The following is a 223929-nucleotide window of genomic DNA, read 5'->3' as shown; positions in this document are numbered from 1 at the left end:
TCGCGGGTGGCGGCGAAGCGGCCCTGCAGCAGTGCGCGCGCTTTTGCCGCGAGCACCAGCGACTGGCCGGCGCGCGGACCGGCGCCCCACTTCACCCACTGGTTGATCGCTGCCGGTGCGCCTTCGCCCGGCCGGCTGGCACGCACCAGGCGGGTGATCCAGGCCAGCACATCGGGGCTGACATGCACCTGGCGCACGGCCGCCTGCAGTGCGGTCACCGCTTCGGCATCCATCACCTTCGGCACCGCGTCGGTGGTACCGCCGGTGGTCTGTTCCAGGATCTGCCGCTCCTCGTCTTCGCTGGGGTAATCCACCAGCACGTGCAGCAGAAAGCGGTCCAGCTGTGCCTCCGGCAGCGGGTAGGTGCCGGCCTGCTCGATCGGGTTCTGCGTGGCCAGCACGAAGAACGGCGCGGGCAGCGCGTAGGTGGTGCCGGCGTAGCTGACCGTGCGCTCCTGCATCGCTTCCAGCAGTGCGGCCTGGGTCTTGGGCGGGGTACGGTTGAGTTCGTCGGCCAGCAGCAGGTGGGTGAAGATCGGGCCCTGCTGGAAGCGGAAATGGCGATGGCCGGTGCCGTGGTCTTCTTCCAGCAGCTCGGTGCCGAGGATGTCGCTGGGCATCAGGTCGGGGGTGAACTGCACGCGCCGGAACTGCAGCTCCAGCGCCTGCCCGAGCGAGCGCACCAGCAGGGTCTTGCCGAGCCCGGGCGCGCCTTCCAGCAGGCAGTGGCCGCCGGCCAGCAGGCCGATCAGCAGCTGCTCGACCACGGTGTTCTGGCCCACCACTGCGCGTGCAAGCGCGGCGCGCAGCGCATCCAGGCGCGGCAGCAGGGAATCGAGGTCGGGGGAGGTCATGGGCGTGCAGGTCCTATCAGTTGTTCAACGCGTACATCACGATGTTGACGCCGAAGCGGGTGTTGTCTTCGGCCAGGAAACGCTTGTTGCGCCAGTCGTAGTCCCACTCGCAGCCGTAGTCCTTGTTGCTGTAGAGCAGCCCCAGGCGGCCATCGACCTCGATGCCCTTCAGGTAGTCGTGCACCAGGTCGTCGCCCCAGCCGTTGAGTTCGAAACTGGTGGCGGGCGGGCCGTCGGGGAAGCGGAAGAAGCTGCGGTACAGCGGGTGGCTGTTGGGCAGCTTCTGCAGTGCCTTCGGGCCGAACAGGCGACCCATCTGCGCCTCGAACGAGGTGGCGAACAGGCCATCGATGTCGTGGTTGCAGTCGTCCACGAAGACGAAGCCGCCATTGCGCACATAGCGCACGAAGTTCTGCCGCTCGGCGGCATTGAACTCCACCAGCGTGTGGCCGGCCAGGTAGCAGAACGGCGCTTCCAGCATGCGCGGGTCGGCCAGTGCCACCACGTGCTCCTGCGGGTCCACGCGCAGCGAGGTGTAGTCGATCAGCGAGGTGATCAGGTTGGACGGCATGCGCGCGTCCACGTCCCAGTCACCGGAGTCGTACTGCAGGCGGGTGAACCAGAAGTCGTAGCGCGAACTGCGCGGGCCTGCCTGTGCCCAGGCCGGCAGCGCCGCCGCCGAAGCGGCAGCAGCCAACCAGCGCAGGCAGGCCCGGCGATCCATCAGACCGCGTCGGACAGCGAGGTGAAGGTGAAATCGCGCAGCTTCATTGGCGGGATCATCATCACGAAGCTGGATTCATCACCGGCCACGCGCACCGGCCTGCCCAGCTCTTCGATGTTGTTGAGCATGATCACCGGCGATTCGTTGAAGCGGAAGTTCTTCACCGGATGCTTGATCTGGCCGTTCTCGATGTAGAAGGTACCGTCGCGGGTCAGGCCGGTCAGCAGCACGGTCTGCGGATCGACCATGCGGATGTACCACGTGCGGGTGACCAGGATACCCTTCTGGGTGCCGCGTACCAGCTCGGCGGTGCTCTTGTCGCCACCACTCATCAGCAGGTTGCCCGGCGAGGCCTTGGCGGTCTTGCCCTGCTTCTGCGCCCAGAAACGCGAGTAGTCCAGGTTGGCGATCCTGCCGTTCTCGATGATCGCCATGCGTTCGCGCGGCAGGCCTTCGTTGTCCCACGGCAGCACCGGCGCCTCCGGATGCCACGGGTCGGCGATCATGGTCACGCGCGGGTCGTAGACCTGCTCGCCCAGCTTGTTGCCGCCACCCTTTTTTGACAGGAAGCTGCGGCCTTCATCGGCCGAGCGTGCGCTGAAGAAGTTCATCATGAAGCTGATCAGGCCTGCCGCTGCGGCCGGCTCCAGGATCACCGTGTACTTGCCCGGTTCCAGCGCCTTGGCTTCGGCCGATTCGGTGGCCTTGCGCATGGCGATGCGGATGTCCTGGTCGGCCTTGAAGTCGGCGGCATCCTTCAGGTTGCGGCCGACCCAACCCGAACCGCGGCCATCTTCGGTACGCACGGTGCAGGTGTAATCGAAGTTGGTGGTGCGCTGGTAGGCGAAGTTGCCGTTGCTGTTGGCGGTCGCCTGGAAGCCCTGGCCGTCCTCGAGGAAGCCGGCGGCAATGAGCCCGTTGCCACGGCACGGGGCGATCGAATCGGCGGCAACCTTCGCGCGGAAGGCCGGATCGATCGCGGCGGTGGATTCGCTGAAGGTCGGGCTGGGACGGTAGCTCTGCTTGCCGATGGCCGGCATGAACTCCGGGTTCTCCGGGGCCAGGCGCGCCAGGTCTTCAGCACGGCGCACCACGCGTTCCAGCGCGGCGTCGTCGAACTCGTTGATCGAGGCGGTGCCGACGCGCTTGCCGAAGGCGACGGTGACCGCCAGCTCGGTGTTGTCGACGATGCCGCTGGTGGAGACATTGTTCAGCGCGAAACGGATGTTGCCGCTGATCGCGCCGGACAGCACGGCGGTGCACTCGTCGGCCTTGGACAGGGCGATGACCTTGTCGAGGATGGCCTTGGCCTGGGCTTCGGTGAAGATACTCATGGTGTAAGGGCTCCTGACCGATCAGCCGAGGCTGCGTGCGGTGTTGATGACGTTGATGCCGTTGAAGCGCGCGGTGGACGAACCGTGCGAGACCGCCGAGACCTGGCCCGGCTGGCCCTTGCCGTCGAAGAACGAACCGCCCAGGCGGTAGTCGCGCTCGTCGGCCACGGCGGTGCAGGCATTCCAGAACTCCGGCGTGCGGATCTGGTAGGCCACGTCTTCCAGCATGCGGGTGATCTGGCCGTTCTTGATCTCGTAGAACAGCTGGCCGCCGAACTGCGCGTTGTAGCGCTGCTGGTCGATCGAGAACGAACCGTCACCGATGATGTAGATGCCGTTCTCCACGTCCTTGATCAGGTCGGGCACGCTCAGCGGCTTCTTGCCCGGTGCCATCGACACGTTGGCCATGCGCTGGAACTGCACGCTGGACCACGAGTCGGCATAGCAGCAGCCGTCGGACTCGCTCTTGCCGAGGATGTGGGCCTGGTCGCGGATGGTCTGGTAATCCACCAGCTTGCCGTTGCTGATCAGGTCCCAGCGCTTGCACTTCACGCCTTCATCGTCGTACGCCACCGCGCCCAGACTGCCCGGCTGGGTCTTGTCGGCGAAGATGTTGACCAGCTCGCTGCCGTACTGGAACTGCTGTTCGCGCTTGTCCAGGGTGGCGAAGCTGGTGCCGGCGTAGTTGGCTTCGTAGCCGAGCACACGGTCCAGCTCCAGCGGGTGGCCGATCGACTCGTGGATGGTCAGCCAGGTGTGTGACGGGTCGAGCACCAGATCGTACTTGCCCGGCTTCACCGACGGTGCCTTCAGCTTTTCCTGCGCCTGCCTGGCGGCGGCGACGGCGTCCTCCTTCATGTCGTAGGAGGTGCTGTAGTTGACCACGCCATTGGGGCTGTGCACCTTGCCGGCGGCGGCGCCGTCGAGGTACTCGTAGCCCAGCCCCATCGGCGAGGACAGGCCCTCGCGGGTGCGGAACTTGCCGCTGGACTTGTCGATGGCGGTGACCGTCATTGGCGCCCAGATGCGGTGCACGTCCTGGTCGATGTAGGAGCCGTCGGTGGAGGCGAAGTACTTCTGCTCGTTCACCAGGAACAGCATCGAATTGACGAAGCTGGCGCCGGCGCCCATCGCCGCGGCGTTGACGTCCAGCAGCAGATCGACCTTTTCCTTGATCGGCACCTCCATCGCATTCTTGCGGATCGGCGTGCGCCAGCTCACCTCACCCACACCCGGCGCCTTGGCCAGCTGCACCGGCGCGGTCTGCACGCCAGCATTGGCCTTGGCGATCGCCGCGGCCTGCTGCGCCGCCCTGGCCACATCGGCGGTACCCAGCGCATTGGTGGCGGCAAAGCCCCAGGCGCCGTTGACGATCACGCGGATGCCCACGCCGGTGGACTCGGTGTTCACCACGTTCTGCACCTTGTCTTCGCGGGTGATCACGAACTGCCGCAGGTAGCGGCCGATGCGCACGTCGCAGTAGGTGGCGCCGGCGCTGCGTGCGGCCTGCAACGCAGCGTCAGCCAGGCGCTTCTTCAGCGCCGGGTCCAGGCTGGACTGCAGCTGCTCGGCGGCGATCACCTTGCCGAAGAAGGAGGGCACGATCAGCCCGCCCGCGGTAAGCCCGGTCAGGGCCAGGAAGTCACGTCTTTGCAAGGCTGCTCTCCACGTCGAAGGATGGGTGGCTCATGCGCCGAGACTGCGCGCGGTGTTGATGATGTTGATGCCGTTGAAGCGGGTGGTGGACGAACCGTGCGAGACCGCCGAGACCTGGCCGGGCTGGCCCTTGCCGTCGAAGAACGAACCGCCCAGGCGGAAGTCGCGTTCATCGCAGATGGCGGTGCAGGCATTCCAGAATTCCGGCGTGCGGATCTGGTAGGCCGCATCCTCAACCATGCCGGCGATCTTCCCATCCTTGATCTGGTAGTACAGCTGGCCGCCGAACTGCGCGTTGTAGCGCTGCTGGTCGATCGAATACGAACCGCGGCCGTGGATCCAGATGCCGTTTTCCACGTTCTTGATCATGTCCTCGACACTGAGCGGCTGCTTGCCCGGTGCCAGCGAGACATTGGCCATGCGCTGGAACTGCACGCTGGACCAGGAATCGGCGTAGCTGCAGCCGTGCGATGCATCGCGGCCGAGGATATGGGCCTCGTCGCGGGTGGCCTGGTAGTCAACCAGGATACCGTCGCGTACGAGGTCCCAGCGCTGCGTCTTCACCCCTTCATCGTCGTAGCCGACGGCGCCGAGGCTGCCCGGCTGGGTCTTGTCGGCGAAGAAAGTGACGATGTCGCTGCCCCAGCGGAAGCCGGCATCGCGCTTGTCCAGCGTGGCGAAGCTGGTGCCGGCGTAGTTGGCCTCGTAGCCGAGCACGCGGTCCAGCTCCAACGGGTGGCCGACGTTCTCGTGGATGGTCAGGAACAGGTTGGACGGGTCCAGCACCAGGTCGTACTTGCCCGGCTTCACCGACGGCGCCTTCAGTTTCTCGCGCGCGTGGCGGGCGGCGGCGATGGCGTCTTCGACCGGGTCGTAGGAATCGCGGTAGGCGGTGATGCCGCCGGGCAGCTGGACCTTCCCACGCGCATCGCCATCGAGGAACTCGTAGCCCATGCCCATCGGCGAGGAGAGGCCGGCGCGGGTACGGAACCTGCCGCTGGCCTTGTCGATGGCGGTGGCGGTAAACGGCAGCCAGATGCGGTGAATGTCCTGGTCGATGAACGAGCCGTCGCTGGAGGCGAAGTACTTCTGTTCGTTGACCAGGAACAACGTGGAATTGATGTAGTCGGCGCCCGCATCCAGCGCGGCGGCGTTGAGCGCCAGCAGCAGTTCGACCTTGTCCTGGATCGGCACCGCCATGGCGTTCTTCCGCACTGGCGTCTGCCAGCGCACTTCGCCGACCGACGGCGTCGGCGCCAGCTGTACCGGCCGGGTCTGGATGCCGGCATTGGCGCGGGCGATTGCCGCTGCCTGCTCGACCGCGGCGCGCACGGCGGCCTCGGTCTGCTGATGGGTTGCAGCGAAGCCCCACGCGCCGTTGACGATCACCCGCACGCCCACACCGGATGATTCGCGGTTGGTTACATTGCCGACCTGGTGTTCGCGGGTGATGACCGACTGGTTGAGATAGCGGCCGATACGGACATCGCAGTAGCTGGCCTTGGCGGTGCGTGCGGCGGCCAGCGCGACCTCGGCCAGGCGCCTGCGCTGGGCGGTGTCGACCGGGGCCAGCAACTGCTCGGCGGCGATGGCACGGGAATGCGGCAGCAGCAGGCCCGCCAGGCCCAGACCGGAAAAAGCCAGGAACTCACGTCGTTGCACAGCGTTTCTCTCTCTCGCTTGCGTGCGGCCGACAATGGGTCGAGCCGATCACGTCAACTTCTCGACTTTCGCCAGCGCGGCGCGTGCGGGCAAGTGACTGCAGTCATGGTTGGGAGGGTTTCGGCAGGGCTTGCAGCCCTGCACCTGCTTCAAGCCAGGGCAACGTCAACGTCAAAAGCGGGCATTCCGTGGGTGGGCGGGGCGGTGTCGGATTGCGGGGACGCCGTGAATCCGTCCATGGAGGCTTGGCAGCCGCTTGCTCGTGTGCGCTTTCCTGCGCACACGGCAAGACCGGAATTGGGCGTCCTGCCCAACCCGCCCGAGGCATGCCTCGGGCCCATGCGGCTGACACCCCGCAATCCGACACCGCCCCACCTTCGACAGATTCCGTGTGCTGTTGGTGGGTGCCGACCGTTGGTCGGCACATCTGTCAGATATCGAATGAATTCATCCGTGCCGACCAACGGTCGGCACCCACCAAGGCCGTACGCCGTTCCGACAGATCGCGGAAGTCTGTCGAAGGCGGGGTGGGTCCGGTTGAGGGGGTGTGAGCCGCATGGATGCGGCGACCGAGCTTACATGGACGTACTTGCAGCGTCCCCCTCAACCGGACCCACCCCGCCATCCCACGGAAAGCCCGCTTTTGAATTTGACGTGGCTGTTGCCGTTGCTGTGGCTTGAAGCAGGTGCAGGGCTGCAAGCCCTGCCCGCAACACCCCCTCGTGCACAATGGGGCCGACCCCGCCTGGACACCGTCCTGATGTCGAGCAAGCCGTATTCAGAAGCCTGCGAACGCAACCGCGAACCCATCGCCGCCGCGCTCGACCCGTGGATGGGCGACCGCCACCGGGTGCTGGAGATCGGCAGCGGCACCGGCCAGCATGCGGCCTTCTTTGCCGAGCGCTGGCCCTGGCTGCGCTGGCAGCCCAGTGATCATCCGGACCACCTGCCAGGCATCGAGGCATGGCGTGCCGAAACGGCGTTGCTGAATCTGCTGCCGCCGGTAGCGCTGCAGGTGGAACTGCCGCCAGCGCCCGGCCTGAACCTGGCACCGGGCAGTACGTTCGATGCCGCATTCAGCGCCAACACCCTGCACATCATGAGCTGGGCACACGTCCAGTCATTGTTCGCGGCGCTGCCGCCCCTGTTGCGCCACGGTGCGCTGCTGGCGGTGTATGGCCCGTTCAACTACGGCGGCCGCTACACCAGCGACAGCAATGCGCAGTTCGATGCCTGGCTGAAGGCACGTGATCCGCGCAGCGGCATCCGCGACAGCGAAGCGGTGCAGGCGCTGGCCGCCGACCACGGATTCACCCGACTGGGGGATGTGGCGATGCCGGCCAACAACCGCCTTCTGCTGTGGCGGCTGGGCTGAACCGCCGGTAGCGCCGGCCGCTGGCTGGCAACCGATTGCCAGGAGGGATGCCGGCCAGCGGCCGGCACTACCATCAGGCCACCTGCACGATATGCAGCGCCTTCGGATTGCGCCACTGCGCGAGCAGGGCCGCTTCGCGCGCCTTGGCCTGCTCGAAATGCGCTTCCTTGACGTGGCCGAAGCCGCGGATGTGTTCGGGAATGCTGGCGATCTCCACCGCCAGCGCCAGGCGGTCGTCATCCAGGCCATCCAGCAGCACCTGCACAGTGGCCTCGTAATCACTGATCAGCTTGCGCTCCATGCGCCGCTCTTCGGTGCGGCCGAACACGTCGAAGCGGCCGCCACGCAGGAACTTCAGCTTCGCCAGCAAGCCAAACGCCTTGAACATCCACGGGCCGTATTCCTTCTTCAGCAACCGGCCCTGCTCGTCCTTCCTGGCGAACAGCGGCGGCGCCAGGTGGAAGCGCAGCTGATAGTCGCCCTCGAACTGCTGCTGCAGGCGTCGCTGGAAGTCGCCGCTGGTGTACAGGCGGGCCACTTCGTACTCGTCCTTGTAGGCCATCAGCTTGAACAGGTAGCGGGCCACCGTCTCGGTCAACGCGGTGGAGCCGCCGATACGCTCGGCTTCGGTAGCGCGCACGCGTGCCACCAGATCACGGTAACGCGTGGCGTAGGCAGCATCCTGGTACTCGACCAGGAAGGCGGCGCGGCGCTCGATCATTTCATCCAGCGAGCGCGACAGGCGCGCGTCGTCCAGCGGCAGGAATGCCACGTCGCCACCGTGCGAGGGCAGGCCGCGCAGCTCGCGTTCGTCGCCGGTGTTGCGCGGTGCAGCGGTGGCGCCCCATTCGTTGCCCTCCCATTCGCCCGGCGGCAGCGGATGCAGCGGGCCCGGGGTGGATTCGGTATCGGTGTGGCGGTTGCGCACCAGGCCGGCGGCCTGCTGCACGGCCTGCGGATCGACCGCGGCCAGGCGGCCCCAGGCGAAGGCCTGCTGGTTCATGGCCACCGCAGCGCCATTGAGCTCGATGGCGCGCATCAGCGACTCGAACGACAGCGGCACCAGGCCCTGCTGCCAGGCGTAGCCGAGGATGAACAGGTTGGCGGCGATGGCATCGCCCAGCAGCGCGGTGGCCAGCTGGGTGGCATCGAGCAGCAACGGCTCCTGGCCGCCCAGTGCCACACGCACACCGGCGATGATGTCGGCGGCGGGGAACTGCATGTCCGGGCGGGTGGTGAAGGTACCCGGCATCGCTTCGTAGGTGTTCAGCACCACCTGCGAACGGCCGGCACGCACCTTCGACAGCGCCCAGTAGTCGTTGACCACCACCATGTCGCAGCCCAGCACCAGGTCGGCTTCACCGGCGGCAATGCGCACGGCGTGGATGTCATCCGGGCGGCGTGCGATGCGGATGTGCGTGGTCACCGCGCCACCCTTCTGCGCCAGGCCGGTCTGGTCGAGCACGGTCGCGCCCTTGCCCTCCAGGTGGCCGGCCATGCCCAGCAGCGCGCCAATGGTCACCACGCCGGTACCGCCGACGCCGGTGATCAGGATGTTCCAGGGCTGCTCAAGCGTGCCGCGGATCGTCGGCGCCGGCAGGTTGTCCAGCAGCGTGGAGGCATCGCGCTTGCTGCCCTTGCGCGGCTGGCCACCGTGCACGGTGACGAAGCTCGGGCAGAAGCCGTTCACGCAGGAATAGTCCTTGTTGCAGTTGGACTGGTCGATCTCGCGCTTGCGCCCGAACTCGGTTTCCTTCGGCAGCACCGACACGCAGAAGCTCTTCTTGCCGCAGTCGCCGCAGCCTTCGCAGACCAGCGAATTGATCAGCACCCGCTTCTGCGGATCTTCCAGCTTGCCGCGCTTGCGGCGGCGACGCTTCTCGGTGGCGCAGGTCTGTTCGTAGATCAGGATCGAAACACCCTTCACTTCGCGCAGGCGCTTCTGCACCTCCTCCAGTTCGCTGCGGTCGTGGAACTCCACGTCGCTGGGGAAGTGTTCGCGCTGGCCGGTCCACTTGCCGATGTTGTCCGACAGCACCATGATGGTGTGGATGCCTTCGGCGCGCATCTGCTTTGCGATATCCGGCACGCTCAGCGGGCCGTCCACCGGCTGGCCGCCGGTCATCGCCACCGCATCGTTGTAGAGGATCTTGTAGGTGATGTTGACGCCGGCGGCGACCGCCTGGCGGATCGCCAGCGAGCCGCTGTGGAAATAGGTGCCGTCGCCCAGGTTCTGGAACACGTGCGGGGTGTCGGTGAACGGCGCCTGCCCGGCCCAGGTCACGCCTTCGCCGCCCATGTGGGTGAAGGTGTCGGTGCTGCGGTCCATCCAGGTCACCATGTAATGGCAACCGATGCCGGCCAGCGCACGTGAACCTTCCGGCACCTGGGTGGAGGTGTTGTGCGGGCAGCCTGAGCAGTAGTGCGGCACGCGCGGGAAGCTGGCGCGCGGCAACGCAAGCTCGGCTTCCTTTTCCTGCATCCACTGCAGGCGCTGCTCAATCGACTCGTTGTTGAAGAACCTCTGGATGCGGCGACCGATCACGCCGGCGATGGTGGCCGGGGTCAGTTCACCGGTGGACGGCAGGATCCATTCGCCGCTTTCGTCGTACTTGCCGACGATGGACGGGCGTTGGCCCCAGCTGGCCGGCCAGTTGAAGAACTGTTCCTTCATCTGGCGCTCGATGAAGGCGCGCTTCTCCTCCACCACGATGATGTCTTCCAGGCCCTGCGCGAAGCGCGCGATGCCCTGCGGTTCCAGCGGCCAGGTCATGCCGACCTTGTACACGCGGATGCCGATGTCGGCGCATGCGGCTTCATCCAGGCCAAGGTATTCCAGCGCCTGCAGCACGTCCAGGTAGCTCTTGCCGGTGGTGACGATGCCCAGCCGCGCGCGCGGCGCGTCCATCACCACCTTGTCGATGCCGTTGGCGCGGGCGAACGCCTGTGCGGCCTTCACCGCATAGCGGTGCAGGCGCATCTCCTGGTCCAGCGGCGGGTCCGGCCAGCGGATGTTGAGGCCACCCGGGGGCATTTCGAAGTCTTCCGGCAGCACGATGCGGCGCGCCATCGGATCGACCTGCACCGAGGCCGACGATTCCACCGTCTCGGCAATGGTCTTGAAGCCGACCCAGCGGCCGGTGTAACGGCTCATCGCCCAGCCCAGCAGGCCCATGTCGAGGATGTCCTGCACGCCGGCGGGGTTGAGAACCGGCATCATCGCGCTGACGAATTCGTCTTCGCTGCCGTGCGGCAGGGTCGAACTGCGGCAGGCATGGTCATCGGCGGCCAGCGCCAGCACGCCGCCGTAGCGCGAGGTGCCAGCGGCATTGGCATGCTTGAACACGTCGCCGCAGCGGTCCACGCCAGGGCCCTTGCCGTACCACATGCCGAACACGCCCTGCACGTTGGCGCCGGGGAACAGGTTGGTCTGCTGCGTGCCCCACACCATGGTGGCGCCCAGGTCCTCGTTCAGGCCCGGGGTGAACTTCACCTTCGCCGCTTCAAGATGCTTGCGCGCGCGCCACAGTTCCAGGTCGAAGCCACCCAGCGGGCTGCCACGATAGCCGCTGACGAAGCCGGCGCTGTCGATGCCTTCGGCGGCATCGCGCAGGCGCTGCATCAGCGGCAGCCGCACCAGCGCCTGCACGCCACTCAGGTAGATCCGCCCCTCGTTGCGGGTGTACTTGTGGTCGAGCGTGTAGTCACGGTCGAGCAGGTCGGCGGAAGAGGGCGAAGTGAGTTGCGCGGTACTGGTCATGGCTGGCCCGGTAGGATCGGCTGGCACCGGCCGCGTGCACGCACGCAGCGGGAAAGGCGCGAATTGTAGCAGCGGGGCCGCGCAGGCCCCGGCACTCGCGCCCGTGGCGGTGCTGGGGTTAGGATCGGGACAGAGAGAGGGAGGCTGCAGTCGCGGCCTGGGGAGAAGGGATGTCAGTTCCAGGAAAGATCCTGGCCAGCGTGCTGCTGGCCTCGGGAGCGGCCACGGCGTGGGCCGCGCCGGCCATGCCGGCACCACAGGAGTTCTACTTCGACAATGACCCGGCGGCCACGCCGATGGTGGCGGTGCAGGGCGGGGGCGATGATCTGGTCGCCCAGCTGGTCAAGCTGCGTGAACGCGGCCGCCGTGCGGTCGAGGCCACGGTACAACTGGCCTCGGTGGCCGGTGCGCAGGGCCGTGGCGAGCTGGCCGAGCAGTTGTATGCCGAGGCGATGAAAGAGGCCCCGGCACAGAGCAGCAGTGGCCGCAGCGTGCGCTGGAACTACGGCTGGGACCTGCTGCGCCAGGGCAAGCCAGAGGCGGCGCTGGAACAGTGGCTGGCCTCGGCCGCCAATGCGCGTACCAAGCCGAGCTGGGTGCCGCCGACCTATGCGCTGGCATTGTGGCGGATGGGGCAGAAGCAGGAGGCGGTGCAGTGGTATGCGGCTGCGGTACGCACCGAGCCGACGCAGTGGAATACCACGGCCAACTATGCGCAGCTGCTGCCGCAGTGGCGCGAGGATGAGCGTGCGTCGCTGGCCGAAGTGCAGCAGGCCTGGGCGGCCGCACCGCCTGCCTGGCCCTGAGGGAGGGGTTCGGCCGGGTTGCACCCGGCACTCGCAGAGGCAACAGCCGAAGCAACAGCAACAGCGGGCAATCCGCGGGATGGCGGGGCGGTGTGGGTTGGCAGGACACGCCGTAAACCCCCAGACCGGCCCAGCCGCTGGCGGCTGTGCGTTCGGGCGCTTGCGAAGCAGTGCTTCGCAAGCAAAGCGCCCTCACCCATGTAAGCTCGGTCGCCGCTTGCTCGTGTGCGCTTTCCTGCGCACACGGCAAGACCGGGGTTGGGCGTCCTGCCCAACCCGCCCGAGGCATGCCTCGGGCCCATGGCGCCAACGGTCCTGCCAACCCACACCGCCCCGCCTCCGACAGTTCCCTGCTGCTGGTAGGTGTCGACCTTGGTCGACACGGTAGATCCACGCCATGCGTGGATGAATCTGCATCGGAATCGAATACTGGAAATCTGATCGAAGAGCAGCCGAGCGTGGGCTCGGCTCTACAAAAAAGCGGCCAGCCAACCGGTTCTGCTTTTGCTCTTGCTCTTCTTCTTTCTTCTGCGTGGCTGATCGCCCCCGGAAACTGTCAGAGGCCGGGCGGGGTGGGTTCGCGGGGGTGTCCGCGGCATGGATGCCGCGGCCAAGCCCCCAGGGACGGGTTGACGGCGTCCCCCGCGAATCCATCCCGCCCGGCCAAGCGCGGCTTTTGATGTTCACGGTCAACCAGCCGCCACGAGGGGCTGCGCCGTTCGCGGGAAACCTCAGTCGTCCGCGGAAACCGTCCGTCCCGACGCCCACGCCCGCAATGCCTCCACCTGCTCGGCCATCAGCACCGACAGCGGCCGCGTGGCGCGGATCTCGTTCATCAGCAGCTCGGTGTCCAGCGGCCGGCCTTCGGCGTGCGCTGCATACAGCCCGGCCACGATCGCCTGCTCGATCTCCGCGCCGGAGAAACCATTGGCCGCGGCCGCCAGCGCCGGCAGCGCGAAGTCGTCGCCATTGAACTGGCGCCGGCCCAGGTGCAGCCGCAGCAGTTCCACGCGCACGTCAGGCGAAGGCAGGTCAACGAAGAAGATCTCGTCGAAGCGGCCCTTGCGCAGCAGCTCGGCCGGCAGCTCGTGCACCTGGTTGGCGGTGGCGACGATGAACACCGGCGCCTTGCGCTCGGCCATCCAGGTCAGCAGGTAGCCGAGTACACGGCGTGATACGCCACCGTCCTCGCCACCACTGGCCAGGCCCTTCTCGATCTCGTCCATCCACAGCACGCAGGGTGCCAGCTGCTCGGCCGAGGCCAGTGCCTGGCGCAGGTTGGCCTCGGTCTCGCCGTGGTACTTGTTGTACAGCGCGCCCACGTCCAGGCGCAGCAGCGGTACACCGAAGCCGGCGGCGGTGGCCTTGGCCAGCATCGACTTGCCGCAGCCCTGCACGCCCAGCAGCAACATGCCGCGCGGCGGGTCCAGCCCGGCCGGCGCCGAGCCGGCGATGAAGGCCACGCGCCGCTGGCTGATCCAGCGCTTGAGCCGGTTGGCGCCGGCCACATCGCCGAAGCGCGCGCTGTCATGCTCGAAGAACAGGTGGCCGCTGCGGTTGAGCAGCTCGAACTTCAGCCGTGCCAGCTGCGGCAGGTCGTCGTCGCGCAGCGCGCCATCGGCGTAGATCAGCTGGCGCGCGATGCGCCGGGCATCGACCAGGCTCAGGCCCTGCAGGTTCTTCAGGATCTTCTTCACCGCCTCGCTGTCGACTTCGACCCGGCGGCCGCCGTGCTCGCGCGCATAGGCGTCGGCCTCTTCGCGCAGCATCTTCAACAAGGCGTTGGCATCAGGCAGGCGCGGGTTGAAGCGCACCGCCAACGCTTCCAGCTCGGCCGGCAGCTCCACCTTGGCACCGATCAACACCAGCACATGCGGCTCGCTGTGGCGGCGCTGGATCAGGTCGCGCAGGGCGCGCTGATGGCTGGCATAGCCCAGGTACGGGTGGAAATCGAGCAGCAGGTAGACCCCGCGCTGGTCGGCCTGGCGGATCATCTGCAGGGCCGCGCTGGCATCGGGTGGCCCGACCGGCGGGTCTTCACTGTCCAGGTCGATGCGGCGCAGGCCCTCGGTGATCGACCAGCGGTGCAGCGCCCGCCATACGTGCATCAGCGTCTGCCGGAACAGCTCGACGATGCGACCCTCGTCCTGGGTCTCGATCACGATCAGTGGGGTATTGGCGCGGATCAACGCGCTCAGGTCCTGCAGTTCGCTCATGCCGGTTCGATCCTTCGGGAGCGCCACGATAGCAAAGGCGATGGCCGCTGGTTCAGCACGAAGCTACCTCCCGTCACCATCGCCGGTGTACGCTCGGGGAACGTACCCGGAAGCGAGGCTGGCATGAAGACGATCCTGGTGGCCGGTTCCAAGGGCGGGGTGGGCAAGACCACCGTCGCCACCCACCTGGCCGCGTACGCGGCATTGCAGGGCGAGGCCACGGTGATTGCCGATGCCGACCCGCAGGGCTCCAGCACCCGCTGGGCACAACGCCGTGCCGGGCTGGAAAGTGCGGTGCTGCCGATCGACGTATATCGGAAGAAGCAGTGGGCGCAGAAGCTGCCCGACGGTACCGACACCGTCATCATCGATGCGCCGGCCGGCGCCCTGGCCGACGATATTCCCCATTTCCTCGACGCTGCCGACGCGGTGGTGGTGCCGGTGCTGCCCTCGGCGCTGGATATCGAAGCCATCGTCGGTTTCCTCAACAGCCTGGCCCAGAACCCGCGCGTGCACAGCCGCAAGCTGCCAGTGGGTCTGGTGCTCAACCGTACCAAGCCCTGGACCCAGACCTCGCAGCAGGCGCTGCAGATGCTGGGTGAATGGCCGTACCCGGTGGTCGCGCAGCTGCGCGACAGCCAGAGCTATGTGGTCATGACCGGCCTTGGCCGCAGCCTGTTCGACTACCGCTCGGCCCAGGTGCGCGAGCACCAGGCCGATTGGGAGCCGCTGCTGTCCTGGCTGAAGCTTTGATGCCTGCATCACCCTTCCTGCTGCATCCTCTTCTTCATGGAAACCCGCGATGCGTGAATTGATCCTGCTGCGCCATGCCCATGCCGAGCCGGCGACCCCCGGCCAGGCCGACCTCGACCGGCCGTTGTCGCCGGTGGGGCTGGCCGAAGCCGAAGCCGCCGGCAAGTGGCTGAAGGAGAACAACCTGCTGCCGGACTGCGTGCTGTGCTCGCCGGCGCGACGTACCCGTGAGACCCTGGAAGCGGTGATGACGGCCATCGGCTATGTCGAGAAGCGCCTGGAAGACCGGATCTACGAAGCCACCCCGGGCACCCTGGCGGCGCTGGTGGACGAGCGTCGCGACCTGGACCGGGTGCTGATCGTGGGCCACAACCCGGGCCTGGAGCAGCTGGTGGCCCTGATGACCGACGGCACCAGCAGCGACTACCGCGGCATGCCGCCGGCCGGCATTGCCGTGCTCGGCTTCCCGCGCGAGGCTTCGATCGAGCCGGGCGTGGCCAGCCTGAACGCGTTCTGGTGGCCGTGATCCAATGAGCCTGGCGCGGCGCAGCCGCTTTCTGCTGCCCGTGCTGCTGGCTTCCGGCGCGGCCTGGCCTGCCGCGCCTCCTCCGCCAACGCCAACGCCCCTGCCGCCGGTGGTCGCCGAAGCGCATCGGGTCCTGCGCCTGGACACCCAACGCTCGCAGATCGGTTTCGAGGTGCGCACCCGCTTCGGCCAGCGCATCGAAGGTGTGTTCCCGCACTTCGAGGGCCGCATCGAGATCCTCTCCGATGGCCGCCACCAGGTGCACCTCAAGATGTTCACGCGCTCGGTCGAGATCCCCGGCAAGGCGCGCTATACCGGCTGGATGCGCGGCGAGGAATTCTTCGACGCGGGCCGCCACCCGGTGGTCGAGTTCGACTCGCTGCCGTACTGGCCGGAGACCGTGGAAGAGGGGGGTGACATCAACGGCCGGCTGACCCTGCGCGGGGTCAGCCATCCCGAGAAACTGAGGGTGGAGAAGGCGGAGTGCGCCCGACCCGGCTATGATTGCGACGTCGTCAGCCGCGGTACCGTGCAGCGAGGCCGGTATGGAATGGACAGCTGGCAGCTTGCCTTGAGTGATCGTGTGACCTTCGTATTGCGAGCGCGCCTGAGCGAGGCGCCGAAACCGTGAACCTCCTGCTGCGTGTACTGGCGCTGGCAACCGTGTTGCTGGGCAGCGGTTGTGCATCGCTGTCCAATACCGAGCGCGACCGCGCCGAAGCGATCGCCGTGCAGGCGCGCTCGACCCAGGTCGACTGCCAGCGCGCCGACCGCTGCGCACAGGACTCGCCGCTGCGGGCGCTGGCCGGCCGGGCGTTCACCGAATCCACCCCGGAGCAGCCGCGCCACTACGCCACCCTGCTGGACGAGGGAGAAGGCGCCCTGGTGGCGCGGCTGAACCTGTTGCGCAGCGCCACCCGCAGCATCGACCTGCAGACCTACATCTTCGACAAGGACGACAGCGCCCGGCTGGTCATCGACGAACTGCTGGCTGCATCGCGGCGCGGGGTGAAGGTGCGGGTGCTGATCGACCAGCTCTCGGCGATCTCCGACCTGCAGATCCTCGGCGCGCTGTCCGGCGCCCACCAGAACTTCCAGCTGCGGGTCTACAACCCGACGTTCGGCAAGGCCCGGCTGAATTACTTCGACTATGCCGGCAGCGTGCTGTGCTGCTTCCGGCGCTTCAACCAGCGCATGCACAACAAGCTGCTGGTGATCGACGACGCAATCGGCGTGGTCGGAGGCCGCAACTACCAGGACGACTACTACGACTGGGACCGCGAGTACAACTTCCGCGACCGCGACGTGCTGATTGCCGGCCCCGAGGCGCGTGCGATGGCGGCCAACTTCGATGCCTTCTGGCGTGCCCAGCGCAGCGTGCCGGCCGAGCGCCTGAATGATGTCGGCCGCACCCTGCTGCGCGAGGGCGTGCCGGCGCTGCCCCCCGCCACGTTCCGCCGCCCGGAACGGGTGCAGCGGGTCAGTGCCGAAGCCAATGACATGGACTTCGTCACCCGTTCCTTCGTGGATACCGCGCTGCCGGTGGCCTCGGTGCGCTATGTCGCCGACCTGCCGCGCAAGCACCGGCGCGAGAAGGCCGATGCCCCGCTGGCCGGCCAGCACGTGACCGAGCCCCAGCTGGATGCGCTCATTGCCGGTGCGCAGAAGGAAGTGATCCTGCAGACGCCGTACCTCGTACTGTCCAAGCCGGCGCAGAAGCTGTTCCGCGAGCTGCGCAAGCGCCCGCAGCCACCGCGCGTGGTGGTGTCGAGCAACAGCCTGGCGGCCACCGACAATCCCATCGTGTATGCGCTGTCGTACAAGTACAAGCGGCGCAACATGCGCGAACTGGGCTTCAACATCTTCGAATACAAGCCGTTCCCGCTGGATGCGCCGGTTGATTACCGCAACCTGCTGCCCGACCCGATCGCCGCCCCCGGGGCAGACGACGACGGCGGCCGCAACCCGCTGATCGGCGGCAGCGCCGCCGGCAGCAATGCCGGGGGGGGCAGCGAGGGGAACCGGGCAACAACGCGCAGGCAGGCAGTGGTGAATCATCCGCGTACCGGCAGTGCCTACCAGAACGCGCGCGAACGCCGCCGCGCGGCCGGCAGCGAGGTGGAAACGCGCCTGCTGCGCACCGAAACGCGGCCCTCGTTCCTGGGCAGCAAGGCGGTCAACAAGCCATTGCCGGTCACCCGCAAGGGCGCGCGCATGGGCCTGCACGCCAAGTCGCTGGTGGTCGACCGCCGCATCGGCGTGGTCGGCACCCACAACTTCGATCCGCGCAGCGAGAACTACAACACCGAAGGCGCGGTGATCATCGATGATCCGGTGTTTGCCGAGCAGCTGGCCGAGAGCATCCTGCGCGATACCCATCCGCAGAACTCCTGGACGGTGGCGCCGCGGGCCAAGCCGCCGGTGCTGTCGGGGCTGAACTACAGCGTCGGCAAAGCCTCCGAAGCGCTGCCGATCCTCGACTTCTGGCCATGGCGCTATGCCACCGACTACGAGTTCAAGCCCGGCCCGGACTGCCCGCAGCCGCTGCCACGGCAGGACCCGGAGTTCCATCGCTGCTACGTTGCCGTCGGCGACTTCCCCGAAGTCAACGTCGGCCCGAAGTGGCTGCTGGTGCGCATGCTGACCGCATTCGGTGCCGGCCTCGTTCCCATTCTCTGAAGGTGACCGCATGACCCAGGTGTTCCGCGAAGCCGTTTCCCTCGAGCAGCTCAATGCGCTCAGCCGCAACACGGCGATCGAATCCCTGGGCATCGTCTTCAGCGCAGCGGGCGAAGACTGGCTGCAGGCCACCATGCCGGTGGACCAGCGCACCCGCCAGCCCTACGGCATCCTGCACGGCGGGGCCTCGGTGGTGCTGGCCGAGACGCTGGGCAGCAGCGCCGGCAACCTGTGCGTGGATACCGCAAAGCAGGTCTGCGTGGGCCTGGAGATCAATGCCAACCACGTGCGGGCGGTGCGCTCGGGGATTGTCACCGGCACTGCCCGCGCACTGCATGTGGGCCGCAGCACCCAGCTGTGGGAGATCCGCATCGAGGACGAGCAGGGTCGCCTGGTATGCATTTCGCGGCTGACCCTGGCGGTGGTGGCGGCCGGCCACGGTTGAGCCCCCGGTCGGGCGTGTTGACGACGGCAGAACCCAGCGTTCCCCACCGATTGCCCCGGTCAATGGCGGTTATGGCCTAAATCGGCTGGCAGCTGCTGCGACGCTCCGGTATCGTGCGCGGATGACTTCCCCCACTCCGGCCCCCCGTGGCGGCGTGGCGCGTGTGTGCCGTTACCTGTACCGCGTACCGCTGCTGTTGGTCCACATCACCGTGTTCCTGCCGCTGATCCTGATCGGCATGCTTCCGCCGTGGGGCGAGCTGCGCGTGGGCGAGGATACCTTCGGGGCGAAGGTGGTGAACTGGTGGCAGGGGGGCCTGATGTGGATCTTCGGCTTCCGCCTGGTGCAGATGGGCGCGCCGCTGCCCGGTGCCGTGCTGTTCGTGGCCAACCATGTCAGCTGGGTGGACATCTGCATCCTGCACAGCCAGCGCATGATGGGCTTCGTCGCCAAGCGCGAAATCGCCAGCTGGCCCCTGGTCGGCTGGCTCGCTGCGCGCGGGCAGACCATCTTCCACCAGCGTGGCAACACCGAGTCGCTGGGCGGGGTGATGCAGGTGATGGCCGATCGCCTGCGTGGCGGCAAGGCAGTGGGCGTGTTCCCGGAAGGGCGCACCCGCGGTGGCCACGAAGTGGGGCCGTTCCATGCCCGCATCTTCCAGGCCGCGGTTGAAACCGGCGTTCCGGTGCAGCCGGTGGCGCTGGTCTATGGGCTCAAGGGTGACGCACAGACCATCGTGGCATTCGGCCCCGGCGAGAGCTTCTTCGCCAATTTCCTGCGCCTGCTCGGTGAGCCGGCGCGGCGTGCGGAAGTGCACTTCCTGGCACCGATCGGTGCACAGGACCTGGAAGGCCGTCGGCGCATCGCGGAGACCTCGCGCGCGCGCATCGTGGCGGCCATGAGCACCGGTTGAGGGCACGGTGGCCCTGGTTCCGCCACCTGTCCTGGACGCCGGTACGCCGACGTTGCATGCGGCTGACTACCAGCCGCCGCGCTGGCTGCGCAACCCGCACCTGCAGTCGATGCTCAGCTCCAGCCGCATGCGCCTGCAGCGCGGCCTGCTGCTGCTGGCGGCCACCGGCGCGGTCAGCGAAGAGCTGATCCTCGACGGCGGCGATGGCGTGCGCCTGCAGGGCTGGCACAGCCATGTCGAAGGCCGCGAACCCAAGGGCATGGCCCTGCTGCTGCATGGCTGGGAGGGCAGTGCCGAATCCAGCTACATGCGCATGGCGGCCGCGCGCATGATCGAACAGGGTTTCGATGTCGTGCGCCTGAACTTCCGCGACCACGGCAACACCCATCACCTGAACCCCGGCATCTTCCACTCCAACCTGATCGATGAAGTGGTGCATGCCGCAGGAGACATCGCCCAGCGCTGGCCGCAGCTGCCGCTGGTGGCGGCCGGCTACTCACTGGGCGGCAATTTCGTGCTGCGCCTGGCCCTGCGCGCGCCGGCCGCCGGCGTGCCGCTGCTGCGCGTGGCCTCGGTGTGCCCGGTGCTGGACCCGGGGCTGACCATGGAGAGCATCGAGAATGGTCCGGCAATGTACGATTGGTACTTCCGACGCAAATGGGCCGGCTCGCTGCGCCGCAAGCGCGATCTGTTCCCCGAGCTGAGCGACTGCGACGACCGCGTGTTGAAGCTGGATATCCGTGCGCTGACCGCCTGGTTGGTTGAACGGCATACCAGCTTTGGCTCGCTGCAGGCCTATTTCGATGGCTACTCGATTGCCGGTGACCGCCTGTCGGCCCTGCAGGTGCCGGCCGACATCCTGATGGCGCAGGACGACCCGGTGATCCCCTATGCGACCTTCAGCGACTGGCAGCTGCCGCGCCACGCGCGCCTGGAGACCGCCTGCTGGGGAGGCCACTGCGGTTTCCTGGAAAACTGGCGGGGCGACGGCTTCTCCGAACGGTGGGTGGCGCAGCGCCTGCAGCGGGTGCTGGCGGGCTGAACCGGCACCGGCGCGTGGACCGCTACAATGCGGGTTTGCACTCGAACCGGACCGCCATGCAAGACCAGATCATCCAAGCGTTGCGCCAGAACCAGGCCGACCAGGCCGTGCAGCTGGCCCAGGCGTGGACCCGTGACGAACCCGGCCAGGCCGGGGCCCACCGCTGGCTGGCGCTTGCGCTGCAGCAGCAGGGCAAGGCCGAAGATGCCATGGAGGCCCTGCAGCAGGCATTGCAGCTGGCCCCCGATGATGCCCAGCTGCACCTGCAGCACGCTGGCCTGCTGCTTGCCCTGCGCCAGTACCAGGGCGCGGACGAGGCACTGGCGCGCACCACCGGCCTCGACCCGAATTCCTTCGCCGCCTACCTGATGCAGGCGCACCTGGCGGTTGGCCGCAATGACTTCGACGAGGCACAACGCCTGTCCACCCTGGCCTCGCGCGTGGAGCCGGACCACCCCGAGCTGCTGACCATCGACGGCATGATCGCGCTGCGCCGCGATGACCCGGACCGTGCGCTGGTGCTGCTGTCGGCAGCCAACAAGGCCCAGCCGAATGACACCCGCGTGCTCTATGCGCTGGGCTTTGCCTACCTTGGCAAGGACATGCTGGCATTCGCCGAGCAGGCGTTCCGCCGCGTGCTGGAACTGAACCCGGCCATCAGCTCGCTGCATGGCCTGGTGGTGCAGCTGGCGCTGCGCCAGGGCAACGTGCCGGCGGCGGCCGAAGCCATGGAGGTGGCCCTGCGGCAGCCGGAGCTGGACGTGCCGGCGATGCGGCGCCTGGCCGGTGAGCTGGCGTTGCGCAACGGCCAGCCGCTGCAGGCGCTGGACCATCTGCTGCCCTTGCTGGAAGCGATCCCCGATGACCGCCAGCTGCTGCAGCTGCTGCTGATGTCCTGGCAGCGCCTTGGCCGCGAAGACGAGGCGCGTGCACGCCTCGACGCTGCCCTGGAGCAGCACCCGCAGCTGCGTGACCTGTGGCTGGCGCGCCTGGCCGTGGAAGAAGTTGGCAGCCCCGCTGCCGCGGCGACCGTTGAACGCTGGATGGACGCCATGCCGGGCCACCTGCCGGCGCTGGAAGCACGCCTGCGCCTGCACGACATGGTGGGCGAGCACGAGCAGGCCGAAGCCATTGCCGAGCGTATCGTCAGCATTGAACCGGGGCGTGTCAGTGGCGAAACCCGCCTGGTTGAAGGGTTGCTGCAGCGTGATCCGCCTGCTGCAGTGGCCCGCGTGCAGGCGCTGGTCGAGCAGGCGCCGGAAGCGCATCGCGCCGATCTGCGCACCTGGATGGGCGAGATCCAGGACCGTGCCGGCCAGCCGCAGGAGGCCCTGCGTACCTGGCTGTCGCTGCAGGCCGACCAGGCCCCGCAACGCCTGCCGCTGCCACCGCAGGCCAAGTCTCCGCCAAGCTGGCCGGAGAAGGGTGAGATTGACGGCAACACCAGTTCCGCGCCGATCTTCCTCTGGGGCGCGCCGGGCTCGGGCGTGGAGCGCGTGGCGACCGGCCTGGCGGCCGCCAGCCCGGTGCTGCGCAGCGACCGCTACACCAGCAACCCGCCCGACGATGCGTTCCAGAACTACAACACGCTGCAGGATCTCGCTTCGGGCGTACTGACGCCGGAGCGGCTGGTGCAGCGTTGGCGCGAACAGCTGCCGGCGCGTGGCCTGCAGAGCGATACCGTCATCGACTGGCTGCTGTGGTGGGACAACGCCCTGCTGTGGGCGTTGCGCCCGCAGCTGCCGCAGGGGCGACTGGTGCTGGTGCTGCGTGATCCGCGCGACATGCTGCTGGACTGGGTGGCCTACGGTGCCGCCGCGCCGCTGGCGATGACCTCGCTGGCCGAAGCCAGTGAATGGCTGACCCGCGCGCTGAACCAGATTGCCACGCTGCATGAGGACGACCTGTACCCCCACGTGCTGCTGCGCATCGACCAGGTCGGCAACGATCCGCAGGCGATGGCCGAACTGCTGGGCCGCCTGTTCGAGCGGCCGATGCCGCCGGCGGCGCAGTTGGGCGCGCCGCGCTTCCCGCCCGGCCACTGGCGCAACTACCGCGACGTGATGAGCGCCGCCTTCGCCCAGCTCACCCCGGTTGCGGTGCGCCTGGGTTACCCGGAAGAGTGAGGAGATCCTGATGCAGCTGACCAGTAACAGCCTGACCAATGGCGCACCGATTGATCGTGAGTTCGCCGCCGGCGATGCCAATGGTTTTGCGCCCGACCGCAACCCGCACCTGGCCTGGAGCGGGGCGCCGGCCGGCACCCGTTCGTTCCTGCTGGTATGCGTGGACCCGGACGTACCGACCGTGCCGGAGACGGTTGGCCGCAGCGACATGAGCGTGCCGCGCGACCAGCCGCGCTGCGATTTCGTGCACTGGGTGATGGCCGATATCCCGGCCACGGTGCAGGAGATCGCCGCTGGCAGCTGCAGCGACGGCTTCGTGGTGAAGGGCAAGACCACCCCGGCCGGCCCGGCGGGCAGCCATCAGGGCCTGAACGACTTCACCGGCTGGTTTGCGGGCAACCCGGACATGGCCGGTGACTACCTGGGCTATGACGGCCCGTATCCGCCGTTCAACGACGAGCGCATGCACCGCTATTTCTTCCGGGTATTCGCGCTGGACGTGGCGTCGCTGGACCTGCCGCAGCGTTTCAGCGCCGCCGACGCGTACCGCGCCATGCACGGCCACGTGCTGGCCGAAGCCGCACTGCACGGCACCTACACGTTGAACCCGGCGCTGTAACCGCAACCCCGGTAGCGCCGGCCGTGGGCCGGCGTTGCTTTCGGTAGCGTCGAGCCATGCTCGGCTGCTTTTCCCGATAGACAGCAGCCGAGCATGGGCTCGGCTCTACAACGCACAACGAAGAAGGGCGGCCTCGCGGCCGCCCTTCAAGTGCCAGCCGACTAACAGTCGGCTCTACATCACTTCTCGACGGCCGACTCGACCACCATGTCCAGCACGTACGCCTGCGACGGCGCATCGGCCGGCGGGTTCTTCACCTCGTAGCGCTTCACGCGCACCACGTTGCGCACGCCGTCTTCGTGGGTGTAGCCCTCGATGGTGCCGTAGAAGTTCTCGAACTTGCCCGGCTCGCCCTGCTTCAGGCCCTTGTCGTCGAACTTCACTTCACGCACCTGCAGGCACTGGTAGTCCGGGATCAGCGGGTGCGAGCACTTCTCGGTCTTCGCGGCCACTTCCAGGAACACGGTTTCGCCGGCGCCGCCGTAACGGGTTTCAGCGGTCGGTTCCGGGTTGAAGACCAGCGTGTCGCCCTTGGCGTTGGTCAGGGTCAGCTTGCCATCGGCATCCTGCTCGGCCTTCAGTTCGCCCTGCAGGCGGCTCGACACGGCCTCGTCCAGCGCCATCAGCGCCTTGTCGGTGCAGGCCATCATGGTCGAGGCCATCGCGCTGACGGCCAGCTTGCCAGCGTCGAAGGTGTAACCACCGCCCATGCGGTTGCAGGTGTTGCTGACCGACAGGCGGCCGTCAGCGAAGTCGAGGGTGACCGGCTTGTCCTGGCGGGCGAACAGCGCGTCGATGCGCTTGCCGTCGGCGCCGGTGGCCTGCTGCAGCAGCCAGTGCTGGCTCTGCAGGCGCTGCGCGTCCAGATGCGCCAGCGTCTGCTGGTCCGCTGCCTTGGCCGCGGCCGGGGCCACGTCATCGCCGCCGGTGCCGGCCGGGGCCGGGGTCTGGCTGCACGCGGCCATCAGGGCCAGCGGGAGGAGCAGGGTGAGCTTGCGGTTCATGGTGATTCTCCTTGGGGAACCGTGGGGGAAACGGGGTGGAGCCGGCATTGGGGTTACCGTGCCCCGGTGCTGTTCAGCTGCCGGAGGGCAACCACAGCAGCAGCGCCGCGCCCAGCGCGATGCGGTAGAGGGCGAAGGCCGTGAACCTGTGCGACTTGATGTAGCCCATCAGCCACTTCACTACGACGAAGCCGGTGACGGCCGCGGCAAGGAAGGCCACGCCCACCTCGGTCCAGTTCTCGCTGCCCAGCTGCCCGTCCCTGGCCAGTTCCAGGAAAGTGTAGGCACTGGCGGCGAACATGGTGGGAATGCCGACCAGGAACACGAATTCGGCCGCCGCCGCGCGGCGGCTCAGGCCCAGCAGCATGGCCAGGAAGATCGCCGAGGCCGAGCGCGAGGTACCGGGGAACACGCCTGCCACCACCTGCGCCAGGCCGACGCCGATCGCCACGGTCCAGGTCACCTGGTCGCGGTCAGGCAGGCGCGCGGTGTAGGCCTCCACCAGCAGCATCCAGACACCGCCGATGATCAGCGCCCAGGCCACAGGACTGACCGTCTCCGGCAGCGACCAGCCGGCTTTGCGTACCACCAGGCCGACCACGGCGGTGACCAGGAACGCAGCGCCCAGCTTGAATACATACTCCCGGTTCTCACGCTGGTTGAAGCCGGTGGCCAGCTGCAGCAGGCGCTGGCGGAACACCAGCACCACCGCGACGATCGCGCCGGCTTGGATGACGATGTTGAAGAAGTCCGAGCGGGCACCCAGCCAGTGCTGGGCAATGAGCAGATGGCCGGTGCTGGAGATCGGCAGGAATTCGGTCAAGCCTTCGAGGATGCCCAGCAGCAGGGCAGAGAGCAGGTCGGACATGGACGGTGCGGGCACGCGCGGCAGGAAGGAAGAAGGTCGAGAGGATAGACGATCCCTGCTGCACCAAACGGGTGCGCCTGCTGCCGACTGCACCCGTTTGGTGCGCGCTGTCCCGCACCGGTGCGGGGCGGGCTTAGGGAAATCAACGACTTGCGGGTCGCAAAAAGTTGGCACGGTCATTGCTGTACCTCAGCAGGCATTCATCCCCATCCGAGGTCGTACCGATGTCCGTGGAAAACGTTGAGAAGCTGATCAAGGACAACCAGATCGAATTCGTCGATCTGCGTTTCGTGGACATGCGTGGCGTCGAGCAGCACGTCACCTTCCCGGTCAGCATCGTCGAGCCGTCGCTGTTCGAAGAAGGCAAGATGTTCGACGGCAGCTCGATCGCCGGCTGGAAGGGCATCAACGAATCGGACATGGTGCTGCTGCCGGACCCGTCCAGCGCCTACGTCGATCCGTTCTACGCCGATCCGACCCTGGTGATCAGCTGTGACATCCTCGATCCGGCCACCATGCAGGCCTATGGCCGCTGCCCGCGCGGCATCGCCAAGCGTGCCGAGGCCTACCTGAAGTCCTCCGGCATCGCTGAAACCGCGTTCTTCGGCCCGGAGCCGGAATTCTTCATCTTCGACTCGGTCCGTTTCGCCAACGAAATGGGCAACACCTTCTTCAAGGTCGACTCGGAAGAAGCGGCATGGAACAGCGGCGCCAAGTATGACGGCGCCAACAGCGGCTACCGTCCCGGCGTGAAGGGCGGCTACTTCCCGGTTCCGCCGACCGACACCCTGCACGACCTGCGCGCCGAGATGTGCAAGACCCTCGAACAGGTCGGCATCGAAGTGGAAGTGCAGCATCACGAAGTGGCCACCGCCGGCCAGTGCGAGATCGGCACCAAGTTCAGCACCCTGGTGCAGAAGGCCGACGAGCTGCTGCGCATGAAGTACGTCATCAAGAACGTCGCGCATCGCAACGGCAAGACTGTCACCTTCATGCCCAAGCCGATCGTTGGTGACAACGGCAGCGGCATGCATGTGCACCAGTCGCTGTCCAAGGGCGGCACCAACCTGTTCTCCGGTGACGGCTACGGTGGCCTGAGCCAGCTGGCGCTGTGGTACATCGGCGGCATCTTCAAGCACGCCAAGGCCATCAATGCCTTCGCCAACTCGGGCACCAACAGCTACAAGCGCCTGGTGCCGGGCTTCGAGGCGCCGGTGATGCTGGCCTACTCGGCCCGCAACCGTTCGGCCTCGTGCCGCATTCCGTGGGTGTCCAATCCGAAGGCGCGCCGCATCGAAATGCGCTTCCCCGACCCGATCCAGTCCGGCTACCTGACCTTCACCGCGCTGATGATGGCCGGCCTGGACGGCATCAAGAACCAGATCGACCCGGGTGCACCGAGCGACAAGGACCTGTACGACCTGCCGCCGGAGGAAGAGAAGCTGATCCCGCAGGTCTGCTCCTCGCTGGACCAGGCGCTGGAAGCGCTGGACAAGGACCGCGAGTTCCTGAAGGCCGGTGGCGTGATGAGCGATGACTTCATCGACGGCTACATCGCGCTGAAGATGCAGGAAGTGACCAAGTTCCGCGCGGCCACCCACCCGCTGGAATACCAGCTGTACTACGCCAGCTGACCGGATGCGATGGCGGTGGGCTTCCCCTCCCACCCGCCGCCATCGCTTCTGTTCTCGCGGCTGGGGAGCCGCAAGGCGGCCGCAGGCCCGCCGTTGTAGAGCGGACTGTCAGTCCGCTGCATTGGAACGCGGGCCTTTGGCCCGCTTATCCAGGGGCAAGAGAAAGACCGGATACGCGACCAGGGCCGCCCTCCCTCCCGCGTCGGTCGTGCAAGGAGAGAGCCACGGCCGTCCCGGCCCTGTACGTGTCCGGTGCAACAGCCACGGTCATCATCCTGATGACCCGTGGTTGCCTGATGCCAACGCGCGCTGGCGCGCTGGCCCCATCCACCCTCGGGACATGCGCATGAAACTGATCTCCGCCATCATCCGACCGTTCAAGCTCGACGAGGTCCGCGAGGCCCTGTCCGATGCAGGCGTGTCGGGCATCACCGTGACCGAAGTGAAAGGTTTCGGTCGCCAGAAGGGCCACACCGAGCTGTATCGCGGTGCCGAGTACGTTGTCGACTTCCTGCCCAAGATCAAGATCGAAACCGTCGTCACCGACGAACGTGCCGACGCGGTGATCGAAGCGATCCAGTCGTCTGCCGGCACCGGCAAGATCGGTGACGGCAAGATCTTCGTGACCGCTGTCGAGCAGGTCATCCGCATCCGCACCGGCGAAATCGGCGCCGACGCGCTGTAAGCCCCCTTCCGGAGACTCCCCCATGAAGATGCGCCTTCTCACCGGGTGGCAAGCCCGGTTCCATCTGGTGTGCCTGTTGATGCTGCTCAGCGCGCTGGCCGCTGGTGCCTGGCCGGGCAGCGCCCACGCCCAGGCACAGGTGTCGCCGCTGCCGAGCGAAACCGTGGCGGTCGAGCCGCTGCACGATCCGGCCGCCACCGCCGCCGCGCCGGCCGTGGCCGAAGCGGCCGCTGCCTATGATCGTGGCGACGTCGCCTGGATGCTCACCTCCACCCTGCTGGTGCTGTTGATGGTGGTTCCAGGCCTGGCCCTGTTCTATGGCGGCCTGGTGCGTTCGAAGAACGTGCTGTCGGTGCTCAGCCAGATCCTGGTGGTGTTCTCGCTGGTGCTGCTGCTGTGGGTGGCCTATGGCTACAGTGCGGTGTTCAGCGCCGGCAATCCGTTCTTCGGCTCGTTCACCGAATTCGCCTTCCTCAAGGGCTTCACTCCGGAGTCGGTGGGCAATACGCCGATCAAGGGCCTGCCGGATTACCTGTTCGTCGCCTTCCAGTCGACCTTCGCCGGCATCACCACCGCGCTGATCGTCGGTGCCTTCGCCGAGCGCATCAAGTTCCGTGCGGTACTGCTGTTCTCGGCACTGTGGTTCACCCTCAGCTACATCCCGATGGCGCACATCGTCTGGGGCGGCGGCTACCTGGGTGAACTGGGCGCGATCGACTTCGCCGGTGGCACCGTGGTCCACATCAATGCGGGCGTGGCCGGCCTGGTCGGCGCGTGGTTCGTCGGCAAGCGCCTGGGCTACGGCCAGACCGCGCTGAAGCCGCACAACGTACCGTTTACCTACATCGGCGCCATGCTGCTGTGGGTAGGCTGGTTCGGCTTCAACGCCGGTTCCGCCGCCGCCGCCGATACGGTGGCCTCGCTGGCCTTCCTCAATACCGTGCTGGCCACCGCCGCCGCCGTGCTCGGCTGGACCCTGGTGGAAGCGATCGGCAAGGGCAAGCCGTCGGCGCTGGGTGCAGCCTCGGGTGCGGTGGCCGGCCTGGTCGGCATCACCCCGGCCTGTGGCACGGTCGGCCCGCTTGGCGCGATCGTGATCGGCTTCGTCGCCGGCGTGATCTGCGTGTGGGGCGTGACTGGCCTCAAGCGCCTGCTGAAGGTGGACGACACCGCCGACGTGTTCGGTGTGCATGGTGTCGGCGGCATCGTCGGCGCGATCCTCACCGGCGTGTTCAGCGCGCAGTCGCTGGGCGGCACCAAGGCCGATCTGGATATCGGCCACCAGGTGTGGGTGCAGGTGGTCAGCGTCGGCCTGACCGTGCTGTGGTCGGCGGTGGTGACCGCGGCCATCCTGCTGCTGGTAAAGGTCGTGGTGGGCCTGCGCGTGACCGAAGAGGCCGAACGCACCGGCCTGGATGTCACCTCGCACGGCGAGTCTGCCTACGAGGCCTGAGGTAGCGGCGTACTGACGTGGTGGGTGCCGACCGTTGGTCGGCACTTCCCCTGTCCTGGTTCTGGTAGGTGCCAAGCTTGGGTCGGCACTCCGCTTTGACTAGGTGGGTACCGACCGTTGGTCGGTACCGCGTCATGCACCGTCGCGCGCGATCGCGCACAATCAAACGCATGCACCCGATCCGCACCCCCCTGATGCTCTCGGCCTGCCTGTTGCTGGCCGCCTGCGCTTCCACGCCACGGGAAACGCGCAACCCGCTCGCCACGTGGGTGCCGTCGCCCAACCAGAACGCGCGCACGCCGGTCATCATCGTCATCCACCACACCGAGCAGAAGTCTGTGCAGCAGAGCCTGCATACGCTGCGTACCGCCAACAGCGGTGGACCGGTCAGCGCGCACTACCTGATCGGCGCCGATGGCCATCGCTACCAGCTCGTCGCCGATGAGCGCCGTGCCTGGCATGCCGGCGCCGGGCGATGGGGCACCATCACCGATCTCAACTCGGCCTCGATCGGCATCGAGCTCGACAACGATGGCCGCAGCCCGTTCAGTGCGGCGCAGATCGAATCGCTGATCGTGCTGCTGCGTGACCTCACCACCCGCCTGAACATCCCGCCGCGCCAGGTGATCGCCCACGCCGACCTGGCACCGACGCGCAAGCAGGATCCGAGCCGCTTCTTCCCGTGGCAACAGCTGGCCGAGGCCGGCTTCGGCGTGTGGCCGCGCGCGGCCGACGGCGCGGCACCGGAAGGCTTCGACGCGTGGAATGCGCTGGCCCGCTTCGGCTATCCACTGGACAACCGAGAAGCCACCGTCGCCGCCTTCCACCGCCGTTTCCGTGGCCGCGACGACCTGCCCAAGGCGCTGGATGCCGAGGACGCCCGCATCCTGCATTCGTTGCTGCTGCAGATGCCGTGACTCCGCGCATGAACGCTTGACCCCGCGCCGGGTTGCCGCCCAGCGGCCGGCCCGCCACCATGGCGGCATGATCGATTCCGCTACCTTCTTCAAGCGCAAGCACTGGACCCTGTTGGCAGCGGCGGTGCTCGCCGGTTGCGCCACCACCGCTCCCCGCACGGGTTCCGAAGCGCCCACGGCGACCTCACCGCCGGCGGCCACCTACGCCAAGGTCGACTGGAAAGCCCTGCCAGCGGTCTCAAACAGCGATCTGCAGGCCGGCTTCGTTGCCTGGCGCAGCAGCTGCACCCGCCTGAAGAACGACGCTGCCTGGGCCAAGCCCTGTGCCACCGCCGCAGCCGTGTCAGACAAGGACCCGGCCGCGATCCGCCAGTTCCTGCAGCGCGACCTCGATGCCTATGCGCTGCGTGCTGGTGGCCGTCAGGCCGACGGATTGATCACCGGTTACTACGAGCCGATCTACCCCGGCAGCCTTACCCGTACCGATAAGGCCACGGTGCCGGTGTACGGCACGCCGGATGATCTGATCGTGGTGCAGCTGGACAGCCTCTACCCGGAACTGAAGGGCAAGCGCCTGCGCGGGCGGGTTGAGGGCAAGGTGCTCAAGCCCTATGACGATGCCGGCACCATCGCCGCCAAAGGCGTAAAGGCGCCGGTGCTGGCCTGGCTGACCGACCCGATGGACCTGCAGCTGCTGCAGATCCAAGGGTCCGGCCGCGTGCGCCTGGCTGATGGCACGCAGGTGCGGCTGGCCTATGCCGAGCAGAACGGCCACCCCTATCGCGCGATCGGTCGCTGGCTGGTGGACCAGGGCCAGCTGAAGAAGGAAGACGTCACCATGGACGCGATCCGCGCCTGGGCCCGGGCCCATCCCGCGCGCGTGCCGGAACTGCTGCGCAGCAACCCCAGCTACGTGTTCTTCGTGCGCACTCCGGACAGCCCGGAAGGTCCGCGTGGTTCACTGAACGTACCGCTCACCGCCGGCTACAGCGTGGCGGTGGATCGCACCGTGGTACCGCTGGGCAGCCTGCTGTGGCTGTCCACCACGCGCCCGGACGGCAGCCCGGTGGTGCGCCCGGTGGCCGCGCAGGACACTGGCGGTGCCATCGCCGGCGAAGTGCGCGCCGACCTGTACTGGGGCAGCGGCGAAGCTGCGGGCAAGCTGGCCGGCGACATGAAGCAGAAGGGCAACATCTGGATGTTGTGGCCGAAGGGCGTGGCGTTGCCAGCGCCGGCCCGCTGAAGCGCCCACCTGCGCGCTGCGAGGTCGGGCGATAATGGCGCCATTCCGCACTTTCCGGCCGCGCCAGCGGCCAGGGCTCCTGCAATGACCTACGCAAAGCACAACGCAAAACCCGGCGCGAAGTCCGCCGCAAAGAAGTACTACAAGCACTGGGCCGAATCGGGCCTGGGCAAGGGCAACGTGCTGATGGAAGCGCGCGGCGAGAAGATCGTGCGGCAGGTGGAAATCTACGGCACCAGGATGGTCTGGGCCGACGAGCATGCCCACAGCGACGACCGCTTCCTGCTGGCCGACCAGCCGGTGTCGTTCCTGGATTTCGACGAGGACGACGAAATCTCCGCGCGTGAATTCGAAGCCGCCTGGAAGAAGGCACGGGAAGCCACCGGCTACCCGGTGTAATCCCCCCGGCTCCCGCCCTTGTAGCGCCGAGCTTTGCTCGACGCTGCAAAAGCGGACACGTGAAATGTTATATGATTACATTTCACCGTAACCGCCCCTTCCCATGACTCCCACCCTTTTGGCCGCCTTGGCGGCCGCGCCGTTCGCCCCTGAAGCTTTCGCACAGTCCGCCGATGCCGCGCTCACCCTCGGCAAGGTGCAGGTGCACCAGCACGGCGAAGGCCAGCTCAGTGCGCACCAGGTACTGACTTCGGTGGACGTGCTCGGCGCGGACCAGATCGAAGACCGCAACGTCTCGCACAGCTGGGAGCTGCTGGGGCAGATGCCCGGCATTCAGCTCACCGAAACGCGGCAGGGTGCCGAATCGGGCAAGGTCAGCTTCCGCGCCTTCAACGGCGAGGGCTACCTCAACGCGATCAAGACCCTCATTGACGGCATCCCCAGCAACGTCAACAGCGGCAACCAGCGCTTCATCGACATGCTGTTCCCGCTGGACATCAGCTACATCGAAGTGGTGCGCGGTACCAACGACCCGCGCTACGGCCTGCACAACATCGGCGGCAACGTGAACTTCGGTACGCGCCAGGGCGGCACCTACACCGACGTGCGACTGGCCTATGGCAGCTACAACACCCGAGATGCACAGCTGGCAGTCGGCCGCGAAGCCAATGGCTTCGCGCAGAACTATTTCGTCGGCACCCAGGCCAGCGACGGCTACCGCGATCACGATGCCTCGAAGAAGTATTCGCTGGGCGGCAAGTGGTTCCATGGCTCGCTGGACGACGGCCTGCGCGTGGGCCTGACCGCGCGTGCGTACCACCACGAAGCCGACGAACCCGGCTTCATGACCGCCGAGGAGCTGCGTACGCACCGCCGTGGCAGCGACCTGCGCAACGGCAACGATGGCGATGAACGCGACATGCGCCAGATCGCCGCGCACCTGGACATGAAACTGTCCGACGCGCTCACCTTCGGCACGCGGCTGTACTACAACCGCTATGAAGACGACCGCCGCGTGACCTTCAGCGACGTGCCCAACGGCAACCTGCCGCGCCAGCGCCGCGTGTGGGACGAGCGGCAGCATGGCCTGCTCAGCACGCTCACCTGGCAGGCCAGCCCGACGCTTACCGTCGAGGGTGGCCTGAACTACGAGCAGCAGGACAACGGCTACATCCGCGAGCGCTACGCCTACGCCGAACCCACCGACTTCAGGCAGCCACCGGCGCGGGTGCAGAACAATGATCGCCACAGCTTCGACAACTGGGGCGCCTACGTGCAAGCCGTCTACCAGCCCGTCGAAGCCTGGAAGGTCGTGCCGGCCTATCGCGTCGACCGCTTCAGCGGCCGCACCCACCTGGTGAACGGCGTCAGCGGCCGCCTGCAGGACTACGGCACGATCGGCCAGCCCAAGCTGAGCATCATCCACACCCTGGGCCAGACCACCCACGTCTACGCGAACTGGGGCCGCACCTTCCAGGTACTGACCGGCTCCACCGCACCGGCCTACCTCACCCCGGGGCAGGCACCGATGCAGCCGTCCACCAACACCGGCATGGAGCTGGGCCTGAAGTTCCAGCCGTTCGCGGGCGCCCAGGCACGTCTGGCGGTGTGGCAGCAGGACGCGGAAAACGAGGTATCCAACATGCCGGCCACCGGAACCACGGTCATTCTGGGCAAGACCCGCCGGCGCGGCGTGGATGCGCAGTTGAGCCTGCAACTGGGCGACGACTGGACGGTGTGGGCGTCGCACGCCTACCAGGAAGCGAAGATCACCCGCGACGACCGCGATGCCGGCGTTTCCCTGCAGGGACGCGAAGTGGCTGCCACCCCGCGCCACATCAGCAATCTGGGCGTGGATTACCGCGCCGGTGATGCGCTGCGGCTGGGCCTGCAGGCGCGTGCACAGGGCGATTACTACCTGGAAGAGCGCAACGTAGCCGGCAAGTTCGGTGGCTTCGCCGTGCTCGACCTCAGTGCTGCCTACCAGCTCACCCCGCGATTCAGCGTGGACCTGCAGCTGAAGAACGCCACCAATCGCCAGTACGCCTACGCCTGGTACGACAGCTTCTTCTGGGACAGCGCCCGCCCGATGTTTTCGCCGGCCCCGGGACGCAGTGTGTTCGTCGGCCTCAACATGAAGCTGTAACCGGCCACGCATCTGGTAGTGGTCGAGCTCGCTCGACCTGCGGCGGGGGCCGGAGCCCTTTTCTGGCGGAACGTGCTCTGACCCCGAACCCCGCATTTTGCACTACATTGGTGCAATGTCCGACCCCGCACCCCCGCCGTCCCTCGATGCCCTGGGCACGCCGCTGGCCTGGGCCGGGGCCGATGGCCGCATCATCGGCTGCAATCCGGCCTTCGGCCGCTGGCTGGGTGTCAGCGGGCGCCGCCTGCTGGGCCAGCCGCTGGCTGCACTGGAAGTGCAGGGCGAAGCGCTGGCCCACTTCCTGGCACGCGATGAGCGCGACAGCCTGCGCCTGAACCGGTTGGCGCTGGCGGTGCCCGGCGAGGCGCCGCGCTTCGCCGAGGGCTGGATGAGCCGCCGCGACGATGGCGGCTGGTTGCTGGAGGCACATCCGGTCGACGAATTCCCTGGGCTGGACCCGACGCAGGCCCTGCCCAGCGCGCTCAGCGCGGCGCTGAAGGGCCTGGCCCACGAGCTGCGCAACCCGCTGGCCGGGTTGAAGGGTGCGGCCCAGCTGCTGGCCCGCCGCGCGGCCCAGCGCGAGGCCAGCGAGCGCGAACTGATCGAACTGATCGGCTCGGAGATCGAGCGCCTCAACGGCCTGCTCGACCAGCTGCTGTCGCCGGCCCCGGCCGCACCCCACGCCGAACTGAACATCCATGCCTCGCTGGAACGCGTGCTGCGCCTGGCCGAGAACGAGGCCGGCTGGGCAGTACGCCTGCAGCGCGACTACGACCCCAGCATTCCCGAATTCCGTGGCGACGCCGACCGTCTTACCCAGGCGGTGTGGAACCTGGTGCGAAACGCAATCCAGGCCGGTGCCGGCAGCATCACCCTGCGCACCCGCGTGGAGCATGGCGCGCGCATTGCCGAACAGCTGCACACGTTGGCCTTGCGCCTGGAAATCGCCGACGACGGCCGTGGCGTGCCCGAGGAACTGGCCGAACACCTGTTCCTGCCCTTGGTGAGTGGCCGCGCCGAAGGCACTGGACTCGGCCTGGCATTGGCCCAGCAGGTCGCGCGCGAGCATCGCGGCACGCTGACCTACCGCTCGCGCCCGGGCCACACCGTGTTCACCCTGCTGCTGCCGATCGTCAGCGGCGCCGCCCCGGCCGAGGAGGCCCCGCGCGATGTCTGAGTCTTCTTCGTCCCCGCAGCGCATCTGGGTGGTCGATGACGATCGTGCCGTGCGCTTCGTGCTGTGCACCGCGCTGCGCGAGGCGGGCTACCAGGTCGTCGATTTCGACAGCGCTGCGGCAGCCCTGCAGGCCCTGGGCGAAGGCGCGCCGCCGGCGCTGCTGTTCACCGATGTGCGCATGCCTGGCGACGATGGCCTGGTGCTGCTGGACAAGCTCAAGGCCGCGTTGCCGCAGCTGCCGGTGGTCGTGATGTCGGCCTATACCGATGTGGCCAGCACGGCCGGTGCGTTCCGCGGCGGCGCGCATGAATTCCTGTCCAAACCGTTCGACCTGGACGATGCCGTGGCGCTGGCGCAGCGCGTGCTGCCGGCGGTGGCGCCGGCACTGGCAGCGCCCACGCCTGCGCCGGAAGCGCATGGCGACCAACCGCCGCAACTGGTGGGTGAGACGCCACCGATGCGCGCGCTGTTCCGCGCCATCGGTCGCCTGGCGCAGGCGCCGCTGGCGGTGCTGATCACCGGCGAGACCGGCACCGGCAAGGAGCTGGTGGCCAATGCACTGCATCGCGAATCGCCGCGTGCGCATGGGCCGTTCGTCGCGCTCAATACTGCTGCCATTCCGTCCGAGCTGCTGGAAAGTGAGCTGTTCGGCCATGAAGCCGGCGCCTTCACCGGCGCGCAGCGCCGCCATACCGGCCGCTTCGAGCAGGCCGATGGCGGCACGCTGTTCCTGGATGAGATCGGCGACATGCCGCTGCCGTTGCAGACCCGGTTGCTGCGCGTGCTGGCGCAGGGCGAGTTCTTCCGCGTCGGTGGCCGCGAACTGATCCGCGTCGATGTGCGCGTGGTGGCCGCCACCCACCAGGACCTGGAAGGGCTGGTCGCGCAGGGGAAGTTCCGCGCGGACCTGCTGCACCGCCTCGACGTGGTGCGCCTGCAGCTGCCGCCGCTGCGCGAGCGCCGTGAAGACATCGCGCAACTGGCCAGCACCTTCCTGGCCGCCGCCGCACGCAGGCTGGACACGCCACCCAAGCGCCTGACCGCCGCCGCACTGCAGGCGCTGCGCGAACACGACTGGCCCGGCAACGTGCGCGAACTGGAAAACGTGTGCTGGCGGATGGCCGCGCTGGCCGCCGCCGACACCATCGGCGTGGCCGACGTCGATACCGCGCTGAACCGTACGCGGGGCGGTCGCGGCAGCATCAGCGGTGCCGATCCAGGCCAGTGGGAAGCGCTGCTGGCCGAATGGGCGCGCCGCCAGCTCGCCGAAGGCGTGGAAGGGCTGCATGCGCAGGTGCGCGAGCGGGTCGACCATGCGCTGCTGGAAGCGGCACTTCAGATCACCCATGGCCGCCGCGCCGAAGCCGCCGCCCGCTTGGGCCTGGGCCGCAATACCCTTACCCGCAAGCTGGGCGCTGGCCGCCGCCGCGGGGGCCATTGAACGGTCCCTGCACGCGGTCCTCGCGCCTGCTTGCCGAACTGTTGATCGTTCATGGACGATGCAACGCTTAGTGTCACCTGCAAGGAGTCTTCAATGCGTCTGTCCTTTGCCATCCTGCCGTTGTCCGCCGCCGTGCTGCTGTCTGCCTGTGGCAGTACGCCGAAGAAGGCCGAGCCCACCCCGCCGCCGCCGACCGTGGTCAGCGCTGCGAAGCAGGGCGAGGCCAATCTCGCGCCGGCCTCGGCCAGCATTGTCAGTGGCCGCATCGCACTGATGGTGGAGCCCGGCGGCATGCACATCACCGGTCTGGTCGGTGGCCTGCAGCCGATGCAGCAGGCCGGCTTCCACATCCATGAGCGCGGCGACTGCAGTGCGGTGGATGCCAGCAGTGCCGGCAATCATTTCAATCCCGGTGGCGCTGCGCATGGCCGCGCCGGCACCGGCAAGCACCACCTGGGCGACATGGACAACCTGCGTGCCGACGCCCAGGGCCGCGCCAACGTCGATATCCACCTCAAGGGCGTTACCCTTGGCGGAGGCGCCGCCACCGATATCGCCGGACGTGCACTGGTCGTGCATGCCAACGCCGACGACTATCGCAGCCAGCCCGCCGGCAATGCCGGCGTCCGCATCGCCTGTGGCGTGATCCGGGTCGTCCGCTGATCACTGCAGGCATCATCGAGGGAGAGATTCCAATGCGTCTGATCCACACTTCGCTGTTTGCGGCCATCGCCGCGCTGGGCCTGGCGGCCTGTAATCAGCAGCCCGCCACGCCGCAGACTGAAACTCCGCCGGCCGCGCCGGCCGACGGCGCCACCACCGGACCGGCGGCAACTCCGGAACCGGCTGCGGCACCGGCGGCCGATGCTTCGGCAACGGCCGAGCTGGCACCGACCCAGGGCAACGAGACCAAGGGCAGCGTCACCTTCAAGGTGGTTGATGGCAAGGTGCACGTGACCGGCCAGGTTACGGGCCTGAAGCCGGGTAGCGAGCACGGTTTCCACATCCACGAGAAGGGCGACTGCAGCGCGCCGGACGGCATGAGTGCCGGCGGCCACTTCAATCCCGGCAAGCAGGATCACGGCAACGTCGCCACCGATCCGCACCACGGCGGCGACATGCCCAACATCAAGGCCGACGACAAGGGCGTGGCCACCATCGACGGCCCGGTGTCGAGCAACGTCAACATCGGCAAGGGTGATGACTTCGACATCATCGGTCGCGGCCTGATCGTCCACGCCGATGCGGATGACTACAAGACCCAGCCGACCGGCAACGCCGGCGCGCGCCTGGCGTGTGCGGTGATCCAGAAGGCGCCGTAAGGACGCTTTTGCTGGAAACGGAAAACGCCGGCGCAAGCCGGCGTTTTTCTTTGCATCGCTTCCTGTAGAGCCGAGCCCATGCTCGGCTGCTCTTCGGTGGACCTGAGCCGAGCATGGACTCCGGCGCTACAGCAATACGCACGGCGGTCGCGCCCCGGCGATACGCAATTGCACGGTAGCGCCGGGCCATGCCCGGCGGTGCGCATCCGCAGATCAGCGCGCCAGCAGCTCGCGCGCGTCCTGCCCGGCCTCGCAGTGCACGAACAGCACCGGCACGCCGTGTGCCTCCAGCACCGCAGCCATCTGCCGCTGGCGCATCAGGAACTGTTCGTAGATGCCCTTCAGGCGGTCGCAATCGTTCTTGCTGTGGTTGTAGTGCGCGCACCAACCGGCCGGGTCGAACAGTGCCATGCGTGCTTCGCCGTGCGTATAGCGCAGCAGCGGCTCGGGCGCGGCATTGAGCCACTCGTCCTCGCCCGGCGCCATGATCGCGGTCTCGATCAGCGGCCACAGCGCGGCCAGGCCCTGGTTGTCGTACTGCATCGACATCATCGCGGCCAGATCGTTCACGGTGAAGTAGCGTGCGTGTTCGATCCGCGCACCGAAGCTGTTCTGCGCCATCAGCGCGGTGTCGGCATGCGCCATGCCGTTGGCGAGCAAGGTGTCTTCCAGCGCATGCGCGACCGCGTTGGTGGTGGCCACATCGCTGCCGGTCAGCAGGAACGGCACCACGCGCAGGCCACCGCCAACCAGGCTGGCATCGGCCTGGAACGGCAGCGGCACATCACCCTCGGCATCGGTACCGAAGGCCAGCAGGCGCGGGCCCTGGTTGCGGCCCGGAGCACGCATCTGCAGTTCTTCCAGGCGGCGATGGATCGGCCAGCCCGGGCGCAGCACTTCGGCCGGGTCGAAATGGGCGGCGGCGAACACCAGGTCCAGCTCGGCTACCTGTGGCACCAGCTTGGACAGGTCACGGCCGACGCGTTCGGCCAGTTCACCGGCCTGTTCTGCGCTGAGCACCGCCTGGCGGGGGATTTCACCGCCGGCCAGTTCCAGGGCCAGCACGCCAAGGGCATTCATCGCGGGGTCGGGTTTGCTCATGGTTCCACGGTTGGCCCATCACAGGGCGGCAGCTACACTTGGCTCCATTATGCCTGCTCCGCCGTGCAGGCCATGTTGCAGACACCCTCATCCATGCCAGGTATCTCCATGCCCAACGCTCGTCCCGTCGCCATCCTCGGTGGCGTCCGCATTCCGTTCTGTCGCCAGAACACCGCGTATTCGGATGTCGGCAACCTCGGCATGTCGGTCCGTACGCTGGGTGCGCTGGTCGAACGGTTCGGCCTGCATGGCCAGCAGCTGGGTGAAGTGGCAATGGGTGCGGTGATCAAGCACTCCAGCGACTGGAACCTGGGCCGCGAAGCCACGCTGTCCTCCGGCCTGTCGCCGCTGACCCCGGGCATCACCCTGCAGCGCGCCTGCGGTACCTCGCTGGACAGCATCATCACCTTGGCCAACAAGATCGCGCTGGGCCAGATTGAATCGGGCATCGGTGGTGGTTCGGACACCACCTCCGACGTGCCGATCGTCTACGGCAAGAAGCTGCGTGCACGCCTGCTGGCCGCCAACCGCGCCAAGAGCACCGGCGACAAGATCCGCGCACTCACCGCTGGCTTCAAGTTCTCCGAGCTCAAGCCCGAGTTCCCGGGCGTGGCCGAGCCGCGCACCGGCAAGAGCATGGGCGACCACTGCGAGGACATGGCCAAGGAGTGGAACATCTCGCGCGACTCGCAGGACGAGTGGGCGGTGTCCTCGCACAAGAAGCTGGCTGCCGCCTATGAGCGCGGATTCTTCAACGACCTGATCGCACCGTTCCGTGGCGTCGAGCGTGACAACATCCTGCGCCCGGATACCTCGCTGGAAAAGCTGGCGACGCTGAAGCCGGCGTTCGACAAGGTCTCCGGCCGTGGCACGCTCACCGCCGCCAACTCCACCCCGCTGACCGACGGTGCCGCTGCGGTACTGCTGGCCAGCGAAGAGTGGGCACGCGCGCACGGCCATGAGCCGCAGGCCTATCTGCGCGATGCGCATGTCTCTGCGGTGGACTTCGTGCATGGCGAAGGCCTGCTGATGGCACCGACCGTGGCCGTGCCGGAGATGCTCAAGCGCAATGGCCTGACCCTGCAGGACTTCGACATCTACGAGATCCACGAGGCCTTCGCCGCGCAGGTGCTGTGCACCCTGCGTGCGTGGGAGAGCGAGGATTACTGCCGCAACCGCCTGGGCCTGGACGCGCCGCTGGGCCGCATCGACCCGGACAAGATCAATCTGCTGGGCTCGTCGCTGGCCACCGGCCACCCGTTCGCCGCCACCGGCGCACGCGTGATCGCTACCGCCGCCAAGCAGCTGGCCGAACGCGGCGGTGGCCGCGCGCTGGTGTCGATCTGCACCGCCGGCGGCATGGGCGTGGTGGCGATCGTCGAACGCTGATCGCTGCGACTACCGGGTTCCACATATGAAAACGCCGCCCGGTGGGCGCCGTTCTTTTTCTCCGGTGGGTGCCGACCGTTGGTCGGCACGCTTCACGGCAACCGCGGGTTGCCGAATTCGTCGCGCTCTTCGTTGGCGTCATACACCGGGGGCTGGACCGCGATCGGCTGCTCTTCCACCGTGGCACGCAGCGGCGCTTCGCTGCCGCGTACCAGTTCCACGCTGTCCTCGCCGCGCTGCAGGCGCAGCGCATTGGCCAGGCACTGTGCCGCCAGCGCGTGTTCGCCACGCTGCGCGAACAGTTCACCCAGTGCCTCCCACGCTGGGGCACCGGCGCCGGCGGCGATGGCCTCGTGCAGGAACGTATCGGCGGCATCCCACTGCTGCTGGGCCAGGGCCACGCGGCCCTGCGCCAGATGCAGTGCGGCCGAGCCATCATGCACATTGCGCCAGCGCGCCAGGTTGGCCTGGCGGGTGGCCAGGCGCTCGGCCGGCAGGCGGCCGTACAGCGCCACCAGTTCGTCGTCCCAGCGCTGTTCCAGCGCCTGTTCCAGCGCCAGCAGCGCCGGCTCATCCCAGTTCAGGGCCACCGCGCGGCTGGCATAGGCGCCCACCACGTCCGGGGTCGGCCGCAGCGCCTTCGGCGTGGCTTCCCACTGTGCGGCCAATGCGTTGACGTCGGCCGCTTCCAGCAGCGCCTGTGCGGCCAGGCGGGCTTCCAGTTCGCTGTTTGATTCGGCCGGCAGTACCTTGCTCTGGCGCAGCGCACCCAGCTGGCCATAGGCCTCGTGTGCGCGGCCGGCACGCGCCAGCGCTTCGGTACGCAGCCACAGGCCGCGCGGCGGCAGCGGCTGGATCGCGGCTACGTCCAATGCGTTGATCGCATCCACCGGCAGGTCGCGCGCCAACAGCTGTTCGGCGCGCAGCAGCGCCTGCAGCGTGGCATCGCTTTCGCCCAGGCGCTGCAGCAGTGCTTCACCGGCGGGGCCGTCGGCGCGCGCCTGTGCGCTGCGCACCGCATTGGCCAGTGCCACCGCGCTCACCTCCGGGTCCTTGGCCGCACCGTCCAGCAGTTTCTCGGCACGCTGCCACTGGCCATGCTCGTAGGCCTGCAGGCCGTCGATCAGGCGCACCCTGCCCTGCTTGCGGCGGTAGCGGCCCCAGGCACGGAACGGTGCAGCGATCAGGCTCCACAGCAGCCACAGCACCAGGACCGTGATCACCGCCAGCAGCGCTACCTTCGGCAGGTTGCTGTGATAGTCGTAGCCGCCGTAGCGCAGGGTCACCTCGCCGAAGCGGTTCAGGTCATCGGCGCCGAGCCATTGCGCGGCGACCACGCCGATGGCCACGGCCAGCAACAGCACGACCAGGGATTGCAGGGGTTTCATGCGGGCTTACCTCCGGTCGGTCTGGGTGCGCAGTTGTTGCAGGGTGCTGCCAAGGACAGCGTCGTTGGCCTGCAGTGGAAGTTCGCGCAAGGCCTTCAGTTCAGCACGTTGCGCGCGCAGGGCCGGTGAATCCGGCCAGCGTCGCTGTGCCCAGTGTTCCACCCGGTCCAGGGCGGAGTTGCGGCCCGCGCGGTCGCCACGCTCGATGGCGGCACGTGCCAGCGTCAGTTCCAGCTGCAGTGCATCGTCGGCGTTGCGCTGTTCGGCGGCCGTCAGTGGGCCGTTCTGGCGGCTGGGGGTGATGTCCACGAACGGGGCCAGGGTGGCCTGCCACCACGGCTTGGCAGCATTGCCGCCGACCGTGCTGGTGATCTGTGACGGTAGGCCCTGCAGCGCCCGGGCCACAGCATCCAGACGCTGCAGCGACTGCACGCGCGGGCCGCTGCCGAGCGCGTCCAGTGCCTCGCGCTCCTGCACCAGCGCCTGGCGCAGGTTCAGGCCATCAGCGTCGGGCAGTTCGGCCAGTGCGGTGGCCGCCTGTGCGTACAGGCGGCGTGCGCCCTCCACGTCGTCGGCATAATTCAGCCGTTGCGCCGCCTGGGTCAGCAGCAGTTCGGCCTCATCGCGCTGTACCGCCTGGCGGCCCTGGTTGGCGCTGTCGGCCAGCTTGGCAAGGTTCTCTTCCAGCAGCGCACTGCGCTGCGAAAGGCCCAGCATCTCGTCGCGCAGCACGCGGTTGGTGGTGGCCGCGTCCTGCAGGCGCTGGCTGGTTGCGCGCTGGTCACGACGCAGCGCATCCAGCGTGGCCTCCAGGCCCTTCAGCTGGACGGCCGTGGTCTGTGCCTGCGCTTCCTGCTCATGCTGTTGCTGCTGCCAGACGTACCAGCCGGCATAGCCGCCCGCGCCAAGCACGACCGCAGCGGCCAGCGGCAGCAACCAGCGCACGGGTCTACGGGGCGGGGAAACGGGCGAAGTCTCGTTCATGGGGCTTCCTTGTCGGCAACGTCGCCGGTCAGGGTCCGGCAGGCCGCATGGTGCACAGCATCACTGTTGCCGACCACAGCGGCAAGCGTGATCCACGTCCCTGTTCAGTTCGCTGCCGGGACGGTGAGCGTGGCGTGTGCAGCGGCCACCAGCTGCGCAGCAGTGGGGCCGGCGCTGCGTGAGATGTGCCGCAGGCCGAGCGACCGCGCCTGTTCGCCGAGGCGGTCGCTGGCAACCACCACGCGGGCAGACGCCCGCAGGCGCTGCTGCCAAGTCGGCGGAAGCTGCTGCCAGAAATGCAGCAGCGCCTCGCCACTGCTGACCGCCAGCACCCACGGCTGCGCTGAATGCGCCAATCGCGCTAGCGTGCGGGGCGAAAGGCGCAGCAGGCGACGCTGGTAGACATCGGCACGTTCGATCGCGGCACCGGCGGCCTGCAGGTGTGCAGCAATCAGGCCGCGTCCGCCGGGCGCGGTGACCAGTCCGATGCGCAGGCCGCGGACGTCCGCCAGCACCGGCAGCGCCAGCAGCCCCTCGCTGTCCATCCGCTGCGGCGCATGCACCCCGGCGACGCCGTGCTCCCGCAGCGCGCGCGCGGTGCCTTCGCCCACGGTCAGCCACGGGCTGCGTTGCGCCTTGGCCAGCGGCAGCAGGGTGGCGGCCGCGGTAACCGCGGCCGGGCTGGTGAACACCACCCGGTCGCAGTTCAGCGCGCGTTGCAGCTGACGCACCACTGGCATGCCGTTCAAGCGCTGCAGGCGCCAGGGCGGCAGGGCCACCACATGCCCGCCCAGCCCAGCAACGGCGCGGCGCAGCGCGGAATTCTGGCCCTGCGGTCGCAGCGAAATGAAGGTCCAGCCCGGCTCGGAACCGGCGGCGCCAGTGGGTATCGTATGGTCGGCCATTGCCTGCATTATGCGGGCCCTTCGTTGTCGTGGTCGCTGCTCCGATGTCCGTTGATGCTCTGACTCCCTCGCTGGCCGCCCTGCAGGACGTGCTGGACTGCATGCCGGCGGTGCGCGCCATGCAGATCCAGCTCGATGGCTATGCCGATGGCGTGCTGCGCATCACCGCGCCGCTGGCCGCCAACGTCAACGACAAGGGCAACGCCTTCGGTGGCAGCCTGGCCTCGGTGCTGACCCTGTCCGGCTGGGCACTGGTCAGCCTGCGCCTGCGCCTGGCCGGCCACGATGCCGAGGTCTACGTGGCCGACAGCAACCTGCGCTACCTGGCCCCGGTCTACGAAGACCTGCATGCCCATGCCGAAGCGGCCGAAGCCAGCGGCTGGGATGCCTTCCTGAATACCTTCCGCCAGCGCCGCAAGGCCCGCATCAGCATCATCGCCACCCAGCCCGGCGCCGATGGCAAGCCGGCCGCCGAGTTCAGCGGTCGCTTCGTTGCCTTCGCCAAAGGGTAGGATGGCAGGCTGACGTCCTGGGGAAACCACCGATGCGCCGCCTCATCCAGTTCCTGATGTGTTCCCTGCTGCTGGTCAGCGCCGTGGCTTCGGCCGACGACCTCAGCCGCAAGCAGCGCAAGTTGCTGGAAGAGACCCAGATCGCCTACGGCGCCACCATCCGCTGGGGCAGCATGGACGATGCGATCGGCTATCTGGACCCGAAGCTGCGCAAGGAAAAGCCGCCGACCGAGTTCGAGCTCAACCGCTACGCACAGCTGCGCGTGTCGTCCTATCGCGAGCGCAGCAGCGCCGCGCTGGATGGCGGCCTGGTCGAGCGCCGGGTCGAAATCGGGGTGATCAACCAGAACACCCAGGCCGAGCGCACCGTGGTCGTGGTCGAGCGCTGGCGCTGGGACCCGGAGGCCAAGCGGTGGTGGCAGACCGCCGGCCTGCCGGACCTGTGGAAGGGGCAGTGACGGGCCGCGTCCGGCTTGTGCGACAATCGGCGCCCGCTTAATCGACCCGTGACCTGAGTGAATTACGAAGAGTTGCTGGCCTTTGCAGGCCGAAACCCGATGCTGTCCGCGGCCCTGGTCGGCCTGACCGTGGCCATCATCGTCACCGAGATCCGCCGCCTGTTCCGGGGCTTCAAGGGCATCAAGCCCGCCGAACTGACCCAGCTGATCAACGCGGGCGGCACGGTGGTGGTCGACCTGTCGGCCAGCGGTGACTTCGAGAAGGGCCACATTGCCGGCAGCCGCAACGCCCAGGCCAGTGCCTTCGGCCCGGAGCACAAGCTGGTGGCCAACGCCAGGCAGTCGCCGGTGGTGCTGGTGTGCCGCAGCGGCAACGCCTCGGAAACCGCCGCCAAGGCGCTGAAGAAGGCCGGCTTCGAGAAGGTCTACGTGCTCGACGGCGGCATTCCTGCCTGGCAGCAGGCCGAGCTGCCGCTGGTCAAGGGCCGCAACTGATTGCCGCAGGTGGCGGATCCGGCCTTGTATGGGCCTGATCCCGCCCCCATCGCAGTAATTCGACCATCGTTTTCATTGCATTCATTGGAGTTACTGGAAATGTCCGAAGAGATCACCAACGGCGCTGCTGCGCCGGTCGATGCCGCCACCGGCCCCGCTTTCACCGTCGAGAAGATCTACGTCAAGGACGTCTCCTTCGAGTCGCCGAACGCCCCGACCATCTTCAATGACCAGGTGCAGCCGGAGCTGCAGCTGAACCTGAACCAGCAGGTGCAGCGCCTGGGCGAGAACGCCTTCGAAGTCGTGCTGGCCGTGACCCTGACCTGCCAGGCCGGTGAGCGCACCGCCTACGTGGCCGAAGTGAAGCAGGCCGGCGTGTTCGGCCTGGTCGGCCTGGACCCGCAGTCGATCGACGTGCTGCTCGGCACCCAGTGCCCGAACATCCTGTTCCCGTACGTGCGCCAGCTGATCAGCGACCTGATCCAGGCCGGCGGCTTCCCGCCGTTCTTCCTGCAGCCGATCAACTTCGAAGGCCTGTACGCAGAAACCCTGCGCCAGCGCCAGGAGCAGGGCGACGCACCGTCGCTGGCTGACTCCGAGCCGGCCGGCAACGCCTGATTCCTGCCGCGACGTCACGGATGAGCACTCCCGCTGACAAGATCGCCGTGCTGGGCGCCGGTTCCTGGGGAACCGCGCTGGCCAGCCTGCTCGCACGGCACGGTCACCCGACCGTGCTGTGGGGGCGCGATGCTGCCGTGGTCGACGCCATCGACCAGCGCCACGAGAACCCGCGTTACCTGCCGGGCATCCCGCTGCCGGACAGCCTGCGTGCCACTACCGACCTGGCGTCGGCGGTGGAGGGCGCGGCCTGGATCCTGGTGGTGACCCCCTCGCATGCCTTCGGCGAAACCGTGCGCGCGCTGGCGCCGCTGCGCCCGGCCGGTGCCGGCGTGGCCTGGGCCACCAAGGGCTTCGAACCCGGTTCGGGCCGCTTCCTGCATGAAGTGGCGCGCGAAGTGCTGGGTGAGGACGTGCCGCTGGCCGTCGTCACCGGGCCGTCGTTCGCCAAGGAAGTGACCCAGGGCCTGCCGACCGCGATCACCGTGCACGGCGACGTGCCCGAGTTCGCGCAGACGGTGGCCGAGGCGATGCACGGCCCGGCGTTCCGCGCCTATACCGGCGACGACATGGTCGGTGCCGAGCTGGGCGGCGCGATGAAGAACGTGCTGGCCGTGGCCACCGGCGTGGCCGATGGCATGCAGCTGGGCCTTAACGCCCGTGCCGGCCTGATCACCCGTGGTCTGAACGAGATGCTGCGCCTGGCCGCTGCGATCGGCGCCAAGCCGGAAACGCTGATGGGTCTGGCCGGGCTGGGCGATCTGGTGCTGACCTGCACCGGCGACCTGTCGCGCAACCGCCGCCTGGGCCTGGCCCTGGGCCGTGGTCAGACGCTGCAGGATGCTGTTCGCGAAATCGGCCAGGTGGTCGAGTCGGTGCAGACTGCCGACGAAGTGATGCGACAGGCACGCCGCCATGGCATTGACCTGCCGATCTCCGACCGCGTGCGTGCCGTGCTGCACGGCGAGCAGACGCCGGAAGAAGGTCTGCGCGCGCTGCTGGCGCGGGAACAGAAACCGGAATACCCGGACACGCTGTTCAAGTGAATCGAAAAACCCCGGCCACGCGCCGGGGTTTTTTTATGCGCGCCCCATCCACGCATGGCGTAGATCCAGGACGGATCCCGCTTCTGGTAGCTGCCAACCTTGGTTGGCGCCCAGCAGCGCCGGGCCATGCCCGGCGGCATTCATCACCGCGCGCGCGGCCGCGCGTTGCTGTTGTCCATGTCCGATAAAATCAACGACGGCCCATCCCCCTCGCGCTTCAGCATGAGCGTGAACTTGCCGGTATCCCTCACGTTGCTGCCGTAGCTGTACGCACCAATGATGTAGCCCGTGCTGCCCTCCATCGAATACGGCAACGCACGCAGCCGCAACGGACTGCCACCCCGGCCGGCATACGCGGCCTCGATCGCGCTGCGGCCGCGCATCGGCAGCTGGTTGCTCTGCAGCACAAAGCCATCTTCGGCGAACAGCGCATTAGAATCATGCGGCCGTCGATTCGGCGGACGCAGCGCAGATCAGACAAGGACACGCGATGAAGATGCGAATCACAGGGATGGCGATGATGGCCGCGCTGCTGGCAGCCTGCGGACAGGCACCGGAAAAGACTGGCGAGACTGCACCTGCTGTGGCGCCAGCGCCGACCGCCGAAGCGCCGGCCGCCGCGGCGACGGTGGTCGAGAAGGAACCGCCCGCCGAAGACGGTGTGGACCCCTCGGTGTGGGACAACGAAGGCGAACCGGAAGACCCGAGTGCCGGCGGCGAACTCACCTGCGCGGACAACCCGCTGGCGACGCATTTCTTCACCCTGGTGGGCGGCAATACCGTGGACGACTGCGGCCGCGAGGACCCGAAGGTACTGGCCGCGTTCAACGCCCTGATGAAGAACACAGCTGCAGCCGAATCCGCTGACAAGGAGATTCCATCGCTGCGCGAACGCCTGTTGAGCGGGCCCAGCGGTCCTGGCGATCTGGTGGTGCTGCAGGGCGAGCCGTGGTGGTTCTATACCGCCTGCCAGGCCCATGACTGCCCCGGTACCGCGTTGGCGATGCTGTATTCACCCGACCAGTCGAAGATGGTCGGCCGTCTCACCGCACGCTGCCGTGTGTGGTGGCTGGGTGAGCCGACGGCGGAACAACGTCAGCAGATCGAACAGCGCCAACCACTGCAGGATGCCGCGTTGAAGGAAGACAGCGCGCTCTGCGAGTGATGTGGCGCGCTCCGCAGCGCCGGGCCGCGCACGGCGCTGCAGTGTGCGTTGTTCCCCGTATTACCCTTCCGGCCGCATGCGTGCGCTGACCTGTGCGGCCAGCGACAGGCTGGCCATCATCAGGCCCTCCATCACGCGGTCGCCCACGTACTCCTCGTCGGGTCCGTTCTGGCGCACGCGCTCGGCAGCCAGCAGCATTTCCAACGCCACGCGCAGGCCGGTCAATGCGCAATCCGCGTCGGCCAAGGACATGCGGCGGCCAGGCATCTGATGACGTTCGGGCCAGGGCTGGCCGTCGGCGGCAGCGCCCTTGCCGATGCGGTCGAGCGTGGCGATGAAACCGAGAGGATCGCGCGCGTGCGCCGCCTCCGAAGGCGCGTCCGCGTTGGCGGGTACGTACTGCGTGCGCAGCCGGGAGGATTCGGGTGTGCTCATGGCAAGGGCTCCGTGCAGGACAGACGGCAGCCGCCACGCAAAGGTGGCGGGCGGAGACGTGGTTCGAAAACCGGGCGCTTGTTGAAACCGGCAGGCACAAGGCCTCCACGCTCCGCCCGCCATGACCGGCAGACGGAATGCCCGCCGGCGCCACGAGGGGTGACGCCGGCGGGCAAGCGTTGTCAAACAAGCGCACGGGTTTTCGAAGCCCGGCCATCCTTTTTCGATGGCACGTCATCTGTACGCGTGCTGCTGCGCGGTGCCAATCAGAACAGTTGCATTCAATGCTTGATCAAAGACGCTTTTGGCATTTTTGCATGCTGTTAAGCCGTCGCAGACGCAGGCGCCGCAACGTCCGTAGCGGCATGGGGAATATGCGACATGGGTCGAAGTTGATGACGTGGCGTACGGGTACCCCACCAGGCCGATGACGACAGTGCGGGGCGAAGGACGTAAATAGACTTCGACGCACTCCGGTCTGTCAGTGCTCTTCGCGTCTCTCGTACCAGGCTTGAGTACGGTTCACGATCCGCACCACAGACAACATGACCGGCACCTCGATCAGCACACCAACTACCGTCGCCAGCGCAGCCCCCGAATGCACGCCGAACAGCCCCACCGCGGTGGCAACCGCCAATTCGAAGAAGTTGCTGGCACCAATCAGTGCTGAAGGGCCGGCCACGCAATGCGCCACGCCCAGGCGACGATTGAGCAGGTAGGCCAGGCCGGAAGTGAAATAGACCTGGATCAGGATCGGCACCGCAATCAGTGCGATCACCAGCGGTTGCTTCACGATCTGCTGGCCCTGGAAGCCGAACAGCAGCACCAGTGTGAGCAGCAGCGCACACAGCGAGACGGGCCCAAGCTTGCGAAGCACCCGCTGCAACGCCGCCTCGCCACGATGCATCAGGATCCAGCGCCGCAGCAACGCAGCCAGCAGCACCGGCACCACGATGTAGAGGCCAACGGACAGCAGCAGGGTATCCCACGGCACGGTGATCGCCGACAGGCCTAGCAGCAGTGCAACCACCGGCGCGTAGGCCACCACCATGATCGCGTCGTTCAACGCCACCTGGCTCAGGGTGAAGTTGGCATCGCCACGGCACAGGTTGCTCCACACGAACACCATGGCGGTGCAGGGCGCGGCCGCCAGCAGGATCAGCCCGGCGATGTAGCTGTCGATCTGTGCTGCGGGCAACCAGTCGGCGAAGGCATGGCGCAGGAACAGCCAGCCCAGCAGCGCCATCGAGAATGGCTTGACCGCCCAGTTGATGAACAGCGTTACGCCGATGCCCTTCCAGTGCTGCTGCAACTGGCGCATCGCAGTGAAGTCGACCTTCAGCAGCATCGGGATGATCATCAGCCAGATCAGTACCGCAACCGGCAGGTTGACCTTGGCGATCTCTGCGGATGCCAGCGCGGCAAAAGCACCGGGTAGGAAGTGGCCCAGCAGCGTGCCGACCGCAATGCAAAGCCCGACCCAAAGCGTCAGGTGGCGTTCGAACAGATTCATGCGGGAAGTCACGGCATGCTGTCGGTCGGCTGCAACTGTCCAATCTGATCCAGCGCGTGCTGCAGCGCTTCGCGGTCGGACCACAATGAGTCAGGCAAGGCGAGCAATGCACGCAGTCGCAGCTTCACGATGGCATGGGCCTGCGCGAATGCCGCGACCTTGTCGGCATCGTTACCCGCTACGGCCGCCGGATCGGGCAGGCCCCAGTGGCTGCGGATGAAGTCACCGAACACCACCGGGCAGGCCTCCGCTGCGGCTGAATCGCACACGGTGATCACCAGGTCCGTCGGCGGTGCATCCACGAACTCATCCCACGACTTGCTGCGCAGCCCTTCAATGGGCATTCCTTCGGCCTGCAGCTGGGCCAGCGCGAAGGGGTTGATCTGGCCAGTGGGCTGGCTGCCCGCACTGAATGCGCTGAAGCGATCGCCGCCCCAGGCGCGCAGGGTGGCTTCAGCAAGCACGCTGCGGGCGCTGTTGCCGGTGCAGAGGAACAGGACATTACGGGTCATGTGGCTTCCGTGGTCAGTGAGTGGCTTGGACATGCAAAGCGCGCTGCCCGGACAGAGACGGGTGAACTCGGCAGAGCTGCGGATCGCCTCCGCTATCTGCGCGCGATCGCATCCGGCATAGCCGTGCCGCGCGAACCACGAGCCTGCCGATGTTGTCAGCAGCACCAGTTCCCTGACCTGCATACGGTGGGCCATCTCTTCGGCCGCTGCCAGCAATGCGCGTCCAAGGCCGGTGCCGCGTCGGTCATCAGACACCACCAGGGAGCGGAGCAGCGCCGAGGCGCCGAAAACCTGCAATCCAACGGCGCCCACGGGGACGCCGTCGAGGTCTGCGACGAGAAACACGACCTCGCTGCTTTCCAGATCGGCCACGGGCAACTGCGCCCGCTGCAGAAGGTCTCGGATGCAGGACAGGTCGTCGCGTGTGCCGGCACGAATCACGGGGTCTGGCTTCATCTCAGCACCTGCAGGCCGGTTCGCTTGCCGCGCACTGCTGGTCCGGCGAACCCGCGCAGCAATTGTGCGTCAGGTACTGGATCAAGCCGTTCATCGCATCGAAGTTGGCGCGATAGCAGACATGGCGGCCCTGGCTTTCGCTCTCCACCAGCCCGGCCTGCACCAGCTCCTTCAGGTGGAAGCTGAGCGTGGCTGGGGGCACCTGCAGGGCCGTGGCGATGTCGCCCGCCATGCGCCCTGCCGGGCCAGCCTCCACCAGCAGGCGGAAAGAAGCCAGGCGGGTGGCATGACCGAGCGCGGTGAGGGCGGTGATTGCATTTAACGTTTCCATATTTCTAGAATAATCGAATGAATAAGCCAATCACAAGCCCTGACCTGCCCAATCTGGTGGAATCGTCATTGCCCCAGCCCAATCATCACAAGCTCGCCGCGGCAGATCTGGGGCCGCCACGCATCCTCCTGCTCTACGGCTCGCTGCGGCCGCAGTCCTTCAGCCGCAAGCTGGCGCTCGAAGCCGAGCGATTGCTGCGCCATCTGGGGTGCGAAACCCGCATGTTCGATCCACATGCGCTGCCCATGCTGGACAGCGTGGACACGAGCCACCCTGAAGTGCAGCGGTTGCGTGCGTGGTCGCAGTGGTCGGAAGGCCAGGTCTGGGTCAGCCCCGAGCGGCATGGCACGGTCACCGGCGTGTTCAAGAACCAGATCGACTGGTTGCCGCTGGAAGATGGCAGCGTGCGGCCCACGCAGGGCAGGACGCTGGCGGTGATGCAGGTGAGCGGCGGCTCGCAGTCGTTCAACACCGTCAACACGTTGCGCGTGCTCGGTCGCTGGATGCGCATGCTGACCATCCCCAACCAGTCATCGGTGGCCAAGGCCTGGCAGGAATTCGATGACGACGGGCGGATGAAACCCTCGCCGTACTACGACCGGGTGGTGGACGTGATGGAAGAGCTGGTGAAGTTCACGCTGCTGACGCGTGGCCGGTCGGACTACCTGGTGGACCGCTACAGCGAGAGGAAGGGCGACGCGCTCGCGGCCGCATTGGCGCAGGCTGCTGGCGCTACCGCCTCCTGAGTTCCGCTACGCAAACGCGCTCTATTTGCTCGCGCGCCGCGCGCCCTTCTCGTCTTCTTCCTTCGCATTCCCACGGCTCTGTGCGAACTCCGGGAAGGTTTTCGCGATCGAATCCTTGTCCGGCAGGATGTAGAACACACCGCCCTTCTCGAACGTGGAGTGCACGATCTGCTCGTAGAACGCGGGCGAGACGTTGATGCAACCGTGGGTGACGCGGTTGTCGTCCGGCGTGGGCGATGCCAGTCGTTCGGCACGCTTTTCCTTCGGGCTGCCCGGCGGCAGCGGGTGCATTGAAACCGCGGAATCGTAGTCCACCCACAGCACGCGTCCGGCATCGTCGGACGGGCCGTAACCGCCAATGAAGCGGCCGGCAGGCGTGGTGCGGTCGTGGCCGGGAATCGCGCTCAGTGCGAGCTTGGCGACGCCCGGTGCGGAGTGGTCGCCGATCGCCGACCCAAACAGCGCCGGTGCTGCGCCGCGCAGCTTGCCGTCACCGCCGAAGACCAGAACCTGCGCCGCCGCCTTGTCCATGACCGCAAACGGATAGCCCTGGTTGTCCTTGCTGGCGACCACCCAGCCGGCCAGCTCGATCACTGTTTCGGACACGCTCTGGTCGGGCGGAAGTTCATCAACGGCGGCAATGCGTTGTTCAGGCGCTTCCTTGTCCTTGCCCTTGGCGCTGGCTGCGCCGCTGCACGCAACGGCCAGTGCCAACGCCAGTGCGGCATGGAAGACGCGGCGTGCAGGGGAGGAGGAGGTACGAATGGGACGGCTCCTTGCAATGCAATTCTGGGTGGAAGGATGCCAGTGGCCGGCGAAGGCCACTGGTTCCCGATACAGAGGTTGATCAACTCAAAGGGTGAGAGAGCTATCAGCCGCGCGGCTTGCGACCGGCCGGTGCCCTTTCAAGCTGCTGTACGCGGCCTTCGATCTGGTCCAGACGCTGGTTGGCCTGCTGCGCCGACTGGTTGGCGGACTCGGCACTCTGGGCAGCGCCCTGCACCTTTACGTCGAGCTGATCGAGGCGCGAGTTGATGGTTGCGAACTCGTCCTTGTAGGTGGCGCAAGCGCCGAGGCTTACGGTGGCCACGATGGCGACGGTGATGGCGCGTGCTGCGTTGATGTGCTGCTTGGTCAGTTTCATTTCCAACTCCCTCCTTCGTCTGGGGAAGCTGGAATATAGCGGCGTTTGTTCCCGGCGCTAGCCCGTGCTTTCAGCTGGAATTGGAAGACGTGGAAGCGCTGTGAAGACGTTCGATCAACAAAACTTAACAAGCAGGATCACGCGGGCGGACGTGCATCGGCCGGCTTGCCTTGTGCCTGTTCAGAAGCACGTATTCATCAGCATGAAGCGGAGTTCATCGAAGTGCCGTCGGCACCGCCTCGATGCCAGCGCACGCGGGCCGCCACCGGCTGGCTGCCAGCAGCGCCTGATAGAGCAGGGGGGGCCGCTCGACTTCCACGCGTGCACCTGGCTGTTGCACGTGCACGTACTCATGGGCAATCAGGTGCACGAAACGGTCGCCGACATCGGCCTGCATCCAGTCGGCGTCGCACAGCGCTTGCAGTCCAATGACCACGCCTGCTTCGGCGGTCACGCCACCACTGTTGCCGCGGCCCACCAGTACGGTGACCGGGGGAAAGCGCCGCAGACGGCAACAAGGTGCCCAGCTGATCGACGGCAGCGGCGACGCGCATGCGGATCGATGGCAATGCTGTCGCGCAGGTTCTCGCTTTCGCAAACAATGCCGGCGTGTCCCGGATGGCCCTGGCCAGCCGCTCCATCGAGCCGATACGGCTGTCGGTGAAGCTGCGCAGAGCGTCTGTGCCAGCATCCAGATAGCCGCGCTGCAGATCGTCGGCACTCGGCTTTCCAGCGCTGGCATCCAGCACATGGAAGAAACGCGTGACATCGTCCGTCTGAATCACGATGCGCGCAGGAGGCTGGCTGCGCTCGGCCGCCTGCAGCATCATCGCAGGGATGATGAGCAGCAGCTCGCGCACCCTACGGCGGGCACGTCCCCGCAACAGCGGTGACGCGGCGGATGTGTGCGGCATGCGGAGTTCCCTGAACGTCGCCCATATTTATATACCAGTCAGTTCAATATTCAGGGTTGATTAGACCCCCTAACGGATAATTCACACCTGTCGATCGCCTCCTCTCTCTCCCCCTCCCGGGAGGCGGCCGACGAAACCAAAATAATTAAAGGTGTGTCCCGATGAACAAGAATTCGCTGCTTGCCCTGGGTCTTCTGGCTGCCCTGCCGTTCGCTGCATCGGCAACCGATGGCCTGTCGTACAACTACGTTGAAGGCGGCTACGTGAACACCGATGCCAAGGGCGGCGACGCCGATGGCTGGAAGGTGAAGGGTTCCGTTGCGGTGCACCCGAACTTCCATATCTTCGGCGACTACAGCGCGCAGGAGACCGACAAGTTCAAGAACGATGTCGACCAGTGGCGCATCGGCGCCGGCTACAACTACGGCATCGCACCGAACACCGACCTGGTGGCTCGCGTTGCGTACCAGAAGTACGACATGAAGCACGGCCTGGACTTCAACGGCTACTCCACCGAAGTGGGCGTGCGCACCGCGTTCAACCCGTACGTGGAAGGCTATGTGATGGCCGGCTACGAAGATTTCAGCAAGAAGCATGGCTACAACCCGGACGGCGAGTTCTACGGCCGTGTCGGCGCCACCGCCAAGTTCAACCAGAACTGGGGCCTGAGCGGCGAAGTGAAGCTGGCCAAGGCCGGCGACCGCGAGTGGTTCGTGGGCCCGCGCTTCACCTGGTAACAAACGCCTGTCGTTAGTGCGTGTTGTGCTGGCGTGTGACTCTCTCTCTCTCTCCCACACGCCAACCGAAGCCCGGCCTCGCGCCGGGCTTCACTTTTATGGGCCCTGTAGCGCGACAATGCGGCATGGGCGACTCTTCCCCCCTCGCAGGTACTGGCACGGCCTACCAGGAGCATCCGGCGCCTGCGCCGCTGCGCGGCCACTTTGGCCAGCTGTGGCAGAGCCAGCTTCCTGACGATGCCGATGGGCACATCACCGTACTGCCTGACGGTTGCGTGGATATCCTCTGGCGCGACGGTGCGTTGTTCGTGGTCGGCCCGGACCGCGTGGCCGCGCACCCGGCGCTGGCACCCGGTGCGCAGGTGCTGGGGGCACGCTTCCGTCCTGGCCAGGCATTGGCCGCGCTGGGCCTGCCCCTGGCCGGGATCATCGGCCAGGCCGTGCCACTGGCTGATCTGAAGGGCGCGTGGGCGATCAGGGCTGCAGCCTCCATTGGTGACACCGCGCCTGCACAGCGCCTGCAGCGAATGGCGCACTGCCTGCAACAGCATATGGGTGCGGCCGTGCTCGACACCCCCGCCACGCGCGCACATGCCCTGTTCCAGGCGCTCGCCGCCGGCCACGCCACGCTGGACACGCTCGCGGCGCACGTCGGCCTGAGCCCGCGCAGCCTGCGACGCTTCAGCCAGTCGCAGTTCGGCTACGGCGCCAAGACGCTGGAACGGATCCTGCGGCTGCAACGTTTCCTGCGCCACAGCCGCGCGCTGCCGCAGCACTCCCTGGCGATGCTGGCCGCCGAGGCCGGCTATGCCGACCAGGCGCACCTCAGCCGCGAGGCGCGCGAACTGGCTGGCGTGACCGCCAGTGAACTGCGCCTGGAGTGGGGGCAATGATGGCCGTTTTGTTCAAGACCACGGTGCTGCATTGATCGATGCTGGGCTCCCAACACGGAGCCACGCCATGAGCCACGCCGCATCCCGCGATGCCGAACGCCGCATCGACAACATCGAATTCAACGTCGCCGACATTGCCCGCAGCAAACGCCTCTACGGCGAGGTGTTCGGTTGGCACTTCACCGACTATGGCCCGGCCTACACCGAATTCGACGATGGCCGCCTGAAGGGCGGCTTCGTGGCCGACGTGCCGGTGCGTGTCCACGGAGGGCCGCTGGTGATCGTGTATTGCGCGGACCTGTCCGACGCGCAGCAGCGCGTAGTCGCTGCCGGTGGCGAGGTGGTGCGGGCGGTGTTCGCATTCCCCGGCGGCCGCCGCTTCCACTTCCGCGACCTGGATGGCTACGAGCTGGCGGTCTGGAGTGATGTGGATTGAGGTCTTCGTACCTTCGCTGGTGGACGGAACGAGAACCGCTCCGTCCCCGGTCAGGCGGTTCCGCTATGATCGCCCGCACATCGCCACACGCGACGCGCCCGCCTCAAGCCCGCAGGAATACCGTGAACACCCAGCCCGCCCAGATCACCGCCGTCAACCACACGCTCGACAATGAGCCGCAGCAGATCACCGCGCCACTGACCCATTCGGCGGCGTTCCTGGTGCTGAAGGTGAAGGATGATGAGGCGTCGATCGCCAGGGCGCGCGAGGTGCTGGCCAGCACCGACGACCTGATCAAGAACACCGCCATCCGCGAGATCGAACGCACCTTCACCTGCAACGTGGCCATCGGCCACCGTGTGTGGCAGCCGCTGGTGGGCACCACGCCGCCGCGCGAGCTGAAGCCGTTCCGCGAGATCAAGGGCGCCACCCACACCGCCGTGTCCACGCCGGGCGACCTGCTGTACCACATCCGTGCACGCACGATGGACCTGATCGTGGCGTTCGAGCGCAACCTGCTGATGGCCTTCGGGGATGCGGTGGAAGCGGTCGATGACGTGGCTGGCTTCCGCTATTTCGATGGCCGCGACCTGCTCGATTTCGTCGACGGCACCGCCAACCCGGAAGGGCTGTCGCTGCCGGAAGCCACGATCGTGGGTGAGGAAGACCCGGAACATGCCGGCGGAAGCTACGTGGTGGTGCAGAAGTACCTGCACAATCTCGATGCCTGGCGCGCGCAGAAGACCGAGGCGCAGGAGGCGATCATCGGCCGCACCAAGCACGACAACATCGAGCTGGACGATGCACCGGCCGATGCGCAGAAATCGCACAAGACCCTGTGCACCATCGAGGACGCCGACGGCGAGCACGAGATCCTGCGCGACAACATGCCGTTCGCCAACCCGGGCCGCGGCGAATACGGCACCTACTTCATCGGCTACACGCGCCGCCTGTGGGTGATCGAGAAGATGCTCGAGCGCATGTTCATCGGCAATCCCGCGCCGCTGCACGACCGCATCCTCGATTTCTCCACCGCCACCACCGGCGTGACCTTCTTCGCGCCCTCGCGCAAAGTGCTGGCCGATCTGGGCGACTGATCGCGGCTCTCGTCCTTGCGCATGCTACTGGCCGCTCTGTTCCAGTAGATCCACGCCACGCGTGGATGGTACGCACGTTGCCCGTAGCAGCCACGCATGGCGTGGCTCTACTGTGCCGCCATCTGCCTGTCATCTGCCGCCCCGACCATCAGCCGTTGGATGAGAGCGCAGGGGCGGGCGATGGCGATGGCAAGGAACACAACCGGCGCACGCCGCTGGTGGCGGCCGCTGGCCGCGGTGTTCGGTGCGCTGGCACTGGGGAGCGCCGCGGTGTCCGCGCAGGACGCCCCTGCGCATTGGATGGCCTACGCCGCTGCGGTCGGTGGCCAGCTGCAGCAGCGCCTGCAGCAGGAGCAGGACCCGCAGGCGCAGCGCGTGCTGGAATGGCTGCAGGCACATCCGGACGCACCGACGCCGCTGCCGGTGAGCGTGTGGATCGCGGCGGATGGCCGCATCTCGAAGCTGGAATTCGACAGCCTGGGTGACGCCCAGGTCGACGCAGACCTGCGCGCGACGCTGCAGGGCGCGCCGTTGCAGGCAGCCCCGCCGGCCGACATGCGCCAGCCGCTGCGGTTGGGCCTGTTGCTGGAGCCGAAGTAGATCCACGCCATGCGTGGATGTGGTGGGTAGATGCCGACCTTGGTCGGCAGGCGCGCGGCAACCCAGGTTGGCGACTACCGGTAGCCCGCCACGCATGGCGTGGCTCTACTGCGTTGCCACCTGTGGCTCGCGCGCGGCGGCGCTCCATGCGCGCAGGCCGAACACGGCCAGGCCGAGGAAGAACACGTACAGCGCGGCGGTCACGTGCAGCGACTTGAACAGGTACGCGCCCACGTAGACCACGTCCACCGCGATCCACACCCACCAGCAGGCCACGTGGCGGCGTGCCTGCCACCATTGCCCGACCAGGCTCAGACCGGTCAGCAGCGCGTCCAACCACGGCAGGGCGGCATCAGTGAAGCTGTGCATGGCTGCACCCAGCGCCACGCCACCACACAGGCCGATGGCCAGGTCGCGCAGCAGCGTGCCGCGCGCCAGCGGCACGATGCGGATGCTGCCCTCGTCGGCGGCATGCTGCCGCCAGTTGAGCCAGCCGTAGACCAGGAAGCCACCGAAGGCGACCTGCAGCAGGGTATCCGAGTACAGCTTGGCCTCGGCGAATACCAGCCCGTACAGCGTCACCGACAGCAGGCCCACCGGCCACGCCACCAGCCGGCGCCGGGCCATCAGCCAGACGCCAAGGATGCTGCACAGTGCGGCGGTCCACTCGAGCATCACGCCGCTCACAGCGCGAACGTCACCGATAGGCGGGCCTGTCGCGGTGCGCCGGGGAACAGGTAGTAGTCACCGCCGCTGCTGCCGGTATCGCGCCAGTAGAAGCGGTTGAACACGTTGTCCACCGACAGGTTCCAGGTCACCGCACGCTCGTGCAGGCGATGCTGGAAGCGCAGACCAGCGTCGAACACCGAGTAGTCCGGTGCGCGCACGCCGCCGTCGGCGCGTGCCACGTTGGCACCGGCATAACGCCAGCCGCCAGTGACATCCAGGCCCTGCACGAACGGCAGCGCGTAGGCCAGGTGCACGCTGGCCCGCACCTTCGGCACATTCACCAGCTGATGGCCTTCATAAGCCGGCGTGCCGGTGTCGCGCGCACGCGCCTGCAGCACGCTGGCACTGGCCACGATCTGCAATGCGTCGGTCAGCTGGCCGTTGGCGGTCAGCTCCAGGCCGGTGTGGGTCTGGGTGCCTTCCTCGACGAAGGTGTAGCCCACGTCGCTGTTGTCCGGCCTGGCGTACTGGTACGGCTGCGAAATGCGGAACACGGCCGCACCCAGGGTCAACGCCTCGACCGGCACGTACTTCACGCCCACTTCCAGCTGGCGCGACTGCACCGACGGCAGGAAGGTGTCGGCATTGCTGGTCCAGAACGGCGCTTCCTGGCCAAGCGAAATGCCGCGCACGTAACTGGCATAGGCGTTGAGCTGGTCGGTGGCCTTCCACACCAGCGCGGTCTGCGGCAGGAAGCGTGACAGGCGGCTGTGCCGCTGCGGGGTGCCGCGCTTGTCGTAGGCGCGCTCATCGAGGCGCACGAAGCGGCCACCGGCCAGCCACTGCCAGTCGTCACCGAAGCTCATCCGGTCCAGCGCGAAGAAGGCGGTCTGGCGGCTGTCCAGGCGACGTGCGGACGGGCCGGGCATCTTCGGCGACGGCTCGAACACCGGCACCGGTGCCTCGTGGATGTTGCTGGTGCCGACGTACTCGTTGACGCTCGGGCGCTTGTCCACGGTGCGGCGGAAGTAGTCGGCACCGAGGGTCAGCTCATGGCCGACGCTGCCGGTCTCGAAACGGCCGCGCAGCTCGGCACGGGCCTGCTGGTTGCGGCGGGTGTCGTCCGGGCTGCGGTAGTCGTAGACGTCGTAGTCGCCATTGGGCGCGAAGTAGTTGCCGGGCACGCTGCCATCGGCGCACTGCACGGCGTAGTAGCAGCCATAGGCGAAGGCGACGTTGTCATCGATCACCGACCGGCTGTGGCCGACCGACACGCGGGACTGCCAGGCGTCGTTGAAATCGTAGGTGTGCAGCGCGGTGATGTTGGTGCTGGCAATATCCACCGGGCGCTGCCACGGCTGGTAGCCGAGCAGGTGCTCGCGGTCGACGCCGCGCGGCAGGTCACGCGCGCCCAGCAGCTGGTAGCCGGACACCGAACGTTGCGAACTGGTCTGGTAATTGGCGTCCACCTCCAGCTTGCCGCGTTCGCCGATCAGCCAGTCGGCCGCGAGCGAGTAGAAATTGCGGCGGCCATCGGCGTGCTCGACATAGGAATTGCTGGAATCCCACGCGGCATTCAGGCGCAGGCCGAAGCGCGGGGTGATCCAGTGGCCGACATCGACGGCGACGTAGCGCGAGCCTTCCGAATCGGTGCCGAGCGTGGCGGTGCGCACTTCGGCCGGGCGCTTGCCGATGTAGTTGATGATGCCACCCGGTGCCATCACGCCTGCGGCCAGGCCGGCTTCACCCTTGAGGATCTCCACCGACTGCACGTTCTCCAGCGCCAGGCGCTGTTCGCCGGCGATGGACAGGCCGTTGAAGCGGTAGCCGGTGGCGGCGTCCAGCGCGAAGCCACGGATGGCGATGTTCTGGTAGTAACCCACCGGCGCATACGCATGACCGAGCGAGGCATCGTTGCTGGCCAGCTCGGACAGCGAACGCACCTGGCGACGGTCGAGATAGTCGCGCTCGAGCACGTTCACCGAGGCCGGCGTGTCCTTCCAGCTGCCGCCACCGAAGGCGTTCACGCGCGAGGTATCGGCTTTCGGTTTGCCGGCCTGCACGCGCACCGCTGCCAGTTCGGTCGGCGAATGCTCGGCGCCGGTGGCAGCCGCATCGGGGGACGCCTCGGCCTCGCTGGCGTGCAGCGGCAGCGCGGCGCAGAGGGCGAGGGAGAGCAGGGTGGGGCGCAGGCAGCGGTTCATTCGATTCGTCTTCGGACAACAAGGGAGACGAAGCGACGGCGCGCAGGTGCACCGGCCCATGACGGGGGTGTGGCTGCGGCTCAAAGCTCCCTACGCCGGTGCAAACCGGATCAGGTTCCAAGGGACTCTCTCAGCCTGGCAGATCCAGGCACCCCCGCTTCAGGTGACCATTTCACTACAAATGGTACGGATTTGCGAGCCGGCGCCCTTCAGGCTGCCGCGTGCAGGGCCTGCAGCAATGCCTGTCCCGGCGCGCTGTGGAACCACGCCGGGTGCCCCAGCATGAAGGGCTGCCACGCCACGTCGGCATTCGCGGTCGAGCCGGTGACACCTTCGAAGTACTCCACTTCGGACAGTGCGAAGTCGAAATGGACCATCGGCAGCAGGTCGGCCAGCAGGTGCACGCGTGCCGCCGACAGCGGCAGTACCTGGCGGTAGCCGTCGAGCAGGGCCAGCGCGATATCGATGCGCACCGCCTCCATGCCGCGCTCCAGCTCCAGCCACGCCACCGCGTTGCGCTCGATCGCGGTGGCGAGGTCGAACAGTGCGCTGGTGGGCGAGGCCAGGCCGAAATCCAGCACGGTGCTGATCTGCCCATCGCGCCACAGCAGGTTGGAAACATGCCAGTCGTTGTGGGCCCACAGCCGCGGCTCGTCGCGCAGGCGCTTGGCCAGGCCGGCATGCCACGGCAGCACGTCACGCTGCAGCTGCGCTTCCCACGGAATGCGCGCGAGATAGCGGGCCAGCGCGGGGCGCTCGTGCAGCCCTGCCTTGATGGCCGCGATCGGATCGTCGGCGCGGATCAGATCGTCGCGCGCGACCAGCACATGGGTGCTGCGCTGGGGCGCGTGGTAGCTGGCGGCGGCACGGTGCAGCTGTGCGAGTGCGCGTCCGGCTTCACGGGCCTGCGCGATATCGGTCAGCAGCGACCACGACACCGCGTCGCGATACAGGTCCTCACCGACGCCAACCGCATGCAGCTCGAAGGTCCATTCGCCATGCTCGACGGCAGTGTGGCCATCGGTGGCCGGCAGCACCTGTACTACCGGCACGCCGGCGGCGGCGAGATGGGCGATGAAGTGGTGTTCTTCTTCCAGGCAGGCCGCGCTGCGCACGCTGTGGTGGTGGCGCTTGATGAACACCGCGCCGTCCCTGCCATTGACGATGGCGGCGGCCGACAGTGGCCGCGGGCTGTGCCAGCGCGGTTGGCTCTGCTCGTCCAGCTGAGGGTAGCGCTGGCGCAGCCACGCAATGTCCGCCGCGCTGATCGGTGGCCAGTCGGCAGCAACCTCGTCGTTGTTCAGGCCCTGCACGCGGTGGGAGGAAGAAGTCATGCCGCAGCCCCGGTGGGGAAAGTCGCATCCAAGGCTGCGCATTCAACGCCATGCACGTGGCCAACGCAAACGGGCGGGTCATCGACCCGCCCGTCCGTGCATCGGCACGGGAGATGCCGTGCCGCTTACCAGCCGCGATGGCGACCGCGGTCGTGGTAGTAGCGGTTGTCGTAGTAGCGCTCGCGCTGCCAGCGACGGTTGTCACCGCGGTCGTAGTAGCCGCTGCGGTAATAGCCACGGTCGTAACGACGATCGTAGCGGTCGTCATAGCGGCGGTTGTCGTAGTAACGACGGTCGCGGCGGTCGGAGGTGGTCAGGTTGCCGATCGCGCCGCCGGCCACGGCGCCGCCCACGGTGGCGGCAGGATCACCGTTGGAGAGCAGGTTGCCGGCCACGCCACCGACCACGGCGCCGACCAGGGTGCGCTTGTCCTTCCTCGACATCGCGCTGGCATCGCTGACCACGGCCACACTGGCCACCAATGCCAGAGCCATCGCCAGACCACGGAAGCTGAGTGCGGAAGTACTGAGCATGTTCGTTCTCCTGTGAGGTGCATGCCACGCTGGGCAGGGAGGGCGCGGGGCGCCCCGGCTGCCGTGGTGTCCACGCTGGCGTTCCAACATTGCCGGAACATTGCCTGGTCCACCGTGCGGCTTGCGCATTCATCTAGCGGCAGGCGGCATGAAGCAAGGCTGAAAGCGGCCCCGGCCGCTCAGCTGGCAGAAAGGGAAAAGGCCACGCGGACGTGGCCCTCCCTTCTCTCCCAAGGCGCTGCGGGCTTAGACGCCCATCGCCTTCTGTGCCTGCCGGGCCTGCTCCTGCTGGGCATCCTGCTGCTGGTGCAGCACGTTTGGGGCGCCCTGCACGGCACCACTGCTGAGCGCCAGGCTCTGCTCGCTGGCGGCACGGGTCTCCACCGCCACGCGGCTGGCCGCCGGGTCACCGATCGTGCCCTGCACGGCGAACAGGCGCTCACCGTTCGGGCTCGGCACCACTGTGTCGATGCGTTGCAGGCCGGCGGCATGCGCCTCCTTGGTCAGGGCCGCGGCGGCGCTTTCCAGCGCGTGGCGATCCTTGAAGGTACCTGCCGGCAGCCGCTCCAGGCCCTCGGTGGCCTGCAGGTACATCGGATTGCGTGGGTGCCGCTCGTCGTTCAGCAAGGGCCGTTCGCGTGCTTCCTTGATCGCTTCCAGCGTCTTCGGACCGACGATGCCGTCGACGACCAGGCCGTTGTCCTTCTGCAGCTGGCGCACTGCCGCGTCGGTGTTGCGGCCGAAGCGGCCATCCTCGACCAGTGGCTTGCCGTCGGCGCCGACGTAGCCCAGGTGGCCCAGCTGCTCCTGCACCTTGCGCACGCCCTCGCTGTGTGCGCCCTGCTTGTACAGTTCGGCGTGCGGCGTGGCGGCCGCCTTGTGCTCGGCGTTGGCCTTGCCCTGGGTCTGCTCGTGCGACTGGGTGCGGTTTTCCAGCAGGTCACGGGCCTTGGACAATGGATCGGACGCGAACAGCTTCCAGTGCGGGTGGTCCTTCACCTGCTTGAGGTAGTCCTCCACCGGCATGGTGTGCACGCCCTTGCTGCCGGTGGACTGGCTGATCAGCAGCTTGTCGGTGTTCGGGTCGCGCACCACCATCACGATGTGGTCGATGCCGTTCCAGTGTTCATGGCGGGTCCTGGCCGTATCCAGGCCGATGATCATGCCTTCCTTCAGCGCACCGGGCTTGAGGATCGCGTCGCGGTCAAGCAGCACGCCGGACTGGTCGAATGCCTTGCGCACGATGCCGCCGGAACCCAGGTTGCCCAGGTCGATGCGATCGGCCTTGCTGAACACCGCATGCCCGGCCTTCTGGTTGATCTCGTCCATGGTCCGGTTCTGCAGCGTGCCGACCCAGCCGGAGCAATCGATGTAACCCTGGTCCACGTTCTTGCCGGTCTTGCCCGGTACGTACAGCGCGTGGCCCGGAATGTTGATGGCGTACTTCACATCGTCGTACTTCACGCCGGCCTCGTAGGCGGCCTGCAGTTCGATGCCCGGTTTCGGCGCGGCAGCGGCTGTTGCGGTTGCCGCCAGCGTGGCAGCACCGGCCGCCACGGCTGCGCTGGCCTGTGCAGGCGCGGCCGGGGCCTGGCCCTGTGCCACCGCCTGCGGTTCGATGTTCTTTTCCGGGATGCTGATCGCTGCGTACTTGTGGATGTAGTAGCTGGAGAAGGCCCGTGCCAGGTCGCCATCGTTCATGCCGCGCATTTCGGCCAGGCTGTGGCCGGTCAGCGCCTTCGCGTCCGACCCGATCTGGTTCAGCACGTTGCGGCGCATGTTGATCTCGTCGCCGTGGCTGTTGCGGACCACGCCGAAGGTGCCGGTGGCAATGGCGGTCTGCACCGAGCCATAGCCGGCACTGCCCTGCTGGTGGGCCAGGTACAGGTCCAGCCCGGTCGGCGTACTGTCGCCGGACAGGTACGGGTGGCCGGTGCGCTCGTTGCGGCGTGCCATCGAGTCCAGGTTGTCCTGGTACATCTGCGCGGCCGCTTCGGTGTTGCGGGTGGGGTCGAACTCGTGGCCGGTCAGGTGGTACTGGCGTGCGGACCCGGGCACGAACTGGAACAGGCCCTTGGCGCCGGATGACGCGTTGTGGGCGCGCTCGTTGAACGTGCCACCGGTCTCGATGTACGCGAAGCGCATGAAGTCGTCGACCGGAATGCTCTTCTGCCTGGCGACCTGCTCGACGATGTCCAGGACTTCCTTTCTGCTGTAGTCATGCTGTGCCATGACGTTTTTCCTCGGGGTTGATGGAGCGGCGCATGCCGCGAATCGCCAACCGGACTCATCCGTGAGTCAAGAACATGTCGGTCAACAGGGGACCCGCGCGTGGCGGGTGCTTTCAGCGCGCGAGGTACTGCTGGGTCGCGCTGTCGAAGGTGTAGTGCACGGTGTCGCCGGCACCCAGGGTGCGGGTCCTGCCGGGGCCTTCGAGGGTGGTGCCCTTGAAGGTCACGGTCAGTCGCGGCAGGCCGTTGCCGTCGGCAGCGAAGGCCAGTTCGCCGTCGCTGCCGGTGCAGGGCATCACGTTGCCTTCGTCGCAGGCGGCGCTGTTGTCCTCGCCCGTACGCACCGAACCGACATAGCGCCAGACCTTGCTGTCCACGTCGTCTTCGCTGCGCTTGGGGTTGAACAGCAGCAGTGCATAGCCGGTGCTGCTGATGCCGCGGTCGAAGCTGCTGGTCGGCACCGCCAGCAACAGGCGACCGTCGGCGGTTCGATGTTCAAGCAGCTTGCGCCGGGTATCGATATCGTCGGCCTTGTCGTAAGCGCCCAGTGCGCCGATGGTCCATTCCTGGCCACGGAACTTCCAGGGCTTGTTCGCGTCGCTGCCGGCCAGCACGAAGGTGGCCTCGGCGAGGTTGGCGCGGTCATCCGGGCCGGCCGGCGACTGCTCGCCCGGCTTGCCGTAGTGCTCGCGGGTATCCCAGGAGAAACCCGTGTAATACGTGGTGCCGTCGAGGGTGAAGGTATGGCCGAACCAGAAGGTCGCCACGCTGCCGTTCTGGACCTCATAGGAGGTCGCGCCATCGCCATCCACTTGATAGGTGAAATACATCACGGTCGGCGCGTCGGGCGGGGTAACGGCGGTGTCGGGAGAGGTGTTCTGCATCGTGGCAACATCCTGTCGGGGCGCATTGGCAGCCTGCGCAGGGGCGCCGGGCTGGGAGGACGAGGGGACCGGATCGGCGGCGCTGCAGGCGGCAGCGGAAAGAGAGACGAGCAGGCACGCCGCGAATGCGCGCAGAGGCCGCAACGGCAGGGTCCAGCGTAGCTTGGGGGGATGTTGCATGCGCCTCTCCATGGTCAGCGTTGCCGGGCCAGACGGCCGGCAGGGAACCGCGCCACGTCCACCAGGGACGGGAGCGAGGACATGAGCCGGTCGATTCCTTCGACCTCGCATTGGGAACTCATGCCCCACCATCTTGGCACAGATCGGCGGTCCGTCAAAGAGGGCAGTGCCAGATGCCCTTCTTGTGCGATCTGGCTCTCAGATCTTGCCGTCGCGCAGGTAATCGAACAGCTCGGCGTCGCCCTTCAGGCCCAGTTTGAGCATGGCATCACCTTTCTGCCGGCTGATGGTGCTGACGCTCTTGTGCAGCTGAAGCGAGATTTCCTTCACGGTCATGCCGGTGCCGAGCAGCCGCAGCACCTCCACCTCGCGTGGCGACAGCGGCTTGCCGTCACCCTCGCGCATGCGCCAGCTGCCGGCAGCCTCGACCCGCTCGCGCAGGCTGCGGCTGATGTAGGGCTGGCCGCGGTAGACCGACTGGATGGCCTGCGGCAGCTCGTCCATCGACGAACTCTTGTCGACCAGGCCGAGCACGCCGCTGTCGAGCACCATGCGCAGGATCGCCAGATTGCTGGAGACGCTGAGCATCAGCACCGGCAGGTCTGGATGACGGCGGCGGATCATGCCGATCATGGCGAAGCCGTCGGCCTGCGGGCTGCCCGGCATGGAGTAGTCGGTCACCAGCAGGTCGCAGGGCTGGCTGCCGAGCAGGGCCATCAGCGCCTGCGCGCTGTCGGCTTCGCCGACCACGCGGCCCACCCCGCTCGATTCGATGACGGCGCGGGTACCGATACGGACCACCGGGTGGTCGTCTGCGATGATGATGCGCAAGCTCATGCTCTAGTATGGCCACCGGGCTGGCTGGGCCGCGACCATCGCGGTCCCTGGCAGGATTCTAGGAGATCGACGCCGATGCGTAGCTGGGCTGTTCGCGGGCTGGTCCTGCTGCTGGTCGTACTGGCGCTGCCGGCAGCGTTGGCGCAGGCGGTGCCCGGGCCGTTGCCGCTCAGCCCCCTGCAGCGCGAGTACCTGGCCGCCCATCCGAGCATCGTCGTGGGTCAGTATGACAGTGGCTGGCCACCGTTCGAGTCCCTCCGTGATGGTCAACAGGTTGGCCTGGGTCCGGATTATCTGTCGCTTCTTGCCCGTCAGTTGGGCGTGAAGGTGGAGGCAAGGCGCTACTCCGACTGGACATCCGTGCTGGATGCGGCATGTCGTGGCGAGATTGATGTGGTGATGAACGTCGGGCTCAGTGCCGACCGCACCCGCTGCATGGTCTACACCGCCGCCTATGGCGAGGCCCCGCTGGCCCTGGTGGGGCGCCCGGATGACCTGCGTGCCTCCGACAATCCCGATCTGGACGGACTGCGGGTGGTGATCGAGCAGGACTTCCTGACCGGGCCCCAGGTGCGCGCCCGCTTTCCGCATGCGCGCCAGCTTGTCGCAAACAACTCGTTGGCGGCCTTGGAGATGGTCAGAGACGACAAGGCCGACGTTTACATCGGCAATGCCTATGTGGCCACCGAACTGATCGCCCGCGAGGACCTGCAGGGCGTCGTGCTGCTGCGCCCCAGCGATCTCCCGCCGGAGCGACTGCACTTCGGCATTCCCAACGGCAAGCAGCCACTGGCCGAAGCGCTGGACCTGGCGCTGGCCGCGACCAGCCAGGCCCAGCGCGATGCGCTGGCGCAGCGCTGGCTGCCACCTCCGCGGTGGTCGGCATCGGCGCAGCTGGCGCTGAGCCAGGCCGAGAAGCGGGTACTGGAGCAACCGTTGAGGATCGGCTTCGCGCCGAACGCGGCGCCACTGTCGTTCGCCGACCAGGATGGCAACCCCAGCGGCCTGGCCAGCGAATACCTGCGCCGCCTGCTGCAGGCCGGCGCCAACCTGCAGGTGGAAAACAGCCATGACTGGTACGAAGTGCGCGAGAAGGCGCGCCGCGGCGAGCTGCAGGCGGTAATGGGCATTCCGGCCGATTCGCGCTACCTGGGCCCGGACTGGGTGTTCAGCCAGCCCTTCATCAGCGTGCCGAACGTGATCGTCAGCCGGCGCGACAGCCCGGCGCTGCTGGGCTTGTCAGACCTGCAGGGCAAGCGGGTGCTGCTGTCCGATCCGGAGCGCGTGCGTGGTTATGTGCTGCAGCAGGCACCGCAGGCCCGGATCATCGCGGCGCGCAGCGCGGAACAGGCCCTGCAGCGCCTGATCAATGGCGACGCCGACGCCTATATAGGCAATCTGGCCGTGGTGGACCACCTGCTGCGCAACCGCTTCCCGGGGCGCCTGCAGGTGGCCGCACCGGCCGGCTTCAACGATCAGCTGGTGCTGGCTGTCGAGCGTCGCCATGCCGCCCTGGCCACCACCTTCGACCGCCTGCTGCTGCAGATGACCCCACGCAAGCGCGAAGCCCTGCGCGGCGACTGGCTGGCCGTCGAATACCGCAACGGCCTCGAGTGGACCCGCGTGGCGCGCTGGGGCGTGCCGCTGCTGCTGGTGCTGCTTACCGCGCTGCTGGTGCACGCCATCGGGCATTGGCGGCTGCGCCGTGAGGTAGCCGGGCGTCGCCATCTGGAACAGCGCCTGGCCGAAGTCACCGACAACCTGCCCGCCGTGGTCTATCAGGCACGCCGTGCGGCTGACGGAACCCTCAGTTTCCCGTTCATTGCCGGCGACCTGCAGGCGTTGTTCGGGATCAGCCGGCAGCAGGCCGAACAGGATGCAACCTGCCTGCTGGAGCGCATCGAGGAAGATGACCGCGAGCACATCCTGCATGCGGTCGAGCAGGCGGCGCGGCAGTTCGCGCCGCTCATTCTCGAGTTCCGGCTGCGTCCTGAAGGCACCGGCGCGCGCTGGGTGCGCAGCCAGGCCCATCCCTATGCTGCGGAAGCGGGCGCGGTGATCTGGAGTGGTTACTGGGTGGACGTCAGCGAGGCGCGTGCGCAGGCCGAGGCCCTGACTGCGGCCAAGGCAGAGGCCGAACAGGCCGCGGAGGCGAAGTCGCGTTTCCTGGCAACCATGAGCCATGAGATCCGCACGCCGATGAGCGGCGTGCTGGGCATGCTTGAGGTGCTGGCCCATTCGCCGCTGGATGCCGAGCAGCAGCGCATTCTCGACGTGATCGAGGATTCCGCGCAGATGCTGCGGCAGATCCTCGACGATATTCTCGATTACTCGCGGCTGGAGGCCGGCGCACTGCGCCTGGAACCGGTGCCGCAGCCGCTGCGGCCCTTGCTGGAGAGCGTGTGCCGGTTGCTGTCGGCGCAGGCCAGTGCACGTGGGCTGGACCTGCACGTGCAGATCGACCCACAGCTGGCAGCGGCGCACGAAGTGGATGGCGTGCGCCTGCGCCAGATCGTGTTCAACCTGCTCAGCAACGCCATCAAGTTCACCGTGCGCGGCGAAGTGCGGTTGCAGCTGGAAGTGCTGGGGCCGACCGCCGAAGACGGCAGCCAGCCGCTGTGCCTGAGCGTCACCGACACCGGCATCGGAATCGCGCCGGAACAGCTGCAGCACCTGTTTGCGCCGTTCACCCAGGCCGGTGCATACATCCAGCGTGACCATGGTGGTACCGGCTTGGGCCTGAGCATCTGCCAGCGCCTGGTGCAGATGATGGACGGCGAACTGGAGCTGCACAGCACGCTGGGCGAGGGTACCCGCGCCGAGGTGCGGCTGTCGCTGGTGGAAGCCGGCCGTGGCGATGTTGAAGCGCTTGCCGCCGAGGAGGAACAGGCGGCGCTGCTGCCGCCGGCGTTGCGCGAGGCACGCGTGCTGGTGATCGAAGATCATCCGACCAACCAGGCGATGATGGCCTGGCGCCTGCAGCAGCTGGGTGTGCCGCATGTGCTGGTCGGCGATGGCCAGCAGGGGCTGGACCGGTTGGCGTCGGAGCCGTTCGATCTGGTCATCACCGATTGCCGGATGCCGGTGCTGGATGGCTTCGCCTTCACCCGCCTGCTGCGCGAACGCGAGGGTCGCAACGGCCAGCCGCGGCTGACCGTACTGGCGCTCACCGCCAGCGTACTGGACGACGATGCACGGCGCTGCCGCGAGGCCGGCATGGACGAAGTACTGTCCAAGCCGCTGTCGCTGGCAACCCTGCGCGCCGCGCTGCTGCGCTGGTTGCCGCAGGCGCAGGGACTATCGGTTGCGGAGCCGCAGGCCGGACCCGCTGCCGACGATGGCGGGACGCTGCCTGATCTGGCCAGCCTGCAGCGGCGGTTCGGCTCACGCGTGGTGGCCGAGCAGCTGCGCGACAGCCTGTTGCAGGCCAGCGAGGGCGATCTGGCGGCCGTGCAACGCGCCGTGCAGGCCGGCGACCGCGAAACCGCGGCGCTGCACCTGCATCGCCTGGCCGGCGGCCTGGGTGCGGTTGGGGCGACGGTGCTGGCCGGGCAGGCCAACGCACTGGTCGAGCGCCTGCAGGATGCGGGCGAAACCGATCCGGCACCGGTGTTCGCAGCCGTAACGGCGTTCGTGGCCCGGCTGCAGCATCAGCTGCAGCGCCTCGCTCACTGAGCCGACTGCTGTTGCAGGTAGGCGATCACCAGCGCGCGGCGTTCGGCGCTGGGAAAGGCGTTGTACATGCGGGTGCCGGGCACCACGTGGGTGGGCGACTGCAGGAAGGCATCCAGGGTCTGCGCGCTCCAGGTGATGTCGGCGCGGCGCATGCCCTCGGAATAGCCGTAGTCGGGCAAGCTGCCGGCGCGGCGGCCGATCACGCCATGCAGGTTCGGCCCGAAGCGGTGGATGCCGCCGGGCTGCACGGTGTGGCAACCGGCGCACAGTTCGAACGCGCGCTGCATGGCCTGTTGCCGGGCCTGTTCGGGCGTGGCGGGCGCAGCAGGCGGGCGCTGGCAGGCCGTGGCGAGCAGGGACACGGCAATGGCAATGAGCAGGCGGTCGGCGCGCATGGGCGGCAGGATAGCGGTGCGGTCGAGCCGCCGGGCTGCGACACGCGGTCGCAGCCCGGGGCGATCACATGCCAGAGTAGTTCGGGCCGCCGCCGCCCTGCGGGGTCACCCACACGATGTTCTGGGTGGGGTCCTTGATGTCGCAGGTCTTGCAGTGCACGCAGTTCTGCGCGTTGATCTGCAGGCGCGCGCTGTCGGCTTCGCCGACGAACTCGTACACGCCGGCCGGGCAGTAGCGCGCTTCCGGACCGGCGTACTCGGCCAGGTTCACCTTCACCGGAATGCTCGGGTCCTTCAGCGTGAGGTGGCTGGGCTGGTTCTCGTCGTGGTTGGTGCTGCTCAGGAACACCGAGCTGAGGCGGTCGAAGGTCAGCACGCCATCCGGCTTCGGGTAGGCAATGCGGGTGTGCTTGGCCGCCGGCTCCAGGCAGGCATGATCCGGCTGGGTGCGATGCAGGGTCCACGGCGGGTTGCGCACGCCCAGTTTGGGCAGCAGCCACTGCTCCACGCCGGTCATCAGCGTGGCCACGGTCTGGCCCTTCTTGAACCACTGTTTGAAGTTCTTGGCCTGCTGCAGTTCGGTGAACAGCCAGCTGGCTTCGAACGCCTTCGGGTAGGCGCTCAGTTCATCGTGCTGGCGATCAGCAGCCAGCGCGTCGAACGCGGCGTCGGCGCACAGCATGCCGGTCTTGATTGCGGCGTGGCTGCCCTTGATGCGGCTGGCGTTGAGGTAACCGGCCTCGCAGCCGACCAGCGCGCCCCCGGGGAACACCGTCTTGGGCAGCGACAGCAGGCCGCCGGCGGTGATTGCACGGGCGCCGTAACCGATGCGGGTGCCGCCCTCCAGGTGCTTGCGGATGGAGGGATGGGTCTTGAAACGCTGGAACTCCTCGAACGGGCTCAGCCATGGGTTCCTGTAGTCCAGGCCGACCACGTAGCCGATGGCGACCTTGCCGCCGTCGGCGTGGTACAGAAACGCGCCGCCGTAGGTGTCGCTGTCCAGCGGCCAGCCGGCCGCATGCACCACCAGCCCCGGCTCATGCCTGGCCGGGTCGATCTGCCACAGTTCCTTGATGCCGATGCCGTAGGCCTGCGGGTCCTTGCCTTCGTCCAGTTTGTAGCGGGCGATCAGCTGGCGGCCGAGGTGGCCGCGCGCGCCTTCGGCGAAGACCGTGTACCTGGCGTGCAGCGCCATGCCGCGCTCGAAGGCCGGGCCGATGCTGCCGTCCTTCTCGATGCCCATGTCGCCGGTAGCCACGCCGATCACTTCACCGTTGTCGCCGAACAGCACTTCGGCGGCGGCAAAGCCCGGGAAGATCGCCACTTCCAGCGCCTCGGCCTGCTGCGCCAGCCAGCGGGTCACTTCGCCCAGGCTGATGATGTAGTTGCCTTCGTTGTGGAAGCACTCCGGCAGCAGCGCGTTGGGCGTGCTGCGTGCGCCGGTCTCGCTGAGGAACAGGAATTCGTCGCGGGTGACCTTCTGCTTCAGCGGTGCGCCGCGTTCGGCCCAGTCCGGGAACAGTTCGGTCAGTGCGCGCGGGTCCATCACCGCACCGGAGAGCACGTGCGCGCCCGGTTCGGAGCCCTTTTCCAGCACGCACACCGACAGCTCGCGGCCGGCTTCGATCGCGCGCTGGCGCAGGCGGATCGCGGTGGCCAGGCCGGCAGGACCGGCGCCGACGATCACCACGTCGAACTCCATTACTTCACGCGGGGGCAGGGCGTTGGCTTCAGCGCTCATCGATTGCATGACTCGTGGGTAGGGCCGGCATCGGGGCCACCGGCGGTGCCTGGGAATCGCGCGTGCGGCCACGGGCGAAACGGTTGTTTGAATGTGTCAGGGTACCGGGACGCGCGTGATCGAGCTAGATAGACGCCGTTCACCGCACGATTGCTGCAGCGCAGCGTAGTGCCTCAGCCCTGGTGGGGGCCAACCCTGGCCGGCACGCGCTGCCCGGATGACCGACAATGGCCGGGTCCTGACTGCGTGTGAGTGCCATGGCTTTGCATCCGTACGATCTGTTCGATGTCCGTTCCCTGCTCAATGAGGAAGAGCGTGCGGTGCAGGAGAGTGTCGCCCGCTTCACCGACGAGCGCGTGCTGCCGATCATCGGCGATGCCTTCGACCAGGCCCGTTTTCCGTCTGAACTGGTGCCGCAGATCGCGTCACTGGGCCTGCTCGGCGCAACGCTGCCGACCGAGTACGGCGGCGGTGGCCTCGGCGCGGTCAGCTATGGCCTGATCTGCCAGGAGCTGGAGCGCGGCGATTCCGGCCTGCGCAGTTTCGTCTCGGTGCAAAGCTCGCTGTGCATGTACCCGATCTACGCCTATGGCAGCGAGGAACAGCGCCAGCAGTGGCTGCCGGCGATGGCGCGCGGCGAGCTGATCGGCTGCTTCGGCCTGACCGAGGCGCATGGGGGTTCCGATCCTGCCAGCATGAAGACCCGCGCCGTGCGCGACGGCAGCGACTGGCGCATCAGCGGCAGCAAGATGTGGATCACCAGCGGCCCGGTGGCCGACCTCGCGATCGTCTGGGCACAGACCGAGGACGGCATCCAGGGCTTCGTGCTGGAAAAGGGCATGGCCGGCTTCACGACGCAGGAGATCAAGCACAAGATGAGCCTGCGCGCGTCGCTGACCGGTGCGCTGTTCTTCGATGACGTGCGCGTGCCCGACAGCCATCGCCTGCCGAACGTGAAGGGCCTGAAGGGGCCGCTGGGCTGCCTGACCCAGGCCCGTTACGGCATCAGCTGGGGGCCGATCGGTGCGGCGATTGCCTGCCTGGATGAAGCGCTGGGCTATGCCAAGGAGCGCGTGTTGTTCGGTCGCCCGCTGGCGGCGACGCAGAGCGCGCAGATCAAGCTGGCCGAGATGGCCCGCCGCATCACCACCGCCCAGCTGCTGGCCCTGCAACTGGGCCGGCTGAAGGAAGCCGGCCAGCTGCAGCCGCAGCAGGTCAGCCTGGCCAAGTGGAACAACTGCCGCATGGCCATCGACATCGCCCGCGAGTGTCGCGATCTGCTGGGTGGGGCCGGCATCACCACCGAACACGTGGCGATCCGTCACGCGTTGAACCTGGAATCGGTGATCACCTATGAAGGCACCGAGACCGTGCACCAGCTGGTGATCGGCCGCGAACTGACCGGCATCAACGCGTTCTGAGTGCACCGGTAGTGCCGGCCGCTGGCCGGCATTGTCCAGTAGCGTATTCGCAGGCGAGCGATCGGTGTGCCGAACCGCGCACCGGACCGCGATGGGTTCAAGGACAGCCTGTACCGCGCGGCTGTCGGGTCCGCCTTGAAGCGAGCCGAGCACCGCAGGTCCGGCGGGGGCGAAGAGGCGCGAGTGTATGAGCGCAGCGAGTTCCGCGCCGTCCCCCGGCGGGCCGAGGAGCGCAGGGTACCGGTGCGCAGCACCGGCTCGCGGATGGCGGCGCGTTTCTTTTGGTTACTTTTCTTTCCGCGCGGAAAGAAAAGTAACGCCCATGAACGCATGCGCCCGCCACAGCAACAATTAGGCAGAAGAGAGGCGCGTGGCGCTACGCGCCGCCGGCAAACCCATGCTGCCGCCACGCCTCGTACATCACCACCGCAACGGTGTTGGAAAGATTGAGGCTGCGGTTGTCCGGCCGCATCGGCAGGCGCAGGCGGCGGCCGTCGGGCAGGGCATCGAGCACGTCCTGCGGCAGGCCACGGCTTTCCGGCCCGAACAGGAATGCATCGCCCTCTTCAAAGGCCACGCTGTCGTAGCGCACGCTGGCGCGGGTACTGAGTGCGAACAACCGATTCGGTGCGATCCGCGCCAGCGCGGTGTCCAGGTCGGGGTGCACCTGCAGGCGTGAATACTCGTGGTAGTCCAGCCCGGCGCGCTTGAGCTGCCTGTCTTCCAGTGCGAAGCCAAGCGGCTCGACCAGGTGCAGCTGCGCGCCGGTGTTGGCACAGAGCCGGATCACATTGCCCGTGTTGGGCGGGATTTCCGGTTGGAACAGGATCACGTGGAACTGGGGCGCGGCATTCATCGGCGCAGTGTACCTGCGACGGCGGCCGCCTTTACGGCGCACGCCCTGCGCGAGGCAGGGCGGCACCGGTTACGGGCGCAGCAGGACCTGGGCGGTTTCGGTGGCCAGGGCCTGCAGGTCGGCGGCGCTCGGACGCACCTGCAGGGCCGGCAGGTTGACGATGACCGAGTTGGCGACGTTGGTGGCGGCGGCAGCCAGGGTCGCGGCGTAGCGCTGGGCTTCCAGCTCGGCGGCCAGGGCGACGCGCTGTTCCAGGCTCGGGCGCACTTCCACCGAGGCCAGGGTGGTGATCGGCATCGCGGCCGCAACCGGGGCGGCGACGTAGCCGTTGCGCTCGGCCAGCTGGTCGGCGCTCGGGCGCACTTCCACGGTGGCCAGGGTCGGGATGCCGCTGGCCTGTTCCCAGGCCTGCTGGGCCAGCTGGTCGGCGGCAGGGCGGACCTGCACGGTGGACAGCGTCTTGATGGATTCGGAGGCCTGCACCGACGAAACAACCGCGGTGCCGGCAATCAGGGCGATGGCGATGGCAATGGTCTTGGCGTTCATGACGGGGCCTGTTTAGTGTTGGTGATCAGTGGTGTGGTAGTAAGGTAGTACACCAATTCTGGGCTTGCAAGGAAAATTTCCGATTTCCTGCATTTGTTCAGTCTTCAGTCAGCTTTCGTCTGAAGCCCTTCCTGGCGCAGGAACTACCAAGCAATCCGCGTGCCAACTTTTAGTTGTTGATTTAGAAGGGGTTTGTTCGGGTAGAGAAGTGTCCGGTGGGCGGACACCTGTCCATTCCTCGGGCCGCGGACACTGTCCGGACGTTGCCTGCGGGCGCTTGTGACCGCCCCTCCCGGGCCGCAAAGCAGGGGTGGAGGGGCAAGGAGGCAAACACCCCCAGTGACTGCTGGCCGATTCCGGCCGCTGTGCGCGCAGGCTAGGATCGGGGTTCACCTTCGTGACCAAGGATCCGGATATGTCTCTCGCCCTTCGCCCGCGCGCTGCACTGCTGGCTGTCGCCCTCAGCACCGCCCTGGGCACGCTTGTGCCTTCCCATGCGCTGGCGGCCAAGCCGGCCGCACCGGCCAAGGTCGATATCCCGTACGAGCAGTTCACCCTGCCCAACGGCCTGCGCGTGATCGTGCACACCGATCGCAAGGCGCCGATCGTCGCGGTCAACGTCTGGTACCACGTGGGCAGCAAGGACGAGCCGGCCGGCCGTACCGGCTTCGCGCACCTGTTCGAACACCTGATGTTCCAGGGCAGCGAAAACCACGACGGCGAATTCTTCGAGCCATTCAAGCAGGTCGGTGCCACCAACCAGAACGGCACCACCAACACCGACCGCACCAATTACTTCGAGAACGTGCCGACCACCGCGCTGGACATGGCACTGTGGATGGAATCGGACCGCATGGGCCATCTGGTCGGTGCGATCGACCAGGCTGCGCTGGACGAGCAGCGTGGCGTGGTGCAGAACGAGAAGCGCCAAGGCGAGAACCAGCCCTACGGCCAGGCCTGGGACCAGCTCAACAAGGCGCTGTATCCGGTGGGCCACCCGTACCACCACGGCGTGATCGGTTCGATGAACGATCTGAACGCGGCGTCGCTGGACGACGTGAAGACCTGGTTCCGCACCTGGTACGGCCCGAACAACGCGGTGCTGGTGCTGGCCGGCGACATCGACCTGGCCACCGCCAAGGAAAAGGTCTCCAGGTACTTCGGCAGCATCCCGGCCGGTCCGACCATGGCGCAGCCGGCGGTGAACGTGGCCAAGCGCAGCGCCGATACGCGCGAGACGATGACCGACAAGGTGCCGCAGGCGCGTATCTACCGCGCCTGGAACGTGCCGCAGGTCGGCACCACCGAGGTCGATCAGCTGCAGCTGTTCGCGCAGGTGCTGGGCGGTGCCAAGTCCTCGCGCCTGAGCCAGCGCCTGCAGCACCAGGACAAGCTGGTGGACAGCATTGCTGCCGGACTCTCCACGTCACAGCTGGGCTCCAACTTCGTGATCATGGCCACGGTCAAGCAGGGCCAGGACCCGGCCAAGGTCGAGAAGATCATCGACGAGGAGTTGGACCGGCTGATCAAGCAGGGCCCGACCGCCGCGGAACTGGAGCGCGCCAAGACCGGCGCCCGCGCCGGCTTCATCCGCGGCATCGAGCGCATCGGTGGCTTCGGCGGCAAGGCCGACGCCCTTGCAGAATGTGCGGTGTTCACCGGCGACCCGGGCTGCTTCCGCACCTCGCTGGCCAACATCGAGAAGGCCAGTGCCGCCGATCTGAGCCGGCTCGGCGCACAGTGGCTGGACAAGGGCAGCCACACCCTGGTGATCGCACCGGGTGAGCGCGTGGCGCTGAAGGAAGATCCGAGCCAGGCGCCGAAGCCGTTCACCGTGCCAGCGGTGGACCCGAAGTACAGCACGCTGCCGGAGCAGGTCGACCGCAAGGCCGGCGTGCCGCAGACCCGCGAGTTCCCGCAGTTGAAGTTCCCGGCGCTGCAGCGCGCGACACTGAAGAACGGTACCCAGGTGATCCTGGCCGAGCGCCATGAGATTCCGGTGGTGCAGTTCAGCTACCAGTTCCCGGGCGGCTTCAGTGCCGACCAGGGCCGCAAACCGGGCACCGCCAACTTCACCATGAGCCTGATGACCGAAGGTGCCGGCAAGCTCGGCTCGCTGGCCTTCGCCGATGCGGCGGATGCGCTGGGCGCCAGCCTGGATGCCTCGGCCGGCCTGGACTCGATGAGCGTGGACCTGTCGGCGCTGAAGGAAAACCTGGTGCCGTCGCTGGCGCTGTACCGCGACCTGCTGCGCGAACCGCGCTTCGAGCAGGGCGAGATCGACCGGGTCAAGGCGAGCTGGATCGCGGGCATCCAGCAGGAGAAGGTCAACCCGGGTGCGGTGGCGATGCGCGTGCTGCCCCCGCTGCTGTACGGCAAGGGCCACCCGTATGCCATTCCGTTCACCGGCAGCGGCGACGAGGCGGCGATCAACGGCCTGACCCGCGAGGACCTGGTCGACTTCCATCACGACTGGCTGCGCCCGCAGAACGGCACCCTGATCGTGGTCGGCGACACCACCCTGGCCGAGATCGTGCCGCTGCTGGACAAGCAGCTGGGCGACTGGAAGGCTGCCGGCGATGCCCCGCAGGTGAAGGCGGCCACCGACGTGGCGCTGCCGAAGGGCCCGCGCGTGTTCCTGATCGACCAGCCGGGCGCGGTGCAGGCCAACCTGTTCGCCGGCCAGGTGGTGGCACCTTCCAGCGCCACCAGCTCGACCCGCTTCGACATCGCCAACGGTGTGATCGGCGGCGACTTCACCTCGCGCCTGAACATGAACCTGCGTGAAGACAAGCACTGGTCGTACGGTGCGCGCAGCAGCGCGGTCAATTCGGTGGGCCAGCGCCCGTGGATGGCCAGCGCGCCGGTGCAGATCGACAAGACCGGCCCGGCACTGGCGGAAATGCGCAAGGAAATCGCCGCGTTCGCCGATGGCAGCAAGCCGGCCACCGCTGCCGAGGTCAACCGCATCCGCAATATCCAGACCCTGAGCCTGCCCGGTGCCTACGAGACCGCCAGCGCGGTGGCGTCGACCATCGGCTCGATCGTGCAGTTCAAGCGCCCGGACGACTACGTGCTGCGTCGCAAGGCCGAGATCGAGGCGATGACCCCGGCGCAGGTGCAGCAGGCCGCCGCCGAGATCAAGCCGCAGGCGCTGACCTGGGTGGTGGTGGGTGATCTCAAGCAGACCGAAGCGGCCGTGCGTGCGCTGAACCTGGGCGAGGTGACCGTAATCGATGCCGAAGGCAACCCGGTCAAGAAATAAGGGACGTGCCTGCCCGCCACGGCGGGCAGGTCTCCCGTGGTAGCGCCGGGCCGTGCCCGGCGGCTTTCCGGCGGCCAGCCATGCCGCGCTGTGCGCTCGCCGGGCATGGCCCGGCGCTACCTGGGCTCCGCCCCGGCTACCCCCGATTCAGGCTGTTCAGGCAGAATCCCCCCATACCCTTCCAGGATCTGCCCATGCGCGTTCTGCTGCTTTCCTCCCTGCTGCTCACCGTCACCGCCTGTACCTGGGTGCCGATCGAACCGGCCGGCAAGGCGACCCGCGTACTGCCGGCAGGCCCCGTTCCCGCTGGCTGCATCGCCAAGGGCGAAGTGGTCGTCACCGTGAAGAGCAAGGTCGGCTTCTACAACCGCAACCCGCTGCGCGTGCAGGAAGAGCTGGAAACCCTGGCTCGCAACGAGGCCCCGAGCGCAGGTGCCAATGCCGTGCAGGCCGCTGCGGCCCCGGCCGATGGCAGCCAGCGCTTCGCCGCGTTCCAGTGCCCACCGCGCTGAACGCTTCACCATACGGCCAGCGCTGAATTCGTAAAGATGCGGTGAAGGCCCCCGGGGTTATAGAATAGCGCCCCCTTTTGCCTGAGCCTTGGCGCTAACCTCGATGCTCTTCAAGAATGTCTCGATCGCCGGCCTGGCACACGTCGACGCACCGCATACGCTGACCACCAAGGAAATCAACGAACGCCTGCAGCCGACGTTGGATCGCCTGGGCATCCGCACCGACGTGCTCGGCGATATCGCCGGCATCCACGCGCGCCGCCTGTGGGACAACGGCGTGCTGGCGTCCGACGCTGCCACCATGGCCGGCCGCAAGGCGCTGGAAGACGCTGGAATCGATGCGACGCAGGTGGGCCTGCTGGTCAATACCTCGGTCAGCCGCGACTACCTGGAGCCGTCCACCGCCTCCATCGTGTCGGGCAACCTCGGCGTCAGCGACGAATGCATGACCTTCGACGTCGCCAACGCCTGCCTGGCCTTCATCAACGGCATGGATATCGCCGCGCGCATGATCGAGCGCGGTGACATCGACTACGCGCTGGTGGTGGATGGCGAGACCGCCAACCTGGTGTACGAGAAGACGTTGGAGCGCATGACCGCTCCGGACGTCACCGCCGACGACTTCCGCAACGAACTGGCGGCCCTGACCACCGGTTCGGGTGCTGCCGCGATGGTGATGGCGCGCTCGGAGCTGGTGCCGGACGCGCCGCGCTACAAGGGTGGCGTCACCCGCTCGGCGACCGAGTGGAACCAGCTGTGCCTGGGCAACCTGGACCGCATGGTCACCGACACCCGCCTGCTGCTGATCGAAGGCATCAAGCTGGCACAGAAGACCTTCACCGCCGCCAAGATCGCACTCGGCTGGGCCGTGGAAGAGCTGGACCAGTTCGTGATCCACCAGGTGAGCCAGCCGCACACCGCTGCGTTCATCAAGAACTTCGGCATCGATCCGAAGAAGGTCATGACCATCTTCGGCGAGCACGGCAACATCGGCCCGGCCTCGGTGCCGATCGTGCTGAGCAAGCTCAAGCAGCTGGGCAAGCTGAAGAAGGGTGATCGCATCGCGCTTCTGGGCATTGGTTCCGGCCTGAACTGTTCGATGGCTGAAGTGGTCTGGTAAGCAGCCCGCTGCCCGACCTCCTGTAGAGCCGAGCCATGCTCGGCTCACGCGCACAGCGCGGTTCTTCCGCGGCCTGACCGGAGAGCCGCCGAGCATGGCTCGGCGCTACACCGCGCCGCGATTCTTCCAAGGTGCTCCGCATGCGCGATCTTCCCGGTTACCCCGCCCACCCGCAGCGCTTCGAAGTGCGCCCGGGCCTGTCGATGAACTATCTCGACGAAGGCCCGCGCGACGGCGAGGTAGTGGTGATGGTGCACGGCAATCCGTCGTGGAGCTATTACTGGCGCACGCTGGTGGCCGGCCTGTCGGACACCTACCGCTGCATCGTGCCGGACCATATCGGCATGGGCCTGTCGGACAAGCCTGATGACAGCCGCTACGAGTACACGCTGCAGTCGCGCGTGGACGACCTCGATGCGCTGCTCAAGCACCTGGGCATCACCGGACCGGTGACCCTGGCCGTGCACGACTGGGGCGGCATGATCGGTTTCGGCTGGGCGCTGTCGCACCACGACCAGGTCAAGCGCCTGGTGGTGCTCAACACCGCCGCGTTCCCGATGCCGGCGGCGAAGAAGATGCCGTGGCAGATCGCGCTGGGCCGTCACTGGAAGATCGGCGAGTGGATCATCCGCAGCTTCAACGCGTTCTCCTCCGGTGCCTCGTGGCTGGGCGTGGAGCGGAAGATGCCGGCCGACGTGCGCCGCGCCTACGTGTCGCCGTACAACAGCTGGGCCAACCGCATCAGCACCATCCGTTTCATGCAGGACATCCCGCTGTCGCCGGCCGACAAGGCCTGGTCGCTGCTGGAACGCGCCGGCAAGGCGCTGCCGTCGTTCGCCGACCGTCCCGCCTTTCTCGGCTGGGGCCTGCGCGACTTCGTGTTCGACCATCATTTCCTGAAGGGCTTCCAGGCCGCGCTGCCGAAGGCCCAGGTACATGCGTTCGAGGACGCCGGGCATTACGTGCTGGAGGACAAGCACGAGGTGCTGGTGCCGGAAATCCGCGCGTTCCTGGACGCCAACCCGATCTGATCGATGTGCCGACCAACGGTCGGCATCCACCCCTTCCTCTTCCGGTGGGTGCCGACCGTTGGTCGGCACACCCGAAGGGTTGATGAGGTTGCCGGCCAGCGGCCGGCACTACCATTACGCGGCGACCGGCGCCTGCGGCGGCGAGGAAGGGCTGTTGCCGTTGTCGTCCGGATGGTCGTCGTCATTGTCGGCGTCATCGCGCCAGCGCCAGTCGGCCGGCGTCAACGGATCCAGGCCATAGGCGATGCGCGCCTTGTCGCACTGCGGGCTGGCCTTGCCATACTCCCACGATGCATCCACCTCGCGGCACACGCTGGGCCGGTTGGGGTGGATGGTGCAGCGTGAATACACGCCGATCTGCGCATCCAGCGCGACGCAGCGCACCGGCTTGGAATGGGTGCCGCGCATGCACAGGCGATGCGGGTCCAGCACCTCGGTAAGCTGGTGCGGCACGCCGCCGGGGGTGACCTCGTCCGATTCCATCCAGTGGAAGGCCACGCGGTATTGGGTGCAGCAGGCGCCGCAGGTCATGCAGGGATGTTGCATGGGCAAGCCGCCTCGGGCGGCAGTCGGAATCGGGAACGAGGGTGCGGATTTTCCACGAAGTCGGCCGCCGCGCAAGAAATTCCGTAAGCGGCGACAATGAACAGATGAACCGACCCTGCAACATTGCCGCGCGCCTGCCTGAACTGGCGCGTGAACGCCCCGACCAGATCGCCATCCGCTGCCCGGGCCGCCGAGGCGCCGGCAACGGCATGGCCGCCTACGACGTCACCCTCGATTACCGCCAGCTGGATGCCCGCAGCGACGCCATGGCCGCCGGTCTGGCCGGCTACGGGATCGGCCGCGGGGTGCGCACGGTGGTGATGGTGCGGCCCTCGCCGGAATTCTTCCTGCTGATGTTCGCGCTGTTCAAGCTGGGGGCGGTGCCGGTGCTGGTCGACCCGGGCATCGACAAGCGCGCCCTGAAGCAGTGCCTGGACGAGGCGCAGCCGCAGGCCTTCATCGGCATTCCACTGGCCCATGTGGCGCGGCTGGCGCTGCGCTGGGCGCCCTCGGCGACCCGCCTGGTCACTGTCGGCCGCCGCCTCGGCTGGGGCGGCACCAGCCTGGCCGCGCTGGAGCGCGCCGGCGCCAGCGCTGGGCCGATGCTGGCCGAGACCGATGGCGAGGACATGGCCGCGATCCTGTTCACCAGTGGCTCCACCGGCGTGCCCAAGGGCGTGGTCTACCGCCACCGCCATTTCGTCGGCCAGATCCAGCTGCTGGGCAGTGCCTTCGGCATGGAAGCGGGCGGGGTGGACCTGCCGACCTTCCCGCCGTTTGCCTTGTTCGACCCGGCGCTGGGCCTGACCTCGGTGATCCCGGACATGGACCCGACGCGGCCGGCGCAGGCTGACCCGGCACGCCTGCACGATGCCATCCAGCGCTTCGGCGTGACCCAGCTGTTTGGTTCGCCCGCGCTGATGCGGGTGCTGGCGAAGCATGGCCGGCCGCTGCCGACGGTGACCCGGGTGACCTCGGCCGGTGCACCGGTGCCGCCGGACGTGGTCGCCACCATCCGCAGCCTGCTGCCGGCCGACGCGCAGTTCTGGACGCCGTACGGCGCCACCGAGTGCCTGCCGGTGGCAGTGGTGGAGGGGCGTGAGCTGGAGCGCACCCGCGCCGCCACCGAGGCCGGCGCTGGCACCTGCGTGGGCAGCGTGGTGGAACCGAACGAGGTCCGCATCATCGCCATCGATGACGCGCCGCTGGCCGACTGGTCGCAGGCACGTGTGCTGGCCACCGGCGAGGTGGGAGAAATCACTGTGGCCGGCCCAACCGCCACCGACAGCTACTTCAACCGCCCGCAGGCCACCGCGGCGGCGAAGATCCGTGAGACGCTGGCCGATGGCAGCACCCGCATCGTCCATCGCATGGGCGACGTGGGCTACTTTGATGCACAGGGCCGTCTGTGGTTCTGCGGCCGCAAGACCCATCGCGTGGAAACCGCGCAGGGGCCGTTGTACACCGAACAGGTCGAGCCGGTGTTCAACACCGTGCCCGGCGTGGCGCGCACGGCCCTGGTGGGTGTTGGCCCGGCCGGTGCACAGGTACCGGTGCTGTGCGTGGAACTGCAGCGCGGGCAGAGCGACAGCCCGGCCTTGCGCGAGGCCCTGCGTGCGAAAGCCGCCGCACGGTTGCCCGATGCGAACCTGCAGCACGTCCTGGTGCATCCGGCGTTCCCCGTCGATATCCGTCACAACGCCAAGATCGGCCGCGAAAAGCTCGCCGTCTGGGCCGGCGCCGAACTGGAGAAGCGCGCATGAAAATCCTGGTCACCGGCGGCGGTGGTTTCCTCGGCCAGGCGCTGTGCCGAGGGCTGGTTGAGCGTGGCCACCAAGTGCTGGCGTTCAACCGCAGCCACTACCCCGAACTGCAGGCGATGGGCGTGGGCCAGATCCGCGGTGATCTGGCCGATGCGCAGGCGGTGCTGCATGCGGTGGCCGGCGTCGATGCGGTGTTCCACAATGGTGCCAAGGCCGGCGCGTGGGGCAGCTATGACAGCTACCACCAGGCCAATGTGGTCGGCACCGACAACGTCATCGCAGCCTGCCGCGCGCACCGCATCGGCAGGCTGGTCTACACCTCCACGCCCAGCGTGACCCATCGCGCCACCCATCCGGTGGAAGGCCTCGGCGCCGACGAGGTGCCGTACGGCGAAGATTTCCAGGCGCCGTACGCGGCCACCAAGGCGATCGCCGAACAGCGCGTGCTGGCCGCCAACGATGCCGCGTTGGCGACGATGGCGTTGCGTCCGCGCCTGATCTGGGGCCCTGGCGATCAGCAGCTGGTGCCGCGCCTGGCCGAGCGTGCGCGGCAGGGCCGCCTGCGCCTGGTGGGCGATGGCAGCAACAAGGTCGATACCACCTACATCGACAATGCCGCGCTGGCGCACTTCCTCGCCTTCGAAGCGTTGGCACCGGGCGCTGCGTGCGCGGGCAAGGCCTACTTCATCTCCAATGGCGAGCCGTTGCCGATGCGCGAGCTGGTGAACAAGCTGTTGGCTGCGGTGGGTGCGCCGACGGTGGACAAGGCGATCAGCTTCAAGACTGCCTACCGCATCGGCGCTGTCTGCGAGCGGCTGTGGCCGCTGCTGCGACTGCGCGGGGAGCCGCCGCTGACCCGTTTCCTGGCCGAACAGCTGTGTACGCCACACTGGTACAGCATGGAACCGGCGCGCCGTGACTTCGGCTACGTGCCGCAAGTCAGCATCGAAGAAGGGCTGCGCAGGCTGAAGGCTTCATCTGCTGCATAGATCGCCATCACTGGTTGCACACCGCAGGATCGGGAGGATGGACCCACGCCATCCAAGGCTCGACCACCCGCGAGGAGCGCCATGCTGCACTACGCCATCATCTTCTTTGTCATCGCCATCATCGCCGCCGTTCTGGGTTTCTCCGGTATCGCCGGCGCCGCAACGAACATCGCCTGGATCCTGTTCGTGGTGTTCCTGATCCTTGCGGTGATCTCGATGTTCCGCAAGCGAGGCTAGTAGACCGCAGGGTAGTGCCGGCCGCCGGCCGGCACTGCTCTTTCCGGTGGGTGCCGACCGTTGGTCGGCACCCCCCTTTGTAGAGTCGAGCGTGCTCGACTGCTTCTCGTGAGTCGAGCATGGCTCGACTCTACAGAGGATCATAGAGCATGGCTCGAGGCTACACACAGCGCCGCTACACAGCGCTCTGCAGTCCGCGATCGGCCTCGTGGCGCTCCAGCGCCAGTTCGATCAGGCGCGTGATCAGCGTGGTGTAGTCCACGCCGCTGGCGCCCCATAGCTTCGGGTACATGCTGATGCGGGTGAAGCCCGGCAGCGTGTTGACCTCGTTGATGACGATCCCGCCCGCTTCGGTAAGAAATACATCCACGCGCGCCATGCCCGCGCACTCCAGCGCCCGGTAGGCCTGAAGCGCGATCTGCTGGATACGCGCCTGCGTTGCGCCATCAATGTCTGCCGGCACCACCACGTCGGCGCCATCGTCGTTGATGTACTTGGTGTCGTAGGCGTAGAACTCGTCGTGTACCACTACCTCGCCGCACAGGCTGGCCTGCGGATGCGCATTGCCCAGCACCGCGCACTCGATCTCGCGGCCGACCACCGCCGATTCCACCAGCACCTTGTGGTCGTAGCGCAGCGCCAATGCCAGCGCCTCGGCGAAGCCCGCTGCATCTTTGACCTTGCTCACCCCCACTGACGAACCCTGGTTGGCCGGCTTCACGAACAACGGCAGGCCGAGCTGCGCGATCACCGCATCGACATCGACTGCCGCCGCCTGATGGCGACGGATGCACAGCCACGGTGCCACCTGCAGCCCGGCGTCGCGCAGCAGGCGCTTGGTCACGTCCTTGTCCATCGCCACCGCCGAACCCAGTACCGGTGAGCCGACGAAGGGCAGGTTGGCCATGCGCAGCAGCCCCTGCAGCGCACCGTCCTCGCCCAGTGGCCCGTGCACGATCGGCAGCACCACATCGATCTGGCCGAGCGCGCTGGCCGCATCGCACGGCTGCAGCTGCGCCTGCTCGGCGCCCGGGCGCACCGCCAGCGACGTACCGGACCGATGCAGGGCGATGCGCGACGGATCATCGGCATTGATCAGGAAGGTATCGGGTTGGCTCAGATGCCACTGACCCTGCTTGTCGATACCGACCAGCACCGGCTCGAAGCGCTCGCGATCAAGCGCATCGAGGATGTTCTTCGCCGACTGCAGGGAAACTTCGTGCTCGGATGACTTGCCACCGAAGATGATGCCGACCCGGGTCCGTGCCATGGGGAATGCGATGTCCTGTGCGTTGCGTGGCCCCATAGCATGAACCTTCATCGGCCCACCGCGTGAGGCACAGATGAACCAGAAATCCATCCACGCATGGCGTGGATCTACCGTGTCGACCAAGGTCGACACCCACCAACAGCAACACAGAACGCCGTCCCGACAGATCGCAGCAAGCTGTCGAAGGCGGGGTGGGTCCGGTTGCGGGGGCGTGAGCGCCATGGATGGCGCGACCGAGCTTACATGGACGTACTTGCAGCGTCCCCCGCAACCGGACCCACCCCGCCATCCCACGGATAGCCAGCTTTTGATGTTGATCTTGCCGGCCAGCGGCCGGCACTACCACGGGTGCCGGGCGGCAGCCCGGCCCAAGCCCCCCACCCACGCAGGTAGAATGCGCCCATGGCTCCTTCCCTGCTCAAGTCCCTCAAGCCGGTCGCTGGCCGCGCCCTGCAGATCGCCCTGAACCGCGCCCTGGCGCTGGATCCGGATACCCGCCATGCCCTGGCCAGCCTCGACGGCCGCCACATCGACCTGACCCTGGAAGCGCCGTCGCTGGCGATGCGCATCAGCGTCGACGGCGACCAGCTGCGGGTCGGTCCGGTGGACGCGCAGGAAGCCGACCTGGCCGTGCGCAGCAGCCTGGCCGGCGTGCTGGCGCAGCTGCCGCTGCTGGCCAACGCGCGGCGCGGTGACAGCAACGGCAAGGGTCGCGTGCGCGTGGCCGGCGATGCCGAACTGGCGCGACGCCTGCAGCAGCTGGCCAAGGGCTTCGACCCGGACTGGCAGCAGCCCTTCGTCAGCGTATTCGGCGAGGTACTGGGCGTGCAGGTTGCCAACACCCTGCGCAACGGCCTGCAGCACGCGCGCCAGGGCGCGATCGATCTGGCCCACAGCGCCGCCGAGTTCATCACCGAGGAATCGCGCGATTTGGTGCCGCGTGCCGAGCTGGATGCCTTCCACGATGACGTGGACGTGCTGCGCGACGACGTCGAGCGTCTGGGTGCACGCGTGCAGCGCCTGCGGGGTGCCGCATGAAGGCCGTGCTGCGGGCCAGCCGCATCGGCCGGGTGATCCTGCGTTACCGCCTCGACGACCTGCTGCAGGGCACACCGGCCGAGCGCTGGTTGCGCCTGGCCAAGCCGTTCGTGCCGCGGGCCTCGGCCGACATCGCCGCACAGTCGCGCGGTGCACGCCTGCGCCTGGCGCTGCAGGACCTCGGCCCGATCTTCGTCAAGTTCGGCCAGATCCTGTCCACCCGCCGCGACCTGGTGCCACCGGACGTGGCCAATGAACTGACCCTGCTGCAGGACCGGGTCAAGCCGTTCGATGGCGAGACCGCGCGCCGCATCGTCGAGGACGCGCTCGGCCTGCCGGTCAGTGCGGCCTTCGCCAGCTTCGACACCGAACCGCTGGCCTCGGCCTCGATCGCGCAGGTGCACGCGGCGACGCTGGCCGATGGCCGCCAGGTGGTGGTCAAGGTACTTCGCCCGGGCATCGAGAAGCAGATCGACGCCGACATCGCCCTGCTCAATTCGCTGGCCGCGCTGGTCGAGCGCACCCACCCGCGCGCCGACAAAATCCGGCCGCGCGAAGTGGTGGCCGAGGTCGAGAACACCCTGGCCGCCGAGCTGGACCTGCAGCGCGAAGGCGCCAATGCCAGCGTGCTGCGCCGCTTCTGGGAAAACAGCGACGACCTGTACGTGCCGGAAGTGATCTGGAGCCATACGGCCGAGCGCGCACTGACCCTGGAGCGCGTGTGGGGCATTCCGTCCGACGACATCGCCGCGCTGGACAAGGCCGGCATCGACCGCAAGGCGCTGGCCGCCAAGGGCGTGCGGGTGTTCTACACCCAGGTGTTCCGCGACAACTTCTTCCATGCCGATGCGCATGCCGGCAACATCTGGGTCGACACCGATCCGGCGCGTCGCGCCAACCCGCGCTTCATCGCGCTGGACTTCGGCATCATGGGCCAGCTCTCGCAGGAAGATCAGTACTACCTGGCCGAGAACTTCATGGCCATCTTCAACCGTGACTACCGCCGCATTGCCGAACTGCACGTGCAGGCGCGCTGGATGCCGGACCACGTACGCATCGACGATCTGGAAGCGGCGGTGCGATCGGTCTGCGAACCTTACTTCACCCGGCCGCTGTCGCAGATCTCGCTGGCCGAAGTGCTGATGAAGCTGTTCCGCGTGGCGCAGCGTTACCAGCTGACCCTGCAGCCCCAGCTGATCCTGCTGCAGAAGACCCTGCTGAACATCGAAGGCGTCGGCCGCCAGCTGGACCCGCAGATCGACATCTGGGCGGTGGCCAAGCCGGTGCTGGCGAAGATCCTGCGCGAGCGCTACAGCCCGCGCCGGGTGGTACGCGAGATCGGCAAGCGCCTGCCGGAAATCATGACCCATGCCCCGGACATGCCACGTCTGGTACACGCCTGGCTGACCCAGCAGGTGGAAGGCCGCCATGAACTGTCGATGCGCTCGCGCGACCTGGCCGCTCTGGACGCCAGCGTGCAGCGCCTGCAGAAGCGCGCGGTGGGGGCGATCACTGGCGTGGGCCTGCTGGCCATTGCCGCGCTCATGTACGTGCTGCAGCCGCCGGGCTGGTACTGGGGCGACCTGCCAATGTGGAGCTGGTTGTCCGGTGCGCTGGGCGCAGTGGCGCTGGCGCGCGCGTGGTGGAAGTAGGTCCCATGCTGCAAGCGCTCAAGGACGAACTGGCACGCTTCGGCGCCGACAACGACGCCCGCGAGAGCGCGCGTGGCCGCCGCATGCTCAACATCACGCCGGACACGGGTGAATTCCTGTCCGTGCTGGTCCGCTTCGGCGCCGCGCGCAGGGTGCTGGAGATCGGCACCTCCAACGGCTATTCGACGCTGTGGCTGGCCGAGGCTGCCGCCGCCATCGACGGCCACGTGATCACGCTGGAATACGCACAGGACAAGGCGGCGATGGCGCGTGACACCTTCGCGCGCAGTGGCCTGGCCGATCGCATCACGCTGGTTCACGACGATGCAGGGCCGTGGCTGGCACAGGCCGTCGATGCCAGCATTGACCTGCTGTTCCTCGATTCGGACCGCGGGCAGTACGCCGGCTGGTGGCCGCAGCTGCGCCGCGTGCTGCGGCCGGGGGGCCTGCTGGTGGTGGACAACGCCACCTCGCATGCGCAGGAAATGGAACCGCTGCGCGTGCTGCTGGACGCTGATCCGGACTTCAGCGTCAGCCTGGTGCCGGTTGGCAACGGCGAGCTGCTGGCCGTACGCAGCGCCTGACTGCAGCGTTGCCCGCGCCTGATCCGGCAGGGCCGGCCGCGCCTGATCTGGTAGTGCCGGCCGCTGGCCGGCAACCCCAGCAGCCAGACGACCCTGAGGCAGCCGGCCAGCGGCCGGCTCTACCCCATTCAGTGCCCAGCCCCGATAATCCCGCGGTGAGCACCGAACCCGATACCCGCGCCGCGGTCGAGACCGACACCGCGCCCCTGCAGTTGCTGCACCTGGATGAGCGCCTGGCCGTGGTCAACAAGCCTGCCGGGCTGATGGTCCACGACAGCAAGCTGGCCCGTGGCGAAGACGACTTCCTGGCCGACCGCCTGCGCGAGCAGCTGGGGCGGCCGATCTTCCTCGTGCACCGCCTGGACCGGGCCACCAGTGGCTGCCTGCTGCTGGCCTTCGACCGCGAGACCGCCAGCGCGCTGGGCAAGGCGTTGATGGGCGGCGAAGTGTTGAAGGACTACCTGACGGTCTGCCGGGGATGGCCGGCGGAACTGTCCTGGCGGGTGGACCATGATCTGGATGGCGGCCCGGGCAAGCCGGTGAAGAAGCCGGCGATCACCGACTTCCAGCGCTTGGCGACGGGCGAGCTGTCGGTGCCGGTCGGTGAGTTCACCCGTTCGCGTTATGCACTGCTGCGCTGCCAGCCACAGACGGGGCGCTTCCGGCAGATCCGCCGGCACCTCAAGCACCTCTCGCACCACATGATTGGCGACACCAGCCATGGCGATGGCCGCCACAACCGCATCTTCCGCATGCAGGGCGTGCACCGCATGCTGCTGCACGCCGAGCGCCTGCGCTTCCCGCATCCGGAGGGCGGCGACGTGGATGTCAGGGCGCCGCTGGACCGTGAGTTCCAGAAGGCGCTGGACCTGTTTGGCTGGCAGGTGGACCTATAGACGGTAGTGCCGGCCGCTGGCCGGCACCTGCCTGATCCCAACCGTACGAGGTTGCCGGCCAGCGGCCGGCACTACCTCACTTTTTTTCCGGCTCGTTGACGATCGCCTCCAGATCCTTCTGCAGATCCGCGAACAGCGGCTGCATGCGCGCCTGGATGGCCACCATCACGTTCTGCATCAGCGCCGGGGTCTTGTCCAGCAGGCTCTGGCCGGCCGAACTCTCGTAGAACTCGGCCATCGCCAGCACGTCTTCCTTGCTGAACGTCTTCTTGTACAGGTCCACGTACATCGGCCGCAGCTGCTGCCACGACAGGGCCTGGCGCAGCGTCTGGCTGGTGCGTGCCTGGATCCGCTTCAGCTGTTCCTGCTGCTGGGCATTGAGCTGACGCTGTGCGGCCACCTGCTGGAACTGCTGCTGCTGCATCGCCTCGATCTGCGGCAGCATGGTGTCGATCATGCTCTGCGCACGCGAGGCCGACAGCAGGCGGTTGATGTCGCCGTCTGTCGGTGGCGCGGCCAGGGCCGGAACGCTGGCCACGGCCAGCGCCAGCAGCAGGGCGGCGCGGCGCAGCAGGGACGGCAGGGCGGGTGTGGTGCGGGTCATGCGGGCTTCCTGCGGTACATGGGACGGCCAGCATACCCGCAGCCAAGGCGAAGGCGGCGTGTTCGGTACCTGATCGGCGGCATACGGCGCGCGATGCCGCACTCCGGCACGTGGCTGCCGCTACAATGCGCGGATGGGCAGTGGACCGGTCACCATCAGCGCGCAGCTTGAAATCCCCGACGGCGAGATCGTCGAGCGGTTCGTGCGTGCCAGCGGTGCCGGTGGCCAGAACGTCAACAAGGTCTCCACCGCGGTGGAACTACGTTTCGACGTGGCCAACTCGCCTTCGTTGCCCGAACCGTTGCGCGCACGCCTGCTGGCGCGGCGTGACCGGCGCATGACCGGCGAAGGCGTGCTGGTCATCGATGCGCAACGTTTCCGGACCCAGGATCGCAATCGCGAGGATGCGCGCGAGCGGCTGGCGGCCTTCATCCAGGCCGGGCTGAGCGTGCCCAAGCCGCGCAAGGCCACCAAGCCGACCCTCGGGTCGAAACTGCGTCGTCTGGACGCCAAACGCGGGCGCGCGCAGATCAAGCGCGGTCGCTCATCACGTGACTGGGAGTGATTGCTTGAACAACCCGACTTCGTTGCTGCCGGCCGTGCCGCCGCAGATGCCGCAGGTCAAACCCAACGCCTTCCTGCGCTGGCTGGCGCGCTGCACCCTGCGCATGGGCGGCTGGAAGGTGACCGGCACCCTGCCTGACATCCCCAGGCTGGTCTTCATCATCGCCCCGCATTCGTCCAACTGGGATGGGCTGTGGGGCATGGCGGCCAAGATCGCGCTGGGCATGAAGGTGAAGGTACTGGGCAAGGCGTCGCTGTTCTGGTGGCCGCTGGGCCCGCTGCTGCACAGGCTGGGCGTGATCCCGCTCGATCGCAGCTCGCCGCAGGGCACCGTCGGACAGGCCGTGGACCTGCTGCGCAACAACGAGAAGATGTGGTTCGCCATCACCCCCGAGGGCACCCGCAAGGCGGTGAAGGACTGGAAGGCCGGTTTCCTGAAGATCGCCCGGATGGCTGACGTGCCGATCCTTGCCGCGTACTTCCACTACCCGGAAAAGACCATCGGTATCGGCCCGCTGTTCACGCCCAGTGGTGATGACGCTGCCGACATGGCCGCGATCCGCGAGTTCTACCGGCCCTGGATCGGCAAGACCCGCGGTACGGTCTGAGCCTGCCGCAGGCCGCTGCATAGACGCCACGTCCGGCACATGCCGGGCGAGCGCGACAGGAGTAGGGTGGAGGGCTGGTATCCCGTACCGTCTGCCCAAGGAGTGTTTTACATGTCGCGTACCGTAGTCCTGGCCGCCGCCATCAGCCTGGCGCTGGCGGCCTGTTCCGGCAAGGAGTCCACCCCCGTGTCCGATGCCCAGAAAGCCCCGGCCCAGCAGCCGGCCGAAGCCTCCACCAATCCGCTGCTGAGCGCCAGCACGCTGCCGTTCCAGGCCCCGCCGTTCGACAAGATCAAGGACAGCGACTACCTGCCGGCGTTCGAAGAGGGGATGCGCCAGCACCTGGCCGACGTGCGCAAGATCGCCGACAGCAGCGAGCCGGCCACCTTCGACAACACCATCGTGGCGATGGAGCGCAGCGGCGAGACGCTGAACCGCGTCTCGCGCATCTTCTTCGGCCTGGTCCAGGCCGATACCAACGATGCACGACAGAAGATCCAGGAAGAAGTGGCGCCAAAGCTGGCTGCGCACCAGGACGAGATCAATCTCGATCCGAAGCTGTTCGCGCGCGTGAAGTCGATCTATGACCAGCGCGACACGCTGGAACTGGATCCGGTGCAGAAGCGCCTGGTCGAGCACTACTACGACGGCCTGGTGCGCGCCGGTGCGCAGCTGTCCGACGCTGACAAGGCGACCCTGCGCAAGCTCAACGTGGAAGAGACCACCCTCTCCACCCAGTTCCATACCCGCCTGGTGGCCGCCACCGCCGCTGCGGCCGTCGTCGTCGACGACAAGGCCAAGCTGGCCGGCCTGGACGAGGATGCGATCAACAACGCCGCGGCCGCCGCCAAGGAACGCAAGCTGGACGGCAAGTTCCTGCTGCCGCTGCAGAACACCACCCAGCAGCCGGTGCTCGGCTCGCTGAGCGATCGCGACCAGCGCGCCGCCGTGCTGAAGGCCTCGGAGACCCGCGCCGAGCGCGGTGATGCCAACGACACCCGGCAGACCGTGCAGCGCCTGGCCCAGCTGCGTGCGCAGAAGGCCAAGCTGCTCGGCTTCGAGACCTTCGCCGACTACCAGCTGGGCGACCAGATGGCCAAGACCCCGGCTGCGGCACTCAAGCTGCTGACCGACACCGTGCCGGCCGCCACCGCCAAGGCGCGCGCCGAAGCCGGCGAGATCCAGAAGGTGATCGACGCACAGAAGGGTGGTTTCCAGGTCGCCGCCTCGGACTGGGACTACTACGCCGAGCAGGTGCGCAAGGCCAAGTACGATCTGGACGAATCGCAGGTCAAGCCGTACTTCGAACTGGACAACGTGCTGCAGAACGGCGTCTTCTACGCCGCCACCCAGCTGTACGGCATCACCTTCAAGCCGCGCACCGACATTCCGACCTACAACCCGGACATGAAGGTGTACGAAGTGTTCGACAAGGACGGCACCTCGCTGGCGCTGTTCTACACCGACTACTTCAAGCGTGACAGCAAGTCCGGCGGCGCCTGGATGGACGTGTTCGTCGAACAGGACGGCCTGACCGGTGCCAAGCCGGTGGTCTACAACGTCTGCAACTTCACCAAGCCGGCCGCAGGCCAGCCTGCGCTGATCAGCTTCGACGACGTCACCACCATGTTCCATGAGTTCGGCCATGCGCTGCACGGCATGTTCTCGAACGTGAAGTACCCGTCGATCGCCGGCACCGCCACCTCGCGTGATTTCGTCGAGTTCCCGTCGCAGTTCAACGAGCACTGGGCGCTGGACCCGAAGGTGTTCGCCAACTACGCCAAGCATTACAAGACCGGCGAGGCGATGCCGCAGGAACTGGTCGACAAGATCCTCAAGGCGCGCAGCTTCAACCAGGGCTATGCGACCACCGAGTACCTGTCTGCCGCGCTGCTGGACCTGGCCTGGCACACCCAGAAGGCCGACGCGCCGCTGCAGGATGTCGGCGCCTTTGAAGCCAGCGCGCTGAAGAAGTTCAAGGTCGACCTGCCGCAGGTGCCGCCGCGCTACCGCACCACCTACTTCGACCACATCTGGGGTGGCGGTTACTCGGCCGGCTACTACGCCTACTTCTGGGCCGAAGTGCTCGACCATGACGCCTACCAGTGGTTCACCGAGCACGGTGGCCTGACGGCGGCCAACGGCCAGGAGTTCCGCGACAAGATCCTCTCGCGCGGCAACAGCGTGGAGCTGTCGACCCTGTACCGCGATTTCCGCGGCAAGGACCCGTCGGTGGAACCTTTGCTGAAGTTCCGCGGGCTGAAGTAAGAAATCGAAAACGGCGGGGGAAACCCCGCCGTTTTTCTTTGTGTAGAGCCGAGCCCATGCTCGGCTGGCTTTTTCTGGAGACGCAGCCGAGCATGGGCTCGGCTCTACACAAGCGGATCACGTCCCCACGTGCACCCGGTTGGCCTGCTCGGCCAACCCGAGGTGATCGAGCGCGATATCCAACGCCAGCACATAGCTCTGCGCGCCATAGCCGGCGGCGATGCCCAAGCGCTGGCCGACACCGGCCGGCAGGCAGGGCTCGGCCACCGCGCCGTCGTCGTGGACCTCCACGTAGGCATTGTGCAGGTAGGGCAGCAGGCGCTGCAGGCGCAGGCTGTTGGCGCACGCACCCGGGTCAAGCAGTGTCACTTCGCCACGGCTGTGATCGGCCACGCGCAGCGCATCCAGCAGTTCCTGCTCCGAACCGCAGGCACGGATCGCCACGCTGGTGCCGGCATCGATCGCGCGATGCACCAGCGACTTCAGGACCGGCGCCGGCAGTGGCATTGCCGTGCGGATCAAGGCGCCGGCGGCTTCCGGGCCGCGGATGATGAAGATCGACATGGCTCAGCCCTCCTGCGCCAGGCGACGGCCGACGATGGCCAGCGACAGCGGATAGCCGGCCTGCTGGCTGCGCTGGTCGACCACTACCGCGGCGGGGCCGTGCTGCAGGCGCAGCCGCGCATCCAGGCCGGGCTCGCTGGGCGACTGCAGCTCGATGTACTGCGCCGGCAGCCGTTCCAGCGCCGCCTGCAGTGCGCCACCCTCGGCCTGCCATTGCGCCTCGTCGGCCACGCCGACATCCAGCAGCACCCAGTCGGCCGAACGCGCCTGCGGCTGGCACAGGCACTGGCGCACTTCGGACAGGCTGGCGCAGTCGCTGCACAGCACGCGATGGCCGGCCAACTGTGCCGGCAGTTGGGGACGCGGTGCCGACGAAGAGGCGTGGCGGATCACCAGGAGGGTCATACAACACCTTGCGGAATGCGCCCTGCGGCGCGGTGGGCACACGATGCGCGTGCTGCCCGTAAAGGTGCGATGCCCGCGGCCGGGCCGGGGCGTAAAACCTGCGTAACCCTTCCTGTAGAGCCGAGCCTGCGCTCGGCTGGCGTGCACCGACGCTCGAAGAGCAGCCGAGCGCGGGCTCGGCTCTACAACAAGCCGGCGCGGGAACCTCTCCCGCCCGAGTGTGGTCTGATGCAGCGACCACCCACCCGGAGCCTGTCATGGATGCTGTTGGCCGTCCTCCCCTTCCCGAACGCGCGCTGCTCTGGCTGAAGAAGGAAGCATTGCCGCTGCTGGTGATGCTCGGCCTGCTCGCCGCCGCCCGCGATACCCTCGCCAACCACTACGTGGTGCCAAGTGGCTCGATGCAGCCAACCCTGCAGCCCGGCGACCGGGTAGTGGTGGACATGCGTGCCTATGGCCTGCGCCTGCCGTTCACCGGCAGGGAACTGATGTCCACCGGCGTTCCGCAGCGTGGTGAAGTGGCGGTGTTCGATTCACCGGCCGACGGCACCCGGCTGATCAAGCGCGTGGCGGCGGTGGCCGGTGACCATGTGCAGATGCGCGAGGGCCATCTGAGCATCAACGGCCAGCCGCTGCAGATTGCCGACCTGCAGGACGTGGAAGCCTTCGGCGAGCGCCGTGCCCGTCTCGACCTGGACATGGGCGGTGGCCCGGACATTGACGATCTGGTGGTGCCGGCCGGCAAGCTGCTGGTGCTGGGAGACCACCGTGGCAACAGCTTCGATGGCCGCTTCTTCGGCTTCGTCAATGCGGACAAGGTCTACGGCCGGGCGGTGGCGGTGTATTACCGCCGGGGCGACGGTTTCGAGTGGCAGCGCCTGTAAGCTGAATTGATACTTTCTATATATCAATCCTGATCTATCAGGTTATGGATCGACTGGATCGACGGGCCTAGTCTGAGGCCCGTTCCCTCCCACGCCCGGCCGTCCCCACCGGCCCTTCGATTCCATGACTGGCGAAACTGCGGCGGCCGTTGAAGGCCGTCCCTCCACTCTCGATACCGGCACCGACACCCGCATCCAGCAGGGCACCCCGGCCTTCCGCCGCACCGCGTTGGCACTGTTCCTGGCCGGCTTCTCCACCTTCGGCCTGCTGTACACCGTGCAGCCGCTGCTGCCCGAGTTCAGCCGCCACTTCGGCGTGTCGGCCGCAGGCAGCGCGATGTCGTTGTCGCTGACCACCGGTACGCTGGCGGTGGCGATGCTGTTGGCCGGCCTGCTGTCCGATGCGGTCGGCCGTCGCCCGTTGATGATCGTTGCGCTGTTGGCGTCGGCCATGCTGTCGCTGAGCACGGCGCTGGTGGACGACTGGACCACGCTGCTGGTGCTGCGCACCCTGCTTGGCCTGGCGCTGAGCGGCGTGCCGGCAGTGGCGATGACCTACCTGGTCGAGGAAATGGACAGCCGCGCGCTGGGCCTGGCGATGGGCCTGTACATCGGCGGCAACGCCATCGGTGGCATGAGCGGGCGCCTGCTGGCCGGCATCATCGCCGATTACTGGGGCTGGCGCTGGGGCATCGGCGTGGTCTCGATCATCGCCATCGCCAGTACCGTGCTGCTGTGGCTGCAGCTGCCGCCGTCGCGCCATTTCCATCCCCGCCGCGATGGCCTGCGCGAGTTGCCGTCGCGCTGGCGCCTGCTGTTCGCCGACCCGGGCCTGCCGTGGCTGTTCGCCACCTCGTTCGTGCTGATGGGCGTGTTCGTCACCCTCTACAACTACCTGGGCTATCACCTGCTGGCGCCGCCGTACCACCTCAGCCAGACCGTGGTCGGGCTGATCTTCAGCGTGTACCTGGTGGGCACCTTCAGTTCGGCGTGGATGGGCCAGCAGGCTACGCGGTACGGGCGCGGCCGCATCCTGTCGATCTCGTTCGCGCTGATCGGCGCCGGCATCGCGCTGCTGGCGATGCCGTGGCTGAGCACGATGGCACTGGGCATCGCGCTGGTCACGTTCGGCTTCTTCGGTGGCCACTCGGTGGCCAGCAGCTGGGTCGGCAGCCGTGCCGGTACGATGCGCGCGGAAGCGTCGGCGCTGTACCTGTTCGCCTACTACCTGGGCTCCAGCGTGCTGGGCGGGGTCGGCGGCCTGGCCTACGCGGCCTGGGACTGGTGGGGCGTGTGTGCGTTCGCCGCGGTGTTGACCCTGATTGGTGGTGGCATCGTCTGGGCGCTGCAGCACCGCGCCCCGCAGCCGGTGACCGCGTGACCCAACGCACGGTAGTGCCGGCCGCTGGCCGGCAACCACGGTGTAGCGGCTTTGCCGAGGTAGAGTCGACTGTCAGTCGACTGCTCTTCCATCAGATCGCGAAAACCCGCGCTGCGCGCGATAGTCGACTAACAGTCGACTCTACCGGCGAACGCCCCGCGCAGCAGCCCGGCGAAGTTTCGGATCAGCGGCGTCACCCGTTCGCGATGCCACGCCAGCTGCACTTCCGAATGCGCGCCAGCATCGGCCAACGCCACGAAGCGCGATCCTTCCACCCGGATGTGATCGCACGACGACGGCAGGATCGCCGCACCCAGGCCCGCAGCGGCCAGGCTGATCAACGTCGATGCTTCACCGGCTTCCTGCACGATGCGCGGCGTGAAGCCCGCCGCCGCACACAACGCGATCATGTGGTCGTGGATGCCCGCGCCCGCGCTGCGCCGGAATGCCACGAACGGCTCCTGCGCGAAGTCGCGCAACGACACCGTGCCCTGCTTCGACAGCCTGCGCAGGGCAGGGTGGTCGGCATGCACGATCAGCGCCAGCGGATCGACGAACAGGCTGTGTGCCACCAGTTCCGGCGGCAACGCACGCTTGCGGATGATGCCCACGTCCAGTGAACCATCGAGCAGCGCGTCGATCTGCTGCAGCGTATTCATCTCGCTCAGCTGTAGCCGCACCTGCGGATACTGCTGGCGGTAATGCAGGATCGAACGCGGGATCTGTGGCGACAGCGGCGTGGCCCGGGTCAGGCCGATATGCAGTTCACCCTGCTCGCCGCGCTGCGCACGCTGCACCTCGTCCACCGCGGTTTCCACCTGCTGCACGATTGCGCGCGCGCGTTCCTGCAGCAGCTCCCCAGCAGGCGTCAGCTGCACGCGGCGATGGCTTCGCACGAACAGGCGCGCGCCGATCAGTTCCTCCAGCTGCCGGATCTGCTGGCTGAGCGGCGGCTGTGACATGCCCAGGCGCTCGGCCGCCTGGCCGAAGTGCAGCGTATCGGCAACAGCGAGGAAGTAGCGCAGGTGGCGCAGTTCGATGGACATGGGGCCAGTTTATTCATCGTCAGCCGGAAATGAATCAGAGATGGGATCCGATCCCGTGCCGACCAACGGTCGGCACCCACCAACAGCAGCTGGCACCAACAGCAGCGACCAACTGTCGAAGGCGGGGTGGGGCCGGTTGCGGGGGCGTGAGCGCCATGGATGGCGCGACCGAGCTTACAGGGACGTACTTGCAGCGTCCCCCGCAACCGGACCCACCTCGCCATCCCGCCGAATGCCGCTCTTGATGTTGACGTTGATCTGGCTTCGGCGGGTGCAGGGCGGCAGCCCTGCAAACCAGAACACCCCTCACCGCTCCGAATGCCCGCTCTGGTCGTAATCGCGCGGACTGAACAACTCCGGCTGGATCAGCTCGATGAACGCCCGCGCCTGCGCCGACAGTGCCTTGCCGCGGCGCACGATCACCCCGTAACTGCGCTCGGGGAACCAGCGCTTCATCGACCGCGCCGCCAGCCGCTCGCGGTCGGCTTCGTGCAGGCACAGCGCCGGCACGATGGAAATGCCCATGCCCATCGCCACGTACTGCTTGATCACTTCCCATCCACCCACTTCCAGCGCCACGGTGTAGGCAATGCGGTGGCGCTGGAATACCTGGTCGACCAGGCGGTAGGTGATCTGCCGCTTCGGCGGCAGTACCAGCGGATAGCGCGCGATGTCGGCCAGCTCCAGCTCGCCGCCGCTGGCCAGCGGATGGTCGTGCGGCGCGATCAGCACCTGTTCGAAGCGGTAGGCCGGGGCGTAGGTCAGGTCGGCCGGTACATCGGTCATCGAACCGATGGCCAGGTCGGCGGCATCCTCGCGCAGCAGGTCGGTGCCGTCAGCGCTGATCGCGTTGTGCAGGGTCAGGCGCACATCCGGATGGTGCAGGCGGAAGCGTTCGACGATCTTCGGCAGCAGGTACAGGATGGTCGAGCTGTTGGCGGCGATGTTCAGCTCGCCCGCGTCCAGGCCGCGTACCTTGTCGCGGAAGCGCGCCTCCAGCCCGTCCAGGCTCTCCACCAGCGGCTGCGCCATCTCGTACAGCAGTTGGCCCTCGCGGCTGGGCACCAGGCGCCGCCCGCTGCGTTCGAACAATGGCACCCCCAGCTCCCGTTCCAAGGCCTGCAACTGCAGGCTGATCGCCGGCTGGCTGACGAAAAGTGCCTCAGCCGCCCGTGAGACCGAACCCAGGCGCACCGTCTGGCAGAACGCACGCAACGGCTTCAGCCGGTCGGATTTGTACGAAAAACGCGGACTTGGCGGGGTGCGTGTGCTCATCGTGTCACGAGTATTAGCACAACTTATGTAGAACATTGCAAAAACTGTTTTGCCAAATACTCAGGCCCGGCGGCACCGTGGAGCCGTTCCCCCACCGCTGGAGTCGCCTCATGTCCGCCGTCGCTTCCGCTGTTCCCACCCCCGCCGCGAAGGCTACCCCCGGCATCGCCCTGGCGACCCGCGTGGCCGGCCAGGACACCCTGCTGCCGGCGCCGCTGCTGGCCCTGCTGGTGTCGCTGCACCGTGCGGTGGAACCGGGCCGGCAGGCGAGGCTGCAGGCCCGCCGTGAACGCCAGGCATTCTTCGACCAAGGCGGCCTGCCAGACTTCCGCGAGGACACCGCCGCCATCCGCAGTGGCGACTGGCGCGTGGCCCCGCTGCCGGCCGCGTTGCAGGACCGCCGCGTCGAGATTACCGGCCCGACCGACCCGAAGATGGTCATCAACGCGCTGAACTCCGGCGCCAAGGTGTTCATGGCCGACTTCGAGGATTCGACCTCGCCGACCTGGCGCAACCTGCTGGCCGGCCAGCAGTCGCTGGCGGCGGCGGTGCGCGGCGATCTGGAATACACCGCCCCCAATGGCAAGCACTACACGCTGCGCCCGTACGACGAGCAGGCGGTGCTGATCGTGCGCCCGCGTGGCTGGCACCTGGATGAAAAGCACGTGCGCATCGACGGCCAGTTCCTTGCCGGTGGCCTGTTCGACGCAGCGGTGTTCGCCTTCCACAACGCCCGCACCCTGCAGGCGAAGGATCGTGGCCCGTACTTTTACCTGCCCAAGCTGCAGAGCATGGAAGAGGCGGCGCTGTGGGAGACCGCGCTCTCGCATATCGAGGGCATGCTCGGCCTGCCGCACGGCCAGATCAAGGTGACCGTGCTGATCGAAACGCTGCCGGCGGTGTTCGAGATGGACGAGATCCTGCACGCGCTGCGTGATCGCATCGTCGGCCTGAACTGCGGGCGCTGGGACTACATCTTCTCGTACCTGAAGACCTTCCGCCGCCACGCCGACCGCGTGCTGCCCGAGCGCGGCCAGGTGACCATGACCCAGCCGTTCCTGAAGGCCTATTCGGAACTGCTGATCCAGACCTGCCACCGCCGCGGTGCGCATGCGATGGGTGGCATGGCCGCGCAGATCCCGATCAACAACGATGCCGCCGCCAACGAACAGGCGATGGCCCGGGTGCGCGCCGACAAGCTGCGCGAAGTCACCGCCGGCCATGACGGCACCTGGGTTGCGCACCCGGCGCTGATTCCGGTGGCGATGGCGATCTTCGACGAACACATGCCCGGTGCGAACCAGCACAGCGTGCTGCGCCAGGATGTGCGCGTCGGCCGCGACGAACTGATCGCACGGCCGCCGGGCACCGTCACCCGCGCCGGCTTCGAGGGCAACGTGGAAGTCTGCGTGCGCTATCTGGCGGCGTGGCTGGATGGCAACGGCTGCGTGCCGATCCATCACCTGATGGAGGACGCGGCCACCGCCGAGATCAGCCGCAGCCAGCTGTGGCAGTGGCTGCATACGCCGGGCCAGCAGCTGGACGATGGCACTGCGATCGATCTGGCGCTGCTGGATTCCACCCTCTCGCAGCTGCCGGCACGGCTGGGCGATACCGCCGTACTGCCCGGTGGTGCGCGCATCGGCGAGGCCATCGCCCTGCTCGGCGAACTGAGCCGCAGTGACGAACTGACCGATTTCCTGACCCTGCCGGCCTACGCGCGCATCGATTGACCGACTGCCGGCCCTCCTGCCGTTTCCCTCCCCGCTGCACGCACGAACCGAACTGGAGAAAGACATGAGCAAGCTGCCCACTGCCGAACAGATCCAGCACGACTGGGACACCAACCCGCGCTGGGAAGGCATCCAGCGCAACTACAGCGCCGCCGACGTGGTGCGCCTGCGCGGCACCGTCCACATCGAGCATTCGCTGGCCCGCCTGGGTGCGGAGAAGCTGTGGGCGTCGCTGCATGAGCGCGAGTTCGTCAACGCGCTGGGTGCATTGACCGGCAACCAGGCCATGCAGCAGGTCAAGGCGGGCCTGAAGGCGATCTACCTGTCCGGTTGGCAGGTGGCGGCCGACGCCAACCTGGCTGGGCAGATGTATCCGGACCAGTCGCTGTACCCGGCCGATTCGGTGCCGGCGGTGGTCAAGCGCATCAACAACACCCTGCTGCGTGCCGATCAGCTGCATCATGCCGAAGGCAAGGACGACATCGACTTCCTGCAGCCGATCGTGGCCGATGCCGAGGCCGGTTTTGGCGGCGTGCTCAACGCCTTCGAACTGATGAAGGCGATGATCGAGGCCGGTGCGGCCGGCGTGCACTTCGAAGACCAGCTGGCCTCGGTGAAGAAGTGCGGGCACATGGGCGGCAAGGTGCTGGTGCCGACCCGCGAGGCCATCGAGAAGCTCAACGCCGCGCGCCTGGCTGCCGACGTGCTGGGCGTGCCGACCCTGCTGGTGGCGCGCACCGATGCCGAAGCGGCTGATCTGTTGACCAGCGACATCGACGGCAACGACAAGCCGTTCACCACCGGCGAGCGCACCGTGGAAGGCTTCTACAAGACCCGCAATGGCCTGGACCAGGCGATCAGCCGCGGCCTGGCCTACGCGCCCTATGCCGATCTGGTGTGGTGCGAGACCGGCAAGCCGGACCTGGAGTTCGCCCGCAAGTTCGCCGAGGCGATCCACGCGAAGTTCCCGGGCAAGCTGCTGGCCTACAACTGCTCGCCCAGCTTCAACTGGAAGAAGAACCTGGACGACGCCACCATTGCCAAGTTCCAGCGCGAACTGGGTAGCTACGGCTACAAGTTCCAGTTCATCACCCTGGCCGGTTTCCACGCGCTGAACTACGGCATGTTCAACCTGGCCCACGGCTATGCACGCCGCCAGATGAGCGCCTTCGTGGAGCTGCAGGAAGCCGAGTTCGAAGCGGCCGAGCGCGGTTTCACGGCGGTCAAGCACCAGCGTGAAGTCGGTACCGGCTACTTCGATGCGGTGACCCAGGCGATCCAGCAGGGGCAGTCGTCGACCACCGCGCTGACCGGCTCCACCGAGGAAGAGCAGTTCCATGGCGGGCGCAGCGAACGCGCGGCGTGATGCGGTAGTGCCGGCCGCTGGCCGGCAACCCATCGGTGTTTCCGAAGCCCATGCAGTTGCCGGCCAGCGGCCGGCACTACCAGGCACCGGGTGATCAGGGTGGCCAGGGAAGGGCCAGACAACGCCGGCCGGTCGGGGGACCTGCCGGCGTTGTTGTATCGGTGCAAAGGCGCGGCGGCCGGCAGGCAGCGTCAATCAGGCGCACCCCCTTGGCCGCAACTTGGCCGAAATCCTGTGAAACCCGGCATCGGATTGATCCAGCAGGGGTTTTGCCCGGACATGGGTGACCAGAACGGGCCACCACCGATCTTCACATCACACAAGAGCGCCCTGAGGCTCAAAATGAGATAGGGCGCACACTTTAAAGCGGTGCTATGCTCCGCGGCTCACCAGGGGACGCTGGCGGCGGGTGCAGGGAATGACCGGCAGGGGTGCGGCCGAGAACAGTGATATGACGACAGGTATCGCCCGGGTGGCGATGGCCGAGATCGTGCATGCGCTGTTGTCGGACGCCGAGGTGGCATTGTTTGCCAGATTCGCCCGCCCATGCAAGCTTCATGCCGGACAGTGGCTGTTCCAGCGGGGCCACCGCGGCGAGCGCATGTATGTGATCCTCGACGGCCAGATCGAACTGGACTTCGGCGAGGACCTGGTGATCAAGACACTCGGGCAGTATGAGTTCTTCGGCGAACTGGGCCTGCTGGTTGGCGACCACCTGCGCAGCGCCAGCGCGCGCGCGCTGGTCGATTGCGATGTCCTGGAGCTGGGGCCGGCCGATTTCCACCGCTTGGTCGAATCCGATCCCGGGCTGGTGGCCTACTTCCTGCGTCGCACGATCATGCGCGTGCTGACCAACGAACAGGCCCTGATCAGCCAGCTGCGGCGCCGCAACCACGATCTGGAAACCGCGCTGGACAACCTGTACATCACCACTCATCAGCTGACCCATACCCGCGAGCTGGTGCGCACCGATGAACTGACCGGGCTGCACAACCGCCGTGGCCTCACGTTGTACCTGCAGGAGTGCCGCGAGCGTGCCGAGGGGCTGCCGCAGGCGTTGCTGCTGATCGATTGTGACCGCTTCAAGCAGATCAACGACCGCCACGGCCACCAGGCCGGCGACCGCGTGCTGCAGAGCATGGGCAACATCCTGCGCTCGATGGCCGGCGAGCATGACCTGGCCTGCCGCCTTGGCGGTGATGAGTTCTGCCTCATCCTGCGCCGCGGCAACCACGAGATCGTGCAGCACGCGGCCGAGTTCATCCTCAGCGCGGTGCATGGCCTGCTCGAACGCAGCCCCGGTACGCCGCATGTCAGCCTGGTCAGCATCGGTGCGTGCCTGCTGGCGCCGGAGGCAGGCTGGAGCGAGTGGTACGCGCGCGCGGATCGCGCGCTGTACCAGGCCAAGCGCGATGGCGGCAACTGCCTGCGTTGGGCGAATGATCCGGACGGCCAATAGGGGGAGGCAGGCGATGGACGGCGACAACGGAACGTCAGCCCCGCATAGCCCACAGCTACGCGCCCTGCTGTTCACCGATCTGTGTGATTCGCTGCAACTGGTCGAGCGGATCGGCGATGTGGCGGCCGCCAGCCTGTTCCAGGAACACGACCGCCTGGTGCTGGTCCTGCAGCAGCGCTGGAACGGCCAGCTGATCGATCGCTCCGACGGCCTGTTCATGCTGTTCGAGCGGGCCATCGATGCTTTGGGCTTCGCCCTGGACTACCAGCGCGAACTGCACGCGCTGGGCCAGCAGCGGGCGATCGAACTGCGCGCGCGTGCAGGCCTGCATGTGGGTGACGTGCTGACCTGGGAGAACAGTGCCGAGGCGGTGCGCGCCGGCGCCAAGTCGATGGAAGTGGAAGGCCTGGCCAAGCCGATGGCAGCGCGCCTGATGACGCTGGCCCGCCCTGGCCAGATCCTGTTGTCGGCGGTGGCCGAATCGCTGACCCGTCGCGCCACCGGCGCGCTGGGGGAACGGGGTGCGCGCCTGCTGTGGAAGTCGCACGGCCGTTGGCGCTTCAAGGGAATGCCGGTGGTGCAGGAAGTGATCGAAGTGGGTGAGATCGGTTCAGCGCCGTTGCGCATGCCACGCGCCACTGCCAAGGCACGCCGTGACCTGCCGCTGTGGCGGCAGCCGCTGGTGCTGGCCGCCGAGGGCCTGGTGCTGACGGTGGCCGTGCTGGGCGGCTGGTTGCTGCTGCGGTCGGAACCGGCGATCGCGTTCGCCGAGCGGGACTGGGTGGTGCTTGGCGATGTCGACAACCTCACCGGCGACCCGATTTTCGACGACTCGATGCGGCACGCGATCCGGATCGCGCTGGAGCAGTCGCGCTACGTGAACGTGCTGTCGGAGGGCAAGATCCGCGAAAGCCTGGAAATGGCGCGGCTCTCGGGCGATACCCGGCTCAGCCGCGATACCGCAGCCAACGTGGCGGTGCGGGAAGGCGCGCGCGCCGTGCTGCTGCCGACGGTGCGGCAGAAGATCGGTGGCTATGAGCTGGCCATCGACGTCGCAGCACCGGGCAGCGGCCAGGTGATCCAGACGTTCACCGCCACCGCGGATCGATCCGACCAGATGGTGTTCGCGGTGGACGACGTGGTCGGGCGCCTGCGTCGCGGACTGGGCGAATCGGTGGCGAGCCTGGAACAGTCGTTGCCGCTGCCGCGGGCATCGACCCAGGACCTTCGCGCACTGCGAGCGTTCGCGCTGGCCGAGAATGCACTGGGCCAGCGTCGCTTCGAGGAGGCGCGCAACCTCTATCAGGCTGCAATCGATATTGATCCCGGTTTCGCCCTGGCCTACATGGGCGTGGCCAAACTGCATGCGCGCGTCGATGAAGGGCGGCGCGCACGCGAAGCCATGCAGCACGCGCTGGACCTGCAGGATCGGTTGCCGCCACGCGAGCGCCTGTACCTGAAGGCCTGGATGGCCGAACTGGAGCCTGGTGGCTGGGCGCTGGAGCACTGGCGCACGCTGGCCAAGGTCTACCCGGATTCGTTCGCCGGGCTGTCCAACACGTCGTGGTACCTGCTGCAGGCCAACCAGTTCAGCGAGGCCGAACCCTACGCGCGTGCGGCTGCGGTGCCGCAGGATCCGCTGCGCTTGTATCCGCTGATCCACCTGGTGCGGATACAGATCGCCGCCAACCAACCGCAGCTTGCGGCCCAGACACTGGCCCAGGCACAGGTCCTGCGCGGTCGTGATGATGCCGATGAGACCGGCGTGGACGTACTGGTCGCGCAGGGCAAGTACGCCAAGGCGGCCCAACTGCTGCCGCAGATCCGTGCCAACGATGCCCTGCAGCAGCGCATGAAGCTGCGTGCGCAGCTGCTGCTGGCGGCCACGCAGCGCGATTGCGCGGCCATGCAGCAGGCGGTACGCGACGACGCGTCGGCGCCGGCGCTGGTCGACTTCCAGGTGCAGCAGCGGCTGCAGCACGCCAGCGTGGCAGCTCTGTGCCCGAGCGCGGACCGCGCCGAGTTGCAGGCCATCGCTGCGTTGCTGCATCCGTTGCTGGAGCAGGGCGATGATCCCATGCTGCATGCCCGCGGCCTGCAATGGCTGGCTCTGGTCCATCTGGCCCAGCGACAGGGCCAGTTCGAGCTGGCCAGGCGCTGGCTGGACGAGCAGCGGCCGCTGCTGCGCAGCCTGCGCAGTCCGGTCGCCGATCGCTGGCTGCGCATTGTCAGCGCCGTGGATGAACTGCAGATGCAGCGGCCCGAAGCTGCCCGCGCCCTGATCGAGCCAATGCTCGATGGCAGCGAGCCGGTGCAGGCACACGTCGTGCTGCTGCTCGCGCTGCGCGCACAGGGCAATGAAGCTGCCGTACGCCGCGAGCAGGCCTGGCTGTCCCAGCATCGCGGCCAGGCCATTGCCGAGGTCACCGCCATGCAGGTCTGGCAACCACTGAATGTGCACGACGTGTCCACGTGGGAATCGCCGGCCGCGGCCGGCGCGCCCTGATGACGGGTCAGCCGTCGATGCGCTCGCCGACCTTGCCCGCTTCGAAGCAGAACACCACGGTCATCGCCGCCACCGACCCGGACAGGTGGGCCTGCAGGCTGTCACGCACCTGGCTCAGCTCCTCGACCGAAGCCAGGGTGCCGATCTTCATGCAGTCGCTTTCGCCGACCGCACCGTCCAGCCCGATCGAGGCCAGAGCCTTGGCCGGCGAGGTGGTGAAGTGGCTGCGGAAGTCGTCGTTGCCGATGAGGTGGTCCAGCAGGGTGCTGGCGTCCTCGGCGGAAAGGCGGGGATGGGTGCTCATGGGGATCGTCCGTAGGTGGAGTTTCTCGTATCGGCCGCGACAGCCTGCCATTGAGGGCCGCGCTGCGTACGTCGCTAAAGTTGGCCGCGCTGCGGTCGTTGCTGCTATGCCGGTTGTGCGGCAGAAGGAAGGAAACCCATGCGCCTGCGCCGCTGCGCCAGCCTGATGTTCGAGCCCCGCGAGTCGGTCACCCTGGACCTGCGCGCGATGCTGGCCGGCCAGGCCGAGATGGACAGCCAGATCAGCTGGGTGGCCCTGGCCGCCCATCTGGACCAGCCGCTGCCGGTGGACGCCGAGGAGCGCCAGCTGCTGGGCGAGCTCAGCGCGCACCGCTGGAGCGAACCGCCGGCCGGCACCTCTCCGGCGATGCTGGCGCGCCTGGTCGAGCAGGGGCTGGTGCTGACCGACCCGCCGGATGAGGTCGGGCACCAGATGCGTGATGAGGCATTGCGACGCAGCCAGTGGTGGCCGTTGGCCGCACTGGCCCATCGCCATGCGCGCTGGCAGGCGGTGGACAGCGTGGAGGACATGCGTCGCCAGGGGCTGGATACCGCTGCCGGCCTGCGCCAGCGGCTGGGGCCGCCACCACCGGTGGTGCAGGCCCTGCAGGGCGACTACCAGCCGTTGCCGCGCAGCGAAGAGGCGGCGTTCGACGCGCTGCTGGCGCAGCGCACGACCTGCCGCAATTTCGACCCGCAGCGCGCGCTGCCATTGCCGCTGCTGGCCCAGGTGCTGCAGCGCACGCTGATGGCCCACGCGGTGCAGAAGGTCGAGCGTGATACCGAGTTCCTGAAGAAGAACGTGCCCTCCGGTGGCGGCCTGCATCCCACCGAGGGCTTCCTGCTGGTACAGAACGTGGAAGGGCTGGTACCGGGGCTGTACCACTACCACCCCGTGCAGCACGCGGTACTGCCGCTGCCCTCGCCGCCGCCCGATGCGTTGCCCGCGCTGGCACGGCGGATGCTGTCCGGTCAGGAGTGGTTCGCCGATGCTCCGGCGCTGCTGGTGCTGGCACCGCGGTACGACCGCTGCTTCTGGAAGTACCGCAACCACGCCAAGGCGTATCGTGCGGTGACGCTGGATGTCGGCCACATCTCGCAGCTGCTGTACCTGTGCGCGACCGAGCGTGGCCTGGCGGCGTTCGTCACCGCAGCCATCAACGATGCCGATGTCGATCGTGCCTTCGGTTTCGACGGCATCGGGCAGAGCGCGATGGCCATCTGCGGCCTGGGCTGGCGCAGTGCCACGCTGGACACGGCCGAATTCGATCCTGCTGGCCGGGTGGTGGTGGGCGACGACCGCTGAGCGGTCGCCGCCGCGGCGTTCACGCCGCCTCGAAGTCCACCAGTACTGCACCGTCACCCACCTGGTCGCCGGCCTTGGCGCGGTAACCCTTCACCGTGCCGTCCGCCGGTGCCTGCAGCGTGTGCTCCATCTTCATCGCTTCCAGCACCACCAGCGGCGTACCGCGCTTGACCTCGGTACCGGCGGCGACCAGCGTCGCAACGATCTTGCCCGGCATCGGCGCCAGCAGGCTGCCGGCGTCGGCCACGGCGTGGTCCGATTCACCCACCGGATCGTGCAGGGTGAAACGGTGCTGGCCGTCGGCGCCGAACAGGTACAGCTGGTCACCGTCGCGCAGCAGCTGCAACGACCAGCGGCGCTCGCCCAGGTGCACCGTCAGGCCCTGCATATTGGCCGTGCCGATCACCTGCACCGGCGCCGCATCGTCGCACTGCACGCGCCAGCCATCGGCCCGCGCCCACACCTTCAGCGTGTGCCGGCGCTCTCCCTGCTGCAGCGGCAATACGCGCGGCGCGGACGCGCCAAGGCGCCAGCCGTCCTGCGCCTGCCACGGCGAATGCGGGTCGCGCGCATCGCTGCCGGCACCGGCAGTGCTTGCAACAGCGGCCACGGCGGCCAGCTGCCACAGGGCATCATCCGTATCGCCCGCTGCACTCAATGCCGCCTGTTCGCGTTCGATCAGCGCGGTATCCAGCTTGGCGTGCGCGAACGAATCGGTGTTCACCAGGCGGCGCAGGAAACCGGCATTGGTGGTCACGCCCACCACCTGACAGTCGGCCAGTGCCTGGCTCATGCGGCGCAGTGCAGCGTCGCGGTCCACGTCCCAGACGATCAGCTTGGCGATCATCGGATCGTAGTACGGGGTGATGCTGTCGCCTTCCTCGACGCCGGTATCCACGCGCACATGGGCCGACGGCGCCGGCAGGCGCAGGCGGCGCAGGGTGCCGGTGGACGGCAGGAAGCCTCGATCGGCATCCTCGGCATACAGCCGCGCTTCGATCGCGTGGCCGTGGATGGCCAGCTGCTCCTGGCGCAGCGGCAGCGGCAAGCCCGAGGCCACGCGCAGCTGCCATTCCACCAGGTCGGTGCCGGTGATGTATTCGGTCACCGGGTGCTCGACCTGAAGGCGGGTGTTCATTTCCATGAAGTAGAAATCGCCGTCCGGGCCGGCGATGAACTCCACCGTGCCCGCACCTTCATAGCCCACCGCGCGCGCGGCATCGACCGCCGCCTGGCCCATCGCGGTGCGGCGCTCGGCGCTCATGCCCGGGGCCGGCGCTTCTTCCAGCACCTTCTGGTGGCGGCGCTGCACCGAGCAGTCGCGCTCGAACAGGTACACCGCGTCACCGTGGCTGTCGCCGAACACCTGGATCTCGATATGGCGCGGGCGCTCGACATACTTCTCGACCAGCACGTGGTCATTGCCGAACGCCGAGGCCGCCTCGCGCTGGCAGCTGGCCAGCGCATCGACGAAGTCCTCGCTGCGCTCGACCTTGCGCATGCCCTTGCCACCGCCACCGGCGCTGGCCTTGATCAGCACCGGGTAACCGATGGCGTCGGCCTGTTCGCGCAGGAAGGACGGTTCCTGCTGGTCGCCGTGGTAGCCCGGAGTCAGCGGCACGCCGGCTTTCGCCATCAATGCCTTGGCCGCGCTCTTGTCGCCCATCGCGCGGATGGCGCTGGCCGGCGGCCCGATGAAGGTGATGCCGGCGGCGGCGCAGGCATCGGCGAAGTCGGCATTCTCTGACAGGAAGCCGTAACCGGGGTGGATCGCCTGCGCGCCGGTCAGGCGTGCGGCGTCGAGCAGGGCATCGCCGCGCAGGTAACTTTCACGTGCAGCGGCCGGACCGATGTGGATGGCTTCGTCGGCCAGGCGCACGTGGCGCGCGTTGCGGTCGGCATCGGAATATACCGCCACGGTGGCGATGCCGAGGCGGCGGCAGGTGGCGATGACGCGGCAGGCGATTTCGCCGCGATTGGCGATCAGGACTTTGGTGAACATGGCAACGGGCTTCATGGGAGCGTGCTCGGTCATGGCACGGGTTACATGCGGAACACGCCGAAGCGCGTCTGCTGCGGGGCGGCGTTGAGGCTGGCCGACAGCGCCAGGGCCAGTACCCGGCGGGTGTCGGCCGGATCGATCACGCCGTCGTCCCACAGGCGCGCGCTGGCGTAGTACGGGTGGCCCTGCTGCTCGAACTGCTCGCGGATCGGTGCCTTGAACGCGTCTTCCTCCGCCGCCGGCCACTGGCCGCCCTTAGCCTCGATGCCATCGCGCTTGACCGTGGCCAGCACGCTGGCGGCCTGCTCGCCGCCCATCACGCCGATGCGCGCGTTCGGCCACATCCACAGGAAGTTGGGCGAGTACGCACGGCCGCACATGCCGTAGTTGCCGGCACCGAACGAGCCGCCGATGACCACGGTGAACTTGGGAACCTTGGCGCAGGCCACCGCCAATACCAGCTTGGCGCCGTCCTTGGCGATGCCGCCCTGTTCGTACTTGCGGCCGACCATGAAGCCAGTGATGTTCTGCAGGAACACCAGCGGGATGTTGCGCTGGGTGCACAGCTCGATGAAGTGCGCGCCCTTCAGTGCCGACTCGGAGAACAGGATGCCGTTGTTGGCGATGATGCCGATCGGGTAGCCGTTCAGATGCGCGAAGCCGGTAACCAGTGTTGCGCCATAGCGCGGCTTGAACTCGTCAAAGCGCGAGCCATCGACCAGGCGTGCGATCACTTCGCGCACGTCGTAGGGCTTGCGCGTATCGGCGGGAATCACCCCATACAGTTCATGCGCCGGCAGCAGTGGTTCCTCGGAAGGCTGTACCGCCATCGCCGGTTCCGGCTTGCGCCAGTTCAGCTGGGCGATGATTGCGCGCACCCGTGCCAGCGCCTGCAGATCGTTGTCGGCCATGTGGTCGGCCACGCCGGAGATGCGCGTGTGCACGTCGGCACCGCCCAGTTCCTCGGCCGTCACCACTTCACCGGTGGCCGCCTTCACCAGCGGCGGGCCGCCGAGGAAGATCGTGCCCTGCTCGCGCACGATCACCGTCTCGTCGCTCATCGCCGGCACATACGCACCACCGGCGGTGCAGCTGCCCATCACGCAGGCGATCTGCGGAATGCCCTGCGCCGACAGGTTGGCCTGGTTGTAGAAGATGCGGCCGAAATGATCGCGGTCGGGGAAGACTTCGTCCTGCAGTGGCAGGAACGCGCCACCGGAATCGACCAGGTAGATGCACGGCAGGTGGTTCTGCTCGGCGATCTCCTGCGCGCGCAGGTGCTTCTTCACCGTCATCGGGTAGTAGGTGCCGCCCTTGACCGTGGCATCGTTGGCCACGATCACGCATTCCACGCCGCTCACGCGGCCGATGCCGGCCACCACGCCGGCGGCGGGCACGGCATCGTCATACATGCCGTGCGCGGCCAGCGGCGCGATTTCCAGGAAGGCGCTGCCCGGGTCGAGCAGGGCGTCGATGCGGTCACGCACCAGCAGCTTGCCGCGCGCGGTGTGCTTGGCGCGTGCGGCTTCGCTGCCACCCAGCGCGGTGCGCGCGAGGGTGGCATGCAGGTCGTCGACCACGGCCTGCATCGCCGCGCGGTTGCTTTCAAACGTTTCGCTGCCCGGTTGCAGCTGGCTGTTCAGGACGGTCATCGCGTTGGCCTTACAGGGTGCGCTGGAACAGTTCGCGGCCGATCAGCATGCGGCGGATCTCCGAAGTGCCGGCGCCGATTTCATACAGCTTGGCGTCGCGCCACAAGCGGCCGGTCGGGTATTCGTTGATGTAGCCGTTGCCGCCGAGGATCTGGATCGCCTGGCCGGTCAGCCAGGTCGCCTTCTCGGCGGCGTACAGGATGGCACCGGCGGCGTCCTGGCGGGTGGTGCGGCCCTGGTCGCAGGCGCGTGCCACGGCATAGACATACGCGCGGCAGGCACCCAGGCCCACGTACATGTCGGCGATCTTGGCCTGGATCAGCTGGAAGCTGCCGATCGGCTCGCCGAACTGGTGGCGCTCGTGCACGTACGGCATCACCACGTCCATGGCCGCGGCCATCAGGCCCAGCGGGCCACCGGACAGCACCACACGCTCGTAGTCCAGGCCGGACATCAGCACGCGCACGCCACCGCCAACCTGGCCCAGCACGTTCTCTTCGGGAATCTCGCAGTCCTGGAACACCAGCTCGCAGGTGGGCGAAGAACGCATGCCCAGCTTGTCCAGCTTCTGCGCGGTGGAAAAGCCCTTCATGCCCTTCTCGACCAGGAACGCGGTGATGCCCTTGGCGCCGGCCTCCATGTCGGTCTTGGCATAGACCACCAGCACGTCAGCATCCGGGCCGTTGGTGATCCACATCTTGTTGCCGTTGAGCACGTAGCGGTCGCCGCGCTTGTCGGCGCGCAGCTTCATCGACACCACGTCCGAACCGGCCCCCGGCTCGCTCATCGCCAGCGCACCGACCAGGCTGCCATTGCAGAGGCCGGGCAGGAAGCGCTGCTTCTGTTCTTCGTTGCCGTTCTTGCGCAGCTGGTTCACGCACAGGTTGGAGTGCGCGCCATAGGACAGGCCGATGCCACCGGAAGCGCGCGAGATTTCTTCCATCGCCACCACGTGGGCCAGGTAGCCCATGCCGGTACCACCGTATGCTTCTTCCACGGTGAGGCCGAGCAGGCCCTGTTCGCCCAGCTTCGGCCACAGAGCCAGCGGGAACTGGTTGCTGGCATCGGCCTCGGCGGCCAGCGGCGCGACCTCGGCGGCGGCAAAATGGGCCACGCTCTGGCGCAGCAGGTCGATGTCTTCGCCAAGGTCGAAGTTCAGGGATGGCACGTGCATTGTGGTGGCTCCACGACGGGATGGCAGGAAATGGACGCACCCGGCGGGGGAGCGGGCGGCGGTCTGCAGGACCGCTGCCCGCACGGGCGATTGGACCCCAGCGTAGCGGGGTTCGGATAAGAAGTGAATACAAATTCAAAAATTGAAACCAGAATCAAAACATGGCCTACAAACGCTCTGCACTGATGGAAGAACGCCTGGCCGGGGCCCGTGAACGGATCCTGCTGGCCACCCGTGAACTGGTCGCCACTGGCGGCTGGCGCAATGCCCCGGTGACCGCCGTGGCGACCCTGGCGGGGGTGTCCACCGGCCTGATCTACCGGCACTTCCCGTCCAAGGCCGAGTTGTTCGTGGAGGTGCTCAACGCCGCGGTGGCCCACGAGGTGGCGATCATGGAGCGCATCGCCAGTGGCCCGGAGGCGGCCAGCGAGCGCCTGCGGCTGGCGATCACCGCCTTCGTACGCCGTGCCCTGGCTGGGCCGGGGCTGGCGCACGCCTTCATCGTCGAACCGGTCGACCCGGACGTGGAAGCCGAGCGCATGCGCGGTCGTCGCGCCTTCGGCGACGTGTTCCTGCGGCTGGTGGAGGAGGGCGTGGCGGCCGGTGAGCTGCCTGCGCAGGACGCGCATGTGGCCGCTGCGTGCCTGGTCGGCGCCTTCACCGAGGCGATGGTCGGCCCGACCGCGCCAAGCCGCGAAGCACACCGCGACGAAGATGCACTGGTGAACGCAATCTGCAGCTTCTGCCTGCGCGCGATCGGTGCCCCGGCAATTCGGTAGCGCCGGGCCATGCCCGGCGGCTGTCGCCATCCTCGACCGTTGTTGCCGCGCTTCGCGCTCGCCGGGCACGGCCCGGCGCTACCCGCATGCGGCCACGGCCGCATGCTGCGCCGCACCAGCATGACGTCTGTTGTCGCACGCATAGCGCGTTCTATACTCGGCCCATCACGCAGTCACTCAGCCGTGGTCCAACGACTATCAGCCAGGGGTAACGAAGAGTGCGGAATTACGATCTGGAGTTCCTGAAACGCTTCTCCATGGTGATCGCGCTGCTGGCGACCATCACCCTCGGCCTCATCCTCCTTGCCGCCTACATCCACACCCGGATTCCACCCGAAGTATCGCCGACCGCGGCCAAGCGCACCGAACAGCGCATTTCGCCCACCGGCGCGGTCTATGCCGGCAGCACCGGCGCCGCCGCGCAGGCTGCGGCCAAGGCCGCCGCGCTGGCCAAGGCTGCTTCGCAGGTGGCTTACGGCGGCACCAAGGATGGCAAGGTGATCTTCGACAACCTGTGCACCGCCTGCCATACCACCGGCGTGGGCATGGCACCGACGCTGGACCACTCGCATTGGGACAAGCGCATCGCGCAGGGCAAGGACACCCTCTACAAGCACGCCATCGAGGGCTATACCGGCCCGGATGGCGGCATCATGCCGCCCAAGGGCGGCAACCCGGCACTGACCGAAGAACAGATCCATGCCACCGTGGACTGGATGCTGGGCAACCTGAAATAGCCGCCGCAACGCGCCGCTTCCTGTAGAGCCGAGCCCACGCTCGGCTGCTCTGCGCACGGTGTGGCCAGGCGCAGCCGAGCGTGGGCTCGGCTCTACCACCTACTAAGCTTTGCCCACGGAGGCCTGATTGCCCCTGTGCCCCCGCCGCGCAGGCGGATCTCCGCATTTCAGGGTTAGTCTGTGCGCCCTCTTCCCTGGAATCGCCCGTCGATGCGCCGCCGTTCCCTTGCTCTTGCCCTGTCCCTGCTGCTGCCGGCCAGCGCCTTTGCCCAGGCCCAGCCGCAGGCCGCACCAGCTACGACGCCCGCTGTTGCGCGCAGCAGCGCCACCGTGGTGCTGACCGCCGCACCGGCCGACTGGCGCGCGCTGGATGGCCAGCGCGTGCGCATCGCCGCACCGCTCACCCTGGCCGGTACCGATGGCCTGGAGCGCTTCGGCCAGCTCACCGTGGCCTTCGACGGCCGCCTCTGGCAGCCGACCGAAGTGGCTGCGCCGGGCACCGCCGGCTACGAGCAGGTGATGGCCGACAACCAGCGTCGCCGGCTGGTACTGGAAGATGGCAGTGACGCCCGCGACCCCGCCAGCGTGCCCTACCTGCCGGGCAACCCGGTGCTGCGCACCGGCATGCAGCTGCGCAACGTGGAGGGCATCGTGCGCGTGGATGCGCAGGGCCATCCGCGCCTGCAGGTCGAGGGAGCGCTGAAGCTGCCGGAGCTGAAGCGCCCGGCGGTGCCGACCGTGCCGGGCAGCCTGCATGTGGCGGCCTTCAACCTGGAGAACTTCTTCAATGGTGACGGCCAGGGCGGTGGCTTCCCGACCCTGCGCGGCGCGCGCACCCTGGACGAGCACAAGTCGCAGGTGGCCAAGCTGGTCACCACGGTCAACGCCTTGGGCGCCGATGTCGCCGCGCTGATGGAACTGGAGAACGATGGCTATGGTCCGCAGTCGGCCATCGCCGAACTGGTCGATGCGCTCAACCGCGACCGTGGCGCGCAGGGCGACTGGCGCTTCGTCGATGCCGGCAACGGCCCCGGCGACAATCCGATCCGGGTTGGCATCATCTACCGCAGCAGCCGCCTGCAGCCGCTGGGCAAGCCGGCCACGCTGACCGGTGGTCCGTTCGTCGAACACAGCCGCGTGCCGCTGGCGCAGGCCTTCCAGGGCAAGCAGGGCGCGCCGTTCGTGGTGGTTGCCAACCACTTCAAGTCGAAGGGCTGCCGCGACGCCGCCGGTGCCGACGCCGACCGCAACGACAACCAGGGCTGCTGGAACGCGACCCGCGTGACCTCGGCGCAGCAGCTGCATGCCTGGCTGCAGACCGACCCGACCGGTACCGGTGCCAGGGACGCGGTGCTGCTGGGCGATTTCAATGCCTACGCGATGGAAGACCCGATCCGCACCCTGCGTGACCTGGGCTGGCAGGACGCATTCAAGGTCGCCAAGGTCGAGCATCCCTACAGCTACGTCTACAACGGCTATACCGGCCGCCTCGACCATGCACTGCTGAGCCCGGGCATGGCCAAGCGCCTGCGCGGTGCCGCCGAATGGCACAGCAATGCCGACGAGCAGGACGCCAGCGGCTACCAGGGCCGCAACGTGCAGGGCCCGTGGCGCAGCTCCGACCACGACCCGCTGCTGCTGGGTTTCGACAGATAGGGTTCGCCGGGGATCTGCTCTGGTAGGGACCTTGATCGGCACGGATGCCGCCTTTGCTTTTGATCTACCAGTCCGCCTTCCAGCGAGCCGAGCATCGCAAGTGGATCAGGGGCGAAGAGGCGCCGATGTCTGAGCGCAGCGAGTTCGGCGCCGTCCCCTGGTTCACCGAGAAGCGCAGGGTACCGGTGCACAGCACCGGCTCGCGGCTGGCGGCGCGTTTCTTTTGGTTACTTTTCTTTTCGCGCGAAAAGAAAAGCGACATCCCACCGCGGGCGCGGAAATGGCCCGCCGCAACCAACGCTCACCCCCAGGCGATCAGTCCGATCGCCAGCACCGCCAGTGCCAGGCCGACGCGGTTCCACTTCGTGGTGGCCTCGCCGAAGACGAACATGCCTACCAGCGCGCCCAGCACCACCACGCCGATGTTCATGCCGGCGAACACGGTGGCCGGACTTTCTGGCATCGCCTGGTGCGCCTGCACATAGAACAGGATGTTGCCGCCATTGAGCAGGCCCAGCAGTGCACCCGCGCCGAGGTTGCGCCAGGCCAGCCGGCTGCAGCCACTGAAATGCCGCCACAGCTGCAACGCCAGCATCAGCACGAAGGCCACGCTGAAGCTGGCCAGCACCGCCGCCATCGACGGCGTGCCCGACAGCGCCACCTGCTTGAGCAGTACGTCCACCACCGCGAACCCGGCCCAGACGCCCAGCAGCCAGCCCCAGCCACCGGGCGAGGACGCTACGGTCGGGCCGCGCGGACGCAGGCTGATGGCCACCATCGCCAGCAGGCCCAGGGCGAGCCCGGCCAGCTTCCACGGCGTGGCGGTCTGGCCGAAGAACAGGAAGGCGGCGGCCAGCGACAGCAGCAGTGACAGCCGCTGCGCGACATCGCTGCGGACGATGCCGGCCACCGCCACCGCGCGGCCCAGCACCAGGAAGATCGACGGCAGCACCACCGCCAGCGCCAGCAATGACAGCCACGGCGCATGCGGCGCGCGCAGCGCATCCAGCGGCGGCTGCAGCACCACGGCCGTCAGGGTCGCAGCCACCAGATAGTTCCAGGTGACCATCTGCGCAACATCCAGTTGGCGGCGTCCGGCCACCTTCAACAGCACCGAAACCAGCACGCTGCAGATCACGGCCAAAGACAGGTAGAGCATGGGGCGGGCACAGGGCAGGGGCGGGGGACGGTATCATGGTGCCATGCACAAGCCTTCGTTCCCCGTCGCCCCCGGCGAAACCGCCTGCCTCGAACTGGACGGCCCGGCCGGCCCGCTGGAAGTGGTCGTCGACCTGCCCAAGGCCGATGTACCGGTGCAGCCGATCGTGGCCATCGTCTGCCATCCGCTGTCCACCGAGGGTGGCACCCTGCACAACAAGGTGGTCACCATGACCGCCAGCACCCTGCGCGAGCTGGGCATCGCCACGGTGCGCTTCAATTTCCGCAGCGTCGGCGCTTCGGCTGGTACCTTCGACGGCGGCGTGGGCGAGCAGGATGACCTGAAGGCGGTCGCCGCCTGGGTGCGCAGCCAGCGCCCGCACGACCGGCTGTGGCTGGCCGGTTTCAGCTTCGGTTCGTTCGTGTCGCTGAAGGCGGCTGCCGCGCTGCAGCCGGAGGCGCTGATCTCGATCGCGCCACCGGCCGGTCGCTGGGATTTCGACGGTATCGCACCGCCGGCCCGCTGGCTGGTGATCCAGGGCGAGCAGGACGAGATCGTCGACCCGCAGGCCGTCTACCAGTGGCTGGACACGCTGGACTTCCCGCATGAGCTGGTGCGCATGCCCGAGACCAGCCACTTCTTCCACCGCAAGCTGATCGACCTGCGTGGCGCGCTGACCCACGGCGTGAAGCATTGGTTGGGCGCGGCGGCATGAGTGCAACCGAGCTGACCCCGTCGCAGCGGTATGCGGAAGGGGTTGCCCGTGGCGACTGGCAGAACGACCCGGCCCAGCATGCGGCGCTGGCCGAGCTGGACCGCATCCACCTGGGCCTGCTGGACAGTGCCGAGGATGGCTGGCTGGACCGCCTGTCCTCGTTCTGGAAGAAGCCCGAGCCGGTCAAGGGCCTGTACTTCTGGGGCGGTGTCGGCCGCGGCAAGACCTTCCTGGTCGACCTGTTCTACGACGGGCTGCCGATCAAGCAGAAGTACCGCACCCACTTCCACCGCTTCATGCGCAGCGTCCACGAGCGCCTGCGCGAGCACCAGGGCCAGAGCGACCCGCTGGCGAAGATCGCCCAGGAATGGCGCAGCAACCTGCGCGTGCTGGTGCTGGACGAGTTCTTCGTCACCGACATCGGCGATGCGATGCTGCTGGCGCGGCTGCTGGAGCGCCTGTTCGCCGAGGGCGTGACCCTGGTCACCACCTCCAACACCGCAGTGGAGAACCTGTACCTCAACGGCCTGCAGCGCGAGAGCTTCCTGCCGGCCATTGCCCTGCTGCAGCGCTTCTGCGTCGAGCTGTACGCCGAAGGTACCGAGGATTACCGCATGCGCGCGCTGACCCGCTCGCCGGTATACCGCGCACCGCTGGCGGCCGACAGCGATCAATGGTTGGCCACGCGCTGGAACGAGCTGAGCGGCGGCCAGCCGGCCAAGCCCGGCAACATCGAGATCGAGGGCCGCAAGATTCCGGTGCGCGGCCGTGGCAAGAGCATCGCCTGGTTCGATTTCGCCGCGCTGTGCGAAGGCCCGCGCGGGCCCTCGGACTACATCGAGATCGCGCACGAGTTCAACACGGTGCTGCTGGGCGGCATTCCCGCCTTCGACCGCCTGAACGAAGATGCCGCGCGCCGCTTCGTCAACCTGATCGACGAGCTGTACGACCGCCACGTCAACCTGGTCTGCACCGCCAGCACCTCGCCGATCGAGCTGTACACCGGCCAGCGCCTGCAGGGCGCCTTCGAGCGTACCGCCTCGCGCCTGATCGAAATGCAGAGCGCCGAGTATCTGGGCACCCCGCACCGGGCGTGAGCGACGCTGCGGGCGTGCATTGCCGGCCGGCGGCCGGCACGACCGCCCCGGAATTCCGGTAGTGCCGGCCGCTGGCCGGCAATGATTCGGGGGGGGAGGGCGAAACGGCGTTACCTGCGGCCGCTCCTCCGGCCCGGCCGACACATGCGGCCTCGAGTCGCTGCCCGGCGGGTGATCCCCGACGTCCACCGCATTCCCACCGGCTGCCCACCACCTATCCACAGGGTTGTCCCTAGCCAGCTTCATCACTGTCATGTGAAGCTGTCATTGTTCCGTTTCTGCGGTGCGTTGTGCCACCGCAGTGACGCCTTTCGGGCTTGACTGCGCAGCCCGTTCCGGCGGGTCTGAAGCGTCTGATCAGGGCGCCGATGGCACGATCCTTGCGGCGCAAGGGATTGCCGAATTTCACTACATTTGGCGTTGACGGACCCCATTACCCCCACTATCTTGTGGCCGTCGGTCGCAGCAACCCCAGGTCTGGGGGTGGCAGCAGCACCCATCCGCGATCGTCAACGGCAGTGGCAGGCGCAGGGTCTCATCCTCTGCGACGCCGCCCTGCCATCCTGGGCCGTCATGTCCCGGGCTGCGTCACCCCGATGCATCGAGCACCCCCAAATCACGCCAAGAGGACATACGCCGTGAGCACCGAATCCAGCGCCACCATCGAGAAGGAAAGCGAATTCCTGTTGACGTCGCCGCCGACGGCCAACGCGATGAGTGTGACCAAGCGCAACGGGACCACCGAGCTGGTGGACCTGAACAAGATCGTGCGCGCGGTGCAGCGTTCCTCCGAAGGCCTGCACGCCGTCGATCCGATGCGCGTGGCCACCCGCACCATTTCCGGCCTGTACAACGGCGCCACCACCCGCGAGCTGGACGAGCTGTCCATCCGCACCGCCGCCCTGCTGATCGGTGAAGAGCCCGAGTACGGCCGCCTCGCTGCGCGCCTGCTGGCCAACTACATTGCCAAGGAAGTCTCGGGCCAGGAAATCTACGCCTTCTCGCAGTCGGTCAGCCGTGGCCATGAAGTCGGCCTGATCAACGACCGCCTGCTGAACTTCGTGCAGACCAATGCACGCAAGCTCAACGACGCCATCGACATCTCGCTGGACCTGAACTTCGATTACTTCGGCCTGCGTACCCTGTATGACCGTTACCTGCTGCGCCACCCGCACACCCGCAAGGTGATCGAGACCCCGCAGCAGTTCTTCCTGCGCATCGCCAGTGCGCTGAGCGAGGACGTGTCCGAGACCCTGGCGCTGTACAAGCGCATGGGCAACCTGGACTACCTGCCGTCCAGCCCGACCCTGTTCAATTCCGGCACCACCCACGAACAGCTGTCCTCGTGCTTCCTGCTGGATTCGCCGCAGGACTCGCTGGAGTCGATCTACGCCAAGTACGGCGACATCGCCCAGCTGTCGAAGTTCTCCGGCGGCATCGGCGTCAGCTACACCCGCGTGCGTTCGCGTGGTTCGCTCATCAAGTCGACCAACGGCCACTCCAACGGCATCGTGCCGTGGCTGAAGACCATGGATTCGTCCGTGGCCGCGGTGAACCAGGGCGGCAAGCGCAAGGGCGCAGCCTGCGTGTACCTGGAAACCTGGCACGCCGATATCGAGGACTTCCTCGAACTGCGTGACAACACCGGTGACGAAGCCCGCCGTGCGCACAACCTGAACCTGGCCAACTGGGTACCGGACCTGTTCATGAAGCGCGTCGAGGCCGACCAGGAATGGTCGCTGTTCGATCCGCGCGTGGTGCCGGAGTTCACCGACCTGTTCGGCGAAGCCTTCGAGGCCGCCTACCTGCAGGCCGAAGCCCAAGGCAAGGCCAACCGCACCATCCCAGCGCGCAAGCTGTACGCCCGCATGATGCGTACGCTGGCCGAGACCGGCAACGGCTGGATGACCTTCAAGGACAAGTGCAACCGCGCAAGCAACCAGACCCTGCGTCCGGGCAACGTGATCCACCTGTCCAACCTGTGCACGGAAATCCTGGAAGTCACCTCCAACGATGAAACCGCAGTGTGCAACCTGGGTTCGATCAACTTGGGCAACCACTTCGACGAGCACAACGAGTTCGACTTCGAGAAGCTGGCCGAGACCGTGCGCCTGGCCGTGCGCCAGCTCGACCGCGTCATTGACCTGAACTTCTACCCGATCGAAACCGCCCGCCGCGCCAACCTGCGCTGGCGTCCGGTCGGCCTGGGCTGCATGGGCCTGCAGGATGTGTTCTTCCGCAAGCGCCTGCCGTTCGACAGCGCCGAGGCCCGCGCCCTGTCGAAGAAGATTGCCGAAGCGATCTACTTCCACGCGCTGGAAACCTCCTGCGAGCTGGCCCAGGAACGCGGCAAGCACCCGTCGTTCAACGACACCCGTGCCGCCAGTGGCGAACTGCAGTTCGATGCCTGGAACGTGGTGCCGGAAGACACTGCGCGCTGGGATGCCCTGCGTGAGCGCATCAAGGAACACGGCCTGCGCAATTCGCTGATGATCGCGATCGCGCCGACCGCGACCATCGCCTCGATCGCCGGCTGCTACGAGTGCGTCGAGCCGCAGGTGTCCAACCTGTTCAAGCGCGAGACCCTGTCCGGTGACTTCCTGCAGGTCAACCGCTACCTGGTGAACGAGCTGAAGAAGCTGGGCCTGTGGACGCCGGAAATGCGCGATGCCATCAAGCTGGCCGAAGGCTCCATCGCGGGTCTGCCACAGATCCCGGAAACGCTGCGCGAGGTCTATCGCACCGCGTGGGAACTGCCGATGCGTTCGCTGATCGACATGGCCGCCGAACGTGGCGCCTTCATCGACCAGTCGGCCTCGCTCAACCTGTTCATGGAAAGCCCGAACATCGGCGCGATGTCCTCCATGTACATGTACGCCTGGAAGCAGGGCATCAAGACCACCTACTACCTGCGTTCGCGCCCGGCCACCAAGATCGCCAAGACCACGGTGAGCAGCGCGGCCCCGGCCAAGGTGTTCAGCCCGGACGAAGCCATCGCCTGCTCGCTGGAAAACCCGGAAGCCTGCGAGGCCTGCCAGTAACACACCGCGCGGTGGGTGCCGACCGTTGGTCGGCACTCGAGCACCTCGCACCTGTAGAGCCGAGCCACGCTCGGCCGCAGCACGGAAACACCCAGGTAGCGCCGGGCCACGCCCGGCGTTTTGACCCGAGAAGACAAGGAAACACCCATGGCCGACAAGCCCAAGCAGATGCTGCTCGATCCCGGTTTTGAACTGACCCTGCGCCCGATGCGCTACCCGCAGTTCTATGACATGTACCGGAACGCGATCAAAAACACCTGGACGGTGGAAGAGATCAATTTCCAGATCGACATCACCGACCTGCACAGCAAGATGTCGCCGGGTGAGCGCCACCTGATCCACCGCCTGGTCGCGTTCTTCGCCACCGGCGACTCGATCGTGTCCAACAACCTGGTGCTGAACCTGTACCAGCACCTCAATGCGCCGGAAGCGCGCATGTACCTGTCGCGCCAGTTGTATGAAGAAGCGCTGCACGTGCAGTTCTACCTGACCCTGCTGGACAACTACCTGCCGGACCCGGAAGAGCGCGCCAAGGCGTTCTCGGCGGTGGAGAACATCGACTCGATCAAGAAGAAAGCCGATTTCTGCTTCAAGTGGATCGACTCGATCCAGGACCTGACCCGCATCGAGACCCGCGAGCAGCGCCGCCAGTTCCTGCTCAACCAGATCTGCTTTGCCGCCTGCATCGAAGGCCTGTTCTTCTTCGCTGCGTTCGCCTACGTGTACTACTTCCGGTCGCGCGGCCTACTGCCGGGTCTGGCCTCGGGCACCAACTGGGTGTTCCGCGACGAAAGCGCGCACATGGAGTTCGCGTTCGAGTCGGTGCGCGTGGTGCGCGAGGAAGAGCCGGACCTGTTCGACGAAGAGATGAAGCAGCAGGTCTACGACATGCTGGCCGAAGCCATTGAATGCGAAGTGCAGTTCGCCGAGGACGTGCTGTCCGGCGGCGTGGCCGGCATCTCCACCCGTGACATGCGCCAGTACCTGCAGCACTGTGCCGACCAGCACTTCGCCAAACTGGGCATGGAAAAGAAGTACAACGTGCGCAACCCGCTGCCGTTCATGGAACTGCAGGACGTGCAGGAACTGACCAACTTCTTCGAACGCCGCGTCTCGGCCTACCAGGTCGGCGTGCAGGGCGAAGTCGCCTTCGACATGAACTTCTGATCGAACCGGCCCGGCCTGTCGCAACGAAAAACCCCGGCCAATGCCGGGGTTTTTTGTTGTGCGCCTGCTTTTGTAGAGTCGAGCCATGCTCGACTGCTGTTCGCAAGAAAGTCGAGCATGGCTCGACTCTACAATCAGCGCCGCCCTTCCATCGCCATGCGCACCGCCAACCCGGCCAGCACCGTGCCCATCAGCCAGCGCTGCACCCTCTGCCAGGTGGGGCGCGCGGCCAGAAAGCCGGCGATGCTGCCGGCGGTCAGCGCGATCAGGCCGTTCACGCTGACGCTGACCAGGATCTGGGTGGAGCCCAGCACGATCGACTGCATCAGCACGCTGCCTTCGCTGTCCGGATGCAGGAACTGCGGCAGCAACGACAGGTACATCACCGCGATTTTCGGGTTCAGCAGGTTGGTCAGGAAGCCCATCGTGAACAGCTTGCGCGGGCTGTCCTGCGGCAGGTCGCGCACCGCGAACGGCGAACGTCCACCCGGCTTCAGCGCCTGCCAGGCCAGGTACAGCAGGTACAGCGCGCCGCCGATGCACAGCGCGTCATAGGCGAACGGCACGGTCATCAGCAGGGCGGTGATGCCCAATGCCGCGCACAGCATGTAGAACACGAAGCCCAGCGCCACCCCGCCCAGCGAGATCAGGCCCGCCATCGGCCCTTGGCAGATCGAGCGCGAGATGACGTAGATCATGTTCGGCCCGGGCGTGAGCACCATGGCCAGCGAAACCAGCGCAAAGGCCAGCAGGTCGGAAGTGGCGGGCATGGGCAGTCCTGGCAGCGGGCGTGGCGCAGTGTAACGCCTGCTGCAGGCGCGGCCTGCGCAGGCACCGCTGCCGGGTGACCGTTGCACGTGCATTCCGATGGCCATCACGCCGGTCGCTTAGAATCCGCAGCACCCCTCACCGAAGCACCCCCATGACCCCGATCCCCGAGACCGTGCCGCCCATCGAAGTGCGCATGGCCGAAATCGTCTTTCCCAACCACACCAACCACCTGGGCACCCTGTTCGGCGGCCAGGCATTGGCGTGGATGGACAAGGCCGCCTTCCTGGCTGCTGCCCGCTACTCGCGCCGCACCGTGGTGACCGCGCGCAGCGACCAGGTCGACTTCAAACTGCCGATCCGCATCGGCCAGATGGTGGAAACCATCGGCCGCATTGTCGAAGTCGGCCGCAGCTCGATGAAGGTGGAGGTGGAACTGGTCGCCGAGGACCTGCACAGCGGCGAGCGCAAGCTGTGTACCCGCGGCCACTTCGTGATGATCGCGCTGGACGAGGAAGGCCACCCGATCGCGGTGCCGCCGCTGCCGGCCGCCTGAGCCGGCGCTTGCACGGGCGCTGCGGCGCCCCCATCTGGCAGCCATGACCTCGCCGCTGACCGACTTCATCGACCGCGCCCAGCGCCTGTTCGTGCTGACCGGCGCCGGTTGCAGCACCGCATCGGGCATCCCCGATTACCGGGATGCCGACGGCCAGTGGAAGCGCACCCCGCCGGTGACCTACCAGGCCTTCATGGGCGAGACCGCTACCCGCCAGCGCTACTGGGCGCGCAGCCTGCTGGGCTGGCCGCGCTTCGGCCTGGCCCGGCCCAACGGTACCCACCAGGCCCTGGCCGCACTGGAGAGCCGTGGCAAGCTGCAGGTGCTGCTGACCCAGAACGTGGACGGCCTGCACCAGCGCGCCGGCAGCCGTAACGTGATCGACCTGCATGGCCGCCTGGACCTGGTGCGCTGCATGTGCTGCGAGCGGCGCAGCGATCGCGGGGAGTTCCAGCAGCGCCTGCTGGACGCCAACCCCGGCTGGGACACGCTGGAGGCCGGCATCGCCCCGGACGGCGACGCCGACCTGGAGACCGATTTCTCCAGCTTCGTGGTACCCGGGTGCCCGCACTGCGGCGGGGTGTTGAAGCCGGACGTGGTGTTTTTCGGCGAGAACGTGCCGCGCGAGCGGGTGGAGGCGGTGCACGAGCACCTGCAGCAGGCCGACGCCGTGCTGGTGGTGGGCTCGTCGCTGATGGTCTATTCCGGCTTCCGCTTCGTGCAGGCGGCGGCGAAGGCAGGGTTGCCGGTGGTGGCGCTGAACCGAGGCCGCACCCGAGCCGACGACCTGCTGTTGTTCAAGGATGAGCGGGACTGCGCTGAAGCGCTGGCCACGTGGGCTGCGCGCTGAGCCGAGCACGGGCTCGGCTCTACAAGGGGCGAGGGCTTCTGTAGAGCCGGGCGCACGCTCGGCTGCTGCGGGTCACGCGAAACAGCGATCCATCCAGATGGTTGATCCGGGAGCCGCGCAGCGGTGCAATATGCCCCCCTACGTCGTCCCATCACTGTCTTGAGCCAGCTGTTTTCGCCGATCTCGTTCGGCCCCCTGACCCTGTCCAACCGCATCGTCATCGCGCCGATGTGCCAGTACTCCGCCGAAGATGGCCGCGCCAGCGACTGGCACGCCATGCACCTGGGCAACCTGGCGCAGTCCGGCGCCGGCCTGCTGATCCTGGAAGCCACCGCAGTCGAGCCGCGTGGCCGCATCAGCTGGGCCGACCTGGGCCTTTGGGATGACGGCACCGAGGCCGCGCTGGCGCAGGTGCTGGCCAGCGTCCGCCGCTGGTCGCCGATGCCGCTGGGCATCCAGCTCGGCCATGCCGGTCGCAAGGCGTCGGTGAACCGCCCTTGGGACGGCGGTGGTCAACTGCCAGCCGACGACACGCGTGGCTGGATCACCGTGGCGCCGTCGCCGCTGCCGTTCCATGCTGCCGATCCGGCGCCGCAGGAACTGGACGAGGCCGGCATCGCCGAGCTCGTTGCTGCCTTCGCCGCCAGTGCGGTGCGCGCCGAGCGCATGGGCTTCGAGCTGATCGAGCTGCATGCCGCGCACGGCTACCTACTGCACCAGTTCCTGTCGCCGCTGAGCAACCGCCGCACCGATGGCTACGGTGGCTCATTGCCGAACCGCCTGCGCCTGCTCGTGGAAGTATTCGACGCCGTGCGTGCGGCGGTATCGGACAAGGTCGCCGTGGGCGTGCGCATCTCCGCCAGCGACTGGGTCGATGGCGGCTGGGATCTGGTGCAGAGCGAAGCGCTGGCCCAGGTGCTGGACGCGCGCGGCTGCAACTTCCTGCACGTTTCCAGCGGTGGCCTGGACGAGCGCCAGAAGATCACCGTCGGCCCGGGCTACCAGGTGCCGTTCGCAGCAGCGATCAAGGCCAAGGTGCGCATGCCGGTGATCGCGGTGGGCATGATCACCGAACCGGAGCAGGCCGAATCGATCCTGCGCCATCGCCACGCCGATGCGGTAGCGCTGGCACGCGGCATTCTCTACGACCCGCGCTGGCCGTGGCACGCTGCTGCCGCATTGCGCGACAGCGTGGAGCCGGCGCCGCAGTACCTGCGCTGCGAGCCGCGCGAGGCGCGTGGCGTGTTCAAGACGCGCTGAGGCTCACACCCGCCAAGCCGGCGCGATGCCGGCCTGAAGGTGATCGAACAGCGCGCGGATCTTGGCGGTGAAATCGCGGCGGTCGCTGACGCAGAAGTAGACCTCCATCGGTTCCGGGCGCCACGCGGTGTCGGCGCCGAACACCGCCTGCAGGCGGCCATCGCGCAGGTACGGCTCGGCCACGAAGGCGGCCAGCCGGGTGATGCCGGCACCGGCCGCCGCCAGTGTCGCCAGCGCATCGATGTCATCGCAGACCATGCTCGGTGGCAGCGCGGCGTCCACGCGCTGGCCGTCCTTCAGCAGGCCCCAGCGCAATGGCCGGCCATCGGTGGGGAAGCGGTGCAGCAGCCCGCGATGACCGCCCAGCTCGGATGGCTGTTGCGGGGTGCCGCGTGCCTTCAGGTAGGCCGGCGAGGCGCAGAACACGAACGGAATACGCGCCAGCTGCCGCGCCACCACCCCGTCCTCCAGTTGGGCCCCGATGCGGATGCTGGCATCCACCGCTTCCGGGCCATGCTGCACGGCGCGGTCGGTCAGGCGCAGCTCCAGCTGCAGTTGCGGGTAGCGCTGCTGCAGCGAAGGCAGCAACGGCGCCAGCACATGGCGGCCGAACGCACTGCTGCTGGCGATGCGCAGCGGCCCGGCCGGTTCGATGTCGCCGGAGGTGACCATCGCCTGCGCGCGCGCCAGGTCGGCCTCGATGTGGCGCACCTGCGCCAGGTACAGCGCCCCGGCTTCGCTGAGCGCCAGTTGGCGCGTGCTGCGGTTCAGCAGCCGTACGCCCAGATGCGCCTCCAGCCGGTTGATGTTCTGCCCGACCGCGGTGGCGCTGATGCCAAGGATGCGGGCCGCGGCGGCAATGCTGCCGGTCTCTGCGGTGCGGGTGAAGCTGCGGATCAGTTGCAACAGGTTCATGACCGACCAGCTTGCCACGGGAAGATCCAAGTATCGCTTGGTACTGAACCAAGCAGGTCGGTTGCACCCGTGATCATCCGGCCGCTGGGCAGGGCGCTGCCCTACACTGTGGCGATGCGCCCCGATTCCATCCTCACCCTGTCCTGCCCCGACCGTACCGGCATCGTCTATCGCGTGTCCGGCCTGCTGTTCGACCACGGCTGCAACATCCTCGACGCCCAGCAGTTCGGCGACGAGGAAAGCGGCCGCTTCTTCCTGCGCGTGCATTTCGATCGCGATGCCGGCCTGCCGCTGGAGACCGTGCACGCCGCGATGGCCACGCTCGCCCAGGACTTCGGCATGGACTGGCAGCTGCACGATGGCCGCCGCCGCGCACGCCTGCTGGTGCTGGTCAGCAAACAGGGGCATTGCCTCAACGACCTGCTGTTCCGCGCCCACAGCGGCCAGCTGAAGGTCGACATTGCGGCGGTGGCGTCCAACCACGCCGACTTCGCGCCATTGGCCGCCTCCTACCAGGTGCCGTTCCACCACCTGCCGGTGACCGCCGATACGCGCGCGGTGCAGGAGCAGCAGATCATCGACCTGGTCGAGCGTGAGCGCATCGACCTGGTGGTGCTGGCGCGCTACATGCAGATCCTGTCACCCACGCTGTGCCGCGCGCTGGCCGGCCGTGCGATCAACATCCACCACAGCTTCCTGCCCAGCTTCAAGGGCGCGCAGCCGTACCACCAGGCGCACGCGCGCGGGGTCAAGATCATCGGTGCCACCGCGCACTACGTCACCGAGGACCTGGACGAAGGCCCGATCATCGAACAGGACGTGGCCCGCGTTGACCATGCGATGGCGCCGCGCGAACTGGTGCGGCTGGGCAGTGATACCGAATCGCTGGTGCTGGCGCGTGCGGTGCGCCGCCATGTGGAACACCGCATCCTGCTCAATGGGCATCGCACGGTGGTGTTCCGGTAATCGCCCATCCCGCGTCCGCCGGGCATGGCCCGGCGCTACCCATGGGCGCGATCCGGTAGCGCCGGGCCATGCCCGGCGGTCGCGCGTCAGGCGAGCGCAATCCCCGCCTTGCCCAGCGCCTCGCGCACCATCACGTCGTTGGCTTCGGTCACCGGCTTGGTCAGCTCCCACAGGAACTTCACCCGGAAGCCGGACTTCACCGCGTCCTGCGCGCTCCACAGCACGCAGTAATCGCGGGCCAGGCCGCACACGTGCACTTCGCGGATGCGGCGCTCATGCAGCCAGCCGGCCAGGCCGGTGGCCGGGCGCTCGCCATCGGGACCGTGGTTCTCGCGGAAGGCGCTGTACGAATCCACCTGTTGGCGCGTGCCCTTGCGCAGGATCAGGTCGGCCATGGCCCAGTCCACGCCCGGGTGCAGAGCGGCGCCATCGCTGCCCTGCACGCAATGGTCGGGCCACAGGGTCTGTGGCTGCGCGTGCAGCAGGATGGTCTCGAACGGACGCTTGCCGGGGTGCTGGCTGGCGAACGAGGCGTGATCGGCCGGGTGCCAGTCCTGGGTGGCCACCACCGTGCGGTAGCGGCGCTGCGCCAGCAGTCCGGCAATCGGTGCCACCAGCGCATCACCCTGGTCGCAGGCCAGCGCGCCACCCGGCATGAAGTCCGGCTGCAGGTCGATCACCAGCAGGGCGACGTCGGCGGGCAGGGCGGTCATGGCAGATCCACTACAAGAGAAGGGGCGACCAGCGTGGCCGCCCCTCGCTCACACGTCAATCGCCCTGCGGCGTCCCAGCGTCCTGCCCGTAGTACAGCAGGCCGATTTTGATCCGCTCGCGGCCGTTCTCGCGACGGTGGCGGTTGGCATCGCGCAGCGAATACACGCAGCCGCAGTACTCCTGCTGGTAGAACTGCTCGCGCTTGCTGATCTCGATCATGCGGTTGGCACCGCCGCCCTTGCGCCAGTTGTAGTTCCAGTACTGCAGGCCTTCGTAGCGCGAGGCGGCGCGGATGCCGCAATCGTTGATCTGCGCCATGTTCTTCCAGCGCGAGATGCCCAGCGACGAACTGATGGTGTCGTAGCCGTGCTCGTGCGCGTACAGCGCAGTGCGTTCGAAACGCATGTCGAAGCACATCGTGCAGCGGATGCCGCGTTCGGGCTCGTTCTCCATGCCACGCGCACGGCTGAACCAGTTGTCGGTGTCGTAGTCGCAGTCGATGAAGGGAATGCCATGCTGCTCGGCGAAGCGGATGTTTTCCTGCTTGCGCAGTTCGTATTCCTTCACCGGATGGATGTTGGGGTTGTAGAAGAAGATCGCGTAGTCGATCCCGGAGGCGGTGATCGCCTCCATTACCTCGCCGGAGCAGGGCGCGCAGCATGAATGCAGCAGCAGGCGCTTGCCGTTGGCAGGCAGGGTCAGGGTGGGGCGTTGGAACTCGGTCATCGTCAGGTACCGCATGGACCGCCGGCAACGGCGGTGGCCCATGCATCTGTGCGTGGGTGGACAGGGCTGGCCGGATACCGTGAAAAGGACGCACGCGGCCGCACTGCCCGCACGCGCAGGTCAGCGACGGCCCCGGCACCCTCCCCGCGGAGAGTCCAGGTCGAGTCAGGGGACGGTCGTGTCCCCCGGCCGGGGCCGGTATTCGGGCTGATGGACACGGGCCGCAGCCCACCTACTACCTGCCGCTTCCCAGGCGCGAGCCCAGTGCTGTTGGCAGGATTCGTTTCCATTCACCGCTGCGGGGCAGCTCCGGAATGGGCGCGCCAGGCGCCTTCACCGGATTCCCGTTCAAATCCCTGTCGCCATCAACGCTGCGGCGGGGATACCTTCGGCGTGCCCACGGTGGACGCGTCGAGGGCAATGGTCAAGGGTCAATGAAAGCTCGGGGCTGTGGTCCGTTTCTCAGGCCGTGAGAGCGCCGCTTGCCATACTGGGCATCGACAGACGGGAGGTGGCTCGTGGCGGCGAAGTACTGCGATCTGGTCATGAAAGGCGGCATCACCAGCGGCATCGTGTACCCCAATGCGGTACTGGCGCTGGCGCGCGAGTATCGCTTCAAGAGCATCGGCGGCACCTCGGCCGGCGCCATTGCTGCGGCGGTGGCGGCTGCGGCGGCATGCGGCGATCGTCGCCAGCAGGCCGGCGAGCACCTGCCCAGTGATGCCGGTTATGGGGGGCTGTCGGCGGTGTCGGCGCAGCTGTCGCGGCGCGGGTTCATCTACAGCCTGTTCCAACCGGCGCGGGGTGCGCGTGCGGCCTATCGGCTGCTGGTGGTGCTGACCGGCAATGCGGGCCTGCCACACAAGCTGCTGTGCCTGGCGGTGGCGGTATTCGAGATCGCGCCGCTGGAAGTGCTGGTGTCGCTGGCGCTGCTGCTGGGCCTGGGCGGGTGGGGCGGCGGCTGGAGCGGTGTGGCCGCCACGCTGCTGCCGTCGCTGCTGTGCGCCTACGGTACCGGTGTGGCCGGTGCCGCGCTGCGCGTGGCCCGCGTGGCACGGCGCAACCTGCTGGGCCTGTGCAGTGGCCTCGGCCGCGATGCACGCAAACCGGCGTTGACCGAGTGGCTGCATGAGTGCCTGCAGCAGTTGTCAGGCAAGCCACTTGATGCACCGCTGACCTTCGCCGACCTGCACGACGCACCGCGCTATGCCGGCGAGCCGGACAGCCCGCACGCGATCAGCCTGCAGATGATCACCACCTGCGTCTCGCACAACGAGCCGCGTACGCTGCCACTGGGCGGCGCGCAGTTCTGGTTCCTGCGCGAAGAGTTCGAGCAGTTGTTCCCGGCCAGCGTGGTGCAGTGGCTGGTGGATCAGGCTGGCCCGCCGCTGGACGTGGAGGGGCGGCAGTACTACCACCTGCCGCAGGGCCCGAAGCTGCCGGTGCTGGTGGCCACACGCATGAGCCTGAGCTTCCCGTTGCTGATCAGCGCGGTGCCACTGCACGAACCCTCGCGCCGCGAGCGCCGCTGCGAACCCACCGCGCCGGCGGCCGACCCCGAGCACAACGTGGCCGACAGCATGGAAGGGCTGACCAGCGCCGGGCAGGCTTGCGGTCCGGTGATCACCGCCTTCCGCATCTGCTGGTTCTCCGATGGTGGCATCAGCAGCAACTTCCCGATCCATCTGTTTGACGCCGCATTGCCGCGCTGGCCGACCTTCGCCATCAACCTGGTCTACCCGCAGCACGCCGAAGACGTGAGCCAGGGCAGCGGTAGCCGGCAGGCACTGGAGCATGCCGTGTTCCTGCCCACCGAGAACCGCCACGGCTGGCAACGGCATTACCAGTCCATTGCCACGCCGCTGGCCGCAGCCGAGCTGGGGCGTTTCCTGTTCGCGGTGGTGGCGACCATGCAGAACTGGCGCGACCTGCTGCAGGCGCGCGCGCCGGGTTATCGCGACCGCATCGTGCATGTGAGCCTGCAGGGCGACGAAGGTGGCATGAACCTGGACATGCCGCAGGAGGTGCTGACCCGCATCGCCGACAAGGGCAGCCTGGCCGGTGCGCGGTTCTGTTCGTTCTCGTTCGAGAACCACTACTGGATCCGCTGGCGCAACCTGGCCTCGGCCTACCAACGGTACACGCTGGAAGTGGCCCGTACCGACGACCCGGCGCAGCAGGTACTGGCCTATCGCGCGGCGTACTCGATGGTCGCTCGCGGCGAACCGACACCGCCGTCGTACAAGCTGGGCTCGGAAGACAAGCGTCGCGGCTCGCAGCAGCTGTGGGCGCAGATGGTCGAGCAGGGCCGAACCTGGGAGGACCTGGGCCCTGACCTGACCGACGGCGCACCGCGTCCGCTGCCGCAGATGAAGGTGACGCCGATCTACTGAGCCGGTTCTTGGTAGATCCACGCCGTGCGTGGATGCATCTCGAATCGGGGTCAGATCCGTTCTCCTATGGAAAATGGATCTGACCCCTGCGGTGGCTCATCGCCAGGGGGCAACCACCGCATCATCCTGCAAGGGTGCATACAACGGCAGCGCCAGCTCCTGCTTCACCCAGCCCGGATTGAGCGCACGCAGGCCGGCCAGGTATTCGCGGGCCAGTGCGATATCCCCTTGCCGCATCGCCAGGCGCGCAGCGCGCGCCCAGGTGCGGTCCCAGCCGTGGGCCAGTGACAACGAGGTCGCCAGCGCAGCGCGCGCACCCGCCACATCACCCTTCTCCCAGCGCTCCTCCGCGCGGATGATCGCCTCGTTGGACAGGCGCATGTCGTACAGCTCGCGCAGCCTCGCGACCGCGCGCGGGTCGGCGTCCACGCGCAGATCGGTGTCCTGCCAGTCGCCCCCCGGCGTGCGCACCAGCAGCGCGGCCGACCACTGCCCACTGCGCTGGCCGCCCGCGGCCTGGCCGGCTTCCAGCGCCGCCAGCAAGCGTGTGGCAAGCGCTCCGTGCGAAGCCGTAAAGGTACGTTGCATTGCCGTCAGCACGTCCGGTCCGGCCAGGCCATTGCCCTGCACGCTCAACATGCCGTCGCCGTGCGCACCGGCCCAGCTGGCCTGCTGCGCGGTGGCGCCGGTGTATTGCGCATTGCCACCGCGCGCACTGATCAGCCCCACCTGGCGCTCGGCGAGCGTGGTGCCATCGAAGTTGCCGTCTTCATCCAACAGCTGCTTCAGCACCTGTGCAGGTGTACGACCTTTGGCCAGTAGTTCAAGGCCTTTGGACCCATAGGTCGGGTTGGTCTCGAACTGGCTGGCGACCGCGCCGACCTTCGCCTGCGCCCACGGCACCCCCACGCCCCCGACCGCCAGGTTGTGCGTGGCGACCGCCACCCCGCAGTCGCCGGCCTCGTTGCAGGCGGCGATGGAAAAGGTCGCCCACGCCGGCGCGGCGACGGCAGCGAGCAGCAGGGCCAGGCAAGAGCGCAACAGGGACATGGGTGTCTCCATGGGCAGGCATTGCATTGGGATGCAGCCTACGCACGAAAGGTTTAGTAGATCCACGTCATGCGTGGATGCGCTTCGATGAAGGCTCGAAATATTCGATCTCGATCGGATTCCATCCACGCATGGCGTGGATCTACGGTGTCGACCAAGGTCAGCACCCACCAACAGCAGCGGGAAACTGTCGAAGGCGGGGGTGGGTCCGGTTGCGGGGGCGTGAGCGCCATGGATGGCGCGACCGAGCCTACATGGACGTATTCACGGCGTCCCCCGCAACCGGACCCATCCCGCATCCCACGGAATGCCGGCTTTTGCCGTGGCCGTTGCCGTTGCTTCGGCCTCTGCAGGTGCAGGGCGCAGCCCTGCCGAACCAACCCTACCGCCCCGGCAACTGCGCGAACGCGCGCTGCATGCAGTCCTCGCGCGGGCACACCCGGCACCCCGGGCCGATCGACACCGAATTGCCCGGGCTCTGCACATCCAGCCCCAGCGAATACACCAGACGTTCGGCATGCTGCAGGTCACAGCCCAGTGCCACCGCGAAGGTCTTGCGCGGCTGGCCATGGCCGACCGGCCCGCTGCTGACCTGCCGCGCCAGCCAGAAATGACGGCGGCCGTCGGGCATGCGTGCGGTCTGGGTAAGGATGCGCCCGGGCTGGTTGAAGGCCTCGTAGACGATCCACAGCGGGCACGATCCACCTACCTGCGAGAAGTGGAAATCGGTTGCCGAATGGCGCTTGGACACATTGCCGGCGCGATCCACGCGGATGAAGAAGAACGGCAGGCCGGGCGCGCTGCGCCGCGCGAGTGTGCTCAGCCGATGGCAGACCGCTTCGAAGCCGACGCCGAACTGGTGTGCCAGCAGTTCGATGTCGTAGCTGCTGGCCTCGGCCGCACGCAGGAAGCGCATGTACGGCATCACCAGGGCGCCAGCGAAATAGTTCGACAGACCGATGCGGGCCTGAGCGATGCGTGCCTCATCGGTGAAGCCGGCACGTGCCACCACCGCATCGATCTGCGGCAGGTAGCCGTGCAGGGCCAGCTCGGCGGCCATCTGGAATGCCTGCTGGCCTGGCTCCAGGTAGTCCGGCAACCACAGCCGCCGTGCTTCGGCATCGTACTGGCGCTTCTCGCGCCCGGCCTGCAGCGCGGCCACTTCCACCAGCACGCCGTGGCGGTCGGCCAGCAGCTGGCGCAGGCGTGGTGCCACGTGCCCGGGCGACAGCCCCCACTCGGCGAACAGACGCTCGGCCAGCTCGTCCAGTTCGGGAATGTGGTTGTGCATGCGGTTGAAGAACTCACGCACCTGGTCGCCTGCGGGCAGGATGCTGCCGGCGCCGGGTTCGCCCAGCTGGAACTCCAGGGCGGCGGCATGCTCACGCAGCGCCAGGTGGCGGCGGTGCAGATCCAGCAGGGCGCGGCTGACCTGCGGCAGGTTGCCGGCCAAGGCGCGCAGCTCGGTCGCGCTGACCTCCGCCAGGCCCAGGTCGCGCAGGGTTTCGCCCAGCGCTTCCTGCAGCGCGGCAGGCTCATCTTCGTCGAATAGTGAGGAAACGTCGCCCAATACTTCGCCCAGCTTCTTCTGAACGGCCGGGGTGAGTGGGCGCTTGTTGCGCTCGATCTGGTTCAGGTAACTGGCCGACAGGCCCAAGGCGCGGGCCAGATCCACCTGGCTGTAGCCGCGCTGCTCGCGCAGCCGCAGCAAGCGAAGGCCAAGCTGCCGCTGGCTGGATGAATAATTCACAGAATTAACATGAATCGTCTGGCGTGTTGGCCAGATTAAGCGGATTCAGGCCGGAAATCGAGGTGGCTGCTGTGAATAATGCCAAGCATCTTTCGAGCCCGTGGGATTGTCGTCATGACTGTTGAAGCGCCCCGTATCCGCATGCTGATCGATGGCCAGTTCATCGAATCGGCCACCTCCCACTGGCAGGACGTGATCAATCCGGCCACCCAGGACGTGCTGGCCAAGGTGCCGTTCGCCACCACCGCAGAAGTGGACGCCGCCGTCGCCGCCGCCAAGGAAGCCTTCAAGATCTGGCGCAAGACCCCGATCGGCACCCGCGCGCGCATCTTCCTGAAGTACCAGCAGCTGATCCGCGAGAACATGAGCGAGCTGGCCCACATCCTCACCGCCGAACAGGGCAAGACCCTGCCCGACGCCGAAGGCGATGTGTTCCGCGGCCTGGAAGTGGTCGAGCATGCGGCCGCCATCGGCAACCTGCAGCTGGGTGAGTTGGCCAACAACGTGGCCAATGGCGTGGATACCTACACGATCATGCAGCCGCTGGGCGTGTGCGCTGGCATCACCCCGTTCAACTTCCCGGCGATGATTCCGCTGTGGATGTTCCCGATGGCGATCGCCACCGGCAACACCTTCATCCTCAAGCCGTCCGAGCAGGACCCAATGGTCACCATGCGCCTGGTCGAGCTTGCCCTGGAAGCCGGCATTCCGAAGGGCGTGCTGAACGTCGTCCACGGCGGCGAGGAAGTGGTCAACGCGATCTGCGACCACCCGGACATCAAGGCCGTGTCGTTCGTCGGTTCCACCCGCGTCGGCACCCACGTGTACAACCGTGCCTCGCTGGCCGGCAAGCGCGTGCAGTGCATGATGGGCGCCAAGAACCACGCCGTGGTGCTGCCGGACGCCAACAAGGAACAGACCCTCAACGCGATGGTCGGCGCCGCCTTCGGTGCGGCCGGCCAGCGCTGCATGGCCGCCTCCACCCTGGTGCTGGTCGGTGAAGCGCGCAACTGGGTGCAGGATCTGGTTGAAAAGGCCAAGACCCTGAAGGTCAGTGCCGGCACCGTGGCCGGCACCGACGTCGGCCCGGTCATCTCCTGCAGCGCCCGCGAGCGCGTGGAAGGCCTGATCGCCTCGGGCGTGGAGCAGGGTGCCAAGCTGGTGCTGGATGGCCGCAAGCCGCAGGTCGATGGCTTCGAGAAGGGCAACTTCGTCGGCCCGACCATCTTTGCCGGTGTCACCACCGACATGCGCATCTACCAGGAAGAGATCTTCGGGCCGGTGCTGGTCATCCTCGAAGCGGAGACGCTGGAAGACGCCATCGCGATGGTCAACAGCAACCCGAACGGCAACGGCACCGCACTGTTCACCCAGTCCGGCGCGGCCGCGCGCAAGTTCCAGGAAGACATCGACGTTGGCCAGGTGGGCATCAACGTGCCGATCCCGGTGCCGGTGCCGCTGTTCTCGTTCACCGGTTCGCGCGCCTCCAAGCTGGGTGACCTGGGCCCATACGGCAAGCAGGTGGTGCTGTTCTACACCCAGACCAAGACGGTCACCGCGCGCTGGTTCGATGACGAAACGCTGAGCCACGGCGTCAACACCACGATCAGCCTGAAGTAACGGCAGGAGCAGCCATGAGCCACTCGATGACGACGGAACTGGAAGAAGCGCAGCAGGCGTACCGCGAGGCAGCGCGCGACTTCGCACAGGCCGAACTGGCGCCACACGCCGCGCGATGGGATGCGGAGGGCATCTTTCCGCGCGAGGCGATCGCCAAGGCCGGTGAACTGGGCTTCTGCGGTCTGTACATGGACCCGGAAGTGGGCGGCAGCGGCCTGAGCCGACTGGACGCCGCCGTCGTCATCGAGGAGCTCGCCAGCGTCGATCCGTCGACGGCGGCGTACATCAGCATCCACAACATGGCCTCGTGGATGGTGTCCACGTGGGGTCAGCCGGCACTGCGCGATGCCTGGGGCACTGACCTGTCCTCGGGCAACAAGCTGGCCTCGTACTGCCTGACCGAACCGGGTGCCGGCTCCGATGCGGCCTCGCTGAAGACCACCGCCGTGCGCGACGGCGATCATTACGTGCTGAACGGCTCGAAGGCCTTCATCTCCGGCGCCGGTGCCACCGAACTGCTGGTGGTGATGGCACGTACCGGCGGTGCCGGTGCTGGCGGCGTCAGCGCCATTGCAGTGCCGTCGGACCTGCCGGGCATCAGCTTCGGCCGCAAGGAAGAGAAGATGGGCTGGAACAGCCAGCCCACCCGTGGCATCACCTTCGAAAACGTCCGCGTACCGGTCAGCCACCTTCTGGGAGAGGAAGGCGGCGGCTTCAAGCTGGCGATGAAGGGGCTTGATGGTGGCCGCATCAACATTGCCGCCTGCTCGCTGGGTGCCGCGCAGGGCGCGCTGGATGCCGCGCGCCGCTACATGGGCGAGCGCCGCCAGTTCGGCAAGGCGCTGGCCGAATTCCAGGCGCTGCAGTTCAAGCTGGCCGACATGGTCACCCAGCTGGTGGCCGCGCGGCAGATGGTGCACACCGCCGCACGCAAGCTCGATGCCGGGGCCAGCGATGCCAACGTGTGGTGCGCGATGGCCAAGCGCTTCGCCACCGATGCCGGTTTCAATGTCTGCAATGAAGCGCTGCAGATCCACGGTGGCTACGGCTACATCCGCGAGTACCCGATCGAGCGCCTGCTGCGTGACTGCCGCGTGCACCAGATCCTGGAAGGCACCAACGAGATCATGCGGGTGATCGTTGCCCGTCACCTGCTCAACACCGAAGAGGAACTGCGATGAAGGATTGGCGTACCCAGGAGCACGTGGGCCTGAAGGTGGAGGCCGACGGCCATACCGCCGTGGTCACCCTGAACAACCCGCCGGCGCACACCTGGACCGTGCACAGCCTGTCGGCGCTGCGCGACCTGGTGGGCGCGCTCAACGCAGACCGCGACATCTACGCGTTGGTGATTACCGGTAACGGCGAGAAGTTCTTCTCCGCCGGTGCCGACCTCAACCAGTTCGCCTCCGGCGACAAGGCCGCTGCGCGCGAGGCCGCGCGTCGCTTCGGTGAAGCCTTCGAAGCGCTGTCCGGGTTCCGTGGCGTGTCGATCGCCGCCATCAACGGCTACGCCATGGGCGGTGGCCTGGAATGCGCACTGGCCTGCGACCTGCGCATCATCGAAGAGCACGCCCAGGTGGCGCTGCCTGAGGCCACCGTCGGCCTGCTGCCGTGCGCCGGTGGCACCCAGAACCTGCCGCGCCTGGTCGGCGAGGGCTGGGCCAAGCGCATGATCCTGCTGGGTGAGCGCATCAACGCCGAGACCGCGCTGCGCATCGGGCTGGCCGAAGAAAAGGTCGGCAAGGGCGAAGCCAAGGCACTGGCGCTGGAATGGGCGAAAAAGGCCGGCAAGCAGAGCCCGACCAGCATCGCCGCCTGCAAGACGCTGGTGCAGTCCACCCGCACCGGCACCCACGCCTCGGCGCTGGTGGCCGAGCGCGAAGCCTTCGTCGACCTGTTCGACACCGCCGACCAGGTCGAGGGCGTGACTGCCTTCCTGGAAAAGCGCGCCGCGCAGTGGAAGAACGCATGAGCGCCGACACCGCTGCCGACGACGCACCGGTGCTGTTCGAGGAGCGCGTGGCCGGCAATGGCACGCGCATCGGCATCGCCACGCTCAACGCGCCGCGCACGCTCAACGGATTCTCGCTGCCGATGGCGCACCTGCTGCTGAAGCAGTTAAATGCCTGGGCCGACGACGACGGCATCGCCATGGTGGTGCTGCAGGGCGCCGGTGAAAAGGCGTTCTGCGCCGGCGGCGACCTGCACAGCCTGTACAAGGCCATGGTCGCCTTCCGTGAGGACGGCCGCAGCGACATCCGCGAGAACGACTACGCCGCCGAGTTCTTCGACGTTGAATACCGCGTCGATTACCTCATCCACACCTACGCCAAGCCGATCCTGTGCTGGGGCCACGGTATCGTGATGGGCGGCGGCATCGGTCTGATGTCCGGCGCCAGCCACCGTGTGGTCAGCGAGCGCTCCAGGCTGGCCTTCCCGGAAATCACCGTCGGCCTGTTCCCTGATGTCGGTGGCAGCTGGCTGCTGCCGCGCGTGCCGGGCAAGGGCGGGCTGTTCCTGGCGCTGACCGGCGCGCTGCTCAACCCGGGCGATGCCATCTACGCTGGCCTGGCCGATGTACATGTGCCCGAAGAGCGCCGCAGTGCGGTGTTCGATGCGCTGCTGCAGGTGGCCTGGTCCAGTGACTCCGCACACAACCACGAACGCCTGACCCATCTGCTGCAGGCGCATGCCAGCGATGCCGCCACCGGTCCGCTGCTGGCCAATGCGGCGCAGGTCGATGCGTTGTGCGAAGGCGATGACCTGCAGGCCATCGTTGCGCGCATTGCCGGCCTGCAGACCGATGATGCGTGGTTGCAGGCGGCACAGAAGACCCTTGCTGCCGGTGCGCCGGGTTCGGCGCGGCTGGCCTTCGAGCTTCAGCGTCGCAGCGCCGGCCAGGATCTGGCCGCGATCTACCGCCTGGAGTACATCGTCGCCCTGCATTGCGCCGCCCACGGCGATTTCGCCGAAGGCATCCGCGCGCTGCTGATCGACAAGGATCGCAATCCGCAGTGGAACCCGGCCACCCTGGCCGGGGCCACCGGCGCGTGGGCCGACACCTTCTTTGCTTCCCCCTGGGCCGATGCCGCGCATCCGCTGGCCGACCTGGGCACTCCCCTTGTTGAAAGGAGCCTTGCATGAGCCGCATTGCATTCATCGGGTTGGGCAACATGGGTGGCCCGATGGCCGCCAATCTGGTCAAGAACGGCCACAGCGTGCGCGTGTTCGATCTGGTTCCGGCCGCGGTCCAGGCCGCCGTTGACGCCGGTGCCAGTGCTGCGTCGTCGGCACGCGACACCCTGGCCGACGCCGAAGTGGTGATCTCCATGCTGCCAGCCAGCCGTCACGTAGAAGGCGTCTACCTGGGCGACGACGGCATCCTGGCCGCGATCCCGGATGGCGCACTGGTCATCGACTGCAGCACGATCGCACCGGCCAGCGCGCGCAAGGTGTCAGAGGCCGCCGCCGCACGTAGCCTGCAGATGATCGATGCACCGGTCTCCGGTGGTACCGCAGGCGCTCAGGCCGGCACGCTGACCTTCATCGTCGGTGGCGAAGAGGACGCGCTGGAGCGTGCCCGTCCGGTGCTGCAGGCGATGGGCAAAAACATCTTCCACGTGGGCGCCAGCGGCGCCGGCCAGGTCGCCAAGCTGTGCAACAACATGGCGCTGGGCGTGATCATGGCGGTGACCGGTGAAGCCATTGCGCTGGGCGTGGCACACGGGCTGGACCCGAAGGTGCTGTCGCAGATGATGGCGGTCAGCACCGGCCGCAGCTGGGCTACCGAAGTGTGCAATCCGTGGCCGGGCGTGCTGGAAAATGCACCGGCCTCACGCGGTTACAGCGGCGGCTTCGGCAGCGATCTGATGCTGAAGGACATGGGCCTGGCAGTGGAAGCGGCGATGAGTGTCGGTGCCTCGATCCCGCTGGGCGAAGTGGCCCGCAACCTGTACTCGATGAACCACCAGGCCGGCCGCGGCAAGCTGGATTTTTCCAGTGTGGTGCAGCTGATCACCAGCGAGAAGTAAGGCTTGGATATGTAGAGCCGAGCCCGTGCTCGGCTGCTTTTCCGCCGGATGTTCCCGCGCCGGACGGATCAGCCGAGCAGGGGCTCGGCTCTACAGAAGCGAATGCGTCCCCGGCTGCGCGCCGGGGCCCACCCGAGGTGGGATGGGCGGATGTTCGGTTTCGACCGGCATCCGCCCATTTTTTTTGCCCTCGCGCGGGTAGTGCCGGCCGCTGGCCGGTATCACCGCATCAGGCCACGACCAGCGTCACGTCGATGTTGCCGCGGGTGGCATTCGAGTACGGGCACACGATGTGCGCCTTCTGCACCAGCTCTTCGACCTGCTCGCGCGGCACGCCGGGCACGTTGATGGTCAGCTCGGCTTCGATGCCGAAGCCGGTCGGGATCTGGCCGATGCCGACCTTGCCGGTCACGGTGGTGTCGGCCGGCAGCGCGACCTTGGCCTGGCCGGCCACGAACTTCAGCGCGCCCAGGAAGCAGGCCGAATAGCCGGCGGCGAACAGCTGTTCCGGGTTGGTGCCCGGGCCACCGGCGCCGCCCAGCTCGCGCGGGGTCGACAGCTGGATGTCCAGCACGTTGTCGGAGGAGACGGAACGGCCTTCACGGCCGCCGGTGGAGGTGGCCTGGGCGGTGTACAGAACCTTTTCGATGGACATCGGGATGCTCCTGGTCAGTGGGTGGGTGGTGCGATGGAGACTACTTTGCCCGCTTTCCGCGTACGTTGGGTTGCAGAACGTACTAAAAAATTGATCGATCGTCCTGCGGGCCTAGATCGTCCACTCGCGGTCGGTGGTGAACATGATGGTCAACCAGCGGTCCGGCGAAGCCTCGCCCAGCGCATCGCCGATCTCATCACGCAGCTGGTCCCATTCCACCAGCGGCCGCGGTGGGTCGTTTTCCGGCACCACGAAGAACAGCTCGATCTGCTCGCCTCGCCCCACCTGGGCCACGTAGCTGCGGTGCTCGACGAAGCCATGCTTGGCCACGATCGCGCGTGCCACGGCATCCACGTGCGCCTGCAGCTCCGGCGGGGTGACCAGCAGGATGCCGGCCAGCGCCCGGCGCACGGTGCCGAGCGGGGCGATCATCACCAGCACGCAGACGAAGGCAAGGATGGCCGGGTCGATGTACGGCCCGACCCAGGCCCAGGACGTGCCCTGCACCAGCACGCCGCCGAGAAAGGCCAGCAGGTAGCAGGCCGACATGCTGGCCGCGATCACCCAGTTCTTCGCATCCAGTGCGATGAACTCCGAGCCGATGCGGCGGTTGGCGCGCAGGATGAACCATGCCAGTGCGCCTTCGCCGACGATGGACAGCCCGGCGAAGGCGATGGCCGGGCCCAGCGCAATGTGGCGGCCACCGGACATCAGCGCATCCACCGCATTGACCAGGGCATACAGTGCCGCACCGATCATCAGCGTGCCGCTCACGCCCAGCACGATCGGCTCCAGGTGCCAGAAGCCCATGGTGAAGCGCTGGTTGAGCCGCGATTGCAGCGCGTCGGTCTGGGTGGACAGCGCGATCAGGCGTGCCACCAGCAGCGACAGCCAGGTCATCACCACGTCGATCAGGCCGTAGATGCCATCGAAGATGATAAGCGAGGAATTGGCCAGCAGGCCGAATACCACTGCGGCGGCGGCCAGCAGCAGCGAGGCGGCGATCGACAGGCGCAGCACGCCCTGTTCGGTGGCGGGGTCGAAGAACTGCGGGCGGTGGGTGGCCATGGCCCGATTGTAGAGCGGCGGCATGCCTCGCTGCCTTCCGCTGTCTGGCAGCGTCGCAGAACGTTGAGGACATCGACGAGAGGCCCAGCGAGCGTGACCGCGAATGCGTCGCCCAGGGCCTGGCCAACATGGTCATCGAATTCCTCGGCCGCATGCGGGATATGCAGCGTTACGATGCCGGTGACACGCAGGTCTACCGCGTGCGTTGGCAGGTGTTCCTTGCCTCGGCCGGCCATCTGGGTGCGGTGTTCGATTACCAGCACGTGACGCCGAAGGTACAGATTGATCTGCGCGACGCCCACCTGTGAGACCTGACCGCCGCGGCCGCGCTGGAACGCGCGCAGGAATAGCTGGCCGCACATGGGGCGAAGGTGACGGTGGTGGGGCTGAATGCTGCCAGCCAGACGTTGATCGAGCAGGTGGGCGGCGCGCGCGGCGGGTACTGAGGCGGCAGTGTTTCAATGCCTGCGTCGGTTCTGGGGCCGGCTAAGCTTCCAGAATTTTCCTGAATCGGCTTCTCAGTGAGGTAGCGCCATTACAGATGGAGAGTCCATATGTGGCCAACGCCTTGGCAGATTCGGTGTCAGCCTTTGCCTGCCACGGGCAGCGAGCAGGGCCCTGCCGACGCGCGTGATCGAACTGAAGTGTGCCGGCGTCGTGTCAGCCTGAATGGCCGCGACCGTCAGAGCTTCACAGATGAAATCGATGTCCTGGAACTTTGAGAAAATGGAAGGGCACTCTCTATCAATAGAGCATCCACCTCAGTCCTGAGCAGATCAGCGTCCTTTTCAACGGCTATCCAATGGTCGCTGTTGCCTGGGGGAGCGGCCTGCATCTCACGTCGCAGTCGGTTTCGCTGAGATTGGTGGTCCAATCCATGCAACGCCGCGGGATGAAGCGGGCGAGCACACACATCGATGAAACTCTCGTGGCATCTCGTAAAAGTTGCTCCACTTCGGACAAATCCTGCGTCCTTCAAGGATGCGTAGACGATGCTCAGGGCGCGCTTTGTGATAGCGGTCATGAGGCGAGCATCAGGAGGGAGGATGATTGCAGGCGAGGCCTCTCAGACTGGGTAAGCCGGTGCGAGGCAATGAGTGTGTCGACTTGGCTGGGAGCGGTAACTGGCATTGACGTCAGTAGCTGTCGCTATCAACAAAAGTTGTTGTTTGGCCGTCGTTCCCTGGTTCGCAAAACCCGAAAGACGTCGGATCGCATGATGCAGATTGCAGCTTTTCTCATTGCCAATCTTCTGAGTATGGAAGCAGGCTGGAGACACGCGATTCTGTGTTCAAGGAAGCAGCATCCATGAAATCGAATTTTTCGGTGTCATTCAAATGTCTGTTGGCTTTTGCGCTTGCGCTTGGTTCGACGACATGGCCGGGAGTGATGGCGTTGGACCGCCTTGCGGTTGCCGTCGATCGGACCACGCGCTACAGCGCCGGAACTGACGAAGCGAACGAAGTCGTTCGATGGCTGGACGCACGCAAGGATGTCCACCAGCGGACGCTTGCACTTGGGACACTGACCATTCGCCATCGCTGTAGGGGGGAGCGGGATTCACCTCGGACGCCAGCCATCCGCGCCCTTTTCCATCATGGTGCTTCCGGAGAGAAGATCACTATTACCAACGATCTTCCAGGATGCGCACGCGAGACGTGGACGTTCGCATGGACCGGAGATGGCCAGGACGCCTACTGGAAGCAGACCGCCTATGGATGGCGGGTACTGACCACTTAGGGAAAGCTCCGGACGGACTTATCTGTCGTCAAAGCGTCGACGCGATCAAACCGGATCGACTACACCTCGAGGCCCACTACCTCGAAGCGTGGGCACGCTCCGGGGCGCAAGACCTCGCATTTGCGACAATCCTCGACGCACCTCAACCAACGCCCTCGTCGGCCTCAAGCCGACGAGGGGTGAGCAAGGCAATGGCACTCACGGGCCAGTTGGCCCGCTCTCTTACGCCATCATGGCCCGCGGGCCGTGATGCTGGGTCTGCTGGTCGATCTTCTGCTGCTCGCGCTGCTGATCGCTCACCTGCAATGCCCGCTCGCTGTTCTCCTGCACGCTCTGGCGCATCGCGTCAGCGGTCGATACCGGCGCGGTATTGCGGTTCAACGCGCTTTCGTCGTGCAGCGCATTGGCCTGCACCGCGCGCGCCATCGAGCCATCCTGGTTCAGCTCAACGCGATCAACCCGGTACAGGCCGGCACGCGCAGCTTCCACGGTGAGGGCAGCGGCCAGCTTCTCGCTGTGCTCGCCGGAGGGCAGGCCACGCGCTTCCTCGGCGAACTTCACCTGCACCAGGGTCTCGGTGTACAGCCAGTTCTGCGGGCTGCGCGGGTCGGACATCGGGTACACCGTCTCGCGTGCAGGCTCGGCCGCTGCCTGCTGTTCCGGGGTGTTGCCCTGCGCCTGCGCACGCTGCTGCACTTCATTGGCCAGCGCCTGGCGGGTTTCCGCATCGGCAATGCCGGTCGCAGGCAGGCCATGCTGCTGCTGGAAAGCATTGATCGCATGGCGGCTGCCACCGCCCAGATAGCCATCGCTGCCGATGGCCTGGCCCTTGGCGTCGGTCAGCCCCAGCGCGGCCAGGTTGCCCTGCAGTTCGCGCGCGTCGCGGTCGATCGCGGCCAGCGTGGCTGGCCCGGCCTTGCCGTCCACCGGGTCCAGGTTGTGTGCGCGCTGGAAGTCTTCCACCGCCTTGCGGGTGGTGGCATCGAAGCGCCGGTCCGGATTCAGTGTCTGCTGGCCGTCAGCACTGGCATAGCCCAGCGTGACCAGGTTGCTTTCCAGCTTCAGCACGTCACGGCCGCTGGACCCTTCCTTCAACGTCTGCGAACCGGCCTGCTGGCGCGGTGCGCCGATCTGGTCCAGCGCCACCTTGATGTCCGCATCGTTGTGCTCACCGGCGGGCGAGTAGTCGCGGCTGCTGACCTTGGCATGGGCGCGGTCCATTGCGTCCTTGTTGTTGGCGTAGGCATTTTCGTAGCGCACGGCGATGTCGCCGGCCTTGGGCGCGTCGAAGTACTGGTAGGTCTCGCGGATCTGCCCGGCCTTCGCGCGCAGCGCCTCGTAGTCACCGCCTTCTTCCAGCACCTTCTGCAGCTTGGGCAGCTGGCTGGGCAACTGGTTGGCGGTCTTGGCGATCAGGCTGATCGCTTCGAAGCGGTTTTCCTCGGCGATGCCGCTGCCGTGTGCGTCCACCATCGCCATGCCGATCCGGGTGGCGTTGCGCACCTGCGGGTAGTCGATGTTCGCGTGGATCCACTGCTTGCCCTCGGCCGAACGGGCCCAGGCGTTGATGCTGTCGCGCGTGTTGGTATCGATGAACTGGATCGAGCTGCGCCCGCTCAGGCCATTGCCGTGGCTGAGCAGGTCGCGGCGCAGGTCGGCGTGGTCCTGGGTGAAGGGCAGGTTGTGCGCCTTGGCATAGGTGCTGGCCTGATCGATCACGGCGTCGACATAGGTCGTCTCGCCCGCCTTCAGTGCGTGGCCGTCGATGGCGCCCAGCGCCCACTCGCCGCGCTGGCCGAAGTCGACCTGGATCGCGCCCAGGCTGTAACCGCTGTTCTGCGCGACTTTGTTCACCGTGCCCCAGTGCGGTTCGGTCACGCCCTGGGTGATGCCGGCGATGGCCAGATGGTAGGAGGCGGGGCCACCTTCGGTACCACGGCCGACGGCGAAATACACGGCGCCGGAGGTGGCATCGAGATCATGGGTATCGATGTTGGTTGGCATGTCTTACATCCTTGTGCAGTCAGAGGGTCTGCCCCTCAAGGGTCAGTCCAGCAGCTGCAGATACTTCTGCAGCTGGTCGGCACGCGCGCTCAGGCGCATCACATCGTTCAGCTCGCCCTGCAGGTTGCCGGGCTGGGAATCGTCGTACAGCGCGGTATCCAGTTCGCCATCGCGGCTGCGCGACTGCAGCCACGCGCGCTGGGCATTCACCAGCTTGGTCTTCTTTGCGCCAGTCAGCTTTGCCTGCAGCTGGCGGTAGGCCTGGTTCAGGCGCTGGTCTTGGCGTGCGCTTTCCGAGGTCAGGCAGGCGGCCTGCTCGATCGCACCCTGTGCCTTGTCACGGCAGGTGGTGAAGGTCGGGCTCAGCCCGGTGGCAGCCGGTGCTGCGGTTGCCGTGCCGATGGCCAGTACGGCGACCGCCAGCGCGGTGGCGAGGGTCCTGCTCAAACGCTTGTGCTGCATCATCTGCTCCACACGTCCAATCCATTGCGAGCGACGGACTATAACGGCGTCAATATTTCGTCGTCGTCAACGAATCGCGACAACTGTGACCGGTTGCCCGTCATTGTGGGGTGGCGCCGCCCGGCTTGCGGACGGCCCTCGGGCCCGGGCGCCCCAGCGCTGTCCGGGCGCCAGCCGCCGCCATTCAGCCGAGCGGTGTAAACTATTGATCTCACTGGCAATGCCAGTCTCCACGATCAACGCCCCGATGACGTCCGCCACCGCCCGTTACGCCGATTCCCTGCGCCTGTCCGTTGCCCCCATGATGGACTGGACGGATCGCCATTGCCGCGTGTTCCATCGCGTGCTGGCGCCGGGTGCGCGCCTGTACACGGAAATGGTGCACGCCAACGCGGTCATCCACGGCGACCGCGAGCGCCTGCTCGGCTTCGACCGCAGCGAACAGCCGCTGGCGTTGCAGCTGGGCGGCAGCGATCCGGCCCTGCTGGGGCAGGCTGCGCGCATCGCCGCCGAGTGGGGATACGACGAGGTCAACCTCAACTGCGGCTGCCCGTCCGACCGCGTGCAGGCCGGGCGTTTCGGCGCTTGCCTGATGCGCGAGCCGGTGCTGGTGGCCGAGTGCGTGGCGGCGATGGTCGATGCGGTCGACATCCCGGTGACGGTGAAATGCCGCCTGGGCGTGGACGAGGACAACGATTACGACGTGTTCGCCGCCTTCGTCGACCGCCAGGTCGCCGCCGGTGCCGCAATGGTGGTGGTGCATGCGCGCAACGCGTGGCTGAAGGGCCTGTCGCCGAAGGAGAACCGCGAGGTTCCGCCGCTGAAGTACGACTGGGCCTACCGCCTCAAGCAGGAGCGCCGGGCACTGCCGGTGGTGATCAACGGCGGCCTGGCCAGCATCGAGGCGGTGCAGGCGCAGGCCGCGCACGTCGATGGTGTGATGCTGGGCCGCGCGGCCTACCACGACCCCTACCTGCTGCATCAGCTGGAGGCGCTGCACACCGGCGCCCCGCTGCAGGCCCGTGGTGACCTGTTGCGCGCGCTGCGCCCCTACGTCGAGGCGCGTCTGGGCGAAGGCCTGGCGCTGAAGCACATCACCCGCCACCTGCTCGGCCTGTTCCACGGCCAACCCGGCGGCCGCGCATTCCGTCAGGTGCTGAGCGAGGGCGCACACCGCCCGGGCGCCGACTGGAGCCTGGTCGAACAGGCCTTGGCGGTCACCGAACGCGAAGCTGATCGCGCCGCAGCGTGACGTAGGTCACAGTCCTGACTTGACAAGGGGCGGCGATTCGTCCCGAATGTTCACCTAGATGAACAACTCGCGGCATCGCCCGGAAAAGTTCAGATCGGATTCACTGCCCCAAACCAAGAATTTGCAAAGGAATTGTAAAGGCCGGGTCCCGTACCCGGCTTCCGGATTTACGACTTTTGAACGAATCGCCGTGCTCGGCTAGGATCGCATCGATGTCTCCCGCTCCCTTCCATCGCCGCATTGCCCTGGCCACCTGCGTGGCGCTGTCGGCTGTGCCGTTGTCGTCGGCGCTTGCGCAGCAGCCGCCGCGTGGCGACCAGGGGCGGGCGGAGATGATGGAGCGGGGCGAGCGCGGTGGCCGTGGCGACGAGCGCTCGCTGTCCGATGCCGTGCGCCGCGTGCAGCGCACCACCGGCGGCCACATCCTCGGCGCCGAGCGTGTGCCGTTCGATGGGCGTGACATCAACCGGGTGAAGTACATGGACGACCGGGGCCGTGTCCGCTACATGGACGACCCCGCCCCGTCGCGTTCACAGCCGCGCACGCCGCGGTCGGATATGTCATCACTACGCGGCGATAACCCCTGAACAGGGATAGTTGTCGCTATCAACCCGTACCCCACAGGCCTCCGGGCCACACCCAGGACACTAGGGAGAGTTCATGCGTATCCTTCTGGTCGAAGACGAAGCCCCGCTGCGTGAGACCCTGGCAGCCCGGCTCAAGCGCGAAGGCTTTGCCGTCGATGCTGCGCAGGACGGCGAGGAAGGCCTCTACATGGGGCGTGAAGTTCCGTTCGATGTCGGCATCATCGACCTCGGCCTGCCCAAGATGTCGGGCATGGAGCTGATCAAGGCCCTGCGTGACGAAGGCAAGAAGTTCCCGGTGCTGATCCTGACCGCGCGTTCGAGCTGGCAGGACAAGGTCGAGGGCCTGAAGCAGGGTGCCGACGATTACCTGGTCAAGCCATTCCACGTCGAAGAGCTGCTTGCCCGCGTCAACGCGTTGCTGCGCCGCGCCGCCGGCTGGAGCAAGCCGACCCTGGAATGCGGCCCGGTCGCCCTGGACCTGGCTGCGCAGACCGTCAGCGTGGCCGGCAGCAATGTCGACCTGACCAGCTACGAATACAAGGTGCTGGAGTACCTGATGATGCACGCCGGTGAACTGGTCTCCAAGGCCGACCTCACCGAGCACATCTACCAGCAGGACTTCGACCGCGATTCGAACGTGCTGGAAGTGTTCATCGGCCGCCTGCGCAAGAAGCTGGACCCGGATGGCGAACTGAAGCCGATCGAGACCGTGCGCGGCCGCGGCTACCGTTTCGCGATTCCGCGCAACGAGGGCTGAGCCGGCTCAGCCTGGCGAAACCATGATGTCCGGCCGTCTGTGGTTCTTCCGACGCTGGCGGCCGCGCTCGCTGCAGGCGCGCCAGATGCTTGCCGCGTCCGTGGGCCTGGTCGCGTTCCTGGCCCTGGCCGGTTACGCACTCGACGCCGCCTTCGCCGATACGGCGAAGGCGAACCTGCGTGAGCGCCTGAAGAACTACGCCACCGCCTACGCGGCCGGCATCGACTTCACCCGCGACCGCTCGCTGTACATCCGCGAGCAGCCGCCGGATTCGCGCTTTGACGTGCCGGGCAGTGGCCTGTACCTGCAAGTGGTGATGCCGCACGGCAAGGGCAATTCGATGTCCGCCGAAGGCCCGATGCTGCCCACCGTCGGCGGCGGCCTGCTGGCACCGCGCCAGGAAGTGTTCGAAGGCCCGCTGCCGATGATCCAGATCGACGGCAGCCAGGGCTCGGTGTACCGCTATGGCCTGGGCCTGGTGTGGGACGCCGACGCCGACCCGGCCACCGAATTCCCCTACACCATCTACGTGATGGAAGACTCGCGCGCGCTGGGCGCGCAGCTGCGCGTGTTCCGTGGCCGGGTCTGGTTCTACCTGGGTGGCATCGGCCTGATCCTGCTGCTGCTGCAGACCGTCATCCTGCAGTGGAGCCTGCGGCCGCTGCGTCGCGTGATCACCGAGCTGACCAAGGTGCAGCGCGGCGAAACCGAGCGCATGAGCGAGCGCCACCCGCGCGAGCTGGAGCCGCTGACCGACAGCATCAACGCCTTCATTGAAAGCGAGCGCGAGAACCTCGAGCGCCAGCGCAATACCCTGGCCGACCTGGCGCACAGCCTGAAGACGCCCATCGCCGTGCTGCGCACGCAGATGGACAGCGGTGCCGGCGATGGCGCCCTGCGCGAGGAGCTGGACGTGCAGCTGCAGCGCATGAACAACCTGGTCTCCTACCAGCTGGCACGTGCTGCATCGTCGGGCCACAAGCTGTTCTCCGCGCCGCTGCCGATTGAATCCAACGCCGAGGAGATCGTGCGCGGCCTGGAAAAGGTCTATGCCTCCAAGGGCGTGCTGTGCGAATTCGACATTGACCCGGCCGCGCGCTTCCACGGCGAACCGGGCGACCTGCAGGAACTGCTCGGCAACCTGCTGGAAAATGCCTTCAAGTGGGCCAACCGCCGCGTGTTGCTGACCGCGCAGCCGCTGCCGGCACCGAACGCGCGCCGCGCCGGCCTGCTGCTGGCGGTGGACGACGATGGCCCGGGCATTGCCCCGGACGACATCGGCAAGGTGCTGCAGCGTGGCGTGCGTGGCGACGAGCGCGTGCAGGGCCACGGCATCGGCCTGTCGATCGTGCAGGACCTGATCAAGGATTACCGCGGCGAACTGGCCGTCGGCCGTTCCAGCGAACTGGGCGGCGCCCGTTTCGAAGTGCGCTTGCCGCCGGGGCCGTAAGCCGCACGTTCCTGTCCGCCGGGCATCGCCTGGCGCAACAACGCGTGGTGTTCCGGTAGTGCCGGCCGCTGGCCGGCAACCTCATGATCCTCGGTGGCATTGCCAAGGTGCCGGCCAGCGGCCGGCACTACCGTATTGCGATCCTGGGCGGCTCGCCATAGAACCGCCGCAGCTGCGCGGCCACCTCCGGCAACGCCTGCTGCAGCAGATCCGGTGCCGAGAAGTGATACTCGCTGGTCACCGCGAAGAATTCTTCCGGCGCTTCGGCCGCATACGGATCGATCAGCGTTTCTTCGCCCGCATCCACCTGCGCGCAGAACGCATCGTAGGCGCGCTGGAAGATGGCCGCCCACTCACGCTGCCATTCGCGCGGCAGCGGCGGCGTGCCGTCCATCGCGCCATCCAGTGCATCCAGCTTGTGCACCATCTCGTGCACCGCCACGCAGTAGCCCTCGTGCGGCGCGGCCAGGTCGGCCTGCACATCGGCCCAGGACAGGATCAGCGGACCGCTGTCCCACGATTCGCCAATCAGTTCGTCATCCCACTCATGCAGTACGCCGGCCGCATCCATGTGGCTGCGATGTACGCGGAATGCATCGGGGTAGACGATCAGCTGCGACCAGCCTTCCAGACCCACCTCGCCGAACTCCAGCAGCGGCAGGCAGCACAGCGCCGCCAGCAGCACGCCATCGCCGGCCTGCAGCTGCAGCTCGCCGATCGGCGTGATGGTCTTCTCGTGCAGGAAGCGCGTGGCCAGCACGCGCAGGCGTGCGCGGCGTTCGTCGTCCAGACCGCGCAGCCAGGCCGCACGGCGGCAGGCCTCATTCCACAGTACATCGTCGATCGGCCGCGGCGCAGGTCGCAGCCACTGCAGCAACGACTTGATCAGCGGAACATTCCCGGCAGGTAGCTGTGCCACTTCGGTGCGCGGATGCGCTGCAGCACGTCGTCGTCGCTGCCACCGCCGCCCGTGCTGGTGTTGGCTGCCGGGCGGACCGGTGCCGGCTTGGTGGTGGCGGCCGAAGCGGTCGCGGTCGGTGCACGCTGCGAGGCGGCATCGCCGTTGGAGGACACGCAGGCGCCGCGGCTGTCGTCCAGCGCTGCCGTCGCAGACGCCGCGAAGGGCATCGTCAGCAGGATCAGGCAATGGGCATAGCGGCGCATTGACGACATCCACGTTAAGGGAAGGTGAGTTCCCGATTCTAGCCCGAACCCGGCGCCCCGTTGGAAGCCCCCGCAGAACCCAGCGTGGCGGGCGCCGCTGGCGGCTTTCCCGCATAATTCCTTCCTGACTTCGTGGAAGCTGCCGTGGACGACCGCCAATTGCTGGCCAAACTCGCTGCCGGTCGCCTCTCCGGCGACGCTCTGGCCCGTGAGCTGGGCCAGACCCGGGCGGCCATTTGGAAGCGTATTCAAGGACTTAGAGCCGCCGGTGTGGACATCGAAGGCCGCGCTGGCGAGGGCTATGGCCTGACCCGCCCGGTCGACCTGCTGGACTCGGATGCGATCCGTGCCGGCCTGCCCGCCGAGGTGCTGCCGCTGCTGCACGACCTGCAGGTGGCCTGGACGGTGGACTCGACCAATGCCGAATTGCTGCGTTGCAGCGCGCCCCAGCGCGGGGTGAGCGTCCTGCTGGCCGAACGCCAGACCGGCGGCCGCGGCCGTCGCGGCCGTACGTGGGCGTCGCCGCTGGCCGCGCATGTGTACCTGTCGGTGCTGCGGCTGTTCTCCGGTGGCCTCGGCCGCCTGGCCGGGCTGAGCCTGGTGGCCGGCATCGCCGTGGCCGAAGCGCTGCATGATCTGGGCTACACCCAGGCACAGCTGAAGTGGCCAAACGACCTGATCGTCGATGGCAAGCGCAAGCTGGTCGGCCTGCTCGCAGAAGGCGGTGGCGAATACGCCGGCCCGGCGCGCGCGGTGATCGGCATCGGCATCAACACGCACATGCCGCCATCCTTCGCCGAGCAGATCACCCAGCCGTGGGTGGACCTGGACACGCTGGCCGGCACGCCGGTGGACCGCAACGTGGTGGTCGCCGCCGTGCTGGCGCGCCTGCTGCCGGCACTGGAAGAATTCGATCGCGAAGGCCTCGCTCCCTTTCTGCCGCGCTACGCCGCGTTCGACATGCTGGCCGGTCGCGAAGTACGCGTGGAACTGGAAGGGCAGTGGCAGCATGGCACCGCACTCGGCTTGGCCGATGACGGCGCCTTGCGCGTGCGCATCGATGGCCGTGAGCGCCTGCTGCACGCCGGCGAAGTCAGCGTGAGGGCGGCATGAGCGATTGGTTGTTCGACCTCGGCAACTCGCGCTTCAAGTTCGCGCCGTTGCAGGGTGATCGTGCCGGTGACGTGCAGGCTTGGGCGCATGGCGCCGAAGGCATGGCCGGACAGCCGCCGCACAGCCTGCCCAGCGGCACCACCGCGTTCGTGGCCAGCGTGGCCGCACCGTCGCTGACCAGCGCGATGCTGGACCAGCTGCAGCGTCGCTTCGAGCACGTGCACGTGGTGCGTACCAGCGCCGAATGCGCCGGTGTGCGCATTGCCTATGCCAAGCCGGAAAAGTTCGGCGTCGACCGCTTCCTGGCGCTGCTGGCCGCGGCCAAGGCGCAGCGCCCGGTGCTGGTGGTGGGCGTGGGCACCGCACTGACGATTGATCTGCTCGACGCTGACGGCCAGCACCACGGTGGCCGCATTTCCGCATCGCCCACCACCATGCGCGAAGCACTGCATGCCCGTGCGGTGCAGCTGCCGGCTACCGGCGGTGACTACAGCGAATTCGCCAACGACACCGCCGACGCGCTCGCCTCCGGCTGCGATGGTGCGGCCGTGGCGCTGATCGAACGCAGCGCCCAGCAGGGGCACGCGCTGCTGGGCGTTGCACCGTCGCTGCTGGTGCACGGGGGCGGCGCACCGGCGCTGATGCCGTTGCTGCCCGGCGCCGACTACCACCCCTCGCTGGTGCTGGATGGCCTCGCCCGCTGGGCGGTGCACCAGCCCGCAGGCTAGTATCCGCGCATGCTGACCCGTGCCCTGATCGTCGTACTGGCCATCCTCAATCTTGGCGTCGCCTGCTGGTGGCTGCTGCGCGATGCACCACAGAAGCCTGCGCCGCCACCGCAACCCGCGGGCGTGGCCGAGCTGCGCTGGGTGCCCGGTGGCGTGGATGCCGCCGCGGCCGCCGAAGCCACGGCTGCCGCGCCGACCGCGCCGTTGATGGAGCGCGAGCCGGCCGCGAAGACCGCAGTGGCTGCAACGCCGGCGCCGGCTGTTCCGGCCAAGCCGGAAATTCCCAAGCCGCAGGTAGCTGAGGCTACGCCGGTTGCGGCCGCTGCCAAGCCGGTAACACCGTCTGCACCCGTTCCGGCACCGGAGAAACCCGCAACCCCGCCCGCGGCCGCCGAGCCGCCGCGCTGCGTTGCGCTGGGCCCGTTCGCCGACCGTGCGGCCGCGACCAGCGCGCAGGGCAAGGCCGGCACGCTGCTCAGCCAGGTACGCCTGCGCGAACAGCCCGCTGCCAGCGGCAGCGCCCGCTACCGGGTGATGCTGCCGGCAGCCGCCAGCCGCGAAGAGGCCCAGGCCACGGTGAAGCGCATCGTCGCCGCCGGCCTGAGCGACTACTACATCATCAGCCAGGGCGAGGAGGCCAACGCCGTGGCGCTGGGCCAGTACCGCAACCGCGAAGGCGCCGAGCGGCGCATGGCGGCGGTGCAGGCCGCCGGCTTCCAGCCGCGCCTGGTGGCCAGCGGCGACGCCGGCCAGTGGTGGCTGGAAGCGCAACTGGCGGCGGGCACGCAGCCGGGCCAGGCCCAGCAGCGCAGCGGGGCGGCACAGAGCCGGTCGCTGGAATGCGCAAGGTTGCGCTAGAATCCCCGGACCGCGGCGCTGCCGCCGGTGCACCACCCATGCCGCTTTAGCTCAGTTGGTAGAGCAACTGTCTTGTAAACAGTAGGTCATCCGTTCGATTCGGATAAGCGGCACCACCACACTCCAGTTGTGCAGCTCGACATGGCGGCGCAGTAATCGGTCGAGCACTGCTCCCTGCTGCGTCTCTCCCGTTCTTTTCCTTCCTTGCTGTTATCTCATCTTGCACCTGACGAGGCGCGTCCCACCTGCCTGTGCGCGTGCTTCGTGGTTGATGCGCGTTTCTCGTAGTTGAAAATGTGTAGCCAGTAGGCTACATTTTTCCATGAAGATCCAGCGTACCCGTCAGTTCGCGACATGGATTGACGCTCTCAAGGACGTAACTGCACGCGCTCGCATCCTGGCCCGTATCGGTCGGCTCGCCGAAGGCCATCCGGGTGATCACCGCCGTCTGGGGGACGGTATTTCCGAACTGCGTATCGATGCAGGGCCGGGCTACCGCCTGTACTACACCCAGCGCGGCAGGCAGTTGCTGATTCTTTTGGTCGGAGGTGACAAAAGCTCACAGCATCGCGATATCGAAAAGGCCAGGGAGATTGCACGTGCCCTGTGAGCGTCGAACCGGCTGTAGTCGAAACGAATCAATACCGAAGTACTGGAGCTGTTCCATCATGGCCACCAAGAAAAAAGTCGAACTCAAAGCATTTGATGTGGCCGAACACCTTCGGACACCCGAAGAAATGGCCGCCTATCTCGACGCCTGCATCGAGGAAAGCGACGGCGATTCCGCGTTCATTGCCAAGGCGCTCGGCGACATCGCGCGCGCTCAGGGTATGAGCAAGGTTGCGCGCGCGGCGGGCCTGTCGCGCGAGAGTCTTTACCGCGCACTGTCCGGCGAACGCAGCCCCGATTTCGCCACCATCCTGAAGGTGACCCGTGCCTTGGGTGTGCGTCTGCATGCCAGTGCCGCGTGAGGCATCAAGGCACTGCGCTCCACTTCCGCCGCCTCAAGAAGTCAGGTGCGATCAGTCTCAATCAAACCGGATGATGCGGATCAACCCCCTTGTCGACGATCCATCTCCGAAGGCGGCCGACGTGCCACAAGTGAACACCTCCTTCGCACCTTCGTAATTGATGAATGAGATCGTGCAATTCGTCCGCGTTCCAGGACGGATCCGGGTGATGGCTCTGTCATTCAGCACGAAGCTGTACCACATGACTTCAGGGCTTATCGAGAGCGCCATGGGGCGTGCGGTGGAGGCGATCAACTCGGCAACAGCGCCGGCGCGCGAATCCACTTCGTCCAGCCGCAGCTCAACGAGAACAGGCTTCAGGTTTGGATAGGGTGCGCTCATTCCAGCAGCGGGTCTGCCTGATTCGCTAGCCGGGGCAGTGACGTTGTGAACCTGTGCATTGGGCATCTCAATGTTCTGAATTACTGAGCCCCACCCACCTGCAACGCCACATACTCCGCCAGCCCCCGGCAGGCCAGCATCAGACCCTCGCGCGTGCCATCGCCGATGTCGTCCTTCTCTTCCCCGTCCACGCGCACGCGCTCTGCGGCGTGGTACAGCTCCAGCAGCGATACCAGGCCCACTGCGGCGCGGTCCCTGCGTGCGGCAGCCACGGCGTCGCCAGGTGTGCCTGCCGGTCCCTGCCACGGCTGTCCATCGGCGGCGTCACCGGCCTGGATGCGCTGCAGGCAGCCGGGCAGGTTGATGGGCGCGGGCGCCTCGTTCGCGGCAGCGAAAGCAGCTTCCAACGGCTGCGCCAGTTCGGGGGGCAGGCGCAAGGCAGCCTCGCCCAGGGTGGCGGTCAGGTACGGGTGATGGGGCTTGGGCATGCGGGCATCCTCGTCGGCAACAGAGGTGCCACCCGAAGAGGGTGGCGGGCGATGCGTGGCTTCCAAGACCGGAAATCGATGAGCCGGCGGGCACAGGGCCCCCACGCACCGCCCGCCGTCGATCGGCGAACGGATTGCCAGCCGGCGCCGCTTTTGGGAAGACGGCGCCGGCTGGCAAGCGTATACAGCTTCGATTACACGGGCTTGGAAGTCCCGACCACCTTTGCAGGTGGCGATTCATCATGCGCACGTGAAATCACCGCCTGCCAGTCGTTTGTTTCGATGGCATCGGGTGATCTGAAAGGAAAAATGAATTATCGCGTTTGGCCCGTTTCGAGCATCGCAATGCCAGAAGCGACATATCGCGCAGCGCCGTCATCATCGGTCATCCGGGCTGCGCCACTGTTGCCGCACGGCTTACAGTAGCGTGCGACGTAAAGCTGGCTTAACAGCCTCGGCAAGGCACCAAGGCAACGATACCAGACCCAAAAGTGCCAACGCGCGCCCAGGATCTTGATATTCCTCACGGACAGCCCGCAGCGCCCCACCGCATACTTCCGCTACACGCCCGCCCTGGGCCCCTTCGGGATAAGCACATGCGTCGCCATGCCCTGTCGCTCACCGTCGCACTGTTGTCCGCTGCTTTCGTGGCCCCGGCCATGGCTGCCGTGCCTTTCTTCAACGCCAGCTGCCCGGGCGGCATCGACGTGCACGCCGACGAAGGCGGCCCGGTCTACGTGCAGGGCCGCGAGGCCACGCTGAAGCGCTTCAACGACCGCTATTTCGAAGCACGCGATGCCAACAGCGGCATCACCCTGTCGATCAGCCGCAACGACGACGGCGCGCCGCAGATCAGCTACACCGGCCGTGGCGGCGCCAATGGCATCTGCCAGGTCAGTAGCAGTGGTGCGCCTGCGCCCGCCGCAAACAGCGCCCGCCCTCGCGACGCTGCCGCCGGGGATGCCGCGCTACCGCGCGAAGTCACCTGCGAATCCACCGGCCAGCAGCAGGTCTCTTGCGATCTGAACACCCGTGGCAACGTGGAAATCGTGCGCCAGCTCAGCCGTACCCGCTGCGAGGAGGGCAAGAACTGGGGCCTGTCGCGGCACTCGGTGTGGGTCAATGGCGGCTGCCGCGCGGTGTTCCGCAATGTGTCCTCGGTGACTACCCCCGCGCCGACAGGCGATACCGCGTTGGGCGCCTGCAACATGCGCAAGGGCGCGCAGGGCGCCCTGGTCACCCAGATGCCTGTGGGCAGCGATTACCAGGAACTGATCATCGATTACCCCGATGGCCGCTTCCTGTGCATGATGCGCAACAACGGCCAGGTGCAGAGCGTGACGCCGGTGCGCCGCCGCGGACGCTGAGCGCGCAGCGGGTTGGGACAGGCTTCAGCCGCAGGACCTATACAGCAACACCCACGCCAGCATCAGGGTGAACATACCAACGAAGGTCAGGCCGAACCACAGCGCGGCCACCTTCACGTTGCCGATCAACGCCGCCAGCATACGGTGCAGTTCGCTTTTCAGAATCGGGTATTCAGCGTGTGCCTTGCGCAGACGCTGCCAGCCCAACCCGAGGAATACCAGGGTCGAGAACGGCACCAGCAGCAGTGTCGCCTGCATCAGCCAGCCATTCGGCGACGCATCGATCGAGTTGCTCAAAAAAACCGCAAAAACGGCGACCGGCAGCGCCACGGTGAAAAAGCGTGGCCAGGCGGTATTGATGAAGGGCGACATCGCAATCTTCCATGAAGGGCGGTTGGGTCCGCGCGGCATCATGCCATGCCAATGCCCTGCTGCACCGCCGCGAGTGGTGTCACACAGCTCTAGCTAGACTGTGCTTCTTTTTCCCCCGCAAGGAGGCACCCATGGCCCATCCCATTTCCGTATCCCTGATCGGCGTTCCCACCGATGTCGGTGCGGGCCATCGCGGTGCACGGCTGGGGCCGGAAGCGCTGCGCGTGGCGGGCCTGCCGGAGGCGCTGGAAGCGCGCGGCGTGGACGTGCGTGACCTGGGTAACCTGGATGGCCCGCGCAACCCGTGGACCGCGCCGGTGGAAGGCTATCGCCACCTGGATGAAGTGGTGGCGTGGAACCACGCACTGATGGAAGCCAGCTATGCCGAGTTGCAGGCCGGGCGCATGCCGATCATGCTCGGCGGCGACCACTGCCTGGGAATCGGTTCGATCACTGCCGTGGCACGCTGGTGCCGCGAGCAGGGAAAGACCCTGCGCGTGCTGTGGCTGGATGCACATTCCGATTTCAATACCAGCGATGTCACCCCCTCGGGCAACATCCACGGCATGCCGGTGGCCTGCCTGTGCGGCCTCGGCCCGGAGGCGCTGACCCACCTCGGCGGCAGCGCACCGGCGATCACTCCCACCCAGGTGCACCAGATCGGCATCCGTTCGGTGGACCCGGAAGAGAAGCGCCTGATCAAGACCCACAAGGTGGATGTCTACGACATGCGCTACATCGACGAGAACGGCATGAAGCGCACGGTCGAAGCAGCACTGGCGGGCATCGACGAGAACACCCACCTGCATGTCAGCTTCGACGTCGACTTCCTCGACCCGAGCATCGCGCCGGGCGTGGGCACCACGGTGCCGGGTGGGGTGAACTACCGCGAGGCGCAGTTGGTGATGGAGATGATCGCTGACACCGGGTGCATGGGGTCGCTGGACATCGTCGAGCTCAACCCCTTGCTGGACAAGCAGAATGCCACCGCCGAACTGGCCGTGGACCTGGTCGAGAGCCTGTTCGGCAAGTCCACCCTGATGCGCGACTGAGGCAACCGCCTGAACGGATCGCCGATCCGTTCACACCCGCTCCACGCCCCTGCCGCCAGATTGCACGTCACGCGGCGGCGGCGGGCATTGGCCTTCTCCCGCTGAGCGAAAGAATCCCATCCGCGAATGAAGCGGTGTAGCGGCAAACCCAAGGAGAAGCCCATGAAGCGCGTAGTTGCCCTGATGCTGTTGTCGATGTTCTCGGTGGCCCTGCTGGCCGGTTGCAACACTGTGGCCGGTGCCGGCAAGGACGTGCAGAAGGCCGGTGAGAAGGTTGAGGATGCCGCCAAGGGCAACTGAGCCCGGCGCGGAACGGAAGGAAAAAGGCCGGGGATCATCCCCGGCCTTTTTTCTTGCACGCTGCCACGCACGGCTGTGCAAGCGGAGTGAACCATTCAAGCAGGTGAGCACGCATTTCATTGCTGGTTGACCGGTACTCAACAGCGACTGCGCGAAGCTGGAACCACGGTAAGAACGCCGTTGCAACCAAGGACTCCCAGCAATGAACAAAGACATCATTTCCGGCAAGTGGTCGCAGCTGAAGGGCAAGGCCCAGGCCAAGTGGGGCGATCTGACCAACGACGATTTCGATGTGGCCGAAGGCAATGCCGAATACCTGGCCGGTCGCCTGCAGGAGCGCTATGGCTGGGCCAAGGACCGCGCCGAGAAGGAAGTCCGGGATTTCGAAGACAGCGTGCGCAAGGATTACCCGGATTACAAGTAAGCCCCCGGGTTTCCCCCACGACACAACGCCCGCGCCGAAAGGTTGCGGGCGTTGTGTTGTCTGCGCGGAGGATCAGCGTGCCGGCGGGTCCGGCACGTAGCGGTTGGGGAACGCCTGCGGTTCGCGCGGCAGGCGTGACGGCGAATCGACCAGGATGCCGCGCGCGCGCAGGTTGCGGGCGCTGTCGTAGCGCAGCTGCAACACCTGCGCCGGGCTGCGGCTGGCGCGCTCGAACTCGGTATCGCGCACCGAGGACTGCTCGCGCGCGCCGTGGCCGGTGCCCAGCGCCGGCGCCTGCGGCTTGCTGGCGTAGCCCTCGATGCGGCTGGCGCTGGCATCGGCGGCCGCTTCGGCCTGTGCAGCCGGGGCCGGCGGTGGCAGGCCCCGGCGCAGGATCGGCTCAGGGCGCCAGCGGCGCGCTTCCTCGAACACGGCCACGCCCACCACGCCGATGTTGTCGGGGCGGCCGGTGCGGCTGGCATAGCTGCCGCTGGGGCTGCTGAAGACGAACTGCGCCACTTCGTCCTGGCTCTTGCGCCAGCCGGTGATGTCGGCGCGCTGTCCGGGGTTGAGCACGTAACCGGTCTGAGAGGGATCGGCATCTTCGCCGGAGATGGCGTTGACGCCGTCCACCGACAGCACCACCAGCACCCGGCGGGGGCTGTCGTTGTACAGGCGCACGGCGTAGCGGTGCCCGCGCTCACCGGCCACCCAGCGCTGGCCCTCGGCGGGGTAGCTGCGCAGTTCGGTGCCGCGGTCGCGGTCGACCAGGGCCATGCGCACGGGGCCGCCCTCGTAGACCGGCGGCGGCATCGGGGCCGGGCGGAAGCCGGCCAGAGGCAGGATAAGCAGCAGGGGCAGCAGGCGTTTCATCGGGCGTCTCCAGCGGGGTTGCGTGAATGAACGCGCCGCGGGCCCTGACGGGGTTGGTGGCGTGCAAGGTAAACTGGCCCCGTTCATCGAAGGTTACCCCACGCAGTCATGACCACCCGAGTCCTTACCGGCATCACCCCCTCCGGCACGCCCCACCTGGGCAACTACGTTGGCGCCATCCGTCCGGCCATCGCGGCCAGCCGCGCGCCGGGGATCGAGAGCTTCTTCTTCCTGGCCGACCTGCACAGCCTGATCAAGTCGCAGGACCCGCAGCGCACCCAGCGCGCGACCCTGGAGATCGCAGCCAGCTGGCTGGCCTGCGGCCTGGACCCGGAACACGTGTGGTTCTACCGCCAGAGCGACATCCGCGAGACGACGGAGCTGATGTGGTTCCTGACCGCCATCGCCAGCAAGGGCATCCTCAATCGCGCGCATGCCTACAAGGCGGCGGTGGACAAGAACCGCGAGGAAGGTCTGGACGAGGACGCAGGTGTCAGCGCCGGCTTGTTCATGTACCCGGTGCTGATGGCTGCCGACATCCTGATCTTCAAGGCCAACCAGGTACCGGTGGGCCGTGACCAGATCCAGCACATCGAAATGGCGCGCGATTTTGCCCAGCGCTTCAACCACGTGTACGGCAAGGAGTACTTCCCGCTGCCGGAGGTGGTAATCGACGAACAGGTGGCGACCCTGGCGGGCCTGGATGGCCGCAAGATGAGCAAGAGCTACCACAACACCATTCCGCTGTTCGTGCCGCGCGAGGAGCTGAAGAAGCTGGTGTTCTCGATCCTGACCGACTCGCGCGCGCCGGGTGAGCCGAAGGACACCGAAGGCTCGGCGCTGTTCCAGATGTACCAGGCGTTCGCCACCCCGGAACAGACCGCGGAATTCGCCAAGGCGTTCGCTGCGGGCATCAGCTGGGGCGATGCCAAGCAGCAGCTGTTCGAGCGCATCGACAGCGAACTGTCGCCGCTGCGCGAGCGCTACAACGCGCTGATGGCCGAGCCGGAGAAAATCGAAGCGCTGCTCAAGCGCCGTGGCCAGCAGCTGCGCGAGCAGTTGGCGGCACCGCTGCTGGAAGAACTGCGCCACGCCGTGGGCCTGCGCGACCTGTCCACGGCGGGCGACATCGCCAGCGAAGATGCCGGCGTGGCCCGCGTGGCGCCGCCGCAGTTCAAGCAGTACCGTGAGAAGGACGGCCGGTTCTACTTCAAGCTGACCGCCGGTGACGGCACGCTGCTGATCCAGAGCGAAGGCTTCGATTCGCCGCGTGATGCCGGGCAGTTGATTGCCGTGATCAAGCAGGCCGAGCAGGGCGACCAGCTGCAGAGCGAGCTGTTCAAGCTTGAGGCCGAGGTGGACGCCGTGCTGGCCGCCCTGGCCGTGCTGCGCGAAGGGACCTGATCGCCGGGCCTGCCTGCCCTCTGTAGAGCCGAGCCCATGCTCGGCTGGGCTGCAAAGCAGCCGAGCATGGGCTCGGCTCTACAGGGAAGCACTCCGCCGGCACGACCGTGGCACAGCGCCCGTGGCATGATGTCCGCGCGCCTCCGGCGCGATGACATGGAGTCTGCAATGGCCTGGTTGTCGCTGCTGCTGTTCCTGCCCTGGTTCCTGCTGCTGGGCAGCCTGTACTGGCTGTTCCCGCGCCAGCCGCGCACCGCGCGGCGGCGCCTGTTCGATGGCACCACCCTGTTGCTGGCCTTCGCGCTGAGCATCGCGTCGATGCTGTGGGGGTATCGCATCGGCATGGCACAGCTTGGTGCCGGCCCCATCTGGCCGCAGGTTCTGGCGGTGCTTTACGCCTACGGCGCGTTCCTGGCGGTGCTGGTGCTGGCGTTGCTGCTGCGGCCGCGATGGCTGGACCGGTAGTCCCGCCTTTGTAGAGTCGAGCCATGCTCGATTCGCGTGCCGCTGTAGAGCCGAGCCTATGCTCGGCTGATGCCTGACAGAATGGCAGCCGAGCGTGGGCTCGGCTCTACAGAAGCGCCCCTCGACCAAAGCCGCATCGAAGCCGGGTTGCCTGCGCGCCTACCATGGTGTCTGTTTCCGAGACTGCCAGGTGCGTGCCGATGACCGCCGACCCCAGCATCCATACCATCGATACCGGTTTCCAGCGCCCCGACTTCGACGCGGCTTACCTGATCGTTGAAAGCGGCCGCGCGGCCTTTGTCGATTGCGGTACCGGCCTGTCGGTGCCGGCGATGCTGCAGGCGCTGGCGGATGCCGGCCTGGGCGTGGACGCGGTGGACTGGTTGCTGCTCACGCACGTGCATCTGGACCACGCCGGCGGCGCCGGCCTGCTCATGCAGCAGCTGCCGAACGCAAAGGCGGTGCTGCACCCGCGCGGTGCACCGCACATGATCGACCCGACCCGGCTGATCGCCGGTGCTACGGCGGTGTATGGCGCCGAGGAAATCGCTCGCAGCTATGGTCGTATCGAGACCATTCCCGAACATCGTGTGGTGGTGGCCGAGGACGGCCACCGTATCGACCTGGCCGGCCGCGAGCTGGTATTGCTGCACACGCCGGGCCACGCACTGCACCACTACTGCGTATGGGATGCACGAAGCCGCAGCTGGTTCACCGGCGATACCTTCGGCATTTCCTACCGCGAGCTGGACAGCGCGCAGGGGGCCTTCATCTTCCCGACGTCGTCGCCGGTACAGTTCGACCCGGAAGCGATGAAGGCCTCGATCCGGCGCATGCTGGGCTACGGCCCGCAGGCGATGTACCTGACCCACTACGGTCGTGTGGAACAGGTGGAGAAACTGGCCAACGACCTGTTCGAGCAGATCGATGCGATGGCCGCCATCGGCCGCCAGTGCGACGGCCGGCCGGACCGTCACCGCTGCCTGCTGGCTGCACTGCAGGCGCTGTACCTGGAACGTGCGCAGCTGCATGGCTGTGCGCTGGACGATGCGGCGGTGACTGCGGTGCTGGCGATGGACATCGAACTCAACGCGCAGGGCCTGGCCTGCTGGCTGGATCGCATCCGTCGGTAGCTCCACGCCATGCGTGGATGACGCAAGCTCACGCTGCACCGCGATGTCACGACCACGTTACACTCTGGTGACTTCCAAGCTAGCCGTGGTACTGCCGTGAATCCGATGCGCGTGTTGCTGCTGTCGTCCTGCCTGTTCGTCGGTGGCCTGGCCCATGCGGCCAATGACCTTCCCGGTGGCGGCATCGATCCGCAGGCACTGTCGCGGCACGTGCGCGTGCTGGCGTCGGATGAGTTCGAGGGCCGCGCACCGGCCACCGAGGGCGAAGAGCGCACGGTGCAGTACCTGATCGAGCAGTTCCGCAGCTATGGCCTGCAGCCGGGCGGCGTGGACGGCAGCTGGGTGCAGCCGGTGCCGCTGGTGCGCGCGCAGCTGGAGGGCGCGGCCAAGGCCAGCCTGTCGCTGAAGCAGGGCAAGCGTGCGCTGGCCAATGGCGTGGACGTAACCCTGCAGAGCCTGCAGCCGCGCAAGCGCGTGCAGATCAAGGATGCACCGTTGGTGTTCGTCGGTTACGGCATTGATGCGCCGGAACGCCACTGGAACGACTACAAGGACGTGGACCTGCACGGCAAGATCGCCGTGGTGCTGATCAACGACGCCGATTTCGAAGCCGATGCGCCGGGCGCGTTCGACGGCAAGGCGGTGACCTACTACGGCCGCTGGACCTACAAGTTCGAGGAAGCCGCACGCCGTGGCGCCGAGGGCGTGCTGATCGTGCACGAGACCGCGCCAGCCGCCTATGGCTGGGCCACGGTGAAGAGCTCGGGTACCTCGCCGCTGTTCGACATCGAACGCAGCCAGGCCGAGGCGATGGCGCAGCACACGCCGCTGCGCGGCTGGATGCAGCGCGAGCTGGCCGAGGCGATCTTCGCCGACGCCGGCCTCGACTTCGATGCGGAGAAGCGCAAGGCAATGCGTGCCGACTTTCGCCCGGTGGCGCTGGACAACGCCAAGCTGAGCGTGGATTTCGCGCTCAAGCGCGAGCAGGTGGTGACCCGCAACGTGGTGGCCAAGCTGCCCGGTGGCGAGCATGGCGACGAGGCGGTGATCTTCTCCGCGCACTGGGATGCGTTCGGTGTCGGCCAGCCCGACGCCAAGGGTGACCGCATCCGTCGTGGTGCGATCGACAATGCCACCGGCGTGGCCACGGTGCTGGAACTGGGCCGCGTGTTCGCCGCTGGCCCGCAGCCGCAGCGCACGCTGTACTTCGTAGCACTGACCGCCGAAGAGAAGGGCCTGCTGGGCGCCAGCTACTACGCCGCGCATCCGCTGGCGCCGCTGGACAAGACCGCTGCGGTGCTGAACATCGAAATGTTCAGCCCGGATGGCCCGACCCGCGACATCGCCTCGTGGGGCAAGGGCCGGGTGTCGCTGGAAGGCGACCTGGAACGCGTGGCCAAGGCCCGCGGCCGCAGCTACAGCCCGGATCCGAACCTGGAAGCCGGCTTCTTCTACCGCGCCGACCACTTCGCCTTTGCCCGCCTGGGCGTGCCAGCGATCACCATCGGCCCGGGCCTGGACAAGCTGGAAGGTGGGGTTGAAGCCGGGCGCGCGCTGCGCGAGAAGTACTTCGCCGACTGCTACCACCAGGCCTGCGATGCCTGGACGCCGAGCTGGGACCCGAGCGGCCACGCTGCCGACACGCTGCTGGTCTACGACCTGGGCGCCGAGCTGGCCAACAGCCGCCGCTGGCCGACGTGGGAAAAGGAATCGGAGTTCCGCGGCGCGCGCGACAAGAGCGAAGCGGCCCGCCGTTGAGGATCGGGATCGGCGGGGTGTCATGTCATTCCGCCGCGGGTAGAGTCGACTGATAGTCGACTATCGCGCGCAGCGCGGGTTTTTCGGTGCCGACCGAGAGAGCAGTCGACTAACAGTCGACTCTACCGATTGCCGATTGCCGATTGCCGATTACCGATTGCCGATCAGCGGCCGGCACTACCTGCGCCGGCGCAACAGCTTCCATGCGCCCCAGCCGCCGGTGGCGAGCGCTGCCAGATAGCACGCCACCATCGTGCGCAGGCCGACCAGCGATCCGCCGTTGACGCCGCGATGCAGGCGCAGCTGCAGCGAGCTGTGGCCGCTGCCCAGGTCCACTGCCAGCTGCAGCGCCAGTGCGGCGCAGAACAGCAGCAGGGCGACCCCGAAACCGATGCGTGGCCATGCGGCCTGTGCGCTGGGGCGGCGCAGCAGCCAGGCCAGTGCCGTGGCTGCGGCCAGCGTCACCGCGATCCACATCAGTGGAGGAGCGGGAGACGCAGCGGCCACCGGCAGTGCACCGGTGGCCGCGATCAGGGCAACGCGCTTACTTGCGGGTGCCGTCGAGCCAGTTCGGGCCCTTGTTTGTGAGGAAGAACACATAGACCACCAACGATACCGCGATCGTTGCGGTCACGTAGATGGCGAACCAGTCGACGTGGCCGGTCTTCAGCGCGCCCTGGTACAGCAACGGGGCGGTGCCGCCGAACAGCGAGTTGGCCAGCGCGTAACCCAGGCCTACGCCCAGCGCACGCACGTGGGTGGGGAACAGCTCGGCCTTCACCACCGCGTTGATGGACGTGTAGCCGGTGAGGATGACGAAGGCCAGTGCCAGGGTCAGGAAGGCCAGGGTGGCGTCATGCTGGTGCGGTAGCTGGGTGATCAGGTACCAGCTGTACAGCACGCCGCCGGCGCCGAAGAACACCAGCAGGGTCTTGCGGCCGATGATGTCAGACAGCCAGCCGCCGACCGGCTGCAGCACCATCAGGAAGGCCAGCACGCCCAGGTTGATCAGGGTGCCGGTCATCGGATCGTTGCCGGCGAAGGCGCTCTGGATCATCTTCGGGCCGTTCACCGAGTAGGTGTAGAAGGCCACGGTGCCACCAGCGGTGATCAGGAAGCACAGCAGCAGCGGCCGCCACTGGTGCACGAACAGTTCGTACATCGAACCGGATTTCTGTGCCTTGCCCTCGCGCGCGGCCTCGATGGACGACTCCGACAGCGATTCGTCCATGCCGCGGCGCAGCCAGAACACCACCACTGCGGCGACGCCACCGATGCCGAATGCGATGCGCCAGCCCCACTCGGAGATCTCCGGCTTGCCCCAGAAGGTCAGCATCAGCAGCAGGGTCAGCTGGGCCAGCACATGGCCGCCGACCAGGGTGACGTAGTGGAAGGAGGACAGGAAGCCGCGGCGGCCCGGGATGGCGGCCTCGGACATGTAGGTGGCGCTGGCGCCATATTCGCCGCCGGTGGCGAAGCCCTGCAGCAGGCGCGCGAACAGCAGGATCACGGCGGCCCAGATGCCGATGCTGGCGGCGGTGGGGGTGATGGCGATGAGGAACGAACACAGTGCCATCAGCGTGACCGAGACCGTCAGCGCCAGGCGACGGCCATGGCGGTCGGCGAAGCGGCCGAAGAACCAGGCACCAATCGGGCGCATCAGGAAGGTCGCGGCGAAGATCGCCCACACGTACAGGGTGGAGTTCTTGTCGTCCGGCGAGAAGAACTGCGATTCGAAGTACACGGCGAACACCGAGTACACGTAGACGTCGTACCACTCCACCAGGTTGCCGGCGGAGCCTTTGAGGGTGTTGGAGATCGAACGCCGCAGGGCGGCACGGTCGTTCGCGGGTACGGCAGGATGGGACGTGGTGCTCATCTGGGTGGGAATCCTCGATGCGGCGCGTCCGTGCGCAGGGAAAACGGCGCCCGGCCTTGGGGCGGCGCGGCCGGACAGCCCTCTTGGTACTGCATGGGCCGTCAACACGGGGTAGCAGACCAGAGCAGGGTGCATGGATGGATGACAGCGTGCCACCGTATGGGGTCCCGGACCATACTCAAAACGTCCTAGAATCCGCCTTCCCCCGGCTCCCTGGTGTGTCATGTCGGCTCCCCCCTCTTCGTCTGCGGCTGCCCCCCGGGGTGGCCTTGTTGCGCTGGCATTGCTGCTGGTCTACGTGGTCTGGGGGTCGACCTACCTGGGCATCGCCAAGGCCCTGCACGGGGGCGCGCTGCCGCTGACGATGGTGTCCGGCAGCCGGTTCATCATTGCCGGTGGCCTGATGTTCCTGGCCTTGCGCCTGTTCTGGAAGATGCCGAACCCGACCCTGCGGCAGTGGCGCAACCTGGGCATCATGGGCGTGACCATGCTGGTGCTGGGCAACGGCATGGTGGTGCTGGCCGAGCGCGAGGTGTCCTCGGGACTGGCAGCCACTGCGGTGGCCTCGGTGCCGCTGTGGATGGCGCTGTTCTCGGCGCTGCGCGGCCAGCACGCCAGCCGCGGTGAGTGGCTGGGCATCGCCATCGGCTTCCTCGGCGTGGTCTGGCTCAACGCAGGCAGCAGCCTGACCGCCTCGCCGACCGGGCTGGTGCTGCTGCTGATCGCGCCGGTCGGCTGGGCATTCGGCTCGGTGTGGGCACGCGGACTGGACCTGCCGGGCCCGTTCATGACCGCCGCCGGGCAGATGATCTGTGGCGGTGTGCTGCTGGTGCTGATCGGCCTGGCGGTCGGCGAGCGCCCGACCACGCTGCCCGATACCGGTGGCCTGCTGGCGATGGCCTACCTGTGCGTGTTCGGCTCCATCGTCGCGTTCACCGCCTACGTGTGGCTGCTGCAGAACGTGCGCCCGGCGCTGGCTGGCAGCTATGCATACGTCAATCCGGTCATTGCGGTGCTGCTGGGCGCGCTGCTCAACGGTGAGCGCTTCGGCTGGCGCGACCTGCTGGCGATGGCGGTGATTCTCCTGGGTGTGGTGGTACTGACGATGGCAAGGACGCGCAAGAAATGAGCATGGACGAGAAAGAACAGCGCCGTGGCCTGCTGGTCACGGCTTCCACCTTCGTCATCTGGGGTCTGGTGCCGGTGTACTGGCACCTGCTCAATGAGGTGCCATCGTTCCAGATCATCGCCCACCGCATCATCTGGAGCACCGTGCTGGTGCTGGGCTGGCTGCTGCTCAGCGCACGCCTGGGCTGGTGGCGGAAGATCGCTGCGCAGCCGCGCGCGCTGCCGATCCTGCTGGTCTCGAGCCTGACCATCGCCTTCAACTGGGGCCTGTACATCTGGGCGGTCAACGCCGGCCATGTGATCGAGACCAGCCTGGGCTATTTCATCAACCCGCTGGTGAACGTGCTGCTGGGCGTGCTGGTGCTGAAGGAGCGGCTGCGCCGCCTGCAATGGGTGGCGGTGGCGATGGCGGCAGTGGGCGTGGCCTGGCTGACCATCGATGCCGGCACACCACCATGGATCGCGCTGGGCCTGGCCTGTTCGTTCGGCCTGTACGGCCTGCTGCGCAAGCTGGTTTCGGTCGACCCGGTGGCGGGCCTTGGCGTGGAGAGCATGTACCTGTTCCTGCCGGCGCTGGGCTTCGCGATCTGGGCCGAAAATGGTCATGGTGGCGCGTTCTTCCACGGCTGGGGCTGGCGCAACGACCTGCTGCTGATCTTCGGCGGTGTGGTGACGGCGGTACCGTTGATTGGCTTTGCCTACGGCGTGAAGCGCATTCCGTTGTCACTGGTCGGCATCCTGCAGTACATCGCGCCGAGCCTGCAGCTGCTGCTGGGCGTGTTCTTCTTCCACGAAGCCTTCGACGCCGGCAAGGCGATTGGCTTTGCCGCGATCTGGGCCGGCCTGATCCTGTTCGTCGGCGACAACATCCGCACGATGCGCGCCAAGCGGTAGCACCGGGCCGGATCGACTGGCACGCATGAAAAAAAGAGCGGCGCCCCGGGGGGCGCCGCCCTGCTTCCATCCACCGCCAGGAGAGAGATGGCGGTGGCGGGAACGCGGGTGCAGGCTCAGAAGCGCTGCTGGTACTTCATGTACATGAAACGACCGATGTCGAACCCGCCGTAGTAGACGAAGCTGCTGTTGGGCTGGCTGTACATGATCGGACCCTGGTGGTCGAACACGTTGTTCAGGCCCAGCGAGACGGTGCCGTCCCACGGCAGGGCGTAACGCACCTGCAGGTCGTGGAAGGTGTTCGAACCCACCTTGTTGGTCGGCGAGGCATCGGTGTAGGCCGAGCTGAAGCCCGGCATGTTGCACTCGTCCATGTAGGAGCACTTCTCCTTCATGCTGGAGTAGTAGCGTGCAGTCCAGCCGATGCCCAGGTTGCCGTACTGCCAGTCCAGGTTGAGGGTAGAGCGCACACGGAAGTTGCCACCCCAGCTGGTCAGCTGTTCCACCGGCGTGGTCGCGGCGTTGTCGTTGCGCTGCTCCAGATAGTCGGTATAGGTGGTGTTCCAGGTAACGGCGAACTTGCCGAACGCGGTTTCCGGCAGGCGGTAGCGCGCGCTGATGTCATAGCCGGCGGTTTCGCGGTAGCCGGCGTTGACCAGCGAACGGTCCAGCGTGTTGACCTGGCCGTTGCTGCTACGGGTGAAGCGGCCGCAGGCGGCGTCCGAGCCCTGCACGTAGCACTGTTCCAGGATGTTGGTGGCCGACTCGCCAACGATGGCGTTGTCGATGCGGATCTTCCACCAGTCCAGGCTGACGTCCAGGCCCTGCACGAAGTCGGGGCTGTAGACCAGGCCCACGGTCCAGGTCTTGGCGGTTTCCGGCTTCAGGTTCGGGTTGGAACCGGAGTTGAAATCGGTGGTGGCCTGCTGGCCCGGCTTGCTGGCCACGCTGCCGTCGCTGTTGAGCTGGCGGAAGTTGGCCGGCACCTTCAGGGCCTTGCAGCGTGCGGCAACGGCGGCGCTGGTGGCGGCAGTGCCGAACGAGGTATCGCACGGGTCGGTGAACGAGTCACGGCTGCTGACAGTGCCGCCGTACAGGTCGTCCACGGTCGGCGCACGGAAGCCGGTGCCGTAGGTGGCGCGCACCAGCAGGCTGTCGATCGGCTTCCACTTCACGCCGAACTTGCTGTTGGTGGTGGAACCGAAATTGTTGTAGTCCGAGTAGCGACCGGCAACGTCCAGCGAAAGCTCGCGGGCGAAGGCCATGTCGGCCAGCAGCGGCACCTGCATTTCCAGGTAGACCTCGTTGAGCGAGTAGTCACCCTGGGTCGGCTTGCCGCTGGTGCCGGCAATCTGGCCGTTCTGCACCATCAGGTCCGGGGTGTAGCGCGCTTCTTCACTGCGGTGCTCGAAGCCCATCGCGGCCATGACGTCGCCGGCCGGCAGCGAGAACAGCGAGCCGGAGATGTTGGCGCTGGCCACCTTGGTGGTGGTCTGGCTCTTGTCCACGTAGCGGGCGAACAGGTAGTCCTGCACCTCCTGGTTGCTCAGCGAACCCGGACCGGTGTAGCCCATCGGTGCGGCCGGGTTCCACGGCACGCAGCCGGCGATCACCGCAGTGCGGGTACCGCAGTAGGCCACGCCGTTCTCGATGAAGGACGGACCGACGGCCAGGTTGACGTTCGGCTGGTACATGCTGCCGGTGCCAACGCGCTTACCTTCATTGCGGTTGTAGGTGTAGCTGACGTTCCAGTCCCAGTAGCGCGAGCCGGTTTCGAAGCTGCCTTCCAGGCCCAGGCTGCCGCGCTTGGTTTCCAGGGTGTTCTCGGTGCCGCGCAGCATCTCTTCGGTGCGATGCGAGAACAGCACGTCCTGGCCCCACAGGTTGAATGCGCTGTCCTTGGACAGGGCGGCGCGGCTGCCGTTGCGCGCCTGCGTGGCGGTGACCGAGTACGGGTAGCCAGCCAGGTGCTTGGTCGATTCGCGCTTGCTGTACATGGCATCGGCAACGATGCGCAGGTCATCGGTGATCGAGAAGCCGCCGTTGGCGAACACCGAGGTGCGCTCCAGGCCGGTCAGCAGGCTCATGTTGGTCTTGGTGTTGGCACCATCGGCCGGGTTCGGCGCGTGGAAGTTGCCGGCGCTGGTCGGGTCGCCGCCCGGACCGACGGTCAGCGGCTTGCCGCCGACGGTGACGCTGCCCCACGGCGTGGTGCCGTTGAGGCCATCGTTCGGATGGCGCGGACCGTTGACGTAGCGGCTGAACTCGCGCGCGCCGCCCATCACTTCGTCTTCCTTGGTGCGCTCGGCGCCAACGCTGAACCAACCGCGGTCGAAGGTCTTGCCGAAAGTGGCACTGTAGGAGCGTTTCTGCCCATCGCCTTCACCGTACTGGCCGACGTAGACGCTGGCTTCGCCACCATCGAAGTTCTTGCGGGTGATGATGTTGACCACACCGGCGATGGCATCGGAGCCGTACAACGCCGATGCGCCATCGGTCAGCACTTCAACGCGCTCCACGATGGCCGAGGGGATGGAGGCCAGGTCGGAGTAGCCGCCGGCGCTGACGCCCATGCGGCGGCCGTCGATCAGCACCAGGCTGCGCTCGGGGCCCAGGTTGCGCAGGCTGACATACATTCCGCCGAAATCGCGCGATGAGGTCAGCGACGACGCGCGGCTCATGCTTGGCGAGCCGGCAGCGGTCACATCCTGCAGGATGTCGGCGACGTTGACGTAGCCCTTCTTCTCGATCTCCGCGCGGTTGAGCGCGACCACCGGCTGAGCGGTTTCGACACTGGCCTGGCGGATGCGCGAGCCGGTGATTTCGATGCGGTCGAGGTTGGTGGTGTTGTCGCCCGCATCCTGTGCGAAGGCGGGGGTAGTGCAGCTGGCGGCCAGCGCGATGATGATCGCGTTGCGCAGCGGGGTGGTCTTCAGGGACATCCGTGAAATCTCGTGTTTCAGAAAAAACAAGCGTCCATTCTGTGGACGCGTGGGGTGCTGCAAACCAACGTGGGGGGCCGGATTCTAGAGTGTTTTCATTCGCAACTGTTTGTCGCGATGCTGCGGAATGTGCGTGAACATGAATCGCAACCAACAATCCACAGATGCGCTGTGCGCGGCGTCACGCGCGCTGCGTTTGCGATGGGCAGAGGCATCGATAGCGGCACGAAGCTGGCACGCTTGAGTAGTTGCGACAACGCGTCGCAGTACGCGCTTGTATGCAGGCGCGCAGTCGTTGTGATGCATCTGCCCGCATGAAATGCTCTTCGCCTCGTCATCGAAGGCAGGAGATGAAGGAATGATCCAGCTTGAAGAAGCACGCCGTCGCGTGGAGGCTGCACTTGCCAGCGACGATGAGCCGGTTGCCATCACGCATGAGCACGAAGTGGTCGAAGGCTGGCTGTTCTGCTTCCAGTCGCTGCGCTACCTGCAATCCGGCGAAATCTCGGATGCATTGGCCGGCAATGGGCCGATCTTCGTCGACCGGCACACAGGCGAGCAGCACGCGCTGGGCACGTCGTATCCGCCCGAGGAAGTCCTTCGCCAGCATCTGGCCGCGCGCGGCCCCGCCGTTTGATGCTGCGGCGGCGGATGTCTGAGTTCGGCAACCTGAAAGGGACGGAGCCTTCGCTCCGTCCCTGCAGGATGTGCGAAATGCCGCTGCGTGATGCTCAGGTTTCGCGCAGCGCCGTGGTGATCGGCAAACGTGCCGCGCGCAGCGCCGGGAACAGGCCGCCGACCAGGCCGATGCCCAGCGCCCATTTCAGTCCGGTCCACAGCAGTTCCGGCGATACATGGAACTTGAACACCACTGCGCTGAAGTTGCTGCCGATGGTGGACACGCTGTAGCCATTGAACAGCAGCCACGCCACCGCACAGCCGAGCAGGCCACCGAGCAGCGCCAGCAGCATCGTCTCCAGCATCACTGCCGTCACCACCGGCAGGCCGCGGAAACCGATCGCGCGCATGGTGGCGATCTCGCGCGCACGGGTGGCCACTGCCGCGTACATGGTGTTGAGTGCGCCGAACACTGCACCCACCGCCATGATCGTGCCGATCACCTTGCCGAGGATGTCGATCAGCTTGGTCAGCCCGCCGCCCTGCTTGCTGTAGTAGACACGGGTGGTTTCCACGTCAAGCTTCAGGCGTGGGTCGGCGGCGACTGCTGCCTTGAACTGCTCGAATCCGGCCTTGCCCTCGGTACGCACGCTGATCGACTGCCAGGCGCTGCGCTGGTAGGTGGTGGCCAGTGTATCGGCGTCGGTCCACAGCTCCGAATCGTGCGCGTCGCCGGTGGCGAATACACCCACCACGGTCCAGGTCTGGTTGCCCAGGGTCAGCGTCCTGCCCACGTCCATGTCGCGGAACTGGCCCTTGGCACCCTGGCCGACCACGATCTCGCGCAGGCCGGTGGCGAACCTGCGGCCTTCGATGATCTTGACCTTGTCATGCACGGCCCAGGCCTGCGGACCGACGCCGCGGAACTGCGCGTTGACGTCGGTGCCATCGGACTTGGACACCAGGTTGACCACCTGCGACAGTTCCGGTGACAGCAACGGCCGGCCCTGCGCATCGCGGCTGATGCCGGGCAGGGTGGACAGCATCGGTACCTGCTCGCGGGTGATCACCGAGTTGGTCTCGGCCTGCGAGCCACCGCGCAGCACGATGGCGGTGGTGTCATCGCCGGTGTTGTTGAGCGTGGCCTGGAAGCCTTCGCCCATCGCCAGCATCGCCACCAGCACGCCGACCACGCCGGCAATGCCGACCACGATCACCGACGATGCGCCCCAGCGCTGCGGCAGGCTGGCCACGCCGATGCGGGTGGCGGCCAACGCCAGCCGTCCGCCGCGGGTCAGCAGCAGCCACAGCGCCACCAGCACGGCCACGGCCAGCACGCCGATCCACGGCAGGCTGATCCACAGCACCAGGCCGATCGCAAGCAGCAGCACGGTTATGCCGTTGCCCAGCCACTTCTTGAGCTTGTTCATCTGCAATCCTCCTCAGCGGCCGGCCAGTGCATCGACGATTTTCAGGCGCTTGGCACGCAGCGCGGGCAGCAGCCCCACGATGATGCCGATCACCACGATCAGGCCCAGCCCCATCAGCCAGGTTGGTGTCGGTACGTGCGGCGGCAGCATGCCCATGCTCTTCGGGCCGATCGCCGGCAGGATCAGGGCGGCCAGGCCCATGCCGATCAGGCCGCCCAGGCCGATCAGCAGCACCGACTCCACCATCACCAGGGTCAGCACGGTGCCGTCCTTGAAGCCGAGTGTCTTCAGCGTGGCCAGCTCCGGCACGCGCTCGCGCACCGCCTGCGCCATGGTGTTGCCGGTCAACAGCAGCAGGGTGAAAAACACCGCACCCATGATCGAGGTGACGATCATGCCGATATCCGCGAACTGCTTGACGAAGGCCTGCTGGAAGGCCGATTCGGTCTGGGTCTTGGTCTCGTGGTCGGAGTTGGCCGAGATCGCGTCGATCGCCTGCGCCACGCGCGAAGAGTGGTCCGGGTTGTCCAGCGTCACCGTGTACCAGCTCACCTGGTTCTTGATGTAGTCGTTGGATTCATCGAAGTACTTCCAGTTCATCATCAACTGGCGTTCTTCGTTGGCGGCCAGCGCACGGTCCTTGGAACGGTAGATGCCCTTGAGCACCAGCGGCCAGTCGTTGCTGCCGCCACGCGGGAAGATCGTGGCCTGCAGCGGGATGGTGTCGCCGATCTTCCAGCCGAACTGCTTGGCCAGGGTTTCGCCGACGATGGCGCCGGTACGGGTCTGCTTCCAGTCCTCCAGCTGTGCCGGGTCGATCTGCAGCTCGCGGTAGACATCGAAGTAGTTGGGGGACACCGAGAAGTTCGGGAAGAAGTTCTTCGGGTCCTGGTAGATGCCGCCGAACCACATGCCGTAGGCCACGTCGCGCACGCCGGCCACCTGGCGGACCTGGGTTTCCAGGCGGATCGGCAGCGACTGGGTGATCGACAGCCGCGAGGCCACGATCAGCCGGTTGGCACCTTCCACGCTGCCACCCGACGAGAACGCCACCCGCACCGAATCGAGCATGCCGAACAGCAGGAACGCGGCCACCACCGAGAGCAGGGTCAGCAGGGTGCGGGTACGGCTGCGGAACAGCTGCGCCCACACCAACGAGAAGTATTTCATCGCCGTGGCCTCCGTCAGTGGGCCAGCGGCGCGTCGGCCAGCTCGCCCTTGTCCAGGTGCACCGTGTGCGTGGCGTACTCGGCGGCCTTCGGGTCATGGGTGACCATGATGATGGTCTTGCCGTGTTCGCGGTTGAGCTGCTGCAGCAGGCCAAGGATCTCCTCGGCCGACTGGCGGTCGAGGTCGCCGGTGGGTTCGTCGCAGATCAGGAAGGTCGGGTCGGAGACGATCGCCCGCGCGATCGCCACGCGCTGCTGCTGGCCGCCGGACAGTTCATTGGGGCGATGGCTGCGGCGGTCAGCCAGGCCGACCAGGGTCAGCGCGATCTCGGCATTGCGGCGGCGCTGCGCGGCATTGAGATGGGTCAGCAGCAGCGGCAGCTCCACGTTCTTCTGCGCGGTCAGCATCGGCATCAGGTTGTAGAACTGGAACACGAAGCCGACGTGGTGGCTGCGCCAGGTCGACAGCTGGCCGCCGCTCATCTGGTCGATGCGCTCGCCCTCGATGCTGATCTCGCCGCCGCTGGGGTTGTCCAGGCCGCCGATCAGGTTGAGCAGGGTGGTCTTGCCCGAGCCGGACGGACCCATCAGCGCGACGAAGTCGCCGCTGGCGATGTCCAGGTCGATGCCGTGCAGCACCTGCACTTTCTCGGGGCCACGCTGGTAGGTCTTGGTGATGTTGCGCAGTGAAACCAGGGTCGACATGGGTGGTTCTCCACGGAAGGCGGGAAACGGGGAAGCGCCACGGCAAGGGGCCGCAGGCGTGCGTCGAGCGGTGCTGCCGGCGGCGCCCGTGGGCGCCAGGCCGCTACTGCGCTTGTTTCTGTTGCACCTTGGCGCCATCGCGCAGGGTGTCCGGCGGGTTCAGCACCACCGATTCACCTGCGCTCACGCCCTTGAGGATCTGGCGGTCCTTGCCCATTGCCTGGCCAGCCTCGACCGTGCGCTGCTGCACGCGGTTCTCGTCACCCAGTACGAAGGCCACCGGGGCGCCCTCGCGCTGGACCACCGCGCCAGCCGGCACGCGCACGCCCTGCGGTTTGGTTGTGGCCTGCGGCTGTGCCTGTTCCAGGAAGCTGACCCGCACGCCCATTTCCGGCACGATGCGCGGGTCCTTCACCTTCAGCGCCACGCGCACCTTCACCGTGGCCTTGCCGCGGTCGGCGGTGGGGATGATGGCGATCACCTCGCCGGGAATCTTCCATTCGGGGTAGGCGTTGAGCGTGGCTTCCACCGGCATCTTCGGCTGCACGCGGCCGATGAAGGCCTCGCCGACCTCGACTTCTATCTCCAGCGAGTCCATGTCGACGATGGTGCCGATGCCGGTACGGGTGAAGCCACCGCCGGCCGACAGCGGCGAGACGATCTCACCGGGCTGCGCGGCCTTGGCGGTGACCACGCCGGAGAAGGGCGCGCGCACGATGTTGTTGTCCACACCCAGGTCGGCGATGGCCAGCTGGTCGTGGGCGACCTTGACGTTGCGCTGGGCCGTTTCCAGCTGCGCACGCAGGCTGTCGCGCTGGGCCACGGCCTGGTCGTACTGCGAACGTGACACCAGCTGCTGGCCGACCAGTGCCTGCAGGCGGCTGGCTTCGGCGGCGGCCTGCTTCTGCTGCGCCTCCAGCCCGGCCACCTGGCTGCGTGCGGCCTGCAGCTGCGAGGCATACAGGCTGCGCTGCGCATCGGCATCGATCGGGTCCAGCGTGGCCATCACCTGGCCGGCCTCGACCCGCATGCCTTCTTCGATCATCACCTCGCGCACCTTGCCGGTGATCTTGGCCGAGACCGTGGCCATGCGCCGGGCGACCACGTAGCCACTGGCGTCGAGCACCGAACTGCTGGCGCTACCCTGCTGGATGGCCACGGCCGGCGCGGTTTCCACCTCCACGGCCGGCGCACGGCCGAACAGGAACGCCACGGCAGCGGCGATCAGCAGCACGACCACGATGGTCGCGATCCACAACCAACGGCGACCACCGCCGTTGCTGCCACCACCGGAGGCGGGCGGCGGCGACTTGCGGTCGATACGGAGTTCCTTCAACAGCTCGGCAGAAGCGTTCATTCGTTCCATCACAGGCGTTCGGGCGGGTGTGGCCGGAAGCGCGGACGGCGGCGGTTCCGGCGGTGGAGCGTGCGGCACAGCATGAAGGCAGGCACAGCGATGACGGCAGTGACAGCTGTCACCCGATGACACTGACGGCGGCAACTGCGAAATGTGACCGCGGCGGCACAGGATGGCAACGTCCCCGCTGCCGGTACCGCTCATGGATCCGACCACCCCATCGCTGGCCCGCTGCAGCGGTACCGCCAAGCGTACCGTGATCTGCGGCGGGTTGCGCCGGTGCCACCTTGCCGGCGGTGGCGCCTGCGCGCAGCCAGCCGAACTGGCATGATCGGCGGCGATCATCCCCGCCTGGAACCGCCTGTGCCGTCCACCTGGCTTGCCTCCCTGCTGCGCCCCGCGCCGGACTCGGCGGTGGCCGAGACGCTGCGCCGGGGAAAATCACCCTGGAGCGAGGCGATCCACCTGCTGTGGTCGGTGTGGATCTTCCTGACGCCCTTGCTCGGCCATGGCTTCACCCTGCGCTGGCTGCTGCTTACAGTGGCCAGCTATCCGGTGTTCCTGCTGCTGTACGCCAAGGTGATGGTGGCGCCACGCCATCACGCGCCGCGCTATGCCCTGGGCCTGATCGGGATGTCGCTGGTGCTGCTGCCGTGGTACCCGTCCGGGTTGACCTACTTCGTGTTCGGCTGCGTGCTGCTGCGGGTGAGCGGACGCGGTGGCTGGTGGCAGTACCTGCTGCAGCTCACTGGCCTGAACCTCCTGTTCTGCGGCCTCGCACTGCTGTTCCAGTACCCGTGGCAGAGCCTGGTCTGGATCCCCGCCGTGTCCTATATCGTCGGGTTGGTCGTGAACGTGGAGGCACTCAACCAGCAGAAGGATGCGGCACTGCAGCTGTCGCAGGACGAGGTGCGGCGGCTCGCAGCCACCGCCGAGCGCGAACGCATCGGCCGCGACCTGCACGACCTGCTCGGCCATACCCTGTCGTTGATCACGTTGAAGCTGGAACTGGCCCGCAAGCTGCACGATCGTGGCGACGCGCGGGCGCGGCAGGAAATCGGCGAAGCCGAGGACATTGCCCGCGAAGCGCTGGCGCAGGTGCGCAGCGCGGTCACCGGTATCCGCGCCAGTGACCTGGCCGGTGAGTTGGCGTCGGCGCGGCTGCTGCTGGAGTGCCAGCAGGTCCACCTTCAATACGCACCACCACCGGCGATGCCGGTGGATGTCGAACGCGGTCTGGCGCTGGTGCTGCGCGAGGCCGCGACCAACATCGTGCGCCATGCACAGGCGACACAGGCACGGGTGGAATTCATGCTGGAAGGACGCATGCTGGCGATGCAGATCCGCGATGATGGTCGTGGCGGCGTGCAGGCCGAGGGCAACGGGTTGTGCGGCATGCGCGAACGCGTGGCCGCCCTGGGGGGCAACCTTCAGGTTCAGTCCGCAAAGGGCGAGGGCACGCTGCTGAGCGTGCGCGTGCCACTGGCTGCCGCGACCACACCGTTGCCGCCAGGCACGCCGTCGTCGCTGGTGCAGGACGGTGCCGCATGATCCGCATCCTGCTGGCCGAGGACCAGGCGATGGTGCGCGGCGCACTGTCGGCGCTGCTGGGGTTGGAGCCTGATATCGAGGTGCTGGGCAGCGCCGCCGACGGCGAAACCGCGTGGCGCATGCTGCAGCAGCTGCAGCCTGACATCCTGGTCACCGACATCGAGATGCCGGGCCTGTCCGGGCTCGAGCTTGCCCAGCGCATCGCGCGTCACGAGCTGCCGATCAAGGTGGTGATCGTGACCACCTTCGCCCGCGCCGGTTTCCTGCGCCGCGCGCTGGAGGCGGGCGTGCTGGGCTACCTGCTGAAGGACGCACCGGCCGAGAACCTGGCCGATGCACTGCGCAAGGTGAAACAGGGCATCCGTGCGATCGACCCGCAGCTGGCGCTGGATGCGTGGTCGCAGGCCGATCCGCTGACCGACCGCGAGCGCCGTGTGCTGCGTCTGGCAGGGGAGGGCCGAACCGCCAGCGAGATTGCCGAGCAGCTGGGGTTGTCGCACGGTACGGTGCGCAATTACCTGTCCGAGTGCATCGGCAAGCTGGGTGTGGCCAACCGGATTGAGGCCTATCGGCTGGCGCGACAGAAGGGGTGGTTGTAGCGGCGGCCTGCTTTTCCCGGTGATGTCATTTCCGCGACCGCGGAGGGGTGTCACTTTCTTTGCGCGCAAAGAAAGTAACCAAAGAAACGCTCCGCCGGCCGCGAGCCGACGTGCTGCGCACGCCGGTGCCCTGCGCTCCTCGGCCCGCCGAGGGACGGCGCGGAACTCGCTGCGCTCAGACACCCGCGCCTCTTCGCCCTCGCCGGTCCTGCGGTGCTCGGCTCGCTTGAAGGCGGACTCAAGACCAAAGGCGAAAGCAGCCGCTTCACTCGTCGGACACGGCCCGGCGCTACCAAATATCGTCGTGCAGCTGTGGTTCTTGACCTTGGGTCCGCCTTGAGCGAGCCGAGCATCGCAGGGGAATCAGGGGCGCAGAGGCGCCGGTGTCTGAGCGCAGCGAGTTCGGCGCCGTCCCCTGATTCGCCGAGAAGCGCAGGGAACCGTCGCGTAGCGACGGCTCGCGCTCTGGCGGCGTGTTTCTTTGGTTACTTTCTTTGCACGAGCAAAGAAAGTGACACCTCTCCGCAGGCGCGGAAACGATCCGCCGGGCATGGCCCGGCGCTACTCATGCGTGGGCGCAGAGGAGCTCGCTCTCAATCCTTCCCGCGCGCCATCGCCTGGAACACCCCATCGCGCCGCACCCACAGGTGGAACAGCGCCGCACCCACGTGCATCAGCACCGTTGCGAACAGCACGTAGGCCAGCAGACTGTGCGCATTACGCAACGCGGCGTACAGCGCCGGTGTGTGTGGCACGATCGGCGGCAGGTGCAGGCCGCCCCACAGCACGATCGGGTAACCGCCTGCCGACAGCATCGCCCAGCCGATCAACGGCATCGCCAGCATCAGCGCATACAACATCCAGTGCGAGGCCTTGGCCGCCAGCACCTGCCAGGCGGGCAGGTCGGAAGGCAGCGGCGGCGGGCGATGGCGCAGCCGGTTGTACAGGCGCAGCAGCACCAGCACCAGGATGGCGATGCCCAGCGGGCGGTGCAGGTCGATCAGCATTGGCCGCAGGTGCAGTGAGGCGACCATGGTCACGCCGATGAACAGCATGGCGATGATCATCAGTGCCATGGACCAGTGCAGCACCCGCGCCAGCAGGTTGAAGTGGCCGTTGCCGATGCTCATCGTGCGGCCTCCTTCGGTTGTTCGACGTTGCCGGTGGCGCGCTCGCGTTCGCGGCGGTTGAAGGACTGCGAATAGACGGCCGAGCGCGCGGCCAGGATCGGATCGTCACTGCCGCGCACGCCGCTGGGCAGGATCAGCGGATCGAAGTTGATCTGGCCGCAGGCGCCCTGTTCCTGCGACTGCATGCGGTCCAGGCTGAGCACGCCGGCCACTACCTGATCACGCGACTCGGGCCATGGCACCGACGGATCATCGATGGCATCGCCGGGCTCGGCGGTGGTCACGACCAGGTTCCAGCGCACCGGGCCGTTGGCCAGGCGCTGCTGCAGTTCCTGGCTGAGGAAATCGACGCTGGCCTGCTTGCGCGTTTCCGCATCCATCTCCACCACCGGCGCCTGCGGCTGCCAGCGCCAGCGCACCGCGCGCTTCTGGCCCTGCGCATTGGCGAACCAGAAGCTGTTGACGCTGTTGAAGGTGGTGTCGGCCCAGCTGCTGGTCCACGGCGCCGTCTTGGCCCACTGCTGGAAGGCCTGCGCACTGGGGTACTTCGCCAGCACCGCAGCCATCTTCTGCGGGTCGGGCTTGCCGGTGGCCGGGTCGGGAATGGAAGCGCGGGTCTGCTCGTAGAACGCCTCGGCGCTGGGCACCGCGAAGAACGGGAAGCTGTTCATCGCCATGCGCCATTCCTGCCCATCATCGCTGACCATCTGCACCGCGAGGCTGCGCACGCGTGCAGTGTTGTCGGCGCCGTACGGGTCGCCGCCGCCGATCGACAGGCGGCCCATCACCGGCACGCGGCGCTGCGAGAACACCCGTGCACTGGACAGGGTGCGGGCCTGCGCACTGGGTTCGAACCAGCCGCTCACGCAGATGCCCTTGCTGTGCGCGCGGCGGAAGCCCGGGTGGGCCGGGCCGGTGGCCTCGATGGTATCGGTGAAGCGCTGCGCGGTGAGGCGGTCGCCCATCCAGCCGGCCAGCCAGGCAAAGGCCAGCGCCACGGCACCCAGGATGAGCGCGATCAGCGCGATCCAGAGCAGGGGGGAATGCCTGCGCGGTGTGCCCGGCGTCTGGCCGGCACGGGTGTAGCCGAAGAGCGACATGGTCGGAGTCCTGCCTTCACGGAGCGTGTGGGTGGTCGACCCACACATCCTCGCAGAACCCTTCCAGGCCCGGTATTCAAATTTTCGTCAAGTTTGCCGGGGACGGCGTGCCGACCAAGGTCGGCACCCACCCGATCAGCTGTAGCGCGCCTTCAGCATCGCCCACGCCGAGCGCAACGCCAGCGCTTCGCCACCGGCCGGACGGCCCGGGCGTTCGCCGTCGTTCCAGGCGTACACGTCCAGATGCGCCCAGCGCTGGCCGTCTTCCAGGAAGCGCTCCAGGTACAGCGCGGCGGTCACCGAGCCGGCCATGCGCGAACCGGCGTTGGCCAGGTCGGCAATGCCGCTGCTCAGGTAGCGCAGGTAAGGGCGCCACAGCGGCATGCGCCAGACCGGGTCGCGGGTCGCGTCACCGGCCTGCAGCCACTGCTGGGCCACCGTGTCATCGTTGCTGAAGAGCGCTGGCAGATCCGGGCCCAGTGCGATGCGCGCGGCACCGGTGAGGGTGGCGAAGTCCAGCACCAGGTCCGGCTTCTGCTCACCGGCGAAGGTCAATGCGTCGCACAGGATCACGCGACCTTCGGCGTCGGTGTTGTCGATCTCCACGCTCAGGCCCTTGCGGGTGGCGATCACTTCACCCGGGCGGAACGCCTCCGGACCGATCGCGTTTTCCACCGCCGGCACCAGCAGGGTCAAACGTACCGGCAGCCCGCGTGCCATCACCAGGCCGGCCAGGGCCAGCGCATGCGCGGCGCCGCCCATGTCCTTCTTCATGTTGCGCATGCCGTCGGCCGGCTTGATGTCCAGGCCGCCGGTGTCGAAGCAGACGCCCTTGCCGACCAGCACCAGCGACGGATCGGTGTCCTTGCCCCAGCGCAGCACCACCAGACGCGGCGCGCGGTGCGATGCGCGGCCCACGGCGTGGATGGCCGGGAAGTTGTGCTTCAGCAGTTCGTCACCGGTGATCGCCTCGACCTGCGCGCCGTGCGCAGCGGCCAGGGCGCGGGCAGCGTCTTCCAGCTGCTGCGGGCCCATATCTTCGGTGGGAGTGTTGACCCAGTCGCGCACGCGCAGGCTGGCGGTGATCAGGTCGGCCACCTCGCCGGTCGGCGCGGCTACCAGTTGCGCCGGTGCGCGGTGGCGCTTGCGGTAGCGGTCGAAGCGGTAGCTGCCCAAGCCCCAGCCCAGCTGCAGCAGCGCCTGTTCGGCGGCCGGCAGTTCGTTGGCCAGCTGCCACACGCTGCCTTCCGGCAGGGCGTGCGGGGCATGCGAATAGCTGTAGGCATCGGCGCGATCACCCACACCGATCACCGCTCCGGACAGGCCATCGGCGCCGGGCAGCAACGCCGTGGTGAAGGCACCGGCGGTGAAGCCCTGCGATGCCAGCCAGGCCTGGGTGGCGGCCGGTTGGCCGTCCTTCCAGGCGGCGAACTGCTCGCGGTCCAGCACGTACAGCGGCAGCGCTGCGGCGGTGTCGGCAGTGAAACCAGTGATCTCGCTCATGCGTCAGGTACTCCGGAGTGCGGCGGCGTCGAGGTTGGCATCCAACCAGTCGGCCAGGCCGGTGAGGGTGTCGAACTGCAGGTCCGGCTGCAGCTGCGGATGGGTCCAGGTGGCTGCCTCGCGGTTGATCCAGCACCCGCGCAGGCCGGCGGCAATCGCCCCGGCCACGTCCATGTCGGCATGATCGCCGACGTGCAGTACCTGTGCCGGCGCGACACCCAGTCGGGTGCAGGCAGCGTGGAAGATGCTGGCTTCGGGCTTGGCCGCGCCGTGCTCGCGCGCACCCAGCTGGAAGGCGAAATGATGGGCCAGGCCGACCCGTTCCAGGTCGGCATTGCCATTGCTCAGCGCCGCCACCGGAATCCGCGCGGCAATCCGTGCCAGTGCATCGATCGCATCGGGATAGCACTCCACCTGGTTGCGTGCGGCGTAGAACACTTCATACGCAGGCTCCAGCAGATCGAGGCTGGCACCGCTGGTGTGCAGTGCTTCGTGCAGGGTCAGCCGGCGCAGCGCACTCAGGTCGTGGTGGAGGTGCGGATGGGCGTGGTACAGCCGCTCGCGCAGTTCGCGCATCGCCTCCACCGGATACATCGCGGCGGTAGCGGGGCTGTGTTCGCACATCCAGGCGTGCAGGACCTGTTCGATGCGGGCGCCGATCGGAGCGAACGGCCACAGCGTGTCGTCAAGGTCGAGGGTGATGGCTTGGACGGGGAAATTCACCCCGCCATTCTACCCCTGCCCGCGCGGGCTTTCATTCCAGCAGGCGTGCCCAGCCCTGCATGCCGTCCAGGCGTGCCAGCACCAGCTTGATGCACACCAGCAGCGGCACCGCCAGCAGCAGCCCGATCATGCCCCAGGCCCAGCCGAACACCATCAGCGCCAGGATCAGCACCAGCGGCGACAGCTTCATCCGACGGCCCAGCACGATCGGGGTCACCATCTGCCCTTCCAGTGTGTGCAGGCCCAGGTAGGCGGCTGCGGGCAGCAGGGCCTGCAGCGGGTCGCGGAACTCGACGAAGCCCATCAACAGCATCAGCGCCACGCCGATCAGCGGACCCACATACGGCGCAAAATTCAGCAGCGCGGCCACCGTGCCCCACAGCAGCGCTTCCTGCAGGCCGATACCGAGCAGCATCAGCACGCCGGCGAACACCAGCCCGACCAAGGTGTTGATCACGCTGATGGTCAGCACGTAACGCGAGACCTCGCGTTCGATCGAACGCAGGATGTCGGTAGTGAAGCGCTGCTGCTGGCGGTTGGGGAACAGGGCGATCGCCGCGCGCTGCAGGCTCTGCCCGTAGATCATGAAGAACAGCGTCAGCAGCACCACGGCCAACACCGAGGCAGCCAGCCGCGGTGCACGGGTCAGCATGCGGTAGGGGTCGTCGAGCTGGGTGCGGATCACCTGCACCTTGTGGTTGCTGTCACCGCCGGCCACACGGGCGAAGTTTTCCGCCGCCTGGTTGGCCTGCTGCACCGGCTTGGTCAGGTTCTGCACCTGGCGGGCGACCTTGCGCAGCTGCTGCGGTGCTTCCTGCGCCCATTCCATCGCCGGTCCGATCAGCTGCACGGCCAGCGAACCGGTCACGCCCAGGCCCGCACCGAGGATCAACAGCGCGCCCAGCGCGCGCGGAATCCACAGCTTCTGCAGCAGGCGCAGGATGGGATTGCCGACCAGCGCGAAGAACATCGCAAGCAGCACCGGCAGGATGATGTCCTGCGCCGCCCATAGCGTATAGCCCACGGCCAGGGTCGCCAGCACAACCAGCGACATCGGTCCGCGTGGGCGCGACGGGGGCGGCAGCGGTGCCTCGGATGCGTCGTGGCCGGCCGGTGACGGGGACAGGGAGGACTCGCTCATCGACGCATCAGCCGGAAAGGGGAGCGCATTATCCGCCGGCCGCGACCGGCGCGGCGGATTCCAGGGATCAACGTTCGGACAGCTCGGTGGCCGCCTCGGCCGGGCGCGGTTCGCGCAGGTCCGGTTCCGGCTCCGGCTCCGGCACAGCTCGCGCTGCCGCTGCGGGCCGTGCTTCAGCGGCGGAGGCCGCTGCGTGTGCCTGTTCGCTGGCATCGCCGGCTTCTTCGGCCGCATCGTCGGCGGTGGCCGCCGCCTGCGCCGCCATCGCCGTGGCGAACGCCGCCTGCGCACTGGCGAACAGGTTCGAGACCGAACCCACCATCTGCAGCCAGCGCGCACCGTTGACCTTGCCCGGCATTTCCAGCTTGCCGGCAATGAAGCCACCGGCCAGGCCCACTACCACGATGCGTAGTGGCGACCAGCCCTGGCGCCAGACCTGGCCGAGCGTGGACCAGTGGTCCTGGGTCTCGACCAGACGCACGGTTACCACCTGTTCGCAGCGCTTCACCCGACGCTGCAGCGCACCGAACTTCATGGCTTGCCCTCTGGCAGCTCCACATCGGCATCGGGGTCGTCTTCGCTGGGCTCGTCGAACAGGCCCAGGCGGGACAGCTGGCGCCGGGTGGCGTGCATGCCGGTGTGGTGGAAGAAGTAGGACACCCGCCAGATCGCATAACCGGTGACGGCCAGGCTCAGCAGCGAGGTGATCAGCAGTGCCTGCAGCCAGCTCAGGCCCCAGCTTTGCAGCAGCGCGATAAGGGTGGCGGCCATCAGCAGCCAGGCCGACGCACCAAATACGATCGCTACGCCGGCCCAGGCCAGCGCGCGGCCGAAGGCACTGCGTGCCAGCGCGAAGTCGGCCGAGGCCAACCGGCGCAGCGAACGCAGCGAGTGCTTGGCCGAGTCGGCAGCGGCACGACCGGCCGCGCCGACCTGGCGGATGCTCTCATCCAGCGGCGGGGTAGCCGCCGGATCAGGGGCTTGCGCGTTGTCTTCGCTCACGCCGCGGCTTACTTGTCGCTGCTGCCGCGGGCCAGCTTGGCGATGATCCAGCCGGCCGCGAAGGCAACACCGAACGAGGCCAGCGGACGCTCACGGATCAATTCGGCGGCGCTGTCGATCAGGTCCTTGCCCTTGTCCATCAGCGCATCGACCTGCTCCTTGGCGGCGGCACCACCAAACTCGGCAGCGGCCAGGCCGGACAGTGCACTGTCGGACAGTTCAGCCTTGACGTTGGCCTTGCCGATGCGCAGTTCGTCGGTCGCGGCACCGGTGGCGCCCTTGATCGCACCGCCGGCGGCGCTGGCGGCCTGCTTCAGGTGGGAACCGGCTTCACCCAGGTGTTCCTTCAGGTTCTCGGTATTGGTGGGGCTCATCGAATCACTCCTGTTGCGATGGGGGAACGGCGTCGGCGGTGCCGACCTGGACTGACAGCAATAGCATTGCCGGGGTATAGGGGGTGTTACGGCAGGGCGATCAGCGCATCACGAGCTGGCCCTGCTGCTGGCCGTTGTTGCGCAGCACGCGCACCACCAGGGTCGGCGGGCGTTGCTGGAAGTTGGCGCGCCAACTGGCCAGGTCGGCGAATTCGCCCACGGTGGCGTCGGTGATGATGTCGCCCTGCTGCAGGCCGTTGCTGGCAGCGCGGCTGCCGCGCTTGACCTCGCTGACCAGCACGCCGCCGACACCGGATTGGCGCAGTGACTCGGGCAGGTCGACGAAGGTCGCGCCGGTCAGGCGCGGGTCCAGGCTCTCACCGGTGACCGCGCGCGCCTGTTCCTTCAGTGTCGCCTTGATCTGCAGTGGCTTGCCTTCGCGGCGTACGTCCAGCGTCATCGCGCTGCCGACGGCCGCCAGGCCTTCCACGTTGTGCAGGGCCTCGGCGCTGTCCACGCGCTGGCCGTTGGCCGACACCACCACGTCGCCCGGCTTCAGCCCGGCTGCGGCGGCGGCCGAGCCGACCAGCACGCGGGTGATCAGCGCACCGCGGGTTTCGCCCAGGCCCAGGCCCTGCGCGATCTGCGCGGTCAGGTTCTGGCTTTCCACGCCCAGCGTGCCGCGCACCACCACGCCGTGCTTGACCAGCTGGTCGACCACGCTGCGCGCCAGGTTGGAAGGAATCGCCAGGCCCAGGCCGATGTTGCCGGCCATGCTGCCCTGCGGGTTGAAGCTGGCGGTATTGATGCCGACCAGCTGGCCCTGCAGGTCGACCAGCGCGCCACCGGAGTTGCCCGGATTGATCGACGCATCGGTCTGGATGAAGTTCTGGTAGCCCAGCCCGCGGATGCCGCTGCGGCCCACCGCCGAAACGATACCCGAGGTAACGGTCTGGCTGAAGCCGAACGGGTTGCCGATGGCCACCACGAAGTCGCCTACGCGCAGCTGGTCGCTGTTGCCGAGCTTGATGTCGGTCAGGTTCTGCGCCGGGATGCGGATCAGCGCGATGTCGGTATCGCGGTCCGAGCCGAGGAACTCGGCCTTGACCGTGCGCCCGTCCGCCAGTGTCACCTGTACGTCATCGGCGTTGTCGATGACATGGTGGTTGGTCAGCACCAGCCCCTCCTTGGCGTCGATGATCACGCCCGAGCCCAGCGATTCGTTGATGCGTTCCTGTGGGATATCCGGGAACAGGCGGCGGAAGAATGGGTCGTTGAAGAAGGGGTTGCGCACGCGCACCACCTGCTTGGTGTTGACACTGACCACCGCCGGCATTGCCTTTTCCAGCATCGGTGCCAGCGACGGCACCGCCTGACCGGCCACCGAAGCCGGCAAGGCCGCCGTGGTCGGCAACACCGCCGGCAGCGGCGCGGCGTCGGCACGGTTGTCCATGTGGGCATTGATGCCGGTGGCAACGAAGCCACCGAAGGCGGCGGCGATTGCGAGCGTGAGCAGGGTAGGAAGCGGTCGCATGGGAGTCGGTTCGCTGGCGTGGGTGGGGGCGGTACGGCCCTACGGTAGAACAAGCTGAATGAGTGTGTCGCGATCTGGATAAATGCGCCATGAAAACGCCATGCCCGGAACCCGGGCCAACATCGCTACCGTGGGCCGCAGGCGGCAACGGCGGAGGTTCCTCGCACTGTGCCGACGTCTGCCCAAGCGCGTGGGTATGCAGGCCGATGCTTGCGCAGTTCTGCGCATCCCGATGCCGCGATGCGCCATATCGCATGCCTTTCGCTACGTCCGGGCGGGTGTGCGCACGCAGCCCCTGCCGCTGCCCGTATCGTGCGGCGCAGCACTGAAAAAAAGGGGTTTCCCGTCAACACATCGTACTCGCGAGGGTACCCGACTACACCATTGCCGTCGCATCAGATGCGATTGCTCGTGCGTGCCCCGTTCCACGATCGTCAATGTCGGTATAGCATCGCCCCGTTTTGATACTTAAGGCCCCCAGGAGGGCAACATGAGCAACGGTAATGGTGTGTCGGTCGTGACCGACGCCGTCGAGAACGTCAAAGAAACCGCCACCAACGTTGGCGAGACCATCGCCCACGCTGCCGAAGACGCAGTGCAGTCGGTCAAGAAGACCGTCAAGCGCGCCACCAAGGCTGCCGGTACCCGCGTTGCCAAGGCCAAGAAGGCCGTGGCCAAGGTCGAGAAGACCGTTGCCAAGAAGGCCGAGAAGGCTGCCAAGTCGGTCGGCAAGACTGTTGCCAACGCCAAGAAGAAGCTGGAAGCCGCCAAGAAGAACGCCAAGGCCGAAGCCGCTGCGCTGAAGAATGAAGTGGCCAAGAAGAAGGCGGCTGCAGGCAAGGCTGTGACCAAGAAGGCCGCCGCTGCCAAGAAGACCACCAAGGCCGCCACCAAGGCTGCCGGCAAGAAGGTCGCCACCGCGAAGAAGGCCGCCACCAAGAAGGCTGCCGTCGCCAAGAAGGCCGTCGGCAAGAAGACCGCTGTTGCCAAGAAGGCAGTTGGCAAGAAGGTCGCTACCGCCAAGAAGGCCGTGGCCAAGAAGACCGTCGCCGCCAAGAAGGTTGCTGGCAAGAAGGCCGTGGCTGCGAAGAAGGTCGTCGGCAAGAAGGTTGCCGCCACCAGGAAGGTCGCCACCAGGAAGACCACGACCGCCAAGAAGGCTGTCGGCAAGAAGGCTGCCGTCGCCAAGAAGGCCGTCGGCAAGAAGACCGCCGCTGCCAAGAAGGCTGTCGGCAAGAAGACCGCCGTTGCCAAGAAGGCAGTGGGCAAGAAGGTTGCCGCCACCCGCAAGACGGTTGCCAAGAAGGCTGCGCCGCTGAAGAAGGTCGCCGCCAAGAAGGCTCCGGCCAAGAAGGCCGTGCGCAAGGTCGCCAAGCGCAAGTAATCGCGCCGTGACCGAAGGCCCTGCCACCCCCGGGTGGTGGGGCCTTTCGCGTTTCAGGGACGCGGTATGGAGCAGGATGCAGGTTCTTCCTGCTGGAGCCCGGGGCATGCGCGGTATTGACTTCAGTTCCTGGCAGGGCGTGCTGTCCACCTTGGCCGGCCTGGTCCTGATCACCCTGCTGGGCGTGGGCATCCGCCTGCTGGTGATGCAGACCCTGCAGCAGCGCCGCGAGCGCGAGAACCGGCAGATCAACGAACGGCTGCGCACGCTGATGGCGGCCTACAAGACCCTGGGCGGTTCGTTCACCGGCGAACTGGGTGTGGACCCCAGCCATCGCCGTGACCTTCGCCAGCGCGAGGATGCAGAGGGCATTGCCGAGCCCCGCTCGGATCGCGCGCGCCGCATCCGTGATGCCGTGGAAGCGGCGTTGTCGGACATCCTGCTGCTGGGCACCGACGAACAGGTGCGGCTGGCCGCGCGTGCCGCCAATGAACTGGCACAGGGGCGGCCGGTACATACCCATGAACTGGTGGTCTCGCTGCGCGACTTCGTGCGCGAAGCGCTGGATCTGGCGCCGATTCCGACCGACCTGCAGATACCGCCGCAGGGGCCGACCCGGCCGGGGGGCGCCAGTGTCGGCGGCAAGGGCCGCAACGACGGCGACGCCAAGGGCGGTCGTGCGGGTGGAGGAGGTGGCGGTGGCGGAATGGGCGCTGGGATGGGCGGTGTGGGCCTCGGCGCTGGCGCCGCACTGGGCGCCGGCCATGCCGCTGCCAGCGATGAAACGGACGCGCGCTGAGCACGTCCGCCCGGTTCAGCGCGTCAGTTCGTAGATCGGCACGAAGCCGCCGTAGATCATCCGCGCGCCGTCGAACGGCATCGGATTCGTCGCCGGATCAAACCTTGGGTCTTCCATCATCTTCTTCATGCCGGCGTCGCGGGTCGGCTTGTCCGGCCATTCGATCCAGGAAAACACCACCGTCTCATCCGGCGTGGCTTTCACCGCGCCGAAGAAGTCGGTGGTCTTGCCGTGCGGCACGTCATCGCCCCAGCACTCGACCACGCGCAGCGCGCCGTATTCGATGAAAACGGGATCTCCTGTGCGTGCGTGGGCGAGGAACTTCTCCTTGTTGGCGGTGGGCACCGCCAGGACGAAACCATCGATGTAGCTCATTGCCTGCCTCCGGATGGACCGTGCCGCATGCACGGCCTTCAAGTACCCGACGAACCAGGGCGTCGTGGATCGACATCCTGCAACCGGCAGTCGTTGTGCCGATGAAATGCACGCGCGCCGCGCGCGTATGCCAGAAACAGCCTGAATCAAGCCAGAAAATTCAGCAATGCGAAGACCGCTGTTTTCAGGGAGCGTTGTGGCGAATAACGGAGAATTTACATTCCCGATGCGATGGCGCCCTAGCGCTGCTGCACACCATAAGAAAGTAAAGGTGTACCCCCATGAAGAATTCGCTGATTGCTCTGGCCCTGGCCGCTGCCCTGCCGTTCACCGCCTCGGCTGCTGAGAACCTGTCGTACAACTATGCCGAAGCCGACTACGCCAAGACCGACATCGATGCGTTCAAGGCCGACGGCTGGGGCGTGAAGGGCTCGTACGGCTTCCTGCCGAACTTCCACGCTTTCGGTGATTACAGCCGCCAGGAAATCGACCACACCAACATCAAGCTGGACCAGTGGAAGATCGGCGCCGGCTACAACGTTGAAATCGCCCCGACCACCGACTTCGTTGCTCGCGTTGCCTACCAGAAGCGCGACCAGAAGCACGGCCTGGACTTCAACGGCTACAGCGCTGAAGCCGGTATCCGCACCGCCTTCGGTGCCCACGCCGAAGTCTACGGCATGGTCGGCTACGAAGATTTCTCGAAGAAGCACGGCATCAATCCGGAAGGCCAGTGGTACGGCCGCCTGGGTGGTCAGGTCAAGCTGAACCAGAACTGGGGCCTGAACGGCGAGCTGAAGATGAACCGCGACGGCGACAAGGAATACACCGTCGGCCCGCGCTTCAGCTGGTAATTGCTTCCTCGGCGCGCCTGCGCGCTGAAGATGCCTCGACAGGCCCGGCTCATGCCGGGCCTGTTGCGTTGTGACGACCCGAAACCGCAGCTGAGCATGTTCCGAGGCCGCTGCTGCGTTGCAATAAATTGGATTCCGCTGCTCCCGGCGCGGCCCTACGGTGGGCACTTCGTATCGTCGGATCCATGTGATGCCGCCTGCCGTTCCCGCTCTGCCCCTCGATCGGCCCCGCCGCCTGGCAATGCTGGCGCCGCATCCCGTGCTGCGTCTGGGGGTGGAGGTGGTGCTTTGCCAGCACGGTGGCGTGCAGGTCTGTGGCAGCTTCACCCGCGAAGCTGATCTGCTCGATCTGCTGCAGCGCCAGCCGGATGGCATCGACCTGCTGCTGATCGACCTGCTGGCGCCCTATGGTCCCGAACAGGGCCTGTCCCTGTTGCGGCTGTTGTCGCGGCGCTGGCCGCTGCTGCCGGTGCTGGTGCTGTCTGCGCACTGCAATGCCAGCATGGTGACCATGGCGATGCAGGCCGGCGCGCGCGGCTTCCTGTCAAAGGGAACCACGCCGGCGATGCTGCGGCGCGCGGTGGAGGTACTGGCCCGTGGCGGCCGCTTCGTGCCCCCGGAGCTGCGCACGCAGCTGAACCGATCACGCATGCGGCGCACACCGGCGCCGGTGCTGACGCCCTTGAGCCGACGTGAGCGCGAGGTGCTCCGGCTGGTCCTGCAGGGCTGCACCACCGGGGAGGTGGCGCGGCGCTTCGGGCGCACGGCCAGTACGGTCAGCACGCAGAAGCGGACGGCGTACGAGAAGCTGGGCATTCACAGCGATGGTGAGCTGTTCCGCATCCGGCACCTGCTCGAATGCGGATGAGCGGGCTTACTCGCCCTGGTACTGCTTCTCTTCCACCAGGGCCGAACCGGCCACGCGGTTGATCTCGTTCTTCACCTGCACGCGCTCGCCATTGGTGCCATAGACACCGCGTGCCAGCTGGATGAAGCCATCGTCGAACACCTGGGCCGCTTCCTTGTCGCGCAGCTGGTCCTGGATGTCCCACATGCGCTCGTTGATTGCCTTCAACTGCTGCTTCAGCACGGCCAGCGCCGGCTGAGCCTGCAGCTGCTGCTGCAGCAACGGCAGCAGGCCGTCCAGCTCGGTGCGCACGTTGCTCAGCTTGGCCGCATCGTCGATGCGTTCGGCCTTGATCTCGAGAATGGTGATCTTGTCGATCAGCTCGCCGATCGATACCGGGGTCAGGATGGCGTCCACGCGGTTGGTTCTCTGGAAACAGGGCACCATGATACCGCGCTGCCGGCATGTGGCCCCGATTCACGGGATTTACGCCGAATTTGCGCCGCGGCCCCGGCAGCACCCTCGATCCGTTACGGCCACCGCCTCGACACTGCGTTCCCGGCGGCATAACCGCCTTCGACGAGGAACACAGTGCAGTGAACAGCAAGGGGATGATGGCGGCGGTGGTGGCCGCCCTGGCAGGGCTGCTCGGGATCGGCAGCGCGCAGGCACAGGTACAGGTCAGTGGCAGTGCGGCGTTGACCAGTGACTACGTGTGGCGTGGCAGCTCGCAGAGCGACGGCGACCCGGCGGTGCAGGCGGGTGCGAAGGTTTCGATCCCATCGGGTTGGTACGCCAGCGTGTGGGGCTCCAACGTTTCGTTCAAGCCGGACAATGGCGCGCGCAGCGAGTTCGACCTGGTGGCCGGCTGGTCCGGTGCGCTGGCCCCGGACTGGACACTGGATGCCAACCTGACCCGCTACATGTACCCGGGCACCGGCCGCGCGCTGGACTGGACCGAACTCAGCACCACGGTGAGCTGGAAGCAGCGCGCCTGGTTGCAGGTCGCCCATTCCAACGATGCGTTGGCCGGTGGCCATCGCGGTACCTATGCCCAGCTGGGCGTGCGCGTGCCGCTGCACGAGCGCGTCCGCCTGGAAGCAGCGGTGGGCCAGTACTGGCTGGCCACCGCGCAGGGCCCGGACTACCTGCATGGGCAGCTCAGTGCCATTGCCACGCTGGCCCCGGCATGGGAGCTGCGTGCCACCGTGCATGACACCGACAGTGCGGCCAAGCGCCTGTTCCCGGGCAATGCCGGTGGACGATGGGAGCTGGCGCTGCAGGGCAGTTTCTAGTCGGCCACCGAGGCCTGGCGCGCATGCAGCGCGCCGGGCAGCCACAGCAGCAGGGCCAGCACCGCCACCGCAGCACCGGCTACGCAGACGCCGGTCCAGCCGAAGCGCTGGTAGACCTGCGCCGACAGCAGCGAACCCAGCGAACCGCCGATGAAGTAGCCGGTCATGTAGCCGGCATTGAGGCGGTTGCGCGCTGCCGGTTGCAGTGCATAGATCAGGTTCTGGTTACTGACGTGCAGCAGCTGCGCGGCCAGGTCCAGCACCACCACGCCGACCAGCAGCGCCAGCAACGAGTGGGCCGACAGCCCCAGTGGCAGCCACGAGAGCAGCAGCAGCGCCAGCGCGATGGCGGTGGCACGCCCGGTCTGGCCACGGTCGGACATGCGGCCGGCCAGGCCGGCCGCCAGCGTGCCGGCCGCGCCGACCAGCCCGAACAGGCCGATGGTGGCGTCGCTGTAGGCATACGGCGGCTGTGCCAGCAGGAACGCCAGTGGCGTCCAGAAGATCGCGAACATGGCGAAGCTGCAGGCCCCCAGCAGGGTGCGCTGGCGCAGCACCGGTTCCTGCACGAACAGCACGCCGATCGAGCGCAGCAATGCGAAGTAGCCAAGGCCGGCGCTGTGGTGGAAGCGCGGCAGGCCGCGCTGCAATGCCAGTGCGGTCAGCACCAGGGTGGCAGCGGCGATCGCGTACACCAGGCGCCAGTCGCCCAGGCTGGAAAGCAGGCCGGCCACGGTACGTGCCAGCAGGATGCCCAGCAGCAGGCCGCTCATCAACGTGCCGACCACGCGACCGCGATGTTCCGGCGCGGCCAGCGTGGCCGCGAACGGCACCAGCACCTGGGCGACCACGGAGAACAGGCCGGTGATCGCGGTGCCCGCCAGCAGCCAGGCCAGCGACGGCGCACAGGCACTGATCACCAGCCCGCCGGCGGACAACAGGCTCATCACCACGATCAGGCGCCGGCGTTCGAACAGGTCTCCCAGCGGCACCAGCAGGATCAGTCCGGCGGCATAGCTCAGCTGCGCGGCGGTGACCACCATGCCGACCTGGCCGAACGGCACACCGAAGGCATCGGCAATGGTATGCAGCAGTGGCTGCGCATAGTAGTTGCTGGCCACGGCCACGCCGGTGGCGACCGACATCAGCAGCACCTGCCAGCGGTGCAGGGGGGGGAGGGACGGACTCACGCGGTATTCCACAAAGCGGGGTGCACAGTGTCCGCCTGCTGCGACCATGATGGAAATGAATCATCATCATCCATGCCATCTGGAAACGAGATAGCTGGATGAATCTCAAGCAGCTCGAATTTGCCGTCGCCCTGGCCGAAGAGGGCAATTTCACCCGTGCCGCCGAACGCTGCCACGTGGTGCAGTCCGCGTTGAGCCACCAGATTGCCTACCTGGAGCAGGAACTGGGCACGCCGCTGTTTGAACGCCTGCCGCGCCAGGTACGGGCGACGGCGGCCGGTGAGGCGCTGCTGGTGCACGCACGCCAGGTGCTGGCCAGCCTGCGCCACCTGCGCGCTGACGTGGCCGCGGTGAGTGGCGAGGTGCGTGGCCTGCTGGCGATCGGGCAGATTTCCTCGCTGACCGGCATCGACGTGGTGGCGATGCTGGCAGCCTTCCAGCAGGCGCACCCGCAGGTGGAGTTCCAGCTGCGGGTGGACAAGAGCGAGGATCTGATCGCGCAGGTGCAGTCGCGTGAATTGGACGTGGCACTGGTGGGGTTGGCGCCCTCGGCCGGCCTGGACGGGGTCTGCCACCAGATGCTGCAGGAAGAAGACCTGGTGGCGGTGCTGGCGCCGTCGCACCGCTTGGCCCGGCGCAAGCGGCTGCCCTTGACCGAACTGCAGGATGAAGCGCTGGTCGACTTCCCGCGCGGCACCGGTGCGCGGCGGCAGACCGACGATGCCTTCGCCGCCGCCGGCCTGCCGCACGCGGTCCGCTTCGAGGTCAACCTGATGGAACTGGTCGAGCGCTTCGTCCGCCATGGGCTGGCGGTCGGCATCGTGCCGGCGTTGATCGCCGAAGGCTTTGAAGGCGTGGTGCGGATTCCGCTGCAGCCGACCCCGACCCGCCGCGTGCACCTGGTCTGGCAGCGGCTGCCGACACCGGCGGCGCGGGCGTTCGTCGAGGCCGTGCTCAGCCGCGCAGGCGCAGGCTCAGGCCCTTGAGGAAGTTGCGCAGCATCTGGTCCAGGCAACGCCGGTAGTTGGCGTGCCCGGGTTGGCGGAACAGTGCGCCCACTTCCGACTTGGAGACATTGAAACCGGCGCTGGCGAAGATCTCCATCAGATCGACGTCGCGCAGCTGGAACGCCACGCGCAGCTTCTTCAGCACCAGGTTGTTGTCGATGCGGGTCTCCACCGCGCGCTGCGGCTGGTTCTCGTCGCGACCGCGCAGGTGCACGATCAGGCCGTCGAGGAAGTGCGCCAGCGCGCTGTCGCTCATCGCCTCGAAACCGGCTTCGTCCTCGCGGCGCAACCAGGCCTTCACCTGCTCGGTCTCCACGGCGAAGGCCGGGTCGGCCATCTGGCACAGGGCCACCACGTGGTGGTCGCCCAGGTCCAGGGAGTAGCGCACGCTGCGCAGGACATCATTGTTGATCATGGTCCAATTGTAGCGGCCCCTGGCGTGTCACCGGAGTGTCATCGAACTGCAGCATCGTGGGCACTCGTTCGCTGAGACCCTTGCATGCGCCGGTATCTGTTTTCCGCACTGCTGCTCGCCAGCAGCTTCGCTGCCTTCGCCCAGGACCGCTTCGTACCCGTCGAGCGGCGCCTCAGTGCATCCCAACTGGCCGAGGTCGGGCTCAGTCCAGCGCAGTTGCAGGCACTGAACCGGGTACTGCGCGAGGCAGAGCGCGCGGCCACCGGGCCGACGGCAGCGGTGGCCCCGGCCCCCGCCGCTGCGCCGCTGCCTGCCAATGTGCCGGCACCGGCAGCAATGCATCTGGGCCTGGAAGAAGGACCGGTCAATGCACGCGTGGTCGGAGAGGTCGCAGGCTGGCAGCCCGGCACGCTGTTCACCCTTGATAACGGCCAGCAATGGCAGGTGATGAAGGGGCAGATGAAGCTGCGCAAGGTGCTGCAGTCGCCGCAGATCGCCGTTGTTCCAGGAATTGCCGGGCGCTGGTTCCTGCAGGTCGACGAAGACCTGCCCAAGGCCCGGGTATTCCGCGTGCGCTGAGCCGCGCACGCCTCGGGCGTGGTCAGCCGGCATCGGCAACGCAGGGGCGGGCCGACGGTGCCAGAATGGGCGTCCGGTTTTTCCCCCTGGAGTTGCCTGATGACCCGAACTGTCCTGATTACCGGCGCCACGTCCGGCTTCGGCGCCGCCGCCGTCCACCGCTTCGCCCAGGCCGGGTGGAAGGTGATCGCCACCGGCCGCCGCGGCGAACGCCTGCAGCCGCTGGTCGAGCGCTACGGCAAGGACGTGGTTCACGCCGCCGCCTTCGACATCCGCGATCCGGTGGCGATGGAGGCGGCCCTGCTGGCACTGCCGCCTGCGTTCGGCCAGATCGATCTGCTGGTCAACAACGCGGGCCTGGCACAGGGTACCGCGCCGGCACAGAGCGCCAAGCTGTCGGACTGGACCACGATGATCGACACCAACATCACCGCGCTGGTGACCTTGACCCATCGCCTGCTGCCGCAGCTGGTGGAGCGCAAGGGCGCGATCATCAACATCTCGTCGGTGGCCGGCGTCTACCCGTACCCGGGTGGCAACGCCTACGGTGGCACCAAGGCGTTCGTCAGCCAGTTCTCGCTGGGCCTGCGTTCGGACCTGCACGGCACCGGCGTGCGCGTGACCACGATCGAGCCGGGTATGGCTGAAACCGAGTTCACCGTGGTGCGTACCCATGGCGACCAGGCGGCATCGGACAAGCTCTATACCGGCGCCAACCCGATGACCGCTGAAGACATCGCCGAACAGATCTTCTGGGTGGCCAGCCTGCCGCCGCACCTGAACATCAATCGCCTGGAGCTGATGCCGGTCAGCCAGTCCTTCGCCGGTTTCCAGGTCGCCCGCGAAGGCTGACCTGCGTCGCGGGTCCCGTAGAGCCGAGCCTATGCTCGGCTTCGTCTGGATTCAGCCGAGCATGGCTCGGCTCTACAGAAACGAAAAAAGCCGGGCAATGCCCGGCTTTCTCGTTCACAGCGGCAGGCTTACTGCGCCTTGATCGCCATCGCCTGCAGGCCGGTGCCATCCAGCTTCTGCTTGGCTTCGGACAACTCGCCGGCGCTCCCATACGGTCCCATACGCACGCGGTACACGGTCTTGCCGTTGATCTGCGCCGATTCCACGCGTGCCGCCAGGCCCATCATCGCCAGCTTGGCCTTGGTCGCCTCGGCATCGCCGGAGGCACCGAACGCACCGGCCTGCAGGATGTAGCGGGCGTTGTCGGCGGCAGCCGGTGCAGCAGCTGCCGGAGTACCGGTCGCTGCCGGTGCGGCTTCCGCACGTGCTGCAGGCGTGGCCGCGGCGCTGCTGGTCGACGCCGTTGGGGTGCCGGCTGCAGGCGTTGCCGCCGCCGGGCGTTCGCTCAGCGGTGCCGGCAGCGGACGGCTGGTCGCGGTCACCGGGGCGGTGCTGGCCACGCTGGCCGTGGCTGTGGGTGCTGGCGCCGCGGGCGGCGGAACCGGCTTGCCTTCCAGTGCAGCCTGCGCGCGCTGCGCTTCGGCCCTGGCCCGGCGCTGGTCTTCGGCACGCGCGCTGGCGGCCAGTTCGGCGTCGGACATTTCAACTTCCTTGCCCGGCAGCAGGGTGTAGAAGTCGTACTGGGTCGCGGCCGGCTTTTCCGGCTCGGCCGGCTTCGGCGTAGCCGGCTGTGCGGCCGGCTGGGTGCCGACATCGCTGTCGGCGTCAGCGACCGGGGCCGGCTGCGCGTTCGGGTTCGGCTGCGGACCGGCGCGAAGGAAGCCATCGCCTTCGCCCTTGAACAGGTTCGGCGCCGCCAGGAACACCACGGCTGCAATCGCCACGCCAGCGACCAGCCACACCCATCCGGGTGTTCCCTGGCTGCTGCTGTTGCGTCGTGCCTGGTTTTTGCCGCGTCGTGCTGCCATGTGTACTGCGTCTCCTGATGCTTACATTTTTTCCGGGGCGCTGACGCCCAGGAGTTCGAGGCCGTTGGCCAGCACCTGGCGCGCGGCGCAGGCCAGGGTCAGCTTGGCGTTGCGATCGGCGGCATCTTCCACCAGTACCGGCGTTCCGTGATACCACGTGTGGAACGCGTGCGCCAATTCACGCAGGTACTGCGCCACCAGATGCGGCTCCAGCGCCACGCCGGCCGCCTCCACCACTTCCGGGTACCGCGAGATCTCGTTCATCAGCAGCAGCGAAGCGTCGTCGGCCAGGCGGCCGAGGTTGGCCAGGCCATCAGCCTGTTCATACACCAGCCCCTTCTCCTGCGCCTGGCGCAGCAGACTGCAGACGCGGGCATGCGCGTACTGCACGTAGAACACCGGGTTGTCGTTGCTCTGCTGGCGGGCCAGGTCGATGTCGAAGGTCAGCTGCGAATCGGGCTTGCGCGCGATCAGGAACCAGCGGGTGGCATCGCGGCCGGCTTCCTCGATCAGGTCACGCAGGGTGAAGTAGCTGCCGGCACGCTTGGACAGCTTCACTTCCTCGCCGCCACGCATGACGGTGACCATCTGGTGCAGCACGTACTCCGGCCAGCCCTGCGGAATGCCCACTTCCATCGCCTGCAGGCCGGCGCGCACACGCGCCAGCGAGCCGTGGTGGTCGGCACCGAGTTCGGTGATCGCGCGCTCGTAGCCGCGCTGCCACTTGGACAGGTGGTAGGCCACGTCCGGCACGAAGTAGGTGAAGGTGCCGTCGGACTTGCGCATCACGCGGTCCTTGTCGTCACCGAAGTCGGTGCTCCGCAGCCACAGCGCGCCGCCCTCCTCGTAGGTATGCCCCGACGCCTGCAGCTTGGCCACCGCTTCTGCCACCTTGCCGTCGGCGTACAGCGAGCTTTCCAGGAAATAGATGTCGAAGTCGACGCCGAACGCGGCCAGGTCCAGGTTCTGCTCGTTGCGCAGGTAAGCCACGGCGAAGCGACGGATCGCCTGCATGTCGTCCGGGTCCTTGGCGCCCACCACGGTGCTGCCTTCCAGATCAACGCTGGCACCGGCCATGTAGGCGCGGGCGACGTCGACGATGTACTCACCGCGGTAGCCACCTTCCGGCCAGCCGTCCTGGTCCGGCGCGATGCCCTTGATCCGTGCCTGGGTGGACAGCGCCAGGTTCTCGATCTGCACGCCGGCGTCGTTGTAGTAGAACTCACGCTTGGCGTTCCAGCCGTTGGCATCTAGCACTCGCGCCACGCAGTCGCCAATCGCCGCCGCGCGGCCATGGCCGACATGCAGCGGGCCGGTCGGGTTGGCCGACACGTACTCCACGCCCACCGTGCGGCCATTGCCGGACAGGTTGCGGCCGTAGTCGTGGGCTTCCTTGATGACCGACGCGGCTTCACGCTGGTACGCGGCCGGGGCCAGGTGGAAGTTGATGAAGCCGGGGCCGGCGATCTCGACCTTGCTGACGTCCTCGCTGCGCGGCAGCGCCTCGACCAGCGCCTGCGCCAGTGCGCGCGGATTGCTGCGCGCGGCCTTGGCCAGCAGCATCGCGGCGTTGGTGGCGAAGTCGCCGTGGTCGCGGGTCTTCGGGCGCTCGACCACGAAGTCCGGCGGCAGGGAGTCGGCGGGCAGGGTGCCATTGGCGCGCAAGGCTTCGATGCCTTGGCTGATCAGGGCGCGGAGGAGATTTTTCACGAGGCCTGCTGTGAGAATGAGCGGCGGAATCGCCCATTTTAGCGCATGTACCCGCGCCCACGCTGACCAGAACATGCCTGCGGGGGCGGCCGGTGGCGCCTGAAGGGGGCGCGCTCAGCCGAACAGCCGAGGCTGGGGCGGGGACAGCAGGCCCCGTTCAGCAAATGAAACGGGACGGCCCTCGCCGACCACGAAGTGGTCCAGCAGGCGCACGTCCACCATCGCCAGCGCCTGCTGCAGTTCATCGGTGATGCGGGTATCGGCGCTGGACGGTTCAGGGTCGCCCGAAGGATGGTTGTGGCTGAGGATCACCGCCGCCGCGTTGTGCAGCAGGGCACGCCGGACCACCTCGCGGGGGTAGACCGGCGCGGCGTTGATGGTGCCGTGGAACAGCTCTTCGCAGGCGATCAGGCGGTGGCGGTTGTCCAGGAACAGGGCCATGAAGATTTCCCGCGCCTGCCCTCGCAGGCGGTGCTGCAGATAGCGGCCGACCGCGGCAGGGTTGTTACCCACCGCTTCGCCGTGCTCCAGCTCAGCCGCCAGGTAGCGATGGGCCAGTTCCAGCCCGGCAGCCAGCGTACAGCTGCGCGCCGGGCCCAGCCCGGGCAAGCGGGCCAGTTCGCCCGCGGGACGGTCGAGCAGCACCCGCAAGGGGCCATGCGCCTGCAGCAGGTCGCGCGCGGTCTGCACGGCATCACGGCCGCCGAAGCCGGAGCCGAGGAACAGGGCCAGCAGCTCGGCGTCGGAAAGTGCCGTGGGCCCGCGCGCGATCAGCTTCTCGCGGGGACGTTCCTGTTCGGGCCAGTCGTGGATGGGCATGCCTGCATCATCGCCAGCTTCGGCGGCGTCTCCCATCGGGGCTTGCCGCGGTCCCGGGTCGGTCGATACCTCAGTCGCGCCGGGTCTGCAGGTAGTCGAACAGTTCCTGGTTGTTCTGCAGCCCCAGCTTGCGCTTGGCTTCGGCCTTCTGCCGGCTGATGGTCTTCGGGCTGCGCCCACAACGCTTGGCGACTTCGTTCACGTTGAGCCCGGTCGCCAGCAGATCCAGCACTTCCTTCTCGCGTGCCGACAGCGGTGCCGGTTCGCGCGGGAACAGCAGGTCGCGGGCCTGCAGGTGATGGCGCAGCTGCTGGGAGACGAATACGTGCCCGGCCAGTGCGGCGTTCAGCGCCTGGGGCAGCTCGGCGAAATCGGCGCACTTGTCGACCAGGCCACTGATGCCCTCCCGCAGCAGGCCGTCCAGCAGGCCGGGATGGCGGGCGCCGGTGAGCACCACCACCGGCAGGCCAGGGCGACGCATGCGCAGCGCGTCGATCAGCTCCGGACCGTCCGGGCCGGCACCCGGCATCGACAGGTCGGTCAGGACTGCATCGCAGTCGTGGCGGTCCACCAGGTCCAGCAGCTGGGCGCCGTCACGCGCACTGCCGACGATGTCCATCAGGTAGGTCTGCAGCACGATGGCGATGCCATGCAGGACCACGGGATGGTCGTCGGCAATGATGATGCGTGGACGCACGCGGTTCCTCGAAGATCGAACAGGCCACGGCGGGCGGCAGCCAATGCCTGATTCTGCAAAAGCGCAGGCCCCTGGAGGTATAGGAAAGGTCCGAAACCGATACCGGGTGAATGCCGGGTCAATGCAGGCGGGCTCCATCTGCTGATAGCCGCCCGCTATGTGCACCGGGCACCGGGACATTACCGACCTTCGGGTAAGCTAGCGCCCTCGTTTGCACAGGAATTCCAGGTGGCTGACTCCCCCAACGCTTCTCCCGCGCCGGCCCGCGCGCTGGAAGGTCAGAAACTGCTGTTGTGCGTCGGAGGCGGGATCGCGGCCTACAAGGCCCTGGAACTGGTGCGGCGCCTGCGCGACGCCGGTGCCCAGGTGCAGGTGGCGATGACTGCCGGTGCCCAGCAGTTCGTCACTCCGCTCAGCTTCCAGGCGCTGTCCGGGCAGCCGACCCGCACCACGCTGTGGGACAGCGCCGCCGAACAGGCCATGGGCCATATCGAACTGGCGCGCTGGGCCGATCGCATCGTGGTCGCCCCAGGTACCGCCGATCTGCTCGCGCGGCTGGCCCAGGGCCACGCCGATGACCTGGTCAGCACGCTGTGCCTGGCCAGCACCGCGCCGCTGACGATCTGCCCGGCGATGAACCACCGCATGTGGCTGCATCCGGCCACCCAGGCCAACATCGCCCTGCTGCGCCAGCGCGGCGCGCAGGTGATCGGCCCGGTCGACGGTCCGCTGGCCGAAGGCGAATCCGGTCCGGGTCGTCTGGCCGAGCCCGGCGACATCGTCGCCGCGCTGGCGGCCAATGGCAGTGCTGCAGCGGCGGTTGCCGCACCGGAAACCCACGCGCTGCAGGGCCTGCGCCTGCTGATCAGCGCTGGCCCGACCTATGAAGACATCGATCCGGTGCGCTACGTCGGCAACCGCAGCAGCGGCAAGATGGGCTTTGCCTTGGCTGCGGCCGCCGCGACGATGGGCGCCCAGGTGGTGCTGGTCAGCGGCCCGGTGCAGCTGCCGACGCCTCCCGGCGTGCAGCGTGTGGACGTGCGCTCGGCCGCGCAGATGCGTGATGCCGTGCTGAAGTCGTTGCCGGCCGACATCTATATCGGTGCCGCTGCGGTGTCCGACTACACACCGCGCCAGGTTGCACCGCAGAAGCTGAAGAAGACCGCCGAGAGCCAGTCGCTGGTGATCGAGCTGGTGCGCACGCCGGACATCCTGGCCGAAGTTGCCGCGCAGACGCAGTCGCTGAAGCTGGTGGTCGGCTTTGCCGCCGAAACCCACGACGTGGAGAAGTATGCGCGTGGCAAGCTGGTCGACAAGCGCCTTGACCTGGTGATCGCCAACCAGGTCGGCATCAGCGGCGGTGGTTTCGAGAGCGACAACAATGCCGCCACTGCCTTCTGGCAGGACGGTGAACAGGTATTCCCGGCCACCTCCAAGCGCGAGCTGGCCGAACAACTGCTGGCGCTGATCGCGCGGAGACTCCAGGCATGACCCAGGCTTTCACTTCCCAACCCCTGCAGGTCAAGCTGCTCGATCCGCGCTTTGGCGACAGCTGGCCGCTGCCGGCCTACGCCACCGAAGCCAGCGCCGGCATGGACCTGCGCGCGGCGCTGGATACCGCGCTGACCCTGCAGCCGGGCGACACCGCGCTGGTGCCCAGTGGCCTGGCCATCCACATCGCCGACCCGCACCTGTGCGCGGTGATCCTGCCGCGTTCGGGGCTCGGCCACCGCCACGGCATCGTGCTCGGCAATGGCACCGGCCTGATCGACGCCGACTACCAGGGACCGCTGCTGATCAGCGTCTGGAACCGCGGCCGCGAGGCATTCACCATCGAGCCGGGTGATCGCATCGCGCAGCTGGTGGTGGTGCCGATTGCCCGCGTCAGCCTGCAGGTGGTGGATACTTTCACCGACAGCGTGCGCGGAACGGGTGGATTCGGCCATACCGGGGTGCGTTGACAGGGGACATCGATGAGCGGCATCGGGGAAGGACAGCGGGGACGGTCGTTGGGACGCAGTGCACCACTACTGGGGGTGCTGCTGGTCCTGCTGGCCGGCTGGTTTGGATGGAGCGCGGTGCAGCAATGGCGCCAGGAGGCCAACGGCCAGGCGCTGGAAGCTGCGCGCGACCAGGCTGTGCAGGGCCTGCAGGAGGCCGCCGCCGGCCAGCTGAAGCAGCTGCAGCAGCAGCTGAAGAACGAGCGCGTGCAGCAGGCGCTGCAGGCCGGCGATGCCGCTGCGGCGGCACTCGCGGTCCGCGAGAGCTGGACCGGCGTCGAGCATGCTGAAGTGCTGACCGCCGATCTGGCCAATGCCTACGCCGACCCGGCCACGTTCGGCTATGCCCGCCTGGCGTTGCTGGAAGGAGCGCTTGCCGAGGCCGGCCCCAGCCTGCGCGTGGTCCGCGATGGGGGTGGCAATCGTCTTGGCCTGGCGGCACCGGTGCCGCTGGGCAGCCTGGGCCCGGCAGTGCTCTACGTGCGCCAGCCATTGCTGCGCCTGACCTCGCCGCTGGACCAGGTGAGTGCGCCATCGGCCGGTTTCCTTGGCCTGCGCCAGGGCGCGCATGACCTCGTCGCCCTGGGCGATGCCAGCCTGGCCGAAAGTGCCGAAGTCCTGGCGCGGCCGATCCCGGGTACCCCGTTGCGGCTGGTGGCCGCGGTACCCAATATCGAACCCGGTCCGCTGGGCCTGGGTTCGCTGGTCAGCGCCATCGTTGCGCTGCTGCTGGCGTTCATCGCCGTACTGCTGGTGGTGGGTCGCGGCCGCCTGCCGAAGACGCTGCCGCTGCCGCGGCGTGCGGCCGTGGCGGAAGCGGATCATGGCCCGACCCTGAGCGAGAGCCTGCAGATGGCGCCGCCGCCGGTGGCCGGGGCCAGCACCACTGAAAGTGCACCGCCGCCCCCGCCGCCGGTTCCGGCCGAGGAACTGGCGGCCGGTATCTTCCGCGCCTACGACATCCGCGGCGTGGTGGGCAGCCAACTGACGCCGAAGACCGCCGCGCTGATCGGCCAGGCCATCGGTACCGTGGCACTGGAGCAGGGCCTGCGCGAGGTGGTGATCGGTCGCGATGGCCGCCTGTCCGGCCCGGAACTGGCCGCAGGATTGGCCGAGGGCCTGCGCCGCGCCGGTTGTGCGGTGATCGACATCGGCCTGGCGCCGACTCCGGTGGTGTACTACGCCGCCTTCCACCTGCGTACCGGCACCTGCGTGGCGGTGACCGGCAGTCATAACCCGCCCGAGTACAACGGTTTCAAGGTGGTCATCGGCGGCGAGACGCTGTCCGGCGATGCCATCACCGATCTCTACGCGCGCATCGTCGAGGGCCGCCTGGTACAGGCTGCGGAGCCGGGCGATTACCAGCAGCGCGATGTCAGTGCCGACTACATCCAGCGCATCGCCGACGACGTGCAGCTGGACCGTCCGCTGAAGGTCGTGGTCGATGCCGGCAACGGCGTGGCCGGCGCACTGGCACCGCAACTGCTGGAAGCCATCGGTGCTGAAGTCATTCCGCTGTACTGCGATGTCGACGGTACCTTCCCCAACCATCATCCCGACCCGAGCGAACCGGCCAACCTGGAAGACCTGGTGCAGACGGTCAAGCGCTTCGGGGCCGACCTCGGCGTCGCCTTCGATGGCGATGGCGACCGGTTGGGCGTGGTCAGTGCTGACGGCAAAATCATCTATGCCGACCGCCTGCTGATGCTGTTCGCCGCCGACGTGCTGATGCGCAACCCCGGCGCGATGGTGATCTACGACGTGAAGTGCACCGGCAAGCTGTCCGACCACGTGCTGCGCAATGGTGGCAGCCCGCTGATGTGGAAGACCGGGCATTCGCTGATGAAGGCGAAGATGCGCGAGACCGATGCCGAACTGGCTGGCGAGATGAGCGGCCACTTCTTCTTCAAGGAGCGCTGGTTCGGTTTCGACGATGGCCTGTATGCGGCGGCGCGCCTGCTGGAGATCCTGGCCCAGCGCGAGGAGACCCCGGACGAGGTACTGGCCGAGCTGCCGGAGATGGTGGCCACGCCGGAACTGAAGGTGCCGGTGGCCGACGGCACGCCGCATGCGCTGGTGGCGATGCTGGTGGCGGCGGCACAGTCGCCGGACAACCCGTATGTCGGCGGCCGACTGTCGACCATCGACGGCCTGCGCGTGGACTTCCCCGATGGCTGGGGCCTGGTGCGGGCCTCCAACACCACGCCGGTGCTGGTGCTGCGCTTCGAGGGCAACGACGAGGCCGCACTGGAACGCATCCAGGCGCTGTTCCGCAGCCAGCTGCAGCCGGTGCTGGGCGACACCCCGCTGGGGTTCTGAGGTGGGGCCGGGCGGCGCCCGGCACCCGCCGAATCAACGTCAACGTCAAAGGCCGGCTATCCGTAGGATGCGGGGTGGGTCCGGTTACGGGGGACGCTGCAAGTACGTCCATGTAAGCTCGGTCGCCGCATCCATGCGGCTCACGCCCCCGCAACCGGACCCACCCCGCCTTCGACAGATTCCCGCGATCTGTCCGAACCGCATGAACTGCTCTTGGTAGGTGTCGACCTTGGTCGACACAGCAGAGATCCACGCCATGCGTGGATGCTCTTCCGCATTTGCTTTGGTAGGTGCCGACCGTTGGTCGGCACACCCTCACCCCTTGAACCGCAATCCCACGCCCGGCTCGGTGAACAGGTAGCGCGAATCCAGCGCTGAATCACCCAGCTTGTGCCGCAATTTGCCGACCAGGATGCGCAGGTAATGGGTGTCGTGCTGGTGGGTCGGCCCCCAGATCTCCTGCAGGATCTGCGGCTGGGTCACCACCCGGCCCGCGTTGCGCAGCAGCAGTGACAGCAGCGCGTATTCCTTGCGGGTCAACGCCACCGGCTCACCCTGCAGGGCCACTTCGCGGCGCACCAGATCCACGTGCAGGTGGCCATCGTCAAAAATCGGTGGCGTGCCATCAATCGGTACGCTGCGCGTGCGCAGCAGCGCCCGCACGCGCGCCATCAGTTCCTGCGTGCCGAACGGCTTGGTCACGTAGTCGTTGGCGCCGGTATCCAGTGCGCGCACCTTCTCGGCTTCGCCGGCGCGCACGGTCAGCATGATCACCGGCACCTGGCTCCACTGGCGCAGCTGTTCCAGGACCTCGTGGCCTTCCATGTCCGGCAGGCCGATATCCAGGATCACCAAGTCCATGTCCTCGCTGGCGGCCAGCTGCAGGCCTTCCTGGCCGGTGGCGGCCTGCCGCACCTGGTAGCCTTGCGCGCGCAGGCTGATGTCCAGGAACCGGCGGATCTGGGTTTCATCATCGATCACCAGCACGCGCGCGGCCGGCACGCTGGCATCAATCGGGGTCGGGCTCATCGTGGGAGGCTGGCTTGAGCAGGGGCAGGGTGATGCGGATCAGGGTACCGCGACCGTCGCGTCCGGGCAGCGCCTGCACGCTGCCGCCATGCGCGCCGATCATGCCCTGGCAGATGGTCAGGCCCAGGCCGGTGCCGTGGCGGCCGCGGTCGCCGCGCTCGACGCTGTAGAACATGTCGAAGATGCGCGCACGCTCGTCATCGGGAATGCCGGGGCCGGCATCGATCACGTCGATGCGCAGCTGGCCGTCCAGCTCGCGCGCCTGCACCTGCACGGCGGCATCGGGCGGCGAGAACTTGGCCGCGTTTTCCATCACATTGAACACGGCCTGCTCGACCAGCGCCGGGTGCACCCAGATCGGCGCCAGCGTGGAGGGAATATCCAGCTCCAGCCGTACCTTGGGCTGGTAGCGCTGCAGGCGCCGCGCCGCCGAGCCGATCAGTTCGTCCACGCCGATCCAGTCGCGGTTGATCTTCAATCCTTCGTGGCCGAGGCGGGTCATGTCCAGCAGGTTCTGGATGTAGCGGTCCAGCCGTTCGCCCTCGACCAGGATGGTGTCCAGCAGGGCACGGCGATCGGCTGTATCCATCGCCGTACCGTAGCTGGCCAGGCTGTCGGCCGAACCGATCATCGCCGCCAGCGGCGAGCGCAGATCGTGCGATACCGAAGAGAGCAGGGCCGAGCGCAATCGCTCGGTCTCGTTGCTGACGTGGGCCTGTTCCAGTTCGGCCACCAGCCGCGTGCGCAGCGCGGCCTGCGCGATGTCATCCACCATCGCTTCGGCCAGCTGCCGCTGCTCGGGCAGCAGGCGCGCCTGCGCGCCGGGCAGGTACAGGCCGGCCACGCCGATCGCGCGGTCTTCGCCATCCAGCAGCGGCAGGAACCACCATTGCGCGCCGGCCAGAGTGTCGGTGAAGCGGCCGCTGGGCTGGCCGTGGCGCAGCGCCCAGTCGGCGGCGGCCAGATCGGTATCGCCAGGCTGGCTGCGGCCACCGGTTGCGGTATCGGCGCCGATCCGCAGCCACGCCGGCACGTCCATGGCCTGTTCCAGTGCATGCCGACCCGCCTGCGCCACCTCTCCGTTGCCGGCGGCACTGGCCAGCTGGCGGCCCAACTGCTGGCGCGCACGCGCATGGCGGTTGGCGGCACGCAGCGCGATCACCTGCATGCGCAGGCGCGAGGCCAGGCGTCCGGCCACCAGCGCGGCGGCCAGGAACAGGAACACGGTGATCACGCCCTGGCGCGCGCCGATGGCGAAGGTGAAGCGTGGCGCGATGAACAGGAAGTTGTAGGCCAGGAAGCACAGGATCGCCGCCATCACCGCCACGCTGGCGCGGGTGCGCGCCGCCACCAGCACCACCGCGACGATGAACACCATCGACAGGTCGGCCATGCCCACCCAGTGTTCGGCCAGCCACGCCACCGCACAGGCCAGCGCGGTAGCGATCAGGGCTTGTGCCGGTTCATGACTGATACCGCGCATTGGCGGCAGCAGGCTCTCGCGGCGCGAGCGTGCGCGTGCCTGCGGTGTGCTGATGATGGTGATCTCGTAATGCGCGCCACGCTGGATCAGCTGCTGGGTCAGGGTGCGGTTGAACATCCGTGCCAGTGGACGTTCGCGGGTCCGGCCCAGCACCAGGGTCGACACGCCGTTGTGTGCGGCATGGTCGAGCAGGGCATCGGCGATGCTCGATCCATGCAGCAGTTCGGCGTCGCCGCCCAGGCGCCTTGCCAGCGCAAAGGCCGCATCGATCTCGCGCCGGGTCGCCTCGTCCTGGCGCCGGCCCTGCACGGTCACTACCGTCCACGGCGCGTCACGGCGCTCTGCGATGCGCCGCGCCACGCGCACCAGGTATTCGCTCTGGCCGCCGCCATCAATGGCCACCAGAACGCCGCGACGCAGGGGCAGATTGCCTTCGCCACGCGCGGCGCGGGTTTCGCGCAGGCTGCTGTCGACGCGGTCGGCGGCCTCCTGCATCGCCAGTTCGCGCAGCGCGGTCAGGTTGGCCGGTGAGAAGAACGCCTGCAGTGCCTGTGCGGCCTGTTCGGGCACATAGACCTTGCCCTGCTGCAGGCGCGCGATCAGTTCGCGCGGCGGCAGGTCCACCAGCACGATGTCGTGCAGTCGGTCGAGCACACCGTCCGGCACGGTCTCGCTGACGCGTACGCCGGTGATGCGCATCACCACATCGTTGAGGCTTTCCAGATGCTGGATGTTGACCGTGGTCCAGACGTCAATGCCGGCGTCCAGCAGCTCCATCACGTCCTGCCAGCGGCGCTCATGGCGGCTGCCCGGCGCGTTGCGATGGGCCAGTTCATCCACCAGTACCAGCGCTGGGTGCCGCGCGAGCACGGCATCCAGGTCCATCTCCTGCAGGGTGTGGCCGTGGTAGGCCACCGCTTTCAGCGACAGCTGCGGCAGGCCCTCCAGCAGCGCCTGGGTATCGGCGCGGCCGTGGGTTTCCACCAGCCCCACCACCAGGTCAACGCCGCGGCGCAGCTGTTCCTGCGCGCGGGTCAGCATGGTGTAGGTCTTGCCCACGCCCGGCGCCGCGCCGAGGAACACGGTCAGCTTGCCGCCGGCTTCGCGTTGCAGGCCTTCGACCAGGGCATCGGCCTGGCGGGTACGCGCATCAGTCATGGGTGCCGCTGTCATGCCCGCCATTGTGCGCGCAGCCGGTGCAGGCCGGCATCACGGCGCCTTGGCCGCGTGGTCCAGCGCGAAGTTCAGCGTCACCACGTTCACCCGCGGCTGGCCGAACAGGCCCCACTGGCGGCCTTCGGTATGCGCCTGCACCAGCGCTTGTACGCGCGCCACCGGCAGGCCACGGGCACGCGCTACGCGTGCCACCTGCAGCTGAGCCGCCGCCGGCGACAGCTGCGGATCCAGGCCGCCTGCGGACTGGGTGACCAGATCCGCAGGCACCTGCGCCGGCGCGACACCTTCGCGTGCGGCTACCGCAGCCGTGCTGGCAGCCACGCGCTCGGCCAGTGCCGGGTTGCTGCGCGCCATGTTGGAACCGGCCGCGGCCATCGGGTCGTAGTTGGCGGCCGACGGGCGCGCCTGGAAGTAGCCGTCACCGGTGAACGGCTGCGACAGCCATGCCGAGCCGCGTACCTGGCCGTTGCCATCGCGCAGCAGGCTGCCCTCGGCCTGGGTCGGGTAGGCCAGGCCGGCGAAACCGGTGGCGATACCGGCGTAGACCGCGCCGGCCAGCAGCAGCGTGGCCAGGCCCAGGCCGATCGCCGGGCGCCAGCTTGCGCCATCCTGCAGGCTGGCCACGCGGGCCTCGGCCTTCTGTTCGCGCGGAAGGGAAGACGAAGTGGAAACAGTACGGTTCATGCGCCGAATACCAGGACAAGAAGGAGGTCGATCGCCTTGATTGCCGCGAACGGCAGCAGCACGCCGCCGAGGCCGTACACCAGCATGTTCCGGCGCAGCAGCGCCGTTGCGGTGGCCGGGCGGAAGCGCACGCCACGCAGGGCGAGCGGAATCAGGGCGGGAATCACCAGGGCGTTGAAGATCAGTGCTGCCAGCACCGCGTTGCGCGGGCTCGACAGCTGCATCACGTTCAGTGCGGCCATGGTCGGCACCGCGGCGGCGAACAGCGCCGGCAGGATCGCGAAGTACTTGGAGACGTCGTTGGCCAGCGAGAAGGTGGTCAGCGCGCCGCGGGTGATCAGCTGCTGCTTGCCCACTTCCACCACCGCCAGCAGCTTGGCCGGGTCCGAATCCAGGTCGACCATGTTGCCGGCCTCTTTCGCCGCCTGCGTGCCGGAGTTCATCGCCAGGCCGATGTCGGCCTGGGCCAGCGCCGGGGCGTCGTTGGTACCGTCGCCGACCATCGCCACCAGGCGGCCACCGGCCTGCTCCTGGCGGATGCGCGCCAGCTTGTCTTCCGGCCGCGCTTCGGCGATGTAGTCGTCCACACCGGCCTCGGCAGCGATGGCGGCGGCGGTCAGCGGGTTGTCACCGGTGATCATCACCGTGCGGATGCCCATCGCCCGCAGCTGCGCGAACTTCTCGCGCATGCCGTGCTTGACCACGTCCGACAGCTCGATCACGCCCAGCACGTGGCGGCCCTCGGCCACCACCAGCGGGGTGGCGCCGTTGCGCGCGACCTGCTCGACACGACCGGCCAGCTCGGCCGGCACGTTGCCGCCCAGCACCTGCACGTGGGCGCGGATCGCATCGGCGGCACCCTTGCGGATCTGCCGCCCATGTTCCAGGTCCACGCCGGACATGCGGGTCTGGGCAGTGAAGGCCAGGTAGTCGGCATGGTCCGGTTCGGCGGTGGCGCAGCCCTGTTCGCGCGCCAGGCGCACGATCGACTTGCCTTCCGGGGTCGGGTCGGCCAGCGAAGACAGCAGCGCCGCTTCACGCAGCTGGCTGGCATCGATACCGGCCAACGGATGGAAGTGGCTGGCCTGGCGGTCGCCGTAGGTGATGGTGCCGGTCTTGTCCAGCAGCAGCACATCCACGTCTCCAGCGACTTCCACCGCCTTGCCCGACTTGGCCAGCACGTTGGCGGCCAACGCACGGTTCATGCCGGCGATGCCGATGGCCGGCAGCAGCCCGCCGATGGTGGTCGGGATCAGGCAGACCAGCAGCGCGATCAGCAGCAGCGGATCGACCTGCACGCCTACCGCCGCGCCGATCGCCGGAAGCGTCGCCACCACCACCAGGAAGGTCAGCGTCATCGCCGCCAGCAGCAGGGTCAGCGCGATCTCGTTCGGGGTCTTCTGGCGGTTGGCACCCTCCACCAGGGCAATCATCCGGTCCAGGAAGCTGTGGCCCGGCTCGGCGGTCACCCGCACGATGATCTGGTCGGACAGCACCTTGGTGCCGCCGATCACACCGGAACGGTCGGTGCCAGCCTCGCGCAGCACCGGTGCCGATTCGCCGGTCACCGCCGCTTCGTTGATGGTGGCCAGGCCCTGCACGATCTCGCCGTCGGCCGGCACCAGCTCACCGGCACTGACGATCACATGGTCGCCCGGGCGCAGTTCGGCGGCGGGTACCTGGGTTTCGGCCGCGCCCGGCTGCGGCGCAGCCAGCCGGCGCGCCACCAGATCCTGGCGGGCACGGCGCAGCGAGGCGGCCTGGCCACGGCCGCGGGCTTCGGCCACGGCCTCGGCGAAGTTGCCGAACAGCACGGTCACCAGCAGGATCGCGGTCACCGCCAGGCCGAAGCCCAGCGGCGCATTGCCGGTCAGGGTGACGATCGCTGCCACGATCGTGCCGGCCATCACCACCGCCATCACCGGGCTGCGCACCAGATGCATCGGCGACAGCTTGCGCACCGCCTCGATCAGCGCACGGCGCAGGCCGGCGGCATCGAGCAGGGCAGGGCGCGGCGCATGGGAACTACGGGTTGAACTTGCATGACTACTCATGGGGGTGTCCTCAGTGCAGTCCCAGGCTCAGGTGGTCGGCAATCGGGCCGAGTACCAGCGCCGGCATGAACTGCAGCACGGTCAGGATGACGATCACCGAGACCAGGGTCAGGGCGAAGGTCGGCGTTTCGATCTGCAGGCTGCCGGCAGACTCCGGCGCCTGGCGCTTGGCGGCCAGCTGTGCGGCCACCACCAGCGGGATGATCAGCAGTGGGAAGCGGCCCAGCAGCAGCACCAGCGAGCAGCTCAGGTTCCACCACAGCGTGGCGTCACCCAGCCCTTCGAAGCCCGAACCGTTGTTGGCATAGGCCGAGACGTATTCGTAGAAGACCTGGCTGATGCCATGGAAGCCAGGGTTGGACGTGCCCGCCAGGCCGGGTACGGCCAGGGTGATCGCGGTGAACACCAGCAGGGTGATCGGCTGCAGCAGCACCAGCAGGGCCAACAGGCGGACCTGTGGCGTCTCCAGCTTGCGGCCGAACAGTTCCGGCGTGCGCCCGGTCATCAACCCGGCCAGGAACACGCCCAGCAGCAGGTACACGATGAACTGCTGCAGGCCACAACCGATGCCGCCCCAGATCGCGCTGACCAGCATGTTGACCATCGCGATGCCGCCACTGAGCGGCGCCAGCGAATCGTGCATGCCGTTGACCGAGCCGTTCGAGACCTGGGTGGTCACCGCCGCCCACAGCGCAGTGCCGTCGGCACCGAAGCGCACCTCTTTGCCTTCCATCAGCAACGGCGTGGCGGCGCTGGCGCTATGCCCTTCGCTCCACATCATCGCGCCGGTGGACAGCAGCGACATGCCCAGCATGCAACTGAACACCAGGGCGCCGAAGCGGCGCCGGCCGGTGAACGCGCCGATCATGAAGATCACCGCCATCGGCACCAGCAGGATGCCGACGATCTCCAGCGCGTTCGACAGCGGGGTCGGGTTCTCCAGCGGGAAGCTGCTGTTCGGCCCGTACCAGCCGCCACCGTTGGCACCCAGCTGCTTGGCCGCGACCATTGCCGCCACCGGGCCCAACGGCAGCTTCTGTCCGGCCATGCCGGCGCTGGCATCGATCGGCGTGGCCTGTGGCCCACCGGCCATCGTCGACGGCACGCCCTGGCTGGTCAGCACCAGTGTCCACACCAGGCACAGCGGCAACAGGAAGCGCACGCACAGGCGCACCACGTCCACGTAGTAGTTGCCCACCGCCACCTGGCGGTCATCGCCGCTACCGGTGGCGGCCGCAGCCTGCGGCGCACGCGAGAACAGCGCGCGCAGTGTCGCCACCGCCAGCGCCAGGCCCATCATCGGCGTCACCACCTGCAGGCCGGTGATGCCGGTCATCTGCGAGAGGTAGGACAGCTGCGCCTGGCCCGAATAGTGCTGCTGGTTGGTGTTGGTCAGGAACGAGATCATCGTGTGCAGCGCGGTGTCCCAGCGCATGTTCGGGATCTGATCCGGATTCAGCGGCAGCCAGGCCTGGGTCATGAACACCGCCTGGGTCAGCACCGCGACCACCACGTTGCTCAGGACGAAGGCCAGCACGTAGCCGCGCCAGGACATCGAACGTGCCGGATCAACACCGAACATCCGGTACAGCGGCTTCTCGATCCAGTGGAACAGCACGTCGACCTTCATCGGCGTGCCACGCATCACGCGGGCCAGGTACAGGCCCAGCGGCCACGCCAGCAGCAGGCTGGCGGCAATAATCACAAGCATCTCAGTCATGGCTGGCTCCGCTCAGAACGACTCGGGCCGCAGCACGACATAAAGAAGATAGGCGGCGGCGACCAGCACCAGCACGCCACACAACAACGACAGCCAGGGGGACATTGCAATAGCGTCCTGGTGGAACCCCTCCACCTCAGGTCGTCATCGTCGTCCTGCCGCCCATAAACGCACTACGCGCCGGACCGGGCCGACGCGTAAAGAGTGCATAAATTTCGTGGGCCAGGCCGTAACCAGGCGCCGACTACCGTAGAGCCGAGCCCATGCTCGGCTGCTCTTTCCCAAGGTCACGCGGAGCCGAGCATGGGCTCGGCTCTACAAGCGAATCACGGGGCCTGGCTCGCTGGTGCCACGCCCTTCAGCTCGCGATAGCGCTGCAGGGTGCTTTCAATTTCGGCCTTCAACGCCTGCTGCTGCTGCAGGAACCCGGCCTGCAGGCGCTGCTGCGCCTGCAGCTGCACGTGCCGCTGGCGGATCGCCTCGGCCTGCTTGTCGGCCACCTTGGCGCCGGCCAGTTCGCGATCACCGGCGGCCGACAGCAGGGCCACCAGCGACTCGCGCAGGCTGGTGACGTTGTACTCGGCCGTCTTCAGGTTGTTGTCCAGCACTTCCTGGCGCTCGGCGAACACCCGGCGCAGGTCGTCCTCGCTGCCATAGGTGGTCAGCATCGCCTGCTCGGTGCGCTGGCGGGTCTGCTCGGCCATCAGGTCCAGCTGCTGCTGCGCGGCCACCGTGCTGGCGGCGGCACGCTCTTCGTCGGTCAACGCGCGCTGGACCTGCGCATTGCGCAGGCCACTTTTCGCGTTGAATTCCTCGCGGGCATGGTTGACCGCATCGGCCGGCAGCGAATCACTGCAGATCCGCTCCTTGCCCTCGCTCCAGCAGTACAGCTTCTTCTCCACCTTGTCGCCACCCCGCGACTGCGCCGGCAGCGTGAACGGCATGGCCAGCAGCAGGCCGGCAAAGAGAACAGCAGGAACTCGGGACATGACCTTTCCCCTGGTCGGTCAGCGGATCGAACGGACGCCGTACTGGGCCCGGTAGGCTTCCAGCGGCTGCCGGTAGCCCACAAGTTCCGGGTTGCCGGAGGCGAAATCAAGCAGATCGGCCAGCGATGCCACGGCGATCACCGGAATGCCGGCCTCCTCGGCCACCGACTGCGCCGCCGAACGGCGATCGGTTTCCGAAGCGATCTCCTGGCGGTCAAGCGCCACCACGATGCCGGCGGGGGTGCCACCGGCAGCGCGAATGATGCCCAGCGCTTCGCGGATCGCGGTACCGGCGGTGATCACGTCGTCGACGATCAGCACGCGCTTGCCATTCATGTCGGCGCCGATCAGCTGGCCGCCTTCGCCATGGTCCTTGGCTTCCTTGCGGTTGAACGACAGCGGCAGGTCGCGGCCACGCTGGGCCAGCTCACAGGCCATCGCGGTGGCCAGCGGGATGCCCTTGTAGGCCGGGCCGAACACCACGTCGTACTTGATTCCGGTGGCATCGATGGCATCGGCGTAGCAGGCGCCAAGCTGCGACAGCAGCGAACCGGAGTCGAAACGACCGGCGTTGAAGAAATAGGGGCTCAGCCGGCCGGACTTGAGGGTGAACTGGCCGAAGCGCAGGGCGTCGGCGGTCAGGGCCAGCTGCAGGAAACGGTGGCGGTGGTCGCTCATCAAAACTCGATTCATCTTCATTTGGAGCATAAATCCTAATCCAGCTGGGCGTTTCGCGCTCGTCCGGACCCGTGTGAAGGGCGTCGCGGCCTGGCCGGGCAGACTGCGCAGCCCCGCGGGCAACCGGTATGCTTGCCCGGTTTCCTGTCGTAGGTCCCTTGCATGCGCATCATCAGTTTCAACGCCAATGGCATCCGTTCCGCCGCGACCAAGGGCTTCCTCGACTGGTTCCGTGCCCAGGACGCCGACGTCCTGTGCATCCAGGAGACCAAGGCCCAGGAAGACCAGCTGACCGACCCGATGTTCCGTCCAGACGGGCACCACTGCTTCTATCGCGACGCCATCACCAAGAAGGGCTACAGCGGCGTGGCGATCTACAGCAAGCGCGAGCCGGACCAGGTCATCACCTCGCTGGGCTGGGCCCCGTTCGACGACGAAGGCCGCTATATCGAGGCACGCTACGGCAACCTCAGCGTGGTCTCCTTCTACATCCCGTCCGGCAGCTCGGGCGACCTGCGCCAGGGCTTCAAGTTCGAAGTGATGGAATGGCTGCGGCCGATCCTGGAGGAGTGGGCGCGCAGCGGCCGCGACTACGTGCTGTGCGGCGACTGGAACATCGTGCGTTCGGCGCTGGACATCAAGAACTGGAAGTCCAACCAGAAGAATTCCGGCTGCCTGCCGGAGGAGCGCGACTGGCTCAACGCCCTGTGCGCCGACCATGGCCAGGCCGCCGATGTCGCCGCCGGCCGTGGCTGGGCCGATGCCTACCGCCTGCTCAACCCCACCGGCGAGGATTACACTTGGTGGAGCAACCGCGGCGCCGCCCGTGCCAACAATGTCGGTTGGCGTATCGACTACCAGTTCATCACCCCGGGCCTGCGCGACAAACTGCGTAGCTGTTCGATCTACCGCGACGAGCGCTTCTCCGACCACGCCCCGTTCACCGTGGACTACGACCTGTGACCGAGGCCGCCAAGCCACGCCGACCGTGGCAGCAGGTGTTGTCCAACCTGAGCCAGCGCAAGGTGCTGGCGATGCTGCTGCTCGGTTTCAGTTCGGGCCTGCCCATCTATCTGGTGGGCAACACGCTCGGCTTCTGGATGCGCAAGGAAGGCATCGAGCTGAGCACGATCGGTTTCCTGTCATGGGTCGGGTTGGCCTACACCATGAAGTTCCTGTGGGCGCCGATCGTCGACAAGACCGACGTGCCTCTGTTCGGTCGTTTCGGCCGCCGCCGCGGCTGGATGCTGCTGTCGCAGCTGGTCGTGGTGGTGGGGCTGGTCGGCATGGCACTGGTCCAGCCCAAGGGCGGCCAGATCCAGTTCCTGGGTGTCGACTGGCAGCACATCGTCGTATTCGGCGTGATGGCCGTGATCGTGGCGTTTGCTTCGGCCACCCAGGACATCGTCATCGATGCCTGGCGCATCGAAAGCGCTGACAACAGCGAGCAGCTCGGCCTGCTGACCTCATCCTCGGCGCTGGGCTACCGCACTGCCTTGCTGGTCACCGATGCGCTGATCCTGATCATAGCGGCCCGTGTCGGCTGGCAGGTCTCCTACGAGATCATGGCCGTGCTGATGGCGCTTGGCGTGGTGGCCGTGCTCATGGCCCGCGAGCCCGCGCGGGAAGTGGCTGCCGTGCAGGCACAGGCGACCTCGCTGTGGACGCCACGCGGTCTGTTCGACGCCGTGGCCGGGCCGTTCATCGCCTTCGTCCGCGAACACCGCAGCGGCGCGATCCTGATCCTGGTGGCCATCAGCATCTATCGCATGGCCGACTTCGTCATGGGGCCGATGGCCAACCCCTTCTATGTCGATCTCGGCCTGGACGAGGACACCGTGGGCGCCGTGCGTGGCTCGGTGGGCCTGGTCGCGACCTTCGTCGGCATTGCTGCGGCGGGCCTGGTTTCGGTGCGCTGGGGCGTGCTGGCGGCGCTGATGGTGGGCGCCGTGCTGGGGCCGGCCTCCAACCTGGCGTTTGCCTGGCTGGCCTATTCCGGCCCGGACACAACCCATTTCGCCGTGGCCATGGCCATCGACAACTTCGCCAGCGGTTTCGCCGGTACGGCGCTGATCGCCTATATGTCCAGCCTGACCAGCATCGGATACACGGCAACCCAGTACGCGCTGCTGAGCTCGTTCTACGCGATGCCCGGCAAGGCGCTCAAGGGGCTCTCGGGGTGGTCGGTACAGGCGCTCGCACAAGGCCGGACGCTGCTGGAAGGCTACGCGCTGTTCTTCGTCGGTACCGCGCTGGTGGCGATCCCGGTGGTGATCCTGTGCGCCCTGCTGATCCTGCAGCAGCGTCGTCGCCAGGCCGCCAGCTCGACCTGATTGCCTGCCCGTCCGGTCTGCGGGATCATCGCCCCGACGCGCCGAGGGGGCGGTGCCTTGCGAACGGGGAAGCGAGCATGGCCGACGTTGTGCTGCGGGACCTGGACCCGCTGCTGCTGGAACGCATCAAACGCGTCGCGGTCGCCCGCGGCTGGACTCACGAACAGACCTGCGCCGCCTTGCTGGAGCAGGGCCTGTTCAGCAGTGAACTGGAGGTCCGCTCCGGCTTCGGCGATCCCGAAGTGGACGCACTCTCCGACGCCATCGCCGCCCTGCAGGCCCTGCCGGCAGGGCAGGGCTTCGATTAGCGGCCGCGCCGCAATGCTGTAGAGCCGAGCCCACGCGCGGCTGCCCGGTAGATCCACGCCATGCGTGGATGGCGCCAGCTCACGCCAGGTGGATCGCCCCCAGGATCCGCGGCCCCTTGGCCCCGGTCACGCTCGGCAGGTTGCCGGCCAGTCCCTCCATGGTCCGCTGCGCCAGCCACGCAAAACCCATCGCCTCCACGTATTCCGGGTCCAGCCCGTGTACCGCGCTGGACTCCACCTGCACTCCCGGCAGCCGCGCCGCCAGGCGCGTCATCAGCTGCCGGTTGCGTACCCCGCCGCCACAGACCAGCAGGCGCCGGGTCTGCGGCTGCTGCGTCAGCAGCGCATCGGCCACGGTTGCCACGGTCAGCTCCAGCAGGGTGGCCTGCACATCGGCGGCGGCGTACTGGCCTTCCCCCATGTGCGCCTCGGCCCAGGCCAGGTGGAACTGCTCGCGCCCGGTGCTCTTCGGCGGCGGCAGCGCGAACCACGGGTCCGAACGCCAGCCGGCAAGCAGGCCCTCGTCCACCGCGCCGCTGGCGGCGTAGGCGCCGTCGGCATCAAAGGTGCGGCCGGTATGGCGCTGGCACCAGGCATCCATCAACGCGTTGGCCGGGCCGGTATCGAAGCCACGCACCGCACCTTCGCGCGGGATCAGGGTCAGGTTGGCGATGCCGCCCAGGTTGAGCACCGCGCGGTCCTCATCGGCGGTGCCCAGCATGCCCAGGTGAAAGGCCGGCATCAGCGGTGCGCCATGGCCACCGGCTGCCAGGTCGCGGCGGCGGAAGTCGGACACCGTGGTGATTCCGGTCAGCTCGGCGATGCGGTTGCCGTCGCCCAGCTGCACGGTGAACGCCGGATCGGCCAGCGGGCGGTGGCGCACGGTCTGGCCGTGCGAGCCGATCGCGCGCACCTGGCTGCGGTCCACGCCGGCTTCGGCCAGCAGCTGGTTGGCCGACTCGGCGAAGTTGATCGCGATGCGCGCATCCAGCTCGCCGAGTTCCTCCAGCGAGTCCAGCGGGCCGCCTTCACCCAGCGCCACCAGCCGCGCACGCAGCACCGGCTCCCAGCGGGCGGTCAACCCGTGCACGAAGCGGCAGCCCCCGTCGGCGGGAAACTGCACCAGCGCGGCATCGATGCCGTCGGCGCTGGTGCCCGACATCAGGCCAAGGTACAGGGGAGCGTCAGCGTCGGCAGGTGTGTTCATGGCAGGCATAAAAAAAGGACGCGGCAAGCTTGTGCTGCCGCGTCCTTCTTCGTCAACGAAGGGGCTCAGCCGCGCTTGCGGCCGGTTGCCTGCTTGTCCTTGGCGCTGGCAACCTCGGTGGCGGCCTCGTCGCGGCTGGTCGGTGCCGGGCTGGCATCGGCGTAGATCAGCTTCTCCATGCCCTGGATGCGGGCCATCGCCGGCGCGGTCTGCGCGCGGAAGGCGACCAGCTCGGCGCCCTTCAGCGGCTCCGGCGGCGGCATGGTCACGGTCAGCGGGTTGCGGTGCTCGCCGTTGACGCGGAATTCGTAGTGCAGGTGGGGGCCGGTGGCCAGGCCGGTCGAGCCGACGTAGCCGATCACCGTGCCCTGGGCCACGCGCTGGCCGGTCTTGATGTTCGCAAAGCGCGACATATGCCCGTACAGGGTGGTATGGCCGCGGCCGTGATCGAGGATCACCACGTTGCCATAGCCGCGCTGCACGCCGGCGAACTGCACGCGGGCGTCGCCGGCGGCCATGATCGGGGTGCCGGTGCGCGCGGCGTAGTCCACCCCCTTGTGCATGCGCATCTTGCCCAGCACCGGGTGCTTGCGCGCGCCGAAGGTCGAGCTCAGCCGCGCGAACGGAATCGGCATGCGGATGAAGCTCTTCTTCAACGAACGGCCGTTGATGTCGTAGTACTCGGCCTTGCCGTTGCGGTCGAAACGGAAGCCGGAATAGGTCTTGCCGCCGGTGGTGAAGGTCGCCGCCAGGATCTTGCTGGTGTCCACCTTCTCGCCTTCGCGCCAGGTTTCATCCATCACCACGCTGAAGCGGTCGCCCGGCTGCAGGTCCTTGGAGAAGTCGATGTCGTACTTGAAGATCTCGTCGGTCATCGTCGCGATCGCCGAGGGCGACAGCCCGGCCCGCCGGGCCGCGGCATACAGCGAACTGGTGATCTCGCCGCTGGTGACCACGGTGCGCGTGGAGGTCTCGCGTCGGGTCACCTTCTCCTTGATGTCATCGCCAACCAGGCTCAGTTCCACCCGGTTGTCGGCATCGCGGTCGAAACGGATGCTGCGCAGGTCGCCGGACAGCGGCATGTCGAAGGCTATCTCGGCACCGGGGCGCAGCTTGGTCAGCGCCTCGCGCGCCCCCGGGTGGTCCAGTACCCGGTGCAGGGTGGTGGCCGGAATGCCGGCCTTGTCGAACAGGTCGCTCAGGGTCTGGCCACGCTGCACGCGCAGCACCTGCCAGCTGTCGCCCGGCACCTGCTGCTGGCGGGCCATGGTCAGCGGCGGCAACGGCAGTGCCAGGCTGGTATGGCTGTCGGCAAAGGGGGCGTCGATGGTGTGCGAGAAGCCCGGCACGATCGTCGCCACCAGGGCGCCGATGGTGGCAAACAGGCTGGCATGCACCCAGTGGCGGCGGGTCCAGCGCTCATTGAAGGCCGCGGGAAGGTGTTGCCTGAGCTTCCGATGCAGGGCGTTGTCGTGCAGGACGTGGAGGCGTTCCTGGAAGCGCTGCTTGCGTGCGCGCCCTTGTTCGGAGTTGTGCATCGGCGGTTCTTTCCTTGCAGCCCGGGAGCGCGGGCCTGATCGCCGGTTACCATAGACACCTGATAAAAGCGCGTCAAACCCTTGTGCCCATTGGCTTTTGTGAAGCCAATCGGGTTAACTTTGCTTTAACACCCCACAGAAGAATCGGCGTTGCCGGGAGTAGTCACGTGTCCTCGATTGAAGAAGCCCTTGCCCTGATCGGCCGCGGTGCCGACGAGATCCTCAAGCTCGAGGATCTGCGTGCGCGCCTGCAGGAAGGCCGCCCGCTACGGATCAAGGCCGGCTTCGACCCCACCGCCCCCGACCTGCACCTGGGCCATACGGTGCTGCTGAACAAGATGCGCCAGTTCCAGGACCTCGGCCACCAGGTCATTTTCCTGATCGGCGACTTCACCGGCATGATCGGCGACCCTTCCGGCAAGAGCCTGACCCGCAAGCCGCTCAGCCGCGACGATGTGCTGGCCAACGCCCGCACCTACGAGGAGCAGGTCTTCAAGGTGCTGGACCGCAGCCGTACCGAAGTCCGCTTCAACTCGGAGTGGTTCGGCAAGATGGGCGCGGCCGACATGATCCGTCTGGCCGGCCAGCACACCGTGGCGCGCATGCTCGAGCGCGACGATTTCGCCAAGCGCTATGCCGCCCAGCAGTCCATCGCCATCCATGAGTTCCTGTACCCGCTGGTGCAGGGCTACGACTCGGTGGCCCTGGAGGCCGACGTCGAACTCGGCGGCACCGACCAGAAGTTCAACCTGCTGATGGGCCGTGGCCTGCAGGAACACCACGGCCAGAAGCCGCAGGTGGTGCTGACCATGCCGCTGCTGGAAGGCCTGGACGGCGTCAACAAGATGTCCAAGTCGCTGGGCAACTACATTGGCATCAGCGAGCCGGCCATCGACATCGTCACCAAGACAATGAAGGTGGACGACACCCTGATGTGGCGCTGGATCGAGCTGCTGTCCTTCGACATCGGCCAGGCCGAGGCCGTGCAGCTGCGCGAGCAGGTGGCCAATGGCGGCCTGAACCCGCGCGTGGTCAAGCTGCGCCTGGCGCGTGAACTGGCCACCCGCTTCCATGACGCCGCGGCGGCCGAACAGGCGATCGCCGGTTGGGAAGCGGCGGTGACCGGGCAGGGCGACATCACCCAGCTGCCGCTGCAGGAGGTGGCGATTCCGGCCGAGGGCCTGCGCATCGCCGCGTTGCTGACCGCGGCCGGCCTGACTCCGAGCAACTCCGAAGCGAACCGCAAGCTCAAGGAGCGTGCGGTGAAGGTGGATGGCGAAGTGGTCGAAGACGGCCAGCAGGTGCTGCAGCCGGGCTTCGAAGGCCTGCTGCAGGTAGGCAAGCGCACCTTCGCCCGCGTACGCCTGATCGCTGCCTGACATCAAGGAAGGGCCGGCGCCAGCCGGCCCTTCCTTATGCTCTTGTAGAGCCAAGCCCACGCTCGGCTGCTCTTCACGGGGTCCTACCGCAGCGCGGCGCATGAACAGATGCAACATCCGGTGAAAAAAATCGCCACACCCCCTTCACAAATGATGGGAATGGGGACATACTTCTCCTCCCCCGTCGCAGGGGTCGCCACCAAGGGGCTTCAGCGACGCCAGGGCGCCCACCACCGCCGAACGAGATGATCGAACGAAGGTGTTGACGGACTGAAAAAGTCTGGCATAATGGGCGGCTCGCTACGAAGGAAACTTCGCGGCACACGGGAACGGCGCTGAGGCCACTTCCCCGGATCTTTGAAAGTATGCGCAGGTATCTTGTGAAGGCGCCTGCAGGAAGGATGATTGTCCATCTTGCAGACGTTTGATCAAGCAACTATTAATTGTTTTAAAGCAAGCG

206 protein-coding genes, 1 tRNA gene, 3 pseudogenes and 2 riboswitches (1 of these 212 only partly in view) are annotated in these 223929 nt (G+C 67.3%); of the genes and pseudogenes, 115 read left to right on the top strand and 95 right to left on the bottom strand.

From position 1 onward, the window contains the following. The 5 genes in view from AC5P7R_RS07040 to AC5P7R_RS07020 are tightly spaced (at most 30 nt apart) and all read right to left on the bottom strand, a layout consistent with a single transcriptional unit that may run on beyond the window. A protein-coding gene (locus AC5P7R_RS07040; protein WP_019661957.1) for an AAA family ATPase crosses the window boundary here: on the bottom strand, positions 1–854 show its 5' portion. Its footprint begins 130 nt before the window's first position; 854 of the gene's 984 nt are visible here — the first part of the coding sequence; the start codon lies at positions 852–854; its stop codon lies beyond the left edge, outside the window. A 16-nt stretch (positions 855–870) separates the two neighbouring features. After that, positions 871–1578, bottom strand: coding sequence for a DUF4159 domain-containing protein (locus AC5P7R_RS07035; protein WP_019661956.1), 708 nt, complete (start codon positions 1576–1578; stop codon positions 871–873). Further along, positions 1578–2912 (bottom strand): TldD/PmbA family protein, encoded by a 1335-nt coding sequence (locus AC5P7R_RS07030; protein WP_019661955.1) that lies wholly within the window; start codon positions 2910–2912, stop codon positions 1578–1580. Before AC5P7R_RS07030 ends, AC5P7R_RS07035 begins: the two co-directional genes overlap by 1 nt. A gap of 21 nt (positions 2913–2933) precedes the next feature. Beyond that, positions 2934–4568 carry a TldD/PmbA family protein gene (locus tag AC5P7R_RS07025; protein ID WP_021203292.1) on the bottom strand — a complete coding sequence of 545 codons (1635 nt, stop codon included), beginning with the start codon at positions 4566–4568 and terminating at the stop codon, positions 2934–2936. A 30-nt stretch (positions 4569–4598) separates the two neighbouring features. Then, positions 4599–6230, bottom strand: coding sequence for a TldD/PmbA family protein (locus tag AC5P7R_RS07020; RefSeq protein WP_167692751.1), 1632 nt, complete (start codon positions 6228–6230; stop codon positions 4599–4601). A 760-nt stretch (positions 6231–6990) separates the two neighbouring features. Between AC5P7R_RS07020 and AC5P7R_RS07015 the strand changes: the two genes are divergently transcribed. Continuing rightward, the gene (locus AC5P7R_RS07015; protein ID WP_180832937.1) at positions 6991–7605 is read left to right on the top strand and encodes a DUF938 domain-containing protein; all 615 of its coding nucleotides are present in this window, start codon (positions 6991–6993) and stop codon (positions 7603–7605) included. 73 nt (positions 7606–7678) lie between these two features. Here AC5P7R_RS07015 and AC5P7R_RS07010 read toward each other — a convergent pair whose 3' ends face one another. Continuing rightward, a complete protein-coding gene (locus AC5P7R_RS07010) occupies positions 7679–11365 on the bottom strand; it encodes an indolepyruvate ferredoxin oxidoreductase family protein (protein WP_111099342.1) in 3687 nt (1228 codons plus the stop codon). 170 nt (positions 11366–11535) lie between these two features. Between AC5P7R_RS07010 and AC5P7R_RS07005 the strand changes: the two genes are divergently transcribed. Continuing rightward, the gene (locus AC5P7R_RS07005) at positions 11536–12171 is read left to right on the top strand and encodes a tetratricopeptide repeat protein (RefSeq protein ID WP_019661950.1); all 636 of its coding nucleotides are present in this window, start codon (positions 11536–11538) and stop codon (positions 12169–12171) included. A gap of 731 nt (positions 12172–12902) precedes the next feature. Here AC5P7R_RS07005 and AC5P7R_RS07000 read toward each other — a convergent pair. Continuing rightward, positions 12903–14387, bottom strand: a complete 1485-nt coding sequence (locus AC5P7R_RS07000; protein WP_478405581.1) for an AAA family ATPase — start codon at positions 14385–14387, stop codon at positions 12903–12905. Positions 14388–14510: 123 nt separating this feature from the next. On the opposite strand from AC5P7R_RS07000, the gene AC5P7R_RS06995 reads away from it, so the two are divergent. The 9 genes from AC5P7R_RS06995 to AC5P7R_RS06955 all read left to right on the top strand — a co-directional run bounded on the left by AC5P7R_RS06995 (position 14511) and on the right by AC5P7R_RS06955 (position 23490). Then, positions 14511–15140, top strand: coding sequence for a nucleotide-binding protein (locus tag AC5P7R_RS06995; protein WP_495213806.1), 630 nt, complete (start codon positions 14511–14513; stop codon positions 15138–15140). Positions 15141–15189: 49 nt separating this feature from the next. Continuing rightward, positions 15190–15666, top strand: a complete 477-nt coding sequence (locus tag AC5P7R_RS06990; RefSeq protein WP_019661948.1) for a SixA phosphatase family protein — start codon at positions 15190–15192, stop codon at positions 15664–15666. A gap of 4 nt (positions 15667–15670) precedes the next feature. Continuing rightward, on the top strand, positions 15671–16297 hold the full coding sequence (locus tag AC5P7R_RS06985) for a YceI family protein (protein ID WP_019661947.1): 627 nt from the start codon (positions 15671–15673) through the stop codon (positions 16295–16297). Then, on the top strand, positions 16294–18345 hold the full coding sequence (locus tag AC5P7R_RS06980; protein ID WP_227852947.1) for a phospholipase D family protein: 2052 nt from the start codon (positions 16294–16296) through the stop codon (positions 18343–18345). The genes AC5P7R_RS06985 and AC5P7R_RS06980 overlap by 4 nt, the downstream gene beginning before the upstream one ends. A 10-nt stretch (positions 18346–18355) precedes the next feature. Beyond that, complete coding sequence (locus AC5P7R_RS06975; RefSeq protein ID WP_021204081.1) at positions 18356–18790, top strand: hotdog fold thioesterase; 435 nt, start codon at positions 18356–18358, stop codon at positions 18788–18790. Positions 18791–18911: 121 nt separating this feature from the next. Beyond that, entirely contained in the window at positions 18912–19703 is a 792-nt protein-coding gene (locus AC5P7R_RS06970; protein ID WP_058980256.1) for a lysophospholipid acyltransferase family protein, read from the top strand. Between the two features lie 52 nt (positions 19704–19755). Continuing rightward, complete coding sequence (locus tag AC5P7R_RS06965) at positions 19756–20745, top strand: YheT family hydrolase (protein WP_026347255.1); 990 nt, start codon at positions 19756–19758, stop codon at positions 20743–20745. A 56-nt stretch (positions 20746–20801) separates the two neighbouring features. Beyond that, positions 20802–22871 (top strand): tetratricopeptide repeat protein, encoded by a 2070-nt coding sequence (locus tag AC5P7R_RS06960; protein WP_227852948.1) that lies wholly within the window; start codon positions 20802–20804, stop codon positions 22869–22871. Positions 22872–22881: 10 nt separating this feature from the next. After that, a complete protein-coding gene (locus tag AC5P7R_RS06955; protein WP_111097738.1) occupies positions 22882–23490 on the top strand; it encodes a YbhB/YbcL family Raf kinase inhibitor-like protein in 609 nt (202 codons plus the stop codon). Between the two features lie 179 nt (positions 23491–23669). On the opposite strand, the gene AC5P7R_RS06950 is transcribed toward AC5P7R_RS06955, so the two are convergent. Together AC5P7R_RS06950 and AC5P7R_RS06945 are read right to left on the bottom strand one after the other, a co-directional pair. Continuing rightward, positions 23670–24494, bottom strand: coding sequence for an META and DUF4377 domain-containing protein (locus AC5P7R_RS06950; protein ID WP_134729776.1), 825 nt, complete (start codon positions 24492–24494; stop codon positions 23670–23672). A gap of 73 nt (positions 24495–24567) precedes the next feature. Continuing rightward, positions 24568–25362 carry an undecaprenyl-diphosphate phosphatase gene (locus AC5P7R_RS06945; protein ID WP_111097740.1) on the bottom strand — a complete coding sequence of 265 codons (795 nt, stop codon included), beginning with the start codon at positions 25360–25362 and terminating at the stop codon, positions 24568–24570. A gap of 224 nt (positions 25363–25586) precedes the next feature. Here AC5P7R_RS06945 and glnA point away from each other — a divergent pair, with 224 nt between their 5' ends. From glnA to AC5P7R_RS06890, 11 genes are all read left to right on the top strand, one after another. Next, positions 25587–26996: a type I glutamate--ammonia ligase gene (gene glnA, locus AC5P7R_RS06940; protein WP_019661939.1), complete on the top strand. Its 1410-nt coding sequence runs from the start codon at positions 25587–25589 to the stop codon at positions 26994–26996. A 346-nt stretch (positions 26997–27342) separates the two neighbouring features. Beyond that, positions 27343–27681 (top strand): P-II family nitrogen regulator, encoded by a 339-nt coding sequence (locus AC5P7R_RS06935; RefSeq protein ID WP_004134334.1) that lies wholly within the window; start codon positions 27343–27345, stop codon positions 27679–27681. A gap of 22 nt (positions 27682–27703) precedes the next feature. Next, the gene (amt, locus tag AC5P7R_RS06930) at positions 27704–29134 is read left to right on the top strand and encodes an ammonium transporter (protein WP_021204076.1); all 1431 of its coding nucleotides are present in this window, start codon (positions 27704–27706) and stop codon (positions 29132–29134) included. A 170-nt stretch (positions 29135–29304) separates the two neighbouring features. Beyond that, positions 29305–30051 (top strand): N-acetylmuramoyl-L-alanine amidase, encoded by a 747-nt coding sequence (locus AC5P7R_RS06925; RefSeq protein ID WP_478436139.1) that lies wholly within the window; start codon positions 29305–29307, stop codon positions 30049–30051. Between the two features lie 67 nt (positions 30052–30118). Beyond that, positions 30119–31294 carry a murein transglycosylase A gene (gene mltA, locus AC5P7R_RS06920; RefSeq protein ID WP_026347252.1) on the top strand — a complete coding sequence of 392 codons (1176 nt, stop codon included), beginning with the start codon at positions 30119–30121 and terminating at the stop codon, positions 31292–31294. 84 nt (positions 31295–31378) lie between these two features. Further along, the gene (locus tag AC5P7R_RS06915) at positions 31379–31693 is read left to right on the top strand and encodes a hypothetical protein (protein WP_021204073.1); all 315 of its coding nucleotides are present in this window, start codon (positions 31379–31381) and stop codon (positions 31691–31693) included. 103 nt (positions 31694–31796) lie between these two features. After that, positions 31797–33839, top strand: coding sequence for a TonB-dependent receptor (locus tag AC5P7R_RS06910; RefSeq protein WP_134729772.1), 2043 nt, complete (start codon positions 31797–31799; stop codon positions 33837–33839). A 115-nt stretch (positions 33840–33954) separates the two neighbouring features. Further along, positions 33955–35016, top strand: a complete 1062-nt coding sequence (locus tag AC5P7R_RS06905; RefSeq protein WP_111097744.1) for a two-component system sensor histidine kinase NtrB — start codon at positions 33955–33957, stop codon at positions 35014–35016. After that, on the top strand, positions 35009–36457 hold the full coding sequence (ntrC, locus tag AC5P7R_RS06900; protein ID WP_134729770.1) for a nitrogen regulation protein NR(I): 1449 nt from the start codon (positions 35009–35011) through the stop codon (positions 36455–36457). Before AC5P7R_RS06905 ends, ntrC begins: the two co-directional genes overlap by 8 nt. A gap of 93 nt (positions 36458–36550) precedes the next feature. Next, entirely contained in the window at positions 36551–37120 is a 570-nt protein-coding gene (locus tag AC5P7R_RS06895; protein WP_019661930.1) for a superoxide dismutase family protein, read from the top strand. Positions 37121–37152: 32 nt separating this feature from the next. Continuing rightward, positions 37153–37779, top strand: a complete 627-nt coding sequence (locus AC5P7R_RS06890) for a superoxide dismutase family protein (RefSeq protein WP_134729766.1) — start codon at positions 37153–37155, stop codon at positions 37777–37779. A gap of 213 nt (positions 37780–37992) precedes the next feature. On the opposite strand, the gene AC5P7R_RS06885 is transcribed toward AC5P7R_RS06890, so the two are convergent. After that, positions 37993–38880 (bottom strand): hypothetical protein, encoded by an 888-nt coding sequence (locus AC5P7R_RS06885; RefSeq protein WP_019661928.1) that lies wholly within the window; start codon positions 38878–38880, stop codon positions 37993–37995. A gap of 93 nt (positions 38881–38973) precedes the next feature. Between AC5P7R_RS06885 and AC5P7R_RS06880 the strand changes: the two genes are divergently transcribed. Next, the gene (locus AC5P7R_RS06880) at positions 38974–40269 is read left to right on the top strand and encodes an acetyl-CoA C-acetyltransferase (protein WP_495213805.1); all 1296 of its coding nucleotides are present in this window, start codon (positions 38974–38976) and stop codon (positions 40267–40269) included. Positions 40270–40361: 92 nt separating this feature from the next. On the opposite strand, the gene AC5P7R_RS06875 is transcribed toward AC5P7R_RS06880, so the two are convergent. The 3 genes from AC5P7R_RS06875 to AC5P7R_RS06865 form a co-directional block, all read right to left on the bottom strand. Next, positions 40362–41657, bottom strand: a complete 1296-nt coding sequence (locus tag AC5P7R_RS06875; RefSeq protein ID WP_495213804.1) for a heme biosynthesis HemY N-terminal domain-containing protein — start codon at positions 41655–41657, stop codon at positions 40362–40364. Between the two features lie 6 nt (positions 41658–41663). Then, positions 41664–42641, bottom strand: a complete 978-nt coding sequence (locus tag AC5P7R_RS06870; protein ID WP_495213803.1) for a uroporphyrinogen-III C-methyltransferase — start codon at positions 42639–42641, stop codon at positions 41664–41666. Between the two features lie 104 nt (positions 42642–42745). After that, on the bottom strand, positions 42746–43555 hold the full coding sequence (locus AC5P7R_RS06865; protein ID WP_021204065.1) for a uroporphyrinogen-III synthase: 810 nt from the start codon (positions 43553–43555) through the stop codon (positions 42746–42748). Positions 43556–43590: 35 nt separating this feature from the next. Between AC5P7R_RS06865 and AC5P7R_RS06860 the strand changes: the two genes are divergently transcribed. From AC5P7R_RS06860 to AC5P7R_RS06840, 5 genes are all read left to right on the top strand, one after another. Next, positions 43591–44058 (top strand): YiiD C-terminal domain-containing protein, encoded by a 468-nt coding sequence (locus AC5P7R_RS06860; protein ID WP_478436140.1) that lies wholly within the window; start codon positions 43591–43593, stop codon positions 44056–44058. A gap of 32 nt (positions 44059–44090) precedes the next feature. After that, the gene (locus AC5P7R_RS06855; protein WP_058980224.1) at positions 44091–44516 is read left to right on the top strand and encodes a hypothetical protein; all 426 of its coding nucleotides are present in this window, start codon (positions 44091–44093) and stop codon (positions 44514–44516) included. Positions 44517–44573: 57 nt separating this feature from the next. Then, the gene (locus AC5P7R_RS06850) at positions 44574–45011 is read left to right on the top strand and encodes a rhodanese-like domain-containing protein (RefSeq protein ID WP_058980222.1); all 438 of its coding nucleotides are present in this window, start codon (positions 44574–44576) and stop codon (positions 45009–45011) included. Between the two features lie 99 nt (positions 45012–45110). Continuing rightward, positions 45111–45629, top strand: coding sequence for a protein-export chaperone SecB (gene secB, locus AC5P7R_RS06845; RefSeq protein ID WP_005407596.1), 519 nt, complete (start codon positions 45111–45113; stop codon positions 45627–45629). 20 nt (positions 45630–45649) lie between these two features. Beyond that, positions 45650–46675 (top strand): NAD(P)H-dependent glycerol-3-phosphate dehydrogenase, encoded by a 1026-nt coding sequence (locus AC5P7R_RS06840; protein WP_021204061.1) that lies wholly within the window; start codon positions 45650–45652, stop codon positions 46673–46675. 143 nt (positions 46676–46818) lie between these two features. Here the strand turns inward: AC5P7R_RS06840 and AC5P7R_RS06835 are convergent. Then, a pseudogene (locus AC5P7R_RS06835) lies at positions 46819–47106 on the bottom strand (YybH family protein); the annotation flags it as partial. A gap of 59 nt (positions 47107–47165) precedes the next feature. Here AC5P7R_RS06835 and AC5P7R_RS06830 point away from each other — a divergent pair. Next, a complete protein-coding gene (locus tag AC5P7R_RS06830) occupies positions 47166–47840 on the top strand; it encodes an Ivy family c-type lysozyme inhibitor (RefSeq protein ID WP_346483975.1) in 675 nt (224 codons plus the stop codon). A 60-nt stretch (positions 47841–47900) separates the two neighbouring features. Here AC5P7R_RS06830 and AC5P7R_RS06825 read toward each other — a convergent pair whose 3' ends face one another. From AC5P7R_RS06825 to AC5P7R_RS06805, 5 genes and pseudogenes are all read right to left on the bottom strand, one after another. After that, positions 47901–48275 (bottom strand): hypothetical protein, encoded by a 375-nt coding sequence (locus tag AC5P7R_RS06825; protein WP_346483974.1) that lies wholly within the window; start codon positions 48273–48275, stop codon positions 47901–47903. A gap of 481 nt (positions 48276–48756) precedes the next feature. Then, complete coding sequence (gene arsB, locus AC5P7R_RS06820; protein WP_134729759.1) at positions 48757–49788, bottom strand: ACR3 family arsenite efflux transporter; 1032 nt, start codon at positions 49786–49788, stop codon at positions 48757–48759. Between the two features lie 8 nt (positions 49789–49796). Then, on the bottom strand, positions 49797–50300 hold the full coding sequence (locus tag AC5P7R_RS06815; protein ID WP_241744953.1) for an arsenate reductase ArsC: 504 nt from the start codon (positions 50298–50300) through the stop codon (positions 49797–49799). Positions 50301–50336: 36 nt separating this feature from the next. Next, positions 50337–50756, bottom strand: a pseudogene (gene arsN2, locus AC5P7R_RS06810) (arsenic resistance N-acetyltransferase ArsN2); the annotation flags it as partial. A gap of 1 nt (position 50757) precedes the next feature. Next, the gene (locus AC5P7R_RS06805) at positions 50758–51087 is read right to left on the bottom strand and encodes an ArsR/SmtB family transcription factor (protein WP_021204021.1); all 330 of its coding nucleotides are present in this window, start codon (positions 51085–51087) and stop codon (positions 50758–50760) included. Between the two features lie 17 nt (positions 51088–51104). Between AC5P7R_RS06805 and arsH the strand changes: the two genes are divergently transcribed. Further along, complete coding sequence (arsH, locus tag AC5P7R_RS06800) at positions 51105–51833, top strand: arsenical resistance protein ArsH (RefSeq protein WP_111104908.1); 729 nt, start codon at positions 51105–51107, stop codon at positions 51831–51833. A gap of 21 nt (positions 51834–51854) precedes the next feature. Here arsH and AC5P7R_RS06795 read toward each other — a convergent pair whose 3' ends face one another. From AC5P7R_RS06795 to AC5P7R_RS06785, 3 genes and pseudogenes are all read right to left on the bottom strand, one after another. After that, a complete protein-coding gene (locus AC5P7R_RS06795; RefSeq protein ID WP_134729755.1) occupies positions 51855–52547 on the bottom strand; it encodes a L,D-transpeptidase family protein in 693 nt (230 codons plus the stop codon). Positions 52548–52704: 157 nt separating this feature from the next. Then, positions 52705–52977, bottom strand: a complete 273-nt coding sequence (locus tag AC5P7R_RS06790; protein ID WP_005407606.1) for a hypothetical protein — start codon at positions 52975–52977, stop codon at positions 52705–52707. A 277-nt stretch (positions 52978–53254) separates the two neighbouring features. Further along, a pseudogene (locus tag AC5P7R_RS06785) lies at positions 53255–53807 on the bottom strand (DUF2268 domain-containing putative Zn-dependent protease); the annotation flags it as partial. Positions 53808–54052: 245 nt separating this feature from the next. Here AC5P7R_RS06785 and AC5P7R_RS06780 point away from each other — a divergent pair. The 5 genes from AC5P7R_RS06780 to AC5P7R_RS06760 all read left to right on the top strand — a co-directional run bounded on the left by AC5P7R_RS06780 (position 54053) and on the right by AC5P7R_RS06760 (position 57654). After that, positions 54053–54628, top strand: a complete 576-nt coding sequence (locus tag AC5P7R_RS06780; RefSeq protein WP_021202106.1) for an OmpO family porin — start codon at positions 54053–54055, stop codon at positions 54626–54628. A gap of 125 nt (positions 54629–54753) precedes the next feature. After that, positions 54754–55521 (top strand): helix-turn-helix transcriptional regulator, encoded by a 768-nt coding sequence (locus AC5P7R_RS06775; RefSeq protein ID WP_188250455.1) that lies wholly within the window; start codon positions 54754–54756, stop codon positions 55519–55521. Between the two features lie 67 nt (positions 55522–55588). After that, positions 55589–55957: a VOC family protein gene (locus AC5P7R_RS06770; protein ID WP_478436141.1), complete on the top strand. Its 369-nt coding sequence runs from the start codon at positions 55589–55591 to the stop codon at positions 55955–55957. A gap of 122 nt (positions 55958–56079) precedes the next feature. Next, on the top strand, positions 56080–57054 hold the full coding sequence (locus AC5P7R_RS06765; protein ID WP_058980203.1) for a Dyp-type peroxidase: 975 nt from the start codon (positions 56080–56082) through the stop codon (positions 57052–57054). A gap of 180 nt (positions 57055–57234) precedes the next feature. Continuing rightward, positions 57235–57654 carry a hypothetical protein gene (locus AC5P7R_RS06760; RefSeq protein ID WP_207049752.1) on the top strand — a complete coding sequence of 140 codons (420 nt, stop codon included), beginning with the start codon at positions 57235–57237 and terminating at the stop codon, positions 57652–57654. Between the two features lie 105 nt (positions 57655–57759). Here AC5P7R_RS06760 and pnuC read toward each other — a convergent pair whose 3' ends face one another. The 7 genes from pnuC to AC5P7R_RS06725 form a co-directional block, all read right to left on the bottom strand. Continuing rightward, positions 57760–58329, bottom strand: a complete 570-nt coding sequence (gene pnuC, locus AC5P7R_RS06755; protein ID WP_031269344.1) for a nicotinamide riboside transporter PnuC — start codon at positions 58327–58329, stop codon at positions 57760–57762. Positions 58330–58337: 8 nt separating this feature from the next. Next, positions 58338–60527, bottom strand: a complete 2190-nt coding sequence (locus AC5P7R_RS06750) for a TonB-dependent receptor (protein WP_478436142.1) — start codon at positions 60525–60527, stop codon at positions 58338–58340. A 70-nt stretch (positions 60528–60597) separates the two neighbouring features. Beyond that, positions 60598–60693, bottom strand: a riboswitch (TPP riboswitch). A 43-nt stretch (positions 60694–60736) separates the two neighbouring features. Beyond that, positions 60737–61861, bottom strand: coding sequence for a phosphotransferase enzyme family protein (locus AC5P7R_RS06745; protein WP_111104927.1), 1125 nt, complete (start codon positions 61859–61861; stop codon positions 60737–60739). 125 nt (positions 61862–61986) lie between these two features. Next, positions 61987–62394, bottom strand: a complete 408-nt coding sequence (locus AC5P7R_RS06740; protein WP_021202098.1) for a glycine zipper 2TM domain-containing protein — start codon at positions 62392–62394, stop codon at positions 61987–61989. Positions 62395–62640: 246 nt separating this feature from the next. Continuing rightward, the gene (locus tag AC5P7R_RS06735; RefSeq protein WP_478436143.1) at positions 62641–64626 is read right to left on the bottom strand and encodes an XVIPCD domain-containing protein; all 1986 of its coding nucleotides are present in this window, start codon (positions 64624–64626) and stop codon (positions 62641–62643) included. A gap of 112 nt (positions 64627–64738) precedes the next feature. Next, on the bottom strand, positions 64739–65509 hold the full coding sequence (locus AC5P7R_RS06730; protein WP_134729736.1) for a hypothetical protein: 771 nt from the start codon (positions 65507–65509) through the stop codon (positions 64739–64741). Between the two features lie 378 nt (positions 65510–65887). After that, positions 65888–66526, bottom strand: coding sequence for a response regulator (locus tag AC5P7R_RS06725; protein WP_019661903.1), 639 nt, complete (start codon positions 66524–66526; stop codon positions 65888–65890). 75 nt (positions 66527–66601) lie between these two features. Between AC5P7R_RS06725 and AC5P7R_RS06720 the strand changes: the two genes are divergently transcribed. Beyond that, positions 66602–70201: an ATP-binding protein gene (locus AC5P7R_RS06720; RefSeq protein WP_134729734.1), complete on the top strand. Its 3600-nt coding sequence runs from the start codon at positions 66602–66604 to the stop codon at positions 70199–70201. On the opposite strand, the gene AC5P7R_RS06715 is transcribed toward AC5P7R_RS06720, so the two are convergent. Then, a complete protein-coding gene (locus AC5P7R_RS06715; protein ID WP_021202094.1) occupies positions 70195–70596 on the bottom strand; it encodes a c-type cytochrome in 402 nt (133 codons plus the stop codon). The two genes, AC5P7R_RS06720 and AC5P7R_RS06715, sit on opposite strands and share 7 nt — an antisense overlap. A gap of 64 nt (positions 70597–70660) precedes the next feature. Then, the gene (locus AC5P7R_RS06710) at positions 70661–72337 is read right to left on the bottom strand and encodes an electron transfer flavoprotein-ubiquinone oxidoreductase (RefSeq protein ID WP_019661900.1); all 1677 of its coding nucleotides are present in this window, start codon (positions 72335–72337) and stop codon (positions 70661–70663) included. Between the two features lie 257 nt (positions 72338–72594). Between AC5P7R_RS06710 and AC5P7R_RS06705 the strand changes: the two genes are divergently transcribed. Continuing rightward, positions 72595–73758, top strand: a complete 1164-nt coding sequence (locus AC5P7R_RS06705) for an acyl-CoA dehydrogenase family protein (protein ID WP_227852971.1) — start codon at positions 72595–72597, stop codon at positions 73756–73758. A 376-nt stretch (positions 73759–74134) separates the two neighbouring features. Here AC5P7R_RS06705 and AC5P7R_RS06700 read toward each other — a convergent pair whose 3' ends face one another. Further along, positions 74135–74614, bottom strand: coding sequence for a tRNA (cytidine(34)-2'-O)-methyltransferase (locus AC5P7R_RS06700; protein ID WP_478436145.1), 480 nt, complete (start codon positions 74612–74614; stop codon positions 74135–74137). 69 nt (positions 74615–74683) lie between these two features. Then, positions 74684–75160: an XAC0231 family protein gene (locus AC5P7R_RS06695; RefSeq protein ID WP_014035556.1), complete on the bottom strand. Its 477-nt coding sequence runs from the start codon at positions 75158–75160 to the stop codon at positions 74684–74686. A 415-nt stretch (positions 75161–75575) separates the two neighbouring features. On the opposite strand from AC5P7R_RS06695, the gene AC5P7R_RS06690 reads away from it, so the two are divergent. The 4 genes from AC5P7R_RS06690 (at position 75576) to AC5P7R_RS06675 (ending at position 81088) form a co-directional block, all read left to right on the top strand. After that, positions 75576–78425, top strand: coding sequence for a M16 family metallopeptidase (locus tag AC5P7R_RS06690; RefSeq protein ID WP_164144812.1), 2850 nt, complete (start codon positions 75576–75578; stop codon positions 78423–78425). Positions 78426–78619: 194 nt separating this feature from the next. Next, entirely contained in the window at positions 78620–78937 is a 318-nt protein-coding gene (locus tag AC5P7R_RS06685; protein WP_005407628.1) for a DUF4156 domain-containing protein, read from the top strand. Positions 78938–79040: 103 nt separating this feature from the next. Next, the gene (locus AC5P7R_RS06680; protein WP_014035559.1) at positions 79041–80057 is read left to right on the top strand and encodes a 3-oxoacyl-ACP synthase III; all 1017 of its coding nucleotides are present in this window, start codon (positions 79041–79043) and stop codon (positions 80055–80057) included. Positions 80058–80197: 140 nt separating this feature from the next. Next, the gene (locus AC5P7R_RS06675) at positions 80198–81088 is read left to right on the top strand and encodes an alpha/beta fold hydrolase (protein ID WP_021202089.1); all 891 of its coding nucleotides are present in this window, start codon (positions 80198–80200) and stop codon (positions 81086–81088) included. A gap of 114 nt (positions 81089–81202) precedes the next feature. On the opposite strand, the gene AC5P7R_RS06670 is transcribed toward AC5P7R_RS06675, so the two are convergent. Then, positions 81203–81634, bottom strand: a complete 432-nt coding sequence (locus AC5P7R_RS06670) for a YkgJ family cysteine cluster protein (RefSeq protein WP_005407630.1) — start codon at positions 81632–81634, stop codon at positions 81203–81205. Positions 81635–81738: 104 nt separating this feature from the next. On the opposite strand from AC5P7R_RS06670, the gene oleC reads away from it, so the two are divergent. The 3 genes from oleC (at position 81739) to AC5P7R_RS06655 (ending at position 84623) form a co-directional block, all read left to right on the top strand. After that, positions 81739–83397 (top strand): olefin beta-lactone synthetase, encoded by a 1659-nt coding sequence (oleC, locus tag AC5P7R_RS06665; RefSeq protein WP_134729726.1) that lies wholly within the window; start codon positions 81739–81741, stop codon positions 83395–83397. Beyond that, positions 83394–84386: a 2-alkyl-3-oxoalkanoate reductase gene (gene oleD / locus AC5P7R_RS06660; protein ID WP_134735589.1), complete on the top strand. Its 993-nt coding sequence runs from the start codon at positions 83394–83396 to the stop codon at positions 84384–84386. Before oleC ends, oleD begins: the two co-directional genes overlap by 4 nt. 81 nt (positions 84387–84467) lie before the next feature. Continuing rightward, entirely contained in the window at positions 84468–84623 is a 156-nt protein-coding gene (locus tag AC5P7R_RS06655) for a DUF1328 domain-containing protein (RefSeq protein ID WP_005407633.1), read from the top strand. 175 nt (positions 84624–84798) lie between these two features. On the opposite strand, the gene ddlA is transcribed toward AC5P7R_RS06655, so the two are convergent. Continuing rightward, positions 84799–85893 carry a D-alanine--D-alanine ligase gene (gene ddlA, locus AC5P7R_RS06650; RefSeq protein ID WP_031269342.1) on the bottom strand — a complete coding sequence of 365 codons (1095 nt, stop codon included), beginning with the start codon at positions 85891–85893 and terminating at the stop codon, positions 84799–84801. Between the two features lie 402 nt (positions 85894–86295). On the opposite strand from ddlA, the gene AC5P7R_RS06645 reads away from it, so the two are divergent. The 4 genes from AC5P7R_RS06645 (at position 86296) to AC5P7R_RS06630 (ending at position 90063) form a co-directional block, all read left to right on the top strand. Further along, a complete protein-coding gene (locus AC5P7R_RS06645) occupies positions 86296–86931 on the top strand; it encodes a ubiquinone biosynthesis accessory factor UbiJ (RefSeq protein ID WP_227854218.1) in 636 nt (211 codons plus the stop codon). Next, complete coding sequence (ubiB, locus tag AC5P7R_RS06640; RefSeq protein ID WP_058979718.1) at positions 86928–88583, top strand: ubiquinone biosynthesis regulatory protein kinase UbiB; 1656 nt, start codon at positions 86928–86930, stop codon at positions 88581–88583. The genes AC5P7R_RS06645 and ubiB overlap by 4 nt, the downstream gene beginning before the upstream one ends. A gap of 5 nt (positions 88584–88588) precedes the next feature. Continuing rightward, the gene (locus tag AC5P7R_RS06635) at positions 88589–89167 is read left to right on the top strand and encodes an O-methyltransferase (RefSeq protein WP_019661889.1); all 579 of its coding nucleotides are present in this window, start codon (positions 88589–88591) and stop codon (positions 89165–89167) included. Between the two features lie 155 nt (positions 89168–89322). After that, positions 89323–90063 carry a pseudouridine synthase gene (locus AC5P7R_RS06630; protein WP_227854217.1) on the top strand — a complete coding sequence of 247 codons (741 nt, stop codon included), beginning with the start codon at positions 89323–89325 and terminating at the stop codon, positions 90061–90063. A 76-nt stretch (positions 90064–90139) separates the two neighbouring features. Here the strand turns inward: AC5P7R_RS06630 and AC5P7R_RS06625 are convergent, their stop codons facing one another. Next, entirely contained in the window at positions 90140–90667 is a 528-nt protein-coding gene (locus tag AC5P7R_RS06625; RefSeq protein WP_019661887.1) for a DUF2059 domain-containing protein, read from the bottom strand. Between the two features lie 133 nt (positions 90668–90800). Between AC5P7R_RS06625 and arfB the strand changes: the two genes are divergently transcribed. From arfB to dcp, 3 genes are all read left to right on the top strand, one after another. Further along, positions 90801–91232 carry an alternative ribosome rescue aminoacyl-tRNA hydrolase ArfB gene (gene arfB, locus AC5P7R_RS06620; RefSeq protein WP_005420755.1) on the top strand — a complete coding sequence of 144 codons (432 nt, stop codon included), beginning with the start codon at positions 90801–90803 and terminating at the stop codon, positions 91230–91232. 4 nt (positions 91233–91236) lie between these two features. After that, positions 91237–91839 (top strand): lysophospholipid acyltransferase family protein, encoded by a 603-nt coding sequence (locus AC5P7R_RS06615; protein WP_010487088.1) that lies wholly within the window; start codon positions 91237–91239, stop codon positions 91837–91839. Positions 91840–91950: 111 nt separating this feature from the next. After that, positions 91951–94107 carry a peptidyl-dipeptidase Dcp gene (gene dcp, locus AC5P7R_RS06610; RefSeq protein ID WP_021203741.1) on the top strand — a complete coding sequence of 719 codons (2157 nt, stop codon included), beginning with the start codon at positions 91951–91953 and terminating at the stop codon, positions 94105–94107. A 117-nt stretch (positions 94108–94224) separates the two neighbouring features. Here dcp and AC5P7R_RS06605 read toward each other — a convergent pair whose 3' ends face one another. Further along, positions 94225–94671, bottom strand: coding sequence for a 3-dehydroquinate dehydratase (locus AC5P7R_RS06605; protein WP_004153636.1), 447 nt, complete (start codon positions 94669–94671; stop codon positions 94225–94227). Positions 94672–94674: 3 nt separating this feature from the next. Beyond that, positions 94675–95076, bottom strand: coding sequence for a hypothetical protein (locus AC5P7R_RS06600; RefSeq protein WP_021203742.1), 402 nt, complete (start codon positions 95074–95076; stop codon positions 94675–94677). Between the two features lie 257 nt (positions 95077–95333). Here AC5P7R_RS06600 and lepB point away from each other — a divergent pair, with 257 nt between their 5' ends. Together lepB and AC5P7R_RS06590 are read left to right on the top strand one after the other, a co-directional pair. Further along, entirely contained in the window at positions 95334–95960 is a 627-nt protein-coding gene (gene lepB, locus AC5P7R_RS06595; protein WP_180832888.1) for a signal peptidase I, read from the top strand. A 124-nt stretch (positions 95961–96084) separates the two neighbouring features. Continuing rightward, positions 96085–97341 (top strand): MFS transporter, encoded by a 1257-nt coding sequence (locus AC5P7R_RS06590; protein WP_329859188.1) that lies wholly within the window; start codon positions 96085–96087, stop codon positions 97339–97341. A gap of 128 nt (positions 97342–97469) precedes the next feature. Here AC5P7R_RS06590 and AC5P7R_RS06585 read toward each other — a convergent pair whose 3' ends face one another. Both AC5P7R_RS06585 and AC5P7R_RS06580 read right to left on the bottom strand, forming a co-directional pair. Continuing rightward, positions 97470–98387 (bottom strand): LysR family transcriptional regulator, encoded by a 918-nt coding sequence (locus AC5P7R_RS06585; RefSeq protein WP_019661882.1) that lies wholly within the window; start codon positions 98385–98387, stop codon positions 97470–97472. Positions 98388–98693: 306 nt separating this feature from the next. Beyond that, entirely contained in the window at positions 98694–99662 is a 969-nt protein-coding gene (locus AC5P7R_RS06580) for a LysR family transcriptional regulator (RefSeq protein WP_019661881.1), read from the bottom strand. Positions 99663–99772: 110 nt separating this feature from the next. Here AC5P7R_RS06580 and aceB point away from each other — a divergent pair, with 110 nt between their 5' ends. The 4 genes from aceB to AC5P7R_RS06560 all read left to right on the top strand — a co-directional run bounded on the left by aceB (position 99773) and on the right by AC5P7R_RS06560 (position 106726). Beyond that, a complete protein-coding gene (gene aceB / locus AC5P7R_RS06575) occupies positions 99773–101395 on the top strand; it encodes a malate synthase A (protein WP_021203746.1) in 1623 nt (540 codons plus the stop codon). A gap of 64 nt (positions 101396–101459) precedes the next feature. After that, on the top strand, positions 101460–102761 hold the full coding sequence (aceA, locus tag AC5P7R_RS06570; RefSeq protein WP_019661879.1) for an isocitrate lyase: 1302 nt from the start codon (positions 101460–101462) through the stop codon (positions 102759–102761). Positions 102762–103179: 418 nt separating this feature from the next. Further along, on the top strand, positions 103180–104220 hold the full coding sequence (locus AC5P7R_RS06565; protein ID WP_019661878.1) for a GGDEF domain-containing protein: 1041 nt from the start codon (positions 103180–103182) through the stop codon (positions 104218–104220). Between the two features lie 13 nt (positions 104221–104233). Continuing rightward, positions 104234–106726 carry a putative peptide modification system cyclase gene (locus AC5P7R_RS06560; RefSeq protein WP_459389777.1) on the top strand — a complete coding sequence of 831 codons (2493 nt, stop codon included), beginning with the start codon at positions 104234–104236 and terminating at the stop codon, positions 106724–106726. A gap of 7 nt (positions 106727–106733) precedes the next feature. Here the strand turns inward: AC5P7R_RS06560 and AC5P7R_RS06555 are convergent, their stop codons facing one another. Continuing rightward, positions 106734–107030, bottom strand: a complete 297-nt coding sequence (locus tag AC5P7R_RS06555; protein WP_459389776.1) for an NHLP-related RiPP peptide — start codon at positions 107028–107030, stop codon at positions 106734–106736. A gap of 138 nt (positions 107031–107168) precedes the next feature. Between AC5P7R_RS06555 and AC5P7R_RS06550 the strand changes: the two genes are divergently transcribed. Continuing rightward, positions 107169–108335: a putative peptide maturation dehydrogenase gene (locus tag AC5P7R_RS06550; RefSeq protein ID WP_191863735.1), complete on the top strand. Its 1167-nt coding sequence runs from the start codon at positions 107169–107171 to the stop codon at positions 108333–108335. A gap of 19 nt (positions 108336–108354) precedes the next feature. Here the strand turns inward: AC5P7R_RS06550 and AC5P7R_RS06545 are convergent, their stop codons facing one another. From AC5P7R_RS06545 to AC5P7R_RS06535, 3 genes are read right to left on the bottom strand one after another with little or no spacing between them, the layout of a single operon-like run. Further along, entirely contained in the window at positions 108355–110370 is a 2016-nt protein-coding gene (locus AC5P7R_RS06545) for an acetyl/propionyl/methylcrotonyl-CoA carboxylase subunit alpha (protein ID WP_495213802.1), read from the bottom strand. 8 nt (positions 110371–110378) lie between these two features. Beyond that, entirely contained in the window at positions 110379–111989 is a 1611-nt protein-coding gene (locus tag AC5P7R_RS06540) for a carboxyl transferase domain-containing protein (protein ID WP_423179081.1), read from the bottom strand. A gap of 10 nt (positions 111990–111999) precedes the next feature. After that, entirely contained in the window at positions 112000–113163 is a 1164-nt protein-coding gene (locus AC5P7R_RS06535; protein WP_014035590.1) for an isovaleryl-CoA dehydrogenase, read from the bottom strand. A 161-nt stretch (positions 113164–113324) separates the two neighbouring features. Here AC5P7R_RS06535 and AC5P7R_RS06530 point away from each other — a divergent pair, with 161 nt between their 5' ends. The 3 genes from AC5P7R_RS06530 to AC5P7R_RS06520 all read left to right on the top strand — a co-directional run bounded on the left by AC5P7R_RS06530 (position 113325) and on the right by AC5P7R_RS06520 (position 116335). Next, positions 113325–113942, top strand: a complete 618-nt coding sequence (locus tag AC5P7R_RS06530) for a TetR/AcrR family transcriptional regulator (protein WP_021203751.1) — start codon at positions 113325–113327, stop codon at positions 113940–113942. A gap of 218 nt (positions 113943–114160) precedes the next feature. Then, positions 114161–114679, top strand: a complete 519-nt coding sequence (locus AC5P7R_RS06525; protein WP_005407662.1) for a c-type cytochrome — start codon at positions 114161–114163, stop codon at positions 114677–114679. A 210-nt stretch (positions 114680–114889) separates the two neighbouring features. After that, positions 114890–116335 (top strand): ExeM/NucH family extracellular endonuclease, encoded by a 1446-nt coding sequence (locus AC5P7R_RS06520; RefSeq protein ID WP_495213801.1) that lies wholly within the window; start codon positions 114890–114892, stop codon positions 116333–116335. Positions 116336–116636: 301 nt separating this feature from the next. Here the strand turns inward: AC5P7R_RS06520 and AC5P7R_RS06515 are convergent, their stop codons facing one another. Further along, a complete protein-coding gene (locus AC5P7R_RS06515; protein WP_134729699.1) occupies positions 116637–117494 on the bottom strand; it encodes an EamA family transporter in 858 nt (285 codons plus the stop codon). Positions 117495–117537: 43 nt separating this feature from the next. On the opposite strand from AC5P7R_RS06515, the gene AC5P7R_RS06510 reads away from it, so the two are divergent. From AC5P7R_RS06510 to AC5P7R_RS06495, 4 genes are all read left to right on the top strand, one after another. Then, on the top strand, positions 117538–118209 hold the full coding sequence (locus AC5P7R_RS06510; RefSeq protein ID WP_021203754.1) for an alpha/beta hydrolase: 672 nt from the start codon (positions 117538–117540) through the stop codon (positions 118207–118209). After that, complete coding sequence (zapE, locus tag AC5P7R_RS06505; protein WP_019661867.1) at positions 118206–119306, top strand: cell division protein ZapE; 1101 nt, start codon at positions 118206–118208, stop codon at positions 119304–119306. The genes AC5P7R_RS06510 and zapE overlap by 4 nt, the downstream gene beginning before the upstream one ends. A 638-nt stretch (positions 119307–119944) precedes the next feature. Then, a complete protein-coding gene (locus AC5P7R_RS06500) occupies positions 119945–122347 on the top strand; it encodes a ribonucleoside-diphosphate reductase subunit alpha (protein ID WP_019661866.1) in 2403 nt (800 codons plus the stop codon). A 147-nt stretch (positions 122348–122494) separates the two neighbouring features. Next, entirely contained in the window at positions 122495–123514 is a 1020-nt protein-coding gene (locus tag AC5P7R_RS06495) for a ribonucleotide-diphosphate reductase subunit beta (protein ID WP_019661865.1), read from the top strand. Positions 123515–123648: 134 nt separating this feature from the next. Here AC5P7R_RS06495 and AC5P7R_RS06490 read toward each other — a convergent pair whose 3' ends face one another. Then, a complete protein-coding gene (locus tag AC5P7R_RS06490; protein ID WP_495213800.1) occupies positions 123649–124284 on the bottom strand; it encodes a LysE family translocator in 636 nt (211 codons plus the stop codon). 152 nt (positions 124285–124436) lie between these two features. Here AC5P7R_RS06490 and AC5P7R_RS06485 point away from each other — a divergent pair, with 152 nt between their 5' ends. The 3 genes from AC5P7R_RS06485 (at position 124437) to AC5P7R_RS06475 (ending at position 126948) form a co-directional block, all read left to right on the top strand. Next, the gene (locus AC5P7R_RS06485; RefSeq protein ID WP_005407672.1) at positions 124437–124838 is read left to right on the top strand and encodes an acyl-CoA thioesterase; all 402 of its coding nucleotides are present in this window, start codon (positions 124437–124439) and stop codon (positions 124836–124838) included. A 43-nt stretch (positions 124839–124881) separates the two neighbouring features. Beyond that, entirely contained in the window at positions 124882–125688 is an 807-nt protein-coding gene (locus AC5P7R_RS06480) for an NAD-dependent protein deacetylase (protein ID WP_329866654.1), read from the top strand. Positions 125689–125847: 159 nt separating this feature from the next. After that, entirely contained in the window at positions 125848–126948 is a 1101-nt protein-coding gene (locus tag AC5P7R_RS06475) for an NADH:flavin oxidoreductase/NADH oxidase (RefSeq protein ID WP_495213799.1), read from the top strand. 3 nt (positions 126949–126951) lie between these two features. Here AC5P7R_RS06475 and AC5P7R_RS06470 read toward each other — a convergent pair whose 3' ends face one another. Continuing rightward, positions 126952–127863, bottom strand: coding sequence for a LysR family transcriptional regulator (locus tag AC5P7R_RS06470; RefSeq protein WP_478436150.1), 912 nt, complete (start codon positions 127861–127863; stop codon positions 126952–126954). Between the two features lie 114 nt (positions 127864–127977). Here AC5P7R_RS06470 and purU point away from each other — a divergent pair, with 114 nt between their 5' ends. Continuing rightward, positions 127978–128829, top strand: coding sequence for a formyltetrahydrofolate deformylase (gene purU, locus AC5P7R_RS06465; protein WP_026347242.1), 852 nt, complete (start codon positions 127978–127980; stop codon positions 128827–128829). A gap of 86 nt (positions 128830–128915) precedes the next feature. Here purU and pncA read toward each other — a convergent pair whose 3' ends face one another. Together pncA and AC5P7R_RS06455 are read right to left on the bottom strand one after the other, a co-directional pair. Beyond that, entirely contained in the window at positions 128916–129542 is a 627-nt protein-coding gene (gene pncA, locus AC5P7R_RS06460; protein WP_227844232.1) for a bifunctional nicotinamidase/pyrazinamidase, read from the bottom strand. 55 nt (positions 129543–129597) lie between these two features. After that, the gene (locus AC5P7R_RS06455; protein ID WP_495213798.1) at positions 129598–130284 is read right to left on the bottom strand and encodes an epoxyqueuosine reductase QueH; all 687 of its coding nucleotides are present in this window, start codon (positions 130282–130284) and stop codon (positions 129598–129600) included. Between the two features lie 161 nt (positions 130285–130445). Further along, a riboswitch (cobalamin riboswitch) is annotated at positions 130446–130660 on the bottom strand. 127 nt (positions 130661–130787) lie between these two features. Here AC5P7R_RS06455 and AC5P7R_RS06450 point away from each other — a divergent pair. Further along, on the top strand, positions 130788–132662 hold the full coding sequence (locus tag AC5P7R_RS06450) for a patatin-like phospholipase family protein (RefSeq protein ID WP_495213797.1): 1875 nt from the start codon (positions 130788–130790) through the stop codon (positions 132660–132662). Positions 132663–132758: 96 nt separating this feature from the next. Here AC5P7R_RS06450 and AC5P7R_RS06445 read toward each other — a convergent pair whose 3' ends face one another. Together AC5P7R_RS06445 and AC5P7R_RS06440 are read right to left on the bottom strand one after the other, a co-directional pair. Next, complete coding sequence (locus AC5P7R_RS06445) at positions 132759–133712, bottom strand: DUF1028 domain-containing protein (RefSeq protein ID WP_019661853.1); 954 nt, start codon at positions 133710–133712, stop codon at positions 132759–132761. A gap of 382 nt (positions 133713–134094) precedes the next feature. Beyond that, on the bottom strand, positions 134095–135462 hold the full coding sequence (locus AC5P7R_RS06440) for a helix-turn-helix domain-containing protein (RefSeq protein WP_019661852.1): 1368 nt from the start codon (positions 135460–135462) through the stop codon (positions 134095–134097). Positions 135463–135576: 114 nt separating this feature from the next. Here AC5P7R_RS06440 and AC5P7R_RS06435 point away from each other — a divergent pair, with 114 nt between their 5' ends. From AC5P7R_RS06435 to mmsB, 5 genes are read left to right on the top strand one after another with little or no spacing between them, the layout of a single operon-like run. Next, complete coding sequence (locus AC5P7R_RS06435) at positions 135577–137082, top strand: CoA-acylating methylmalonate-semialdehyde dehydrogenase (protein ID WP_478436153.1); 1506 nt, start codon at positions 135577–135579, stop codon at positions 137080–137082. A gap of 14 nt (positions 137083–137096) precedes the next feature. Continuing rightward, positions 137097–138263: an acyl-CoA dehydrogenase family protein gene (locus AC5P7R_RS06430; protein ID WP_021203763.1), complete on the top strand. Its 1167-nt coding sequence runs from the start codon at positions 137097–137099 to the stop codon at positions 138261–138263. After that, positions 138260–139057, top strand: a complete 798-nt coding sequence (locus AC5P7R_RS06425; RefSeq protein WP_021203764.1) for an enoyl-CoA hydratase — start codon at positions 138260–138262, stop codon at positions 139055–139057. The genes AC5P7R_RS06430 and AC5P7R_RS06425 overlap by 4 nt, the downstream gene beginning before the upstream one ends. After that, positions 139054–140229 (top strand): enoyl-CoA hydratase/isomerase family protein, encoded by a 1176-nt coding sequence (locus AC5P7R_RS06420; RefSeq protein WP_021203765.1) that lies wholly within the window; start codon positions 139054–139056, stop codon positions 140227–140229. Before AC5P7R_RS06425 ends, AC5P7R_RS06420 begins: the two co-directional genes overlap by 4 nt. Further along, on the top strand, positions 140226–141116 hold the full coding sequence (mmsB, locus tag AC5P7R_RS06415) for a 3-hydroxyisobutyrate dehydrogenase (protein ID WP_495213796.1): 891 nt from the start codon (positions 140226–140228) through the stop codon (positions 141114–141116). Before AC5P7R_RS06420 ends, mmsB begins: the two co-directional genes overlap by 4 nt. Positions 141117–141345: 229 nt before the next feature. On the opposite strand, the gene AC5P7R_RS06410 is transcribed toward mmsB, so the two are convergent. After that, positions 141346–141771: an organic hydroperoxide resistance protein gene (locus tag AC5P7R_RS06410; protein WP_005411948.1), complete on the bottom strand. Its 426-nt coding sequence runs from the start codon at positions 141769–141771 to the stop codon at positions 141346–141348. Between the two features lie 111 nt (positions 141772–141882). Beyond that, positions 141883–142863 (bottom strand): cation diffusion facilitator family transporter, encoded by a 981-nt coding sequence (locus tag AC5P7R_RS06405; protein ID WP_005407688.1) that lies wholly within the window; start codon positions 142861–142863, stop codon positions 141883–141885. 104 nt (positions 142864–142967) lie between these two features. On the opposite strand from AC5P7R_RS06405, the gene AC5P7R_RS06400 reads away from it, so the two are divergent. Then, complete coding sequence (locus AC5P7R_RS06400) at positions 142968–143147, top strand: hypothetical protein (protein WP_021203768.1); 180 nt, start codon at positions 142968–142970, stop codon at positions 143145–143147. Between the two features lie 1000 nt (positions 143148–144147). Next, complete coding sequence (locus AC5P7R_RS06395; RefSeq protein ID WP_146256770.1) at positions 144148–144579, top strand: hypothetical protein; 432 nt, start codon at positions 144148–144150, stop codon at positions 144577–144579. A 222-nt stretch (positions 144580–144801) separates the two neighbouring features. On the opposite strand, the gene AC5P7R_RS06390 is transcribed toward AC5P7R_RS06395, so the two are convergent. Both AC5P7R_RS06390 and AC5P7R_RS06385 read right to left on the bottom strand, forming a co-directional pair. Next, positions 144802–146583, bottom strand: coding sequence for a peptidoglycan-binding protein (locus AC5P7R_RS06390; RefSeq protein ID WP_495213795.1), 1782 nt, complete (start codon positions 146581–146583; stop codon positions 144802–144804). 42 nt (positions 146584–146625) lie between these two features. After that, on the bottom strand, positions 146626–147045 hold the full coding sequence (locus AC5P7R_RS06385) for a lysozyme inhibitor LprI family protein (protein ID WP_024956209.1): 420 nt from the start codon (positions 147043–147045) through the stop codon (positions 146626–146628). 220 nt (positions 147046–147265) lie between these two features. Here AC5P7R_RS06385 and dusA point away from each other — a divergent pair, with 220 nt between their 5' ends. From dusA to AC5P7R_RS06365, 4 genes are all read left to right on the top strand, one after another. Further along, entirely contained in the window at positions 147266–148297 is a 1032-nt protein-coding gene (gene dusA / locus AC5P7R_RS06380; RefSeq protein ID WP_495213794.1) for a tRNA dihydrouridine(20/20a) synthase DusA, read from the top strand. A 212-nt stretch (positions 148298–148509) separates the two neighbouring features. After that, a complete protein-coding gene (locus AC5P7R_RS06375) occupies positions 148510–148884 on the top strand; it encodes a hypothetical protein (RefSeq protein WP_021203829.1) in 375 nt (124 codons plus the stop codon). Between the two features lie 73 nt (positions 148885–148957). Then, complete coding sequence (locus AC5P7R_RS06370) at positions 148958–149641, top strand: response regulator transcription factor (RefSeq protein ID WP_004136763.1); 684 nt, start codon at positions 148958–148960, stop codon at positions 149639–149641. 25 nt (positions 149642–149666) lie between these two features. Next, a complete protein-coding gene (locus AC5P7R_RS06365) occupies positions 149667–151091 on the top strand; it encodes an ATP-binding protein (RefSeq protein ID WP_032953760.1) in 1425 nt (474 codons plus the stop codon). A 127-nt stretch (positions 151092–151218) separates the two neighbouring features. On the opposite strand, the gene AC5P7R_RS06360 is transcribed toward AC5P7R_RS06365, so the two are convergent. Then, positions 151219–152010, bottom strand: coding sequence for a M90 family metallopeptidase (locus tag AC5P7R_RS06360; protein WP_206621621.1), 792 nt, complete (start codon positions 152008–152010; stop codon positions 151219–151221). Beyond that, positions 151977–152255, bottom strand: a complete 279-nt coding sequence (locus AC5P7R_RS06355; RefSeq protein ID WP_005411956.1) for a hypothetical protein — start codon at positions 152253–152255, stop codon at positions 151977–151979. The genes AC5P7R_RS06360 and AC5P7R_RS06355 overlap by 34 nt, the downstream gene beginning before the upstream one ends. A 144-nt stretch (positions 152256–152399) precedes the next feature. Here AC5P7R_RS06355 and birA point away from each other — a divergent pair, with 144 nt between their 5' ends. The 6 genes from birA (at position 152400) to AC5P7R_RS06325 (ending at position 155925) form a co-directional block, all read left to right on the top strand. Next, complete coding sequence (birA, locus tag AC5P7R_RS06350) at positions 152400–153368, top strand: bifunctional biotin--[acetyl-CoA-carboxylase] ligase/biotin operon repressor BirA (protein WP_227854337.1); 969 nt, start codon at positions 152400–152402, stop codon at positions 153366–153368. After that, on the top strand, positions 153365–154096 hold the full coding sequence (locus AC5P7R_RS06345) for a type III pantothenate kinase (protein ID WP_019661840.1): 732 nt from the start codon (positions 153365–153367) through the stop codon (positions 154094–154096). Before birA ends, AC5P7R_RS06345 begins: the two co-directional genes overlap by 4 nt. Positions 154097–154105: 9 nt before the next feature. Then, positions 154106–154954 carry an SPOR domain-containing protein gene (locus tag AC5P7R_RS06340; RefSeq protein ID WP_227854336.1) on the top strand — a complete coding sequence of 283 codons (849 nt, stop codon included), beginning with the start codon at positions 154106–154108 and terminating at the stop codon, positions 154952–154954. A 40-nt stretch (positions 154955–154994) separates the two neighbouring features. After that, positions 154995–155070, top strand: a tRNA-Thr gene (locus AC5P7R_RS06335). A 206-nt stretch (positions 155071–155276) separates the two neighbouring features. Further along, positions 155277–155564: a type II toxin-antitoxin system RelE/ParE family toxin gene (locus AC5P7R_RS06330; protein WP_111097688.1), complete on the top strand. Its 288-nt coding sequence runs from the start codon at positions 155277–155279 to the stop codon at positions 155562–155564. 58 nt (positions 155565–155622) lie between these two features. Beyond that, positions 155623–155925: an addiction module antidote protein gene (locus AC5P7R_RS06325; protein WP_058979789.1), complete on the top strand. Its 303-nt coding sequence runs from the start codon at positions 155623–155625 to the stop codon at positions 155923–155925. Between the two features lie 57 nt (positions 155926–155982). Here AC5P7R_RS06325 and AC5P7R_RS06320 read toward each other — a convergent pair whose 3' ends face one another. Both AC5P7R_RS06320 and AC5P7R_RS06315 read right to left on the bottom strand, forming a co-directional pair. After that, positions 155983–156306, bottom strand: a complete 324-nt coding sequence (locus tag AC5P7R_RS06320; RefSeq protein ID WP_062606011.1) for a hypothetical protein — start codon at positions 156304–156306, stop codon at positions 155983–155985. An 80-nt stretch (positions 156307–156386) separates the two neighbouring features. Further along, a complete protein-coding gene (locus AC5P7R_RS06315) occupies positions 156387–156794 on the bottom strand; it encodes a hypothetical protein (protein WP_134729679.1) in 408 nt (135 codons plus the stop codon). 596 nt (positions 156795–157390) lie between these two features. On the opposite strand from AC5P7R_RS06315, the gene AC5P7R_RS06310 reads away from it, so the two are divergent. Further along, positions 157391–158161 carry a DUF3011 domain-containing protein gene (locus tag AC5P7R_RS06310; RefSeq protein ID WP_188250544.1) on the top strand — a complete coding sequence of 257 codons (771 nt, stop codon included), beginning with the start codon at positions 157391–157393 and terminating at the stop codon, positions 158159–158161. A 24-nt stretch (positions 158162–158185) separates the two neighbouring features. Here the strand turns inward: AC5P7R_RS06310 and AC5P7R_RS06305 are convergent, their stop codons facing one another. Further along, positions 158186–158533 carry a hypothetical protein gene (locus AC5P7R_RS06305; RefSeq protein WP_057503835.1) on the bottom strand — a complete coding sequence of 116 codons (348 nt, stop codon included), beginning with the start codon at positions 158531–158533 and terminating at the stop codon, positions 158186–158188. 131 nt (positions 158534–158664) lie between these two features. Between AC5P7R_RS06305 and rocF the strand changes: the two genes are divergently transcribed. From rocF to AC5P7R_RS06290, 3 genes are all read left to right on the top strand, one after another. Continuing rightward, the gene (rocF, locus tag AC5P7R_RS06300) at positions 158665–159585 is read left to right on the top strand and encodes an arginase (RefSeq protein WP_227854335.1); all 921 of its coding nucleotides are present in this window, start codon (positions 158665–158667) and stop codon (positions 159583–159585) included. Between the two features lie 162 nt (positions 159586–159747). Further along, entirely contained in the window at positions 159748–159885 is a 138-nt protein-coding gene (locus tag AC5P7R_RS06295) for an entericidin A/B family lipoprotein (RefSeq protein ID WP_019661832.1), read from the top strand. A gap of 202 nt (positions 159886–160087) precedes the next feature. Continuing rightward, positions 160088–160309: a CsbD family protein gene (locus AC5P7R_RS06290; protein ID WP_019661831.1), complete on the top strand. Its 222-nt coding sequence runs from the start codon at positions 160088–160090 to the stop codon at positions 160307–160309. Between the two features lie 72 nt (positions 160310–160381). Here the strand turns inward: AC5P7R_RS06290 and AC5P7R_RS06285 are convergent, their stop codons facing one another. Continuing rightward, positions 160382–161182: a hypothetical protein gene (locus AC5P7R_RS06285; protein WP_019661830.1), complete on the bottom strand. Its 801-nt coding sequence runs from the start codon at positions 161180–161182 to the stop codon at positions 160382–160384. 108 nt (positions 161183–161290) lie between these two features. Between AC5P7R_RS06285 and AC5P7R_RS06280 the strand changes: the two genes are divergently transcribed. The 4 genes from AC5P7R_RS06280 (at position 161291) to AC5P7R_RS06265 (ending at position 165942) form a co-directional block, all read left to right on the top strand. Further along, positions 161291–162586: a tryptophan--tRNA ligase gene (locus AC5P7R_RS06280; protein ID WP_227854334.1), complete on the top strand. Its 1296-nt coding sequence runs from the start codon at positions 161291–161293 to the stop codon at positions 162584–162586. A gap of 168 nt (positions 162587–162754) precedes the next feature. Continuing rightward, complete coding sequence (locus AC5P7R_RS06275) at positions 162755–163051, top strand: hypothetical protein (RefSeq protein WP_134735246.1); 297 nt, start codon at positions 162755–162757, stop codon at positions 163049–163051. 200 nt (positions 163052–163251) lie between these two features. Beyond that, the gene (locus AC5P7R_RS06270; protein ID WP_495213793.1) at positions 163252–164184 is read left to right on the top strand and encodes an MBL fold metallo-hydrolase; all 933 of its coding nucleotides are present in this window, start codon (positions 163252–163254) and stop codon (positions 164182–164184) included. 105 nt (positions 164185–164289) lie between these two features. Continuing rightward, complete coding sequence (locus AC5P7R_RS06265) at positions 164290–165942, top strand: M28 family metallopeptidase (protein ID WP_111101776.1); 1653 nt, start codon at positions 164290–164292, stop codon at positions 165940–165942. A gap of 177 nt (positions 165943–166119) precedes the next feature. Here the strand turns inward: AC5P7R_RS06265 and AC5P7R_RS06260 are convergent, their stop codons facing one another. After that, positions 166120–166419, bottom strand: coding sequence for a hypothetical protein (locus AC5P7R_RS06260; protein ID WP_111101777.1), 300 nt, complete (start codon positions 166417–166419; stop codon positions 166120–166122). Between the two features lie 67 nt (positions 166420–166486). Beyond that, positions 166487–167821: an MFS transporter gene (locus AC5P7R_RS06255; protein WP_021203842.1), complete on the bottom strand. Its 1335-nt coding sequence runs from the start codon at positions 167819–167821 to the stop codon at positions 166487–166489. 223 nt (positions 167822–168044) lie between these two features. Between AC5P7R_RS06255 and yedA the strand changes: the two genes are divergently transcribed. Next, complete coding sequence (yedA, locus tag AC5P7R_RS06250; protein WP_019661823.1) at positions 168045–168950, top strand: drug/metabolite exporter YedA; 906 nt, start codon at positions 168045–168047, stop codon at positions 168948–168950. Continuing rightward, on the top strand, positions 168947–169843 hold the full coding sequence (rarD, locus tag AC5P7R_RS06245) for an EamA family transporter RarD (RefSeq protein ID WP_019661822.1): 897 nt from the start codon (positions 168947–168949) through the stop codon (positions 169841–169843). Before yedA ends, rarD begins: the two co-directional genes overlap by 4 nt. A gap of 116 nt (positions 169844–169959) precedes the next feature. On the opposite strand, the gene AC5P7R_RS06240 is transcribed toward rarD, so the two are convergent. After that, positions 169960–172785 carry a TonB-dependent receptor plug domain-containing protein gene (locus tag AC5P7R_RS06240; RefSeq protein ID WP_227854333.1) on the bottom strand — a complete coding sequence of 942 codons (2826 nt, stop codon included), beginning with the start codon at positions 172783–172785 and terminating at the stop codon, positions 169960–169962. Between the two features lie 358 nt (positions 172786–173143). Here AC5P7R_RS06240 and AC5P7R_RS06235 point away from each other — a divergent pair, with 358 nt between their 5' ends. Next, entirely contained in the window at positions 173144–173422 is a 279-nt protein-coding gene (locus tag AC5P7R_RS06235) for a YrhB domain-containing protein (RefSeq protein WP_111097674.1), read from the top strand. A gap of 94 nt (positions 173423–173516) precedes the next feature. On the opposite strand, the gene AC5P7R_RS06230 is transcribed toward AC5P7R_RS06235, so the two are convergent. The 4 genes from AC5P7R_RS06230 to AC5P7R_RS06215 form a co-directional block, all read right to left on the bottom strand. Beyond that, on the bottom strand, positions 173517–174833 hold the full coding sequence (locus AC5P7R_RS06230) for an ABC transporter permease (protein ID WP_021203845.1): 1317 nt from the start codon (positions 174831–174833) through the stop codon (positions 173517–173519). Between the two features lie 12 nt (positions 174834–174845). Further along, on the bottom strand, positions 174846–176003 hold the full coding sequence (locus AC5P7R_RS06225) for an ABC transporter permease (RefSeq protein ID WP_021203846.1): 1158 nt from the start codon (positions 176001–176003) through the stop codon (positions 174846–174848). Between the two features lie 14 nt (positions 176004–176017). After that, positions 176018–176707 carry an ABC transporter ATP-binding protein gene (locus AC5P7R_RS06220; protein WP_004137569.1) on the bottom strand — a complete coding sequence of 230 codons (690 nt, stop codon included), beginning with the start codon at positions 176705–176707 and terminating at the stop codon, positions 176018–176020. A gap of 103 nt (positions 176708–176810) precedes the next feature. Beyond that, positions 176811–178064, bottom strand: coding sequence for an efflux RND transporter periplasmic adaptor subunit (locus AC5P7R_RS06215; RefSeq protein WP_021203847.1), 1254 nt, complete (start codon positions 178062–178064; stop codon positions 176811–176813). Positions 178065–178391: 327 nt separating this feature from the next. Here AC5P7R_RS06215 and AC5P7R_RS06210 point away from each other — a divergent pair, with 327 nt between their 5' ends. Beyond that, entirely contained in the window at positions 178392–179615 is a 1224-nt protein-coding gene (locus tag AC5P7R_RS06210) for a sensor histidine kinase (protein WP_459389763.1), read from the top strand. Next, positions 179612–180214 carry a response regulator transcription factor gene (locus AC5P7R_RS06205; RefSeq protein ID WP_014645643.1) on the top strand — a complete coding sequence of 201 codons (603 nt, stop codon included), beginning with the start codon at positions 179612–179614 and terminating at the stop codon, positions 180212–180214. Before AC5P7R_RS06210 ends, AC5P7R_RS06205 begins: the two co-directional genes overlap by 4 nt. Before the next feature lie 593 nt (positions 180215–180807). Here AC5P7R_RS06205 and AC5P7R_RS06200 read toward each other — a convergent pair. From AC5P7R_RS06200 to AC5P7R_RS06160, 9 genes are all read right to left on the bottom strand, one after another. Then, a complete protein-coding gene (locus AC5P7R_RS06200; RefSeq protein ID WP_019661813.1) occupies positions 180808–181344 on the bottom strand; it encodes a cytochrome b in 537 nt (178 codons plus the stop codon). Next, a complete protein-coding gene (locus tag AC5P7R_RS06195; protein WP_227854330.1) occupies positions 181341–182444 on the bottom strand; it encodes a catalase family peroxidase in 1104 nt (367 codons plus the stop codon). Before AC5P7R_RS06195 ends, AC5P7R_RS06200 begins: the two co-directional genes overlap by 4 nt. A gap of 135 nt (positions 182445–182579) precedes the next feature. After that, a complete protein-coding gene (locus AC5P7R_RS06190) occupies positions 182580–183947 on the bottom strand; it encodes a leucyl aminopeptidase family protein (protein WP_021204734.1) in 1368 nt (455 codons plus the stop codon). A gap of 3 nt (positions 183948–183950) precedes the next feature. Further along, positions 183951–184670: an HAD family hydrolase gene (locus AC5P7R_RS06185; RefSeq protein ID WP_227854329.1), complete on the bottom strand. Its 720-nt coding sequence runs from the start codon at positions 184668–184670 to the stop codon at positions 183951–183953. Positions 184671–184701: 31 nt separating this feature from the next. Further along, complete coding sequence (locus tag AC5P7R_RS06180) at positions 184702–185811, bottom strand: AI-2E family transporter (protein WP_019661808.1); 1110 nt, start codon at positions 185809–185811, stop codon at positions 184702–184704. Positions 185812–185878: 67 nt separating this feature from the next. Continuing rightward, entirely contained in the window at positions 185879–186346 is a 468-nt protein-coding gene (locus AC5P7R_RS06175) for a hypothetical protein (protein ID WP_021204736.1), read from the bottom strand. Next, complete coding sequence (locus AC5P7R_RS06170) at positions 186343–186813, bottom strand: phage holin family protein (protein ID WP_019661806.1); 471 nt, start codon at positions 186811–186813, stop codon at positions 186343–186345. The genes AC5P7R_RS06175 and AC5P7R_RS06170 overlap by 4 nt, the downstream gene beginning before the upstream one ends. A gap of 8 nt (positions 186814–186821) precedes the next feature. Beyond that, positions 186822–187187: a hypothetical protein gene (locus AC5P7R_RS06165; RefSeq protein ID WP_010486932.1), complete on the bottom strand. Its 366-nt coding sequence runs from the start codon at positions 187185–187187 to the stop codon at positions 186822–186824. Between the two features lie 100 nt (positions 187188–187287). Then, positions 187288–188721, bottom strand: coding sequence for a Do family serine endopeptidase (locus AC5P7R_RS06160; RefSeq protein WP_495213792.1), 1434 nt, complete (start codon positions 188719–188721; stop codon positions 187288–187290). Between the two features lie 490 nt (positions 188722–189211). On the opposite strand from AC5P7R_RS06160, the gene AC5P7R_RS06155 reads away from it, so the two are divergent. Together AC5P7R_RS06155 and AC5P7R_RS06150 are read left to right on the top strand one after the other, a co-directional pair. Next, positions 189212–190105 carry a histone gene (locus AC5P7R_RS06155; protein ID WP_495213791.1) on the top strand — a complete coding sequence of 298 codons (894 nt, stop codon included), beginning with the start codon at positions 189212–189214 and terminating at the stop codon, positions 190103–190105. 106 nt (positions 190106–190211) lie between these two features. Then, entirely contained in the window at positions 190212–190904 is a 693-nt protein-coding gene (locus AC5P7R_RS06150; RefSeq protein ID WP_021204738.1) for a hypothetical protein, read from the top strand. Positions 190905–190919: 15 nt separating this feature from the next. Here AC5P7R_RS06150 and AC5P7R_RS06145 read toward each other — a convergent pair whose 3' ends face one another. Continuing rightward, positions 190920–191279: a DUF1428 domain-containing protein gene (locus AC5P7R_RS06145; RefSeq protein WP_005407745.1), complete on the bottom strand. Its 360-nt coding sequence runs from the start codon at positions 191277–191279 to the stop codon at positions 190920–190922. Positions 191280–191560: 281 nt separating this feature from the next. Between AC5P7R_RS06145 and AC5P7R_RS06140 the strand changes: the two genes are divergently transcribed. Beyond that, a complete protein-coding gene (locus AC5P7R_RS06140) occupies positions 191561–192133 on the top strand; it encodes an OmpO family porin (RefSeq protein WP_021204739.1) in 573 nt (190 codons plus the stop codon). A gap of 190 nt (positions 192134–192323) precedes the next feature. Continuing rightward, a complete protein-coding gene (locus tag AC5P7R_RS06135) occupies positions 192324–193001 on the top strand; it encodes a response regulator transcription factor (RefSeq protein ID WP_021204740.1) in 678 nt (225 codons plus the stop codon). 6 nt (positions 193002–193007) lie between these two features. Here the strand turns inward: AC5P7R_RS06135 and AC5P7R_RS06130 are convergent, their stop codons facing one another. Further along, complete coding sequence (locus AC5P7R_RS06130; RefSeq protein ID WP_031270855.1) at positions 193008–193397, bottom strand: DUF6165 family protein; 390 nt, start codon at positions 193395–193397, stop codon at positions 193008–193010. A gap of 179 nt (positions 193398–193576) precedes the next feature. On the opposite strand from AC5P7R_RS06130, the gene AC5P7R_RS06125 reads away from it, so the two are divergent. Continuing rightward, positions 193577–194275, top strand: coding sequence for a TorF family putative porin (locus tag AC5P7R_RS06125; RefSeq protein ID WP_021204742.1), 699 nt, complete (start codon positions 193577–193579; stop codon positions 194273–194275). Here AC5P7R_RS06125 and AC5P7R_RS06120 read toward each other — a convergent pair. After that, positions 194272–195420, bottom strand: coding sequence for an MFS transporter (locus AC5P7R_RS06120; protein ID WP_329842601.1), 1149 nt, complete (start codon positions 195418–195420; stop codon positions 194272–194274). The two genes, AC5P7R_RS06125 and AC5P7R_RS06120, sit on opposite strands and share 4 nt — an antisense overlap. 143 nt (positions 195421–195563) lie before the next feature. Here AC5P7R_RS06120 and AC5P7R_RS06115 point away from each other — a divergent pair, with 143 nt between their 5' ends. Beyond that, complete coding sequence (locus AC5P7R_RS06115) at positions 195564–196451, top strand: LysR substrate-binding domain-containing protein (protein ID WP_021204744.1); 888 nt, start codon at positions 195564–195566, stop codon at positions 196449–196451. Here the strand turns inward: AC5P7R_RS06115 and AC5P7R_RS06110 are convergent. Continuing rightward, positions 196420–196887 carry a YehS family protein gene (locus tag AC5P7R_RS06110; protein ID WP_019661796.1) on the bottom strand — a complete coding sequence of 156 codons (468 nt, stop codon included), beginning with the start codon at positions 196885–196887 and terminating at the stop codon, positions 196420–196422. The genes AC5P7R_RS06115 and AC5P7R_RS06110 overlap by 32 nt on opposite strands. A gap of 84 nt (positions 196888–196971) precedes the next feature. On the opposite strand from AC5P7R_RS06110, the gene AC5P7R_RS06105 reads away from it, so the two are divergent. Together AC5P7R_RS06105 and AC5P7R_RS06100 are read left to right on the top strand one after the other, a co-directional pair. Next, positions 196972–197466, top strand: coding sequence for a hypothetical protein (locus AC5P7R_RS06105; protein WP_021204745.1), 495 nt, complete (start codon positions 196972–196974; stop codon positions 197464–197466). 99 nt (positions 197467–197565) lie between these two features. After that, positions 197566–198318 (top strand): SDR family NAD(P)-dependent oxidoreductase, encoded by a 753-nt coding sequence (locus AC5P7R_RS06100; RefSeq protein WP_021204746.1) that lies wholly within the window; start codon positions 197566–197568, stop codon positions 198316–198318. 128 nt (positions 198319–198446) lie between these two features. On the opposite strand, the gene AC5P7R_RS06095 is transcribed toward AC5P7R_RS06100, so the two are convergent. The 4 genes from AC5P7R_RS06095 to AC5P7R_RS06080 form a co-directional block, all read right to left on the bottom strand. Beyond that, positions 198447–199346 (bottom strand): SPOR domain-containing protein, encoded by a 900-nt coding sequence (locus AC5P7R_RS06095; RefSeq protein WP_058981913.1) that lies wholly within the window; start codon positions 199344–199346, stop codon positions 198447–198449. A 21-nt stretch (positions 199347–199367) separates the two neighbouring features. Beyond that, the gene (gene argS / locus AC5P7R_RS06090) at positions 199368–201056 is read right to left on the bottom strand and encodes an arginine--tRNA ligase (protein ID WP_495213790.1); all 1689 of its coding nucleotides are present in this window, start codon (positions 201054–201056) and stop codon (positions 199368–199370) included. Between the two features lie 114 nt (positions 201057–201170). Further along, entirely contained in the window at positions 201171–201875 is a 705-nt protein-coding gene (gene radC / locus AC5P7R_RS06085; RefSeq protein ID WP_026347232.1) for a RadC family protein, read from the bottom strand. Between the two features lie 70 nt (positions 201876–201945). Beyond that, complete coding sequence (locus tag AC5P7R_RS06080; RefSeq protein WP_019661790.1) at positions 201946–202572, bottom strand: response regulator; 627 nt, start codon at positions 202570–202572, stop codon at positions 201946–201948. Positions 202573–202800: 228 nt separating this feature from the next. Between AC5P7R_RS06080 and coaBC the strand changes: the two genes are divergently transcribed. From coaBC to AC5P7R_RS06065, 3 genes are read left to right on the top strand one after another with little or no spacing between them, the layout of a single operon-like run. Then, a complete protein-coding gene (gene coaBC / locus AC5P7R_RS06075; RefSeq protein WP_111097663.1) occupies positions 202801–204063 on the top strand; it encodes a bifunctional phosphopantothenoylcysteine decarboxylase/phosphopantothenate--cysteine ligase CoaBC in 1263 nt (420 codons plus the stop codon). After that, positions 204060–204533 (top strand): dUTP diphosphatase, encoded by a 474-nt coding sequence (dut, locus tag AC5P7R_RS06070; protein ID WP_005411999.1) that lies wholly within the window; start codon positions 204060–204062, stop codon positions 204531–204533. Before coaBC ends, dut begins: the two co-directional genes overlap by 4 nt. A 12-nt stretch (positions 204534–204545) precedes the next feature. Continuing rightward, positions 204546–206891 carry a phosphomannomutase/phosphoglucomutase gene (locus AC5P7R_RS06065; RefSeq protein ID WP_227852664.1) on the top strand — a complete coding sequence of 782 codons (2346 nt, stop codon included), beginning with the start codon at positions 204546–204548 and terminating at the stop codon, positions 206889–206891. Positions 206892–207206: 315 nt separating this feature from the next. Here the strand turns inward: AC5P7R_RS06065 and AC5P7R_RS06060 are convergent, their stop codons facing one another. The 8 genes from AC5P7R_RS06060 to pyrE all read right to left on the bottom strand — a co-directional run bounded on the left by AC5P7R_RS06060 (position 207207) and on the right by pyrE (position 216704). Beyond that, a complete protein-coding gene (locus AC5P7R_RS06060) occupies positions 207207–207920 on the bottom strand; it encodes a response regulator transcription factor (RefSeq protein WP_227854328.1) in 714 nt (237 codons plus the stop codon). Then, positions 207901–210561: an ATP-binding protein gene (locus tag AC5P7R_RS06055; protein ID WP_010486887.1), complete on the bottom strand. Its 2661-nt coding sequence runs from the start codon at positions 210559–210561 to the stop codon at positions 207901–207903. The genes AC5P7R_RS06060 and AC5P7R_RS06055 overlap by 20 nt, the downstream gene beginning before the upstream one ends. Before the next feature lie 51 nt (positions 210562–210612). Beyond that, positions 210613–211263 (bottom strand): potassium-transporting ATPase subunit KdpC, encoded by a 651-nt coding sequence (gene kdpC, locus AC5P7R_RS06050; protein ID WP_049412120.1) that lies wholly within the window; start codon positions 211261–211263, stop codon positions 210613–210615. Next, positions 211260–213317: a potassium-transporting ATPase subunit KdpB gene (kdpB, locus tag AC5P7R_RS06045; protein WP_478436163.1), complete on the bottom strand. Its 2058-nt coding sequence runs from the start codon at positions 213315–213317 to the stop codon at positions 211260–211262. The genes kdpC and kdpB overlap by 4 nt, the downstream gene beginning before the upstream one ends. Before the next feature lie 10 nt (positions 213318–213327). Continuing rightward, a complete protein-coding gene (gene kdpA, locus AC5P7R_RS06040) occupies positions 213328–215037 on the bottom strand; it encodes a potassium-transporting ATPase subunit KdpA (RefSeq protein ID WP_010486881.1) in 1710 nt (569 codons plus the stop codon). 12 nt (positions 215038–215049) lie between these two features. Continuing rightward, positions 215050–215142 carry a potassium-transporting ATPase subunit F gene (locus AC5P7R_RS06035; protein WP_005407770.1) on the bottom strand — a complete coding sequence of 31 codons (93 nt, stop codon included), beginning with the start codon at positions 215140–215142 and terminating at the stop codon, positions 215050–215052. Between the two features lie 221 nt (positions 215143–215363). Further along, positions 215364–216026, bottom strand: a complete 663-nt coding sequence (locus AC5P7R_RS06030; RefSeq protein WP_478436164.1) for a hypothetical protein — start codon at positions 216024–216026, stop codon at positions 215364–215366. Between the two features lie 18 nt (positions 216027–216044). Continuing rightward, positions 216045–216704, bottom strand: a complete 660-nt coding sequence (pyrE, locus tag AC5P7R_RS06025) for an orotate phosphoribosyltransferase (RefSeq protein WP_010486876.1) — start codon at positions 216702–216704, stop codon at positions 216045–216047. A 162-nt stretch (positions 216705–216866) separates the two neighbouring features. Here pyrE and AC5P7R_RS06020 point away from each other — a divergent pair, with 162 nt between their 5' ends. The 3 genes from AC5P7R_RS06020 to AC5P7R_RS06010 all read left to right on the top strand — a co-directional run bounded on the left by AC5P7R_RS06020 (position 216867) and on the right by AC5P7R_RS06010 (position 219345). Continuing rightward, a complete protein-coding gene (locus AC5P7R_RS06020; RefSeq protein ID WP_021203125.1) occupies positions 216867–217667 on the top strand; it encodes an exodeoxyribonuclease III in 801 nt (266 codons plus the stop codon). Further along, on the top strand, positions 217664–219037 hold the full coding sequence (locus AC5P7R_RS06015; protein ID WP_019661780.1) for an AmpG family muropeptide MFS transporter: 1374 nt from the start codon (positions 217664–217666) through the stop codon (positions 219035–219037). The genes AC5P7R_RS06020 and AC5P7R_RS06015 overlap by 4 nt, the downstream gene beginning before the upstream one ends. Before the next feature lie 77 nt (positions 219038–219114). Further along, positions 219115–219345, top strand: coding sequence for a hypothetical protein (locus tag AC5P7R_RS06010; protein ID WP_005407775.1), 231 nt, complete (start codon positions 219115–219117; stop codon positions 219343–219345). 79 nt (positions 219346–219424) lie between these two features. Here AC5P7R_RS06010 and AC5P7R_RS06005 read toward each other — a convergent pair whose 3' ends face one another. Then, entirely contained in the window at positions 219425–220552 is a 1128-nt protein-coding gene (locus tag AC5P7R_RS06005) for an anhydro-N-acetylmuramic acid kinase (RefSeq protein WP_111101789.1), read from the bottom strand. Between the two features lie 65 nt (positions 220553–220617). Continuing rightward, entirely contained in the window at positions 220618–222090 is a 1473-nt protein-coding gene (locus tag AC5P7R_RS06000) for a M23 family metallopeptidase (RefSeq protein ID WP_021203123.1), read from the bottom strand. A gap of 167 nt (positions 222091–222257) precedes the next feature. Here AC5P7R_RS06000 and tyrS point away from each other — a divergent pair, with 167 nt between their 5' ends. Beyond that, on the top strand, positions 222258–223469 hold the full coding sequence (tyrS, locus tag AC5P7R_RS05995; protein WP_111097656.1) for a tyrosine--tRNA ligase: 1212 nt from the start codon (positions 222258–222260) through the stop codon (positions 223467–223469). Positions 223470–223929: the final 460 nt, after the last annotated feature.

Source organism: Stenotrophomonas sp. YJH_SMC_27 (assembly GCF_059369815.1).
This window is presented reverse-complemented; position numbering and strand designations above follow the sequence as displayed.

Bases quoted from the DNA above. Each gene is read 5' to 3' on its own strand.
- AC5P7R_RS06680 (WP_014035559.1), top strand. From the start codon at position 79,041: ATGCTCTTCAAGAATGTCTCGATCGCCGGCCTGGCACACGTCGACGCA.
- AC5P7R_RS06055 (WP_010486887.1), bottom strand. From the start codon at position 210,561: ATGACTGATGCGCGTACCCGCCAGGCCGATGCCCTGGTCGAAGGCCTG.
- AC5P7R_RS06180 (WP_019661808.1), bottom strand. From the start codon at position 185,811: ATGAGCGAGTCCTCCCTGTCCCCGTCACCGGCCGGCCACGACGCATCC.
- AC5P7R_RS06825 (WP_346483974.1), bottom strand. From the start codon at position 48,275: ATGAGCACACCCGAATCCTCCCGGCTGCGCACGCAGTACGTACCCGCC.
- AC5P7R_RS06990 (WP_019661948.1), top strand. From the start codon at position 15,190: ATGCGTGAATTGATCCTGCTGCGCCATGCCCATGCCGAGCCGGCGACC.
- AC5P7R_RS06060 (WP_227854328.1), bottom strand. From the start codon at position 207,920: ATGAGCCCGACCCCGATTGATGCCAGCGTGCCGGCCGCGCGCGTGCTG.
- AC5P7R_RS06870 (WP_495213803.1), bottom strand. From the start codon at position 42,641: ATGAACGAGACTTCGCCCGTTTCCCCGCCCCGTAGACCCGTGCGCTGG.
- AC5P7R_RS06875 (WP_495213804.1), bottom strand. From the start codon at position 41,657: ATGAAACCCCTGCAATCCCTGGTCGTGCTGTTGCTGGCCGTGGCCATC.
- AC5P7R_RS06140 (WP_021204739.1), top strand. From the start codon at position 191,561: ATGAAGAATTCGCTGATTGCTCTGGCCCTGGCCGCTGCCCTGCCGTTC.
- AC5P7R_RS06705 (WP_227852971.1), top strand. From the start codon at position 72,595: ATGGCTTTGCATCCGTACGATCTGTTCGATGTCCGTTCCCTGCTCAAT.
- mltA (WP_026347252.1), top strand. From the start codon at position 30,119: ATGATCGATTCCGCTACCTTCTTCAAGCGCAAGCACTGGACCCTGTTG.
- ntrC (WP_134729770.1), top strand. From the start codon at position 35,009: ATGTCTGAGTCTTCTTCGTCCCCGCAGCGCATCTGGGTGGTCGATGAC.
- AC5P7R_RS06340 (WP_227854336.1), top strand. From the start codon at position 154,106: ATGCTGACCCGTGCCCTGATCGTCGTACTGGCCATCCTCAATCTTGGC.
- ubiB (WP_058979718.1), top strand. From the start codon at position 86,928: ATGAAGGCCGTGCTGCGGGCCAGCCGCATCGGCCGGGTGATCCTGCGT.
- AC5P7R_RS06120 (WP_329842601.1), bottom strand. From the start codon at position 195,420: ATGTCGGTCGCCACCGGCGTGGCCGTGGCCAGCAACTACTATGCGCAG.
- arsH (WP_111104908.1), top strand. From the start codon at position 51,105: ATGAATAAGCCAATCACAAGCCCTGACCTGCCCAATCTGGTGGAATCG.
- AC5P7R_RS06225 (WP_021203846.1), bottom strand. From the start codon at position 176,003: ATGAAATACTTCTCGTTGGTGTGGGCGCAGCTGTTCCGCAGCCGTACC.
- kdpB (WP_478436163.1), bottom strand. From the start codon at position 213,317: ATGAGTAGTCATGCAAGTTCAACCCGTAGTTCCCATGCGCCGCGCCCT.
- AC5P7R_RS06645 (WP_227854218.1), top strand. From the start codon at position 86,296: ATGGCTCCTTCCCTGCTCAAGTCCCTCAAGCCGGTCGCTGGCCGCGCC.
- AC5P7R_RS06315 (WP_134729679.1), bottom strand. From the start codon at position 156,794: ATGCCCAAGCCCCATCACCCGTACCTGACCGCCACCCTGGGCGAGGCT.
- AC5P7R_RS06690 (WP_164144812.1), top strand. From the start codon at position 75,576: ATGTCTCTCGCCCTTCGCCCGCGCGCTGCACTGCTGGCTGTCGCCCTC.
- AC5P7R_RS06260 (WP_111101777.1), bottom strand. From the start codon at position 166,419: ATGTGGATCGCGGTGACGCTGGCCGCAGCCACGGCACTGGCCTGGCTG.
- rocF (WP_227854335.1), top strand. From the start codon at position 158,665: ATGGCCCATCCCATTTCCGTATCCCTGATCGGCGTTCCCACCGATGTC.
- pncA (WP_227844232.1), bottom strand. From the start codon at position 129,542: ATGACCGCCCTGCCCGCCGACGTCGCCCTGCTGGTGATCGACCTGCAG.
- AC5P7R_RS06265 (WP_111101776.1), top strand. From the start codon at position 164,290: ATGCGCGTGTTGCTGCTGTCGTCCTGCCTGTTCGTCGGTGGCCTGGCC.
- dcp (WP_021203741.1), top strand. From the start codon at position 91,951: ATGTCGCGTACCGTAGTCCTGGCCGCCGCCATCAGCCTGGCGCTGGCG.
- AC5P7R_RS07005 (WP_019661950.1), top strand. From the start codon at position 11,536: ATGTCAGTTCCAGGAAAGATCCTGGCCAGCGTGCTGCTGGCCTCGGGA.
- AC5P7R_RS06580 (WP_019661881.1), bottom strand. From the start codon at position 99,662: ATGAGCACACGCACCCCGCCAAGTCCGCGTTTTTCGTACAAATCCGAC.
- AC5P7R_RS06625 (WP_019661887.1), bottom strand. From the start codon at position 90,667: ATGACCCGCACCACACCCGCCCTGCCGTCCCTGCTGCGCCGCGCCGCC.
- rarD (WP_019661822.1), top strand. From the start codon at position 168,947: ATGAGCATGGACGAGAAAGAACAGCGCCGTGGCCTGCTGGTCACGGCT.
- AC5P7R_RS06585 (WP_019661882.1), bottom strand. From the start codon at position 98,387: ATGTCCATCGAACTGCGCCACCTGCGCTACTTCCTCGCTGTTGCCGAT.
- AC5P7R_RS06530 (WP_021203751.1), top strand. From the start codon at position 113,325: ATGGCCTACAAACGCTCTGCACTGATGGAAGAACGCCTGGCCGGGGCC.
- AC5P7R_RS06815 (WP_241744953.1), bottom strand. From the start codon at position 50,300: ATGACCCGTAATGTCCTGTTCCTCTGCACCGGCAACAGCGCCCGCAGC.
- AC5P7R_RS06330 (WP_111097688.1), top strand. From the start codon at position 155,277: ATGAAGATCCAGCGTACCCGTCAGTTCGCGACATGGATTGACGCTCTC.
- AC5P7R_RS06375 (WP_021203829.1), top strand. From the start codon at position 148,510: ATGTCTCCCGCTCCCTTCCATCGCCGCATTGCCCTGGCCACCTGCGTG.
- AC5P7R_RS06740 (WP_021202098.1), bottom strand. From the start codon at position 62,394: ATGCTCAGTACTTCCGCACTCAGCTTCCGTGGTCTGGCGATGGCTCTG.
- AC5P7R_RS06035 (WP_005407770.1), bottom strand. From the start codon at position 215,142: ATGTCCCCCTGGCTGTCGTTGTTGTGTGGCGTGCTGGTGCTGGTCGCC.
- AC5P7R_RS06190 (WP_021204734.1), bottom strand. From the start codon at position 183,947: ATGAGCGAGATCACTGGTTTCACTGCCGACACCGCCGCAGCGCTGCCG.
- AC5P7R_RS06510 (WP_021203754.1), top strand. From the start codon at position 117,538: ATGCACAAGCCTTCGTTCCCCGTCGCCCCCGGCGAAACCGCCTGCCTC.
- kdpC (WP_049412120.1), bottom strand. From the start codon at position 211,263: ATGAACCGTACTGTTTCCACTTCGTCTTCCCTTCCGCGCGAACAGAAG.
- aceA (WP_019661879.1), top strand. From the start codon at position 101,460: ATGAGCAAGCTGCCCACTGCCGAACAGATCCAGCACGACTGGGACACC.
- dut (WP_005411999.1), top strand. From the start codon at position 204,060: ATGACCCAGGCTTTCACTTCCCAACCCCTGCAGGTCAAGCTGCTCGAT.
- AC5P7R_RS06095 (WP_058981913.1), bottom strand. From the start codon at position 199,346: ATGGCAGCACGACGCGGCAAAAACCAGGCACGACGCAACAGCAGCAGC.
- AC5P7R_RS06205 (WP_014645643.1), top strand. From the start codon at position 179,612: ATGATCCGCATCCTGCTGGCCGAGGACCAGGCGATGGTGCGCGGCGCA.
- glnA (WP_019661939.1), top strand. From the start codon at position 25,587: ATGTCCGTGGAAAACGTTGAGAAGCTGATCAAGGACAACCAGATCGAA.
- AC5P7R_RS06895 (WP_019661930.1), top strand. From the start codon at position 36,551: ATGCGTCTGTCCTTTGCCATCCTGCCGTTGTCCGCCGCCGTGCTGCTG.
- AC5P7R_RS06725 (WP_019661903.1), bottom strand. From the start codon at position 66,526: ATGAGCTTGCGCATCATCATCGCAGACGACCACCCGGTGGTCCGTATC.
- AC5P7R_RS06945 (WP_111097740.1), bottom strand. From the start codon at position 25,362: ATGTCCGACCTGCTCTCTGCCCTGCTGCTGGGCATCCTCGAAGGCTTG.
- AC5P7R_RS06750 (WP_478436142.1), bottom strand. From the start codon at position 60,527: ATGAACCGCTGCCTGCGCCCCACCCTGCTCTCCCTCGCCCTCTGCGCC.
- AC5P7R_RS06985 (WP_019661947.1), top strand. From the start codon at position 15,671: ATGAGCCTGGCGCGGCGCAGCCGCTTTCTGCTGCCCGTGCTGCTGGCT.
- AC5P7R_RS06590 (WP_329859188.1), top strand. From the start codon at position 96,085: ATGACTGGCGAAACTGCGGCGGCCGTTGAAGGCCGTCCCTCCACTCTC.
- oleC (WP_134729726.1), top strand. From the start codon at position 81,739: ATGAACCGACCCTGCAACATTGCCGCGCGCCTGCCTGAACTGGCGCGT.
- AC5P7R_RS06520 (WP_495213801.1), top strand. From the start codon at position 114,890: ATGCGCCGCCGTTCCCTTGCTCTTGCCCTGTCCCTGCTGCTGCCGGCC.
- AC5P7R_RS06105 (WP_021204745.1), top strand. From the start codon at position 196,972: ATGCGCCGGTATCTGTTTTCCGCACTGCTGCTCGCCAGCAGCTTCGCT.
- AC5P7R_RS06855 (WP_058980224.1), top strand. From the start codon at position 44,091: ATGCGCCGCCTCATCCAGTTCCTGATGTGTTCCCTGCTGCTGGTCAGC.
- AC5P7R_RS06160 (WP_495213792.1), bottom strand. From the start codon at position 188,721: ATGCGACCGCTTCCTACCCTGCTCACGCTCGCAATCGCCGCCGCCTTC.
- AC5P7R_RS06320 (WP_062606011.1), bottom strand. From the start codon at position 156,306: ATGAGCGCACCCTATCCAAACCTGAAGCCTGTTCTCGTTGAGCTGCGG.
- AC5P7R_RS06905 (WP_111097744.1), top strand. From the start codon at position 33,955: ATGTCCGACCCCGCACCCCCGCCGTCCCTCGATGCCCTGGGCACGCCG.
- AC5P7R_RS06600 (WP_021203742.1), bottom strand. From the start codon at position 95,076: ATGACCCTCCTGGTGATCCGCCACGCCTCTTCGTCGGCACCGCGTCCC.
- AC5P7R_RS06935 (WP_004134334.1), top strand. From the start codon at position 27,343: ATGAAACTGATCTCCGCCATCATCCGACCGTTCAAGCTCGACGAGGTC.
- AC5P7R_RS06670 (WP_005407630.1), bottom strand. From the start codon at position 81,634: ATGCAACATCCCTGCATGACCTGCGGCGCCTGCTGCACCCAATACCGC.
- AC5P7R_RS06730 (WP_134729736.1), bottom strand. From the start codon at position 65,509: ATGCAGAACACCTCTCCCGACACCGCCGTTACCCCGCCCGACGCGCCG.
- AC5P7R_RS06685 (WP_005407628.1), top strand. From the start codon at position 78,620: ATGCGCGTTCTGCTGCTTTCCTCCCTGCTGCTCACCGTCACCGCCTGT.
- AC5P7R_RS07000 (WP_478405581.1), bottom strand. From the start codon at position 14,387: ATGAGCGAACTGCAGGACCTGAGCGCGTTGATCCGCGCCAATACCCCA.
- AC5P7R_RS06735 (WP_478436143.1), bottom strand. From the start codon at position 64,626: ATGGCACAGCATGACTACAGCAGAAAGGAAGTCCTGGACATCGTCGAG.
- dusA (WP_495213794.1), top strand. From the start codon at position 147,266: ATGCCAGTCTCCACGATCAACGCCCCGATGACGTCCGCCACCGCCCGT.
- AC5P7R_RS06290 (WP_019661831.1), top strand. From the start codon at position 160,088: ATGAACAAAGACATCATTTCCGGCAAGTGGTCGCAGCTGAAGGGCAAG.
- AC5P7R_RS06605 (WP_004153636.1), bottom strand. From the start codon at position 94,671: ATGTCGATCTTCATCATCCGCGGCCCGGAAGCCGCCGGCGCCTTGATC.
- arfB (WP_005420755.1), top strand. From the start codon at position 90,801: ATGGGCAGTGGACCGGTCACCATCAGCGCGCAGCTTGAAATCCCCGAC.
- AC5P7R_RS06400 (WP_021203768.1), top strand. From the start codon at position 142,968: ATGGTCATCGAATTCCTCGGCCGCATGCGGGATATGCAGCGTTACGAT.
- AC5P7R_RS06390 (WP_495213795.1), bottom strand. From the start codon at position 146,583: ATGCCAACCAACATCGATACCCATGATCTCGATGCCACCTCCGGCGCC.
- AC5P7R_RS06430 (WP_021203763.1), top strand. From the start codon at position 137,097: ATGAGCCACTCGATGACGACGGAACTGGAAGAAGCGCAGCAGGCGTAC.
- lepB (WP_180832888.1), top strand. From the start codon at position 95,334: ATGGATGCTGTTGGCCGTCCTCCCCTTCCCGAACGCGCGCTGCTCTGG.
- AC5P7R_RS06135 (WP_021204740.1), top strand. From the start codon at position 192,324: ATGCCGCCTGCCGTTCCCGCTCTGCCCCTCGATCGGCCCCGCCGCCTG.
- AC5P7R_RS06325 (WP_058979789.1), top strand. From the start codon at position 155,623: ATGGCCACCAAGAAAAAAGTCGAACTCAAAGCATTTGATGTGGCCGAA.
- AC5P7R_RS06065 (WP_227852664.1), top strand. From the start codon at position 204,546: ATGAGCGGCATCGGGGAAGGACAGCGGGGACGGTCGTTGGGACGCAGT.
- AC5P7R_RS06215 (WP_021203847.1), bottom strand. From the start codon at position 178,064: ATGAACGCTTCTGCCGAGCTGTTGAAGGAACTCCGTATCGACCGCAAG.
- AC5P7R_RS07035 (WP_019661956.1), bottom strand. From the start codon at position 1,578: ATGGATCGCCGGGCCTGCCTGCGCTGGTTGGCTGCTGCCGCTTCGGCG.
- AC5P7R_RS07010 (WP_111099342.1), bottom strand. From the start codon at position 11,365: ATGACCAGTACCGCGCAACTCACTTCGCCCTCTTCCGCCGACCTGCTC.
- AC5P7R_RS06145 (WP_005407745.1), bottom strand. From the start codon at position 191,279: ATGAGCTACATCGATGGTTTCGTCCTGGCGGTGCCCACCGCCAACAAG.
- AC5P7R_RS06775 (WP_188250455.1), top strand. From the start codon at position 54,754: ATGGGCGACTCTTCCCCCCTCGCAGGTACTGGCACGGCCTACCAGGAG.
- pnuC (WP_031269344.1), bottom strand. From the start codon at position 58,329: ATGCTCGAGTGGACCGCCGCACTGTGCAGCATCCTTGGCGTCTGGCTG.
- AC5P7R_RS06270 (WP_495213793.1), top strand. From the start codon at position 163,252: ATGACCGCCGACCCCAGCATCCATACCATCGATACCGGTTTCCAGCGC.
- AC5P7R_RS06240 (WP_227854333.1), bottom strand. From the start codon at position 172,785: ATGTCCCTGAAGACCACCCCGCTGCGCAACGCGATCATCATCGCGCTG.
- AC5P7R_RS06950 (WP_134729776.1), bottom strand. From the start codon at position 24,494: ATGAACCGCAAGCTCACCCTGCTCCTCCCGCTGGCCCTGATGGCCGCG.
- AC5P7R_RS06420 (WP_021203765.1), top strand. From the start codon at position 139,054: ATGAGCGCCGACACCGCTGCCGACGACGCACCGGTGCTGTTCGAGGAG.
- AC5P7R_RS06010 (WP_005407775.1), top strand. From the start codon at position 219,115: ATGGCCGACGTTGTGCTGCGGGACCTGGACCCGCTGCTGCTGGAACGC.
- secB (WP_005407596.1), top strand. From the start codon at position 45,111: ATGTCCGAAGAGATCACCAACGGCGCTGCTGCGCCGGTCGATGCCGCC.
- AC5P7R_RS06150 (WP_021204738.1), top strand. From the start codon at position 190,212: ATGCGCGGTATTGACTTCAGTTCCTGGCAGGGCGTGCTGTCCACCTTG.
- AC5P7R_RS06295 (WP_019661832.1), top strand. From the start codon at position 159,748: ATGAAGCGCGTAGTTGCCCTGATGCTGTTGTCGATGTTCTCGGTGGCC.
- AC5P7R_RS07015 (WP_180832937.1), top strand. From the start codon at position 6,991: ATGTCGAGCAAGCCGTATTCAGAAGCCTGCGAACGCAACCGCGAACCC.
- AC5P7R_RS06535 (WP_014035590.1), bottom strand. From the start codon at position 113,163: ATGCACGTGCCATCCCTGAACTTCGACCTTGGCGAAGACATCGACCTG.
- AC5P7R_RS06830 (WP_346483975.1), top strand. From the start codon at position 47,166: ATGAAGATGCGAATCACAGGGATGGCGATGATGGCCGCGCTGCTGGCA.
- AC5P7R_RS06445 (WP_019661853.1), bottom strand. From the start codon at position 133,712: ATGTCCCTGTTGCGCTCTTGCCTGGCCCTGCTGCTCGCTGCCGTCGCC.
- AC5P7R_RS06155 (WP_495213791.1), top strand. From the start codon at position 189,212: ATGAGCAACGGTAATGGTGTGTCGGTCGTGACCGACGCCGTCGAGAAC.
- AC5P7R_RS06110 (WP_019661796.1), bottom strand. From the start codon at position 196,887: ATGATCAACAATGATGTCCTGCGCAGCGTGCGCTACTCCCTGGACCTG.
- arsB (WP_134729759.1), bottom strand. From the start codon at position 49,788: ATGAATCTGTTCGAACGCCACCTGACGCTTTGGGTCGGGCTTTGCATT.
- AC5P7R_RS06280 (WP_227854334.1), top strand. From the start codon at position 161,291: ATGACCACCCGAGTCCTTACCGGCATCACCCCCTCCGGCACGCCCCAC.
- AC5P7R_RS06115 (WP_021204744.1), top strand. From the start codon at position 195,564: ATGAATCTCAAGCAGCTCGAATTTGCCGTCGCCCTGGCCGAAGAGGGC.
- AC5P7R_RS06565 (WP_019661878.1), top strand. From the start codon at position 103,180: ATGACCGGCAGGGGTGCGGCCGAGAACAGTGATATGACGACAGGTATC.
- AC5P7R_RS06275 (WP_134735246.1), top strand. From the start codon at position 162,755: ATGGCCTGGTTGTCGCTGCTGCTGTTCCTGCCCTGGTTCCTGCTGCTG.
- AC5P7R_RS06555 (WP_459389776.1), bottom strand. From the start codon at position 107,030: ATGAGCACCCATCCCCGCCTTTCCGCCGAGGACGCCAGCACCCTGCTG.
- AC5P7R_RS06860 (WP_478436140.1), top strand. From the start codon at position 43,591: ATGTCCGTTGATGCTCTGACTCCCTCGCTGGCCGCCCTGCAGGACGTG.
- AC5P7R_RS06210 (WP_459389763.1), top strand. From the start codon at position 178,392: ATGATCGGCGGCGATCATCCCCGCCTGGAACCGCCTGTGCCGTCCACC.
- pyrE (WP_010486876.1), bottom strand. From the start codon at position 216,704: ATGAGCGACCACCGCCACCGTTTCCTGCAGCTGGCCCTGACCGCCGAC.
- AC5P7R_RS06000 (WP_021203123.1), bottom strand. From the start codon at position 222,090: ATGCACAACTCCGAACAAGGGCGCGCACGCAAGCAGCGCTTCCAGGAA.
- AC5P7R_RS06495 (WP_019661865.1), top strand. From the start codon at position 122,495: ATGGCCGACAAGCCCAAGCAGATGCTGCTCGATCCCGGTTTTGAACTG.
- AC5P7R_RS06165 (WP_010486932.1), bottom strand. From the start codon at position 187,187: ATGAGCCCCACCAATACCGAGAACCTGAAGGAACACCTGGGTGAAGCC.
- AC5P7R_RS06100 (WP_021204746.1), top strand. From the start codon at position 197,566: ATGACCCGAACTGTCCTGATTACCGGCGCCACGTCCGGCTTCGGCGCC.
- AC5P7R_RS06550 (WP_191863735.1), top strand. From the start codon at position 107,169: ATGCGCCTGCGCCGCTGCGCCAGCCTGATGTTCGAGCCCCGCGAGTCG.
- AC5P7R_RS07030 (WP_019661955.1), bottom strand. From the start codon at position 2,912: ATGAGTATCTTCACCGAAGCCCAGGCCAAGGCCATCCTCGACAAGGTC.
- yedA (WP_019661823.1), top strand. From the start codon at position 168,045: ATGTCGGCTCCCCCCTCTTCGTCTGCGGCTGCCCCCCGGGGTGGCCTT.
- AC5P7R_RS06885 (WP_019661928.1), bottom strand. From the start codon at position 38,880: ATGAGCAAACCCGACCCCGCGATGAATGCCCTTGGCGTGCTGGCCCTG.
- AC5P7R_RS06915 (WP_021204073.1), top strand. From the start codon at position 31,379: ATGACCTACGCAAAGCACAACGCAAAACCCGGCGCGAAGTCCGCCGCA.
- AC5P7R_RS06780 (WP_021202106.1), top strand. From the start codon at position 54,053: ATGAACAAGAATTCGCTGCTTGCCCTGGGTCTTCTGGCTGCCCTGCCG.
- AC5P7R_RS06305 (WP_057503835.1), bottom strand. From the start codon at position 158,533: ATGTCGCCCTTCATCAATACCGCCTGGCCACGCTTTTTCACCGTGGCG.
- mmsB (WP_495213796.1), top strand. From the start codon at position 140,226: ATGAGCCGCATTGCATTCATCGGGTTGGGCAACATGGGTGGCCCGATG.
- AC5P7R_RS06230 (WP_021203845.1), bottom strand. From the start codon at position 174,833: ATGAACAAGCTCAAGAAGTGGCTGGGCAACGGCATAACCGTGCTGCTG.
- AC5P7R_RS06970 (WP_058980256.1), top strand. From the start codon at position 18,912: ATGACTTCCCCCACTCCGGCCCCCCGTGGCGGCGTGGCGCGTGTGTGC.
- AC5P7R_RS06480 (WP_329866654.1), top strand. From the start codon at position 124,882: ATGACCTCGCCGCTGACCGACTTCATCGACCGCGCCCAGCGCCTGTTC.
- AC5P7R_RS06540 (WP_423179081.1), bottom strand. From the start codon at position 111,989: ATGACCGTCCTGAACAGCCAGCTGCAACCGGGCAGCGAAACGTTTGAA.
- AC5P7R_RS06370 (WP_004136763.1), top strand. From the start codon at position 148,958: ATGCGTATCCTTCTGGTCGAAGACGAAGCCCCGCTGCGTGAGACCCTG.
- AC5P7R_RS06840 (WP_021204061.1), top strand. From the start codon at position 45,650: ATGAGCACTCCCGCTGACAAGATCGCCGTGCTGGGCGCCGGTTCCTGG.
- AC5P7R_RS06285 (WP_019661830.1), bottom strand. From the start codon at position 161,182: ATGAAACGCCTGCTGCCCCTGCTGCTTATCCTGCCTCTGGCCGGCTTC.
- AC5P7R_RS06435 (WP_478436153.1), top strand. From the start codon at position 135,577: ATGACTGTTGAAGCGCCCCGTATCCGCATGCTGATCGATGGCCAGTTC.
- AC5P7R_RS06910 (WP_134729772.1), top strand. From the start codon at position 31,797: ATGACTCCCACCCTTTTGGCCGCCTTGGCGGCCGCGCCGTTCGCCCCT.
- AC5P7R_RS06235 (WP_111097674.1), top strand. From the start codon at position 173,144: ATGATCCAGCTTGAAGAAGCACGCCGTCGCGTGGAGGCTGCACTTGCC.
- AC5P7R_RS06020 (WP_021203125.1), top strand. From the start codon at position 216,867: ATGCGCATCATCAGTTTCAACGCCAATGGCATCCGTTCCGCCGCGACC.
- AC5P7R_RS06675 (WP_021202089.1), top strand. From the start codon at position 80,198: ATGCGCGATCTTCCCGGTTACCCCGCCCACCCGCAGCGCTTCGAAGTG.
- AC5P7R_RS06220 (WP_004137569.1), bottom strand. From the start codon at position 176,707: ATGTCGACCCTGGTTTCACTGCGCAACATCACCAAGACCTACCAGCGT.
- AC5P7R_RS06710 (WP_019661900.1), bottom strand. From the start codon at position 72,337: ATGAGCGCTGAAGCCAACGCCCTGCCCCCGCGTGAAGTAATGGAGTTC.
- ddlA (WP_031269342.1), bottom strand. From the start codon at position 85,893: ATGGCACGGACCCGGGTCGGCATCATCTTCGGTGGCAAGTCATCCGAG.
- AC5P7R_RS06880 (WP_495213805.1), top strand. From the start codon at position 38,974: ATGCCAGGTATCTCCATGCCCAACGCTCGTCCCGTCGCCATCCTCGGT.
- aceB (WP_021203746.1), top strand. From the start codon at position 99,773: ATGTCCGCCGTCGCTTCCGCTGTTCCCACCCCCGCCGCGAAGGCTACC.
- oleD (WP_134735589.1), top strand. From the start codon at position 83,394: ATGAAAATCCTGGTCACCGGCGGCGGTGGTTTCCTCGGCCAGGCGCTG.
- AC5P7R_RS06455 (WP_495213798.1), bottom strand. From the start codon at position 130,284: ATGCGGTACCTGACGATGACCGAGTTCCAACGCCCCACCCTGACCCTG.
- AC5P7R_RS06545 (WP_495213802.1), bottom strand. From the start codon at position 110,370: ATGACCGAGCACGCTCCCATGAAGCCCGTTGCCATGTTCACCAAAGTC.
- purU (WP_026347242.1), top strand. From the start codon at position 127,978: ATGCGCCCCGATTCCATCCTCACCCTGTCCTGCCCCGACCGTACCGGC.
- AC5P7R_RS06805 (WP_021204021.1), bottom strand. From the start codon at position 51,087: ATGGAAACGTTAAATGCAATCACCGCCCTCACCGCGCTCGGTCATGCC.
- amt (WP_021204076.1), top strand. From the start codon at position 27,704: ATGAAGATGCGCCTTCTCACCGGGTGGCAAGCCCGGTTCCATCTGGTG.
- AC5P7R_RS06385 (WP_024956209.1), bottom strand. From the start codon at position 147,045: ATGCAGCACAAGCGTTTGAGCAGGACCCTCGCCACCGCGCTGGCGGTC.
- AC5P7R_RS06200 (WP_019661813.1), bottom strand. From the start codon at position 181,344: ATGAGCATCGGCAACGGCCACTTCAACCTGCTGGCGCGGGTGCTGCAC.
- AC5P7R_RS06790 (WP_005407606.1), bottom strand. From the start codon at position 52,977: ATGAAACTGACCAAGCAGCACATCAACGCAGCACGCGCCATCACCGTC.
- AC5P7R_RS06345 (WP_019661840.1), top strand. From the start codon at position 153,365: ATGAGCGATTGGTTGTTCGACCTCGGCAACTCGCGCTTCAAGTTCGCG.
- AC5P7R_RS06030 (WP_478436164.1), bottom strand. From the start codon at position 216,026: ATGTCCCGAGTTCCTGCTGTTCTCTTTGCCGGCCTGCTGCTGGCCATG.
- AC5P7R_RS06195 (WP_227854330.1), bottom strand. From the start codon at position 182,444: ATGTCGCTCTTCGGCTACACCCGTGCCGGCCAGACGCCGGGCACACCG.
- AC5P7R_RS06405 (WP_005407688.1), bottom strand. From the start codon at position 142,863: ATGCCGCCGCTCTACAATCGGGCCATGGCCACCCACCGCCCGCAGTTC.
- AC5P7R_RS06255 (WP_021203842.1), bottom strand. From the start codon at position 167,821: ATGAGCACCACGTCCCATCCTGCCGTACCCGCGAACGACCGTGCCGCC.
- AC5P7R_RS06355 (WP_005411956.1), bottom strand. From the start codon at position 152,255: ATGCGCCGCTATGCCCATTGCCTGATCCTGCTGACGATGCCCTTCGCG.
- kdpA (WP_010486881.1), bottom strand. From the start codon at position 215,037: ATGACTGAGATGCTTGTGATTATTGCCGCCAGCCTGCTGCTGGCGTGG.
- AC5P7R_RS06925 (WP_478436139.1), top strand. From the start codon at position 29,305: ATGCACCCGATCCGCACCCCCCTGATGCTCTCGGCCTGCCTGTTGCTG.
- AC5P7R_RS06395 (WP_146256770.1), top strand. From the start codon at position 144,148: ATGAAATCGAATTTTTCGGTGTCATTCAAATGTCTGTTGGCTTTTGCG.
- AC5P7R_RS06310 (WP_188250544.1), top strand. From the start codon at position 157,391: ATGCGTCGCCATGCCCTGTCGCTCACCGTCGCACTGTTGTCCGCTGCT.
- AC5P7R_RS06955 (WP_111097738.1), top strand. From the start codon at position 22,882: ATGCAGCTGACCAGTAACAGCCTGACCAATGGCGCACCGATTGATCGT.
- AC5P7R_RS06975 (WP_021204081.1), top strand. From the start codon at position 18,356: ATGACCCAGGTGTTCCGCGAAGCCGTTTCCCTCGAGCAGCTCAATGCG.
- AC5P7R_RS06720 (WP_134729734.1), top strand. From the start codon at position 66,602: ATGCGTAGCTGGGCTGTTCGCGGGCTGGTCCTGCTGCTGGTCGTACTG.
- AC5P7R_RS06655 (WP_005407633.1), top strand. From the start codon at position 84,468: ATGCTGCACTACGCCATCATCTTCTTTGTCATCGCCATCATCGCCGCC.
- AC5P7R_RS06175 (WP_021204736.1), bottom strand. From the start codon at position 186,346: ATGAAGTTCGGTGCGCTGCAGCGTCGGGTGAAGCGCTGCGAACAGGTG.
- AC5P7R_RS06005 (WP_111101789.1), bottom strand. From the start codon at position 220,552: ATGAACACACCTGCCGACGCTGACGCTCCCCTGTACCTTGGCCTGATG.
- AC5P7R_RS06490 (WP_495213800.1), bottom strand. From the start codon at position 124,284: ATGCCCGCCACTTCCGACCTGCTGGCCTTTGCGCTGGTTTCGCTGGCC.
- AC5P7R_RS06560 (WP_459389777.1), top strand. From the start codon at position 104,234: ATGGACGGCGACAACGGAACGTCAGCCCCGCATAGCCCACAGCTACGC.
- AC5P7R_RS06485 (WP_005407672.1), top strand. From the start codon at position 124,437: ATGACCCCGATCCCCGAGACCGTGCCGCCCATCGAAGTGCGCATGGCC.
- AC5P7R_RS06960 (WP_227852948.1), top strand. From the start codon at position 20,802: ATGCAAGACCAGATCATCCAAGCGTTGCGCCAGAACCAGGCCGACCAG.
- AC5P7R_RS06515 (WP_134729699.1), bottom strand. From the start codon at position 117,494: ATGCTCTACCTGTCTTTGGCCGTGATCTGCAGCGTGCTGGTTTCGGTG.
- AC5P7R_RS06700 (WP_478436145.1), bottom strand. From the start codon at position 74,614: ATGAATGCCGCGCCCCAGTTCCACGTGATCCTGTTCCAACCGGAAATC.
- AC5P7R_RS06865 (WP_021204065.1), bottom strand. From the start codon at position 43,555: ATGCAGGCAATGGCCGACCATACGATACCCACTGGCGCCGCCGGTTCC.
- AC5P7R_RS06890 (WP_134729766.1), top strand. From the start codon at position 37,153: ATGCGTCTGATCCACACTTCGCTGTTTGCGGCCATCGCCGCGCTGGGC.
- AC5P7R_RS06365 (WP_032953760.1), top strand. From the start codon at position 149,667: ATGTCCGGCCGTCTGTGGTTCTTCCGACGCTGGCGGCCGCGCTCGCTG.
- AC5P7R_RS06470 (WP_478436150.1), bottom strand. From the start codon at position 127,863: ATGAACCTGTTGCAACTGATCCGCAGCTTCACCCGCACCGCAGAGACC.
- zapE (WP_019661867.1), top strand. From the start codon at position 118,206: ATGAGTGCAACCGAGCTGACCCCGTCGCAGCGGTATGCGGAAGGGGTT.
- AC5P7R_RS06745 (WP_111104927.1), bottom strand. From the start codon at position 61,861: ATGACTTCTTCCTCCCACCGCGTGCAGGGCCTGAACAACGACGAGGTT.
- AC5P7R_RS06425 (WP_021203764.1), top strand. From the start codon at position 138,260: ATGAAGGATTGGCGTACCCAGGAGCACGTGGGCCTGAAGGTGGAGGCC.
- AC5P7R_RS06995 (WP_495213806.1), top strand. From the start codon at position 14,511: ATGAAGACGATCCTGGTGGCCGGTTCCAAGGGCGGGGTGGGCAAGACC.
- AC5P7R_RS06715 (WP_021202094.1), bottom strand. From the start codon at position 70,596: ATGCGCGCCGACCGCCTGCTCATTGCCATTGCCGTGTCCCTGCTCGCC.
- AC5P7R_RS06770 (WP_478436141.1), top strand. From the start codon at position 55,589: ATGAGCCACGCCGCATCCCGCGATGCCGAACGCCGCATCGACAACATC.
- radC (WP_026347232.1), bottom strand. From the start codon at position 201,875: ATGCCCATCCACGACTGGCCCGAACAGGAACGTCCCCGCGAGAAGCTG.
- AC5P7R_RS06695 (WP_014035556.1), bottom strand. From the start codon at position 75,160: ATGAACGCCAAGACCATTGCCATCGCCATCGCCCTGATTGCCGGCACC.
- AC5P7R_RS06760 (WP_207049752.1), top strand. From the start codon at position 57,235: ATGGCGATGGCAAGGAACACAACCGGCGCACGCCGCTGGTGGCGGCCG.
- AC5P7R_RS06410 (WP_005411948.1), bottom strand. From the start codon at position 141,771: ATGTCCATCGAAAAGGTTCTGTACACCGCCCAGGCCACCTCCACCGGC.
- AC5P7R_RS06635 (WP_019661889.1), top strand. From the start codon at position 88,589: ATGCTGCAAGCGCTCAAGGACGAACTGGCACGCTTCGGCGCCGACAAC.